General features: G+C 56.7%; 224 protein-coding genes, 2 tRNA genes and 7 pseudogenes (2 of these 233 only partly in view). 138 read left to right on the top strand and 95 right to left on the bottom strand.

Annotated features, from left to right (window positions below):
* The 15 genes from HKK53_RS09755 to HKK53_RS09685 form a co-directional block, all read left to right on the top strand.
* Positions 1-532, top strand: the final stretch of a protein-coding gene (locus HKK53_RS09755; protein ID WP_169370653.1) for a type III PLP-dependent enzyme. Its footprint begins 671 nt before the window's first position; the window shows 532 of its 1,203 coding nt (coding positions 672-1,203); its start codon lies beyond the left edge, outside the window; the stop codon is at positions 530-532.
* On the top strand, positions 529-1,944 hold the full coding sequence (locus tag HKK53_RS09750; RefSeq protein ID WP_169374221.1) for a DHA2 family efflux MFS transporter permease subunit: 1,416 nt from the start codon (positions 529-531) through the stop codon (positions 1,942-1,944). The genes HKK53_RS09755 and HKK53_RS09750 overlap by 4 nt, the downstream gene beginning before the upstream one ends.
* Positions 1,945-1,961: 17 nt before the next feature.
* Positions 1,962-3,821 carry an IucA/IucC family protein gene (locus HKK53_RS09745; protein ID WP_169370652.1) on the top strand — a complete coding sequence of 620 codons (1,860 nt, stop codon included), beginning with the start codon at positions 1,962-1,964 and terminating at the stop codon, positions 3,819-3,821.
* Complete coding sequence (locus HKK53_RS09740) at positions 3,815-4,588, top strand: HpcH/HpaI aldolase family protein (RefSeq protein ID WP_169370651.1); 774 nt, start codon at positions 3,815-3,817, stop codon at positions 4,586-4,588. Before HKK53_RS09745 ends, HKK53_RS09740 begins: the two co-directional genes overlap by 7 nt.
* Positions 4,589-4,592: 4 nt before the next feature.
* Complete coding sequence (locus HKK53_RS09735; protein ID WP_169370650.1) at positions 4,593-6,422, top strand: IucA/IucC family protein; 1,830 nt, start codon at positions 4,593-4,595, stop codon at positions 6,420-6,422.
* Complete coding sequence (locus HKK53_RS09730) at positions 6,412-7,326, top strand: ABC transporter substrate-binding protein (protein WP_169370649.1); 915 nt, start codon at positions 6,412-6,414, stop codon at positions 7,324-7,326. The genes HKK53_RS09735 and HKK53_RS09730 overlap by 11 nt, the downstream gene beginning before the upstream one ends.
* Positions 7,323-8,312, top strand: a complete 990-nt coding sequence (locus HKK53_RS09725) for a FecCD family ABC transporter permease (RefSeq protein ID WP_169370648.1) — start codon at positions 7,323-7,325, stop codon at positions 8,310-8,312. The genes HKK53_RS09730 and HKK53_RS09725 overlap by 4 nt, the downstream gene beginning before the upstream one ends.
* The gene (locus HKK53_RS09720; RefSeq protein ID WP_169370647.1) at positions 8,305-9,336 is read left to right on the top strand and encodes a FecCD family ABC transporter permease; all 1,032 of its coding nucleotides are present in this window, start codon (positions 8,305-8,307) and stop codon (positions 9,334-9,336) included. Before HKK53_RS09725 ends, HKK53_RS09720 begins: the two co-directional genes overlap by 8 nt.
* A 12-nt stretch (positions 9,337-9,348) precedes the next feature.
* Positions 9,349-10,140 carry an ABC transporter ATP-binding protein gene (locus HKK53_RS09715; RefSeq protein ID WP_169370646.1) on the top strand — a complete coding sequence of 264 codons (792 nt, stop codon included), beginning with the start codon at positions 9,349-9,351 and terminating at the stop codon, positions 10,138-10,140.
* Positions 10,137-10,922 carry an IucA/IucC family C-terminal-domain containing protein gene (locus HKK53_RS09710; RefSeq protein WP_169370645.1) on the top strand — a complete coding sequence of 262 codons (786 nt, stop codon included), beginning with the start codon at positions 10,137-10,139 and terminating at the stop codon, positions 10,920-10,922. The genes HKK53_RS09715 and HKK53_RS09710 overlap by 4 nt, the downstream gene beginning before the upstream one ends.
* Positions 10,913-11,554 carry an RraA family protein gene (locus HKK53_RS09705; protein ID WP_169370644.1) on the top strand — a complete coding sequence of 214 codons (642 nt, stop codon included), beginning with the start codon at positions 10,913-10,915 and terminating at the stop codon, positions 11,552-11,554. Before HKK53_RS09710 ends, HKK53_RS09705 begins: the two co-directional genes overlap by 10 nt.
* Positions 11,555-11,809: 255 nt before the next feature.
* Positions 11,810-14,641 carry a xanthine dehydrogenase family protein molybdopterin-binding subunit gene (locus tag HKK53_RS09700; protein ID WP_169405735.1) on the top strand — a complete coding sequence of 944 codons (2,832 nt, stop codon included), beginning with the start codon at positions 11,810-11,812 and terminating at the stop codon, positions 14,639-14,641.
* Entirely contained in the window at positions 14,634-15,173 is a 540-nt protein-coding gene (locus HKK53_RS09695; protein ID WP_169370643.1) for a (2Fe-2S)-binding protein, read from the top strand. The genes HKK53_RS09700 and HKK53_RS09695 overlap by 8 nt, the downstream gene beginning before the upstream one ends.
* A 2-nt stretch (positions 15,174-15,175) precedes the next feature.
* Positions 15,176-16,411, top strand: a complete 1,236-nt coding sequence (locus HKK53_RS09690; RefSeq protein ID WP_169370642.1) for a c-type cytochrome — start codon at positions 15,176-15,178, stop codon at positions 16,409-16,411.
* Between the two features lies 1 nt (position 16,412).
* The gene (locus HKK53_RS09685; RefSeq protein WP_169370641.1) at positions 16,413-17,384 is read left to right on the top strand and encodes an XdhC family protein; all 972 of its coding nucleotides are present in this window, start codon (positions 16,413-16,415) and stop codon (positions 17,382-17,384) included.
* 113 nt (positions 17,385-17,497) lie between these two features.
* On the opposite strand, the gene HKK53_RS09680 is transcribed toward HKK53_RS09685, so the two are convergent.
* Positions 17,498-18,781 (bottom strand): NAD(P)/FAD-dependent oxidoreductase, encoded by a 1,284-nt coding sequence (locus tag HKK53_RS09680; protein ID WP_169370640.1) that lies wholly within the window; start codon positions 18,779-18,781, stop codon positions 17,498-17,500.
* A 183-nt stretch (positions 18,782-18,964) separates the two neighbouring features.
* On the opposite strand from HKK53_RS09680, the gene HKK53_RS09675 reads away from it, so the two are divergent.
* Both HKK53_RS09675 and HKK53_RS09670 read left to right on the top strand, forming a co-directional pair.
* A tRNA-Val gene (locus HKK53_RS09675) sits at positions 18,965-19,041 on the top strand.
* Between the two features lie 305 nt (positions 19,042-19,346).
* On the top strand, positions 19,347-19,937 hold the full coding sequence (locus tag HKK53_RS09670) for a type VI secretion system-associated protein TagO (protein WP_169370639.1): 591 nt from the start codon (positions 19,347-19,349) through the stop codon (positions 19,935-19,937).
* 69 nt (positions 19,938-20,006) lie between these two features.
* Here the strand turns inward: HKK53_RS09670 and HKK53_RS09665 are convergent, their stop codons facing one another.
* On the bottom strand, positions 20,007-20,396 hold the full coding sequence (locus HKK53_RS09665; protein ID WP_237150764.1) for a hypothetical protein: 390 nt from the start codon (positions 20,394-20,396) through the stop codon (positions 20,007-20,009).
* Positions 20,397-20,887: 491 nt separating this feature from the next.
* Here HKK53_RS09665 and HKK53_RS09660 point away from each other — a divergent pair, with 491 nt between their 5' ends.
* The 5 genes from HKK53_RS09660 to HKK53_RS09640 all read left to right on the top strand — a co-directional run bounded on the left by HKK53_RS09660 (position 20,888) and on the right by HKK53_RS09640 (position 23,309).
* On the top strand, positions 20,888-21,133 hold the full coding sequence (locus HKK53_RS09660; protein WP_169370638.1) for a hypothetical protein: 246 nt from the start codon (positions 20,888-20,890) through the stop codon (positions 21,131-21,133).
* Between the two features lie 53 nt (positions 21,134-21,186).
* Positions 21,187-21,972 carry a signal peptidase I gene (gene lepB / locus HKK53_RS09655; RefSeq protein ID WP_169370637.1) on the top strand — a complete coding sequence of 262 codons (786 nt, stop codon included), beginning with the start codon at positions 21,187-21,189 and terminating at the stop codon, positions 21,970-21,972.
* A 94-nt stretch (positions 21,973-22,066) separates the two neighbouring features.
* Positions 22,067-22,303: a YceK/YidQ family lipoprotein gene (locus tag HKK53_RS09650; protein ID WP_169370636.1), complete on the top strand. Its 237-nt coding sequence runs from the start codon at positions 22,067-22,069 to the stop codon at positions 22,301-22,303.
* 63 nt (positions 22,304-22,366) lie between these two features.
* On the top strand, positions 22,367-22,552 hold the full coding sequence (locus HKK53_RS32985; protein ID WP_429514219.1) for a YceK/YidQ family lipoprotein: 186 nt from the start codon (positions 22,367-22,369) through the stop codon (positions 22,550-22,552).
* Between the two features lie 388 nt (positions 22,553-22,940).
* The gene (locus HKK53_RS09640) at positions 22,941-23,309 is read left to right on the top strand and encodes a DUF6124 family protein (RefSeq protein ID WP_169370634.1); all 369 of its coding nucleotides are present in this window, start codon (positions 22,941-22,943) and stop codon (positions 23,307-23,309) included.
* A 35-nt stretch (positions 23,310-23,344) separates the two neighbouring features.
* On the opposite strand, the gene HKK53_RS09635 is transcribed toward HKK53_RS09640, so the two are convergent.
* The 4 genes from HKK53_RS09635 to HKK53_RS09620 all read right to left on the bottom strand — a co-directional run bounded on the left by HKK53_RS09635 (position 23,345) and on the right by HKK53_RS09620 (position 26,679).
* Positions 23,345-24,748 carry a heavy metal sensor histidine kinase gene (locus HKK53_RS09635; RefSeq protein ID WP_169370633.1) on the bottom strand — a complete coding sequence of 468 codons (1,404 nt, stop codon included), beginning with the start codon at positions 24,746-24,748 and terminating at the stop codon, positions 23,345-23,347.
* A complete protein-coding gene (locus HKK53_RS09630) occupies positions 24,745-25,416 on the bottom strand; it encodes a heavy metal response regulator transcription factor (RefSeq protein ID WP_054053013.1) in 672 nt (223 codons plus the stop codon). Before HKK53_RS09630 ends, HKK53_RS09635 begins: the two co-directional genes overlap by 4 nt.
* Before the next feature lie 101 nt (positions 25,417-25,517).
* Positions 25,518-25,775 (bottom strand): DUF2790 domain-containing protein, encoded by a 258-nt coding sequence (locus tag HKK53_RS09625; RefSeq protein WP_149658865.1) that lies wholly within the window; start codon positions 25,773-25,775, stop codon positions 25,518-25,520.
* A 133-nt stretch (positions 25,776-25,908) separates the two neighbouring features.
* Positions 25,909-26,679, bottom strand: a complete 771-nt coding sequence (locus tag HKK53_RS09620) for an alpha/beta hydrolase (RefSeq protein ID WP_169370632.1) — start codon at positions 26,677-26,679, stop codon at positions 25,909-25,911.
* A 952-nt stretch (positions 26,680-27,631) separates the two neighbouring features.
* On the opposite strand from HKK53_RS09620, the gene HKK53_RS09615 reads away from it, so the two are divergent.
* From HKK53_RS09615 to HKK53_RS09560, 12 genes are all read left to right on the top strand, one after another.
* Positions 27,632-28,615 (top strand): sigma 54-interacting transcriptional regulator, encoded by a 984-nt coding sequence (locus HKK53_RS09615; protein WP_169370631.1) that lies wholly within the window; start codon positions 27,632-27,634, stop codon positions 28,613-28,615.
* A 28-nt stretch (positions 28,616-28,643) separates the two neighbouring features.
* Positions 28,644-28,973: a hypothetical protein gene (locus HKK53_RS09610; protein WP_169370630.1), complete on the top strand. Its 330-nt coding sequence runs from the start codon at positions 28,644-28,646 to the stop codon at positions 28,971-28,973.
* A gap of 57 nt (positions 28,974-29,030) precedes the next feature.
* Positions 29,031-29,981: a hypothetical protein gene (locus HKK53_RS09605; protein ID WP_336604968.1), complete on the top strand. Its 951-nt coding sequence runs from the start codon at positions 29,031-29,033 to the stop codon at positions 29,979-29,981.
* Positions 29,982-30,038: 57 nt separating this feature from the next.
* Entirely contained in the window at positions 30,039-30,398 is a 360-nt protein-coding gene (gene sctI, locus HKK53_RS09600; RefSeq protein ID WP_169370628.1) for a type III secretion system inner rod subunit SctI, read from the top strand.
* Positions 30,399-30,405: 7 nt separating this feature from the next.
* Positions 30,406-31,209 (top strand): type III secretion system inner membrane ring lipoprotein SctJ, encoded by an 804-nt coding sequence (gene sctJ / locus HKK53_RS09595; RefSeq protein ID WP_169370627.1) that lies wholly within the window; start codon positions 30,406-30,408, stop codon positions 31,207-31,209.
* The gene (locus HKK53_RS09590; protein ID WP_169370626.1) at positions 31,206-31,736 is read left to right on the top strand and encodes a type III secretion protein; all 531 of its coding nucleotides are present in this window, start codon (positions 31,206-31,208) and stop codon (positions 31,734-31,736) included. The genes sctJ and HKK53_RS09590 overlap by 4 nt, the downstream gene beginning before the upstream one ends.
* A 22-nt stretch (positions 31,737-31,758) precedes the next feature.
* Entirely contained in the window at positions 31,759-32,334 is a 576-nt protein-coding gene (sctL, locus tag HKK53_RS09585; RefSeq protein WP_169370625.1) for a type III secretion system stator protein SctL, read from the top strand.
* 98 nt (positions 32,335-32,432) lie between these two features.
* Complete coding sequence (locus HKK53_RS09580) at positions 32,433-32,657, top strand: type III secretion protein (protein ID WP_133836968.1); 225 nt, start codon at positions 32,433-32,435, stop codon at positions 32,655-32,657.
* Positions 32,644-33,075 (top strand): type III secretion protein, encoded by a 432-nt coding sequence (locus tag HKK53_RS09575; protein ID WP_169370624.1) that lies wholly within the window; start codon positions 32,644-32,646, stop codon positions 33,073-33,075. Before HKK53_RS09580 ends, HKK53_RS09575 begins: the two co-directional genes overlap by 14 nt.
* 1 nt (position 33,076) lies before the next feature.
* Positions 33,077-35,146, top strand: coding sequence for a type III secretion system outer membrane ring subunit SctC (gene sctC, locus HKK53_RS09570; RefSeq protein ID WP_169370623.1), 2,070 nt, complete (start codon positions 33,077-33,079; stop codon positions 35,144-35,146).
* Complete coding sequence (gene hrpT, locus HKK53_RS09565) at positions 35,143-35,352, top strand: HrpT family type III secretion system protein (RefSeq protein ID WP_169370622.1); 210 nt, start codon at positions 35,143-35,145, stop codon at positions 35,350-35,352. The genes sctC and hrpT overlap by 4 nt, the downstream gene beginning before the upstream one ends.
* A 5-nt stretch (positions 35,353-35,357) precedes the next feature.
* Positions 35,358-35,717, top strand: coding sequence for a type III secretion protein HrpV (locus HKK53_RS09560; RefSeq protein WP_169370621.1), 360 nt, complete (start codon positions 35,358-35,360; stop codon positions 35,715-35,717).
* Here the strand turns inward: HKK53_RS09560 and HKK53_RS09555 are convergent.
* From HKK53_RS09555 to sctW, 14 genes are all read right to left on the bottom strand, one after another.
* Positions 35,711-37,192, bottom strand: coding sequence for a hypothetical protein (locus HKK53_RS09555; RefSeq protein WP_169370620.1), 1,482 nt, complete (start codon positions 37,190-37,192; stop codon positions 35,711-35,713). The genes HKK53_RS09560 and HKK53_RS09555 overlap by 7 nt on opposite strands.
* Positions 37,183-38,109: a type III secretion system chaperone gene (locus tag HKK53_RS09550; RefSeq protein WP_169370619.1), complete on the bottom strand. Its 927-nt coding sequence runs from the start codon at positions 38,107-38,109 to the stop codon at positions 37,183-37,185. Before HKK53_RS09550 ends, HKK53_RS09555 begins: the two co-directional genes overlap by 10 nt.
* 75 nt (positions 38,110-38,184) lie before the next feature.
* Complete coding sequence (sctU, locus tag HKK53_RS09545) at positions 38,185-39,261, bottom strand: type III secretion system export apparatus subunit SctU (protein ID WP_169370618.1); 1,077 nt, start codon at positions 39,259-39,261, stop codon at positions 38,185-38,187.
* A complete protein-coding gene (gene sctT, locus HKK53_RS09540) occupies positions 39,258-40,052 on the bottom strand; it encodes a type III secretion system export apparatus subunit SctT (protein WP_169370617.1) in 795 nt (264 codons plus the stop codon). The genes sctU and sctT overlap by 4 nt, the downstream gene beginning before the upstream one ends.
* Positions 40,052-40,318 (bottom strand): type III secretion system export apparatus subunit SctS, encoded by a 267-nt coding sequence (sctS, locus tag HKK53_RS09535; protein ID WP_123365535.1) that lies wholly within the window; start codon positions 40,316-40,318, stop codon positions 40,052-40,054. The genes sctT and sctS overlap by 1 nt, the downstream gene beginning before the upstream one ends.
* An 8-nt stretch (positions 40,319-40,326) precedes the next feature.
* Positions 40,327-40,980 carry a type III secretion system export apparatus subunit SctR gene (gene sctR / locus HKK53_RS09530; RefSeq protein WP_169370616.1) on the bottom strand — a complete coding sequence of 218 codons (654 nt, stop codon included), beginning with the start codon at positions 40,978-40,980 and terminating at the stop codon, positions 40,327-40,329.
* Positions 40,977-41,342 (bottom strand): FliM/FliN family flagellar motor switch protein, encoded by a 366-nt coding sequence (locus tag HKK53_RS09525; RefSeq protein ID WP_169370615.1) that lies wholly within the window; start codon positions 41,340-41,342, stop codon positions 40,977-40,979. The genes sctR and HKK53_RS09525 overlap by 4 nt, the downstream gene beginning before the upstream one ends.
* The gene (locus tag HKK53_RS09520; protein ID WP_169370614.1) at positions 41,332-42,048 is read right to left on the bottom strand and encodes a type III secretion system protein; all 717 of its coding nucleotides are present in this window, start codon (positions 42,046-42,048) and stop codon (positions 41,332-41,334) included. The genes HKK53_RS09525 and HKK53_RS09520 overlap by 11 nt, the downstream gene beginning before the upstream one ends.
* Positions 42,045-42,596 (bottom strand): type III secretion system HrpP C-terminal domain-containing protein, encoded by a 552-nt coding sequence (locus HKK53_RS09515; RefSeq protein ID WP_237150762.1) that lies wholly within the window; start codon positions 42,594-42,596, stop codon positions 42,045-42,047. The genes HKK53_RS09520 and HKK53_RS09515 overlap by 4 nt, the downstream gene beginning before the upstream one ends.
* Before the next feature lie 4 nt (positions 42,597-42,600).
* Positions 42,601-43,044 carry a type III secretion protein gene (locus HKK53_RS09510; protein WP_169370613.1) on the bottom strand — a complete coding sequence of 148 codons (444 nt, stop codon included), beginning with the start codon at positions 43,042-43,044 and terminating at the stop codon, positions 42,601-42,603.
* Between the two features lie 2 nt (positions 43,045-43,046).
* Positions 43,047-44,396, bottom strand: a complete 1,350-nt coding sequence (locus tag HKK53_RS09505) for a FliI/YscN family ATPase (RefSeq protein WP_169370612.1) — start codon at positions 44,394-44,396, stop codon at positions 43,047-43,049.
* Positions 44,393-45,337 carry an FHA domain-containing protein gene (locus HKK53_RS09500; protein ID WP_169374218.1) on the bottom strand — a complete coding sequence of 315 codons (945 nt, stop codon included), beginning with the start codon at positions 45,335-45,337 and terminating at the stop codon, positions 44,393-44,395. Before HKK53_RS09500 ends, HKK53_RS09505 begins: the two co-directional genes overlap by 4 nt.
* Before the next feature lie 18 nt (positions 45,338-45,355).
* Positions 45,356-47,455 (bottom strand): type III secretion system export apparatus subunit SctV, encoded by a 2,100-nt coding sequence (sctV, locus tag HKK53_RS09495; RefSeq protein WP_169370611.1) that lies wholly within the window; start codon positions 47,453-47,455, stop codon positions 45,356-45,358.
* Entirely contained in the window at positions 47,455-48,555 is a 1,101-nt protein-coding gene (gene sctW, locus HKK53_RS09490; RefSeq protein WP_169370610.1) for a type III secretion system gatekeeper subunit SctW, read from the bottom strand. Before sctW ends, sctV begins: the two co-directional genes overlap by 1 nt.
* A 244-nt stretch (positions 48,556-48,799) precedes the next feature.
* Between sctW and HKK53_RS09485 the strand changes: the two genes are divergently transcribed.
* The 3 genes from HKK53_RS09485 (at position 48,800) to HKK53_RS09475 (ending at position 53,177) form a co-directional block, all read left to right on the top strand.
* Positions 48,800-49,336 (top strand): RNA polymerase sigma factor, encoded by a 537-nt coding sequence (locus HKK53_RS09485; protein WP_169370609.1) that lies wholly within the window; start codon positions 48,800-48,802, stop codon positions 49,334-49,336.
* A 92-nt stretch (positions 49,337-49,428) separates the two neighbouring features.
* Entirely contained in the window at positions 49,429-51,642 is a 2,214-nt protein-coding gene (locus HKK53_RS09480; RefSeq protein WP_169370608.1) for a type III effector HrpK domain-containing protein, read from the top strand.
* A gap of 50 nt (positions 51,643-51,692) precedes the next feature.
* Positions 51,693-53,177: a hypothetical protein gene (locus tag HKK53_RS09475; RefSeq protein WP_169370607.1), complete on the top strand. Its 1,485-nt coding sequence runs from the start codon at positions 51,693-51,695 to the stop codon at positions 53,175-53,177.
* Positions 53,178-53,209: 32 nt separating this feature from the next.
* On the opposite strand, the gene HKK53_RS09470 is transcribed toward HKK53_RS09475, so the two are convergent.
* A complete protein-coding gene (locus tag HKK53_RS09470; RefSeq protein WP_169370606.1) occupies positions 53,210-53,920 on the bottom strand; it encodes an alpha/beta fold hydrolase in 711 nt (236 codons plus the stop codon).
* Positions 53,921-54,077: 157 nt separating this feature from the next.
* On the opposite strand from HKK53_RS09470, the gene HKK53_RS09465 reads away from it, so the two are divergent.
* The gene (locus HKK53_RS09465; RefSeq protein ID WP_169370605.1) at positions 54,078-54,533 is read left to right on the top strand and encodes a DUF2214 family protein; all 456 of its coding nucleotides are present in this window, start codon (positions 54,078-54,080) and stop codon (positions 54,531-54,533) included.
* Between the two features lie 186 nt (positions 54,534-54,719).
* Here the strand turns inward: HKK53_RS09465 and csrA are convergent, their stop codons facing one another.
* Entirely contained in the window at positions 54,720-54,914 is a 195-nt protein-coding gene (gene csrA, locus HKK53_RS09460; protein WP_007938114.1) for a carbon storage regulator CsrA, read from the bottom strand.
* Positions 54,915-55,163: 249 nt separating this feature from the next.
* Here csrA and HKK53_RS09455 point away from each other — a divergent pair, with 249 nt between their 5' ends.
* Positions 55,164-55,541, top strand: a complete 378-nt coding sequence (locus HKK53_RS09455) for an SPOR domain-containing protein (protein ID WP_169370604.1) — start codon at positions 55,164-55,166, stop codon at positions 55,539-55,541.
* Positions 55,542-55,644: 103 nt separating this feature from the next.
* Positions 55,645-56,547 carry a siderophore-interacting protein gene (locus HKK53_RS09450; RefSeq protein ID WP_169370603.1) on the top strand — a complete coding sequence of 301 codons (903 nt, stop codon included), beginning with the start codon at positions 55,645-55,647 and terminating at the stop codon, positions 56,545-56,547.
* 57 nt (positions 56,548-56,604) lie between these two features.
* On the opposite strand, the gene HKK53_RS09445 is transcribed toward HKK53_RS09450, so the two are convergent.
* The gene (locus HKK53_RS09445) at positions 56,605-56,988 is read right to left on the bottom strand and encodes an endonuclease (RefSeq protein ID WP_442962292.1); all 384 of its coding nucleotides are present in this window, start codon (positions 56,986-56,988) and stop codon (positions 56,605-56,607) included.
* 878 nt (positions 56,989-57,866) lie between these two features.
* Entirely contained in the window at positions 57,867-58,334 is a 468-nt protein-coding gene (locus HKK53_RS09440) for a helix-turn-helix domain-containing protein (RefSeq protein WP_169370602.1), read from the bottom strand.
* Between the two features lie 317 nt (positions 58,335-58,651).
* On the opposite strand from HKK53_RS09440, the gene HKK53_RS09435 reads away from it, so the two are divergent.
* From HKK53_RS09435 to HKK53_RS09415, 5 genes are all read left to right on the top strand, one after another.
* Positions 58,652-59,140: a hypothetical protein gene (locus tag HKK53_RS09435; protein WP_169370601.1), complete on the top strand. Its 489-nt coding sequence runs from the start codon at positions 58,652-58,654 to the stop codon at positions 59,138-59,140.
* 17 nt (positions 59,141-59,157) lie between these two features.
* Entirely contained in the window at positions 59,158-59,886 is a 729-nt protein-coding gene (locus HKK53_RS09430) for a metallophosphoesterase family protein (RefSeq protein ID WP_169370600.1), read from the top strand.
* 67 nt (positions 59,887-59,953) lie between these two features.
* Positions 59,954-60,358, top strand: coding sequence for a DUF6957 family protein (locus HKK53_RS09425; RefSeq protein WP_169370599.1), 405 nt, complete (start codon positions 59,954-59,956; stop codon positions 60,356-60,358).
* Positions 60,359-60,404: 46 nt separating this feature from the next.
* Positions 60,405-60,773, top strand: coding sequence for a hypothetical protein (locus tag HKK53_RS09420; protein WP_169370598.1), 369 nt, complete (start codon positions 60,405-60,407; stop codon positions 60,771-60,773).
* A 22-nt stretch (positions 60,774-60,795) separates the two neighbouring features.
* Positions 60,796-60,981, top strand: coding sequence for a hypothetical protein (locus tag HKK53_RS09415; protein WP_169370597.1), 186 nt, complete (start codon positions 60,796-60,798; stop codon positions 60,979-60,981).
* 127 nt (positions 60,982-61,108) lie between these two features.
* Here HKK53_RS09415 and HKK53_RS09410 read toward each other — a convergent pair whose 3' ends face one another.
* A complete protein-coding gene (locus HKK53_RS09410; RefSeq protein ID WP_169370596.1) occupies positions 61,109-61,408 on the bottom strand; it encodes a hypothetical protein in 300 nt (99 codons plus the stop codon).
* Between the two features lie 198 nt (positions 61,409-61,606).
* Here HKK53_RS09410 and HKK53_RS09405 point away from each other — a divergent pair, with 198 nt between their 5' ends.
* The 4 genes and pseudogenes from HKK53_RS09405 to HKK53_RS09395 all read left to right on the top strand — a co-directional run bounded on the left by HKK53_RS09405 (position 61,607) and on the right by HKK53_RS09395 (position 63,588).
* Positions 61,607-61,906 carry a hypothetical protein gene (locus tag HKK53_RS09405; RefSeq protein ID WP_169370595.1) on the top strand — a complete coding sequence of 100 codons (300 nt, stop codon included), beginning with the start codon at positions 61,607-61,609 and terminating at the stop codon, positions 61,904-61,906.
* Between the two features lie 152 nt (positions 61,907-62,058).
* The gene (locus HKK53_RS09400; RefSeq protein ID WP_169370594.1) at positions 62,059-62,556 is read left to right on the top strand and encodes a 3'-5' exoribonuclease; all 498 of its coding nucleotides are present in this window, start codon (positions 62,059-62,061) and stop codon (positions 62,554-62,556) included.
* Positions 62,557-62,838: 282 nt separating this feature from the next.
* Positions 62,839-63,135, top strand: a pseudogene (locus HKK53_RS32620) (hypothetical protein); the annotation flags it as partial.
* Positions 63,136-63,165: 30 nt separating this feature from the next.
* The gene (locus HKK53_RS09395) at positions 63,166-63,588 is read left to right on the top strand and encodes a hypothetical protein (protein ID WP_169370593.1); all 423 of its coding nucleotides are present in this window, start codon (positions 63,166-63,168) and stop codon (positions 63,586-63,588) included.
* Positions 63,589-63,714: 126 nt separating this feature from the next.
* Here the strand turns inward: HKK53_RS09395 and HKK53_RS09390 are convergent, their stop codons facing one another.
* A complete protein-coding gene (locus tag HKK53_RS09390) occupies positions 63,715-64,161 on the bottom strand; it encodes a GNAT family N-acetyltransferase (RefSeq protein ID WP_169370592.1) in 447 nt (148 codons plus the stop codon).
* A gap of 808 nt (positions 64,162-64,969) precedes the next feature.
* Here HKK53_RS09390 and HKK53_RS09385 point away from each other — a divergent pair.
* The 5 genes from HKK53_RS09385 (at position 64,970) to umuC (ending at position 69,501) form a co-directional block, all read left to right on the top strand.
* Positions 64,970-66,097, top strand: coding sequence for a sensor histidine kinase (locus HKK53_RS09385; RefSeq protein ID WP_169370591.1), 1,128 nt, complete (start codon positions 64,970-64,972; stop codon positions 66,095-66,097).
* Between the two features lie 367 nt (positions 66,098-66,464).
* Entirely contained in the window at positions 66,465-66,764 is a 300-nt protein-coding gene (locus tag HKK53_RS09380; protein WP_169370590.1) for a hypothetical protein, read from the top strand.
* A 136-nt stretch (positions 66,765-66,900) separates the two neighbouring features.
* Positions 66,901-67,683 (top strand): DUF4253 domain-containing protein, encoded by a 783-nt coding sequence (locus HKK53_RS09375; RefSeq protein WP_237150760.1) that lies wholly within the window; start codon positions 66,901-66,903, stop codon positions 67,681-67,683.
* A 122-nt stretch (positions 67,684-67,805) separates the two neighbouring features.
* A complete protein-coding gene (locus HKK53_RS09370) occupies positions 67,806-68,234 on the top strand; it encodes a LexA family protein (protein ID WP_178117449.1) in 429 nt (142 codons plus the stop codon).
* A complete protein-coding gene (gene umuC / locus HKK53_RS09365) occupies positions 68,221-69,501 on the top strand; it encodes a translesion error-prone DNA polymerase V subunit UmuC (RefSeq protein ID WP_169370589.1) in 1,281 nt (426 codons plus the stop codon). Before HKK53_RS09370 ends, umuC begins: the two co-directional genes overlap by 14 nt.
* Positions 69,502-69,596: 95 nt before the next feature.
* Here umuC and HKK53_RS32615 read toward each other — a convergent pair whose 3' ends face one another.
* The gene (locus tag HKK53_RS32615) at positions 69,597-69,929 is read right to left on the bottom strand and encodes a hypothetical protein (RefSeq protein WP_237150758.1); all 333 of its coding nucleotides are present in this window, start codon (positions 69,927-69,929) and stop codon (positions 69,597-69,599) included.
* A 421-nt stretch (positions 69,930-70,350) separates the two neighbouring features.
* Here HKK53_RS32615 and HKK53_RS09360 point away from each other — a divergent pair, with 421 nt between their 5' ends.
* Positions 70,351-70,716 carry a histone-like nucleoid-structuring protein, MvaT/MvaU family gene (locus tag HKK53_RS09360; protein WP_054613966.1) on the top strand — a complete coding sequence of 122 codons (366 nt, stop codon included), beginning with the start codon at positions 70,351-70,353 and terminating at the stop codon, positions 70,714-70,716.
* A 243-nt stretch (positions 70,717-70,959) separates the two neighbouring features.
* On the opposite strand, the gene HKK53_RS09355 is transcribed toward HKK53_RS09360, so the two are convergent.
* A complete protein-coding gene (locus HKK53_RS09355; protein WP_169370588.1) occupies positions 70,960-71,856 on the bottom strand; it encodes an AraC family transcriptional regulator in 897 nt (298 codons plus the stop codon).
* A 283-nt stretch (positions 71,857-72,139) separates the two neighbouring features.
* On the opposite strand from HKK53_RS09355, the gene HKK53_RS09350 reads away from it, so the two are divergent.
* Positions 72,140-73,057 (top strand): alpha/beta hydrolase, encoded by a 918-nt coding sequence (locus tag HKK53_RS09350; protein ID WP_169370587.1) that lies wholly within the window; start codon positions 72,140-72,142, stop codon positions 73,055-73,057.
* Between the two features lie 248 nt (positions 73,058-73,305).
* Here HKK53_RS09350 and HKK53_RS09345 read toward each other — a convergent pair whose 3' ends face one another.
* Positions 73,306-74,052: an SDR family oxidoreductase gene (locus HKK53_RS09345; RefSeq protein WP_169370586.1), complete on the bottom strand. Its 747-nt coding sequence runs from the start codon at positions 74,050-74,052 to the stop codon at positions 73,306-73,308.
* Between the two features lie 197 nt (positions 74,053-74,249).
* Between HKK53_RS09345 and HKK53_RS09340 the strand changes: the two genes are divergently transcribed.
* Both HKK53_RS09340 and HKK53_RS09335 read left to right on the top strand, forming a co-directional pair.
* Positions 74,250-75,128 (top strand): phytanoyl-CoA dioxygenase family protein, encoded by an 879-nt coding sequence (locus HKK53_RS09340; protein ID WP_169370585.1) that lies wholly within the window; start codon positions 74,250-74,252, stop codon positions 75,126-75,128.
* A 37-nt stretch (positions 75,129-75,165) separates the two neighbouring features.
* Positions 75,166-76,062, top strand: coding sequence for an alpha/beta hydrolase (locus tag HKK53_RS09335; RefSeq protein WP_169370584.1), 897 nt, complete (start codon positions 75,166-75,168; stop codon positions 76,060-76,062).
* Positions 76,063-76,110: 48 nt separating this feature from the next.
* Here HKK53_RS09335 and HKK53_RS09330 read toward each other — a convergent pair whose 3' ends face one another.
* A complete protein-coding gene (locus HKK53_RS09330) occupies positions 76,111-76,995 on the bottom strand; it encodes an NAD(P)-binding domain-containing protein (protein WP_169370583.1) in 885 nt (294 codons plus the stop codon).
* Between the two features lie 396 nt (positions 76,996-77,391).
* Between HKK53_RS09330 and HKK53_RS09325 the strand changes: the two genes are divergently transcribed.
* The gene (locus HKK53_RS09325; protein WP_169370582.1) at positions 77,392-78,111 is read left to right on the top strand and encodes a TetR/AcrR family transcriptional regulator; all 720 of its coding nucleotides are present in this window, start codon (positions 77,392-77,394) and stop codon (positions 78,109-78,111) included.
* Positions 78,112-78,156: 45 nt separating this feature from the next.
* Here HKK53_RS09325 and HKK53_RS32980 read toward each other — a convergent pair whose 3' ends face one another.
* From HKK53_RS32980 to HKK53_RS09310, 4 genes and pseudogenes are all read right to left on the bottom strand, one after another.
* On the bottom strand, positions 78,157-78,912 hold the full coding sequence (locus HKK53_RS32980; protein WP_442962291.1) for a methyl-accepting chemotaxis protein: 756 nt from the start codon (positions 78,910-78,912) through the stop codon (positions 78,157-78,159).
* A gap of 102 nt (positions 78,913-79,014) precedes the next feature.
* Positions 79,015-79,980, bottom strand: a pseudogene (locus HKK53_RS32975) (PDC sensor domain-containing protein); the annotation flags it as partial.
* Positions 79,981-80,431: 451 nt separating this feature from the next.
* Positions 80,432-81,925 (bottom strand): cytosine permease, encoded by a 1,494-nt coding sequence (locus tag HKK53_RS09315; protein WP_237150755.1) that lies wholly within the window; start codon positions 81,923-81,925, stop codon positions 80,432-80,434.
* Entirely contained in the window at positions 81,922-82,143 is a 222-nt protein-coding gene (locus HKK53_RS09310; RefSeq protein WP_046061863.1) for a hypothetical protein, read from the bottom strand. Before HKK53_RS09310 ends, HKK53_RS09315 begins: the two co-directional genes overlap by 4 nt.
* Before the next feature lie 309 nt (positions 82,144-82,452).
* Between HKK53_RS09310 and HKK53_RS09305 the strand changes: the two genes are divergently transcribed.
* Both HKK53_RS09305 and HKK53_RS09300 read left to right on the top strand, forming a co-directional pair.
* The gene (locus HKK53_RS09305) at positions 82,453-83,217 is read left to right on the top strand and encodes an SDR family NAD(P)-dependent oxidoreductase (protein WP_169370580.1); all 765 of its coding nucleotides are present in this window, start codon (positions 82,453-82,455) and stop codon (positions 83,215-83,217) included.
* 321 nt (positions 83,218-83,538) lie between these two features.
* Positions 83,539-84,474, top strand: a complete 936-nt coding sequence (locus tag HKK53_RS09300) for a helix-turn-helix domain-containing protein (protein WP_169370579.1) — start codon at positions 83,539-83,541, stop codon at positions 84,472-84,474.
* Between the two features lie 57 nt (positions 84,475-84,531).
* Here HKK53_RS09300 and HKK53_RS09295 read toward each other — a convergent pair whose 3' ends face one another.
* Positions 84,532-85,413 carry an NAD(P)-binding domain-containing protein gene (locus HKK53_RS09295; RefSeq protein WP_169370578.1) on the bottom strand — a complete coding sequence of 294 codons (882 nt, stop codon included), beginning with the start codon at positions 85,411-85,413 and terminating at the stop codon, positions 84,532-84,534.
* Positions 85,414-85,628: 215 nt separating this feature from the next.
* Between HKK53_RS09295 and HKK53_RS09290 the strand changes: the two genes are divergently transcribed.
* From HKK53_RS09290 to HKK53_RS09255, 8 genes are all read left to right on the top strand, one after another.
* Positions 85,629-86,075 carry a cupin domain-containing protein gene (locus HKK53_RS09290; protein ID WP_169370577.1) on the top strand — a complete coding sequence of 149 codons (447 nt, stop codon included), beginning with the start codon at positions 85,629-85,631 and terminating at the stop codon, positions 86,073-86,075.
* A 38-nt stretch (positions 86,076-86,113) separates the two neighbouring features.
* Positions 86,114-86,794 (top strand): type 1 glutamine amidotransferase domain-containing protein, encoded by a 681-nt coding sequence (locus tag HKK53_RS09285; protein ID WP_169370576.1) that lies wholly within the window; start codon positions 86,114-86,116, stop codon positions 86,792-86,794.
* A gap of 58 nt (positions 86,795-86,852) precedes the next feature.
* Positions 86,853-87,647 carry an acetoacetate decarboxylase family protein gene (locus tag HKK53_RS09280; RefSeq protein ID WP_169370575.1) on the top strand — a complete coding sequence of 265 codons (795 nt, stop codon included), beginning with the start codon at positions 86,853-86,855 and terminating at the stop codon, positions 87,645-87,647.
* Between the two features lie 402 nt (positions 87,648-88,049).
* Positions 88,050-88,391, top strand: a complete 342-nt coding sequence (locus tag HKK53_RS32610) for a hypothetical protein (protein ID WP_169370574.1) — start codon at positions 88,050-88,052, stop codon at positions 88,389-88,391.
* A 99-nt stretch (positions 88,392-88,490) separates the two neighbouring features.
* A complete protein-coding gene (locus HKK53_RS09270; RefSeq protein WP_169370573.1) occupies positions 88,491-89,747 on the top strand; it encodes a TolC family protein in 1,257 nt (418 codons plus the stop codon).
* The gene (locus HKK53_RS09265; RefSeq protein WP_169370572.1) at positions 89,744-91,228 is read left to right on the top strand and encodes an efflux RND transporter periplasmic adaptor subunit; all 1,485 of its coding nucleotides are present in this window, start codon (positions 89,744-89,746) and stop codon (positions 91,226-91,228) included. The genes HKK53_RS09270 and HKK53_RS09265 overlap by 4 nt, the downstream gene beginning before the upstream one ends.
* Positions 91,225-94,383 (top strand): efflux RND transporter permease subunit, encoded by a 3,159-nt coding sequence (locus tag HKK53_RS09260; RefSeq protein ID WP_169370571.1) that lies wholly within the window; start codon positions 91,225-91,227, stop codon positions 94,381-94,383. The genes HKK53_RS09265 and HKK53_RS09260 overlap by 4 nt, the downstream gene beginning before the upstream one ends.
* Positions 94,380-94,730, top strand: coding sequence for a copper-binding protein (locus tag HKK53_RS09255; RefSeq protein WP_169370570.1), 351 nt, complete (start codon positions 94,380-94,382; stop codon positions 94,728-94,730). Before HKK53_RS09260 ends, HKK53_RS09255 begins: the two co-directional genes overlap by 4 nt.
* A gap of 249 nt (positions 94,731-94,979) precedes the next feature.
* Here the strand turns inward: HKK53_RS09255 and HKK53_RS09250 are convergent, their stop codons facing one another.
* Positions 94,980-95,189 (bottom strand): hypothetical protein, encoded by a 210-nt coding sequence (locus HKK53_RS09250; RefSeq protein WP_169370569.1) that lies wholly within the window; start codon positions 95,187-95,189, stop codon positions 94,980-94,982.
* A 176-nt stretch (positions 95,190-95,365) separates the two neighbouring features.
* Between HKK53_RS09250 and HKK53_RS09245 the strand changes: the two genes are divergently transcribed.
* Positions 95,366-95,692: a DUF1652 domain-containing protein gene (locus HKK53_RS09245; protein ID WP_169370568.1), complete on the top strand. Its 327-nt coding sequence runs from the start codon at positions 95,366-95,368 to the stop codon at positions 95,690-95,692.
* Here the strand turns inward: HKK53_RS09245 and HKK53_RS09240 are convergent.
* The 4 genes from HKK53_RS09240 to HKK53_RS09225 all read right to left on the bottom strand — a co-directional run bounded on the left by HKK53_RS09240 (position 95,657) and on the right by HKK53_RS09225 (position 98,621).
* Positions 95,657-96,067, bottom strand: a complete 411-nt coding sequence (locus tag HKK53_RS09240) for a response regulator (RefSeq protein ID WP_169370567.1) — start codon at positions 96,065-96,067, stop codon at positions 95,657-95,659. The two genes, HKK53_RS09245 and HKK53_RS09240, sit on opposite strands and share 36 nt — an antisense overlap.
* Before the next feature lie 387 nt (positions 96,068-96,454).
* A complete protein-coding gene (locus HKK53_RS09235) occupies positions 96,455-96,637 on the bottom strand; it encodes a DUF2934 domain-containing protein (protein ID WP_169370566.1) in 183 nt (60 codons plus the stop codon).
* A 412-nt stretch (positions 96,638-97,049) separates the two neighbouring features.
* Positions 97,050-97,910, bottom strand: a complete 861-nt coding sequence (locus HKK53_RS09230) for an alpha/beta fold hydrolase (RefSeq protein WP_169370565.1) — start codon at positions 97,908-97,910, stop codon at positions 97,050-97,052.
* A gap of 177 nt (positions 97,911-98,087) precedes the next feature.
* Positions 98,088-98,621: an SH3 domain-containing protein gene (locus tag HKK53_RS09225; protein WP_169370564.1), complete on the bottom strand. Its 534-nt coding sequence runs from the start codon at positions 98,619-98,621 to the stop codon at positions 98,088-98,090.
* Between the two features lie 735 nt (positions 98,622-99,356).
* Between HKK53_RS09225 and HKK53_RS09220 the strand changes: the two are divergent.
* A pseudogene (locus tag HKK53_RS09220) lies at positions 99,357-99,685 on the top strand (DNA methylase); the annotation flags it as partial.
* Positions 99,686-99,931: 246 nt separating this feature from the next.
* Here the strand turns inward: HKK53_RS09220 and HKK53_RS09215 are convergent.
* The 3 genes and pseudogenes from HKK53_RS09215 to HKK53_RS09205 all read right to left on the bottom strand — a co-directional run bounded on the left by HKK53_RS09215 (position 99,932) and on the right by HKK53_RS09205 (position 103,334).
* The gene (locus HKK53_RS09215; RefSeq protein ID WP_169370563.1) at positions 99,932-100,372 is read right to left on the bottom strand and encodes a hypothetical protein; all 441 of its coding nucleotides are present in this window, start codon (positions 100,370-100,372) and stop codon (positions 99,932-99,934) included.
* Between the two features lie 184 nt (positions 100,373-100,556).
* Positions 100,557-100,754, bottom strand: a complete 198-nt coding sequence (locus tag HKK53_RS09210) for a DUF1652 domain-containing protein (protein WP_169370562.1) — start codon at positions 100,752-100,754, stop codon at positions 100,557-100,559.
* Between the two features lie 279 nt (positions 100,755-101,033).
* A pseudogene (locus HKK53_RS09205) lies at positions 101,034-103,334 on the bottom strand (FdhF/YdeP family oxidoreductase).
* A 240-nt stretch (positions 103,335-103,574) separates the two neighbouring features.
* On the opposite strand from HKK53_RS09205, the gene HKK53_RS09200 reads away from it, so the two are divergent.
* Genes HKK53_RS09200 through cydB form a run of 5 tightly spaced genes read left to right on the top strand, consistent with a single transcriptional unit; the run spans position 103,575 to position 107,449 of the window.
* On the top strand, positions 103,575-104,075 hold the full coding sequence (locus tag HKK53_RS09200; RefSeq protein WP_169370561.1) for a CinA family protein: 501 nt from the start codon (positions 103,575-103,577) through the stop codon (positions 104,073-104,075).
* Between the two features lie 9 nt (positions 104,076-104,084).
* Entirely contained in the window at positions 104,085-104,600 is a 516-nt protein-coding gene (locus HKK53_RS09195; RefSeq protein ID WP_169370560.1) for a hypothetical protein, read from the top strand.
* A gap of 8 nt (positions 104,601-104,608) precedes the next feature.
* Positions 104,609-105,055, top strand: coding sequence for a DUF421 domain-containing protein (locus HKK53_RS09190; protein ID WP_169370559.1), 447 nt, complete (start codon positions 104,609-104,611; stop codon positions 105,053-105,055).
* A 3-nt stretch (positions 105,056-105,058) separates the two neighbouring features.
* Positions 105,059-106,435, top strand: coding sequence for a cytochrome ubiquinol oxidase subunit I (locus HKK53_RS09185; RefSeq protein WP_169370558.1), 1,377 nt, complete (start codon positions 105,059-105,061; stop codon positions 106,433-106,435).
* A gap of 12 nt (positions 106,436-106,447) precedes the next feature.
* Positions 106,448-107,449 carry a cytochrome d ubiquinol oxidase subunit II gene (gene cydB, locus HKK53_RS09180; protein ID WP_169370557.1) on the top strand — a complete coding sequence of 334 codons (1,002 nt, stop codon included), beginning with the start codon at positions 106,448-106,450 and terminating at the stop codon, positions 107,447-107,449.
* A 4-nt stretch (positions 107,450-107,453) separates the two neighbouring features.
* Here cydB and HKK53_RS09175 read toward each other — a convergent pair whose 3' ends face one another.
* Both HKK53_RS09175 and HKK53_RS09170 read right to left on the bottom strand, forming a co-directional pair.
* Positions 107,454-107,984 carry a cupin gene (locus HKK53_RS09175; protein ID WP_169370556.1) on the bottom strand — a complete coding sequence of 177 codons (531 nt, stop codon included), beginning with the start codon at positions 107,982-107,984 and terminating at the stop codon, positions 107,454-107,456.
* Positions 107,985-108,021: 37 nt separating this feature from the next.
* Entirely contained in the window at positions 108,022-108,279 is a 258-nt protein-coding gene (locus HKK53_RS09170; RefSeq protein WP_169370555.1) for a hypothetical protein, read from the bottom strand.
* A 233-nt stretch (positions 108,280-108,512) separates the two neighbouring features.
* Between HKK53_RS09170 and HKK53_RS09165 the strand changes: the two genes are divergently transcribed.
* The 3 genes from HKK53_RS09165 to HKK53_RS32605 all read left to right on the top strand — a co-directional run bounded on the left by HKK53_RS09165 (position 108,513) and on the right by HKK53_RS32605 (position 111,086).
* The gene (locus HKK53_RS09165) at positions 108,513-108,770 is read left to right on the top strand and encodes a hypothetical protein (RefSeq protein ID WP_169370554.1); all 258 of its coding nucleotides are present in this window, start codon (positions 108,513-108,515) and stop codon (positions 108,768-108,770) included.
* Positions 108,771-109,212: 442 nt separating this feature from the next.
* Positions 109,213-110,238, top strand: a complete 1,026-nt coding sequence (locus tag HKK53_RS09160; protein WP_169370553.1) for a chemotaxis protein CheB — start codon at positions 109,213-109,215, stop codon at positions 110,236-110,238.
* 602 nt (positions 110,239-110,840) lie between these two features.
* A complete protein-coding gene (locus HKK53_RS32605; RefSeq protein WP_237150751.1) occupies positions 110,841-111,086 on the top strand; it encodes a hypothetical protein in 246 nt (81 codons plus the stop codon).
* A 5-nt stretch (positions 111,087-111,091) separates the two neighbouring features.
* Here HKK53_RS32605 and HKK53_RS09155 read toward each other — a convergent pair whose 3' ends face one another.
* The gene (locus HKK53_RS09155) at positions 111,092-111,301 is read right to left on the bottom strand and encodes a hypothetical protein (RefSeq protein ID WP_442962290.1); all 210 of its coding nucleotides are present in this window, start codon (positions 111,299-111,301) and stop codon (positions 111,092-111,094) included.
* Positions 111,302-111,763: 462 nt separating this feature from the next.
* On the opposite strand from HKK53_RS09155, the gene HKK53_RS09150 reads away from it, so the two are divergent.
* Positions 111,764-112,588 carry an alpha/beta fold hydrolase gene (locus HKK53_RS09150; protein WP_169370552.1) on the top strand — a complete coding sequence of 275 codons (825 nt, stop codon included), beginning with the start codon at positions 111,764-111,766 and terminating at the stop codon, positions 112,586-112,588.
* Between the two features lie 32 nt (positions 112,589-112,620).
* On the opposite strand, the gene HKK53_RS09145 is transcribed toward HKK53_RS09150, so the two are convergent.
* From HKK53_RS09145 to HKK53_RS09135, 3 genes are all read right to left on the bottom strand, one after another.
* Positions 112,621-113,433, bottom strand: coding sequence for a DUF1206 domain-containing protein (locus HKK53_RS09145; RefSeq protein ID WP_169370551.1), 813 nt, complete (start codon positions 113,431-113,433; stop codon positions 112,621-112,623).
* A 126-nt stretch (positions 113,434-113,559) separates the two neighbouring features.
* Positions 113,560-114,039: an SMI1/KNR4 family protein gene (locus HKK53_RS09140; RefSeq protein WP_169370550.1), complete on the bottom strand. Its 480-nt coding sequence runs from the start codon at positions 114,037-114,039 to the stop codon at positions 113,560-113,562.
* 264 nt (positions 114,040-114,303) lie between these two features.
* Positions 114,304-114,513 carry a hypothetical protein gene (locus tag HKK53_RS09135; protein WP_169370549.1) on the bottom strand — a complete coding sequence of 70 codons (210 nt, stop codon included), beginning with the start codon at positions 114,511-114,513 and terminating at the stop codon, positions 114,304-114,306.
* A gap of 1,189 nt (positions 114,514-115,702) precedes the next feature.
* Here HKK53_RS09135 and HKK53_RS09130 point away from each other — a divergent pair.
* A complete protein-coding gene (locus HKK53_RS09130) occupies positions 115,703-115,897 on the top strand; it encodes an antitoxin Xre/MbcA/ParS toxin-binding domain-containing protein (protein WP_169370548.1) in 195 nt (64 codons plus the stop codon).
* 426 nt (positions 115,898-116,323) lie between these two features.
* On the opposite strand, the gene HKK53_RS32590 is transcribed toward HKK53_RS09130, so the two are convergent.
* The 7 genes and pseudogenes from HKK53_RS32590 to HKK53_RS09105 all read right to left on the bottom strand — a co-directional run bounded on the left by HKK53_RS32590 (position 116,324) and on the right by HKK53_RS09105 (position 120,931).
* On the bottom strand, positions 116,324-116,512 hold the full coding sequence (locus HKK53_RS32590; protein ID WP_237150796.1) for an AbrB/MazE/SpoVT family DNA-binding domain-containing protein: 189 nt from the start codon (positions 116,510-116,512) through the stop codon (positions 116,324-116,326).
* A gap of 304 nt (positions 116,513-116,816) precedes the next feature.
* Positions 116,817-117,152 carry an IS66 family insertion sequence element accessory protein TnpB gene (gene tnpB, locus HKK53_RS32585; RefSeq protein WP_169370547.1) on the bottom strand — a complete coding sequence of 112 codons (336 nt, stop codon included), beginning with the start codon at positions 117,150-117,152 and terminating at the stop codon, positions 116,817-116,819.
* Positions 117,149-117,325, bottom strand: coding sequence for a hypothetical protein (locus HKK53_RS32580; protein ID WP_237150749.1), 177 nt, complete (start codon positions 117,323-117,325; stop codon positions 117,149-117,151). Before HKK53_RS32580 ends, tnpB begins: the two co-directional genes overlap by 4 nt.
* Before the next feature lie 92 nt (positions 117,326-117,417).
* A pseudogene (locus HKK53_RS32970) lies at positions 117,418-117,480 on the bottom strand (IS66-like element accessory protein TnpA); the annotation flags it as partial.
* Positions 117,481-117,692: 212 nt separating this feature from the next.
* Positions 117,693-118,652, bottom strand: coding sequence for a hypothetical protein (locus HKK53_RS09115; protein ID WP_169370545.1), 960 nt, complete (start codon positions 118,650-118,652; stop codon positions 117,693-117,695).
* 15 nt (positions 118,653-118,667) lie between these two features.
* Positions 118,668-119,792 carry an AAA family ATPase gene (locus tag HKK53_RS09110; RefSeq protein WP_169370544.1) on the bottom strand — a complete coding sequence of 375 codons (1,125 nt, stop codon included), beginning with the start codon at positions 119,790-119,792 and terminating at the stop codon, positions 118,668-118,670.
* Complete coding sequence (locus HKK53_RS09105) at positions 119,789-120,931, bottom strand: DUF262 domain-containing protein (protein ID WP_169370543.1); 1,143 nt, start codon at positions 120,929-120,931, stop codon at positions 119,789-119,791. Before HKK53_RS09105 ends, HKK53_RS09110 begins: the two co-directional genes overlap by 4 nt.
* Before the next feature lie 871 nt (positions 120,932-121,802).
* Between HKK53_RS09105 and HKK53_RS09100 the strand changes: the two genes are divergently transcribed.
* The 8 genes from HKK53_RS09100 (at position 121,803) to HKK53_RS09065 (ending at position 134,624) form a co-directional block, all read left to right on the top strand.
* Complete coding sequence (locus HKK53_RS09100) at positions 121,803-122,210, top strand: hypothetical protein (protein ID WP_169370542.1); 408 nt, start codon at positions 121,803-121,805, stop codon at positions 122,208-122,210.
* Positions 122,211-122,227: 17 nt separating this feature from the next.
* The gene (locus HKK53_RS09095; protein WP_169370541.1) at positions 122,228-124,978 is read left to right on the top strand and encodes a UvrD-helicase domain-containing protein; all 2,751 of its coding nucleotides are present in this window, start codon (positions 122,228-122,230) and stop codon (positions 124,976-124,978) included.
* Between the two features lie 388 nt (positions 124,979-125,366).
* Positions 125,367-127,754 carry an ABC-three component system protein gene (locus HKK53_RS09090; RefSeq protein WP_169370540.1) on the top strand — a complete coding sequence of 796 codons (2,388 nt, stop codon included), beginning with the start codon at positions 125,367-125,369 and terminating at the stop codon, positions 127,752-127,754.
* Entirely contained in the window at positions 127,744-128,313 is a 570-nt protein-coding gene (locus HKK53_RS09085) for a hypothetical protein (RefSeq protein ID WP_169370539.1), read from the top strand. Before HKK53_RS09090 ends, HKK53_RS09085 begins: the two co-directional genes overlap by 11 nt.
* Positions 128,306-131,071, top strand: a complete 2,766-nt coding sequence (locus HKK53_RS09080) for an AAA family ATPase (protein WP_169370538.1) — start codon at positions 128,306-128,308, stop codon at positions 131,069-131,071. Before HKK53_RS09085 ends, HKK53_RS09080 begins: the two co-directional genes overlap by 8 nt.
* Before the next feature lie 459 nt (positions 131,072-131,530).
* The gene (locus HKK53_RS09075; RefSeq protein WP_169370537.1) at positions 131,531-132,637 is read left to right on the top strand and encodes an AAA family ATPase; all 1,107 of its coding nucleotides are present in this window, start codon (positions 131,531-131,533) and stop codon (positions 132,635-132,637) included.
* Positions 132,638-132,833: 196 nt separating this feature from the next.
* Complete coding sequence (locus HKK53_RS09070) at positions 132,834-133,661, top strand: pentapeptide repeat-containing protein (protein ID WP_237150746.1); 828 nt, start codon at positions 132,834-132,836, stop codon at positions 133,659-133,661.
* Positions 133,662-133,892: 231 nt separating this feature from the next.
* Positions 133,893-134,624 (top strand): hypothetical protein, encoded by a 732-nt coding sequence (locus HKK53_RS09065; protein ID WP_169370536.1) that lies wholly within the window; start codon positions 133,893-133,895, stop codon positions 134,622-134,624.
* An 87-nt stretch (positions 134,625-134,711) separates the two neighbouring features.
* Here HKK53_RS09065 and HKK53_RS32965 read toward each other — a convergent pair whose 3' ends face one another.
* Positions 134,712-134,990 carry a DUF7693 family protein gene (locus tag HKK53_RS32965; RefSeq protein WP_442962281.1) on the bottom strand — a complete coding sequence of 93 codons (279 nt, stop codon included), beginning with the start codon at positions 134,988-134,990 and terminating at the stop codon, positions 134,712-134,714.
* Positions 134,991-135,078: 88 nt separating this feature from the next.
* Between HKK53_RS32965 and HKK53_RS09060 the strand changes: the two genes are divergently transcribed.
* Together HKK53_RS09060 and HKK53_RS09055 are read left to right on the top strand one after the other, a co-directional pair.
* The gene (locus tag HKK53_RS09060; protein WP_169370535.1) at positions 135,079-136,818 is read left to right on the top strand and encodes an ATP-dependent nuclease; all 1,740 of its coding nucleotides are present in this window, start codon (positions 135,079-135,081) and stop codon (positions 136,816-136,818) included.
* A complete protein-coding gene (locus HKK53_RS09055) occupies positions 136,802-138,199 on the top strand; it encodes a UvrD-helicase domain-containing protein (protein ID WP_169370534.1) in 1,398 nt (465 codons plus the stop codon). The genes HKK53_RS09060 and HKK53_RS09055 overlap by 17 nt, the downstream gene beginning before the upstream one ends.
* Positions 138,200-138,814: 615 nt before the next feature.
* On the opposite strand, the gene HKK53_RS09050 is transcribed toward HKK53_RS09055, so the two are convergent.
* From HKK53_RS09050 to HKK53_RS32955, 3 genes and pseudogenes are all read right to left on the bottom strand, one after another.
* Positions 138,815-139,414: a hypothetical protein gene (locus tag HKK53_RS09050; RefSeq protein WP_169370533.1), complete on the bottom strand. Its 600-nt coding sequence runs from the start codon at positions 139,412-139,414 to the stop codon at positions 138,815-138,817.
* 178 nt (positions 139,415-139,592) lie between these two features.
* A pseudogene (locus tag HKK53_RS32960) lies at positions 139,593-139,658 on the bottom strand (DUF7693 family protein); the annotation flags it as partial.
* Between the two features lie 53 nt (positions 139,659-139,711).
* On the bottom strand, positions 139,712-139,834 hold the full coding sequence (locus tag HKK53_RS32955) for a DUF7693 family protein (RefSeq protein WP_442962289.1): 123 nt from the start codon (positions 139,832-139,834) through the stop codon (positions 139,712-139,714).
* Between the two features lie 218 nt (positions 139,835-140,052).
* Here HKK53_RS32955 and HKK53_RS09045 point away from each other — a divergent pair, with 218 nt between their 5' ends.
* Positions 140,053-141,759, top strand: a complete 1,707-nt coding sequence (locus HKK53_RS09045; protein ID WP_169370532.1) for an RNA-directed DNA polymerase — start codon at positions 140,053-140,055, stop codon at positions 141,757-141,759.
* Positions 141,760-142,301: 542 nt separating this feature from the next.
* Complete coding sequence (locus HKK53_RS09035) at positions 142,302-143,132, top strand: hypothetical protein (RefSeq protein ID WP_169370530.1); 831 nt, start codon at positions 142,302-142,304, stop codon at positions 143,130-143,132.
* A gap of 232 nt (positions 143,133-143,364) precedes the next feature.
* On the opposite strand, the gene HKK53_RS09030 is transcribed toward HKK53_RS09035, so the two are convergent.
* The 11 genes and pseudogenes from HKK53_RS09030 to HKK53_RS08980 all read right to left on the bottom strand — a co-directional run bounded on the left by HKK53_RS09030 (position 143,365) and on the right by HKK53_RS08980 (position 156,903).
* On the bottom strand, positions 143,365-144,054 hold the full coding sequence (locus tag HKK53_RS09030) for a hypothetical protein (RefSeq protein ID WP_169370529.1): 690 nt from the start codon (positions 144,052-144,054) through the stop codon (positions 143,365-143,367).
* A gap of 248 nt (positions 144,055-144,302) precedes the next feature.
* Positions 144,303-144,902: a hypothetical protein gene (locus HKK53_RS09025; RefSeq protein ID WP_169370528.1), complete on the bottom strand. Its 600-nt coding sequence runs from the start codon at positions 144,900-144,902 to the stop codon at positions 144,303-144,305.
* A 158-nt stretch (positions 144,903-145,060) separates the two neighbouring features.
* The gene (locus tag HKK53_RS09020) at positions 145,061-145,660 is read right to left on the bottom strand and encodes a hypothetical protein (protein WP_169370527.1); all 600 of its coding nucleotides are present in this window, start codon (positions 145,658-145,660) and stop codon (positions 145,061-145,063) included.
* 499 nt (positions 145,661-146,159) lie between these two features.
* Positions 146,160-147,125, bottom strand: a complete 966-nt coding sequence (locus tag HKK53_RS09015) for an endonuclease (RefSeq protein ID WP_169370526.1) — start codon at positions 147,123-147,125, stop codon at positions 146,160-146,162.
* 868 nt (positions 147,126-147,993) lie between these two features.
* The gene (locus tag HKK53_RS09010) at positions 147,994-148,575 is read right to left on the bottom strand and encodes a hypothetical protein (RefSeq protein WP_169370525.1); all 582 of its coding nucleotides are present in this window, start codon (positions 148,573-148,575) and stop codon (positions 147,994-147,996) included.
* Positions 148,572-150,386 carry a hypothetical protein gene (locus HKK53_RS09005; protein WP_169370524.1) on the bottom strand — a complete coding sequence of 605 codons (1,815 nt, stop codon included), beginning with the start codon at positions 150,384-150,386 and terminating at the stop codon, positions 148,572-148,574. The genes HKK53_RS09010 and HKK53_RS09005 overlap by 4 nt, the downstream gene beginning before the upstream one ends.
* Positions 150,387-150,531: 145 nt before the next feature.
* Complete coding sequence (locus HKK53_RS09000; protein ID WP_169370523.1) at positions 150,532-152,700, bottom strand: hypothetical protein; 2,169 nt, start codon at positions 152,698-152,700, stop codon at positions 150,532-150,534.
* Entirely contained in the window at positions 152,681-153,730 is a 1,050-nt protein-coding gene (locus tag HKK53_RS08995) for a tyrosine-type recombinase/integrase (protein ID WP_169370522.1), read from the bottom strand. Before HKK53_RS08995 ends, HKK53_RS09000 begins: the two co-directional genes overlap by 20 nt.
* A 1,264-nt stretch (positions 153,731-154,994) precedes the next feature.
* A pseudogene (locus HKK53_RS08990) lies at positions 154,995-155,363 on the bottom strand (endonuclease); the annotation flags it as partial.
* A 4-nt stretch (positions 155,364-155,367) separates the two neighbouring features.
* Complete coding sequence (locus HKK53_RS08985; protein ID WP_169370521.1) at positions 155,368-155,658, bottom strand: DUF1654 domain-containing protein; 291 nt, start codon at positions 155,656-155,658, stop codon at positions 155,368-155,370.
* Positions 155,659-155,814: 156 nt separating this feature from the next.
* Positions 155,815-156,903 carry an asparaginase gene (locus HKK53_RS08980; protein ID WP_133836993.1) on the bottom strand — a complete coding sequence of 363 codons (1,089 nt, stop codon included), beginning with the start codon at positions 156,901-156,903 and terminating at the stop codon, positions 155,815-155,817.
* A 344-nt stretch (positions 156,904-157,247) separates the two neighbouring features.
* Between HKK53_RS08980 and HKK53_RS08975 the strand changes: the two genes are divergently transcribed.
* The 8 genes from HKK53_RS08975 to HKK53_RS08940 all read left to right on the top strand — a co-directional run bounded on the left by HKK53_RS08975 (position 157,248) and on the right by HKK53_RS08940 (position 164,896).
* Positions 157,248-157,709, top strand: coding sequence for a hypothetical protein (locus HKK53_RS08975; RefSeq protein WP_169370520.1), 462 nt, complete (start codon positions 157,248-157,250; stop codon positions 157,707-157,709).
* 197 nt (positions 157,710-157,906) lie between these two features.
* Positions 157,907-158,860 carry a sugar ABC transporter substrate-binding protein gene (locus HKK53_RS08970; RefSeq protein WP_149658835.1) on the top strand — a complete coding sequence of 318 codons (954 nt, stop codon included), beginning with the start codon at positions 157,907-157,909 and terminating at the stop codon, positions 158,858-158,860.
* 57 nt (positions 158,861-158,917) lie between these two features.
* Positions 158,918-160,471: a sugar ABC transporter ATP-binding protein gene (locus HKK53_RS08965; RefSeq protein ID WP_169370519.1), complete on the top strand. Its 1,554-nt coding sequence runs from the start codon at positions 158,918-158,920 to the stop codon at positions 160,469-160,471.
* Positions 160,468-161,445 carry an ABC transporter permease gene (locus HKK53_RS08960; RefSeq protein WP_123599265.1) on the top strand — a complete coding sequence of 326 codons (978 nt, stop codon included), beginning with the start codon at positions 160,468-160,470 and terminating at the stop codon, positions 161,443-161,445. Before HKK53_RS08965 ends, HKK53_RS08960 begins: the two co-directional genes overlap by 4 nt.
* Before the next feature lie 3 nt (positions 161,446-161,448).
* A complete protein-coding gene (locus HKK53_RS08955) occupies positions 161,449-162,468 on the top strand; it encodes a LacI family DNA-binding transcriptional regulator (RefSeq protein WP_169370518.1) in 1,020 nt (339 codons plus the stop codon).
* 36 nt (positions 162,469-162,504) lie between these two features.
* Positions 162,505-163,422, top strand: a complete 918-nt coding sequence (gene rbsK, locus HKK53_RS08950) for a ribokinase (RefSeq protein WP_169370517.1) — start codon at positions 162,505-162,507, stop codon at positions 163,420-163,422.
* Positions 163,419-163,823 carry a D-ribose pyranase gene (gene rbsD / locus HKK53_RS08945; protein WP_133836999.1) on the top strand — a complete coding sequence of 135 codons (405 nt, stop codon included), beginning with the start codon at positions 163,419-163,421 and terminating at the stop codon, positions 163,821-163,823. The genes rbsK (HKK53_RS08950) and rbsD overlap by 4 nt, the downstream gene beginning before the upstream one ends.
* Positions 163,824-163,867: 44 nt before the next feature.
* Complete coding sequence (locus HKK53_RS08940) at positions 163,868-164,896, top strand: nucleoside hydrolase (protein WP_149658830.1); 1,029 nt, start codon at positions 163,868-163,870, stop codon at positions 164,894-164,896.
* A 32-nt stretch (positions 164,897-164,928) separates the two neighbouring features.
* Here HKK53_RS08940 and HKK53_RS08935 read toward each other — a convergent pair whose 3' ends face one another.
* A complete protein-coding gene (locus HKK53_RS08935) occupies positions 164,929-165,141 on the bottom strand; it encodes a hypothetical protein (RefSeq protein ID WP_169370516.1) in 213 nt (70 codons plus the stop codon).
* Between the two features lie 132 nt (positions 165,142-165,273).
* Here HKK53_RS08935 and HKK53_RS08930 point away from each other — a divergent pair, with 132 nt between their 5' ends.
* On the top strand, positions 165,274-165,579 hold the full coding sequence (locus HKK53_RS08930; protein WP_169370515.1) for a hypothetical protein: 306 nt from the start codon (positions 165,274-165,276) through the stop codon (positions 165,577-165,579).
* Positions 165,580-165,745: 166 nt separating this feature from the next.
* Complete coding sequence (locus tag HKK53_RS08925; protein WP_169370514.1) at positions 165,746-166,066, top strand: I78 family peptidase inhibitor; 321 nt, start codon at positions 165,746-165,748, stop codon at positions 166,064-166,066.
* Positions 166,067-166,136: 70 nt separating this feature from the next.
* On the opposite strand, the gene HKK53_RS08920 is transcribed toward HKK53_RS08925, so the two are convergent.
* Positions 166,137-166,349, bottom strand: coding sequence for a cold-shock protein (locus HKK53_RS08920; RefSeq protein WP_003179963.1), 213 nt, complete (start codon positions 166,347-166,349; stop codon positions 166,137-166,139).
* Between the two features lie 292 nt (positions 166,350-166,641).
* The gene (locus HKK53_RS08915; RefSeq protein ID WP_169370513.1) at positions 166,642-166,944 is read right to left on the bottom strand and encodes a hypothetical protein; all 303 of its coding nucleotides are present in this window, start codon (positions 166,942-166,944) and stop codon (positions 166,642-166,644) included.
* A gap of 375 nt (positions 166,945-167,319) precedes the next feature.
* On the opposite strand from HKK53_RS08915, the gene thrS reads away from it, so the two are divergent.
* From thrS to HKK53_RS08860, 11 genes are all read left to right on the top strand, one after another.
* A complete protein-coding gene (gene thrS / locus HKK53_RS08910; protein WP_010455934.1) occupies positions 167,320-169,242 on the top strand; it encodes a threonine--tRNA ligase in 1,923 nt (640 codons plus the stop codon).
* Complete coding sequence (infC, locus tag HKK53_RS08905; RefSeq protein ID WP_176469887.1) at positions 169,242-169,793, top strand: translation initiation factor IF-3; 552 nt, start codon at positions 169,242-169,244, stop codon at positions 169,791-169,793. Before thrS ends, infC begins: the two co-directional genes overlap by 1 nt.
* A 60-nt stretch (positions 169,794-169,853) precedes the next feature.
* Positions 169,854-170,048, top strand: coding sequence for a 50S ribosomal protein L35 (gene rpmI / locus HKK53_RS08900; protein ID WP_008145659.1), 195 nt, complete (start codon positions 169,854-169,856; stop codon positions 170,046-170,048).
* Positions 170,049-170,075: 27 nt separating this feature from the next.
* Complete coding sequence (gene rplT, locus HKK53_RS08895; protein ID WP_007905879.1) at positions 170,076-170,432, top strand: 50S ribosomal protein L20; 357 nt, start codon at positions 170,076-170,078, stop codon at positions 170,430-170,432.
* A 109-nt stretch (positions 170,433-170,541) separates the two neighbouring features.
* Positions 170,542-171,558, top strand: a complete 1,017-nt coding sequence (pheS, locus tag HKK53_RS08890) for a phenylalanine--tRNA ligase subunit alpha (protein WP_007905876.1) — start codon at positions 170,542-170,544, stop codon at positions 171,556-171,558.
* Positions 171,559-171,584: 26 nt separating this feature from the next.
* Entirely contained in the window at positions 171,585-173,966 is a 2,382-nt protein-coding gene (pheT, locus tag HKK53_RS08885; RefSeq protein ID WP_169370512.1) for a phenylalanine--tRNA ligase subunit beta, read from the top strand.
* A 3-nt stretch (positions 173,967-173,969) separates the two neighbouring features.
* The gene (gene ihfA, locus HKK53_RS08880; RefSeq protein WP_002553164.1) at positions 173,970-174,272 is read left to right on the top strand and encodes an integration host factor subunit alpha; all 303 of its coding nucleotides are present in this window, start codon (positions 173,970-173,972) and stop codon (positions 174,270-174,272) included.
* On the top strand, positions 174,253-174,609 hold the full coding sequence (locus tag HKK53_RS08875) for a MerR family transcriptional regulator (protein WP_003179985.1): 357 nt from the start codon (positions 174,253-174,255) through the stop codon (positions 174,607-174,609). Before ihfA ends, HKK53_RS08875 begins: the two co-directional genes overlap by 20 nt.
* A gap of 89 nt (positions 174,610-174,698) precedes the next feature.
* A tRNA-Pro gene (locus HKK53_RS08870) sits at positions 174,699-174,775 on the top strand.
* Positions 174,776-175,046: 271 nt separating this feature from the next.
* A complete protein-coding gene (locus HKK53_RS08865; protein WP_169370511.1) occupies positions 175,047-175,736 on the top strand; it encodes an SGNH/GDSL hydrolase family protein in 690 nt (229 codons plus the stop codon).
* Positions 175,737-176,177: 441 nt separating this feature from the next.
* Positions 176,178-176,579 (top strand): DUF5329 domain-containing protein, encoded by a 402-nt coding sequence (locus HKK53_RS08860; RefSeq protein ID WP_169370510.1) that lies wholly within the window; start codon positions 176,178-176,180, stop codon positions 176,577-176,579.
* Between the two features lie 82 nt (positions 176,580-176,661).
* On the opposite strand, the gene HKK53_RS08855 is transcribed toward HKK53_RS08860, so the two are convergent.
* Both HKK53_RS08855 and HKK53_RS08850 read right to left on the bottom strand, forming a co-directional pair.
* Entirely contained in the window at positions 176,662-177,240 is a 579-nt protein-coding gene (locus HKK53_RS08855; RefSeq protein WP_169370509.1) for a hypothetical protein, read from the bottom strand.
* A 136-nt stretch (positions 177,241-177,376) separates the two neighbouring features.
* Positions 177,377-178,279, bottom strand: a complete 903-nt coding sequence (locus tag HKK53_RS08850; RefSeq protein ID WP_169370508.1) for a LysR substrate-binding domain-containing protein — start codon at positions 178,277-178,279, stop codon at positions 177,377-177,379.
* A 104-nt stretch (positions 178,280-178,383) separates the two neighbouring features.
* On the opposite strand from HKK53_RS08850, the gene HKK53_RS08845 reads away from it, so the two are divergent.
* Together HKK53_RS08845 and HKK53_RS08840 are read left to right on the top strand one after the other, a co-directional pair.
* Positions 178,384-179,730, top strand: a complete 1,347-nt coding sequence (locus tag HKK53_RS08845; protein WP_169370507.1) for an MFS transporter — start codon at positions 178,384-178,386, stop codon at positions 179,728-179,730.
* Between the two features lie 30 nt (positions 179,731-179,760).
* Positions 179,761-181,035, top strand: coding sequence for a glucarate dehydratase family protein (locus tag HKK53_RS08840; protein ID WP_169370506.1), 1,275 nt, complete (start codon positions 179,761-179,763; stop codon positions 181,033-181,035).
* Positions 181,036-181,286: 251 nt separating this feature from the next.
* Here the strand turns inward: HKK53_RS08840 and HKK53_RS08835 are convergent, their stop codons facing one another.
* Positions 181,287-182,231 carry a bifunctional 5,10-methylenetetrahydrofolate dehydrogenase/5,10-methenyltetrahydrofolate cyclohydrolase gene (locus tag HKK53_RS08835; protein ID WP_169370505.1) on the bottom strand — a complete coding sequence of 315 codons (945 nt, stop codon included), beginning with the start codon at positions 182,229-182,231 and terminating at the stop codon, positions 181,287-181,289.
* A gap of 189 nt (positions 182,232-182,420) precedes the next feature.
* Complete coding sequence (gene rtcR / locus HKK53_RS08830) at positions 182,421-184,025, bottom strand: RNA repair transcriptional activator RtcR (RefSeq protein WP_169370504.1); 1,605 nt, start codon at positions 184,023-184,025, stop codon at positions 182,421-182,423.
* A gap of 202 nt (positions 184,026-184,227) precedes the next feature.
* Between rtcR and HKK53_RS08825 the strand changes: the two genes are divergently transcribed.
* The 4 genes from HKK53_RS08825 (at position 184,228) to rtcA (ending at position 189,266) form a co-directional block, all read left to right on the top strand.
* The gene (locus HKK53_RS08825) at positions 184,228-185,775 is read left to right on the top strand and encodes a TROVE domain-containing protein (RefSeq protein WP_169370503.1); all 1,548 of its coding nucleotides are present in this window, start codon (positions 184,228-184,230) and stop codon (positions 185,773-185,775) included.
* Positions 185,776-186,157: 382 nt separating this feature from the next.
* Complete coding sequence (locus tag HKK53_RS08820; RefSeq protein ID WP_169370502.1) at positions 186,158-187,384, top strand: RtcB family protein; 1,227 nt, start codon at positions 186,158-186,160, stop codon at positions 187,382-187,384.
* Between the two features lie 5 nt (positions 187,385-187,389).
* Positions 187,390-188,178, top strand: coding sequence for a nucleotidyltransferase domain-containing protein (locus HKK53_RS08815; RefSeq protein ID WP_169370501.1), 789 nt, complete (start codon positions 187,390-187,392; stop codon positions 188,176-188,178).
* An 8-nt stretch (positions 188,179-188,186) separates the two neighbouring features.
* Positions 188,187-189,266 (top strand): RNA 3'-terminal phosphate cyclase, encoded by a 1,080-nt coding sequence (rtcA, locus tag HKK53_RS08810; protein WP_169370500.1) that lies wholly within the window; start codon positions 188,187-188,189, stop codon positions 189,264-189,266.
* Here rtcA and HKK53_RS08805 read toward each other — a convergent pair.
* The 5 genes from HKK53_RS08805 to HKK53_RS08785 all read right to left on the bottom strand — a co-directional run bounded on the left by HKK53_RS08805 (position 189,214) and on the right by HKK53_RS08785 (position 192,868).
* Positions 189,214-189,975 (bottom strand): bestrophin-like domain, encoded by a 762-nt coding sequence (locus HKK53_RS08805; protein WP_169370499.1) that lies wholly within the window; start codon positions 189,973-189,975, stop codon positions 189,214-189,216. The genes rtcA and HKK53_RS08805 overlap by 53 nt on opposite strands.
* A gap of 230 nt (positions 189,976-190,205) precedes the next feature.
* Entirely contained in the window at positions 190,206-190,619 is a 414-nt protein-coding gene (locus HKK53_RS08800) for a VOC family protein (RefSeq protein WP_169370498.1), read from the bottom strand.
* A gap of 151 nt (positions 190,620-190,770) precedes the next feature.
* Complete coding sequence (locus HKK53_RS08795) at positions 190,771-191,367, bottom strand: hypothetical protein (RefSeq protein ID WP_237150740.1); 597 nt, start codon at positions 191,365-191,367, stop codon at positions 190,771-190,773.
* Positions 191,368-191,433: 66 nt separating this feature from the next.
* Positions 191,434-192,030, bottom strand: coding sequence for a TetR/AcrR family transcriptional regulator (locus tag HKK53_RS08790; protein ID WP_169370497.1), 597 nt, complete (start codon positions 192,028-192,030; stop codon positions 191,434-191,436).
* Positions 192,017-192,868 (bottom strand): 3-hydroxybutyryl-CoA dehydrogenase, encoded by an 852-nt coding sequence (locus HKK53_RS08785; protein ID WP_169370496.1) that lies wholly within the window; start codon positions 192,866-192,868, stop codon positions 192,017-192,019. The genes HKK53_RS08790 and HKK53_RS08785 overlap by 14 nt, the downstream gene beginning before the upstream one ends.
* Before the next feature lie 166 nt (positions 192,869-193,034).
* On the opposite strand from HKK53_RS08785, the gene HKK53_RS08780 reads away from it, so the two are divergent.
* Together HKK53_RS08780 and HKK53_RS08775 are read left to right on the top strand one after the other, a co-directional pair.
* On the top strand, positions 193,035-194,075 hold the full coding sequence (locus tag HKK53_RS08780) for an AraC family transcriptional regulator (protein ID WP_169374211.1): 1,041 nt from the start codon (positions 193,035-193,037) through the stop codon (positions 194,073-194,075).
* Positions 194,072-195,886, top strand: coding sequence for an ABC transporter ATP-binding protein (locus tag HKK53_RS08775; RefSeq protein ID WP_169370495.1), 1,815 nt, complete (start codon positions 194,072-194,074; stop codon positions 195,884-195,886). The genes HKK53_RS08780 and HKK53_RS08775 overlap by 4 nt, the downstream gene beginning before the upstream one ends.
* Here the strand turns inward: HKK53_RS08775 and HKK53_RS08770 are convergent.
* On the bottom strand, positions 195,883-196,839 hold the full coding sequence (locus tag HKK53_RS08770; RefSeq protein WP_169370494.1) for an alpha/beta hydrolase: 957 nt from the start codon (positions 196,837-196,839) through the stop codon (positions 195,883-195,885). The genes HKK53_RS08775 and HKK53_RS08770 overlap by 4 nt on opposite strands.
* Before the next feature lie 356 nt (positions 196,840-197,195).
* Between HKK53_RS08770 and rbsK (HKK53_RS08765) the strand changes: the two genes are divergently transcribed.
* The 3 genes from rbsK (HKK53_RS08765) to HKK53_RS08755 are packed head-to-tail and all read left to right on the top strand — an operon-like array spanning position 197,196 to position 200,551.
* A complete protein-coding gene (gene rbsK / locus HKK53_RS08765) occupies positions 197,196-198,122 on the top strand; it encodes a ribokinase (RefSeq protein WP_169370493.1) in 927 nt (308 codons plus the stop codon).
* Positions 198,123-198,164: 42 nt separating this feature from the next.
* The gene (fucP, locus tag HKK53_RS08760) at positions 198,165-199,496 is read left to right on the top strand and encodes an L-fucose:H+ symporter permease (RefSeq protein WP_169370492.1); all 1,332 of its coding nucleotides are present in this window, start codon (positions 198,165-198,167) and stop codon (positions 199,494-199,496) included.
* Complete coding sequence (locus tag HKK53_RS08755; RefSeq protein WP_169370491.1) at positions 199,493-200,551, top strand: aldose 1-epimerase family protein; 1,059 nt, start codon at positions 199,493-199,495, stop codon at positions 200,549-200,551. Before fucP ends, HKK53_RS08755 begins: the two co-directional genes overlap by 4 nt.
* On the opposite strand, the gene deoR is transcribed toward HKK53_RS08755, so the two are convergent.
* Positions 200,544-201,308 carry a DNA-binding transcriptional repressor DeoR gene (gene deoR / locus HKK53_RS08750; protein WP_169370490.1) on the bottom strand — a complete coding sequence of 255 codons (765 nt, stop codon included), beginning with the start codon at positions 201,306-201,308 and terminating at the stop codon, positions 200,544-200,546. The genes HKK53_RS08755 and deoR overlap by 8 nt on opposite strands.
* Positions 201,309-201,435: 127 nt before the next feature.
* Between deoR and deoC the strand changes: the two genes are divergently transcribed.
* Entirely contained in the window at positions 201,436-202,119 is a 684-nt protein-coding gene (gene deoC / locus HKK53_RS08745; protein WP_169370489.1) for a deoxyribose-phosphate aldolase, read from the top strand.
* Here deoC and HKK53_RS08740 read toward each other — a convergent pair.
* On the bottom strand, positions 202,113-203,114 hold the full coding sequence (locus HKK53_RS08740) for an NAD(P)H-quinone oxidoreductase (RefSeq protein WP_169370488.1): 1,002 nt from the start codon (positions 203,112-203,114) through the stop codon (positions 202,113-202,115). The two genes, deoC and HKK53_RS08740, sit on opposite strands and share 7 nt — an antisense overlap.
* Positions 203,115-203,213: 99 nt before the next feature.
* Positions 203,214-204,431, bottom strand: coding sequence for a YbfB/YjiJ family MFS transporter (locus HKK53_RS08735; protein ID WP_169370487.1), 1,218 nt, complete (start codon positions 204,429-204,431; stop codon positions 203,214-203,216).
* Between the two features lie 113 nt (positions 204,432-204,544).
* Here HKK53_RS08735 and HKK53_RS08730 point away from each other — a divergent pair, with 113 nt between their 5' ends.
* Positions 204,545-205,420 carry a LysR family transcriptional regulator gene (locus HKK53_RS08730; RefSeq protein WP_169370486.1) on the top strand — a complete coding sequence of 292 codons (876 nt, stop codon included), beginning with the start codon at positions 204,545-204,547 and terminating at the stop codon, positions 205,418-205,420.
* A 168-nt stretch (positions 205,421-205,588) separates the two neighbouring features.
* Here HKK53_RS08730 and HKK53_RS08725 read toward each other — a convergent pair whose 3' ends face one another.
* On the bottom strand, positions 205,589-206,311 hold the full coding sequence (locus HKK53_RS08725) for a pirin family protein (protein WP_169370485.1): 723 nt from the start codon (positions 206,309-206,311) through the stop codon (positions 205,589-205,591).
* A gap of 241 nt (positions 206,312-206,552) precedes the next feature.
* On the opposite strand from HKK53_RS08725, the gene HKK53_RS08720 reads away from it, so the two are divergent.
* Positions 206,553-207,503 carry a GlxA family transcriptional regulator gene (locus HKK53_RS08720; protein WP_169370484.1) on the top strand — a complete coding sequence of 317 codons (951 nt, stop codon included), beginning with the start codon at positions 206,553-206,555 and terminating at the stop codon, positions 207,501-207,503.
* Between the two features lie 186 nt (positions 207,504-207,689).
* On the top strand, positions 207,690-209,150 hold the full coding sequence (locus HKK53_RS08715) for an ATP-binding protein (RefSeq protein ID WP_169370483.1): 1,461 nt from the start codon (positions 207,690-207,692) through the stop codon (positions 209,148-209,150).
* On the opposite strand, the gene HKK53_RS08710 is transcribed toward HKK53_RS08715, so the two are convergent.
* Positions 209,115-211,898, bottom strand: a complete 2,784-nt coding sequence (locus HKK53_RS08710) for an ATP-binding protein (RefSeq protein WP_169370482.1) — start codon at positions 211,896-211,898, stop codon at positions 209,115-209,117. The two genes, HKK53_RS08715 and HKK53_RS08710, sit on opposite strands and share 36 nt — an antisense overlap.
* Before the next feature lie 319 nt (positions 211,899-212,217).
* Between HKK53_RS08710 and HKK53_RS08705 the strand changes: the two genes are divergently transcribed.
* Complete coding sequence (locus tag HKK53_RS08705) at positions 212,218-212,793, top strand: flavodoxin family protein (protein WP_169370481.1); 576 nt, start codon at positions 212,218-212,220, stop codon at positions 212,791-212,793.
* 27 nt (positions 212,794-212,820) lie between these two features.
* Positions 212,821-213,645 (top strand): alpha/beta fold hydrolase, encoded by an 825-nt coding sequence (locus tag HKK53_RS08700; protein WP_169370480.1) that lies wholly within the window; start codon positions 212,821-212,823, stop codon positions 213,643-213,645.
* A 74-nt stretch (positions 213,646-213,719) separates the two neighbouring features.
* On the opposite strand, the gene HKK53_RS08695 is transcribed toward HKK53_RS08700, so the two are convergent.
* On the bottom strand, positions 213,720-214,139 hold the full coding sequence (locus tag HKK53_RS08695; RefSeq protein ID WP_178117447.1) for a helix-turn-helix domain-containing protein: 420 nt from the start codon (positions 214,137-214,139) through the stop codon (positions 213,720-213,722).
* Between the two features lie 275 nt (positions 214,140-214,414).
* Here HKK53_RS08695 and HKK53_RS08690 point away from each other — a divergent pair, with 275 nt between their 5' ends.
* From HKK53_RS08690 to ycaC, 6 genes are all read left to right on the top strand, one after another.
* Positions 214,415-215,398 (top strand): MBL fold metallo-hydrolase, encoded by a 984-nt coding sequence (locus tag HKK53_RS08690; protein ID WP_169370479.1) that lies wholly within the window; start codon positions 214,415-214,417, stop codon positions 215,396-215,398.
* A 46-nt stretch (positions 215,399-215,444) separates the two neighbouring features.
* Positions 215,445-216,368, top strand: coding sequence for a LysR family transcriptional regulator (locus HKK53_RS08685; protein WP_123406592.1), 924 nt, complete (start codon positions 215,445-215,447; stop codon positions 216,366-216,368).
* A 296-nt stretch (positions 216,369-216,664) separates the two neighbouring features.
* Complete coding sequence (locus HKK53_RS08680; protein WP_169370478.1) at positions 216,665-217,081, top strand: DoxX family protein; 417 nt, start codon at positions 216,665-216,667, stop codon at positions 217,079-217,081.
* Positions 217,074-217,685, top strand: a complete 612-nt coding sequence (locus tag HKK53_RS08675; RefSeq protein WP_169370477.1) for an antibiotic biosynthesis monooxygenase — start codon at positions 217,074-217,076, stop codon at positions 217,683-217,685. Before HKK53_RS08680 ends, HKK53_RS08675 begins: the two co-directional genes overlap by 8 nt.
* A complete protein-coding gene (locus tag HKK53_RS08670) occupies positions 217,685-219,523 on the top strand; it encodes an amidohydrolase (RefSeq protein WP_169370476.1) in 1,839 nt (612 codons plus the stop codon). Before HKK53_RS08675 ends, HKK53_RS08670 begins: the two co-directional genes overlap by 1 nt.
* 65 nt (positions 219,524-219,588) lie before the next feature.
* Positions 219,589-220,215 (top strand): isochorismate family cysteine hydrolase YcaC, encoded by a 627-nt coding sequence (ycaC, locus tag HKK53_RS08665; protein ID WP_133837047.1) that lies wholly within the window; start codon positions 219,589-219,591, stop codon positions 220,213-220,215.
* Between the two features lie 235 nt (positions 220,216-220,450).
* On the opposite strand, the gene HKK53_RS08660 is transcribed toward ycaC, so the two are convergent.
* Together HKK53_RS08660 and HKK53_RS08655 are read right to left on the bottom strand one after the other, a co-directional pair.
* A complete protein-coding gene (locus HKK53_RS08660) occupies positions 220,451-221,878 on the bottom strand; it encodes a mechanosensitive ion channel family protein (protein WP_169370475.1) in 1,428 nt (475 codons plus the stop codon).
* Between the two features lie 196 nt (positions 221,879-222,074).
* On the bottom strand, positions 222,075-223,094 hold the full coding sequence (locus HKK53_RS08655; RefSeq protein WP_169370474.1) for an alpha/beta hydrolase: 1,020 nt from the start codon (positions 223,092-223,094) through the stop codon (positions 222,075-222,077).
* 147 nt (positions 223,095-223,241) lie between these two features.
* Here HKK53_RS08655 and HKK53_RS08650 point away from each other — a divergent pair, with 147 nt between their 5' ends.
* Positions 223,242-224,132, top strand: a complete 891-nt coding sequence (locus HKK53_RS08650) for a LysR family transcriptional regulator (protein WP_169370473.1) — start codon at positions 223,242-223,244, stop codon at positions 224,130-224,132.
* A gap of 103 nt (positions 224,133-224,235) precedes the next feature.
* Here HKK53_RS08650 and HKK53_RS08645 read toward each other — a convergent pair whose 3' ends face one another.
* The 3 genes from HKK53_RS08645 to gspG form a co-directional block, all read right to left on the bottom strand.
* Positions 224,236-224,790: a hypothetical protein gene (locus HKK53_RS08645; protein ID WP_169370472.1), complete on the bottom strand. Its 555-nt coding sequence runs from the start codon at positions 224,788-224,790 to the stop codon at positions 224,236-224,238.
* 113 nt (positions 224,791-224,903) lie between these two features.
* Positions 224,904-226,091 carry a type II secretion system F family protein gene (locus HKK53_RS08640; protein ID WP_169370471.1) on the bottom strand — a complete coding sequence of 396 codons (1,188 nt, stop codon included), beginning with the start codon at positions 226,089-226,091 and terminating at the stop codon, positions 224,904-224,906.
* Positions 226,092-226,105: 14 nt separating this feature from the next.
* Positions 226,106-226,265, bottom strand: the end of a protein-coding gene (gene gspG, locus HKK53_RS08635) for a type II secretion system major pseudopilin GspG (protein WP_169370470.1). It continues 275 nt past the right edge of the window; 160 of the gene's 435 nt are visible here — the last part of the coding sequence; its start codon lies off the right edge, out of view — the gene reads right to left on this strand; it ends in the stop codon at positions 226,106-226,108.

The raw sequence follows: 226,265 nt of genomic DNA, 5'->3' as shown, positions 1-226,265 counted from the left end.
TCCGGCGACGATCACCCACCTCAACGTCGGCGGCGGCATCGGCGTGAACTACCTCGGCCCGCAGCAGTTCGATTGGCAACGTTTGTGCGCGCACCTGGGTGAGTCCCTGGCGGCGTGTGTCGATGCGCCGATCGTGCGTTTCGAGCCCGGCCGTTTCATCAGTGCCTATTGCGGCTACTACGCCATCGAAGTGCTGGACAGCAAAACCAGTCATGGCAAACACTTCCTGGTCTGTCGTGGCGGCACTCACCACTTCCGTTTGCCGGTGGCCCAGGGGCACGATCACCCGGTTATTCATCTGCCTCGGCACCCCATAAAGACGGGCGCCGTGGCGCAGAAATGGACCGTGGTCGGACAACTCTGCACGCCCAAGGATGTGCTGAGCCGCGATTGCCCGCTGACTGGTGTCGAGGTCGGCGACATGCTGGTGCTGCCGCTCGCCGGCGCCTATGGCTACAACATCTCCCACGCCGATTTCCTCTGCCATCCGCGACCGCCGCAGCTGTTTGCAGGAGGCGCCTCTTGGGTTTGACGGTGGCCGCTCCGCGCTGGCTGGTGGTGGTCAATGTGCTGTTGGGCACGTTGACCGTCAGCCTCAACAACAGCTCGCTCAACCCGGCGTTGCCGGCGTTCATGACCGCTTTCGACATCGGCCCGGTGCTGGCGACGTGGATCGTCGCGGCGTTCATGGTGAGCATGGGCATGACCATGCCGCTCACCAGTTTTCTCAGCCAGCGGGTAGGGCGCAAGCGCCTGTACCTGTGGGGTGTGGCGTTGTTTGTCTGCGGTTCGCTGATGGGCGCTTTTGCCAACTCCATCGCGTTGGTGATTACCGCTCGCGTGGTGCAAGGGATTGCCAGCGGACTGATGATTCCGTTGTCGCTGGCGATCATTTTTTCGGTGTACGCCAAAGGCGAGCGCGGCCGGGTCACCGGTTTGTGGGGCGCGGCGGTGATGCTGGCGCCGGCGCTGGGGCCGTTATGCGGGAGCCTGATGCTGGAGTGGTTCAGTTGGCGTTCGTTGTTCCTGATGAATGTGCCGATCGGCCTCGTCGCGCTGATCCTCGGTGTGGCGGTGCTGCCGGCGTCGGAAGCGTCCGAGCGTAAACCGTTCGACCTGGCGGGTTACCTGCTGATTGCGGCAGGCATTGGTTTGCTGATGATCGCGGTCGGTCGTCTGCGCCACGCTGATGCCCTGACGGATCCGCTCAACCTCGGCATGTTGCTGGCGGCCATCGTCTGTCTGGTCGCTTTCGTGAAGCTGGAACTGAACCGCACTTCGCCGCTGCTCAACCTGCGCATCTTCGCCCTGCGTGGTTATCGCCTGAGCGTGATCATCGCCGTGGTGCAATCGGTCGGCATGTTCGAGTGCCTGGTGTTGTTGCCGCTGTTGGTACAAGTGGTGATGGGCTACAGCGCCATTTGGACCGGTCTGTCGCTGCTGTGCACGGCGGCGTTTGCCAGCCTGTTCGGCAACCTCGGCGGTCGCTGGCTCGACCGTCACGGGCCGCGAGGCGTGGTGCTCTGGGGGCTGCTGATGACCGGCGGCGCGACGCTGGGCCTGGGTATGCTCGGCGCCGGCTCCTCCATCGCCACGGTGTTTTTCCTGATGATGGTTCGCGGCGCCGGCCTCGGGCTGTCCTACATCCCGATCACCACCGCCGGGCTCAATGCCTTGCCCGAACCGATGGTCACGCAAGGCGCGGCGATGAACAACATTTCCCGGCGCCTCGTGTCGTCACTGGCCATCGTCATCGCCTCGCTGTGGCTCGAATTTCGCCTGGGGGACGGGCTTCATTCCGCCACCACGCCGGGAGCGATCAGCGAAGTGTTCATGGCCACCGGCCTCCTGGTTTTGCTGGCGCTGCCCTGCGCCTGGCGTTTTCCCGTACATGAACCCGACGAGCCGGCCGAGGCATTGCCCTCGGCCCTCGAACACCGTTAATTCTTTAATCGATAGGTATGACCATGGCGACCTCTACTCAGGCAACACCTCAGGCTCCAGGCGTCTGGCTGGCGACCGCCGACACCCAGCGCTACCAACAAGTGGAACAGCGGGTGGTCGGCCAATTGCTGCAAACCCTGCTGTATGAAAACGTGCTGCCGTACCGCCATTCACTGCTGAGTGGCAGCCAATACCGTTTTGTCGTCAGTGGCGTTGATGCGCAGCAACAGCCGGTGGAGTACCACTGCACCGGTTTGCTCAGCGCCAGTTTCGAACTGATCCGCCTCGATTACCCGAGCCTTGAGCGCGTAGACGCCAACGGCAAACACAGCCAGCCGCATCTGCATCAGGCGTTGGCTGAACTCCTGAACGAGCTTCAGGACAGTCCGCACCTGCCACGCTTCACCCATGAACTGGAACAAACCCTGCTCAAGGATCTGCAATCACGCAGCCAGGGTTATCAAGCGGTCCTGCCAAGCCATCAGTTGGACGCCGATGCGCTGGAACAGCACTTCATGGATGCCCACAGCTATCACCCGTGCTACAAATCGCGCATCGGTTTTTCGCTGAAAGACAACGCCAACTACGGACCAGAGTTCGCCGCGCCGGTTGCCATCGTCTGGCTCGCCGTGGCGAAAACCTGCGGGGCGATGAACATCTCCCGGCACCTGAATTACGACGACTTCATCCAGCAGGAATTCGGCCTTCAACGCTGGCAAGAGCTCGCTGAAAGCCTCACCGACCAAGGCAAGTCAATGGGCGATTACTGGCTGATGCCGGTGCACCCGTGGCAGTGGGAAAACGTCGTCGTTCCGGTGTTCTACCCGGAACTGGTCAGCGGTGAAATCATCCATCTGGGCACCACCGATGATCGCTACCAGGCCCAGCAATCGATCCGCACCCTGGCCAACGTCACGGACAAACAGCGGCCCTACGTCAAGCTCGCGCTGAGCATGACCAACACCTCCAGTACGCGCATTCTGGCCCGGCACACGGTGATGAACGGACCGATCATCACCGACTGGCTGCACCAGTTGATCCGCAGCGACAGCACCGCCCGCGACCTCGGCTTTGTGGTTCTCGGTGAGGTGGTCGGCGTCAGTTTCGACTACGACCATCTGCCCACCACGCGCATGTCCCAGGCCTACGGCACCATGGGCACGCTGTGGCGCGAAAGCATTCACCAGTACCTGGAAACCGATGAACAAGCGGTGCCGTTCAATGGCTTGAGCTCGGTAGACAATCGCTACGGCGACGGTGAACAGACGCCGTTTATCGACCCCTGGATCCAGCAGTACGGCCTGCACGCCTGGACCCGCCAACTGCTGCAAGTCGCGGTGTCGCCGATCATTCACATGCTCTACGCCGAAGGCATCGGCATGGAATCCCACGGGCAGAACATCGTCCTCATCGTCAAGCAGGGCTGGCCGCAACGCATCGCCCTGAAAGACTTCCACGACGGCGTGCGCTATTCGCCGCAGCACCTCGGACGCCCCGAACTGGCGCCGACTTTGGTGCCGCTGCCGGCGAGCCACGCCAAGCTCAACCGCAACTCGTTCATCCTCACCGACGACGTCGATGCGGTGCGCGACTTCTCCTGTGATTCGTTCTTCTTTATCGCCCTGGCCGAGATGGCGATCTTCCTGCATCAGCACTATCAACTGGCGGAAAGCGAGTTCTGGCAGATGACTGCCGAAGTCATCAGCGCCTACCAGCAAGCACATCCGCAACACCGTGCGCGTTATGAAGCGTTTGATGTATTCGCGCCTTTCTACGAAGTCGAGGAACTGACCAAGCGTCGCCTGCTCGGCGATGGCGAACGTCGATTCAAGAAAGTGCCGAATCCACTGCACGCCTTCCGGTCGCAATCATGCTGAGGAGCAATCTGCTCAAGCAGAAACTCCAAAAGGGTGAGTCGGCCTATGGCCTGATCAGCTCGATTCCATCCCCAGCGGCCATCGAGTTGATCGCCGAAGCCGGTTTCGATTTCGTGATCATCGACATGGAACACGTGCTGATCAACCCGGAAACCGTGGAAAACATGATCCGCACCGCCGAGAGCTATGCGCTCACGCCACTGGTGCGGGTCGCGGACCTCAACCCGAAAACCATGCTGCGTCTGCTCGATGGCGGCGCCCAAGGCATTGTGTTGCCGATGATCGAAAGCCCCGAGTCCCTGGCCGAAAGCATCCGCGCCTGCAAATACCATCCGCAGGGCAGCCGCAGCCTGAATGCCGGACGCCCCGGTGCGTTCGGCAAACACAGCCTGGCGGAGTACATCGGCCTGGCCAACGAGCAAATCATGATCGTGGCGATGATCGAAAGCGCCGAAGGCGTGAGGCGTGCAGCGGAGATTGCCGCCGTGCCGGGGCTGGACATGATCCTCGAAGGCGCTGCCGATTTGTCGCAATCGATGGGAACGCCGTGGCAGATCGACCGCCCCGAAGTGCAACAAGCGCTGCTCGTCGGTTGGCAAGCTGCCAACGCGGCGGGCGTGCCGTACTGCGCGATTCCACGTCAGCCGGGCGACCACGAACGCTGGTTGGCTCGCGGCGTAAACAGTTTTGTTTTGGGTGACGAGCGTGGCATCGCTTTTCGTGCCCTCCAGGCCAAATTGGCCGCCACTTCAGCAGAAGGAAAATAACCCGATGAACTTCACCACAATGGCCGCCGACAGGGTGATGCAGGATCTCGTCGATTGTTTGCTGGCCGAACACTTCTTCGGGACCGAGCCGCTGAACCTGACGGCGCCCGCTGCCGATCAGCCGTTTACCGGGTTGAGTGCCGAACAGCGCATCTGGGAATGGCGCGGTTCAATCCTCGTCGCCCTGCGCCCCGGCATCACTCAAGTCTGGGAGAAAGTACCGGGCACGCCGGTATTGGGGCGCGAGAATGGTCAACTGACTGATCTGTCGCCCGAAGCGTTCATGACCCAAGTGCTGGCCGGAATGACCGACCGCTATCAGGACAATGAAAAGGGCTTCGCGCTATTCCTCGATGTGCTGCGCACCAGCGTGCGTCAGACCGAGTTGTCCCTGGCGCATCGGGTCAACAGCGAGCGCTTGCTGGAAAAGAGCAACGCCGACTTTTTCCTGACCATGGAGCAATGGGCGTCGCTGCGTGATCGTCCTTACCACCCGTTGGCCAAGGCCAAGCAGGGTTTGAACGACGCGGAATATCAGCACTATCAGGCGGAATTCGCCCGGCCGGTGGCGCTGAACTGGGTCGCCATCGACCGCACGTTGCTGCAATGCGGCGACGGCGTGACCGACCTGGCGCAACAGCGTCCCGCCGACTACTTGTTGCCATTCGCGCTGCACGCCGGCCTGCAACATGAGATGCAGCAACGGGGCATTCACGAGAGCCACATCGCGTTGCCGGTGCATCCGTGGCAGTTCGACCACGTGCTCGAAGCGCAACTCGGCGATGCCTTCGCCAAGGGTGATTGCCAGCGCCTGGACTTCACCGACGGTGACTTCTTCGCCACCTCGTCCTTGCGCTCGATGACCCCGTGCTTCAACAGTGCCGACTACCTGAAGTTGCCGATGGCGATCTATTCCCTGGGTGCTTCGCGTTATCTGCCCGCAGTGAAAATGATCAACGGCGGCTTGAGTGAAAAGTTGCTGCGTCAGGGCTTGGAAAAAGACGAAACCCTGCAACAGAAACTGCACCTGTGCGATGAAACCAAGTGGTGGGCGTTCATGCCGCCGGACGCGACGCTGTTCGACGAAGCGCCACGTCATCTGGCGGCCATGGTCCGTGGCTATCCGCCGACGCTGTTGGAAGATAAAGACACCCGACTGATCCCGATGGCCGCCCTCGGCACGCCGCTGCCCGGCAGCAATCAGCACTTCTTCGATGACTGGATGGCCTACCGTCAACTGCCGGCCAACGCCGCGTCTGTGATGACGCTGTTCCGCGAGTTGTGCCACAGCTTCTTCGACATCAACCTGCGGATGTTCCGCATTGGCATGCTCGGCGAAATCCACGGGCAGAACGCGGTACTGGTTTGGAAGGCCGGTCATGCCCAAGGGCTGTTGCTGCGCGATCACGATTCGCTGCGCATCTTCGTGCCATGGCTGGAACGCAACGGCCTCGCCGATCCGGCGTACCGACTGAAGAAGGGCCACGCCAACACCCTGTATCACGAGCGCCCGGAAGACCTTTTGTTCTGGTTGCAGACCCTGGGCATCCAGGTCAACTTCCGCTCGATCATCGAAACCCTGGCGCTGGTTTACGCGTTGCCGGAACGCGGTTTGTGGACGGCAATGGGCGAAGTGTTGAACGAGTTGATTGACACCATCGACTTCGACCCCGAAGCTCGCGCGATGATTAAACAGCAATTGTTCGAAGCACCCCACTGGCCGCAGAAACTGCTGCTCACGCCGATGATCGAGCGCGCAGGCGGCCCCGGCAGCATGCCGTTCGGCAAAGGCCACGTGGTGAACCCCTTCCACCGGTTGAATAATGAAGCCTGAACCACGATGTCAGCCCTCCAGGCGCACGCTGTTGCGCCTGTCCTTGGGCCTGCTTGCACTCCGGTACTCGCTACCGGCGTGGGCGCAAACCGACGCCGCGCCGCTGCGGGTGGTCACCCTGTTCCAGGGTGCCTCCGACAGCGCCGTGGCGTTGGGCGTTACGCCATGCGGTATCGTCGATTCCTGGAGCGAAAAACCGACCTATCACTATTTGCGTTGGGCGTTGGAGCAGGTGCCCCATGTCGGGCTGGAAACCCAGCCCAGCCTGGAGGACATCGCGCTGCTGAAGCCGGACGTGATCATCGCCTCACGCTTTCGTCATGAACGCATCGCCCCGTTGCTCAAGCAGATCGCCCCGGTGGTGATGCTGGAGGAAGTGTTCGAGTTCAAGAAGACCCTTGCCCTGATGGGCATCGCCCTGTACCGCAAGCAGCAAGCCGATGAGTTGCTGGGCCAATGGCAACAGCGCGTGGCGCAACTGCGCCTGCAATTACAGCAGAAGTTTGCCGGGCGCTGGCCGCCAACGGTGTCGATTCTGGATGTGCGTGAAGACCATATCCGCAGTTACCTGCCGGCGAGTTTTCCGGGCTCGGTCATCACCGAGTTGGGCTTTGACTGGAGTGAAGCGAGCAGGGCGGCGAGCGGGGTGTCGATCAAACTCACCAGCAAGGAAAGCCTGGCGGTGGTGAATGCCGATATTTTCTTCATCTTCTTGCGCGCGGAGAAAGCGGCAGTGCAGCGAAACTACGAAAGCCTGGTGCAGCACCCGCTGTGGCAGCAAATGCGCGCGCCGCAGCAAGGGCAAGTGTGGCGGGTCGACGGCGTGGCCTGGAGCCTGTCGGGCGGCATGCTCGGCGCGAACCTGATGCTCGATGACGTTGCGCGTCTGGTCACTGCCTCATGAGCAACGCGTTAAAGATGTGGAGCGCGGGCGTGGTGTTGCTGTTGAGTTGCGTATTGAGTCTGGCGGTCGGCGCAACGTGGATTCCGTTGTCGCAGATTTTCGCAGCGTTTGTGCATCCCGATCCGTTGAGCGTGAGCCATGTGCTGGTGACCACCACGCGCCTGTCGCGGACCTTGATGGCCATGGCCGTGGGCGCGAGCCTCGCGGTGGCCGGCGCGTTGATGCAAGCACTGACCCGCAATCCGCTGGCGTCCCCCGGCCTGTTCGGGATCAACGCCGGCGCGACGTTTTTTATCATCCTCGGCTCCTCGCTGTTCTCCCTGGCGTCCCCGGATGCCTGGCTGTGGTGCGCGTTTATCGGCGCGGCGGTGGCGGGCAGTCTGGTGTGGCTGATCGGCAACATGGGGCAGGGCAGCCTCAGCCCGTTGCGCATCGTGCTCGCGGGCGCGGCGATGGCGGCGCTGTTTTCCGCGTTCAGCCAGGCGTTGCTGGTGGTGAATCAGGATGGGCTGGACACGGTGCTGTTCTGGCTCGCGGGATCGTTGACCGAACGCAGTCTGTCGGTCGCCGCGCCGTTGTTGCTGTGTGGCGTGCTCGGTTTGTTCGGGTCGATGTTGCTGGCGGGTCAGGTCAATGTGCTGAACGCTGGCGAAGAGATTGCCACTGGCCTTGGACAGCGCACGGGTTTGATCCGGTTGATGATGGCGGTGCTGGTGGTGTGTCTGGCGGGCAGCGCGGTGGCGTTGGCCGGCAGCATCGGTTTTATCGGTTTGCTGGTACCGCACATGGTGCGCAAGGGCTTGTCCATCGATCATCGCTGGATGCTGCCGGGGTGTGCGCTGCTTGGTGCGATTGTGCTGTTGCTGGCGGACACCTTGTCGCGGGTGCTGATCCTGCCGCAAGAGGTGCCGGTAGGCGTGATGACCGCGCTGTTCGGCGCGCCATTTTTCATTCTGCTGGCGCGGCGTGGAGGTCGTTATGGATAAGGTTCTGACCTGGCGCCGCAGCGGGTTTTCCCGGCGCATCAATGTTGCGACATTGTGGCGCTTGCTCGCGGCGCTGCTGGTGACCGCGCTGATCATGCTCGGCTCGCTGTCCTTGGGCAAAGTCATGCTGTCGCCGCTGGAAGTGTTGCGCATATTGCTGTCGAGCCAGGACGCGAGCCTGACGTTTATCGTCGAGCAACTGCGCTTCCCGCGCTTGCTGTTGGCGGCGCTGGTGGGCGCGGCGTTGTCGGTGTCCGGGCTGATCCTGCAAAGCATCATCCGCAACCCGTTGGCCTCGCCGGACTTGCTGGGCATCACCAGTGGTGCGAGTGCGGCGGCGGTGTTGTACCTGTCGTTCTTCTCCGTGGCGTTGGGTCAGCAATATTTGCCGTTGGCGGCGATGCTCGGCGCCGGGCTGGCGGCATTGGCGATTTATTTGCTGGCCTGGAAGCAGGGGACTTCACCGCTGCGCCTGGTGTTGATCGGCGTCGGCATCTCCGCGATGTTGACCGCCGCCACCACCTTCATTCTGGTATTCAGTCCGCTGACGACGACCCTGTCCGCCTATGTCTGGCTGACCGGCAGCGTGTACGGTGCCAGTTGGCCGGAGCCGCTGGCGCTGGGCAGTTGGTTGCTGGGTATTTGTCCACTGCTGGTATTCCTGGCGCGGCAGGTGATGGTGCAGCAACTGGATGACAGTCTCGCTCAAGGCATCGGCGTGCGCGTGCAATGGTTGCGCGCCGGTTTGTTGCTGGTCAGCGTGGCGTTGGCCGGTGCGGCGATTGCCTGGGGCGGGGCGATTGCGTTTGTCGGGCTGATTGCGCCGCACATTGCCAAGCGCCTGGTGGCGCCGGGTTTCGGCGGTCAGGCGGTGATGGCGGCGTTGGTCGGGGCTAACCTGGTGGTGCTGGCTGATCTGGCCGGGCGCACGCTGTTCTTGCCGCTGGACCTGCCCGCCGGGATTTTTGTCGCGGTGCTGGGCACACCCTTTTTTCTCTATCTGTTGATTAAACAACGTCATTAAGGAATTCAACGTATGACGTCGATTGCAAGTCGCGGCCTGACCCTGAGTTATCAGCGCCAGGTGATTATTGACGCGCTGGACATGCAACTGCCCCAGGGCAAGATTTCGGTATTGATTGGCAGCAACGGCTGCGGCAAAAGTACGCTGCTCAAATCCTTCGCCCGGTTGCTGAAACCGCAGCAGGGCTCGGTGATTCTCAACGGTGTGGATATCCAGCAAAAGTCCACCGCCGCCGTGGCTCGGGAGTTGGCGATTTTGCCGCAAACGCCGAGCGCCCCGGAGGGGATTACCGTTCGGCAACTGGTCGCTTTGGGGCGTTATCCGTATCAGAGCTGGATGCAACAGTGGTCGACGGAAGACGAAGCCATGGTCAATCGCGCGTTGACGCAAACCAGCCTGCTGGCCCTGGCGGATCGCCCGGTGGATGCCTTGTCTGGTGGCCAACGCCAGCGGGCATGGATCGCCATGACCCTGGCCCAGAACACCGGCATCGTGCTGCTCGACGAACCGACCACGTTCCTCGACCTAGCCCACCAGATCGAAGTGCTGGACCTGCTGCGCGATCTCAACCGTCTCGAGAACAAGACCATCATCATGGTGCTGCACGACCTCAACCTGGCCTGTCGTTACGCCGACCATATGGTGGCTGTGCACAACCAGACCGCGTTCGCCCAGGGCCGGCCCGATGAGGTGTTGACCGAAGCATTGGTTAAAACCGTGTTTGACCTCAATTGCCGGATCATCCCTGATCCGTTTTTCGGCACGCCGTTGTGCATTCCGTTTGGCCGGGAACTGCCGCAATGAATCTGGCGGGGCACTTCTCCGAGGCGGAATGGGCGGTGTTGTCCGGCGGGTTGCGGCTCAAGGACAGCAACGAGCGTGATCCGCTAAGGGCGTTGATGGCGCGGGACTTGTTGCAAGAGGACGTGTGCGTGCAATTGCTGGACAGGTTAGGCCCGGTGATCGGCTCGCCAACCCGGGCGATCACCGCCTCGTTGCTGGGCAAGCGCTTATCGTTTCTGGCGACCGGCGCGTGTTTGTATGCAATGTCGGTGTATGACAAAGGGCTGCTGCTGACCCTCGACAACGCGGTGGTCGAATATGGCCATGATGACGGGTTGTGGACGTCGTCGTTTCCTTTGCTCCACGGCCAGCCACTGACCTATGGCGCCAACGAACGCGAGGCCTGGCGCGAAGCTCTAGTGCAGGGACTGTTCGCCGGGTTGCTGAAACCGTTGTGGCAAACCTTCAACAAAGTCACGGGTGTTTCCCGGCGCATCCTCTGGGAAAACACGGCGGTGCGCGTGTATTCGCTGTATGAAAAACGCATGGCGAAAATTGACGATCCGACGATCCGTGAACGTTATGAAGCAGACTTCCAATGGCTGCTGACCCAAGCCGACCCCGCGCTGTTCGGCCTCGATTACAACCCGCTCAGCCATTTCCGCCGGCCGCCGACGCTGGTGGACGAGGGGCAGCGCAGCATTCGCTTTCGCCGCACCTGTTGCTTCTACTACCTGGCCACCGAGCCTGCTGAATACTGCTCGACCTGCCCACTGCTGCGTCCGGGGAAAAAATGTCGATGAGTTATCAGATCAACCCTCGCCAGCAAAATCTCAGTCCGGAGTTGATCGCCAAGTACCAAGCGATCCCGGCGTCCACCCTCGGCCACTTTTCCGACCACGGCTTCCTGCGCGGGATCAAACCGGTGTTCAACGACATCCGCATGGTTGGCAATGTGGTCACGGTCAAAGTCTTCCCGCCGGATGGCAGCATCTTGCGTGAGGCGCTGTTGCTGAGTGAGCCGGGTGATGTGTTGGTGATCGAATGCGTGGGCGATCAGGAATGCGGCTGCTGGGGCGAATTGCGCACCCTGGCTGGACTGATTAAAGGGCTGGCCGGGGTCGTGGTGTCGGGCGCGGTCACCGATGTCAGCGCCTTGCGACTGCATGGGTTGCCGGTGTTTTGTCGCGACGTCAGTGCGTACACCACTCGCGGCATTGGCGCCCAAGGGGAGGTGAATCAGCCGATTCAAATTGGCGAAATTCAAGTTCATCCGGGCGACCTGGCCATCGGCGACGATGACGGCGTTTATATCCTCGACGCCAGCCGCGCGGCCGACCTACTGCCGGAATTATTGGCCAAAGAAGAAACCGATCAACGCCGCCGCGCAGAATTCCTGGAGAGACTCGCAACCCGACGTACGCAGAACCTGTAGGAGCGTTTTTCATTGATTGGAAGCAGCGTTCTTCGTCGATCTATTGCCGCGCAACGCAGCAATACTTTGATTCTTCGGTCAGTTTTTTTGTAACAGGTTGTTTGCCGCAAGCGCAGAAACCTTTAAAGTTAACCTTTCGGTCAGCTTTGCACTGTCAATTCAGCCTTTTGCTTCGTCCAAAAGCGCTTCTGCAAGACGCGAGATCCCCAGAACATAACCAGAAGGGCGGACCCATAACCGCCCAGAGGATGATCCATGTCCAACCGTGAAATATCCCGGCGCTCGTTCCTTCAGGGCGGGCTGGTGGCGGGTGTGAGCGTGACGCTTACACCGCTCAGCTCCCAGGCGCTGGCGGCCTTGATGGAAAACAGCGTGACCGTGCCGTCCGAGCAATGGCTCGGCAACAACGGCAAGGCGCGCCAACGTAACGATGCCTTGTCCAAGGTCTGCGGCAGCAAAGTCTTTGCCCGCGACATCCGCGCCAAGGACATGCCGGGCTGGCCCCAGCAGCAGGGCCACGCCATGTTGCTGAAAATCACCAAGGCCGACCGCATCTACGCAGGCATAGACCTGGCGTGGCTCGGCGCCGACTTGCAGCCCGACCGCATCGTCACCGCAGCCGACCTGGACAAGGACGGCATCGTCTTCCCGGAAGAGCACGCCCCCGATCCGCTGCTGCCGGAAGGCAAAGTGCCGATGTTCATCGGTCACCCGGTGGCGATCCTGATCTGGAATGACTTCGAGCGTTTCCGCCAGGCCAAGGCCAAGCTCAAATTCAATGACAAAGCCATCCGCTACGGTGCCCAAGTGCCGTTCTACGAAGGCGATCCCTACGGCAGTTTCCGCTATGTGCGGGTCGGCGGAGCGACCTCGGCGGACGAAGATGAATTCGCCAGCCTCAAGGATTCGATCCTGTTCCCGATGCTGAAAAACCGTCGCCCGGTGTGGAATTCCCAGCCGGACCTGCACGGCAACCTGACCGAGCGCGGGCTGTTTTACGCCGACCGCATGAAGCAGCAAATCGACGCGCCGCCGGACAACTGGCTGGTGTTCGACGAGCGCTACAAAACCCCGTCGATCGAACCGGCCGCCATGGAGCCGGACAACGGCAACGGCTGGTACGACCCGGCAACCAAGACCTTGCATTTTGTGGTTGCGACCCAGTGCCCGTTGGAAGCCGCCACCGAAACCGCGAAGATGATCGCGCCGTCGCGTTTCGGCCTGGCCAACCTGAACATGCACCCCGGCTATACCGTCGGCTACGGCTCAAAAGACCACAACATTTTCGTCTACTACGCAGCGCTCGCCGCGTTGTACGGCGCCGGTGTGCCGGTGCGTCTGGCCAACGACCGCTACGAACAATTCCAGAGCGGCATCAAGCGTCACCCGTTCGACATCCGCTATCAATTGGCCGTGGACAAGACCGATCACAGCTTCAAGATTTTTCGCGCCGAGATGAGCGTCGACGGCGGCGGGCGGATCAACTACAGCCCGTCGGTGGCGGCGGTTGGCGCCACGGCGGCGCAGTCGATCTACTACATGCCGCAGAACGATTTACAGGTCACGGCCTACCATTCCCGCGCCGTTGAAGCCGGCTCGATGCGTGGCTACGGCACGCTGCAAAGCATGGCCTCCACCGAGATGATGGTCGATGAAATCGCCGGTCGCCTCGGCATCGACGCCATCGACCTGCGCAAGAAAAACGCCATGGTCTCGGGCATGAAAAACACCCAGGGCGCAGTGCCGGCCGGTGCCTTGCGCCTGCACGAAATCCTCGACAAAGCCGCGGTCCACGAAGTCTGGAAAAACCGTGACCTGATCAAGCTTAAGCGTGAAGCCGCCGACCCGGATCACTGGTACGGCGTCGGTTTCGCCATCTGCCAGAAAGACTTCGGCACCGGTTCCGAAGCGCCGATGGCCAGCATCGAATTCACCGCCGAAGGCCACGTGACTCTGCGCCATATCGGTATCGAAATCGGCACCGGCATGTCCACCTCGCAAGCCCTGGTGGTGGCGGATTTCATCGGCATCCCGGCCACGGAAGTGAAGACCGGCGAAACCGAATGGAAAGAGTTGCAGCTGATCACCGGCGGCAACCCGTACATCATGAGCCAGGCTGAGCAGGATGGTTTTCTGCGCAACCCGCGCTGGGTCGGCAAACTCGCCTCGGCCTCGTCGGCGACCAACTCCGCCTACTACTTCAGCCACGCCACCCGCGAAGCGTCGCGCGTGCTGTTCAACCACGGTTTGTGGCCGGCGGCATTGCAGATCTGGGGCCAGGGCCCTTACGGCGGCCAGGCCAACCCGTACGTGGTGCGCCGCGAAGACGCGCATTGGGTCGACGGCAAACTCACCGCCAACGGCATGCAGCCGCTGAGCTTTGAGCAGTTGGCGAAACACGCCCACGACAAAGGCCTGGTGACCGGCGCCACCGTGCACGGTTTCAACCGCTGGAGTTGGGCCGAGGCCGAGTTCAGCATCGACGGTGTGCGCGAGCGTCTGCCGCTGGATGGCTTGGCCGTGAAGTACGGCGACGGCGCGCCGAACGCGAAGAAAGCACAGATGACCAGCAACGGTTTCCATCTGCTGGATCGTCAGAACGTGCATTACCCGGACACCCAGTTGAACAACGCAGCGGTGACTTACTACAGCCCGGTCGCGACGCTGGTGGAGTTGAAAGTGAACAAGGGTTCGGCCGAAGTGCAAGTGCTCAACCATCACTCGTGGGTCGAGTGCGGTCGGGTGCTGGTGGAAGAACTGGTCAAGGGCCAGCTCGAAGGCGGGATCGCCATGGGCATCGGCCATGCGCTGCTTGAAGAGATGCCGCTGTACGAAGGCGGGCCGGGGGAGGGTGACTGGAACTTCAACCGTTACCGCTTGCCGATGGCGCGCCACGTTGCGGTGTGGAATCAGACCGCCGAGATCCTGCCTCCGCTGTCGCCGAGCGATCCATCCAAGGGCATTGCCGAAGTGGTGATGATCCCGGTGGTCGGCGCCATCGGTAACGCCGTGGCCCATGCCATCGGCAAACGGGTCCGCGACCTGCCTATCACTTCCGCACGCATCAAGGAGGCCCTCAATGGCTAACCGTCCGTTTCAACTGACCCTTAACGGTCAATCCGTCGGCCCGGTGGACATCCCTGATGACCTGCCGATGATCGACTACCTGCACGAATACAAAAACCTCACCGGCTCGCGTCTGGGCTGCGGCCAGGGCATCTGCCATGCCTGCGTGGTGATCGTCGACAACCCGGACGGCACCAGCGAAGAAGTGCGCACCTGCATCACCGGCGCGCATTACTTCGAAGGTAAGAAAGTGCGGACCATCGAAGGCCACGCGACCCGCGACGAGCAGGGCAAAGTCACCGAACTGAACCCGATCCAGCAGCGTTTCGTCGATGAATTCGCCTTCCAGTGCAGCTACTGCGCGCCCGGTTTCGTCAACGCCGCGACGGTGTTGGTGGAAAAGCTGCAGCGCCAACCCATCGTCAAAAGTCAGCTGGAAAAAGTCATCGAGGACAGCCTCGGCCACCACGTCTGCCGCTGCACCGGCTACGTGCGCTATTACAGCGCCACGCGCAACGTGCTGACCGATCTCGGCCTGGTCAAGGAGGGTTAAGCATGAAGCATTTACTGTCCCGCCTGGCGTTGGCGGTTGGTCTGGCTGCGCCGGTGTTGCTGGCTCACGCGGATGATCAGGTGAAGCGCGGCGAATACCTTGCGCGCGCCGCCGATTGCATGGCCTGCCACACCGCACGGGGTGGCGCGCCGTTTGCGGGTGGTTTGCCGATCGTCTCGCCGTTTGGAACGATCTACGGCACCAACATTACCCCGAGCAAAGAGCACGGCATCGGTCTGTACAACGACGACGAATTCTTCGCCGCACTCACCGAAGGCAAGCGTCGCGATGGCGCCAACCTGTACCCGGCGATGCCCTACACCTCGTATCACTTGATGCCGCGCGAAGATTCAGACGCGATTCATGCGTACCTGAAAACCGTCGAGCCGATCGAACGCGCGGCGCCGGTCACCAGCCTGAGCTTCCCGTTCAACGTGCGCCTGGGTTTGATGGGCTGGAACATGCTCTACGGCAAGGACGTGAAACTCGCGCCCACCGAGGGCAAAAGCGAAGCCTTCAAGCGCGGCGAGTACATGGTCGAGGTGCTCGGTCACTGCGGCGAATGCCACACGCCACGGGGTTTGCCCGGCGCCATGCAACAGGACAAGCGCCTGACCGGCGGCCTGCTCAACGGCTACTTGGCGCCGAGCCTGCTGGCCACTGATTTGGCCGCGCGCGGCTGGAATCAGCAGGACCTGAGCACCTTCCTCAAGCACGGGATGAGCGCCCAGGGCACGATGTTCAACGAGATGTTCCCGGTGTTCCACAACAGCACCCAAGGCCTCAATGACCCGGACCTGGCGGCGATGGCCACTTATCTGCTGGGCGATCCAGCCCCGGCGGCCAAAGTGCTGACCGAAGTGCCGCTGGACAAAATGAGCCCAAGCGCCCAACGCGGTCGTCAGGACTACCTGAACGTCTGCGCCGGTTGCCACGCGCCAAACGGCGAGGGCAAACCGCACATCGCCGTGGCCATGCGCGGCAACACCACGCTGCGCCTGGAAGATCCGCGCAACCTGCTGCGGGTGATAGAGGACGGCATCGGCGAACAGAAATTCGCCGGGTTCGAACGCATGCAGCCGATGCCGGGCTTTGCCGACAAACTCAGCCATGAGCAACTGACCGATCTGCTGAATTATTTGCGTCAGGGTTGGGGCGGTCAGTCTGCTGAGTTGGCGGTGAGCGATGTGCAGAAACTGCAAGCGGACGCACCGCCGGCCGAGCACAAGGCGCACTGACATGCAGCATCTCGATCTGCAAGTGGTGCGTCGGGCGCTGGAATTGTCGGTGGCGGGGCAGCGGGTGTGGTTGTGCACGGTGCTTGCCACTTATGGCTCGGCACCGCGGGCGCCGGGGTCGCTACTGGCGGTGAACGCGGACGGGCAGTGGATCGGCTCGCTGTCCGGTGGCTGCGTTGAGGAGGATTTCCTTGAGCGGGTCGCCGAAGGCGCGTTTGAAGAGGCAGTCAGCGTCGTGCGTTACGGCGAAGGCGACGACCCGCGTTCCCGAGTGAGCCTGCCCTGCGGCGGCGTGCTCGATGTGCTGGTGGAGAAGCTTGAACCGGATTGTGCGGTTCAGGCGCATCTGCGCGAGCTGGAATCGGCGTTGTTGGGTCAGCGTCGGTTGATTCGCGAGGTCGATCTGGGCAACGGTGCGCGCGCTGTGTTTGCGGACAGCGAGCAGGGTGTGCGCATCGAGCGTGAGATTGATCGGGTACGCGTGCGGATCGGCGCGGCTCAGCGGTTGTTGCTGGCCGGGTATTCCAGCGTCGCCCAGGCGTGTGCGGAATTTGCCGTGGGCCTGGGTTTCGAGGTGATTCTCTGCGATCCCCGGGATGAAGTGCTGAACGGTGTGGTGCTGGACGGCGTCGAAATTCGTCGCCAACTGCCGTCGGTGTTCATCGCTGATGGCGGCTGTCACAGCGATACGGCAGTGGTGGCGCTGACCCACGATCCGCGCATTGATGATTTGGCGATGATGGAAGCGGTGCGCACCGATGCGTTTTATATCGGTGTAATGGGGTCGATGCAAACGTCGCAAAAGCGCTTTGAGCGGTTGCGCCGGATTGGTGGGTTGGGGGATGCGGAATTGGCGCGGATACATGCACCGATTGGGTTGAACCTGGGGAGCAAGACCCCGGCGGAGATCGCCTTGGCAGTCTTGGCCGACATCCTGCGAATTCGCAGCGGCATCACCCGCGATCGCCTCTGATCCTTGTAGGAGCGAGGCTTGCCCGCGAAAGCGGTGCGTCAGGCAAAAATGATGTCGTCTGACACAACCTCTTCGCGAGCAAGCTTCGCTCCTACACGGAACCGCGGTGTTGGTCAGTACCCGAACTTATCCCGCAACCCGTAATACCAAGCACCCAACGCCGCAAACGGCGTGCGCAGCAATTGCCCACCCGGAAACGGGTAATGCGGCAAATCCGCAAACGCATCAAAGCGCTCAGCCTGCCCGCGCAACGCCTCGGCCAGCACTTTGCCCGCCAGATGCGTGTACGTCACACCATGCCCGCTGCAACCCTGGGAATAGTAAATGTTGTCCCCCAGCCGTCCGACCTGCGGCAGACGCGACAGGGTCAGCAGGAAGTTTCCGGTCCAGGCGTAATCGATCTTCACGTCTTTCAAATGCGGAAACGCCTTGAGCATCTTCGGCCGAATAATCGCCTCGATGTTCGCCGGATCCCGCGCGCCATACACCACGCCACCGCCGAAGACCAAACGCTTGTCGCCGGTCAGACGGTAATAATCGAGCAAGTAATTGCAGTCCTCAACGCAGTAATCCTGCGGCAACAGACTCTTGGCCAACGCATCGCCCAACGGTTCAGTGGTAATCACCTGAGTCCCGCACGGCATCGACTTCGCCGCCAACTCCGGCACCAGATTGCCGAGGTAAGCATTGCCCGCCACGATAATGAACTTGGCCCGAACCTTACCCTGCGGCGTATGCACCACCGGATTCGCCCCGCGCTCGATGCGCACCGCCGGCGACTGCTCATAAATAGTGCCGCCCAACGACTCCACGGCCGCCGCTTCACCTAGCGCCAGGTTCAACGGATGAATATGCCCGCCGCTCATGTCGAGCATGCCGCCGACATACTGATCGCACGCCACCACTTCACGAATGCGCTTCTGATCCAGCAACTCAAGCTGCGTATGCCCGAACCGCTCCCACAGACGCTTCTGCGATTCCAGATGCCCCATCTGCTTGGCCGTGATCGCGGCGAACACACCACCGTCCTTCAAATCGCACTGGATATTATATTTGGCGACCCGCTCACGAATGATCCGCCCACCCTCAAACGCCATCTGCCCCAGCAACTGCGCCTGCTTGGGCCCGACACTGCGCTCGATCACATCAATGTCGCGGCTATAACTGTTAACGATCTGCCCACCGTTGCGCCCCGACGCGCCAAACCCCACCTTGGCCGCCTCAAGCACCGTGACCTTAAAACCGTTCTCCAGCAAAAACAGGGCAGAGGACAAACCGGTGTAACCGGCGCCAATCACACAGACATCAGTCTCTACGTCATCCTGCAACGCCGGGCGCGGCGGCACCGCATTGGCCGATGCAGCGTAATAGGACTCGGGGTAGGGGGTGTTCGCCATCCTGCAGCCTCTGTTTAATATATTTTACGAGTCCGCCGATCCTACCCGAGTTAAAAAACCGCCGCCAGCCACCGGAAAATCTCCGTCGCAGCCACAAAATTAAATATTTTGCATATTCATAGGGTTAGCTCGAAAAAAGGTGTTGACACCCCTCCGGAATTCCGTAGAATGCCGCCACACAGCAGGCACGTAGCTCAGTTGGTTAGAGCACCACCTTGACATGGTGGGGGTCGTTGGTTCGAGTCCAATCGCGCCTACCAAACAAAATCCGCTCTGCTGGGCGGTCTAGAAGGGCTCACCGAAAGGTGGGCCCTTTTTTGTTGTCTGCGATTTAAGCAAAACGTTCACAAAGTATCGGGCTCGTTCAGACTGGGCAATGTGAGCGCCAAAACCCTGATTCATCTCGCTGCTGGTTGGCGCTTAAGTGGTGAAGTGCGTCTCTGGGCCTGGGCGTGGGGCTCCGGAGATATGCTCTTCTCGGGAAGGGCTCGCAAATTATGCAACACTAGTGCGTCGAAGATGATCTTGGCACTATGCTGAATCGGAAATTCTGAAAGGGATATCAATGAGAATCCTATTGTCAATCTTACTAGCTTCAATCTGGTCGACCGGTTACGCCGCTGACGATTGCACCGGTATCAATGAAGATAGCAAGCGTCTTGCGTGCTACGACATGAAATACCGCCCTGTCTCCACTGTGCAGCAAGCTTCGAGCTGGGAAGTGAGGGAGACAGTCTCAAAAATTGATGACAGCAAAACTATCGTTTTGCATGCAACCTCCAAAGAGGTGGTGGCGAAGCAATATGGCGGTCACGACACAGCTGACCTTTATATTCGTTGTGCCGAAGGGGCAACGTCGTTGTATTTCGTTTTGGCCGATAATTTTCTAGCTGATACAGAGGAGTACGGACAAGTGACCTACCGGGTCGATAATCAAAAAGCCCGGACGTACAGCTTTTCGTCCTCTACGGACAATAAGGCTCTTGGTCAATGGGGCGGTCAATACGCTATTCCCGTTGTTAAGCATTTATTTGACGCTCAGCAGGTAGTTGTCCGTATCACGCCCTATAACGAATCACCGGTAACGGTGACCTTTCCTGTTACTGGCCTGCGGCAAGCCATTGCCCCCCTGCAACTGGCATGTAAGTGGAAGTGATTTTTCAAAGAGGTGATAGCTCTATTTTTTACAGGCTTATCAGTAAACAAATCTGTCACCTTTTTGCGACTAAAAATCTTTCTTCTTAAAGGTCTGATCGCCCGACTGATCGTTGCTAATCGTTAGTACACCTTTCGAAATTGAATACGTTGTCGACGCATCTCCCTCTGAATAGCGGTTTCTCCAGCGCCCCCATTCGTTTGTATCGGCCAAGAATGTTGACCAGATGACACGGTCTTCGCTCACTTGGCATCGATACCGAAATGAGTCACCGTCCGGACGTCGATAAGATATCTCAGGGTTTGGTTCTGCCTGGTTGGTTTTCATTGTTTTTGTTGGTCGGCCCATCTCAACTGAAATGGCTGCCTTGCAGATGTCTGCACTTGTGAAGGTCTCGGCGTGGGCGCAGGAAATGAGTCCAATGGACGCGAGAAGTCCTGCTACTACTTTTTTATTCATACCTTGTCCTTGGTTTATTGATATAGCCACTAATATCTAATTCATCTCGCGCTGAAGCGCCTCTTGGTAGCAAACCAGGTCACTCGATCTCTGATTGCTTTCGTATTCCGTCTGGTAGTGCTCCGCGCTTTGGCTGCAATCGTATCCGGAGCTTCCTCCAAGTTCGCGCTCGAGTGCTTTCTGGTAGCAGACAAGGTCGCTGGCTCTCATCGTGCTTTGGTATCGATCCTGATAGGACTGAGCGCTGTCGCTGCATGACCCGTAAGGGGTTATTGCCAAAGCAACCGAGCAGCATGAAGCCAGGGAGCCCCCCAGCAGTAGACGTTTTATTAAGCTCATCCTTGATTCCCTCGTGAGATCCATCCCGACACCGACGATCTATCACTATAGCTGCCGGGAAAAAATGTGTGGTGTCGTGCCGAGCCTCTGGAAGGGGTGCGATTATCTTTTCTGGAGTAAGCTTCCCACCTTTCAGCAAAAGGAGTTGAGTGATGTTTGCACGAATCATTGTGGGCGTTTTGATTGGTCTGGCGGCGGGTCTGTTTCTGCATGGGAAATTTTCTCTGGAAGAAAAGACGCTGAAAATCATCCAGATTTTTGTTGGCATCGTGGCGATTGGTTTCATCGCCTCTTCGTTCATGTTTGGCGCGGTGTATGGGGTGCTGGCCGTCGCTGAGATTGCGGGGGGTTACTTCGCCTATACCAAGCTATTCCAAGGTCAGGTTTCCAAGCCATAAGCAAAACCGTTCGCTACGTTTACGGCCCACTGCACCATTTCATGGATGTATCTATGCAAGCTGTCAACCCTGGCAAACCTTCGGTGGCGTTTCTTCTGGGCGTTGTCGTTAGTGGCTGGGGTTTGTTCTATGCAGGTCGACCTCGACTGGCCGCAGCGCTCATTGCCGTGCTGTGGAGCTTCTTGCTGATAGGAGGATGGTCTGGGCTGTTTACCAGCCGGCGCGGCTTAGTTGTATTGGTCGCGATGATCATCGTGACGAAGTGCGTATCAGCCTTTGCCGGTGCCTGGTTTGCGCGTCGGCGTATCAAAGTGCACAGCAAGCGTGAGCATTTGTTCTTCCTTGCCGCGATGGTCGTCAGTCTTTGGTTGCTGATTCAACCCAGCACGCGCTCTCGGTTGCTCGGATTTGAAGGTTATCGCATTCAGGGGAATGGCATGGCGCCGACGCTGATAACGGGCGATGCGTTTGTTTGTGATAGCAGGCGTAGTGATTACTCTCTGGGCGATGTCGTGGCTTACGAGCGTGAGGGAAACGTTGAGGTCAAGCGTATCGCCGCCACCGAGGGAAACAGCATTGAGATTGTCGACGGCAACGTGCTGCTTAACGGAGAAAACTTTGGGCCGTTTCATTCGGGGTCGCCAAGGGAGAAAAGCTATTCGCAAAGCTTTGAGCGAACACAGATTGCGCGTGGGTATGTCTTCGTGTTGGGAGACAACCGCGACAATAGTCGTGACAGTCGAACCGATGGGCCAGTAGCGCTGGCTAATGTCCGCTGCAAAACCACCCACATCATTTACTCGGCTGCCGGTAGGAAAACCGGAACAGCGATCTGGTAGGTGGCATCCATTCACTGACGAACTCGGCATCGGTGACTATCTTCTTGCGATGGCGTCTATGCAGTTCTGTACATGGAAGTAATAAGGACGTTACGTGTTTTGGAAAGTGATCTTACTGGCCATGCTCACCGGTTTAAGTGGGTGCGCGGCGGTCGCTACGCGGATGGATTACAACCATCGTTGTCCCTACCTGGGTGTTCGTTTTGATTGGTGGTTGGTCGGCACATCCCACGGAAAACTGATCCCCTTTTTACTCCTCGACGCGCCATTTTCGTTGGTGGTCGATACGGTGTTTTTCCCTTTCGAATATCAATACACCTGCAATCTCTGAGGCGTCTATGCCGCAGACATGGAACAGTAATAAGGACATTACGTGCTACGGAAGCTCATTTTAATGTTGGCTATTTCACAGTTGAGCGGTTGCGCCTGGTTGGGCTCGGTGACGGGGCCAGGTTCATATCAATGCTACGGCGGGATACACGATGAGTATCTGTGGGCTCAGTTCTTCGGTCCGCTTGTACTGATCGACGTTCCATTCACTTTTGTGGCTGACACCGTATCACTGCCTTTTTGCCGGTAGTGATCGAGGACGTACCCAGCTTTTGTGAGATGTGTTTAATCGTTGCGAGCCGCGCGTTTAAAGACACTCTGTGTTACGTCATAAGCGGCTACAAAACCTTGCGCCGTTACCTACGCGTGCGCCAGAATCCGCCGGCTTGTGCCTCTTGGGCCAGGGCTCTATCGTTTGCCTGCCACTGCTCATCAGTGGTCGGGTTTAGTCGCCCGTTGTTGCTAAGTCGCATAAGCGTCAATCAGCCAGGTATCCCAACCTGCACTTGATGGTAGCTGTGCGCAGGGCACTCTCGAGTGCGCCGATTTCTTAGCTCGTCGGTCGACTAACCTGTGCACAGCTGCCTCCCTTTCGTTTAGTCGCGAACTGGTCGTAGCCTCATAGAGAGAGTTAAGACATGTTCAAGGTAACGCCGAATCCCCCGCACAACGATCCAGTACCCTACGACGCCTCTTTCGATCTTGATCCCAAGAAAATGAAACTGGCGGCCGACCGCGCACTCAACTTCTACCTCAACCCCGGGGCGACGAAAGAGCCGATACCGCCCCGCAAGCGCAGCACCATCTTCACCATCGACGCAGCGGTGGATGACGAAACGTTGCTCCTCGAGGCCAGCGAATCGTTCGCACAAGCCCGCGAGATGGTTAACGATCTCGCCGACCTGGCGGACAACCCGCGACGTCATACGATGCTGGTGCTGGCCCGTGTGATTCTGATGGGTGAGTTGGCGGTCAACCGCGTACTGGACAACCACAAGCCTGGATAGCCACCAGGCACCGTAACGAGGGGATTGCCCCCTCGTTACTTTTCCAACACCCGCCCCGGAAAAAACAACTCAAAACACGTCACCCCATTCTCACTGGTGACGCCATACCGCCCGTTATGCAACTGCATAATCGTCGCCACAATCGACAACCCCAACCCATTCGATTGCGCCGACCGTTCCCGCGACTCATCCACCCGATAAAACCGGTCAAACAGTTTCGGCAAATGCTCCGCCGCAATGGTCGCGCCGTGGTTGCTCACCCGCAGGCTGATCCCATCAGAAGTAGGCGTCGCACTCACCACCAATTCCGAATCCGGCGCGCCATATTTGATGGCGTTCGAACACAGGTTGGCCAGCGCCCGCCGCAACAACATCGGCTCGGCCCAGATCACGCCGCTGCCGTGGGCGTTGATGCTGATCCCGGCGTCCGCCGCCAGTCCTTCAAAGTAATCCGCCATCCGCTCCATCTCATCCGCCGCGTCCAGTTCCTGGCGTTGGCGCAAGGCGCTGGCCGGGTCGGTGCGGGCGAGGAACAGCATGTTGTCGAGCATGCGCGCCAGGCGTTCGAGTTCTTCGACGTTGGAGGCGAGCAGTTGTTGGTAGGCTTCGACGCTGCGGTTTTGCTGGAGGGCGACCTGGGTTTCGCCGAGCAGGTTGTTGATCGGGGTGCGCAGTTCGTGGGCCATGTCGGTGGAGACCTGGCCGAGCTGGATAAAGCCTTTGGCGAGGCGGTCGAGCACGCCGTTGAAGGCGTCGATCATCGGCAGCACTTCCAGCGGCGCGCCTTGAATGTCGAGGCGTTCGGTGAGGTTGCCGACGCCGATGCCGTGGGCGTGTTTGGCCAGGCGACGCAGGGGCAGCAGCCCGCGATACAGCAGCAAGTAGCCGCAGAGCGCGAGCAATAGGGCGGCGACGCCGGCGAGGAAGTAAACGCGCAACCGGTAGTTGGCCAGCACGCTGGTGCGCTCGGTCATCAGTCGACCGGCCACGACTTGCAGGCTGCCGAGGTCGCCCGAGTCGATGGTCGCCGCCAGCGCCGCGAAGGGCACGCCGTCCACGCCGGAAAAATGCTGCACGTCGGCCAGTACCAACGGATGGTCCATGGTCACGGGCGACAGGTTCGGCAAGTCGAGGTTGCCGGGATTGACCACCAGCAACGGCTTTTGTCCGGCCGCACCGATCACCAGCACCGACTCGCGGTTGCCGAGCATGTTCTGGAACAACGCGGGTTTGCTCTTGATCAGGTCCAGGGTGTTGCTGTCATTCAGAAACGTGCGCAGTTGATCGACCCGGGTGATCAGCGCGGCATCGTCCCGGCGGATCAACTCGCGCTCCAGTTCGCGATACAAACACACGCCCAACGTGATGACCGAGGCGAACGCCAGCAAGGCAAACAGCAACGCCAGGCGCAGGGTCAGGGAATGCGCTCGGCGGTTCATGGCTGCGTATCGAAGCGATAGCCGATACCGCGCACGCTGTGGATCAGCTTGAGTTGGAACGGGTCGTCGACTTTCAAGCGCAGCCGGCGCACGGCGACGTCTACCACGTTGGTGTCGCTGTCGAAATTCATGTCCCACACCCGCGAGGCAATCAGCGAGCGCGACAGCACTTGGCCCTGATGCGTGGCGAACAGGTGCAGCAAGGCGAATTCTTTATTGGTCAGCGTGATGCGCACGCCGTCGCGGGTGATGCGGCGTTTGAGTACGTCGATTTGCAGATCGGCGACTTGCAATTGTTCTTCTTCACGGGACGGACCACGGCGGGTCAGGGTGCGCAGGCGCGCCACCAGTTCGGCGAAGGAGAACGGTTTGATCAGGTAGTCGTCGGCGCCCAGTTCCAGGCCCTTGATACGGTCGGCGATGTCGTCGCGGGCGCTGAGGAACAGCACCGGTGTATCGGCTTCCTTGCGCAAGCGCCGCAGCACTTCCCAGCCGTCCATTTTCGGCATCATCACGTCCAGCACGATGACGTCGAACGAGGTTTCCAGGGCCAGGTGCAAGCCGTCCACGCCATTGCGCGCGAGGCTGACCGAGTAACCGAGTTCCTGCAGGCCGTTGAGCAGGTAGTTGCCTGCCTTGGGCTCGTCTTCAACGACAAGGATGTTCATGGTCGGTATCCGTAAGAAGTCATTGCGCCGTGGAGGGCGTGAGCCAGTGTAGCCCGATCATCTGCACGTGACGCGGGCCACACGTCTTCGGCGACGCACACTCAATTGTCATTGGTGCAACCGGAGCCTTCGACCTGGTAATCCAGCACGTGCTCCTGGCCTTTGTGGTCCAGGTAGTCCAGCCGCGCAGGAATAATGCCGCACTGTTGTGAGATGTCGGTGGTGGACAGGACTTTAGCGACGTCCATATGCACGAAGAAACCGGTTTTGTCATGAATCACCGCGGCTTGTGGCTGGGTGTCGGCAAACGCCGAACCGGTGGCGAGGAGGGCGGCGAAACCGAGGATTAACATTTTCATGATGGGGCTCTCTCTAAATCGGGGTGAAGGTGGCTGCCGTCAGTTGGCTGGGCAGTGAGCTCAGGTTAACGAGGCAATCCGGACAGCCGACCAACAGTTGAATGACAAAGTTGTAATGCAATTCGCCCCGGGATTACGGCTGGCGGCCGGAGGCTTCGAGGATCAGGTCGGCGATTTCTTTCGAGTGCGACACCAGCGACAAATGGCTGGACGGCACCTCGATGGTGGTCGCGCCCATGCGTTTGGCGAGGAAGCGTTCCAGGTCCGGGTTGATGGTCTGGTCGAGGCTGGACACCGCGTACCACGACGGTTTGCTGTGCCAGGCTGCTGCGGTGGTGCGCTCGCCAAACAAGGTCTTGGCGATCGGTTGTTGCACGGCGAACAGGGCCAGGGCTTTGTCGTGGGGGACATCACCGGCGAAGTATTTGAGGAAAGCGTCTTGCTTCAAGGTGACGTAGCCGTCGTGCTCCTCGGTGCCGGCGCGCACCGGCATGGTCGGATACTTGCCGGCGAGGGCGACGAAATCTTCTCCGGCATCCGGGGCGCGGGCGGCGACGTACACCAGGGCGCTGACCTTCGGATCGACCCCGGCTTCACTGACCACGGTGCCGGCATAGGAATGGCCGACCAACACCGTCGGGCCGTCTTGTTGATCAAGCACGCGCTGGGTGGCGGCGACGTCGTTGGCCACCGAGGTCAGTGGGTTTTGTACCGCGGTGACGTGCAGACCGGCGGCCTGCAACCGCGTAATTACCTCGGACCAGCTCGAACCATCGGCCCAGGAACCGTGCACCAGCACGACGTTGTTGGCCTTCACCGGCGCAATGTTGCTGGCCATGGCGGAACCGGTGCCGAGCATCAGCAGGCTGGCGGCGATCAGGCAGAGTTTGTTGATTGGTTTCATGGTGTCGACCCTTGTCTTCATCGGTGGGAGGCGCGTCACCCAGGCTGGGTGACTGACGACTTCACTGTATGAATCGAGGGTGCTGCCTACGCTGACAACTCCATGACAAGTTTGTAATCCGGGGTTCGGGCGGCGCTGAGTGGTCAGCAGGCGTGATTCGGTTCCATCGAAAATTTGCGTAATACTCAAAAAGTTTGCCGTGTGCGTCACAAACACTCGGCACAGTAAGCAGGCCGGGGGCTGATCACCGTGCGCTGTGTCACACAATGGCATAGTGGCAAATCAATACTTTGATCGAATCAACATTCATCGGGAACTTTCCGGGAAATGCTTGTCTCTCTTCCGAGGGAATAAAAACAGCTCCGAGCTGGAAATTTCCCAGGGAAGAGAACAACTCGTACAGAGGAGCAAGACTTTGAGAATACAGTTGACATGTATAACTTCGAATGTATGCTCATGTTCACTTCCGAAAACGAAACCGGCGGTTTTGTTCATTGGCGAGCAGCGCTGATGATCCGTCAGATAATTGAAATCAAGTTTAAGTAAGCTCGTTCGGTATTGCTGCGTCGGTGATAGCTTGCTGTGCGTCATTATGGTGCTTTAACCCCACAATAGTGCAGCTGTAACCGGTTTCACCCCAATATCTCTACGCGTCAGTACTGTATTAACGGTTGTTGGATAATCGCGCCTTATTCAATGGAGTCGTCAACTTGTGACGACGGCCCTGCAGTAACTTGCTGAATTGTTTGCACTCGTCCAATAATTAGAATAATTGCTTTATTTATTTGCTCGGCAAGTTGTGCCGGGGATGAAGTGTCGCCCGTGGAAACAATTGACTGCATGGCACGACGGCAGGGGTCATAAGCCCTGAAGTCACCAAGTAGTTCAAAGGCAACGATCAGAGCCTATGGACGGGGGCATAACTTGAAGGAAACCGATCTGGAGATCGTAGATGAGTGTGTACGATTACTTTGATTGTGAGCTTGACTGCGATAACGACCTCCCGGACATAAAAATCATTGCGCAAAGCACCTCGCCACTGGGCATCGATCTGCTGCTGTCGGGGGAGACCGGCACCGGCAAGGACACCCTGGCGCAACGCATTCACGTACTGTCGGAGCGCAAGGGCGGGTTTGTGGCGATGAATTGCGCGGCGATTCCGGAGTCGCTGGCCGAAAGCGAGTTGTTCGGGGTGGTCAGCGGCGCGTTCACCGGGGCCAGTCGTTCGCGGATGGGCTACATCGAAGCGGCGCAGGGCGGCACGCTGTACCTCGACGAGATCGACAGCATGCCGCTCAATCTCCAGGCCAAACTGCTGCGGGTGCTGGAGGTCCGGGCTATCGAGCGACTCGGTTCGACCACGGTCATTCCCCTGGAGTTATGCGTGATCGCCTCGGCCCAGAGGCCTCTGGATGAAATGGTCGAGCAGGGCCTGTTTCGTCGCGATCTGTATTTCCGCCTCAACGTCCTGACCATCCAGTTGCCGGCACTGCGCGAGCGTCGCGACCAGATCATTCCGCTGTTTTCCCAATTTTCCAACGCCGCCGCCCGAGACTTGGGGCGGGGTCACAAAGCGCTGGGCGCGGCGCTGACCCAAGTGCTGCTCAGCCATTCCTGGCCCGGCAACATCCGCGAATTGAAGTCCGCGGCCAAGCGTTTCGTGCTGGGTTTTCCGTTGCTCGGCGGCGGGCCCGGTGAAGACCCCGAGAGCCAGACCCTCAAGGCGCAGATGCGGGTCATCGAGCGCATCCTGATCCAGGAGGCGCTCAAGCGCCACGGTCAGTCCGTCGACGCGGTGAGCATGGAATTGGGCGTGCCCCGACGCACGCTTTATCACCGCATCAAGTCGCTGGATATATTCCTCAAACACGATCCCCTGGAAAAAAAAGTGGAACCCAAATCCGCCACGGCTCCACTCATGGATATCTCGCACTGATGCGAGTGTTCATTGTGGAGTTAAGACTATGGCTGGTATGGGTGGAGTAGGTGGCGCTGCAAACACGGCGGTAAATGGTTTCAACTCGGTTAAAGAAACCGCTAACTCGGTTAAAGGCAATGCGCAAAACCAGTCGGCAGCCGCCGACATGTCCGGCGGCGGTAAAGCGGCCGACGCACAAATGAAAATGATGCAGATGCAGGACGAGCAATCGGCCCGCAATATCACCATGCAAGGCCAGGCGGCCATGCAAACGGAACAGCGCAACACACTGCAGGCCATCAGTTCCGCTCAGACGGACGCGGCCAACAAGCAAATCTCCAACGTCGCACAAAGTGCGAAAGGCATCAGCTATTAATCATCCCTGTGCCCTCTGTTTGTGCAGAGGGCTTTTGATCGTTAGCGAGAATCTTCCATGTTAAATCCTCTAGCAGCAGGTGCCAGTTCGCTTCTGAAAATGGGCGGCGCTATTCCGGCGACCCTAACTTCCGTGGCCTCCGAATCAATTAATTCCATGAAAGGGGTGGTCGACAAGTTAAGCAGTTCGCTGATGTCCGGCGGCCACCTCAATACCGATTCGCCCTTGGGCAAGATGGTTGAACAACAACTTAAAAAAGAGAACCCGTTCATGGCCTTGGCCGGGGGGAAGGGCGGTGAAGAGAACGCCGTCAAGAAAGCGTTGGGCGATTTGATCAAGGACAAACTGGGCAGCAATTTCGGCGCCTCGGCGGATGCCGGCATTGGTGGCAAAGGCCAGGGCGGGCAGGATTTGATGTCCCAGACTCTGCAAGGTCTGGGCAAGTCATCGCTGGACAATGCGCTGACCGACAAGGGCGAAGGCTCGACTTTCTCTAAGGCCGACAAACCGATCCTGCAGCAAGTCGCCAATTTCATGGACCAGAACAAAGCCCAGTTCGGTGCGCCGGATTCCGGGTCCTGGAGCAAGGAACTCGACGAGAGCGGCGGCAAGGACAACTTCCTCGACAAGGGTGAAACCTCGAAATTCCGCGCGGCGCTGGAGCAGATTTCCCAGCAGATGGGTGCCGGTGGTGCGCAGGGCACGCAATCGACTCAGGGCAACGGCGGCCTGGGCAGCCCGCAACAGGAACCGTCGGCCAACGATGCGTCCTCGGGCGGCCAATCCAACGACCTGGCGCAACTGTTAGGCAGCAGCAATCCGATGGACATCTTCAAGCAAGGCCTGGAAATGGGCCTGGGGATTGCCGGTGGCAAAGGCGCGGAGGGCGGCGCTGATAGCCTCGCGCAGAACGGCCTGAGCCCGCAGTTGCAACAACACAGCCTGAAAAGTTCGGCCGCTGAAGCGGCGCAAAACATCCTCGACGTGATGAGCGCGGGCGTTTCCTGATCCCAGGATTGCCGTGAACCATCGCACCCCCTCGACACCGTCTGCCGGAGAACGCCCGTGAGTCTTTCCCCCATCAATGCACCCAAAGGCGTCCCGGTCGAGCATGACCCAGGCCTGGTTTCCGGACCTGCGCAGGCGGATGTCGACTTATTCAATGGCGCCATGCGTAACGAGGCCGCCCCGGTGGGGCATATGGCCGACGGTGTGGTGGGTGCGCTCTCCGAGCGTTTCCAGTCCCAGGAACAGCTGTCGCAGCAGGCGCTGCGCTCGATGAAAACCGCTGCCGGTTCGGCCGATCCGATGGACATGGTCAAGATGAGCCGCTCGCTGTCGCAATACTCGCTGCAGATGGCGATCACCACCAAAGTGGTGAGCAAGAGCGCCCAGGCGCTCGATAAATTGACCAACATGCAGTAGGCCCGGCGTGAAATTCTTTGCCCCGATTGTGTTGCTGTGCCTGCTGTTGCTCAGCGGCTGCAGCGACGACACGGAACTGTTCGGCGGCCTCTCGGAGCCGGACTCCAATGACGTCATCGCCAAACTCGCCGACCAGCACATCGACGCCCGCAAGCAGATGCAAAAAACCGGCGTGACCATCATCGTCGCCGCCCGCGACATCAATCGCGCGGTGCGCGTGCTGGAAGCCGCCGGCCTGCCGCGACGGGCCCGCACCAGCCTCGGGGAAATCTTCAAGAAAGAAGGGGTGATTTCCACGCCGCTGGAGGAACGGGCGCGCTACATCTATGCGTTGTCCCAGGAACTGGAATCGACCTTGTCGCAGATCGACGGCGTGATCGTCGCGCGGGTCCACGTGGTGCTGCCGGAACGCATCGCCCCTGGCGAACCGGTGCAACCGGCGTCGGCGGCGGTGTTCATCAAGCACACCGCAGCGCTCGATCCGGACAGCGTACGTGGGCGCATTCAGCAAATGGTCGCGAGCAGTATTCCGGGGATGTCTCAGGAAGCGGCCAACTCGAAAAAATTCGCCATCGTCTTCGTCCCGTCCATGGAGTTTCAGGACAAGGAAAACCTGGTGCGTTTCGGCCCGTTCCTGATCGACAGCCCGGACGTCGGCTTCTGGCACGTCATGGCGCTGGTGCTTCCGATCAGCCTGCTGTTGCTGCTGGCCGTGCTGGCCCTGGGGCTGCGCCGTGACTGGCGCGGGGCATTGCTCGCCCGTGTGTGGCCCGGCCGGCGCAGCGATTCGACGTTACCGGCGAACCTATGACCGCGACCGACTGGGTGAACTGGTGGTGTTGCACGTGGCGTTGGGCGCACCCGGCCTGGCAGGCGCAGGTGCTGGCGGTCCAGGGCCTGGAACCTGAGGCGTGCGCCGCTGTGACGCGCAGCCGCCAGGCGGATTTACTGGCCAGCCTCGGCGTGCGTCCCAGTCAACCGCCCGAGCCGGACGTCGATGTGCTGTTGTGGTTGTCGCTGAGCACGGAGCAACGTCAACAAGCGCTGGCCCTCGCCCGATCGATCTGTTGCGCGCCGCTGCCCGCCGAAACCACGGTGGCTGCGCGGTACGATGCCTGGTGTCGCAGCCTGGCCAAGGCCCTGCGACCGGGGCTTTGGGCTGATCCGCAACAGACCGACATGCGCCCTCTGCTCGGCGCCTGGCTGGGCCCGGCGATCTGGCCACGCCTGCGTCTGGGATGGGCGCCGGGGGAGGTCGGTGAGCCGGCGACGGACCTGCCGCCCAACAAACTCGACACGTTGTGGCGCGCCGTGTTGTGGCGCGTCTCGACGCCATGAACAACCACCGAGTACTGCGCTGATGCTGGTTCGACGACGCTTGTCCCTGGGCACCGAGGCGTTGCTGCGCGAACCGATCCTGCGCCGCGAAGACCTCGCCGATGCGCAACGGGCCAGTGACCTGCTGCTCGCCGCCCATGCCCAGGCCGAGGCGTTGATCGCCGAGGCGCAAGGCCAATGCCAGCGTTCTCTTGATCAGGCGACGGGGCAGTTCTGGGCGCAGGCCAATGCCTTCCTGCAAACCGTGGAAGACCAGCGCCAGGCCTTGCAACGCTCGGCGGTCGAGTCGGCCGAGGCCATGCTCACGCTGGCGCTGACCCGGCTGTTCGACGACACCAGCGTCATCGAGCGCGGACAAGCGCTGATCACGCATCTGGCGGCCAGCCAGAGCGATGCCTGCACCGCGACCCTCAGCTGTCCCCCCGCGCTGTTCGCCGACGTGCAGACCTGGCTCGTCGGTGGCCGTTTCGCCACGCTGTGGACGTTGCGCGAAGAATCCTCGATGCCGCCGCAGACCCTGCGCCTGAGCAGCGACGCCGGGGAATTCGATCTTGATTGGTCCGGGTTGGTCCGCTGCCTGCTGGGGCAGGGCGACTGACTAGGCGGCGCCTTCTTTTTCCCCCTCTTATGCAAAAAGTGGAACCGGCTGACGGTTTTGCTCCACTCACTGGCGACCCTTTCCGTGGAGCACTCTTCATGATCAGTTTCAAAGCCTTGCAGCATCGCCTCGACCATTCATTCAGCAACAGCCAGACCAACACTGACGAGGCGGCCCTCGACGCTGCGGACAGTGGCTCGCCCGAAGACATGATGGCGTTCAGCGACGCGTCGCAGAAAATGGCCACCGCGACCTCGGTGTTGAGCGAAGGCCTGCGCGCCCAGCACGGTTTGACGAAAGCGATAATCGATGGAATTCAATGACTTCGTTGCGGTGATCACCCAGTGGTGCGAGCAAGGTGCTGGCGCACCGCTGGACTGTTGGATCGACGAGGCCAACGCCCGACTCGCCCGCTGCGAAGACGGCGTGCGTTGCAGCATCGACGTGCTGGACCCGTACGACGCTGCCGACCCTGATCGCTTGACCGCGCTGCTGATCCAGAGCAGCGCTGGCGTGGCTTGCCACTGCGAAGGCGCGCTGGCGATCGATCCCGACAGTCACTGCCTGGTGCTGGTCAGTTGGCAGGCGCCGCCCTGTGCCGCCCCGGTGTTGCTGCAACGCCTGGAACACCTGGCCAATCAGCGCGCCGCGATGCTCAGCCTGTTACAGCATTCTTTGGGCAGCCTGGCGAATGCTGCGTTGCCCCGTTCGACCCTCAATACCTGGCAACCCGGAGCGTGAAATGAAGGCCTTTAAGTGGTTGCCTTGGCTATTGATCTGGATGAGTGCCTCGGCCTTCGCCGCCGTGCCGCCAGCCTGGAAACACACGGCGTACGCCTATGACGCCAGTCAGGCGGATCTGGCGACGGCGCTGGCCGATTTCGCCAAGGAGTTTGGCCTGGGCTTTGAAATGGAGCCGGTGGACGGCATCGTGGATGGCCGTATCAAGGCGCCAAACCCCCAGGCGTTTCTGGAGCGATTGAGTCAGGAACATCACTTCCAGTGGTTCGTCTACAACGAGACGTTGTACATCAGCCCGACCAGCGAGCAGACCTCGGCGCGCATCGAGGTGTCCCCGGATGCGGTGGATGACCTCAAGAGTGCCCTGACCGACGTCGGCCTGCTGGATACGCGATTCGGCTGGGGCGCCTTGCCCGACGAAGGCGTGGTGCTGGTGCGCGGGCCGGCCAAGTACGTCAATTTCGTGCGCGACTACAGCAAGAAAGTCGACACCCCGGACGAGAAGCAGGACATCGTCGTGCTGCCGTTGAAGTACGCCAACGCCGCCGACCGCACCATTCGCTATCGCGACCAGCAACTGACGGTGGCCGGGGTCGCGAGCATTCTTCAGGACTTGCTCGAAACCCGCTCCCGGGGCGATACGATCAACGGCGTCAACCTGCTCCAGGGCGCCGGGCTGGGTGCCGGTGGCAGTCCCTATGGCGGCGGTTCGACGCTGCTCGGCGGGCTCGACACCGACAACCTGCAAAAAGGCCTGGATCAGGTGCTGGCCAACACCGGCTCGAAGAAGGGCAAAGGCGCGGCGGGCAACAAGTCGCGGATCCGTGTCAGCGCCGATGTGCGCAACAACGCGGTGCTGATCTATGACTTGCCCAAGCGCAAGGCGTTGTATCAGAAGCTGGTCAAACAGCTCGATCAACCGCGCAACCTGATCGAAATCGATGCGGTGATTCTCGACATCAACCGCGAAGACCTGGCCGAGCTGTCCAGCAGTTGGAACATCTGGGCCGGCGGCACCAATGTCAGTGCCTCGCTGCTCGATTCCGGTTCCAGCTCAACCTTGTCGGTGGAAAACTCCGGTCGCTTCGCCCTGGCCATTCATGCGCTGGAAGGCAAGGGCTCGGCGACGGTGGTGGGCAATCCGTCGATCCTGACCCTGGAAAACCAACCGGCGGTGATCGACTTCAGTCGCACCGAATACCTGACCGCCACCGGCGAACGGGTCGCCGATATCCAGCCGATTACTGCCGGGACCAGTTTGCAGGTGATTCCGCGCTCGCTGAATCACGAAGGCAGGTCCCAGGTGCAACTGATCCTCGACATCGAAGACGGACAGATCGACGCCTCTGTACTCAACCCCTCGCAACCGAGCGTGCGCAAAGGCAACGTCAGCACCCAGGCAGTGATCGCCGAACACGGGTCGTTGGTGGTCGGTGGGTTCCATGTATTGGAGTCCGACGACAAGGTGCGCAAGATTCCTTACCTCAGCGCCATTCCGCTGATCGGCAAACTGCTGTTCACGTCCAGCAGCCACCGCACCAGCAAACGCGAGCGGCTGTTTATCCTCACCCCACGGCTGATCGGTGATCAGGTCGACCCGTCGCGCTACGTCGAAAACGGCAACCCGGATGACGTGGATGCGGCGTCCAAACGCATCAGCGGTCGGCGTGACGGCGCGCTACCGACGCGCATCGATGTGCAGAAAGCCTTCACCCAATTGCTCGATGGCATCGCTCCGGCCGGGTTCACCAGCAGTGACCAATTGCCGTTCATTCCCAACACCTTGTGCGACTCGAATTCAGGTGTGGCCATCGATGGCGAACGCGCCCAGTGGTACACGCAAAAGCAGTGGGGCGTGGCGGTGGTGGTGGCGCGCAACACCAGCGACAAACCCCAGCGCATCGATGAAAGCACTTGCGGCGGACGCTGGGTGTTGGGCGTCAGTGCTTGGCCCAAGGCCTGGCTGCAACCGGGGGAAGAAAGCGAGGTGTTCATTGCCGTGCGCCAACCCAAATCACTCACGGCCAACGCCCAGGCGCGCGCCTCGTTACTCAAGGGAACGACACCATGAACCAGGTTTTGTGTGGGACGTTGCTGGCGTTGTGCGCGCTGTTGGCCGGTTGCGCGGGCTCGGGTTCCGGGTGTGTGGCCGAGGCATGCGATCGGCCCGATTCCAACGATCGCGAACTGGTGATCTGGTGGCCGGCGGACATGCGCCAGGGCCTCGAAGCGCGTGAGCGCACGCTCGACTTCACCGTCGTGCCATTAAGGGATTGAAGGCTATGATCCGAGTTTCAGAGAAGTCGGCGTTCTACGCCCAAGTCGCCGCCGAACAGGCTGCGGTCTGGCCGGTCGCGGCGGGTATTTCGTTCGTCAGTCGCCGCGAACACCAGGACTGGGGCATCGCCTTGCACATCGAAAGCCGTTCGTTGAAACCCCAGCAATTGCGCACGGCACTGGAGCGGCGCTTCACCCAGTCGCACCTGTTTCCCGATTACTTTCTGTTCCTCGATTCCCAGCGCGACTTCGTGGTCTGGCACGCCACGCCCATGGGCGCGGGCAGCCACGTGTCCCTGGACGATATCCGCCAGCATCAACTGCTGCTGGCGGGGCTCGATCACTTGGGCGATGGCGCTTACTGACCTTCCCGAGTGTTCTCGATTTGCGCGCGCAGGGCATTGGCCCGGCGATTGATGACGGCAGCGCCCTGCAGTTCGATGTTCGGTTGGGCGACGGCGGCTGGCGTCTGCGCTGGCGGGTTGTCGAGGGCCTTGCGCACACTGCCGTGGGCCTGGAATGTCTGGTTCATGGTGCGATAAGCCAGGCCCATGGCCGCAGCGGTGCCGGCATTGCCGAGGAAGCTGCCGAGGGCGGTTGAGGTATTGCCACGGGTGACTTCGCCCATGGCCATGTTGATTGCGCTGGCCAGGCTGGTCCAGGCCACGCGCGCCGGGGACTGATCGAGAATCCGCCCGTAATCCTTGAGCGGCAGGCTCGCTTCGAATTGTTGCGTGGTGCCGGCCTGGCGTGTGTCGAAATGCTTTTGCAGATGATTGTCCATGATCGCGATCACGGTGTTGAACGCCGCGCGCGTACCGGCCAGGGTCTGGATCGATTTGGCCAGCGCTTCACCCCGCAGCGGCAAATGATCGGCGCCGGTCAATGCCGGGCTCGACAGCGTCTGGCCCGGCGGCAAAGTCTGCGGGCTGACCGAATCCTGGACGAAGCCCATGGTCAGGGTCATCGCGCCGTAGGCCCAGCCGAGCAGGGCCATGTTGTCCTGATTGACCCCGTGGGTCTTGGTGTCGTCGTGCTTGCCGGTCATGCTCAGGCTGGCCTGCATCGCTTCGCGCGATACGGCGTAGATCACGTTGCGCAACTGGGTCGAGAGAATCCGCGCGCTCAAGGCGCCGTCACCGCGAGCAGCACCGAGTGCGCCGAGGCTCAGGTAGATCGCTTCGGCGACCACTTGATTGCGGGTGACGTTGCGCGAATCGCGCTGCATCTGCGTGCGCAGGGCATCCTGTTTGTCGGGCGCCAGGCCATTCCACTTCGCTTCGCTCAGGGCAAAGTGACCACGCACGGCGACGTTCGATTCGGCGCCCAGACGCTCCAGGCGCGGTTGGCGCACGTAGACCTGGGTGGCAATCGACGCCAGGGAAATCGCCGCTTGCAGCACCAGGGCGCCACCGGGGCTTTTTTCCGCCAGGCCATCGGCCAGCGCGCTGTAGGCGTGCATGAACGCGACTTCGCGCACGTAGGTCGGCAACCCACAAGTGGCCATCTGTTGCAGGGTCTGGCCGGCGGCCGCGAGCGTGGTGCGACCGGACGGCAGATTCGCCGCGCTGTCACTCCAGGCCTGGATCGCGCCGCTCTTGAGCTGATCGCGCACCGCACCCCCGGCGGTGCTGGCGCTTGCATAGGCCGGCGCCAGATAACTGCGGTGGAACGTCTGGCCCAGGCTCATCGCCGCTTGTGCCGCCCGCGCAGTGAAACCAGGTGGGGGCGGCGGTGTTTGCCCGCGCTCAAGATCCGCCGGGGTTCGGTTGCGGCCCAGGGGTTGCAATTCGAGGCGCGTCGGCGGGGCGATGCCGGGTGCTGCGGGTCTCATGTCCATGCCGGATTCCTCTTGGGTAGCGCGGCGGGCGAAGGCGCGACGAAACTGTCGGCCAGTCGGGCAACATCCAGCAGCCAGTCGGCGAAGGCCTCGCCGTCCAGCCCTTTGCAATCCCAGCGGGCTTGCAGGCAACTGCCGTGGGGCGCGAGGGCCACGGCGCAACCGCTCAGCAGCATTAATTGCAGGTTGGCGCGTAAGGCTAGTTCACGTTGAGCGGCACTGCGCAGCGGGGCCTCGATGATTGTGCTGACCAGCAGGTGGCGCTGGTCGCCATCGGCGATCACTTCGAACGACCGGGCGCCGAGCTGGATCATCCCGACGGTCTGAATCTGTGCCTCGGGCGGGGCGGTGATGCCCAGTTGCTGCATCGCCTGAATCAGCAAGGGCCGATGCCAGTGCTGGTCCATCGCCGCTTTGGCCGCTGGCGCCGTGACAGGATTCGACGCGGGCGCCGGACCTGGCGTTGTTTCGGCGCGGGCCGTTCCTGACGTCAACGCGGTAGCCCCCGCGACCAGGCTTTCCGCGACGGCGATCAGATGGTCGAGTTCGGCGGCTAGCCCTGGGTGATCCGAGTACGCCTGAAACCCCAGGCGCTTGACCAGCAAGCCATGTCCGCGTTCGTCCAGTGCGCCGGTGCAAGCGCTCATGGCGCTGATCGCGCAGTTGGCCCGCAGCAGCAGTTCGTTCCATTGCAGCGGGGTCAGGGTTTCGGGACGCGGTAGCTGTGCCAGCACGATCCACTGCGCGAAAGGTTCGGTTTGCCAAAGGCTCAGTTGCAGCGTCAGCCCCGGCAGTTGCAACTCGCCGCTGCGGGCGAAATCCCGGGCCTGTTGCGGCGCTACGCCAAGGTGTTTGGCGGCGTTCAATAACCAGGGTGTGGCGGCATCGGGAATGGGCGTAAGTTGCGACGAATTCATGAGCTGCACTGCCGAAAGTTTTGAAGGCCATTGAAGCCTTTTAACGTTGCAGTTTCGTGAATGCGCCGCTCTGAATCAGTGGTCTTCGAGCTGAATGATCTCGTCGGTGATTTCGTCGAGCTGACGGATCACCTGGTAGATATGCGCCACTTCCAGCAGGGTCGGGCGCGGGATATGGCGACCGGTCCTGACCTTGTACAAGGTGCGCGCCAGCCACACGCTTTGCACGATCGGAATCTTCGCCCGTTTCGCCCGTTCGATCAGCGCCAGGGCGTCTTCGTCTTCGCCCTTGCAGTGGATCAGCGGCAACGGCGTCTGGCCTGGCCGGTAGTACAACGCCACCGCGAAGTGCGTCGGGTTGACCAGCAGCAGATCGGCGTCCTCCAGCGGTTTGGCCGGCGTGGTCGGTTCTTCGTTGAGCAGTTCGTGGGCCAGTTGCCGACGATGACCCTTGACGTGCGGATCGCCCTCGGACTCCTTGTATTCCTTCTTGATGTCCTCGTGGCTCATGCGCATTTTCTTGGCGTGGAAATACTTTTGCAGCGCGTAGTCGACCAAGGCCAGGACCAGCAGCAAACCGAGGGTGGTGCGCAGGATGCTGCGAAACAGCGTCAGCAGCGCATGCCAGTAGGTGGTCAGGTCCGAGTCCGCCAGCAGGATCAATTTGCCCAGCACCGGTTTGATCGACACGTACAGCGTCGCGCCGATGGCGATGGCCTTGAGGATGCTCAGCAGCAGGGTCGTCAGGTTCTGCCCGGAAAACATCTGCTTGAGGTGGCCGATGGGGTTGAGCTTGCCGAGGTCGATTTTCAACGCCTTGGGCGCGAACAGAAATCCGATTTGCAACCAACTGCCGGCCATGCGCATCAGCATGGCCACGCCGACACTTAGCAGAATGAAGGTGATCAACACCCAGGTGGCCTCGCCGATCAGTTCGGTCAGGGTGCTGAGGAACGGTTCGTTCATGCGTTTCAATGACAGGGTCAGCAGGTATTCCAGCTTCTCCACGCTTTGATCGGCCATGCCCAGGCAGACCTCGCTGACCACCATCAGCACCAGCAATTTGCTCAGGTCCTGGCTTTGCCCGACCTGGCCTTTTTCCCGGGCATCGCGCAGTTTCTTCGGCGTGGCCTTTTCAGTTTTTTCGCTCATGGCACCAGCACCAGATGGCCGAGCAGAAACTTGAGATCGAGCAGCTTTTGCAATTGGCCGTTGCCCAACTCCAGCAGGGTCGGCAGGTACACCAGCAGGAACGCCAGCCCGGCCATACTCTTGGCCGGCATCGCCAGCACCGAGACGTTCAACTGTTGGGCGTACAAGCCGACGATGGCGAACGCGGCCTCGATCAACAGCAGCAGGCCAATGAACGGCGCGGCGTAGAGCAGCGCGTGTTGCAGGGTCAGGTTCAATTGGCCGAGGAAAATATCCAGGCCTTGGGCGTTCATTCCGGGCAACCACACGGTGGGCGGCCAGACTTCATAGCTGTCCCAAATCACCTGGGTGATCAGCGACAGACCACCGGACAGAATCACCAGCATGATCAACGCTTCCTGGAATAGCTCGCCCAACGGCGTGGCGTCCGGCCCCAGCGACGGGTTCATCTGCCCGCCACTCAGGGCGCCGCGCTGGCTGTCGAGCAAGGCGCCGACCGTGGCGAACATCCAGAACGGTGCATACAGCAACAACCCCAGCAACACCCCGAGCACCGACTCCTTGAGCAGCAAGCCGACGATGGTGTACCAGTTGTCGTTTTCCAGGGCCAGCACCCGGCCGATGCTCGGTGCCGGCACCAGGGAGATCGCGCAGGTCACGCCGTAGCGCAGCGGCCCTTTGATGTGCTTGAAGCAGAATGCCGGGACCAGGATCAGGCACGGCAGAATCCGTGCGATGGCCAGGCCCATGCCGAGCATCAGCTCGAACAGTTGCTCGGCGTTGAACGGCATCAATGGGCGCCGCCGGAGCGGGCAATCAGGTCGAACGAGAGGTTGATGAACTGGATCAATTCGACGCCGATCCAGCGCCCGGTCGCCGCCAGGGTCAGGCCCACGGCGGCCAGCTTGATGCCGAAGGGCAAGGTCTGGTCCTGGATCTGCATCAGCGCCTGCAACAGCGACGTCAGCACGCCGACCAACACCGCGACGCCGAGGGTCGGCGCGGTGAGGATGACCACCAGGAACATGCCTTGCTTGAACAGTGCCAATGCTTCCACGGTGGGCCTCACATATAGGAATAAAACAGACTGTCGAGCAGCCGCGACCAACCCTGGACCAGCACGAATAGCAACAGCTTGAGCGGCAGCGAGATGGTCATGGGCGAGACCATTTGCATGCCCAGCGCCAGCAGCAGGTTGGAGACGATCAGGTCGATGACAATGAAGGGGATGTAGATCAGAAACCCGATCTGGAACCCGGCCTGCAACTCCGAAAGCACGAACGCCGGGATCGCCAGCAGCAGGTCATTGCTGCTGGCCTTTTCCGCCATTTCTGCCGGCCACATGCGGTGGGTGTTTTCCAGCAAATGGGCCTGCACATCCGGGTCGGTGTTGCGGCTCATGAAGCGCTGGATCGGCTCCATCACCGTATTGGCGCTGACCTGGAGTTTTTCCGTGGTGCCCATTTCCAGTGGGTTGTCCTGCACCCGCTGCTGGATTTCATGCGCCACCGGGGCCATGACGAACATCGTCGCGGCCAGGGCGATGCCGTACATCGCCATGTTCGGCGGCACTTGCTGCACGCCGATGGCGTTGCGGGTGATCAGCAGCACCATGGAGATTTTCAGGAACGCCGTGCACACGATCAGAAACAACGGGACCAATGACAGCGCGCCCAGCAGCAGCGCGAGCATGATCGGGTTCATGCCTTCCATGATCATCGGTCGAATACCACCCGGGTAATTTGCAGGCCGAGGCGCCCGTCGACATCCACCAATTCGCCGTGGGCGACAACGCGCTCGCCATGGCACAGGGTGGCTTCGCCGGGCGTCACGCCGGCAACGTCCAGCACCGAACCCGGCGCCAGGCGTTGCAAGGCTTCCAGGCTCAGGTTGACGCTGCCACTGCGCACCGTCAGGTCGAGGCTCAAACCGGCCAGGGGCGAGGAGGGCAGGACCGGGTCCTGGGCAATCGATTCGTCTGGCGCTTGCTCGTCGACGGGCTCGGTCACTTCGATGTCGGCTTCGGCGATGTCGCCGTCAATCTCCGGCAAATCGTCTTCGTACAGTGGGTCATTGTCCATCGTGAAGGTCCTTTTCGCGGATCAGCCGCAGTTGCAAGTTGCCGTCGATCGCCTCGGCATCGACCGCCCAATCACGGGCACCCAATCGCAGGTGGCCGTGTCCTTCGCTGTCGAACCCCGGCTCGTTGGGCAGCACCACATCGCCCACCCGTAGCGAGCCCAATTGCTGAATCGTCAGGGCCAGGCGGCCGAGCACCACCGGGTAGTGCAGCGGCCAATCCGCCGGCAGCGCTTGTTCGATGGCCTGCCATTGGGCGGCGTCCAACACCCGCAGCAAAGTGTCGGCGGCGCAACTCAGTACGCCGTGTACGGTTTCGCCCGCCCGTTGCACGCTGAGGCGGCAATCGAAGCGCTCGGGCAGCGGCTCATCGACGCCGTCGAGGGGTTCGAGCGGCGCGAACAACCCGGCCAACGTCGGGCTCAGTTGTTGATTCACGTATTGCCAGTACCAGGGCTGCAGCGGGCCGGCGCAGACTACCGGCGCGGTGCCGAACAGGCTCAACAGCGCATCGGCATTGCCCAGGCGCAACAGGCCACGGGCGCTGCCGAATGGCACGGTGGCAGCGCTATCGAAGGACCGCAGCGGACTCAAGGTCAGGCGCCCGTCATCCCCCGCGCTGGAAAAATCCAGCCAACAACCACGGCCCAGCAATCGGCTGGCGGCGGCGACGCTCGGCGCAACCTGGCGCAGTGTCAGCGGCTTCATGCGACCCCCATCGACAGGTCAACGTCGTGCCCCAGTGCGTCGGCAAACGCGTCTTCGCAGGCTTGATGACGGGCACTCAAACGCGTCAGCACGTCACTGCGCTCGAAGCCCAGTTCAATCGCCCAACGGCTGTCACGCTTGTTCGCCCGCACCTGAACCTTGCCCAGGTTGGGCATCAGCAACGTGGCGCTGAACGGGCGGTTGCCGTAGGCCGGCAGTTGCAGCGCCAGCTCATCAATCAATTGCGTCGGCACGCCGTCGGCCGGGGCGAACATGTTGAAATGGCTGCCGCCACCGGTGCCCGACTGATCGCCCTTGCCGCTGCCCGACGGCACCAGCAGTTGCTCGAAGAACAAGCCGTCGGCATCCAGGTGGCGGGTGCTGTCGCGGCCCTGATTCAGTCGGCTGTCCGCCAAACGACCGCGCTCCGGCTCGTTGCGCCGAGGTTGCGCATTGGCGGCCGCTGGATTGTCGGCCCGGGGCTGGATCGCCGCCGGTGCCGGTTTCTGGGGCGGACGCGGCGCCTGGTGCTGGATCGGTGCGTTCAAAAGCTCATTCCTCATTCAGGGTCTCGCTCATGCAGGCGAGTTTTTCCACGGCGCGCTGGCGGGCCTTGGCTTCCAGCCGCGCTTGCTCGATGCGCAGGTGTTGCTGCTCGATGCCGTAGCGCAATTGGTTGGCGTTCTGGCGGATGTAGGCGAGGCGGTCGAGCATGCGGCGTTCCTTGTCATGCCAGCGGTCGACGTCATCCAGCGCCATGGTTTTCTGCAGGTGCGCGGCCGACAACTGCTGACGCCGGACCTTTTGGTTGTCCCGTTCCTGAACCCACGACTGCTCGGTGAGCCGCAACTGTTCGTACATCGCCTGCAACTCATCCTGCAACTGACGCTGGGCACGTTCGGCACGGGCCTGGCGGTGTTGGCGCAAAGGCGTCAGCACGCCGATCACTTGTTCCAGGGCGGCGCGGTCCGGGTCGGCTTCGAGTTCGTCGTCCATGCTCAACCCGGCAACTGCGAGGTGATTTGCATGAGCAGCTCAAGGGTGGTTTCCAGCGGCACCGGTTCGCGCAGGTCCTGGCGCAGGAAGTCATTGATGGCGTCGTTGAGTTGCACCGCGCAATCGGTCACCGGATCGGACCCAGGCTGGTATTCCCCCAGGCGCAGCAGCATTTCCACTTGCCGATAGGACGCCATCAACCGGCGCAGGCGATTGTTGGCTTGCTGGTGTTCGCGGCCGGTGACGTTGCTGAGGATCCGGCTGATGCTGGCCGGCACATCGATGGCCGGGTAATGCCCGCGCTCGGCGAGTTTGCGCGAGAGCACGATATGGCCGTCGAGCAGCGAACGCACTTCGTCGGCCACCGGATCGTTCATCGAATCCTGTTCGATCAGCACCGTATAGATCGCGGTGATCGAGCCGTTTTCGCTCATGCCGGCGCGTTCGACCAGTTGTGGCAGCAAGGTGTACACCGACGGTGGCAACCCCCCACGGCCCAAGGGTTCGCCGGCGGCGAGGCCGATTTCGCGTTGGGCTCGGGCAAACCGGGTCAGGGAGTCGATCAGCAACAAGACTTTCATGCCGCGATTGCGAAAAGCCTCGGCGATGGCGGTGGCGGTGAACGCCGCGCGGGCGCGCTCCATGCTGGAGCGGTCGGATGTGGCGCAGATCAGCACTGAACGCTGGCGCAGGGTGTCGTCCAGTTCATGGTCGAGGAATTCGCGCAGCTCGCGTCCGCGCTCACCGATCAAACCGAACACGATCACATCGCAATCCATGTTGCGCGCCATCTCCGCCAGCAGCGTGGTCTTGCCGCAACCGGCCCCGGCGAACAGCCCGACCCGTTGCCCTTCGCCCAACAGGATAGCGCTGTCGATGGCGCGGATGCCGGTGGGCAGCGCCGTGCTGATCCGCGGTTTTTGCATCGGTGGCAAAGCGTCGGCGATCACCGGGGTGGTGGTGCGGCGGTCATACGGCCCGGCAAACGCGCCGTCGCCGTCTCCCAGCAGCGGCCGGCCGAAACCGTCGAGCACGCGGCCAAGCAAACTGTCATCGACGCCGATGCGATGGGCCATGCCCAGCGGCCGAATGCGCGCGCCAACCTGAATGCCGTCCGGCGTGCCGAGGGCGCTGAGCAAGGTGCATTGCGGGGTGAAACCGACAATCTCGGCGAGCATGCTGTGGCCGTCGGCCTTGCTCACTTCGCACAGGTCACCGATCTTTGCGGCGGGCACCTGGCATTCGAGCAGGATGCCGTTGACCGCCGACACCCGGCCGCTGATGCGCACCGCCGAACAGTTCGACAGGCGCGAGGTTTGTTCGTGGGTCCATTGCGCCAGGGCGGTGCTCACCAGCGCACCTCGACATGCCGGTCACCGTCGAACTCGATGCGCTGCTCGTCGATCCGGCTCAGGCGCAGACCGTTGAGCACATCGCCGATGTACAGCCGTTGGCCCTCGCTGGTGACCAAGTGCGCGTTGGTGCCGCTGATGATCTGCACGATCACAAACGGCAGGCCGGCCCCCGCGGTGGCGACCTCGTCGAGCAGCGGCACCGGCAGTTCGTAACGTTCGTTGAAGCGTTGCAGCATGCGCTGATAAACCAGCAGCGCGTCGTCTTTCAGGCCCCCCTTGAGGGCCAGGCCTTCGCCGCTGTCTTCGACGCTGACGTCGGTCAACAATCGGTCGCTGAGTAGCGCGTTGAGCTGGCGGCGTACGGCGTCGCGGCTCGCAAGTTTCACCTTCGATGGTGACGCTGCGTTGGTTTTCGAAGGGGCGGGCGCGGCAATGGCGGCCACGGGCGCGCTGATGGCTTCGCTCGGCTGGCTGGCGCTGCGACTCAGGCCCCAGGCGCTGCCCATGATGCCCACCAGCACGCCGACGATCACCGCGCCGATGCGGTCGAACCGCGTCGAGCGTCCCGAAACATTCACCAGCGGCGGCGATTGCTCGGCGCTGTCCTGGGCGTTTTCGCTGGGTGCAACCACTGGCACCAGTGGCCAATCCTGCTCGGCCGCCGACAGGCACAACCAGACATTGCCCAGGGCGAAGGTCTGGTTCGGTGTCAGTTCGGTCATCGTGCGCGCATGGCCTTCTTCATCGTTGATCAGGCTGTCTTCGGCCTTCAACTGCCAACCGTCCTCGGTGCGGGTCAGCCGACAATGCAGGGCGGCGACGCCGGGGTCGTACAGCGCCAGATCATGCTCGGCATCGGCACCGATCAGCCACTGCTCGCCAATCAACGGCAACGCGGCGCCCTGGTGCAGACCACTCAATACCCGCAGCTCAAACATCACGACAGTCTCCAGGCATCAGGCCGCATAGTCGTCCTCCAGCGCTTGCTGGTCGTCTTCGAGATCGAAACGGCCCATCACTTTCACTTCGGCGACGTTGCTGATCTCGGCGAAGGACAGCACCGGCACGTGGTGGAATTCATCCTGCAACAAGGTGCGCAACGGGCTGCGCAAGTCCTGGGCGACCAGCAACACGGCGCGCTCGGCGGCGCGCAGGGGGAAGGCGATGCGCAGTTGCTGCACCAGTTGCTGGCTCGAGCCGTTGCTCAAGGCAAAGAAGGTTTCGGTCTGGGTCTGGCGCAGGCTGTCGCGCAGGATGCCTTCGCTTTCCGGGGTCAGCAGCCACACCAGCAAACCGTTGGCGCCGCAGTACTGGTTGTAGATCAGCGATTTGAGGGCGATGCGCACGTAGTCGGTGAGGGCGGTGATGTCGCGTTCATGCTGACCGTGTTCGATCAGGGTTTCGGCAATCACCCGGATCGCCCGCAACGGCACGCATTCGGACGCCAGGCGTTGCAGCACCGAGGAGAAGCGCGCCAGCGGCAGCACCCGTTGCATTTCCTGGGCGAGTTCCGGTTGCTCGGATTCGAGCCAGCCGAGGATCGCCTTGGTTTCCTGCAAACCGATGAACTGCGGCCCGCAGGCCTGCAAGGCGCGCTCCATGCGTTCGACAATCAGGGTGCTGGCGCTGATGGTTTCCACTGGGCTGTCCTGCAATTGCGCAGCGTCGGCCGGCAACCACAGCCATTGGCTTTCCTGGCGGTCGAGACTGCCGGCCACTGCCTGCTCGTACTGCCCGGCGTCCAGGGTATCGACGTCGATGGCGACGTGGGTCTGGTTGAACGTGGCCTTGAGCATCGGCACTTCATAGACCGAGAAACGGAACTCGTCCGGCGCCAGGTGCTCGGCGGTTTCGATGATGAACGAGGGCAGGGTCAGGCCGTAATGCACCACCAGGCGATTGCGCCGCTGACGGATTTCGCTGACCAGCGCTTCGATTTGCGCCATGTTTTGCTGGGGATGGAATTGCAGCAAAAACTGCCGGCTCGGGGTAAAGGTGCGCAGGTCTTCGTTGCCATTGTCCTCCGGCGCCACGGCGACCGGTTGGTCCTGGCCGGACTTGGGTTTGGCCCGCTGCAATTGCAGCACGCCGCCCAGGCTGCAAATGATCGCGATAACGATGAACACCGCCGTCGGCATCCCTGGCATCGCGGCAAACCCGAGCATCGCCACCGAGGCAATGATCCAGGCCTTGGGCTGGCTGGTGATCTGCTCGGCGATCTCGCGGCCGATGTTGGCTTCCACCCCCGGATTGTCGTTGGACACCCGGGTGATGATCATCCCCGAGGTCACGGAAATCAGCAGCGCCGGGATCTGTGCAATCAAGCCGTCGCCAATGGTCAGCACGGTATACAGCTGCACCGCGTCGCCGGCGCTCATGCCGTGCTGGATCACGCCAATGGAGATCCCGCCGATCATGTTGATCGCGACGATGATCAGGCTGGCGATGGCATCGCCGTTGACAAATTTCATCGCCCCGTCCATGGCCCCGAACAATTGGCTTTCCTTGCCCAGTTCCGAGCGTCGGCGCCGGGCTTCGTGGACGCTGATCAGGTTGGCGCGCAAGTCGCTGTCGATGGACATCTGCTTGCCGGGCATGGCGTCGAGGGTGAACCGCGCGCCGACTTCCGCCACCCGTTCCGAGCCCTTGGTGATCACCAGGAAATTGACCACGGTGAGGATCATGAAAATCACCATGCCCACCGCCAGGTTGCCGCCGACCACGAACTGCCCGAACGCCTCGACGATGTGCCCGGCGTCCTGGTCCAGCAGGATCAGGCGCGTGGTGGAAATCGACAGCGCCAGGCGAAACATCGTGGTGATCAGCAACACCGAGGGGAAGGTCGAGAACGCCAACGGGCGCGGCAAGTGCATGGCCAGCATGATCAACAGGCAGGAAATGCAAATGTTGATCGCAATCAGGATGTCCACCAGCCAGGTGGGCAGCGGGGTAATCATCATGAACACGATGGCGAGCACGACAAACGCGCCCACGATCTCCGAGCGCCGCATGGCTGCCAGGGCGATCTGGTTGAGCGCGTTGATAATCCATTGCATCAGGCAGTGTTCCCCTGGGTCGGGTTTTGCTCTTGGCGGGTGAGCTCCGCCATCAGCGTCAGCAGGTTGCCCAGGGCGGTCTGGCGGGCCTTGAGGTCGCGCCATAACAGAATGGGCAACTGCTGCAGCATCGGACGCAGACCGTTGAGAAAGGCCAGTTGGTGCTTGAGGTGTTTGCCGCCGACAAATTGCGTCAGTTGCAGGGTTTCATGCAGGTTCATGCCTTTGCCCGAGAGCGTCAGCAGGTGCTTGAGGAACGTCGGCGCATTCAATTGCAGTGCGGGGTTTTTGCCGCGCATGCGGCCCAGCAGGTGCTCGCTGGTTTGCAACAGGGTCGCGACATGCCGGGCGGTATTCAGGCCGTGCATGAGGTTGCGCAATTGCTGCTGGGTGCTCGACGGGCTGAGGGCCGCGAGGTCATCGGCGATGGCGCCGCGCAGGTCGCGCAGGGTCGGGGCGAATTGCCGTTCGCCTTCGTCCTGGCCGAGCAGGGTATCGATCAGCCCGGAGATGCTTTGTTGGCCGACCACCCCTGAATAGTACAAATCGCGCAAGGTTTGCCGGCGTCGCGGGTTGAGGCTGGACTTGGCAAACGCCCGGGCAGTATTGATGCCGGCCTGGGCCTTGTTGCCGTGTTCGCGCCGCAGCAGCTTGAGTTGCTGATTGAGGCTGACATGTTCACCGCTGGCCCCTTCGTTATAGGCCTGGCGCGAGGCGGCCTGAAGCATCACATGGGCCTTGGCCGCGTCGTCGCCACTGAGTGCCAAAACTTGCGCAAGGGTCGGGGTCTGGTTCTTCAGTTGCTTGCGCAGTTCCCGTGCCGCGCTGTCGAGGCCTTTGTCCTGGCTGCCCATCAGCAGTTGATACAGCTCGCCGAGTTTGACGGCCTTGGATTGCAGCGCGTTGGTACTGGCCATCAGGTCGCGCTGGCTCAGCGTGCGGCTTTGCTGAATCAGCGCCGAGGCGAAGCGCGTGACCTGTTGCGTGGCGGTGCCTTGATTGGTCGGCGGCGTGCTCTGGGCAAGCAGCGCCGCCGACTTGACAGGCGTTGCCGGTGCCGGTTGCTGGACATGTGGAATGTTCGGAGCCGCGATCTTCATGGCGCATGTCTGTCAGGGATATGCGCAGTGAGTGGCCGGTCCTGGCCATCCGGTTCCATCGCGATGGCAAACGGAACAGGTGTGCCATTTCTGGTATTGGATCCAATCGGCTTGTGCAAGAACTTGCACAGAAATCATCAGCAACAGTTTTAAAAACCGTTACAAATCATGTGATTACAGAAATGTGTCAATTGGCATACATATCGCTATAGCCCTGGGACATATCCTGAAATGGTTTATAGCGATGCTTTCCAGCAATTCGATGACCTGTCCAGCACCTGTTTCCGGCCTCCGCCAGCTCAATACCGAGCAGGTGCACAAGCTAAGAATCTTCATCAAGAAACGAGTGATGAACCTCGACGATGTGGAGGACATCCTTCAGGGTACATTCCTCGAAGCACTGCGCAACGAGCATAAATTTCGCTACGACTCCCAGCCGCAAACCTGGTTGTGCGGCATCGCCCTGAACCTGATCCGAAACCACTTTCGCAAGCTGTACAAACAGCCTTTTCAGGAAAGCTGGGAGGACCGCGAAGAGCAGGAATTCAGCGACGGTTGCGACATCGGCGCCCAGGTGGATGATCACCGGCAGTTGGCGCGGGTGGTCCGGGCCATCGGAACCTTGCCGATGACCATGCAACAAGTGCTGCGGGTCAGCCTCGAAATGGACGGCAACTATCAGGACACCGCCTCAAGCCTGGGCGTGCCCATCGGTACCGTGCGCTCGCGTTTGTCCCGGGCGCGGGAGCAACTGAAGCGCAGCGTGCCCTGTGTTTTTTGAGTGCCGGGGGGATTTCATTCACGGCACATTGGAACCGTTTGCGCTCGTCATGCCACACATCGGCACTGTCCGACTGAAAATGGCGACCCCTCATGCGCATTTCCAACACACCGTTACCCGCCACCGGCTCTCCATCGTTGGGTGGCGACAAGCCGTTGCGGCCCACGGCGGAGAATGCCAGGCCCAGCGCCTTGGCCACTCCGGGGGGCGGTGTGCAGTTCGGGCAACAGGCCGGGTCCCAGACGCTGGCCAGCCCGGCCAAGGATGCTCAGTCACCGAACCTGTTGGGGTTGGTGATGAAGCGTTTGCTCGGCGGCGATGAGCGCACCACAGCCGCGCGGCCGCTTACCGAAGTTACGCCCGCGACCCGTACCGCTAACACCACGGCGTCGGCGGCCAATCCTGCGGCGACGACCAGTCCCGAAGCCCAATTGCTCGACGACTCGAAATATTCCTCACCCAAGGAGCTTGAACGCTGGGCGCCGCTGGTGGCGGACCTGCCGCCGGAACAGCGCGAGCAAGCGGCCAAGGAGCTTAACCGACCGATCGCTGCCGCCCTGATGGCTACGGAAAAAGGGCCGGACGCGGCCAAGGCGATGAAGTTCATCAATGACAATCCGGCGCTGAAGACTGCGGTCGATACCGGCAAGCACGGTGGCAAGGCCGACGGCAAAATCACCGACGGTGACCTCAAGGCGTTTGCCAAGAAGATGCAAGGCGCGGCGGATAACGCCGACAAGGACTTGGCGAATTATCAGAAAGACCATCCCAATGCGGATCCTCAGTCGTTGCAGATGGTCCGCTCGGCCTCGTTGCTGCAAGCCAACGGTCCACTGGCAAACGCTGCCAGTCCCAAGCACGCGGCCGGCGCGGAGGGCGAGACCAAAGTCGACCAGTACATGGACGCCGAGGGCTTGAAGGCGTTGCAGGACAACAACCCCGGGCTCGCCGGGCCGCTCAAGCAAGCGTCGAAAACCTGGTCGCAGCCCGGCCTGCTGAACATGCTCGATCAGGGCGGCCTCAAAGGCCGAGACCTGGCCACCCATGGCCCGGACAAGAAATTCGACGCGGCGAACATCAGCAACTGGATCAAGAACCAGGCACCCACCAACGGTGGCGAGTTCGCCGGGATGCTCAGCGACGCCGCGACCCTGAATGCCGTCGCAGGTACGGACATCAGCAAGCTGGGGAAAGAGGTGTTCGAGCAACCGGAGAATTACACCGGCGCCCAGAAAGCCGCGGTGATGGTCAAGTTGCAACAAACCCAGCAGAGCGTGGTGGCCGGTTCCGATCTGCGCAAGACCGGCAAGACTGAAGAGGCCCTGGCACAAAAGATCGGCCAGTTGCAGGACGACCCCGATGTGCAGGCCTACATGAACCAGGCCATTCCCAGTCAGGAACGAGCGCTGGTGGCCAGCGACCCGTCCCTGGAAAAAGCGGTGAAGGGCCAGTTGCAAAATGTGGTGAGTGGCCAGGCCCTGCGCAACGACATGAACAGCGCCGACAAGTCCGCAAAAAAAGACACCAACCCCGACTACAGCACGGCCTTGGGCGGGTTATCGGCGCAACTGCAAATGCAGCAGGACTTGCTCGGTCCCGAGGCCAATCTGCCGACGGCTGCACAGGTGGTCGGTAACCAGCCGGACGTCCAGGGCAAGCTGCAACAGTCCTACGTCAACAATTTCAGTGAAGGCGGGTCGCTCAAGCAGTTACTGGGGCAGAAAAAAGCCGACGCCGGCCAATCCCTGAACACCAGCGATGCACAGAAAGCCGCCTATGACGCGGTGCTGCCGCAGAGCTTCGTCCAGGGTCAGCAGGCCAGTTATGTGGACGCCACCGTCGGCCAGTTGCAGCAGTCGAAAAAAGGTCGCGAGCTGCTGGAAAACGCCGGTGACGGAGCAGGGCGGTCCGGTTCGGTCTCCGATGCCGTGGCCCCGAAAAACAAGGCCCAGCAAGTCAAGGATGCCTACGACAACACCAAGCAGGGCCTCTCGTCGGCCAAGGATGGCGTCGATGCGGTGCGCAAGCTGGCCGGTCGTGAAGCATCGGCCGGGCTCGGTCGCATGGCCGGCTCCATCGGTGGAAGGATCGCCGGGGCCGTGGCGGGCGAGGCCGCCGGGCTGGCGGCGGCATCGGCCATCGGCGCGGCGGCCGGTCCCGTGGGCTGGGTGATTGACGCGGCCATGAGTATTGGTTTCGGCATCGCCGCGATTGTCGAGGCCGTGAAGAAACACACCGCGCAAAAGCATTTCGACCACAACGTCGACCCGACCCTGGAGCAGTTTGGTATTCCCAAAGCGCACTGACCAAACGCACTACCTGATGCCAACTATTTAATACACCACGAGGATTGCCCATGAACTCGATAACGCCTCCCGTCCATTCCCAATCGTTGCATACACCCGAGCCCCTTGAGTTGCAGACGCGGGGAGCCTCGACATCGGCCAGCGGGAGTGTCGCAATCACCCCGGGTAGCCCGGAAGCACTGGCGGGCCTGAAAACCCAAATGACCGAGTTGTTCAGGGGCGACCGAACCGAAGAAAACGGGGCAGAGATGGATGCGTTGGCCAACGGACGGGCCAACAAACTGCATGAGATGGGTTTCACCCCCGCCGCCATCGAGGGTCTGCTGGACAAGGCCGAGCGCATGGACCGGGTGACCGTTCCGACCCAGGGCGCAGTGGGCGGCTTGCCATTCGGCGTGGTCACCGTGGTGCTCGACAAAGTCCCTGGGGTAACGGCCGATGCTGCCGGGAACCCGGGGTATACCGGTTACATTGCCGGGTCCATGTCGGGGGCGGCCGATGTCGTAGGTGCCGGACTGCTGACCAAGGCGACCGAAGATTCGCTGTGGCTGAAGGCGCCGGCCGACAAGCTTGAAGACATCATGGCGGCCTCCCAGAAGACCAAGTCCGAGGCCAATCCGCTCAAGCAGGCCGGGCAAAGCGCCACAGCCCTGCAGACATTTACCGTGCGTAACGTCGCGCGCCTGGGGGTTGCGGCAGCGCTCAATGCCACGCTCGGGCCCAAGGCCGCCGCCGCGGCGGATACGGCCATCGGCTCGGCGGGCGGCATGGTGGCTGGCGCCGGGTATGCCGTGATCATGCATAACCATCAAAAAGCCGCCGGCCTGGTCGGCGGGGCGCAGTTGTTCGGGCGCAAAGACTGGGAAGAGCAAGTCATTGAACTGAGGGATTGCAGTCCATCCAAGCCTTACATCAACGGCGCCAAACGCGCCGCCAAATTCCCTCTGGACGTTGCGACCGATACCTTGAGCTCTGTGCGTAAGGTTTTTGAAGGCGGCAACCTTCTGACTAACGGCGGTGCGCTGGCAGGCGGTTTCGCGGTGACGGGCATAGCGCGTAACGCGGCCAAGACCGCTGCACTCAATCACGGGTTGCCGGCGGGCGCCGTTGCGGCGGCGGATCATGCGGTCAACGTCGCGGGTTCGGCATTGACCTTCGCCGCTTACGGTGCCGCCGGTGTGCTGGCCGGAAAAGCGACGGACAAAGGCGTCAAGGTGATTCAGGAGGACATTCCGCCCAAGGCGCAGAAACTGGCGGACGGTGCGCAGAAGGGCATTGAGACCGGGGCGAAGGCCACCGGGAAATTTGCCGGCGACACCTATGGCTCGGCCAAGACAGGCTTGGCCGAGGCGGGCACAGCGATCGGAGATGCCTACACCACCGGCACGACAGCGCTTGGAGAGGCCTACAACTCCGGCACGACGGCGCTCGGCAATGCGGCGCTTTCCGGTGCCAACATGGTTGGCGATCTCGTCCAGCGTTCGGGTTTGCGTAGACGTCCAGCGCCCACCGATGGCGGTGCAGACCAGGTGTGAAGGCCCCCCCCGATGCGCAAACATCGGGGACTTCAACAGGTTTGCCGCGCTTGCATAAACCCGATGACAAGGCGCGCCGCTTCATCGGGTGCTGCCTGAAGCAGACAATGCGGCGCTGTCACTTCAAACACCTGCATTTGCGGTTTCAGGTCCGAGATCCGTCGCACGGCAGCCGCGGGCACCACGCGGTCCCGGGTGGCGCGTAGATAAACCGTCGGCACATCGATTTGAGCAAGTTGCGCCGACATATCGACGCCGAGCACCGACCGCAGTCGTGCGCGCATCACCGAGGGGCTGACCTGATTGATCGCTCGACTCAAGGCCATGCGCAAGGCTTGGGTGGAGAATCGACCGAGCAGCAATGGGCTGAACCACCCGGCAGGCACGATACCTATCGGCAGGAGGTTGACCAGGAAGCTCAAGCGATTGAACAGCGGGCGCGGGTTACTGGCGAACGTGCAGCACAGCACCAGCCCGACTTGTTGCGGCAGACGCAAGGCCGTCAGGGCGAGGGCGATCGGTCCCGAGAAGGACTCACCAACCAATACGAACGGGCGGTCGCTGGGCAGCGATTGTCTGGCAATGGCTTGCAGTTCTGTGTAGTTCAGCGGGACGTCGCCGGGGTAGGTCACGACAACGACGTCGCAAGCGTGGTCGAGGGCCGACACGAAAGGCTCGAACAGTTCACCTGTTCCATCCATTCCGGGCAGCAGGACAAGCGTCGGCAGGTTTGATCGGTCCATGTCTTCCTTCCTTGGCGAGTGGCTATTCTGGCCCATTTGACCCGTCTCGTGCTTGTCAGAATGGGCCTGTTTATCTGTGGGGCGCCGGCAGGCGGATCTCCAGGTTTTGGGCTACTACTGACAAGCCCTTTTCCATTTTCCTGTCAGGAGCTTCCTTATGTTGTCTCACTGGTCTCTTGCGGCGATCCACCTCTTGGCGTTTGCCATGGGCCTCTGGGGCGTGCTGACCCGAGGCACGGCATTAAGCCGCCTGGCCGCGGGCACGGCGCCGGTCCGCAGCGTGCTGGTGGCCGATAACGTGTGGGGGATTTCGGCGGGGATATTGCTGATCACCGGTTTGATGCGGGCTTTTGGCGGCTATGAAAAAGGCACCGACTATTACCTTCACCAGCCGTTGTTCCATCTCAAGATGACGCTGTTCGTGATCATCCTGCTGCTGGAACTGGCGCCGATGATCACCTTGATCAAGTGGCGGATCGCCTTGGGACGGGGCGCCGCCATTGACTTGGGGCGGGCCAAACTGTTTGCCCGCATCAGCCATATTGAAGCGCTGTTGCTGATGCTGATGGTGGTTGCGGCCACCGGCATGGCACGGGCGGTGACCTTCGGCTAGCGTGGACCTGATTCGTCGTGGTTAAAGAGAAAAGTCTGACAGCCATGGCGTAGCCGAAGCCGGTAGTATCGGCTTCACGAAATGGGGGAGGGTTTGGGGGACGAGCGTTCAGCAAAATACCGAGCCTGAATCTTTAGCCAGCCATTGCGCTGAAGCGAACGGGCTGGCTGCTGACTGCAACAGGATTCAGGGTGTTTGCGGCTTGTCTGGAGCGGTCAGGCCAGCCTGAATGCGCTGATAGATTTCTTCGCGATGCACGGCAACGTCTTTCGGAGCGTTGATGCCGATCCTGACTTGCTGGCCGCTAACGCCCAGAATGGTGATAGTAATGTCATCACCGATATTTATGCTTTCACCGACTTTGCGGGTGAGTATCAGCATGGTCTTCTCCTTGATTGCTTTGTAGGGCACCTGATTCAGACAGTGCAGAGGTCGGTGTAGTTATAGATTAGTGCGAAGTCTCACGGTTTGGGTGCCTCTTTCTGACGCGCAGATGCTGCATTAATTCCCAAGGCGTAACTATACAGAGGCCGCAACCATCATTCTCGTTGTTTTAAGCCCATTTTACGGGACTCGGGAAGTATTCATGAATGCTAAAATCCGCTCTTTTGGCATTCAGAGGGAAGCGTTGTGCGCAAATTGGCCTTGGTAATCGCAGTATTGGCGTTGGCAGGATGTGGTGAAGGCAAGGATGCGAGCGCTCAAAAGACGCCATCCGCGACCGTTTCCGCACCGGTAACGGCACCCGCCGCTGCAGCGGCTCCGCAATGGGATCTCGAAGTGCGCGGCGAAACAACCCAGGCGGTGAGCGACCTGAGCGGCTGGCTGATCGAACACAGCTTCGTTTCCAATGTGGTCCGGGAAAACGGCAAGGATCGGATCCTGCTCGGTCCGTTCCCTTCGAAAGCCGAGGCCGAGGCCCGACAGGCTGACCTGAACGCGGCCCTGACCCGGGCGAAAAAGATGAACATCGAATCGCTGATCATCGAGCGTCCGGCGGCGCAGTAACCGCGCATTTGTTCAGGCGCCGTTCAGCGGGGAATCCTAAAGGGTGTCCACGGTGACTCGTATCTATACGTAGTCATTTTCGATTCCCAGAAGGAGCTCCCCCATGGCCTCCACCAATCCTTACAAAATGTTCGACGCGGTCTTGCGGCGCAAGCAGACCCTGAGCCCACACATGATGCGCGTCACCCTGGCCGGCCCGATGGTCACCGAGATGGCCACCTGGGCGCCGGATCAACGGGTGAAACTGTTCTTTCCGGCAGAAGACGGATCACCGGCCAGGCTCGCCCACGACGATGGCTGGTACGCCCGCTATCGCTCAATGCCGGTGGCCCAGCGTCCGGCGATGCGCACCTACACCATCCGTCATTTGCGTGCCGAGCAGGGCGAAGTCGATATCGATTTCGTGTTGCACGGTGAAACCGGCCCCGCGTCCCGTTGGGCCATCCGAGCGCTGCCGGGTGCCTCGATCCAGATCACTGCGCCGGATCGACATTTTTCGGCGCAGGACGCCGGAGGTTTCGAGTGGAAGCCACCTCAAGCACTCAAGCAACTGTTGCTGGTCGCTGATGGCACTGCGTTGCCCGCGGCTCTCGGCATTCTCGATGAGCTGGCGGCCATGGCCGAGCCGCCGGTGACCCAGGCTTTCTTTGAAGTCGACAGCCGCGAAGATGCCTTGCCGGTGCCGGACTGGCCCGGGCTGTCTGTTGAATGGCTGATTCGAGATCACGCGGTTGCAGGATCGCTGATGGTCGAGGCAGTCCGGCGGGCGAATCTGCCGTCATTGACCTCGAAAGCATCCGAAACGGAGGAACTGACGCAAATCGATGTCGACGAAGAGATCCTCTGGGAAACCGCCGAGTCGGCCAGTGACGGTTTCTACGGCTGGATTGCCGGGGAAACGGTGGCGGTGATGAGCCTGCGCAAGTACTTGATCAAGGAGCGCGGCATTCCTCGGGATTCGCTTAACCTGATGGGCTATTGGCGCTGCAACAAAGTCGGCGGTTAGAAACGAACAAAGGCCTCGGGTTTTGAAACCCGAGGCCTTTGTGTTTTCAGCGTTTGTTCAACCGCAGGCTTTCATGTCCACCGGGCCGACAAACTCGTTGCCGCGCCCCATCACACACGCCACGCTCTGATTGCGCTGACGCTCCCAGGTCTGCACCGGGTAGGTCTTGTTCCAGGCTTCATACAATTGGCGATCCTGTTTGGACAAGCGCAAACCGTACTGCTTGCTCATGTAGAAGTACGTCCGGGCAATCATCCCGCGAATCGATGGGCGGGGCATGACCTTCTTTGCCTTGAAGTCGACCTGGGTCAGGCACGAACCGTATTGACCCGATTGCACCGGCAGCCAGCCAAAACTGAAGTTGCTGCGATCGCCATTCACCTCCTTATCCCGGACGACCGTTTGATGACAACGCAAGGAAATGTGAAAAAAACCCTCAATTTCAGATTGTTAGGAGGTGTGCTGTCGATAAGTAGTCCGTCTTCAGCATGTCAACGCTGACATTTTGGCCAAAATCCAATTGTTCAGACGAACGGTAGGCTGGTTTGAAGCAAGGGAACCAAGTGGCTGAGGTTTAAATCAATGGATGGGAAGATTACGGCGGCATGCGTGCTTATTGCCTTTCTCGAATCCTTTTGCAGTACCTGAAAACAGTAGCCGGACTTAGCTCAAGATTTTTTGAAATATTCTTTTGACCCAACCCCGACTGTAGAAGGGCTTCGGTCTTTTCTTCTGCTAGCTTTTGGCGCGATTCACTCGAAAGGCCCTCTGTAATTTGAGCTCGATCAACTTCCTTCTGGAATGCTTCGAGCAACCGGTTCTGGCTGAGCAGGGTAGTCGCGGCCAGCGCGCCTTTTATCGTCTGTTGAACGGACTGCCCAGTCCGCACGGATTCGCATAAAGCGATCACGAGTGGTTCAACTTGGAGAGTAGCAGCAATGGAAACGAGCCTATCTAGCGTAACGCTCGAATTACCGTTCTCAAGCCAGCTCGTGTAATGACGACTGATAGCTTCTGAAGCTCATCCTGGCTCATGCCCTTTGCTTTACGCAGAGCTCGCAGCGTTACAGCGAAGGCGCGCCTCATCGAAGTCTTGCATCCCCAAAAGGAAAGGATAAGGCCGCTATGCCAGAACGCATCACCTCGCGAAGGGGGGCTGCTACCGTGAAAGGCTGCAGCTAGTCGAGGATGCCTCACACGATCCTTCCTTTTCGGTAATCGATGGTCGCCTCAGCAATTAGCTGGCTGATACAGATTCTGTAGAATCTGAACGCCATAGCCATTTGAAAAACCACAAAAGCCGTTCGTTGCCGTTTGCTCTATATCTTCCAGTGCCCATACACCGTGGATCTGGATAGCCCCAGCCTTTCCATGACGTCTTTCCGGCTAAATCCTGCCTCCTTTAGCTCCCTAATAGCCTGAGCATTTTTAGAGCCTTCCGGCTTCCCACGCGAGCGCTGCACAAGCGTGTCGTCAACGATCTGTGTTGCAAGAAGATCTAATCCTCCTTCTGACCGAAAACTCTCCAGTTCCACACGGGCTCGTTCCAAAGCCGCTTCGGGGGGCTCGCCATTACTCATCGAGATGCTGATGGCTAGAAGGGCTACAGGGTCAAGCTTCAGAGGCGTGGATAGCTCGATCAATTTATCAACGGTGATGTTGATCTTCCCACGTTCAAGCGCACTGATGTTTGTGCGCGCGGTGACAGACGCCAAGTCTTCGTATGCCAGCCCGCGCACCGACCGGACTACCCGGATCGTTGCGGCAATCTCTTTCTTGAGCGACATGATCGTCCCTAAAAAGCGAGGATAGGGCCACACTCGAAGTGTTTAGATAAACGTCGATTGATGTTATTATTCCGGACGACGCCAATTGAAAGCCTGGTGAGCTGCCGTTGTATCTGCACCCAGGCGTCCTTTGGGGCCTCGCATTGACCTAATCGAGTTCGAAGGATCGTAAACGTATTCCATGTATTGACGCGATTTAATCCCGCAAATGTAGGAATTTCTGTCGGTCATGGAAGCGGCGAGCTGATTGTTAAATGGGCATGGAAGCAAAATTCAAGCGGGTTGCCTCATGCGCGCACCACATACGAGTATCAAAAATGTTTATCTCAGATGAGTCCTACTCATTTCGTTTTCCTGGGCTTTTTGGAAGCGGGCAATCGGCTTGGCGAATGCTTGAGCGGCAATCGATGGATCCTTGGTATCAAGTCATCCGCAGGATCTGCGAAGGTTCGGGGCATCGCATTGAGAAATTGATATCGACTAGCGCCTCTGTCTTGGTCGAAATTCTCGCGGATAGCAAAACCAGTTCGGTTGAGGTCGTACAGGTCATAACACCGCCCTGGATGAACGCCACTCCTTTGGATCGTATGGAGACTTTGATCGAGTTGACCGCTGGATACGACCATAGTGGCGAATATGTATTGCTTCACAAAGTCGAGTGTGGAGCGGTTTACAGCACGTCTACTGATGGTACGAGCGACACGAGTTTGCTCACGGAAGTGAAAACCATCTACGAAGATCCCAAGCGTAACGCATCGATGGTTCCGGAATATCCCACAGTACTGATGCCTAAAATTCCGGAATAGTCCGAGGCGAACATGCTATGAAGCTCCAAATCTACTCAGATCTGCACCTCGGCTTCGCTCGATTCAAGCCCGCCGCGCGCGACGCGGACGTAGTAATTCTCGCCGGTGACATTGATATCAAATCGCGCGGCGTAGCTTGGGCGAACGACACATTCCATTGCCCGGTGATTTACGTTTGCGGAAATCATGAGTTTTACGGCGGTCACATCGATCGCACGCTTCGAAAAATGAAGGACGCCGCAGCGCCACATGTTCACGTCCTCGAAAACGAAGTCTTGATACTCAATCAGACGAGGTTTTTGGTCACGACTGCATGGACAGATTACTCGTCGACCGGAGATGTCGTTGCCGCGAAACGAGTCGCGTGGGACTGGATGAACGATTTCACTGTGATCAGAACTGATGCAAATTTCCGGCGTTTACGTCCTGATGACTTGATCGCTAAATCTCAGGCGGCGTACGCCTGGCTAACTGGCGAATTGGACAAGCCCTTCGCGGGTAAAACTGTTGTCGTCACTCACCATGCCCCCGCTTTGGAACACGTGAGTGAGGATTTTCCTGCACACCTCAGTGCTGCGTACGCAAACAATTGGCCTGAGCTTCTAGAGAAGGCCGATCTTTGGGTGTACGGGCATACCCACATCGCTGCGGATTTCGTTAAACGAGGCTGCCGAGTTGTGTCAAATCCTCGCGGATACCCGACCGAAGAGACCGGTTTCGACCAGGATTTTCTGATCGAGATTTGATGAGCTGTCTCTCAGTTATGAACCTTAGCGAACTGAATTTCGCTGCGTACGAATTCGAGAAAATTACATGGTCACGTTAGAAGAAATCTCGCAGCTACTTTACGGCGCAGGCGCGGAGATGGCTGGCTGGTTGGGGGCTGAGGAAGACCTGATCTATTTAGCAGCAAAGTCATTCCCAGGCAAAGCATTCTGCGTTGTTCGGCAGTGGAATTTAATCGACCTTACGGTTAACCCTGATGAGAAAGAAAAGCTCACCGGGCTCGGTCTACTGCCCGCGACTCTCTTCGCGCACGAAGTTGTTTTTGATAGTCGAAATCGATTTCAGGCGGGCATGTGGGTACGCAGTAACTTCGGAAAATCCTTCGCAGAAGGCTGCATGTTTGAAACCAAGAGTACGGTCTACCTCCTGCTGGGATCGGGCCTAAGAAAAAATGCCAGCATAGGTGCTGCTTTTTCTATGAAAGCGGATTGAGCTATGACTGGCGCAAAATACTACTTGAGTCATGTGGAGATGGCCGATGCCAGAAATCATCGAAGTCGAATTTCATAGTAAATATCTCAGTGACTTCCAAATGAGTCGCCTTGTACAAGCGAGTCTCCGAAAATACACAGTGGCCATTACGGCTTTTATCAGCGATGCAGTGATCATTGATGATAGGTGCCTCGGAGTGTCTTTCGATCACCTGCAGCAAGACGACGCGTATCAAACAGCCAATGGCGGAATTATTCGCACAGAAAAAATACAGAGAGCATGGAAAGAAGGGCGGTTTTGGCTTCTTGAGACGCGAGAAGGAAATTACCTCGTTGGTAGCTTCAAGCGTGGGGGTGGGCGACGTAGTTTTCTTGAGTTGCTTCGTTCCGGTGAACGTCTCCAATCTGAGGATTGAATATTCTGGGGGGTGGAACTGCATGGCATCTGATGAACGCTGGACAGTTGCTCGGGCAACGAGAAATTTCGATGAGTTGCTTGAGAAGGTGATCATGATGCGTAAACCGGTTTTTATCGATGGTCAGCAAAGGAGAGCTGTTCTGATCTCGATAGAGGAGTGCGCCGTCCAGGATGAGCTCCGCTCCCGCGTTCTGTCAGACTTCTGAGGCATCGCTTGCTAGGCCTAATACGGTTTGAATCAGCAGCGCTCCGAGTTAGCCGTGCGGAGCGCTTCAAACTGCCTCTATGCTGTGACCCTCGTTTACCATCGGACGGTTCACAGCTGGCCTTGGCTCAGTAACCGTACTCGTTCAGCAGCTTCTGCAAAAACTCACGCCGCCGTTGGACGATGCTCAAAATGAGATAGTCGCGGTCGGTGTCCCTCGTCGACAAATGCCCAGCGTCCACAAGGCCGTGGATGTAGCCTTCAGCTTTTCCCCTCGCTTCAAGTAGGTCTTCGATGGAGGTGCTTTTGTAAATGTCGCCAGCGATGAGCTGCCACCGCTTTTTCTGCCAATGCCCGACGGAGTCATCGGAAAATTTCGGTGCGTTGATCAGAGTGTTGAAATCGGTGCGTGCGTCAGGTGTGTTCAAAGCGGATTCTCAGAACAGTGATAACTGAGCGGAGGCTATCATGCGCACACTATATCGCCTGTTGTTGGCTGGTTTTTATAGGCGCTGGCGCGAAGGGACGACATCAATGATGGTGCCCGCTTTCGGTGGCGTCTTTCAACGTTGTGGCGCGTACAGGCAGTGCTATTCAGCGAGTACATTCCTAGCCCGGAGTTCGATATGGGATACCTCAGCCTAGAGGACATCTACCCCGATGACGTAAAGATATATGGCCATCTGCGGGTGGGGATGACCGACCTCTACGTAAAAGACAATCATGCCGTTTATGGTGTGGTTACGCGTGGTCAATACCGCGAGCTGACCAGCAGGTTACTGCGTGACGAAGCAGTGCAAATCATCATCAGCGCTAAGCTCGCAGCGTTGCCTGAGGATTACGATCCGTGGATAAGGCGGATCGAGCGCAATCGCGCCTTACACGCTAGGTATGGGGACAAGTTCGATCCCTGGGGGGACGACTGACAGCCCCCACGTCCAATCACTAACGCAGCGCCTAATCTTACTGGACGACCTGGTAGTCACGCTCCTCGCAAATCCGTCGGTGCTGTAAATAGTGGGATGAACACGGCTCCAATGACAGGCCGCGCTAACAATTCGTTGAAAAGGAAAGGGCGTTGAAGATATTCCTAGATTGCGAATTCACCCAGCTCAATCAGGACTCGAAGCTCATATCACTAGCGCTGGTATCGGAGTCCGGCGAAGAGTTCTACGTTGAGCTGACGGATACCTATGTGGTTGAGGACTGCAGTGATTTCGTCATCCATTATGTTTTACCGCAGCTCGATCCTAGACGGTATGGCCAGTCGCTCATCGAAGCCAAACACTCACTTCGAAGATTTCTAGGCGGCTTCGATGGAGAGCTTGAGGTATGTTCAGATGCGCCAAATTGGGACTGGGATTTTTTCTGTTATCTCGTTGATGTTAAGAATCAACCATGGCCAGAGCAGGTTATGAGTCAACCGACCAACCTCATAAGCCTTTTCAGTCAGGTCAATGCAGAAGTTCTTGAGCACGTTGAGCTATGTGATCCACCTCACCATGCTTTGCTAGACGCACGAGTGCTTGCGGAGCTATTCAAGATATCGGTATCCCAGTTTAAGGTTTCACCATAATAGGGCTTCTTAGCTCGAAGATTTCTTACGTCGTAATGAATTTTTGCAGCCCATGACTGGCAGATGACCTGCGTAAGTAGCGAGCGTGCCATAAGGAGTGGAAGGTGCGAGCTTGAGCTTGACGACACGCGATGATCAACTTTGTACGGTGCGCAGCAGGTGATCGAGTTCACCGCAATGGATACGGCGGGGGGAGAAACTGAATTATTGGAAATTATGGCTCAGCCATAATTACTGCCCAGACATAATTTTTCATTTCAAAAATCTTCTATCTAGGTAATAGCTCGAGAAGGCATCGGCGTGGTTTTTGGCCACAACCGAAAAGACCAATACGATCGTTTTGGCGACGGCCACCTGATCAGGACTTCTGACGTGTTGAAGGTCTAACGCGAGGGGAGACTCAGGGTGATGACAGCCGTGAACTCCCGGTACGTGCTCGCAACGTTCCAGCGTGGAAATGGGCGTTCGAGTCTGCGCGATTTTCTACGTCTTTCACGGCGGCAGCACCATTTCACCCCTCGGGTGCAGCAATTATGCCTGGCCAGCTGCTCCTCCACCTTTAATCAGGTACGATCCTGATGACGACTCATCAACAATCGAGATCGAGACATGCAAGATGGCTGCTGGCCCTTCCATCTCTTCGGTGCCAATTTCGCCACTGAAGCCGTTGCGCAAACATTTGTGTTTGAACAGTGGGAGCCAGAGCCCCCTGAAAGCGCAAGCGAAGCCGAGTACGTTTCGTGGGAAGACCGGAATCCAACCTGGCGAATAGCGGAAGATCTTGGGTTCTTTATGGATTCAGACTTCGTTGAGCTTGCCGGCACCCCAGATGACGTCATAGCTCAAATCCGTAGTCAGTCCGAGAGAGCGCTGGTCAGCTCTAAGGTAGGAGAATTCACGCACTTTATAATGGTGGGTTCGAATGCCATCTGGGGCGACCGTCGTTCGACCTCTACACAAGTGGAACCGCTGGTACGTTTGCCGGAGAGCACTGCAACCATTTCATATCTGGGTCTGTTCAACGGAGTTTGACTTCCCGAAAGGGCGTGTCTGCGTTCGGCCAGCTACTGCGGTATACGATTGAGCGCTTTCGACCCAAAGCGGTCAGCGGCGCTGTACACATGAGTGATCACCATGCGTTGAACAACCACCCTCTAGTCATTTGATATATCGGTAGACCTTTGTTGTGCGCACCGAGAACCCCGCGCTCTCGTATAAACGATGAGCAGATTCACGATCTGGGTTGGATGTTAAATCCAGTGTTTTCGCCCCAAGGTCACGGCTTTTTTCTATTGCTGCTTGTATCAGTGCTTTGCCAATCCCCTGACCTCGGGCACTGGCATCCACAACGACGTCTTCGATCCAAGCACGAATTCCTGTCGGAATGCGAAAATGAATTAGGGTCAGCGCCCCCAAGATGCTTCCGCCACCTGCTGCTTTCACCACCAACAAATCGGAGCACTCTGAATCCACAATCTGCTTCAAATCTTCCATTGTCATCGCTTGAGCGTTTTTAGAAAGCTGTGGGAGAAGGTCATTCAAAGATCTGAGTAGTACAGGATCGGTTTCTTGAACCACCTCGACAATAGCGGATTGGTTTCTCATTAGAGATCCTCAAGCGAAAGGGCGATGAAGCTTCAATGGTTCAATTTGACACATTACCCGAAAGGGGCTGCGGGTGTCCGCTTCTGGCCCAGAGTGTGTAAAAACGCTTCGCCAAAATTGAAGTGTGCGCGTCTACGTTAAATCTGAAATTTATCGGCACGTCAGCAGATGTGGATTTCGCGTAGAAACGCGATTTCCAGTCCGGTGTTGAGTACCTGACGCGCTCAAAAACGTTTTTACACAGCCTCGGCCGTTTGTCGCCCATCGTGACAGCCAGCAAGACTTTTGGTATTCCGTGTCCACCTTCAACTGAGCCTCCACCAACCCTCCGACCTAGCACCTATTGTAGGGAAGGGCACCCCCCACCTTTGGGTATTGTGGGTAAGGCAATAGAAATCTACCGAAATGAAAAGTGCCCACTTCGTTGCTGTGACGGGGGGAGACCAGATGTTAATAGGTGGCTTGGATATTGCTCTGATGCTCCTACTGACCGATTAATGAATTAAAGGAGATAGAGCCTTGTGGAAATATCCTCTGCTTCTTGTCATGACGCTTGGAATAGGAATCCTTGCAATCGGATGGGCTTCGAGCGTTATCGTTCTGCTCTGGGTGGTGCGGTGACCTTCCAACATTGAGTCACCCGTGCTTTGGATCGCCTGAATGACTGCACCGGCTGAATGCTGCCTGCCGCGACCGGCTGCAACGACCCAAGATAGGTACGCCCGATAGCGTAGTCTGGTATTTCAGTCGTCCGTTCACTGCTTAAGCTCGTTGTTCGGATAATCCACTTTCATAAAGGGGGCAAAAAATGCGCCTGGCTGATTTCATCCAACAAAACATGGAACCAATCCTTCAGCAGTGGGAGGACTTCGCCAAGACGCTGACCCCGGCCGCTGAGGGGATGGATGCGGTGGCCTTGAGAGATCACGCAGAGCACATGCTGCGGACTATTGCCGCTGATCTCCAAACCCATCAGAGCCCTGAAGCAAGAATCTTGAAATCTCACGGAAATGCGCCTCGATTGAACAGTATCACCTCAGCAGAATCACACGCGAACATTCGACATGCTTCGGGCTTTACCATTGGACAGGTGATCGCAGAGTACAGAGCCCTGCGCACCAGCGTGCTTGCGTTGTGGCTGCCGCCTGACCATGTGTCCAAGCATCAAGAAGTTAACGATGTCATTCGATTTAACGAAGCGATTGACCAGGCGCTCGCGGAGTCTGTGGTGACATATGCCACTGCTGTAGAGACAGCGCGAAACGTGTTTCTTGGCGTACTCGGTCACGATTTGAGAAGCCCGCTCGGTGCCGTATTACTCAGCGCTGAAGTTCTTTTGCGTGCTGGGGATCTCCCGCCAAAGCCTACCAAGAATGTTTCGTGTATTTATACGAGTGTGAAGCGATCTATAAAAATAGTGGGTGATCTTCTAGATTTCACCCGCACTCAGTTAGGATCGGGAATTCCAGTTCGTATGGAACATGGCGATCTGGTTCAGACCTGTAGGGGAATGGTAGAAGAAGCTAAAGCCTACCACCCAGATCGACAGGTCGATTTGATGACGGAAAACACCCTGCCCTGGCGGTTTGATAAATCTAGGATGGAGCAGGTTATCTCCAATCTAATTGGGAACGCGATTCAGCACGGTGAGGCCGACACTCCAATTACCGTCACCGTAAAAGCCGTTGATGGATTTGCCTTATTGTCTGTCCATAATGCTGGACTTCCAATTGAGGAGAACGCAAAGCCGAGTCTCTTTAATCCGTTGATTCGACATCTACAAGGCGGCGTTGAGTACGGCGCCGAAGCGGGGCTGGGGCTAGGGCTCTATATCGCTTCAGCTATCGTAAGCGCTCATCACGGTAACATTGAAGTCGAATCTGACGCTGATAGCGGTACTACTTTCACCGTCCGTCTTCCATCGATAGTCACTTAGGTAGCTTGGACACAGCACTGCGGGTTAGTGGCCGTCCATGGGCGTCAGCGGTCTGTCATGAGCGACCGCTATTGGCCTATAGCTGTCGGTCGTTCCGTAGGCTGCACGCCCACTATTGCACTAGCAGTATTGGCCCGAGGAGGGGTGAGTAAAGTTTATCTAGGCGCGGCCATCTGAATGTAAACCAGCCGGGTTAGTCATGGGATTGCCCTCGTCTTTTTGGACTTACCGCACTGAATTGTCTAGTGTCCCACCTTCATCCGGGGCGTGGTTTACTACCATTGGCGCGGATGAGCTGCCGACGCTTGGAACGACCCCTTATGCCTATAACTCTACCTATATCTACTCATTGGTAAGGTACAGCGCAATGGATAAGACGATCACCGTGGATCAGCTGGCTACCACCGACCTTAGATCAATCAACGAGATATGGCTCGCTGGGACTCATACCCAGTTATGCCTATGGCGTGGCGAACAGGTCTTCACCCACGAGATGATGAGCGAGGGCACCCACGATCAGAATGTCCGCCGCCTGTGCTTGCAGTTGGTCGACTCTGACGATCAAACCGCAGTGGCCCGCGTAGAGGTAATTGTGCGTGAACTGCTAAAAAAGATAGGAAAGGAGGGCGAGTTTTATCCTGCCGAGGAGACGGATACTCATCAATAAGGAAAGGAGTATCGGTCAATCATGGGGAGTCTATCCAGGGTTTGTTGTCGCTTCGAAGCGGATCTTCCTATGAAGATCCTGGAACGCTTAGGATTGCTCACTCAATTCAGTAACACCATGGAGCAGGCCACGGTTTATGGATATCGAATTTCGCGGTAATGGCATGCGTGATAACCCGTCTGTAGGTACATGCGATGAGTACGGTGTGAGCGGGATTACCAGCTTTGACGATCTGGCCGAAGCTCGTCGTAAGATGGCTGAGTCGCCCCCGGGCTTTATACCTTTGTTCTCGCTCGATGATCTGCACCAAGCTCGTTACACCTCGGGACATGTGCGCAACAACTTAGGGATTGACGATGCATCGGAGCAGGACATAGCGGGCTTGCCTCCAGAGTGCTTCGAGAATGGTGAATACATAGGCTATCCGACTACGAAAGCGGAGTTCGCAATCTGCCTTCGCAATTTCACAAACCTGGTTGCAGCCACGTCGTTCGAAGACGCTTGCGCTCATGGCTTGACGCTAGATGAGCGGGCCCAGCAGGAGTGGATCAGTTACCAGAACAACCCTATCTCTCTTCTAGAGCAGCCCCTTTCAGCACTTCTGGTACCTGTTCAGCAGTCTTGCCAGGCACTCGCGGCTTTTCCGAATGGCTATTTCACTTCCGACTTGGATCCTGCGAAAAACTTCTCGGTTGCGCGTCATTTTTCAGAAGCGCATAGCTATGAGTTGATGGGCGTAGGTGCTTCTTACATCGGCTTCATTCGTGCTGAGCCACCTGATACATCCCAAGCTAAGGTGGTAGCCAAAGACTTCTGTGCGCTCTACAACACTGGCGATGAAGAACTACAAGCACGCATTTCTGCAGTCGCGCAGGCGATCTTCGGTCGGACGTATCTGTGGATCCGTTACGTGGAATGAGCTCCGTGCGCAGCAAAAGCCCGGCTGATAATTACCTCCGGTCGGCTAGATACACACAATATTTGACCGCAATCCCACCTCAACGGTTAACTGTACGAACATACAGTATTGGCGTTTGCATTATGGTCACCATACTTGGGCCGCTTTCCAGTAACGGCATCCAGCTTCCTTTCTACTCCTACCGCGTGCCTGCAGGATTTCCTTCGCCTGCCGCAGATCATCTTGAGCAAAAAGTCTCGCTGGATGAGCTTCTGGATCTGCGTGCACCGCATATGTACCTGGTGCGGATCGAAGGGGACAGCATGGTCGGTGCCGGTATTTTTCCGGGAGACCTGGCAATCGTCGACAGATCTCTGGAGGTTGAGTCGGGCCACATCGTGATTGCAGCGGTAGATTGTGAGCCCGTGTGCAAGCGTCTCATCAAGGAGAGTGGCCAGATCGTTCTTAAGTCAGAGAATCCTAAATATCCTTCGCGTTACATGATGGAGGGTGAAGAGCTTTTGGTTTGGGGCGTTGTCATGTACAGCGTGCGCTGCCATGAAAAAGCCTGAGCCCGCGTTTGCACTGATCGACTGCAACAGTTTCTACGCTTCCTGCGAACGGGTCTTCCGGCCTGACCTGCGCAACACGCCAATTGTCGTTCTCAGTAATAACGATGGATGTGTGATCGCCCGAAGTTACGATGCTAAGCCATTCGTGAAAATGGGCGAGCCGTACTTCCAGATTAAGCAAAAGCTTAAGCAACACGGCATCGTCGCCTTCTCGTCGAACTATGCGCTGTACGGCGACATGAGCCAGCGCGTTATGACTGTCATCGAGTCGCTGGTGCCTGCTGTGGAGGTCTACAGCATTGATGAAGCATTCGCAGACTTGTCTGGCGTTCCTGATGATTTAGAGGGTCTTGGTCGTCGCATACGGGCTCAGGTATATCGCAGCACAGGTATCCCCGTTGGGGTAGGTATCGCAGGTACGAAAACTCTGAGCAAGCTCGCCAATCATGCCGCCAAAAAATGGCAAGCGCAGAGTGGTGGGGTGGTCGATCTCCGCGATCAAACCAAGCGACACTGGGTGTTGAAAAAATGCCCGGTGTCAGACGTATGGGGTGTGGGTCGCAAGATGACTCTGCATCTACAAGGCATGGGTATCAATACGGCGTGGGATCTCTCGCTAGCTGACCCCACTACGCTGCGTAACAAGTTCAGTATCGTCATCGAGAAGACAGCTCGCGAGCTTGCTGGCACATCATGCTTGGAGCTTGATGAGCCTGATCCGCCCAAGCAGGAGATTTGTTGTTCAAGGATGTTTGGGAAGCGGCTGACTGAGATCGCACCGATACAGGAGGCCGTCGCTACTTACATGATGAGAGCCACCGAAAAGCTTCGCGCTCAGAAATCACTCTGCAAGAGAATTCGAGTGAGTATTCGCACGGGCATGTTCAACCCTGAGGAGGCGAAATATGCCAACGGTGTTCTGGTCGAGCTTCCATACCCTACCGACGATGTTCGCCTGATGACGAAGACTGCAGTTGATGCCGTGGAGAGCGTTTTCCGACCTGGTTTTAAGTACAGCAAAGCAGAGGTGCTTCTGGTTAATCTCTGCCAGAAAGGTGAATACAGCGACGATCTTTTTTCCATCTCCCAACCTGAGGCTACCGAGAAAGTCATGGGTGTTCTGGACGCGATCAATGGAAGGTGGGGCAGGGGGACGATGCGTTTGGCAAGCGTGCCTACCGATCCAGATTGGGGAATGCGAAGAGAGATGATGAGCCAAAGTTTCACGACCCGTGTTGATCAGCTGTGGACTGTTTACTGCCGGTAGTTCGAATTGCCATCGGCTTTTGGACGGCACAGGAAGAGTATGTCGACATCACGGCCCGGCTCAGTGAGCGCTACGAAAAGATTAAGCGGTAACCGCTAAATTTCTGGAGGGCTCATGGCGCTGAGTGAGAAGTACCAGTCGGCATAGGGTGTATTGGCAGCCTGCTTTCTATTGACGTCAGGGCTCCCATCGTCCCACCAGACAGGCCCACGCTCTCCGAGCTCAGTCTTGGCCTTCTGAACCTTTGCCCTGGCCGCAGATAGCTGGCCAGCATCTCCAGAGGCTTTAGCAGCCTTCACCTCACGACGCGCAGCCATCAGGTCATCGACAAGGTGCTGCCGAATGTGTGCGGGCAACAATGGGTTGCTGCAACGCCATAGCTTCCCTTTGACTACGAAGTAGCGACCGTCTGGAGTCGTCGGATACATGTTTAGGGTTTCCCATTGTATTCGTGAACTCCCCAGCTGATATCTGCTCAAGCTATCTCTGAGGTATCAGTTTTGAGTGGTGCGGAACGAAAAGGGCTCAGTGCGTAGGAGAGTGTATACAGTGGGCATCAGCGACAGTTTCGTCCTGAACAAATGGATGGTTCCGGCGTGTGATTCGCTGCATTCCCCACAACATGGAAATTGCTATCGCTGTCCATGCGGCAATCATGCTGACGATGATCATAGCAAGGCTCATAAACTTCCCCCTTTGCTTTGTCGTCTTCTGATTCTCCTAATAGGTGACCTTGTGCCGCTTGTGAGATTCAAATTATTGGTGGATATCGAGCTGCCTGATCCGGATATTGATGCAAGTTTCTCTTTTTGGTGTACCGTTAGAATACTAATCCAGAAGAGGTTTTCCATGTCCAAGCTCGCAGAATTCCGCCAACTTGAAAAACATCTCGCCGAACAACTTGCAGCACTTGAAACCTTGAAAGGGGATGCAGGCCTTAAGCAGGAAATCGAATTCGAAACGAAGCTTCGTGCTTTGCTGGCTAAGTACGGCTATAGCCTGAAAGACATCGTCAATTTGCTTGATCCACATGCCGGTCGCAAAGCACCTGCGGCAGAGCAAAAATCCGGCAGCCGCAAACCTCGCCAAGTGAAGATTTACAAGAATCCTAAAACTGGCGAAGTGGTGGAAACCAAAGGTGGCAACCACAAAACGTTGAAAGAGTGGAAGGCGGAACACGGATCGGACACCGTTGAGTCCTGGCTGACCAAGTGAGTTTTGTTTGAGTACAAAAGGGGCCCTTCAAGGGCCTTTTTATGGTTACTGAATTCAAACATTGCATTGCGATCAAGCAGTGATCCCTACATAAGGCTTCCGAGTTGGGCGTTAGGCGACTCGATAGCTTTGACGGCGAAAACATAAAGCTGTCTTCATAGGAGAGGGGGATGTGCAGCGATGTTTTGGTGGTCGCTCCTGACCTTGACAGGGTTGAGCAGTTAGATCTGCTTGGTATGAGTGTCACTCACCAGCGCGCGCCCTGACTATTTGCCCATCATCTCGTGGGGGTCGTCCAAATAAGCGGCGGTATTCGCGACTGAATTGAGAGGGGCTGTCGTAGCCGACTGCAAGGCCAACGTCAGCCACACCTCTCGGCGATGATATGAGTATTGAGCGTGCCATTTGCAGTCGAACTTGTTTTTGGAATTGGATTGGACTCAACGATGTCACTGCCAGAAAATGCCGATGAAATGACGTGATACTCATACCAGCCACGTCTGCCAGGGTCTCAATACGGATTTTTTCTGCGTAGTGACTTCGGATCCACTTGATCGCACGGGCTACCTGCATGATTCGACTGTCGGCAAGACCTAGCTGCCGCATCATTGCGCCTTGTTCTCCATTTAAAAGCCGCCACAGAATCTCTCGCTCAATCGACTGCGCCAAAATTGGAATGTCATTCGGTCGATCCAGCAACCTCAGGAGCCGCAAGACTGGATCGAGCAAATCTTCAGTCAGGTTACTTACAGCAATGCTGCGCTGCCCATCACCTTTAGTCGCTGGAATGCCGCTCTCTAATAACAGCGAAGCTATTACCTCGGGTTTGAGGATTAATCCAAGCCCAAGCACTGGCTCTTCTTCGCTTGCGTGGATCACATTGGAGCTCAGCGGCAAATCGACCAAATAGATAAGGTATTGACCGGTAGCGTACCGGAATGTCTGTTCCCCGAGGATAACCTGTTTGGCTCCTTGTACCACCAAGGCAAAGGCAGGTTCAGACAGGCATGGAACCGACTGTGTCGGCACCGTATAAGTCGACAACACGACGTTTGCCAATAAAGGATGAGTGGCGTGCGAGGGCGCATGGCGGAGGATAAGTTCCCGCAGCTCTCCCAACAGATGAGCGTTTTTATTCATGATGCAACTGTACCACTCGCACAGGCGCTGCTTGCATGGCAAGTACGTGATTGGAAGGATTGTGCAAGCTAATGGTAGCTTCGCTCTACCGCCAAAAGTGTTCACAGATGTTCAATTCAATCCATGCGACCCATCCCCAGATGGGTTATTCCTCACCATCATCAGAGGGCTATGCGTGGAGCGCCGAATATTTCTCAAAACCGCAATCATTGCCTCGTCCGCTGTGGCCCTTGGTGCACTGGCACAAGACCGATCATCTCCTCAGCCATCAGGAACAGTGAACATGAATCAGCAGACAGTCACATTTGAAAGTGCAGGACTCAAACTCGTTGGTACGCTTTACACCCCAGATGGTTTGGGCAGAGGGCCGCATGCGGCCATTGTGGTTAGCCATCCTGCCAGCGGAGTAAAAGAACAAACCGCCGGGCTGTACGCCCGGTACCTAGCAGAGCGGGGTTTTATTACACTGGCCTTCGACGCAGCCTATAACGGCGAAAGTGCTGGTGAACCGCGTGGTCTGGAAGATCCCGCGCATCGTATCGAAGATATTAAGTCGGCCATCTCCTTCATGAGCGTTCGTGACGATGTAGATGCGGAGCGAATTGGCCTGCTTGGAATTTGCGCATCTGGAGGGTACGTGATCCCAGCTACAGCAACTGATCACAGGATTAAGGCAGTTGCTACAGTCAGTGGCGTCAGTATCGGGGAGTTTTTTCGGGTAGGTTACGACAGAAGACAGCCTCCAGAGGTTCTCACGATGATGTTGGACAATGCCGCTAAGGCGCGCACCGCCGAGGCACGAGGCGAAACATCACAGACTTTTCCGATTTTTCCAGCAGATGAAGCAGCCGCTCGTGCGCTTGGTCAATATGTCTACGAAGGTTGGGAGTATTACTGCACTCCTCGCGCCTATCATCCACGATCTGCCAAGCAGATGCCTTGGATTAGTGTCGATAAGATGGCGACATTTGAGGGCTTCCGTTTCATCAACATGATCGCGCCACGCCCGTTACTGACAATCGTCGGAACGAAGGCCGCCACCAAGTGGATGGCAGAAGAGGCGTTTCCGAGAGCTGGAGAGCCAAAAGAACTTTTTTGGGTAGAGGGTGCGAGCCATGTTGATCTCTACGACAAGGAGCAGTACGTAACACCGGCAGTTGCCAAACTCGTAGAGTTCTATCGAAAAAGTCTAATAGGTTGATGGGAGGCGATTTACGCTGAGCCGTCGCGCCTGCTTACAAACATTCCTGAACAGCCCTGACCTTAAAAAATCAAGGATGCTGGATGCGGTTCCACCACGGTTGATGACTCACCAAGTGAATTGGGTTTAAGCACAAAAGGGCCCTTCTAGGGCCCTTTTTGATGACTGGGGTTCAAACATTGCATTGCGTTTAAGCAGTGATTACTACAGAAGTCATCGTTACGATGGTGAGCTGCAGTTAAGAGGCTCTACTGCGCTAGGAACCCGCCGTCGACAACAAACTCTGCTCCTGTTGCGAATCGCGACTCATCCGAAGCGAGGAAGAGGGCCATGTTGGCGATGTCTATAGCTTCGCCTAAGAAGCCGATTGGATGTAGCTTCGCCAATCGGGCTAGCTCTACTCGGTCATTTCCAACCATTGGCGTAACGATGTACCCAGGATGGATGCTGTTGACCCGGATCTTGTAGCCGCTTCGGCCTCCGTGCAGCGCCGCAGACTTGGTGAGATTACGGATGGCACCTTTACCTGCACAGTATGCTGCGTACTCCGGATTACCAACGATGCCTTCGATCGAGGACAGATTGATAATCGACCCGCCTGTTTCTCGAAGGTTTTTGAACGCGTGTTTGATGCCGAAGAAGGTGCCATTGAGGTTAACCGAAAGCTCCTTGTTCCACTCGTCGAAGCTCATGGTTTCGACATTGCCAGGTACCGCGATACCAGCGCTGTTCATGACGACATTCACGAAACCAAACTTCGATACTCCTGCCTGAAACGCTGAAATCCATTGACTCTCATCTCGAACGTCCAAGCGTGTAAATATTGCCTCGCCACCTGCAGCTCGGATTGCTTGCACAACTGAACTGGCCTTCGCCTCGTCGATGTCACAGATGACAATCTTGGCGCCTTCTTCTGCAAATCGCATGGCACTGGCAGCCCCAATGCCTGATGACGCGCCGGAAATTAATGCAACCTTGCCTTCTAGTCTTTTCATTCTGGTGCACCTCAACGATGGAATGGTTGAGGAGACGCTATCCGTACTTACCCGGCCTACCTAGCCAGTATCGGCAACGGGTGCATCGCGCGGGAAACGACTGCGGTGCTACGCCGGCTTGCCGATTCTGGATAAAGGAATGCTCACTCAACTTGTATAAAAGCTCCACGAACACTTGAAGTTTTCCGGAGAGCAAGATGAGTAGCAAAAAAGCGTTGGTCACTCTGCCTGGCAACGCGAGCATTGACGACATCCTTGAGTGCCTGGAGCGCGATGGTGGGTGCATTGTCAAAAACATGCTCAAGCAAGAAACCATCGACGGATTGTGGGCTGATCTGGCTGATGTCTTGGACGTTGCTCCTAATGGCGATGGCTCTTTCGTTGGGCGTAAAACACGACGCATATCGGGGCTGTTCTCCCGGTCACTCCACATGCAAGATCTCATTACTCAGCCACAGTTGTACGGTGCAGCAGAGAAGCATCTGTGTAAGCCTTTCAAATATTGGCTCGACGGCGCTCAGCACGTGTCCATCCCAGCGCTGCAGATGTCATTGACCCAGGCAATTATGATCATGCCTGGTGAGGGAGCACAGCCGCTGCATCGGGATGATATTGCACACCACCGGCGTCATCCTGGCCCCGACAGTCAGATCCAGGTTTTGTATGCGTTGAGCGAATACACCGAAGCAAACGGCGCAACGCGAGTAATTCCAGGTAGCCACAAATGGGATGATGATCGTGCGCCTACCTACGAGGAGTCCGTGCCTGCGGAGATGAACGTTGGTGACGGTCTGATCTACCTCGGATCGACATATCACAGTGGTGGCAAGAATACGACGGTGGACAAACCACGTACCGCTATCGCAACCACCTTGGTTCTGGGTTACTTGCGCCAAGAGGAAAACCAATACATCGCGGTTCCTCGTGAGCGCGTCCGTGAGTTCCCCGAACGTGTTCAGCGACTGTTGGGCTGGAGCACGAACCCACCTTTCTGCGGATGGATCGAGATGCGCGATCCCAACTATCTGGTTGCTCCTGATGCTGCCTTGAACACCACCGCCGAAGACATCCTTTAGCGATCATTAACCGGCGATGACGCTTGGAGAACCAACAATGCGCAGTGACATCAGCTTTCAAACCACCGATGGTTTGACGCTCCGAGGATGGTTGTACACTCCTGAACGGGATGCAAAGAGTCAGTATCCGGCCATCGTTATGGCCCACGGATTTACTGCTGTGAAGGAGCAGTACCTGAATAAGTACGGTGAAGTATTTTCGCAAAATGGCTTTGCCGTATTGATATACGACAACCGCAATTTTGGATCGAGTGAAGGTCTTCCTCGGCAGGAAGTTGACCCCGTACTTCAGATCCGCGATTACCGAGATGCCATTACTTTCGCGTGTACGCTTGAACAGATCGACAGTCAGCGGATCGGCATTTGGGGATCGAGCTACAGTGGTGGACATGTTTTACAGGTAGCGGCTTTTGATCGCCGGGTGAAATGTGTAGCGTCACAGGTGCCTGATATAAGTGGTTCGATGGATGTGCGCCTCGCAATTCGCCCTGACTTGCTGCCTGCAGTCATGGATGCATTCGAGGTTGACCGGGCTGATCGGTATGCGGGCAAGGCCCCTATGATGCTCGAAGTCGTTAACGGAGACCCAACAAGTGATTGTGCTCTTCCAGGGCAGGACTCCTACGACTTCTTTGTCCATAGCGGACGAACCATCGCTCCTGCTTGGCGCAACGAGGTAACGCTCAAGAGCGTTGAGATGCTGAATGAGTATGAGCCGGGATCTGTTATTGATCGCATAAGCCCGACTCCACTGCTGATGCTTGTGGCCAAGCGCGATACGTTGACGGTCACGGATTTGGCTCTCAAAGCATACGAGCAGGCGCTTCAGCCGAAGGCTTTGGTTCTGCTTGAGGGCGGTCACTTCGATCCTTACGTCAAATACTTTGAAGCTTCGAGTAAGGCAGCGACGAACTGGTTTTTACAGCATCTGTAGATTTGCTTGCGAAGCCAAAAGCCCCGGAAATCTCCGGGGCTTTTTTCGTCAACGTTCTTGGCGATCAGACTGAATGTGGTTGGCGTATGTGGCGGCGATCCCAAGGTCTCCTCGACCCTCAGCAACGGCCATCTCCATGCAGTGAAGATTGGCTGTGAAGAGGCTGGCGCGCTGTCCTGAATCAAGCATGGTCTGACGCCACGATTTCACTGCCGCTACGTAAATTGAAAGGGTTGCCTGATCCGTTCGATAGTCATCAGACTTGTGGTGCTTGATGACGGCAGTCAGCTCGGCTTTGAGAAGATCAAGGAAATAATCGAGACAACCTTCGAGCTGCTCGATGCCTACTCCGGCTTTTTTGGCGAAATCTACAGCCTCTAGAAAGGCGCCGATACTGGTGTTGTAGAATGCGCCAGCCATAGCTGCATCCAACACATTCGCTGCGCTGACTAGCTCTCCGATCCAGCGTGAGGCTGCGCCTGGCATTCGCAGCAAGTTCTCATGGCGGAGCCAGATTTCCTGGGAGCCTGAATAGTGAATCAGCGTACTCTCGTGGCCGATGTCGTCAGGGTAAGCTTCAATTGCAGCGTCAAGGTAGTGACCTCCGTTAGCGCGGATGTAGTCCTGTAGTTGAGTTGCATCGTTAGCTGATCCAGTCATGAAATTTACGAAGTCGCGGCCCGAGATCAGATGTTCATTACCCTTCATGACCGCTCTGAAAACGTTGTAATCCAGTAGTACAACCAGCACCACCGAGCTGGCTTCCAGCGCCGCGCCGATACTTGATGCTTCCCTAGCCCCCATCTTAACCAGCGGAGCACACCGACCAGGCGTGCGGTTCCAGACAGTCACATTCACGCCGTTTTTCATAAACAGATTCGCGAAAGCGGAGCCCATTAAGCCTGTGCCGAGAAGCGTTAAATTTTGAACCATGGTATTCCCCTGAGGTAATAGGTTGGTTGGGTGTAGCGGTGTAACGATGAAGAGTTCAACGGTTGAAAGAGGGGGTGATTGAGGTGCTCCATGCCTAATAGTTTCGGAGTGGATTTCCCTGCCTTGTGGTAACGCGGCATCGATTGAATCGACGGAGTTAGCAACGCAAATTCGTGGTGGTTTGGGGTTGATCCCGTGCCGGAGGACTCATCGAATTTACGGAAGGTCGCAGGTTGTTTGAGACCTCATAGGAGCAGCTCAAAGCGACCTTTCATTGATGCCGCTAGGGACTCTACGCTCGGAAAGTCAGGCGGCTTATCCGAATTTGGCAACTAGATGGTGTCAGCTGGCCGTACTGCGCACTGGCCGCTTTGGTTAGGGGTAAGATGGGTAGCAGTGCTGGATTGGTTCCCAGCAAGAATGGGTCACCAACGCTACAAAAGGAGCGGCCACGGCGTGCTATTAGAGTATGAAGAAAGTGAAGCAGGGGACGTCAGCCCCTACAGCCGTGCCGGTAAGCGGCTAAAAAAAATCGAAGAGATTAACGATGCCGCTGCCGTTATCTTTGTGCGGGACGGCTACGCGCAATTCTCCGCTCGAAAGGTTGCCAAGGAGTTGGGCATTAGCCTCAACAACCTTCAGCACTACTGTGGCAACACGGAAAATCTTTGCCGGCAAATGATCAAGGCAAAGCTTGGTCACTTCGTAGAGGCCGTGAATCACCTGGTTGATAATGCCTCCGCCGAGACACCGATGGAGCGATTGGCAGTTGCCATTCGGGAAAACTCATCAGCGACATTTGATACAGAAACTGGAAAGTTCTTTTTTCAAATGGGAGCTCTGGCCAGCCACGATGAGTCGATCAAGGATTTAATGGTCAGTCAGTACAACCACTTTCTTACCGGCTTCTGTCAGTTGATTACTGAAATCAATCCCCAGTTACCAGCGGACAAAGTCCGGACATACGCTGCTCTGATCGCGACGCAGATAGAGGGGGTTTTTTTCTACCAGGATCAGCTGAGCCCAACGTCGGGACTCCGTGAACAGATGGTCGAGACCGCGATCTCATTTTGGACTGCCACCTTGACGCGTTCACCTGCAGATGACTCTGCTTAGCTAGGTGAGTGCGCCCTCGCATAAGAAGGCGCAAAGGTGATCAGATCAGACTTTGAAGTGGCCTACTTTTTCTTCAAGAGTCTTCGCTAGCTGATCAAGGTGCATGCTGACGGTTTCTAATTCTTGACCGTTCACGGCCAACCTCTGGGTGAAGTCCCTGATGTTGCTGACGTTTGCACTGACTTCATCAGCCACGTTGCTTTGTTCCTCTGTAGCCGTCGCGATCTGTAGGGTCATGTCATTTATCCTTCCGACCCCCATGCTCATCTGCTGAAGGGCATCCCCAACCTTGGCGAACTCTTCAACCGTCGTGCCTGTCAGTGAGTGGCTTTCGCTCATTGCAGCGACCACATTAGAGGTGTTCTGTTGAAGAGCTTCAATGACGAGCTGGCTCTCAGCTACCGAATCTTGGGTGCGCCGAGCTAAAGTTCGAACTTCGTCTGCGACAACCGCAAATCCTCGACCAGCTTCGCCGGCGCGAGCGGCTTCGATGGCGGCATTCAATGCGAGTAAGTTTGTCTGTTCGGCGATCCCCCGAATGACCTCCAGAACGGAACTGATCTTTGTGCTGCTGTCGGCGAGCGCCCTGACTTGGGACATGTTCTGGCTCATGCCATTGGACAGTTTATGAATTGTTTGCCTCGCGCTGACAATGATTCGATCAGCTTGTGATCCCGCGTCATTACTATCCTGCGCGGCATCGGCGGCAGATGCGGTATTCCTGGCCACGTCCTGCGCAGTCGCCGCCATTTCGGTAGAGGCTGTAGCTACCTGATCGACCTCATTGGCTTGGGCGTTCAATTTGGCGCGAGATTCTTGTGCTATTGCGGACGCGTGCGTTGCGGCCTCACGAGTTTTCTGGGCTGTAGCTTGGATCTCCTTTATCAGAGGATGCAGTTTGTCTAGGAAGCGATTAAACCATCCTGAAAGCTCGCCAAGTTCGTTAGGCTGGCGGTAGTTGATCCGCTTGGTCAGGTCGCCGTCACCGCTCGCGATTTCCTTGATCATGAGCGTGATAACACTCAATGGTTGAAGCGATTTGTGGATGACTACCGCGCTTAACAAAAGACCTAATGTTCCGAGCAGCGCACCGAACATAATACTTTGCCACATACCTGAACGGCGTCGTGTATCGAGCTGGTCTGCCAGCATGTCAGCAGGTGCCATCAATGTATCCCATGGAACGTCGATCTTTACGGCCCAAGATGCTGAGTCGCCAATAGGAGGGAAGGGCAATAGCAACTGAAAATTGTCGCGGTCGCGAGCAGCTGATATCCCAGAGGCAAATGTTAGAGCCTGAAGCCGCGCTCCATTTTCGGGCCATACCTCAGAAGCAAATTTTCCGGCTGATTTCGCCGAGGCGCTGTTCGCAGCGATTACGCCCAAGTCGCTCACGATGCTCACCGTCGATTGTCCGCCGTAAATATCACGGGAGAGCTTTTCGCTTTGCTCCTGAAGATCATTCAGACTCAAATCGACCACCAGCACACCGACATACTTGCCCTTTTCCAAGTAGGGAACTGCAAGCGATACGAGACCTTCAGTTTGGCCATTCAGTGTGTCGAAGTAAGGGGCAGTAACGCAGGGCCTAAGCGTACTTTTCGAGCAGCTATACCAATAATTCATCGGTTGGCCGCTAGCATTCGATTGATCGCCGTTGATAGTTTTTTCGTCTAATGCTGTTAATTCGAAGGTGGTGCTGCCGTACCGAGAGTAGTAGGTTGAGAAACGGCCAATTTCGTTTGAACCGAACTCTGTCTTGCCTTTGAAGCCTTCATCTTCGCCACCTGCTTGATTGGGTTCAAAAGCTACGTATAGCCCCAAGAAAGCAGGGTTGGCCGCTATTGCTTGATGAATGCTTTTGACCATGTCTCGCCGCAGGTTCCCGGCACTGATCCGACCCTCCGCAAACTGATCTCGAAGCGTGCCCAACTGCAGCGCTACCTGCTGAGCTAAGAGATTGGCATCGCTGAATTTTTTCTCTATACGAGCTTGCTGGGTTTTCCCGTTGCCGATGAGCTGATCGCGAGCTGCGACTTCTAATAGAACACTGCTCTGCGTTCGGATTTCATCTGAAGACACTTTTCCCTGGTAGACGTTGAGGGCAACAACGCTCGCCAGTGTCGTCACTAAGCATAGTCCTGCCAGGGCTAGCATTCTGAACTTCATTGAGTACATCGATAGCATTAGCAACGCCTCTGTTGGGCGCAGTGAGCTGCGCGCATTGCATAAAAAAGGGCGCCTAGAAGACGCCCTGAGGGAAACGAGATGTTGGACTCAGCTTGGGCTGGGCCTCATTGCCGGGAAACAGATTTGGCGGCTAGAGGCTGACCTTCATTGTTCCAGGTGCAGGCTGTGGGTCGAGTGTGGGACGGCTAGTGATAGCCGTTCCTTTGGTGTAGTTACCTTTTCCCATTGGAGCCACGATGAATCGCACGGCCAAGTAGTACGAAGCTCCAGAGATGGCGATTACTGGAATGGACGCGCCTAGGTAACGAAACCATTGATGCATCGCAACCGTTACGGGGTCATACAGCGCCAGGTAGCCAATCACCGCCACGATGCTGATCAATACCGCTGCCCAGTTCACGCCACCCCAGTAGGCGTAGTTGCTGTTGCGAGTCGCGAAAAGACTTGGAGCATCGAGTTGCTCGCGTCTCAGGATGAAGTAATCAACAAGCGTAATCCCGGAAATACCCACAAACATCACACCGTTGTACGACAACCAACTCATAACCTTGGACAGCAACCATTCGGTCTCAAAGGCGAAATACACACCAGGCAGCAGGAGGAGTGCGAGAAGCAGTTCCCATTTTAATCTCGCGAAGAATTTGACCTGCTGAATTGAAACCCCTGCCAAGTAGATCATCACAACCATCGTGGCAATGTTCGCCGTGAGAACGATGGTCATCACGATTGAGCCAAACACTGGCCCGCCAACCGCGATCATCCAAATCGTTGGGTCATAAGTGCCTGCGCTGATGGCTGCGAGGGCCGCGACGGTGGAGACAACCGCCGCTCCGAGGATGCCCACGCCAATGATTGAGGGGCCCATTACATGATTTTTGCTTTTTACCAGGCGGGTAAGACCACCCATGACTGGCCACCAAGTCATGGCATTGGAAACGCCAAACTCAACGGCAAGTGCCAGGCCCTGGACGGGATCATGCGAAAGCATCTGATCTGGGGCCACTTGGTTGTGCCACAGGTTTTCGAGCCCGAATTTATGCACCAGGATGCCAAACATCACCAGGGTGATCAGCATGTGCAGCGGCCCGATAAAACCATTGAGACGTTCAAAAAACTTCGGCCCTTTGCATGCAATAAACCAGACAAGGAACAGTGCAGCCAACGCAACGCCAATCACCAGGTGCTCATGTGAATCGCCTGTAACCTGGCTTCCTGTGACGGTGGCCGCGACGTTCGCTGCTCCCCTGGCGGTCAATGCTTCAACTACGTAAGACCAGCCGATCAAGGTTGCAAGCAAGCCGAATAGGGGAACGATGATCCCTCTGTAGCCGAAAGAAGCTTTGGCGGTATCAATAGGGTCGGTACCGTATTTGTAGCTGGGCACTCCAGACGCGAGCGAGACCAATGCCATGCCGATGATGAGGCCGATCACATATCCCATCACTCCGAGCCGCCAATCACCTACATACGGTAGATAGCTGCCTATGAGAAATGCCCATGTTGCCGCACTGAATGCGCAACAAGTCCAGAGAAATGAGCCGTAGGTTTTGTACACCCGGTTACCCGATAGAACTGGCAACCGACCCGCGAGGGCTTCTTGTTCAACGCTATGTGAGGTGCTCATGCGTTTGCTCCTACAGCCAGCAAAGTACCGATCCAAAGAACCGCACCTAAGAGAATCCATATAGAGGCTTCTCGAACGAGCGACGCAGCGCTACTCCAGCATTCGGAGGAGGTGTGCTCGGGCTGGTTCATGGCCTCCAGTTGCTTCAACAGATCCGTGTTCAAGCTTTCGCTTGTACTCATCATTCCTGTGCCGTGTTCAACGTCAGCTTTGCTCATGTCGTTGCTCTCTGGACGAGTTCTTACGATGCCGTCCGCTTTGGCTGTTTTAGAAAATTATTATGGCAGCGGTAGTAAGTGTTGCTGGACGCTTTGTTGTTGCTTCCCTTCGACGGTCAGTAAAACTGTCCAATTGCGCCCTGTATTCAGCCTACGCTTGGCAGCTGTTACCTCGTATCCATTTTTGGCAATCCATTACGAGACTTCCTCCTATCGGCAACCTCTTTGCGATTTGCCGATATTGGCTACGGCCAAGCCCTTCCTTGACGCTATGTTGTGGGCTCAGCCTAAAAAATATGGAGTACAGCCATGAGCAAAGAAATGCGCATTGTCGTTATTTCTGGAGCTGGTTCTGGAATCGGCCAGGCGACCGCCGTCCACTTTGCAAAGAATAATTTCTGTGTGATCGGCTGTGACCTTTCGCAATCTGGCTTGGAAGAGACAGCCCAAAAGGTTGGCGCCGGCAGCTTTCATGCACAGGTCGTGAATGTCTCTCAAGAGGACGAGGTGCGAGGGCTATTTGAGTTCGTCAAATCCTTCAACCTTGCGCTTCATGCCGTGATCCCTTGTGCGGGTGTTGCTCGCACAGGACTGGTTCATGAGTTGGCTAGGGAAGACTGGGAATTCATGCTGGGGGTGAATCTCACGGGCACCTGGTTAATGTCGAAGTATTCGATGCCGATTTTTATGGAACAGAAAACCGGCGCTTTCGTTGCCATAGGATCCGACGCATCAGTGCGTGGTGCATCGGGATATGCGGCTTACTGTGCATCTAAACACGGTGTCTTGGGGCTTGTGCGGTGCCTGGCGCTGGACTATGGGCCTTGGGGAGTACGTAGCAATGCAGTGTGTCCAGGCTTCGTACAGACTCGGATGATGGACAGCTTATTTGCGGAGGCGAGTGATCCTGAAGCCGAGATGAAGTCTTACGCCAAAGAGGTACCTTTGGGCAGATTTGCTCAGGCTGCTGAGGTGGCAAAGGTCATCTATCACTTGGCTTCCGAGGAAGCCAGTTACACGAACGGGATCGTTTATTCTCTGGATGGAGGAGCGACCGCTGGGCATTTTGGCTAGTCAGGTTTCTGAGCATTTGGGTAGTTTCTTCTCGGATCTTCGATTGAGAAGTGAGTAAATTCGCACCAGCTTGGGTCATCTGACCCAATAAAATGCAAGGTTGGTATCAGTTCACAAAAAACGCAAAGCCCCAAGAGGGTTCGCGTCTTTTTTGCTCGGCCTGCAGCGCTCGTTTTAGGCGCCTCTCTGCGCATACCGGGAATAAGAAATATTTTGACGGATGGGCGGCATGAAGCTTGCTTAGAGACATATGTCATTTAAGTTAAGCGAGATTTCATAATGGCCGTGCACACACCTCAGAACGACACTAGGTTTCGGTTTATGGAGTCGCATGATGCGTTTGAGCACGCTGGTGGCCTGAACGAATGGGACGACAATCGTTACCATCAGCTTGAGAAGAAAGCTCACTTCCATGGTGCTATTGCGAGCCATTCCATTGCCGGAAAAGTGCAGGTTACTCGCGAGACTATGGACAGTCCCTGTGTCGAGCAAATATGTCATGTTCCTCTGGATTCGATAGTCATCGTTAACGTGCGATCCGATGAGGATGTACTTCTCAATGGCAGGTACGTTAACGCCAACACCTTTCATATTTCGTCTGGGCGCTCTTTCCATGCGGTAGCAAAAGCGCCTATCGAAGCATTGATGCTTACCGTCAGTAAGGCTGCTTTTCTCGAAACATTCAAAACTGAAGCTTTCCTAAATGTCGAGTCGAAGCCATTCGAGCGATTTATTCAGCCCTCTACCGAAACTCAGATCGATTTCGAGCTGAATCTAAAATCACATCTGGGTAACGTCCAGGCAGCAATCGGGCAAGATCCATTCAGTTCGAGTCTGGATAAGGTTTTTAGCTGCGTCCAAGAAATTTTGGATTTTGAAACTTCTACTCGGCTCGTCATTCCTCCTTCGACACGGACATACATCGTCGAAAAGAGCTGCGAATTTTTCGCTCACCATGTCCAGGATGAAGACATTGGAGTGCTAGACCTGTGTAACCACCTCAGGATCAGCCGTAGAACGCTTCAATACAGTTTTGAAGATGTATTGGGCATGACTCCACTGAACTATGTAAGGTCTGTGCGACTGAACACCGCACGAAAACTGCTGATGTCCTCACCGCAGGAGACAATTCAAGGCGCCGCGCTTGATGCGGGCTTCAGCCATCTGGGTAGATTTTCAAAATACTATCAGGAGTTTTTCGGAGAACTACCGTCTCAAACTGTAAGCAGATTGGGCGCGCACCGACGTCATCATTAAAAGCCCTCAAATGTAAAAAGCCGGCTCTTTCGTAGCCGGCTTTTTATTGCCCAATCCTTAGCCCTTTGCCCCTGCCACCAGATATTGCGAGTTGAAGCCCAAGGCGCCGTGACCAGCATCCTGAGCAATCTTGAGGTCATCCGCGAGTGCCGAGATATGACTGGCCCGCAGTCCGCTTGCCTTAAGTGCATCGCGCCACTGAACGACGGCATCCAGATACACGTCCACAGTTGCCTGGATTGTGCTGAAATCGTTGGCCTCGATCTCCTTGATGCTCTTTTGCACTTTATAGCGCAGCAGATCCAACATTTTGTCGGCAAACTCTGAAAGTTGGCTCGCACTGACGCCCTGAGTCTTGGCATATGCCGCTGCCTCAAGGAAGCCGGCCAGGCCCACGGCGTAAAAGCTGCCCGTCATCGCGGCATCAACGATAGGTGGCACAGTCAGGTCTTCACCGGTGTAAATCGTGCCTTGTGGCGCCATCGGTTTAACGGTCTCTGCAATCTCGTCCCATACGGCTGGATCACATGCGTATTGAATCGCTGTGTAAGGGCCGCCAATCAGGTCAGGGTACGAAGAGATAGCTGCGTTGATAAAGATCCCGCCACGACTTTCTACGAGACTACGAAAGCGTTGTCCGTCTTCCGGCATAGAAGTGCTGAGATTGGCCACGAAGCGACCGGCCAGATCAAGCGACTCGATATTGCTTTCTATAAGCGATGCACCACCAGCTGCGCTGCTGATAATCATGATGGTTAGCTCACTTGCATGCACCGCTTCCACGAAGGAAGGAGCAAGCGTGGCACCTTTCTCCACCAGAGGTTTAGTGGCTTCAGGACGACCATCCCACACTGTGACTTTTCGTCCTGCTGCAAGCAGTGTGCGGGCGAGGCCGGAACCCATCAAGCCAGTGCCGATTACCGTTATTGTTTTAGCCATCTTCTTATTCCTCATATGGGCGAGGAGCGCTCGCCGGGTTATCTACTACCCGAAAGCTAAGCTCTGAACCTCTAAGGAAATAGCCATTTTCGGCAACTCTGCTTTTTCGCCCTCCTAGCGTGCGTCATATGCGCCTGTTGCCAATTCTGGATAGGACGAACTGAAACCCAGATGTAGCTTGTGCCCACCGATACCCACAATCCGTGAGGCCTGAAATGAACCAGATCCAGAAACCACAAGACGCTTATGTGCAGGTTGACGAAGTAGACTGGCAGGAGTTTCCAGAGCAATTTCATACCGGCGGTGTGAAGTGGAAGCTACTCCATGTTTCTCCTGAGTTTGGCATCTGGACAGTGATGTTTTTCTGTCCGAACGGCTCAGTTCTGCTGCCGCACATTCACCATGGCCCAGCGGAAGGCTACGTCTTCGACGGCATTCTTGAATTGCGTGGTGGGCCAGAAAATGGCGGTGCACTTTGCGTCAAGCACGGTTTTCTTTATGAAGCGACTGGTGCTGAGCACGAAGAGACCAAGATGCTCGCTGACACCACTTTCATCCTTCAGATGGTAGGCCCAATTACCTGGAGAACCGCTGACGGCAAAGACGTCAACCAAACTTGGTCGACCGCCCAGGACTTGTGGGAGCAGCAAACAGCTGCCTGAGTCCCTGTCATTTGGATAAAACGTCCGGAGTGAACTCGATGAGTATTTTATTTGTATTAACCTCCCACGCGACTCTTGGTGATACCGGGAGGGAAACTGGGCTGTGGCTTGAAGAGTTTCTAGTCCCATATTACAGCTTCGTTGATGCCGGTCTTCCTGTGCGCCTTTCCTCGCCGAAGGGAGGCAATGTGCCTGTTGATCCTGCTTCGGTGGACGCTCTGAAGGACAGTTCTCTTTACCAGCGCTATTACTCGGATGCCATTTTGGCAGAGCGTATGAGCTCCTCAGCCAAGCTTTCATCCATATTGGCTCCGGATGTAAGCGCGCTTGTTTATCCGGGTGGCCATGGCCCCCTGTGGGACTTGCGCGATAACCCCCATTCTGTGTCGCTGATTGAATCGTTCATTTCCTTAGGCAAGCCTGTTGCCACCATCTGCCATGCGGGATGCGCATTGCTCGATGCTCGGAAAAGCGATGGCCGCCCATTGGTGGAAGGTGTCCAGGTGACGGCCTTTAGCGACAGTGAAGAAGCTGCAGTAGGCCTGGAAAAGGCAGTTCCTTATCTCGTCGAAGCTGACATGAAAGCCCTTGGAGCGGTGTATTCGAAATCCGTCGATTGGGAAAGCCATGTTGTCGTCTCTGGATCATTGATCACTGGCCAAAATCCAGCGTCCTCTGCGGGTGTAGCCGAAGCAGTTATCAAGCGTTTGAAAGCTTGAGTTTCACCTCAAGTTGTCACTTTTAAACTTATAAAAATACCAAGGGATACCGACTGTCATGAGTTTCGTAAAAACGAAAGAAGAGCTCCAGGAAATTCAACGAATTCTTTCTGAAGGGCGTTGCACAATCGAAGCTGTATCGATTGAGTTCGAGACGACCTTCGAGTTCCTGCGGTCGGTGCTACCACCATGTTTTGATCTGCCTGAAACACCTACCGCCATAGCGAGCGTTTCACGTTGGCAGAGCGAGCTGTGTGGCGAGTTCGACTGCGGAATCATTTCTCTCAAATGTCGATACAAAGAACTCGAAGGCACCACCATGCTCGTGTTGATTGTGAGCGGGGATATGCCAGTTACAATCGGTCGTGAGATGTGGGGGGAGGCAAAGAAAACAGGTATTGCTCAGGTCTATATGGACGGTCATGAGGCCTACGGATTCTGCGAGCGCAACGGTGTACGTTTGATCGAGATTGAAGCCGAGTTTGGGGCCGACCTCGGCCCTTCAAGCAGTGAGAGCTATGATTTTGAAATCAAAGCGGTGCCTCACTCCACCGGCTTTGGTCTGCAGCACGATCCGATTCTGAACTGCATGAAGAACCAGGAGAACCTTCGAGTAAAGCGTGAAGGCAAAGGTACTCTTAAACTCACTGGCACAGCGCTGGATCCACTTCACACCATTCCAGTCGTATCGGTCGGTACGGCTTATTACACCGAAGGCGAGTCGAGTTGGACGGTACCGCGCTTGGACATACTGCCAGACAGGGATGCGTATCTGCCATTCATTTACGGGCAGAAATTCGACGATTTCCGTCTGTTCCGTAAACCAGCCCGATTCCAAAAGCTGAACCAATAATACGCATACAGATTTTTCAAAGGAGCGACGCCCCTGTCACCCATTTTGTTCAGGCTGCGGTACCAGACGCTGCGTAAAATTGAGCAGATACATCCAGCATGGCGGATGTTTTTAGGCGCCCTAAAGGGCGCCTTTTTTTGCTCAACGAGCCTTTAAAATACGGGAATTAGAAAATGCTGAAGGAATGGAAAACAGAGCCCGGCTCCGCGACGGTCGAGTCCTGGCTAGCCAAGTGATTTTGGTTTGAGTACAAAAGGGCCCTTCGGCATCAACGTCTATTTTCTATACGTAATGCTGGCTTAATTCCTTTTCGGCTTTATTGCCTACGTTGAACTTTTGACGACAAGTCGATGATGACGTGTCCAATTGTAAGAGCCATTTGCAGCGATTACACTCCAGCCCATGAAACGCTATCTGCGGTTTTGCCTCATCTTCTTTATCAGCTTGGCGCTTCCCCTCAGCGGGATGGCGGGTGTTCAGGCACCAACAGAACCTTGCCCAATGAAGACGATGGGCATGGCTATGATGGACGACATGGGGATGGACTGCTGCAACGGTATGAAAAGCCCCTCCGAGCACGGTAAGCCTTGCAAGCCGGGCCAGGAATGCAAGACGGGCGGGATGCTGCAAGTCTCGATCCTCAAGCCTCCCGTAACCTTGTTCAGCCCAGTAGCGATTTCCTTTTTCAGCGATTCCCTACCTATACAGACCCCATCCGGGGTATGGCGACCGCCCCGCGTTTGATTCCTGTCCCACATTGAGCCTCATTCCGCATTAGCGGGATGGACTAGCTGCGCGCATGTCTTTTGACGCGTGCAGTGGATGATTACAGGAATTGTAAACATGGACTCCAAGTTCAATTGCACAGGCTGGTCTCTCGTGGCCGGCCTAGCGGCAAGCGTGCTGGCATTGCCGAGTTTCGCTGCCGCATTGACGCTCGATGAAGCGTTGCGGCGGGCAGAAAACAATGCGCCGTCGCTGACCGCACAAGACGCGAAAATTCAGGCTGCCAGCAAGGCAGCCATCCCTGCTGGTGAACTACCTGATCCCAAGCTTCTGGTGGGTGTGCAGAACTACCCCATTGGCGGCCCGGATCGTTGGAGCATCGACCAGGACTTCATGACCATGCAGATGGTCGGGGTCAGGCAGGAGATGCCCAATAGCGACAAGCGCAAAGCGCGTATCGAAGTCGCCGATGCAGCTATTGATCGTGCCTCTGCGGAGCGTCGAGTCGAACGTCTGAAGGTGCGCCAGTCCACGGCGTTGGCCTGGATCAGCAGCTACTCGGTTGAGCGCAAAGATGTGCTGTTCCAGGACTTCTACAAAGAGAACCGCCTGCTGAGCGATACCGTCCGGGCCCAAATTGCCGGTGGCCGCGCTCAACCCGCCGATGCGGTGACACCTAAGCAGGAAGCAGCTCAACTGGCGGAGCAACAGGACGATCTGACTCTCCAGAGAGCACAGGCGCGAGCAGCCCTCAAACGCTGGATTGGCTCCGCCGCCAACGACAAGCCCGTGGGTCGTTTGCCTGAATGGCCCGTAGATACCTCAGGCTACTCCCATAAGTTGCAACACCACCCCGAGTTGGTAGCGTTTGCGCCGATGACCCGCGAAGCGCAAGCCAAAGTTCGTGAAGCCGAAGCGGAAAAGCAGTCGGACTGGAGTTGGGAACTGGATTATCAGCATCGTGATCGTCAGTTCGGCGACATGGTTAGCGTTCAACTTTCCTGGGATCTACCGCTATTTCCCGACTCTCGCCAAAACCCCAGGATTGCGGCCAAGCAGGCTGAACTCAACCAGCTGGAGGCCGAGCGCGAAGCGCTGTCACGCGAGCATACCCAGCAACTGGAAAATGAACTGGCTGACTATGAGCGTCTGAATCGTGCCGTGCGCAGAAATCAGGACAGCCTGTTGCCGCTAGCCAAGGAAAAGGTCGAACTCAGCATGGCCAGTTACCGTGCAGGCAAGGGCGATTTAAACGCGGTGGTTGCCGCCCGACGTGAACTCATTGAAGCCCGTCTCAAACAGATCGACGTGGAAGAACAGCGAGCACTGACCAGTGCGCGTCTGTATTTTGCTTATGGGGAGTCCAGCCAATGATCCTTAAAAAATGGAACAGGGCATTGCTGGTAGGCGTATTGCTGGCACTCGGTGTTGCCGGTGGTTACTGGTTCGCACATCAACGCATGAGCGGAGTACCTGGTGCCAGCCCGGAGCAGAGTCCCAACTCCCCAGAGGAACGCAAGGCTCTGTATTGGTACGATCCCATGTACCCGCAGCAAAAGTTCGATAAGCCGGGTAAATCCCCTTTCATGGACATGCAACTGGTTCCTCAGTACGCCGGTGGCGCAGGAGATCGTGCGACCGTCAGTATCGATCCGAGTCTGACTCAGAATCTCGGTCTGCGTTTTGCGACAGTCACCCGTGGAATCTTCAACTCCAGTCTTGAAGTCACAGGAGTCTTGGGATTCAACGAGCGTGATGTCGCTGTAATTCAGGCCCGCACCACTGGCTTTGTGGAGCGGGTCTATGCCCATGCTCCCGGCGATGTACTCAAAGCCAACGCGGCGTTGGCGGATATCTTGGTGCCCGAGTGGGCAGCCGCCCAGACAGAGTTCCTTGCCCTGAAGCGCAACGGTGATGCTGACTTGTTGGCTGCCGCCCGCCAACGACTGCGGCTCACAGGGGTGCCGGCAACATTGATCACTCAGTTAGAGCGTGGCGGTAAGGTTCAGCCCTACCTGACGCTCACCAGCCCTATTGCCGGTGTGCTGCAAGAGTTGAATGTACGTGCGGGTATGACCGTGGCGACTGGCGACACTCTGGCGCGCGTCAATGGCTTGAGCAGTGTCTGGCTAGCCGTGGCCGTTCCAGAATCGGATTCCGGAGCTATCACCGTGGGGCAGGCGGTCGAAGCGCGTCTGCCAGCCTTCCCAGGAACAACACTCAGTGGCAAGGTCAGCGCGATTTTGCCCGAGACCAATCCGGACAGCCGCACACTTCGGGTGCGTGTCGAGTTACCCAATCCGGATGGGCGCCTCAGGCCGGGTTTGACGGCGCAGGTACGCCTGAATCGTTCGACCGAGCAAAGTGTATTGTGGGTGCCGAGTGAGGCGGTGATTCGCACTGGCCGACGAGCCCTGGTGATGCTCGCCGAAGACGCTGGCCGCTACCGTCCCGTGGAGGTGCACCTCGGGCAGGAAAGCGATGGCAAAACGGCGATAGTGAAAGGTCTGGAACCAGGCCAGAAGGTGGTTACGTCTGGCCAGTTCCTGCTCGACTCGGAGGCCAGTCTTAAGGGCATTGTTGCTCGCACGGAGGAAGAGTCGCCACCCAGTGAAACAGCCTCCAGTTTTCATGAGGCGGATGGGCAGATCGTTGAGATCAACGACAAAGAAGTCACGCTCGCCCACGGCCCTTTCAAGACGCTGGGTATGCCTGGCATGACGATGACTTTCCCACTCGCTAGTCCGGCGCTGATGCAGGGCCTCAAAGCGGGTGACAAGGTTCGAATCGCGTTGAGCCAGACCGACGATGGCTTGCGTGTTGAACGCCTGGATAAATCGGGGAGCCAGCCATGATTGCTGCCCTGATTCGTTGGTCAGTGGCCAACCGATTCCTAGTGCTACTGGCGACACTGTTTGTCACCGCTTGGGGCATCTGGTCGGTGCAAAGCACGCCCATTGATGCGTTGCCAGACCTCTCCGATGTGCAGGTGATAATCCGCACCCCTTATGCAGGACAAGCGCCGCAGATCGTCGAGAACCAGGTCACCTATCCGTTGGCCACCACCATGCTCTCGGTGCCGGGGGCCAAGACCGTGCGTGGTTATTCCTTCTTTGGCGATAGTTTTGTCTACGTGCTGTTCGAAGACGGTACTGACTTGTATTGGGCCCGCTCGCGGGTTTTGGAGTATCTGAGTCAGATACAAAGCCGCTTGCCGGCCAGCGCCAAGCCGGCGTTGGGGCCGGATGCGACGGGGGTGGGTTGGATCTATCAGTACGCACTGGTGGATCGCAGTGGCGGGCACGATTTGGCACAGCTTCGCGCTCTTCAGGACTGGTTCCTCAAGTTTGAACTCAAGACCCTGCCGAACGTTGCGGAAGTAGCCACCGTGGGAGGCATGGTCAAGCAGTACCAGGTTCAACTTGATCCGCTCAAACTGGCCAGCCTCGGCATCACCCAGGCTGAGGTAACCGAAGCTATCGGCAAGGCCAATCAGGAAACCGGTGGGGCCGTGCTGGAGATGGCCGAGACCGAATTCATCGTGCGTGCTTCCGGCTACCTGAAGACGCTCAATGACTTTCGGACAATCCCACTTAAGTTGGGTGCGGGTGGCGTGCCGGTGAGCCTTGGTGATGTCGCCACGATCCAGTTGGGGCCAGAAATGCGGCGTGGCATCACTGAACTCGACGGCGAAGGCGAGACCGTCGGCGGCGTGGTGATTTTGCGCAGCGGCAAGAACGCTCGCGAAACCATTGCTGCGGTCAAGACCAAACTCGACGAACTGAAAAGCAGTTTGCCGCCCGGAGTGGAAATCGTCACCACCTACGACCGCAGCAAGCTGATCGACCGCGCTGTGGAAAATCTCAGTCACAAGCTCATCGAAGAGTTCATCGTGGTCGCGTTGGTCTGCGGGATCTTCCTTTGGCACTTGCGCTCATCGCTGGTGGCGATCATCTCCCTGCCTGTTGGTGTATTGATTGCCTTCATCGTCATGCGTTACCAAGGTATCAACGCCAACATCATGTCCTTGGGTGGGATTGCCATCGCCATCGGCGCCATGGTCGATGCCGCCGTGGTCATGATCGAGAACGCCCACAAGAAGGTTGAGGCATGGCACGCGGCCAATCCGGGGGAAGAACTGAAGGGTGAACGTCATTGGCATGTAATGACCGAAGCGGCGGCAGAGGTAGGCCCCGCGCTGTTCTTCTGTTTGTTGATCATCACCCTGTCGTTCATTCCGGTGTTCACCCTGGAAGCTCAGGAAGGACGGCTGTTCGGCCCTTTGGCTTTTACCAAGACCTATGCCATGGCCGCAGCGGCGGGGTTGTCAGTGACCTTGGTGCCAGTGCTGATGGGCTATTGGATTCGAGGTCGAATTCCCAGTGAACAACAGAACCCATTGAACCGGTGGTTGATTCGGATTTATCAGCCCGCTCTGGACGCGGTCTTACGTCGACCAAAGATCACGTTACTGGTGGCGCTATTGGTTTTTGTCAGTGCGCTATGGCCAATGTCGCGCTTGGGTGGCGAGTTTCTACCCGCGTTGGACGAGGGCGACCTGCTCTATATGCCTTCCGCTCTGCCAGGGCTGTCGGCGCAGAAAGCGGCGCAACTGCTGCAACAGACCGACCGATTGATCAAGACCGTACCAGAAGTCGAACACGTCTTTGGTAAAGCCGGTCGTGCCGAAACCGCCACCGACCCGGCACCGCTGGAAATGTTCGAAACCACCATCCAGTTCAAACCACATGAGCAATGGCGTCCAGGCTTGACCCAGGAGAAGTTGGTGGAAGAACTGGATCGAGTGGTACGAGTCCCGGGGCTGACGAATATCTGGATACCACCTATTCGTAACCGTATCGATATGCTCGCTACGGGTATCAAGAGTCCCATTGGAGTGAAGGTCGCCGGCACCAACCTGATGGAGATCGATGCCGCTACTCAGGCGGTCGAGCGCGTGGCCAAGGATGTGCCCGGTGTCAGTTCGGCTCTGGCCGAGCGACTGACCGGTGGCCGCTATATCGACGTGGATATCGACCGCAAGGCCGCCGCCCGTTACGGACTGAATATTGCCGATGTGCAGTCCATCGTGGCCGGCGCTATCGGCGGCGAAAACGTCGGGGAGACCATTGAAGGGCTTGCACGCTTCCCGATCAACGTCCGTTACCCCCGTGAGTGGCGTGACTCGCTCGGCGCCCTGGAGCAGTTGCCAATCTACACCCCGCTAGGCAGCCAAATCACCCTTGGCACGGTGGCGAAGATCAAGGTCAGCGACGGGCCGCCGATGCTCAAGAGCGAAAACGCAAGGCCTTCAGGCTGGGTGTATATCGACGTGCGGGGGCGGGACATTGCCTCGGTTGTCGCCGACCTGCGTCGGGTCGTCAATGAACAGGTCAAGCTGCAGCCAGGCATGAGCCTGAGCTACTCAGGACAGTTCGAGTTTCTCGAAAGGGCCAACGCACGCCTCAAACTGGTAGTACCTGCCACGTTGTTGATCATCTTCGTTCTGCTCTACCTGACTTTCGCCCGCTTCGATGAGGCGCTATTGATCATGGCCACTCTACCATTTGCACTGACCGGTGGAGCATGGTTCCTCTATCTATTGGGATTCAACCTGTCGGTCGCCACCGGAGTCGGCTTTATCGCCTTGGCCGGGGTTTCTGCCGAGTTCGGCGTGATCATGCTGCTCTACCTGAAGAACGCTTGGGCCGAACGTGAAGACGTCGGCGACAGCACTGAGCGCGGACTGGTTGCGGCGATTCGTGAAGGTGCTGTGCAGCGTGTTCGACCTAAGGCCATGACCGTGGCCGTCATTATTGCGGGCTTGTTACCCATCTTGTTGGGCAGCGGGACTGGTAGCGAAGTGATGAGCCGCATTGCCGCGCCCATGGTTGGCGGCATGGTCACAGCACCCTTGCTTTCCCTTTTTGTCATTCCGGCAGCCTATCGCCTAATGCGTCGCCGGCACCTCATAGTTGAACCCATCAACTCTCAAGGAAAAGTCATATGAAATTGGCCATGATTGCAGTTGCTAGCACCGTAATTACGCTGTCTCTTTCTGCCCTGGCAGAGGACATGCCTGGCATGAAAATGGACGGTATGCAGGGCATGCAGATGGAGCAGGAAACAAAACAGGCTCAAGTTGCCAATGCCGAGGGAACGATCAAGGCTATAGATACTACGAAGCATACGGTGACCATCTCCCACGGAGCTGTTCCAGCCGTACAGTGGCCGCCAATGACAATGGCTTTTTCCGTAACGGAGGATCAGATGACAGGGCTGAAGGCCGGAGACCGTGTATCGTTTTCCTTTCGGCTAGAGGGTGGCAAAGCCACAATTGTTTCCATTAAAACATGAGACTGTAGTTATGAAAATTACCGGCACGCACTGACGCGCCGGTTTTTACCGTCTACGCGGTATAAGACTTGCTGCCACTATCGGTTGATAGGTATCTATCGGGTAGGACAACTATGCGCTAGACGACGTGCGACGTTTGAGTTCAACGTGAAGGCTCATCGGATGTCTCAAGGCCTATGGTTTTACGTGCATTTTCTTAGGATGATTGACTGCGCTGGCCGTCAGCCAATCCCGTGACCTATCGGTTGATCACTCAGGTGCCATGAGCACCGCTAGGCTCATGTTGATGAACTCTTCGTTTTTGCTGATCGTCTCCAGTGCACCGCGCACGTTGCCGGCGACGTCTCCCGATCCGCGCTGCTCGACCCAATTGGTCAGTTCCATGATTGCGGCTTCAAGGGCGAGCTGGTTTTGGTTGATTTTAAAAAGCAGGGATGGCAGCAGGTCTGAATTTGGCATCGATTTTCCTCCATGAAAAAGCCAAGCGTAGCGGGATAAAAATTGAAGCATCAGCGACGTTAGTTCGATGCCGATGGGAGGCGAAACAATTGGTCGTGAATTTGCTTTCGCACCTTCCTTGACTACTGGGTTTACTAGACAAGACTGAGTTCAAATTTCCCATTCGAAGGAACGTCATGATCTCCGCTCTTGAGCTCCGACATATCATTGAGAGCGGTTTATTACCACGCTCCTGCACCTGCACGGTGAACCCAAAAGGGGCGCTTTTGATCAAGATGATTGAACCTTCCTCAGGCCATGTCGAACTGTTTGTCCCCGGCGTGTTGGCATCGGCTCTCACGTCCAGTCGGGCGATCTCGAATTTGATCGGCGAACTCAGAATTGAAATGGCTGCGCGCAAAAAGATCTGCGTGAGCGCGACGGTAAATGGTGGACTCTCAGCATCAGAGCCACCAAGTCACATCGACTCAAGTCTTACGGATGGGGTGATCAGGCTGCAGTAGGGACGCAACCGCGATGACTAGGTCGTCCAGTGACCAGGGCTTGTGCAGATAGATGGTTGATGCAGGTACTGTCGCGGGGTCAATCAGATACCCGGACGTTAGAATTGCAGCAATATACGGCCATCTACCCCTGACCATTTCAATGAATTCGATTCCTTGAATCTGCCCCGGCACGCCATGGTCTGCGATCACCAGCCGACACTGATCATGCGCTTCCAGCAGATAGGTCAATGCATCATCAGCAGTGTCGAACGCTACTGCTTTTGCGCCTATTTCCGCCACGATATCCCCCATCAGCGAGCGCAATGTCGGGTCGTCTTCGATGACGATAATCTCTCCTTGAATTGGCAATATCCCTTCCCAATTTACGTTCACTCATCGATTCCTTAGCCGGCCAAAGTGCCGACGTCTCCAACGTATGGCTCTGAGTCTATGTCCATTTTCAAGATGCGCGACCCTGAAAACAATTCGTTCAATGTCTCAGGTCAAAGGTTCGGCATTTTACAGCAACCACTGTATTTAACGCTTAGCCATTCCACCGAGCAGTTGGCTACTCATACGCCTGACTATGGAATGAACGCTACCGCCTGTCATCGAGTTGGGAATCATTCCTCGATTACCGACATAGGATACGAATGAGCAGGATGGCCGCCTCCGTAATTGAAGCGCCAAGGGCCATAGAGGTAAGTGTTCGGTCGCGGCGATAGCGCGCATTCGACGGTGCGCGCTATCGATGGGTATCTGCCAGTGATTGATCTTCATCTAAGAGCCAGCTTGGGATGGGTCAGTTTCGCTACCTTGCGTTGAGCCAGCGGTTGAACTGTCAAAATCTTCTTCGCCGGCTGCTTTTTCAGCAGTAAACCAATGCTCCAGGTCTTGTCCTTGCGGCTTCCCATCTTTTTCCCAAAGCCGATATGCAGCTTCTCGAATTTTTTGCTCATCCATCTTCGAATTCCTCCCATTTTCACTGAGTGATTTCGGGCGAAACGGGAGAAGCAGCGTCACCTCCCGATCCGTCTATCAGCGTTAAGGGTAGTCGTCATAACAAGCTTCGCCATCGCAGTTGATCGCATTACTCAACGTGCGCATGCTGACGTGGGCGGTCTTGCCCGCCGTTACTCTGGCTCGCTCCGTCGGGGATGCGGGTTAACTAATGATATCGCCAGATTTTATGGTTGGTCGCCGTGATATCTCCCGATATTCTCAATTAGTAACTGTACATAAGGCCAGAATTTGTACGTTGATTACGAACCATAGTAGACATTAACCGGCAAGTTTAACGTGGCCCTTTACGAGCGGAAGAGGTCTTCCTACTTCTTGATCTCGCGCGGATGCGCCATTAATGCGAGCCGATATATTAGTCTTCGCGAAGGAATGCGAGGATTTCGTTCGCGAGTTCGTTGGGCGCCTCTTCCGCCATGTGGTGCCCGCAGTCGAGACCTCGACCACGCTGCCTTGTCGTCCACGGTTTCCAAACAGCCAGGACATCGCCGTATAGAAGTTCAAGGTCATCACGTAGCGACCATAGAATCATGGTCGGGCATGCGATCCGACGGCCCTCGCGGCGGTCGGCCTCATCGTGAGCACGGTCGATCCCTAGGGCTGCACGGTAATCCTCGATCATGCCATGTATGGTCGCCGGATCGTGGATGGCTGCTTGGTAGTCCTTGTAGGCTTCAGCACCCATTGCCTCGGGGGAGCCGCCATACCACCCATCAGGATCAGCCAGGATCGCTTGTTCCGGTTTCTCGGGTTGAGCGAAGAAAAACCAATGCCACCACTTCGCCGCGAACCGGGCGTCGCAGCGCTCAAGAGCTTCAAGGATCGGCACACCGTCTAATATGCCGAGATGGGTAATGGCTTCCGGTTGATCCATTGCCATGCGAAAGGCGGTGTAACTACCTCGATCGTGGCCGATTACAGCGAACCGATCATGACCAAGGTGGCGCATCAGGGCTACGCAGTCGCGGGCCTTGGCGCGTTTCGAGGAGCCCGCATGGTCGGATGTGTCCTCTGGCTTTGATGAGTGACCAAAACCTCTCAGGTCAGGGCAGACGACCGTGTGATGTTGCGCAAGAAGTGGGGCGACACGATGCCAAGTCGCGTGAGTTCGAGGATGACCGTGGAGTAACAGAACAGGTGAACCATTGCCACCGTGCCTTACCCTTAGTGTTGCCTCAGGAAGAGTTACGGTATCGAGTGAAAAGTTGTCGAACATCGCACTGTCCTGGGCGTTTGCCACTGTCGTAGGTTCGCAACGACCACGTCGGCGGATCATTGCCTTCGTTTGTATCGTTGTGATCAATTGTTAGTAAACGATGCTTGGCTCTTATTTTCAGTAAAATCTGGGGCAGCCTGGAGTGACCTTAACTCCGGACTCAAAACACGGTTTGACTTAAACGCCGTAACGTTTATTTCCACCAGAAGTGATGCAATAACGACCGCCTCTTGGGCCGATGCAGACACTGCCTGAAGCACAAGCACATGAGGTTCCATAGTTGGGGATTTGCTTGCGAGTTGGCTGCGCCGCAGGTTGCACTGATGATTTTCGCTCAGAGGCGACGTAACAGTTCGATCCACTGCAAAGGCTTTTGGATGAAAGCCATTTTGCCGGTTGACCGTCGATGCTGATCCGCACCCAATCATTTTTCTTTTCGAAGACTTGAACCTTGTCTCCGCGCTTCAGAGTGGAAATAACCTTCCCGCCCGGCTGATCTCGCATATTTAGCTTATCCGCGCTAACGAACTGATCGAGCGGTGGCGTTGCGGCTGGTGCCATTGTCGGTGCAGGGACGGAAACTAATGCGTTCGGTGTGGCTTGGGGGGCTGGCTGTTCCTGTGTAGAAGGTGTGTCTTTCTTGCCCATGAACCATAGGACTGCAGCAAGAATCAGAAGAGGGACAAACCATGACTGAGATTTTTTGCGCATATCCTTTGCCCCTATCTAGCACGCATTACGCGGGCTGCCGTAGCGACAAGCGTAGTCGAGCTGAGCCGATTTACTCAGCGATCAGATGGGATGCCGCAGTGGCTCTGATCCTAATTTCGTGGTTTCTGTAAGAGCATGGCCCAATACCAGATTCTATTCGGTCGGGTAGCAGATACGACCTATTTGTACCGAAAGCGTCAACGCTCCGAACTTTCTTTCGATCTTTTCAGTCGACCAAGCACCAACTTGATCAACGCACTCAATGGCGTATCGGTGGGCATGCCATCGCAGGCAGCCCACGACAGATCGGGTACAACTATAAAAATGGTGATTCCGATGAATTGTCTTATCTGCGTAGGTGTTGCTGAGCGCATTCAGTGCTCTGGCCCTTGGGAAGAAAGAGACTGTCCGGACTGCGGACGCTACCGAGTCTCGGACGAACTCATATTGACCTTGATGGAGCAGGGCCAGATTTTCGATGTCAGCAAAACTAGGGGGTGGCTTGATAGCAGGCGTGTGGGAGGTGCGATACCTTCTATTGAGATCCATGAAGCGCTGCTGCTGCCTTGAGTGGTTCGAAGTCTGGGGTAAATGAGTATGTCCGTCAGCTCGGGCTAATTCAGAACGCATGCAGCCGCAGGTCAAGCTGTCCCAATACCTAACAGATGAAGAATGAGTGGATCATAGACAGATCTCCGCTGAACCCAATGTTCCGCGTCTGTAGAGAGGCGCCTAATGCCAAAAATCACCAGCGCAAAGGATCTGCAAATCAGTCTCGACGACGCGAACGAAGAGGGGCTGTTCAGGTGGTTGGTCGCCAGTTTTCTGATGGGTAAACGGATACAAGCTGAAATCGCCGCAAACGCTTACAAAGTGATTGTTCACAGATACCAGCGAGACACTCCGCGCAAATTGGCCAATTGCACGCATCGTTAACTCGTTGCCATGCTGGGGAGGCGCACTACCTTCGTTACGATGAGTCCACAGCCACTCGATTGCTGGCCTTGGCGAAGAAGATCAACGACGAATACTCGGGAAGGGTGGGGAACATCTTCGAGGTGAGTTGTTTCAAGGGCGAGTTGGTTTTGATTGATCTTGTAGAGTAGGGAAGGGAGGTCTGTTCGCCATTGTGATTCCTCCTTGTAAGATGTCGACGTAACAACCCAAATCGTATTGTACGGCCTGTCACTGTCGAGTCATGGTTGACCAAGTGATTTTGGTTTGAGTACAAAGGGCCTTTCGAAGGCCTTTTTTGTTGGCTCTGAGTTTGGATTGGACAGCTTTAGAAGGGGCTACGTATCACAGGGGCGCTAGCTACAAGTGAGACTGACTGCCTTCGCGGCCCGTTTGAGCTGTTGCTTAATCTCTATAGGTATCCGCTGTTTTAATAATCGCTGTTCAAGAAATGCTTGATCGCCTCGAGCCTCCACCTCTGCCTCAACAGCGGCATCCTCCGCTTTTATGGTGGCAGCGTGACTCTCCATGATCGAATCAATATCCGCCGCGCTTTTGGCACCTTCGAGAGCACTGATAAGTTTTGCCACTTCCACCTCTTCAGCGCTAGCGTAGGCCTCTACGGTCATCCCGGAAGCTAACGCTCGCGCTCGAATTTCCACGCCTTTTAAAGTTTGCTTCGCTTCACTGCACGAAAATTCTTGATTCTGCTTGTCGATAGCTCTCCATTGGAGCAGTTCATAGGTCATCGTGCCGATGATTGCTAGGGTGAGAGTACCGATCAGGATCCGCTTCATAATCTTTCTCGAATGTTTGAGAGATGTCGATGGGGGTACTTCATCTCATTCGAAGAAATTAAAGCGTAGCATTGTCATCAGTCACAAAGCAGTCAACGCCATATCACCGACGGAGCAACGTAGAACCCGGATCACTTACTGTATAGCCAGGAGCACAAGAAACGAGTTCAAGATCCTTTCGTAATCATTCAACAAGACCTACGATGGCAAGCCCGTTACACAGTTGAGCTAAAGAGATACCAGTGACAACAAGAATTTCTTGATTCGAAGTGTCGTGGAAAAATCGTACCGTCAGAGCGGTTCCTGAATCGATTGTGCATTCGCAACGAGTGGGCAGAAAACTTTGTTCTATCAAGTGACGGATTTCTAGAGTAGATAGCATGTGGCTCGTCTCGACGGGAGCCAGCCAAATGACTTTTGTCTAAAGAGTAATGAGAAGCGCCGCGAAGGTATGCTCTTGATAGGGCTTAACCTAATTCATTGGCTAGGGGCTCACCGATGAGTGTATACCCCGTGCCTTCAGATGCTTTAAATCCTTTCGGTCTTGGATTCGTGGGCTACCCCGCTTGAGCGCGGCACTTCAAGACGACTCATCTCTTCATTTGACCTTGAAATCGGTGGTTTAAGTTTCGTTCACCGAACGCCTTCTAATGTCGCTTGTTTAACTACCCGCACGGCTCAACCGCACCGGTACCGATTTGGCAGCCGGTACCTTGCTGCGTTCGGCGTGGTGCCACAGGGGCACCAGCGGATTGCATTCGGGGTAATAGGCGGCGGCGCAGCCTTCGGGAATGTCATAGGCTACGATCTCAAACGGCCCGACCTGGCGCTTGACGTCGGGTTCGATGGCCGTAGTCAGCAACACCTGCTCGCCAACCTCAAACCCCAACCTAGCAACGTCATTGCAGTGCATGAAAATCACCTCGCGGGTGCCGCTGATCCCGCGAAAGCGATCTTCGTAGCCATAAATGGTGGTGTTGAACTGGTCGTTGCTGCGCAACGTCATCAGTTGAAGTACATCGCGCGGTGCGGCGCCTAGGTTCACGTCATCGTCTTCGTTGAGGGTGGCGGGCGTGATGAATTGGGCCTTGCCACTTTCGGTCAGCCATTTGCGCGTGGCGACGGCAATTGGTCGGTGGAAGCCGCCCGGTTCGGTCATGCGGGTTTCCATGTTGTGGAAGATGTCCGGATAAATGGTTCCGATGGCTGTTCTGATTAGAGAGTAATTCTTACGCCAGCCCTCCCAGTCAATGGAGGCGCCGGAGGGCAGCGAGGCCATGGCGAGACCGGCAACGATGCTGGCCTCCGCACGCACGTGGGGGCTGACCGGTTCCGCGCTGCCGTGCCAGGCATGGATGCAGGCGGTGCTGTCCTCGGTGGCCCAGGTTTGCGCGACGCCGTCCTGCCGGTCGATTTCGATACGGCCCAGGCATGGCAACAGCCACATTTTCTGGGCCGGGAGCAAGTGCGTGCGATTGAGCTTGGTTGCGATCTGTACGTTCAGTTGCAGCGTTTGCCAGGCCGGCTCCATGCGCGAAGTGTCGGGATGGCTCGCAGGAAATTGCCGCCCAGGCCAATGAATCCGCGTACCCGACCTGCCAGAATGCCTTCACAGGCGTCCACGGTGCACAGCCCCATTTGCGATGGCACCTTGAAGCCGAACTGCTGCTCGATCAGTTCGACCGGGACTTTTTTGGATCTTCAGTAATCCCCACGGTGCGCTGGCCCTGGACGTTGGAGTGGCCACGAACCGGACAAATCCCGGCGCCCGGTTTGCCAAAATTACCGCGCATCAGCAACAGGTTCACCAGCATCTGCACGTTCTGCACGCCGTGCCGATGCTGGGTCAGACCCATGCCGTAAATAATCATCACCCGTTGGCTCGGGCGTACACCGACGCGGCTGCTTCTAGTGCGCCACGGGTCAACCCGGATTGGCGCTCGATGTGTTGCCAATGACATCCGCGCACCATCGTGGCGAAGGTGTCGAAACTTTCGGTGTGCTGCGCAATAAAGTCATAGTCGAGGATGGCGGCACGACTGTCACGTTGCGCTTGATCGTCCATTTCCAGTAAGACTTTGGCGAGGCCGAGCAGGGCGGCTGAATCACCGCCGATGGCGACCTGATGGTATTGGGTGCTGATGATCGTCGATTCCGGCGTGAGCATCTCGGTCGGCGACTGCGGATTGACGAACCGCTCCAACCCTCGCTCGCGCAAAGGGTTGAAGGTGATGATTGGCACGTTGCGTTTGCGCACGTCCTGCAACTGATGAAGCATTCGCGGCGCATTGCTGCCGACGTTCTGGCCGAAGAAAAACAGGCAATCGGTGTGTTCGAAATCCTCCAGCGTCACCGTCCCGACCGGCACGCCGATGCTTTCCTGCAAACCCACGGAGGTACTTTCGTGGCACATGTTCGAACTGTCGGGCAGGTTGTTGGTGCCATAGGCCCGGGCGAACAATTGGTACATGAACGAGGTTTCCAGCGACGCACGCCCCGAGGCGTAAAACACTACGCTGTCAGGCTCCAGTGCACGCAATTGCGCGCCGATTTCGCGGTAAGCCGCGTCCCAGGTCGTTTCCAAGTAGCGGTCACTGGCCGGGTCGTAGTATAGGGGATGGGTCAGCCTACCGTGCTGCTCCAGGTCATAATCCGGCCACTGGCGCAATTCACTGAGGGTGTGCTCGGCGAAGAAGGCCGGGCTGGTCTTCATAGACGTCAATTCCCAGGCTGTGGCCTTGGCGCCGTTCTCGCAAAACTCCAGCGCATGGGGATGGCCCGGCTTGGCCCAAGCACAGCTGACACATGCAAAACCGTCCGGCTTATTTTGTTTCAGCAGTGCGCCCGGAGCCTTGGCGAATGCCTGCTCGCGCCACAGGATTTTCATCACTGACTTGGCGGAACCCCAGCCGCCGCTCGCATGGGTATATGGGTGGAAATGGGTTTTCGGATGAATGAGCATCGGCGGCTCCGACAGGCTTGATCGTGAAGTTATAAAGCTGGGACGAATGCGCGGGGTGAAAGGTTCGAGTGGATGGGTGGACGGTGAGTTGCTCACCTGGCCGCTACCGCTAAACCATTATTCAAGTAGTGATCAGTGCTTTTTTTCGTTCAATGGAGTGCCGACGAAAAGGGATCAATTCAGTTGGAATGATTGCTTTTTAAGGCAGTCAACCGATCATCACGTTTGCGGAACAGTCCCATGTCTATTCCCGATCAGACGGTTAATTATCTACGCGAGCACGCCCTTTTACTGACGACGGCAGAATCCTGTACGGCGGGAAAAATTGTCACGCTCCTATCTGAGATCGAAGGCAGTGGAGATCTGATCGAAAGTGGTTACGTGGTCTATTCCCCTGAGGCCAAACAACGGCTGTTGAGGGTGAGTGCCTCTACCATCGAAACTTTCAATCTAACCAGTTGTGAAGTGGCGCGGGAAATGGCGTTAGGCGCGTTGCATGACAGCACCGCGAATGTCGCCGTAGCGACGACAGGCATCCTCGGCCCAGAGGATGTCGACGGTATTCCCGCAGGCACAATTTGTTTCGCCTGGGCCTTTCATTCTGAGCGAGGGCGTAGCTTGTTCAGCCGTGAACATCGCTTCTTCGGCACACGCACCCAAGTACAACTCCAAGCTGCCGAGTTCGCATTAGAACAGTTGCCGCAATTTCATCGTCGTGCACTGGATGGTGAACAAGGGTAGGGATATCTCATGAATGACAAAAGCCCACACGATTATCAGAGCCGAAACTACCCCGTTCGCGAAGACATGGCCTATCAGGTCAAGGTCTGGCGATTTGAGCGGTGGGGCTGGTATGTCTTGGTGTTGCTGGTTGTACTTGGGTTGTGTGGGATGTTTTCACGCGGGCCCTTGAGTTTTCGTGATGTTCACGGAGGCGATGGGAAGCTCAGAGTTCAGTATGAGATTTTTCACCGAAACGGTTCCGCCAATCCTATGGTCATTAGCGTTATCGGCGTGCCGGATGCGCGAATTGAGATGGAGTTGTCCGGTAGCTTACTCGAAGGCTTCAGTATAGAAACGATGCTGCCAGAGCCCGTTCGTGCCAGCAGCGCCGGCGAGGGTATAAAGCTGTGGCTACAAGCGGATCCACAAGGACGTGCAAATCTCTATCTGACGTTGCGTGGTGACGGACTAGGAAAATTCAGCACTCAGGTGAAATCACCAGGAGCAACTCCTGTGACCTTGGATCAATTCATTCTCCCTTGAGGTGACCTATGGATTCGGTGTTGCGTGCGTCAGTGATGTACCTGGTGTTGATAGTGCTGTTCAAAATTGCCGGAAGGCGTTCATTGGCGGAACTGACGACATTTGATTTTGTGTTGTTAATGATTATTGGCGAGGCCACGCAGCAAGCGCTCCTGGGAGATGACTTCTCCCTTACTAATTCCGTCTTGGTGATCGTCACGTTAATTGCTATCGACGTCGGACTTTCACTGCTGAAACAGCGTTCGGAATGGGTATCCAAAATAATTGATGGCGGGCCAACCATCATTGTCGAAAATGGAAAGTTGCTACGTGATCGTCTACGGAGCGCCCGGTTGGTGGAGGCGGATGTGATGGAGGCCGCCCGCTCAAGCCAAGGCATAGAAACTATTGACCAGATCAAGTTTGCGATCCTGGAGCGCAACGGCAAGATTTCTGTCATTCCGGTAGAGCCGTAGCGCATGAATGCTATTGATTCGGTACTGATGGCTGCGCGTGCACAGTTCGCGATCGCCATAAGCTTTCATATCGTGCTGGCGGCTTTCACTATTGGCCTGGCCAATTTTCTCATGGTGCTGGAGGCACTGTGGCTGTGGCGCGGAAGAAGGCTCTACCTGGATGTTTACCTGTACTGGCTAAAAGTGTTTGCGCTCAACGTTGCGGTAGGCACAGCGTCGGGTCTGATTTTGGAGTACCAGTTCGGGTTAAATTGGTCACGGCTTTCGACCCGGGCAGGAGATATTCTTGGCCCGTTGATGTTCTACGAAGTGCTGGCGGCATTTTTCCTGGAAGCAGGTTTCCTGGGCATCATGATGTTCGGCTTGAAAAAAGTTGGCCCTCGTCTGCATTTCTTCGCTACCTGCGCAGTCGCTCTTGGATCGTTAATCAGCGCCTTTTGGATCTTGTCAGCCAATTCCTGGATGCAGACACCCGCCGGGTATTCTCTCGGAGTAGATGGACGTTTCATTGCCGAAAACTGGTGGGCAATCATCTTCAATCCCTCGTTCCCATATCGGCTTTTGCATATGACGTTGGCCGCGTTTATAGGCAGCGCCACGCTAGTGGCCGGTTTCAGCGCCTGGCAACTATTACGTGAACCGCAGAACCCGAGAGCTCGCCTCGCATACTCCATGGGGTTGTGGGTAATTGTGGTGCTTACACCTGTGCAAATCCTGGTGGGGGATCTTCATGGTGAGCACAGCCTTAAAGTTCAACCGCAAAAGGTTGCTGCCATCGAAGGCTCTTGGACACGTCCGGAGGTCGGTGAGGGCGAGCCATTACGTTTATTCGCTATTCCAGATATGTCAGAGCGACGCAACCATTGGGAAGTGGCGATTCCGCGCGTAGCGTCGTTGTACTTGCGACATGACCTGAGCGGCACCATCGCTGCGCTTGATGAGTTCCCGCCTGAGGACATCCCGCCGGTGCCAGCGGTGTTCTTCGCGTTCCGTGTCATGGTCGGTCTGGGATTAATGATGATGGGGCAGGGGTTGATCAGTCTGGTATTACGCTGGCGACATCGCTTGTACTCAGCGCGCTGGATGTTCCGAGGGTGTGTGCTGATGGCGCCTGCTGGATTTCTGGCGATGCTGAGTGGATGGGTTGTTACTGAGGTCGGCCGTCAGCCCTTCACCATTTATGGGTTGATGCGCACGGCTGACAGCCTGTCTTCGGTGTCTCGTGAGCAGGTCGTAGGGGCAACGTGGACAATCCTTTCGTTTTATCTGGTGATCTTCGGCGTAGGTCTCTGGGTGCTGTTGCGACTTTTACGGGAGCCACCTCACGAAAACGAACCCGGGCCCCAACCCACTTTGGCTGACGAAACGGGTAAATCCTGAGGGTAAACATCGATGATGGACAATGACTGGGTAACGCTATTGTCCGCTGCCGCGCTGGGATTTTCGGTCTTGAACTACGTGCTGTTGGATGGCACTGATCTTGGCGTGGGCGTGCTGATGGGTCTTACTCGTTGCAGTCAGCACCGACGTGCCATGGCGGTAACCATCCTTCCGATTTGGGACGCTAACGAAACGTGGCTCGTGCTCGGTGGCGGCGGGCTGCTGGCGTTGTTTCCGCTGGCTTACGCCGTGCTGCTGCCGGCGCTTTATTTGCCATTTATCGCGATGTTTCTGTCGTTGATTCTTCGCGCGGTAGCGCTGGAATTTCGCGATTACTCAAAAAGCTATCGTATGAAGAGGATAGTCGATGGCTTGCTGCTGATCGGTTCACTGCTAGCCGGGACAATTCAGGGGATTGTATTGGGAACGCTTGTACAAGGCGTGCCGAATCAGGACGGGCAGTACAGCGGGAACGGCTGGGAATGGTCGGGCCTGTTTCCGCTGTACTGTGGCGCAGTGCTCGTAGTGGGGTATATGTGGTTGGGCGCGTGCTGGCTGTATTGGCGCACTGTAGATGATCTGCAACGTCGATCAGGGCGACAGGCAAGGGTGCTGGGCATCGTAACCATGGTGCTTTTGGCCGTGTTAGTGGTCTGGACAGCGACGCTGGACGCTCGATATGCGCAGCGGCTTTCCAATCTGCTGGTCTGGCTGCCAGCCGCAATATTGCTCACTACACTACTGATTAGCTTCACCTTGAGCTTTCGAAGCCGCCGGCACTATCTGCCCCTATTCGCCGCACTGGGGATCTTCATCTTGGCGTTCGCCTTGATGATCGCAGCGCTCTTTCCGTTGATTGTCCCGCCTAACCTGACCTTGCAAGCGGCCGCCTCTAGCCCCACCAGTCAAATGTTCATGTTGGTCGGTTTCGCCGTGCTGATCCCGGTGACGCTCATCTACAACACCTACGGCTTCAGAGTCTTCAGCGGAAAGGTTCGCGCCGTTCGTGATTGACTTCTCAATGCTGGCCAGCCCAATACCGGTGTACGGCGCCTTGCGAGCCTTGCACCGGATCCTGGTCGGGAAACAACAGCGTGTCGATGCTCGCCAGTTGAGCATCGGTGGGGGCATCGCGGCAGATATCTGCACGCTGCCCTGGAGGATAGGCACCGACGACCAGAAAATCTTCACTTGAATCTAAACTGCAATGGCCGGTGCCGGCAGGCAGTAGCAACACATCGCCTGCTGTGACTTCAAGTACATGACCATCCGGGCCGCCCAGCATCAGCCGAGCCCGACCGCTGGCGATGCCAAGCACTTCATGACCTTCGGTATGGTAGTGGTGGTAGCTGTAAATCCCATATCGCCATTGGGGTGCCCAGCCATTGGCGATGAAGGTTTGCTCGAACAGCGCAGCCGGGTCATCGCCCTGAATTGCAATCGCGCAGGTGTAAATGAGTGCCGGCAGACGCGGGTTGTTGGGAACCCATTGGTTGCGTTCAAACATCAGGGTTTGAACGGTAGCTGTCTCAGTTCGCGGTTTTTTCATTTAAGGATCTCCGAAACCTAGATGTGGCGATGGATTTTCATGTATCGATCTGCAACTCCAAATCAGCATTTTCCAGTCGGCGGGCGTGAGCCACCGTGCCGTTCAAGCGCTCTCCTGAAGAAAGAATGATGGTCAAGGAGTGGGCCTTGTGTAGGTCATCTGGCACCGGTGACAGCACGTGCACCTGAAAGGCTCCTGGCGTAATGGGTGTGATGAGTACGTTGCAATCAATAGTTTTAGCGATAGGGCCGAAAAGGGTGTCGTTTAAGTAATTCAAACGTGCGCGGTTGGTCATGGATATGTCCTTTAACGCCAGGGATTTAAAGCTGGATTTCTATCCGCTTCTATGTGCTAGACGGTAGCCATGACAGAAGAGTTCAACGCCAAGGGCTGACGGCTTGTGGCGATTGCAGGCCGCGTATCAAGGCGCATGAAGCTCCTCAATAACCGATTTTTGTATCTGCAGTTAAACTAAAAGCTGACCTGTAAGTCAGATTTGTTAATGGCACCCAATAGGAGAATCCAACAGTGCAGATCTACAAGATTGAATACCTGTTCGACGGCGAGCCCCGCACGCATCAATTTGAACTCCAGCAGGCTCAGTTGCCCGCTCATGAGGCCGCGATGCATTTGCTACAGCTGCATTTTGGGGACGGTGAGAACAGCTTGATCATGCCCACTGCTGACGCGACGCCGGACGAGATTTTAAAGCAGGCTGAACTGGTAGGGCTGACACAGATTATGGTCGTTGATCAACCCAGTGTTGATGGCAGTCGAAACAACTAGTAGGCGCGACTCGACCAATTTTTAGTACCGCTTTTGGCCATAAACGCCGAGTGATTGAGGTCGGGCCAGGTGAGTGGTTTTATAAACTCATCTACCGCCTGAAATTTACTAGCCCCCGAACAGGCTCAGGAAACTGAATGCCGCGCCCGTTCCCAAAATGAGGGAAATAAGTATCAGGGTGAGGACGACAGGTCTATTGCGCATATCGCGGGTCGGCACACTGAAGGAAGGAGCCCTTAAATTTTCACTATAGTCATCAATGGTCGCTTGCGAATGTAATTTGATCATGATTTCGAACGATACCCGCAGGCCATTACGCGATAGATGATCCAAGATTAATGAATGAGCTGGTGTTTAGCTGTTCGCCTTACCAGTCGCGGGCCAATCAGCTCGTCCTGAGATGACTCGGGAGGTGGACTTCTCTAATGGGAGATGCCTTGTAATGGATGAACTTGATACGGGTGTGCGGAATGTCGTCGTCATTGGTACCTCGGCGGGGGGCGTTCAGGCGCTAATCTCATTGTTTGAGAATCTACCCGCCGATCTACCCGCTGCTTTTTTGGTAGTGCTGCACATTCCCGCCCATGAACCCAGCGTCCTCCATAGCATTCTTTCCAGGGTGACCCTCATGCGAGTCGTCGCGGCCCAAGATGGTCAACAGATTGCAGCTCGCACGGTCTATGTCGCCATTGCGGATCGACACCTGATGCTGACGGAGGATGGGATACGACTGACACGTGGGCCCAAGGAGTGCCGTGCGCGGCCTGCCGTCGATGTTCTGTTCCGCTCAGCCGCCGTTAACTACGGTGCCCGGGTCATTGGCGTCATCCTTTCCGGTGCATTGGACGATGGCACTGCAGGGATGTGGGCGGTCAAGGATCGGGGTGGACTGACTTACGTCCAGGATCCTGCCGAAGCCATGCTGAGTTCAATGCCCGACAGTGCCATCGAACATGTGGATATCGACATTATCGGCTCGGCGGCAGTGCTGGCCACGGAGATCTCCAAAGCGGTCGGAAGCCCAATAGATGGCCATCCCATTCACGATATAAGAGCCCGACATGTCATCGAGAACGTGATCTCCTTGAAAGGGAATGGTTTGGAAGCCGGTGTAATGGGATTGGGCAAGGTTTCCCAGTTCACCTGTCCGGATTGTCATGGCGTACTCGTACAAATCGAGGAAGGCTCCATCGTCAGATTTCGTTGCCACACAGGTCATGCCTTTTCGATGAAGTCGCTCATTTGTGAGGTCAATGAGGCGATCGATACCGGGCTTTGGGACACATTAAGGGCGGTGGAAGAAAGGATCCTGCTGTTGCGCCAAATGGCTGAACAGGCAACCGCTGTGGGCGCTGACGGGGACGCTACTCAATGCTCCCGCCAGGCCGATCTCGCCGAAAAACGCCTGAAGCCGTTGCGCGCATTGGTACTCGATCCCCAATTCTTTGGTCACGATGACAATAAATAGTGCTGATAGCGTTTTCGATTTCTTGTGCTATTCACGAGGGTGTAATGCCTCCACATTCCCTTATCGAATGCTGGCCAGGTTATTCAGGCGCCATGAGCACCGTGATGCTCATGTTGATGAATTCCTCGTTTTTGCTAATCGTGTCTAAAGCACCGCGAACGTTGCCGGCTACTTCAGCGGAGCCGCGCTCCTTCGGTGCCGATTCTGTAGAAACGAATTGTCGATAATTGCTCCCTGAGCTTCTGGTTACCGTATCTCCCCGACGGAGCTCACCTCTAGTCGGGCGATTGCAAATCTTATTGGCGAACTCCGCAGTGAAATGGCCGTTAGTCAAACGAGCTTTGAGAGTGCGATAGCAAATAGTCGATACAGGGCTAGATCCTGACTGGTTGCGGGAAGAAACGGATAATGCGGTGTTGGATAACCAGCGGGATCCCCGCTGACGGTGTGACACCAAGCCTGCTGTGCCACTTGTGAAGATAGCTATTTCAGGCAACGCCTACCTGACTAATCTAAGCGTCTCAATGGGATTGCTTGCTCTTGATCCACACGTAAGTGCTGGCGTCTCTCGTTGAAGTGCAGCAGGTGCGGGAAGGATAAATTTGGATTACGTCGATTGGGTGCAATGGCCAGCCATGGTGATAACTGTAGCCTCTGCCTGGTTTATTGGTTCGCAACGAGCCTATCGGAGGATGATCGCTTTTTGGGGATTCATCCTCAGTAATGCTCTATGGGTTATCTGGGGGCTTCACGCCGACGCCTACGCTCTTATCCTCCTTGAGTGCATTCTCTTGGGGATGAATGCCCGAGGCTTTAAAAAAAAGTTCAATGGCCACCGTCAGTCTTGAGACTGCTAGGTTTCCTTCCCCTTCGAGTTCTTCCTGAGCCCCCGAAGGTTCATGAGGAAAAGACAAACCTGCAAGGCGATTAATGCATACGCCCCTGCATAGACTCCCCAAATCACCCACAACACGTTGCTCAAACTGAAGCATACAAACCCGGTCATTCGTCGTCCTGGTCGTTGCGATCCGATTAGCCATGCGGCGAGAACGGTCACAGCCATCGCTGGCCATTGAACCCAATCCAGATACGCCAAAATATCCTCCTAGTACAATTCCGTGAGCTGAATCGCTATGTGGATGCCACGCCAGTCAATCGGGCTTCTGATGGTCGGGTGACGCTTTCGACTTTCCGAGAATGTAGCAGGGGTGGAGCTGACCATTGGGATGAGTTGTGACGACCACAGATATTAATGACCAGCCTTCATGCAGCTTAAGGTTTGCTTCGTTGGTTGATAGCGCTTCCATGACTTGGATTGTCTCGGATATATGCATTTCGTCTTTCTCAAATTCTAGGGATCAATCATTAGGTGCCGCGCGCGGATGAGGGTTCCTTTTCCCAAGACTTGCCACTGGATTGTTCGGAGCCGTGCTGGGTCTCAATTTATAATTGAGACCATGCTTTGAAGGATTAGAGTGGTCATCTAACTCTGTCATCTCAGCGACATGAAGCGAGGGGGGCATCAATGACAACGCGCAAACTGACCATTGAAAACTTGCAGTTGAACGTTTCAATCTGCGGGCAAGGTTCGCCGTTGCTCTTGCTTAATGGCCTGGGTGGCTTGATCCGTACCTTCGATCCGCTGCGCGAGGAACTTGGGGACTACATGACCATTACGTTGGACGTGCCTGGAGTCGGCAAATCGCAAATGCCCCGCTGGCCAATGCGTCTGCCGCGCCATGCCGACTTGATCGCCGAGATGCTCAAGCAGTTGGGGATCGACCAAGTCGATGTGTTCGGAGTGAGCTGGGGCGGTGCATTGGCGCAAGAGTTTGCCCTGCGTTACCCGAGCATGGTGCGCCGTTTGATCCTCGCGGCGACCTCTGCTGGCCCGGTGGTGCTAGTGAAACCCGCCGACATCGTGGACTTTTTTGGGAGCAGCAAAGGCGCCAAATCGCGCAAGAAAGAAGGCTCGCGTAATTCGATACAGGCGCTGCTACGCTTCGGTGTAGCGAAAGGCATGCTCACCGTTAATCCACGAACTTATTACCACCAGCTCGCTGCCTTGGTCGGCTGGACAAGCCTGCTGCGGCTGTTCCGTCTGCGCCAACGCACGCTGATCCTCACCGGCGACCGCGACACCCTAGTACAGATGTACAACGCGCATATCCTGCGCCGCAGCATCCGCCGTGCCGAAGTGCACGTCCTAAAGGGCGAGGGGCATTTTTTCGTGGTCACCAGCGCCAAACGAACTTCCGCACTGATACGCGAATTCCTCAGCCAGCAACACGATGATGAAGAGCCGGCGCCGATGATCGCCAACGGCAGGTTAAGGCCACGCCTGCTCTAATCCGAGAGGTGGATCGCCATTATCGCTGCACCCTATGGTCTCGATACTCCAGGCACATCCATATTGATCTTGCGCCAGAAAGCCTCAGAGAAACTGTAAACCGAGAAGGCAATCAGCCCCAGGGCCATCACAATCAAAATCAGCCATCCGGCAGGAAGATTCTGGAGAGCGTCGAGGGCTTCTTTCGTACCAGGTGGATCCATGGCTTGATAAGTGGAACCGCTGATTGCCAGTAGTAATGCAATCTCTATAAATACGACTCCACGGGCTATTAAACCGAACCGAGACACCGGGCGGACGTACCGCATGACGTCTTCGTCGGCCTCAAAATATTTCTCGAACGACGCCTTCCAGCCCTTGATGATGTGAGCAATTCCAACACCAAGCGGAATGAGAGCGATCAGGTACACCAACAAATTCGAGTGATCCCAAGACAGAAGATGCGCTAGCCAGTCTTTAGTCTGCCCCCCGGAATCTCCCGAACTACTAATACCGCTAATGAGTAGACCCATTGCAAAAAACGCCAGAGCGGCGTTGACCAAACCTCCGGCAAACAGACCAGTGCGAATTACCAAACCTTTGATTTCTTTGCCGTGGTGATCGACATCACGCGTGGCTTGCAGGACACGCCAAGCCGCAAAAGCGAGCAGGCCTGCCACCACAACTCCAACTAGAAAATAGCCGAATGGCTGGGTTAGCAACGCCTCAACGCTTTTGTGGCTGTCCTTCGGTTTTGTCGAATCTAGTGCTGCTAGCAACGCGAAGATGCCGATTATCAAATAAAGCACTCCCCGAGCGGCATATCCTCCCCGAGCGAGCATGACAAGGCTGTATTGCGCGGACATTGGATGTATTCCTTAGAGGTAATACAAAAGCAGACCAGTGTCATTCGGAGGGGTTCTATCGAGGCGAGCTGGATTCACTCATTAGTAAAATGCTCGGACTTACGCTTTAGATGGCAAAGATAGGGACTAGGCCAGCTCCAACCGCCCAGACTCCATGATTTCCACAAGACTGCGCAACCAATCTTCCAGCGTTGGGGCAACCACTTCGCGTCGTGGGTCGTCGTGCCAGAAGTCTATAATCTCACCTGGTTTTTCAGACACTATATCGATACAGAGATGATCGCCGCCAAAGCTCTGCGTAAACGGTACCCACTGCCGTTTCCACCATTCTGGGTCTTCGAAGTCAGAACCGATCATTCCGTCGAGCTCCAGCTTGCTGCTCATGCTGTCTTCGACAGAGATGAACATGTGATTGGTAAATAGCGCTTCCTCGGTGCTCCCATCCTTCCATGACCAGAGCGCCCGGAGGTCTGCTGGGAGTGTGATGCCAGTTCGGCGCTCGTAATCCTCGAATGCGGCAACCGAAACACCATTAGCAAGTGTCGCGTAATAGGCTGCCCGGTGCTGTTGCAACCAACCGTCCATGCGCTTGATTAGATCCTGCATGTAAAAGACTCCTGTGACTGTTCGGTAGGCCATGATAGATCTCATTGTATGACTGAATTGAGCTTCGTCTCATGATGCGTTTGCCAAGCGCGAGATCCGTCAGCAGTTGGCAGACCTCGCGAGCGGTGAGAGGGGGAGGTTTTGTTCAATTAATTGCTTTCGAGTCATCGTTTGCCTGTAGCTAAGCTGCGGTATGAAGCGGCGTCAACGGGGAGGTCGCTCCTTCGGGCCAACAAGGCCCGGCTAGTCTAAAAGCTCGAGCGCTCACTCAGGCGTCACAAGAACCGCTAACGTCATATTGATGAACTCTTCGTTCTTGCTGATCGTTGCCAGTGCGCCTCGCACATTGCCTCCAACCTCACCCGATCCAAGCTGCTCGACCCAGAGGGTGAGCTCCATGATGGCGGCCTCAAGGGCGAGCTGGTTTTGATTGATCTTGAATAGCAGGGAAGGGAGCAGGTCTGAATTTGGCATCTTGATTCCTCCGTGGAAGCGGTCAGCGTAGCAGCACCAGAATTTTTTAGGACTGGAGGATCTTTCCAGTAGTGCAGAGCACTTCACATCAGCTTTTTGCGATGTTGCGAACCGTTCCTGGGCCGCTTGTGCTTGTCATCGGAAACTGCTGATGACTATTTGCTGTAGTGGCTCATAGCCGCTAATAGTGGGGAGGTGCTTGGAGAGGGCGTGAAGATGATGTCGAGATTTGTTGTTGTCCCTGCAATCCCAACGGAAACGGGATCAATGCGTAACGGATCGCGCTTCTACTGCCAGACCGCACCTATAGGCTTCAACCTCTATGACAATGAGGAGAAGCTGCGGCTGAAGACTACCTATCAGACCCGAGAAGAAGCCGAGAGTGAGTGTCAGCGGCTCAACCTGGAGCGGCTTCAAAGCGTCCTTTCGGAACGGGAATGCGTGACTGCGCTATAGGCATTCACTCCCGCATAGTCATCAGGCGCCCGGTTTCCGAAACGAGTGGATCAAAGGCTCAGGTACGTACGACCTACACCACACTGACACGGATGCTCGGCATTCAGGAGCATACAAACAGCGTCTGCCTCCGCCCTGACCTTGAACACACCATGTTTGCTAGCTGAGCCTCCTTCAACAAGATCAACGACCCTGTATCGCTTGCTGCCATCGACCAGTGTGGTGGTTTCAATCACTCTGAATCTTGCGTGCATGGTTGCATTCCGTGCATGACATTGGTGACTTAGAAGTACCGGCAAAACAAGACGATTTCAAGAACGGGACGGGCTTAAGCTGAGACAATTTATGACGGTGCACCGTGCTTCTCATTGCAGGAACGACGGTATACCAGCAGGTGCCGTGCTGAACTACTTTTCCGATAGTCGATGCTTTGGGCCAGCAGGGCCCGCCTAAGCTTTAGGTTTTTCTGATGGAGGTACAGATGCTGTCATCAACAAAGAGTACCTACCAGGCCTACCAGTTTCTGGAAACATTTGGTCAACCTTAGACTGCCCTAGCGCGGCACAACCCTTCATAACCTCATACACCGAAGCCCTCCTTACGAGTATTTCAATCTGACGGCGAACAATCTGCAGGTTGAGCGAGAGCTCATTTCTCAGACTATCGGTGTATCTCCTGCATCACTAGCACGAAGGGCAATACGGGACGCTTCAGCACCGTTGAAAGCGACCGCTTGATCGCATTGATTGCTGTCTTTGAGCAAGCATTGTTTCTGTTCGAGGACGACGCCGCCACAGCAACAGAATGGATGAGCTCGCCGGTTCGAGGGCTCGGTTCAAAGCGCCCACTGGAGATGCTGAGGACGAGGGTGGAGACGAACGCTGTGCTCGATCTTATCGGCCGATTGCAGAGGGGAGTTCTTGTGTGAGACTCGATAGGCGACTTGTTAGGCTGTGGAGCTAAAGCTACTACGGCTATCGCTCCTTCGGGCTTAAGGTCGACGCGTCGTGCGACAATCGAAGCCACGTAGGATCTTGCTGAAGCGGAGTGTTAGAGATGGTATTTACCTTCACCCTTAGTTACGAACTGACGTCTGACGAGAGCGATATGGACGCGCTTATGGAACGCTTGGCGGAAGAGGGCTGCGATGATGCATTGGTCGGAGTAGGGCAACCCGGGCGCCTAGCTCTTGAATTCATCCGTGACGCACTTTCTGCAGATGACGCAATTGGGGGCGCGGTAAAGGATGTGCGCCGAGCCGTACCTAACGCTCGCTTGATCGAGGCAGCTCTCGCGCCATAATCGGCTGCGCGAAGCCTTCTGTGAGTGGATCAGTCAACGCATTGCAGCTGTCTCATTTCTCCTGGGCGTTACCAAGCCGTCCGCTATCCCAAGCTTCAGTGAGCTCGTCTATTCGATCCGCAATCTGAGGCGTTTTTGATAGGACAAGGCAGCGCGTGTTGCCGACAAATTCTTCTATCAGGTACACAGCGTCGCCGACATCCAGTTCGAGTTCCTGCAGCGCTTCGTCTGGAATTCGAATCGCACCGTCACCATCCCATTATTCGATGAAGATTTTCGTAGGTGGCTTTTTCACGTGTGGTCTCCATTACTTCTGAATCGGCAATGGTAATTTCCTCTGCCTCGTCAGGTTACCGATATTCGAGGGCATAATTTGCAACACTGGGTAGAAAGACTACCCTCGATCGCATCGGGCCATTAACTAGGTGCAGGGTAAGCGTCCGGCGAAGTCATCTACCCGATCCAGCTATAAGCAGGAATTCATGCTGCTAATTGTGCCAGAGCAGGCGATCAGCGGCGATAAACCGATGGGCTAATGGCAGGTGCTAAAGCACTGTGATCGCACCGCCCGTGCCAACTCGTTGCCAAGGCAACCCCAACACCAAGGCTTGAAGTTGCTCGCTGTCGAGTTCGAATTCCGAGCCGTGCCGAATACCTGACCAGTGAAACTTGCCCTTGTTCAGCCTTCGTGCCGCAAGCCAGATACCCACGCCGTCATGCACCAGAACTTTCATCCGATTGGCGCGGCGATTGGCGAACAGATAAGCGCAGTGCGGCTTCGCCGCACCGAACACAGTAATGACCCTGGCTAACGTCGTTTCGGTGCCGGCGCGCATGTCCATCGGCTCGGTGGCGAGCCAGATCGCGCCGATGCGAATCATCGCAGCAGGTCTCTCAGAAAGGTGGCACAGGCGGCAGCGCTTTCGGTCGGCCAGTTCACTTTGACGGTGCCATGTGGGTTCTGGATTTCAATGCAGATGCTCGGTGATGGAGCCTGGGAATACCCTTCGGCGAGTTGCAAAGGTAGCGGAATGAAAGCAGGTTGCAGCGCCATGGCTTTGTTCGTTTGCACTCGAATCCATTTATGGACGAGGTTCGCTTAAGGCTGTGGTGCTGCGCGACTCTGGCAATCGACGCGCCGGGCTGAGCGCACTCTTGGACTACCTGGGCCTTGAAGGATTTGGAATAGGATCGGCGTTGTGGCTGCATGGAAAGACTCGCTTAAAAGGCTAGAAATGGTGTCCACCTAAATTAGGTGGACACCATCGCCTTTGGCGTCGGGGTCAGGAAGGTGAGTTGGCCGGACGCTTACTGTCATGGATCCTATTTAAATGTCAGAACGAAAGTGGCTATCCGATTAAATTATCGAGTCAGAAATATGTCACGCTAACGCTTAAAAAAGCTGCGGATATAGCATTAACTTAGAAAAGTTTCGTATCTAAGTGAAGGCCCATGTAGCCGATTTCAATTTTCTTTAATTCATCATGTTTGAATAAGTGGATTCTAGTTCCGCTACCGACCCAGACGTGGAGTTCAAAGATCCGTGGCTCTCCGTCGTAGCCTTTCCTATTACGCTGATACCCATATTTGTTCATTGTAAACTCTGACTCGTTTTGAAAAGTCATGCAGTTTTCGGGCATAGTATTATGTGTTTGCCAATGCTGGGAAAGAGAGTCAAGATCTTTAAGTCTCGTGAACAGCAATTTGATAAAATTACTTGGAAAGTTGAGGATTTGGTCGTCAGTTTCCAATCCAAACAGTAAATTTGGAAAGATTTCACCTTTGCGCTGCGGGAAATTTCTCGCGGATAACTGGGCGAAAGCGTCACGAGTAAACCGTTCGCTAATACTCGAACTGGCCAGTGAATTGGAAGTGTGATCGAATTTATAGGTTTTTCCATTGCAGATAAAACCTATTTGGGAGACTGAATGCGCTGGGTTACGGCAAAGGCTTGTTAACACCGAGCCGGTCACTGCGCAGACGAGTGCTTCTTCACCTGCTTCAGCCGCTAAGAGGTGTGTGTCCGGAATTTCTGGGTGTTCTAACAGTTCATCAAGGTTGGTAATAGTCTCGATCACGGCTTCATCGAGTTGATCCCAAGATGGAGTCATTAGCGCAAGATCTACAAAATAGCTGCCTTCGTCAACATAGTTAGAGCGGAAAAGCAATTCTACAGCCTCCCCCAAACTTTGGCTCACATTAGCTGCGTTAGCAATTTCGATTTGCCATGGATTATCTCTTAGTCTGAAGTTTGGTCGCTCTGGAAAGTGAGCCTCCAATGTGGCCATTGCTTTGAGCATTGTTGCCAATATTGGAATAACATCTTGAATGTTTCCAAACGGTGGCTGCGTCGATGAATGGTTGAACACGAAGTCAGGCATTGTTCCATCCTTGGATTAAGGTTTTAGCAACTGAACTGCATTTTTGCGGTGCTGATCATTAAAACCTTCCGGCCACTCGCTCAGTTTTCCTTTTTCGTCAATGTTTGGTGATTTAATTTGCGTTTCAGTTCCTTGGCGGTGAAAATAATGAAACTTTACTTGATTAGGAGTCAACGTCTTATTTTTGACAGAGATCCTCACGCCATCCATAAAGTGGTCAGAGTGAGTTTCAATAATAACTTGTATCCCCGCCTTAGCTGCCCTGGCGCACAACTCACCTAGATAAGTTTGCCCTTGTGGATGCAAGTGCGCTTCGGGGTTTTCAATAATAATTAGTCCGCCAGTGGGGGTCGCGAGCAAGGCTACAATCACAGGCAATACATAGCTTATGCCGAAACCCACATTGGTAGCGCGATATGTTCTGCTATTTAAAGAACCGGGCGAGCTAAAACTGAATCCGGCTTGAATCAGGTCAGCTTCGTACAATGTCTTGAGTTGAAGGCTGACTCCGGGGCTGACCAATTTGAGCCATGCTTCAGTTTGGTCTATAAGACGATGCCCGTCCCCAGATATCACCCTCGGGTCAGCTGAGTCTAATGGGCTTGACCCATGTATATCTAACAAATGGAGAACATACTCGCCCTGTGAGCCAATCTCGAAACTCTCACTTTGATCATCCCCTACGGGAAGATATTTTCTCGGGCCACTTCTCTCAGCCTGCAGATACTGAAACTTTGATATTCCATTTTGTGATGATGGTGCACATAGTGGGTCGCTAAAGGTTTCCAGTCGCAGTGTGCTGAAGTTGTTGTTGTAAACATAGTTGTTCTTTTGTGTCGCTCTGGCTCGAAGCTTGAATGTTGCTCGAGAGTTGCCTCCAGAGATTCTGATGCCAATAGAATTGGTTTTAGCGTTGTCGTGAAGGATATCTGATGATGTGCCTAGGTCTATGTATTTGCCCTTCGTGAGCAGACGGCCTTTGTTTGAGTCGTCTGCGATGGATTGCGCAACTATCAATAAGGCTTGAATAGCGCTACTTTTCCCCATGCCGTTTAAGCCGGTCAAAACTGTCAGGTCACTTAAGCTAACAGATGCTCTGCGGAAGCACTTGAAGTTTAGTAGTCCTATGTTTTGAATCATATTCGATTTCCATTTAGCGTTGCATTTATGATGCTGGCGATTGTCATAAAGCGCTTTAATATTTTTGCATTATGGCCGGTAGATGTAGTAATGGATTCCACGAAAAATTTGTCATTTTCATATACTGTAAAGTAGTTTTCTATTAAGAGTTCTTTTTTACTTAAGATGATTTCTATGTTTTTTTTTGAAAGCGCAGCAAGATTTACTCCCCAGCTCTCAAATAAAGCTTTGTTAATTGGGTTTCTTTTGATCTCAGAAGGCTTTCGAAATGCGTCGGTTCCAAATATCTCATACGCCAAATGCATCGCGCGCTTGAAGTGCGACTCCAGCTCAAATCTCTCAAGCTCATCTATCGAGTTGAGTAGCTTCATCGTGGAATTTAAAACATTATCTAAGTTTTTTGGCTTATCAGGACTGTTCATTTTGAGAAAAGCAATAAATCTCAGAACAAGCTCTTGGGCTGCCATTCGCATATCGTTTATACTTTCGTCCGTAGCAAGCAAAAACTCCGTCGAAGTAGATAATTTTCGAAGGAGTTCTCTTGCCGGCCCTTTATGTATGGCATTTCGAATTTCTTGACCATTTAGAGCAATACCTCCGGTATTAATGCGCTTGAAAATATTCATCATGACTTCATCAGGAGTGCCTGGTTGAATGATGTTTATTACAAGTTCAGTTTCTTCGATACGCCGCTTCATTGCACGATCTAAATCAGAATAGAAACAGTTCTCGAGATCGGACAGGTATTCAAGACCGCTCAAGGCGAAATCGTTGCTTAAAAAGTCGACGATAGTTGTAATGCGCTGTAAACCATCAACAACTGCCCAATGATCTGATTGGTCGGCAGCGACATAAAAGACCGGTAAAGGTATTTTAAGTAATAATGATTCGATCAATTGACTGCGCCGAAATAGCGGCCAGAGCCTCGCTCGCCGCTGAAAATCAGGTGCTAAATCAATTTCTTTATGAACGTACCTTCTAAATATTAAATCTATAGTTTTACGCTCGGTTTGCACGCGTATCTTTGATGGGTCAAACGGTTCCGACATACTTGCCGAGGTTTCTATCTCAGGCTCAAGCCCATAATTATCGTCTACGATTTCAGATCGAACCTTAAGGCTACGGGGTGGTTCACTCATTTCCTAGTCCTATTGGCATAGCCAAGCGATGACTTTAGCATGCTTGATAGCGCTCCCTGTAATAGTCTCAATCACTCCTGCTCCGTTTCCTGACGAACACTGCGTTTCAGGTTGCAGCTTCAAGTAGGTTAACCAGTCGGCACCACTATCTTTAAAAATCCTTTGGATAGATCTCAACCTGCATGCTCCTAACCCAGATTTCCTCCGTATTGATCGTCCTTTCCCGGGCAATGTGTGAAGTGTTTTGAGGCTTTTCCCGCTTTGATGAAATCTAGGTCTTCGCTTTGCAGCCGGTAAGCACGTTTGTTTTTCGAAAAAGGCGTGCCATGGCCTAGCTTCACCTTCGACTGGATGAAGATCGCTTGGCGGAAGCAGCGGGTTGGACTCATTCGTCGATGAAACCTTTGCCGAGATGCTCGTTGGTTAGCTTCGATGCTAGCCCACAGCGCTAGTCCTGCACCAACCATCGATTTACTGTCCAACTTTAAGTAGCACTTCGCTCTATATCGAACGCTCCAACGTAGGAGTCCTTCCATAATCGCTACGCCTTGCGGCTCGTTCCTCAGGAGGTAAAAAGTAGCGCAATTCAGCCATCGGGCTAGGTAGGGCATCGCCCAATGTGCTCACCATTTTCCTGCATCGTCGACAAAGATGCTGTGCCTGCCCCCTGATGACCTTTAGGGGATTGGTGATAGCCAACGCATTGCGATACTGCGATCACGACCGGTGCAAGAGGCACCTGATCTCCTCATCTGGTTAGGAATGCTGAGTTTATATATTCATCGACATCAAAAGTGGCGTTTTGCCTTATCATCTCTCCACCTCAATGCAACTTGTAAAAACACAGAATACCGAATCAAGGAATGCTCCAATGTTCAAACACCCCCTCACTGAAGTCGCTGCTTTCGCATTCCTGTTCATGATGTGCTCGAGCATTGCTCTGGCGGACAGCCGAGCTTGCTCCGACCCACAGGTCAAGGAGGCGCTAGCTCTCAAGGCTCAAAACTCCCGCAATAGCTACGTTGACATGCTCAATCGACAAGGTCGCAGCGTCTGGGCCAAAGTTTCTGGCATCCACGAAGTCGAGACCCTTTCGTCCAACAAGGAGTCGAGGCGCAAAAAATGCTTCGCCAAGGCATCCATGGAGTCCAACATGGGCATGCTGGCGCAGCCTGTGTGGATGACCTACACCCTTGGCCAATACGATGACGGCAAGCAATACACGGAAATTCACGTGATGTCGGCAGACGAGCGCCAAAGTTTCTCTCGCGATCGCTGAATTTTCCGGGTACTACAATGGAATGGCAACCCTCCTTTTGGGCCCGGCTATTTAGAAAAGCTGGGTCATGGATTCTGAAGATTGAAAATGATCAGCTCGTCGTTTCGCTAGACGATCAGCTCTTCACGATCCCGCCGGAAGACTTCGCCAGGCTGAAATACCAACGTGGCCTGCTATGGACGAACCTGAAGCTATGGAGTGGCCGAGAGCTGCATCTAGTAGGGCTTTCACATTTCACTCGCACGGAGCTCGATCAGCATCTACATGCAGCATCAAGCAGGCACCAGTTCCGGTCGAGTTACGCGAGGATCATGAGCTGGCTCAAAGAGGTTGATCGGGCGGGGGCTTCAGCAGATGCGCAGCACCGCTGGTTCACCCGCGACATGCAGCATGATTTCCTAATGAAAAAAAACGCGTTGGGCATCAACTCCGCCGAATTCAAAGTTCTATTTGACTCGCCCGTCATCCAGGCTGCCATGGGTGATAACAAACCGCGCGTTGTGGCTCGATTGCGCCAATGGTCACAGAATTGGCCCGACCACTGGAAAGCGCGCAACGAAGCACACATGGCCCGTGAACTTGATGCCTGCGAAGATTTGCTGAACAGGGTTGAGACGCGTGAGCTTAATGACGAACAGGCCAAGGCTGCAGTTTGTTTTGACAATCGTGTTCAACTCATCGCCTCAGCCGGATCGGGTAAGACGTCCACCATGGTGGCGAAAGCGATTTATGCCGTTCACCGTGGCCTTGTGGCTCCCTCTGAGATCATCATGCTCGCTTTCAACAAGGATGCTGCCGAGGAGCTCAAGGAAAGGGCTGCTGAGTCTCTAGAGCGCTTGGAGATGACAGGCATCACCATCAACGCGATGACGTTCCACTCCTTGGGGCTGGAAATCATCGGTGGCGCCACCGGCAAAAAGCCTAACGTGCCCAAGTGGGCTACCAAAACAGAGCTCGGCCTCGAAAAGCTAGGGGAAATCGTCGACAGCTTGAAAGATCGGTCGGACGAGTTTCGTACCAAGTGGGACATGTTCAGGCTGGTGTTTGGTCGGGATCACTCAGGTGCTGTGCTCCGGGATGTGGCTGAGGCGTTTGACCGGGATGGTGAGGCAAGGCTGATCACACTGAACGGCGAGCATGTGGCGAGCCAGCAAGAACGATTGATTGCTAACTGGCTTTTCTACAACGGTGTCGAGTACCTGTACGAAAGGCCATATGAGCACGATACGGCAACAGCAGAAAGGCGACAGTACGTACCAGATTTCTTTTACCCGCAACTCAACCTTTATCACGAGCATTTTGCATTCGATGGCGATGGACAGGCACCTGAGCATTTCAAAGGCTATGCAGACGATGCTGCATGGAAGCGTGATACTCACACAGCCTATGGAACAAAGCTCATAGAGTCCACCTCGCATCAAATTAATACCGGTGAGATCTTTGCGTACCTCACACGCGAGCTGACGTCCCGAGGCGTAGTGCTAGATCCCAACCCCGACCGCCCGATCCCCAGCTCAGGCCTAATCCCCCTGGAGCACCTTGATGTGCTCAAAGTGCTTCGATCTTTCATCTCCCACTACAAGAGCAACAGCCTGACAGCGGAGCGACTGTATGAGCGTTATGACGCGCTTCCGCTGAGCGTATTCAAATTTCGCTACAAGATGTTCCTCGAGTTTGCCGTGCCAGTCATCGAAGGGTGGGACGAGGCGCTGGAGAAAGGTCGAGGAATCGATTTTGAGGACATGATCAACCTGGCAGCCAATCACCTGGAGCATGGATACCCTTCGCCTTATCGATTAGTGATGGCGGATGAGTACCAGGATGCTTCCCGCGCTCGTGCACGACTCTGCCGTGCGCTGGTTCAGGCTCCTCATAGCCATTTGTTTGCTGTAGGGGATGACTGGCAATCGATTAACCGCTTTGCGGGCGCCGACGTGTCGGTGATGACTGGATTCGTTGACTGGTACGGTCATGGGCAAATCTTCCGACTGGAAAAAACATATCGGTGCCCTCAGGCAATATGTGATGCCTCTAGCCAATTTGTGGCCAAGAACCCAGCTCAACTGCAGAAGACGGTCATTTCCGTAACCGAGCCTATTGGGCCCGTTTTCAGCGCTTTCCAGGTAGGCAATAGGGATGAGCTTTCAGACGGCGTTCGGCAATACTTAGATGACCTATACCGGGGCTTATCGAACGGTCATATCCCTCCAGCCAAAGATAGACTGGTGTCTGTCTTTGTACTAGGGCGATACAAAAACGACGAGCAGTTTGTTCCCAAGGGGTGGAAGCATCGCTATGGAGACCGACTCGACATTAGGTTCAAAACAATTCACACCTCAAAAGGGGATCAAGCCGAGTACGTGATCCTGCCCAGCATGGTTGTTCGCGGCTTCCCTAGCCTGAAGGGCGACGACCCAGTGTTTAGTCTAGTCATGCCAGAAGGTGACACCTATCTGCACGGAGAGGAGCGTCGTCTGTTCTATGTGGCTCTGACTCGTGCTTGCCGCTCAGTGACAATGTTCACTGTCATGGCGAGAAACTCGCCGTTCCTTACCGAGCTTGTAGATGATGGTGTGGTCGCGGTAACCGACATCAAGGGTGAGCCCATCAAGGAGGAGCGCTGCCCGGTGTGCAAGCATGGTGTTGTCCTGCCGCGAACCGGTACATACGGGGACTACAAATCCTGCTCTGGTTTCCCTGTCTGCAAGTACAAGCCGAAAAAAGAAAAATCGCCGGGCTACGTATCTCCGAAGCTAAGGAAGCGTTGAGACCTACCCAATGCACGATTAATTGAGGTCGCTTTCGCTCCAGCCTTACTGCATTCGCCATTCATTATTGCCGATCAGGAAAAGATCCTGCTCCACTCTTCGAATGACGCCTATGCTTACTGACATCTTTGAAGATGGCGCTTTAAGATGATGTCGTTTTGCTATCGGGCTGGCAGTGTCGCGGACGTGCTTGGCCAGTAGAGGCAGTAAAGTTGGAAGACGGATGGGGAACAGGCGTCAGTGCATTCTGCGTATGAGCCATCAGTTTTACGCCAATGATAAAACCGAAATTTCCGCAGACTATCCGCTCACGATAAATCGTCGGCGTTGCTGTGGCGCTATTCGGCCTCATTTCCGTTGTAGTCGAGTCAATGCTAGGAGCAAGATTTTGACGACTATTAATGCCCAATTCTGCAGTGATGAAGATGACAGTACACTGCGGCAAACAGGCCAGGAAACTCCAGATCTTTTTGCGTTTGACTGCGGGCAATTGCCGTTCGAACGAATGGGTGATGCGCACTTTGAATTGCTCTTGGCTGACCTTTACGCTTCTCGAGCGGCAGATGGTTCGGAGGATTGGTACGACAAGGCTCGCCGTCTTAATGATGGGGCTGATCAAGGCCGCGATGTCATCCTGTTTAATGATTCCTCTCCAGTCGGCGTAATTCAGTGCAAGCGCTATAACGGGATCGTATCCCTCGCCATGGTCATCCAGGAGATCTGCAAATTCTTCCTCTACGCGACCATCAAGCCTGGCATTGCATCAGCACCAGGTGCGCCATTTCGCTATTACGTTGCAGTTTCTGATCGAGCAGCCGGCAAGCTGTTCGAGTTCATGGAAGCGAAAGGCAGGCAACGCTTCGAAGATTTGAGAGCAGAGTTCGAGAAGAAAGCTTTTGCTGCGCGTAAAGCCTCTGCAATCTTGAAAAAACATGCAGCCCTGAAAAACCTCACGAAGGAACAGCTGTGTGATTTGGTATGGGCCAGGATCGACAATCTGCATACCGCCTTACATAAAAAAGATGATCTCTCTCGGATGGTGCGTGCATACCCTGACATCAAGTCGACCTATTTCAGGCTTGAGTCGGACACCGCAAAAATCGTTGGCGAGTTAAGAAGCTTTTTGCAGTCGTGCAACTTGATAGTAAGCGACGAAGAAGCGGAGCTCATCTCTGAGATCCGCACTGAATACATAAAATTAAAGCTTGGTCGCCATCATCGATTCAACCTCGCCTTGCTGCAAGGTCAAGAGCTCTTGCCTTTCATGAAAGGCATGCTTCAACCCAAGGCTGGAACGCTCTATAACAATTTTGGGTCGCTGCCGGTGCTATTGTCGGCAGGCGCAGCGGCAGCGACCCCCGCCGATTGGCAGGAGTTGAATCAGCTTGTCGATGGATACGACAGCCAAGCAGTTGTGTTTGTGGGATGCGGTGACGTCTCGGGCAGTCAGCTCCTCGATTGGAAGAGCTCTGATGAGATGATCTGGATTGATCCACAATGGGATCCCGCCCCGCTACAGCGATACCGAGCAGGGTGGTGTTGGGTCAAGGATCTCACGCAGGAAATATTCAACTGCTATGTACTGGTTGAAAATGAGACAGGTGAGACTAACTACGGTCATGCAGACGTCTCTCTACGGCTGGCGTTTGAAGATCTTATTCTCTGGCCAACCCTGGGTAATGATTTTACAAATCCTATTTCGAATCCAAAATCGCAATTGCGACGGATTATGGCCAGTCAAAAAGAGGACAGGTCTAAGCGGCCTAACCTTGTTTTGGCCTCTCTCAATGTCACCAGCCTTGAAAAGGTACTGACATCAGTTTCGGATCATTTTGGCCAACGTACTCAGTCCACTATTGGAATGGCCATTGCTAATAGTAACTGCGTCCACGCGTGCGCTGCTGAGCTGTACAGCGCTACGGGCATTTTCCCGGCAATTGATGCCGAGTTCATGACTCGACCGACTCCGACAACAGTGAATCCACCTGGTCGTGTCATGCGCCGAAGCAGCAGCGGCGCCTTAACATTCATCCTTGACTGGACAGCAGAGTTGACCCTTCTTTCGGTGCAGGCCCACCGACTGATGGATGATCGAGTAACAGCGGATATGGCACCGGCCGCACTTGAGTTCCATGAGCTATTTGACCGTTATCCCCCGTACCCAGGTTATTTGGCTGCTGTGAGAAACGAGCTGGATTTGCTCAATACCCTTGTGCAAGGCACAGGCCTGTCGGACTACTCAGGGTTTACCTATCGAACCCGATTTGGTGTGAGAGTAGGAGAGCATTTCCCGCTGGAGAGGCTTTCCTCTGCTGGTGAATGCGTTATGAGAACTGTCCAGGCACTGAGCTATCTGAATGTCCCGGTCAGCAGTCAGTGGTCGTGTACACCGGCGTTGCAGGGCCATATTCGATATGACAACCCAGAGCATGGGGAGGTCAGCATCATGGCCTGGTCAAACAACAGTTATCACGTGAGGCAAATGGAGGCAGACCTTTTTGATTGGGCCCGGCAACCCATTGTGCATCCCAACCTGATTGTCTTTGCTCAGGGACGCGGAAGCGTCGGAGACAGGAAACCTAGTCACGGTCGATATGACTTCACTACCAGTTCTCCCGCTCCTAGAGGGTCAATCACCGAACCTGCCATTGCGAGAAACGTTTACATGTTCAGTCTGAGCGAGATTGAGTCGGTTTATGACGACCCCATGGCACCGTCGCCGGAGCGATTCATGGAAGATATTTTTGAGCGAAAGGGGAAGCTAGATGCTCAATGAACTGGTGGAGATCATAGGCTGTCGAGCTCTGGATGCGGGCTTTTACGAGGCCACTACGCAGCAGTATTTGTCGACTGATAATCCAAACTGGCCCGACGGTGAGCTTGAGAACCAGCTCGGCTATTGGGAGTCTTCCTTTGCTTCCATCTTACTGATAAATATCACCACTGAGACAGGTGTTGAAGCCTTAAGAAAAGCCAAACTCGCAGAGACCTTCCTCGATGCCGCTATTGTCCAGCGGGAGAGTTCGGGCCTCGTCATTGATGGCTACCTTGTACTTGCCACCACCCAAGTGAGTGACGAGTTCAAGGCGTTCCTGATCGATATTGAGAGGGATATCAGGTTCGTCAGAAAGCATGTAGTGACGTGGGGAGCGAATGGGTGGGAGCGCTATGAGCGCATCACGCCGTTAGGCTTGGAGCGATTCGGCGAGCATGAGGAGCCTGCGGTCTTCAACTCGGACGATACCGGGTACATTCAGCTTTTAGAGTTACTGGCCGAGGTGGGAAGCGAAGAGCTTGCCGAACGCCATGGCAAAGAATGGAATCTCAATGAGTAACCTGCCAATTAAATTTCTTTCCGTCACCATCCAGAATTTTCGAGGTATCCCTGACGAGTTGGTGGTGCCATTGGACGCACCCTTGACCGTCATTCATGCGGCCAATGGGACTGGCAAAAGCACCATCTGCTACGCATTGGAATGGTTGATCACCGGAAAAGTCGATGACCTCAATACCGCGCCACTGGAGTGTCAGTGGGGGAGAGGCACGACCAATGTTTCCGCAAAATGCCTGATTGACGGAAGGCCGCACTTGCTGACCCGAAACAACACCTCGCTATGGATGACCGAGGAGGGTGCGAGAAAGAAAAAAATCAATGATGAATACCTGCTTGAGATGCTCACGCCAGCGTCGATTTCCGGAAGAAGCACCATCGCGTTGCGCAAAGCGAAACGCGGTTGGTTGCGCAATAGCCGCTGGCTCTACTCCAACTCCCTGTCGTTGTTGATCGACAACAATAAAGCGGACGAGCGTCAACAGATTTTCGCCGACATCCTCGGTTTTGGCCATCTCACGAGCACACTGCGAGATTTGCGCGAATATAGAAAGGCATTACCGAACATCAAGGGCCTGGTGGACGGCATCAGTCGGCTCCGCGATGAGATCGAGACGCTGGAGCGTGCGCTAGCGATAAGCTCTCCAGTGAAAGACAGAGCATTGGGCAATCTGGCGACAATATTCAAAGCCTTACCCCCATCAGCAGAAGGCAGCCTGGGTGATCGCCTGAAGGCAGCGCAGCTTCGTGTCGCGATGTTCAGTCAGAAACACCAGAGAGAAGCGAATGCACTGAGCACCCTTTCAGAGCAATGGTCGCAATATCTCAACTCAATGAGCCAGATTGAAACACTTCGCCAGTCGGTTGCCACCGTGGCTGATGAGCAGAAAAAAGCCAGTGATGATCAGGTCATCCGGTCATCGGAGTTGTCCGAGGCACAGTTGAAGGTTTCAGAAAGTGAAAGGTCAATCAAATGGGCTGACGACAGCCTAGCGACGCTTTACCGCTGGCTACCTATCACTGCAAACCCAGGCGTCGTGGAATTCTTTCGAGAAGGGGATATCACTCAGGTTGACCTACGTACCAAGTTTGTAGAGCTCACCTGGCCTTCAAGTCAACAAGAGCAGTGGCAGGCGGCCCTTGATTTGCTGTCCAGAAACTTACCAAAAATTTTGGAGTGGGAACGTCAGAAGCAGGAGTTGATGGCCAACACAGTAGCTCCTGCCACTGATTTGAATGACGCAGTTCGCCTAGCTAATGAAGAAAGTAATGCCCGCGTCCGGGCAGAAGCTGACTTTGATGCGTTTTCAAACGTTTTAGGCAAGCTGAAAGCCATGGGAAGCGAAATCGTCCACTCTCATGAAGATGCGCATTGTCCGCTCTGCAATCATGATTGGGGCACAGCTGAAAAATTGCGGATAGAAATTTCCACGGGGCAGCAACTGCTTGCACCAGCGCTAGAGATCGCCGCAAACAATTTGACAGTGGCTCGCCAAAAAGAACAGGAGGCCACAGCAAAACTAGCGCTAAACAACGCTCAGAAACAGGCCTATGACAGCCATCTCTCCCGCTTGAGCTCGGTTGTTCAGGAACTGAAGTCGTTCGCTACGAAAACCAAATATCTGGAGACTATGCAGGTTCGGGACTTTTCCGGGCTGAACGCTGTTGGTCTTGCTCACCTGAGCAACCGGATCACCTCAGCGATACAGTTGGGGTTGGTTTTTGAAAAGCTGGCTGAGGTGGAGACGTTTTTCGACAATACCCCTGAAGGCGGAGCTGGCAGCCGGGTATCGACGTCAATCGCACGTTTTATAAGTTATAAAAAGCATTTTCAAGATCAGATTGACCTGTACAACCCCGCGAAAACCCGTCTTGTTCCGGTTGTCCGGGCACTTGCGGAGACCATTCAAGCAAAGGCGGGGGTGATTGCAGGTATCAATACCAGCATCGCGGCGGCGCAGCTAGTCACTGGGAGCTTCGATTCCCTATGGAAGGAGGTGTTTGGCGATCAACCTGTTTTGACAGAGTCATATGAGTTGATGCGCCAACAGGTGAATCAGCGAGGTGAAGACGCTGCGACCTATAGGAGCATGCTTGCCGAATGCGAGGCTGTGGTGAGCGTTGATACTGATTCGATGAAACTCAAGCAGCTTCAGGAAGAGCGGCTTGCGTTATCCCGCAAGTTGGAAATCGGCTCAGGCTACATCGCCAAAGCGGATCTCGCGATCGAAAACTATGCCATGCATGTGAAAGATTTCACTGCTTCAAGCCTTAAACCACTGCTCAGCCCCGCTGCTGAGCTGTTCTCTCGGATGCATGCCAACGAGGTCTATAAAGGCTTGGGCGTCTCTGATGGTGGAGATGCGCTGAAGTGGACTGTCTTTGCGGAGGGGCATGAGCCTGCGTTGGATGCAGAAGGGAAACTAAGCCAGGGACAGCGCCAGGATCTGGCATTGTCGCTTTACCTTGCCAGAGCCAGAAACACTGGGGGAAGCTTTTTCCTTGATGAGCCAATAGCGCATTTGGATGACCTCAATCGAGTGGCCATGCTGGATATCTTTCGCCTGGTCGCCACGTCCATGCCTTCCATGAACCTCATTCTGACTACTGCGAGTGATGCGCTTGCCCGGCACATGGCGCAGAAGTTTTCGAGCATCACGGACAGGCATCTTTTGAACATGATTCACTTGGAGGGGAATCCTCGTACTGGGGTCAAGATGACCGTCCAGCGCAACGCAGCAGTACCACGCCAGCTTGGCTAGCCTAGGAGTCGTGTGACCCTGAAGATCTGCGATTGTTGGTCGTGCGCTTTCGTCAGTGCCTTATCCGTTGGTTGATTCGCTTTATCAAGGGTTGAAGTGACTCCAAATCAATCACCACCAAGCCCATCTCAATCGTTTCCATCTGATCGGGGACGACTACTAGCGGCCTTGGAGATTCGCACTCTCCATCCTCATCACAGGTTGCCTCAAGGTCTACGCAATAGAGGTAGCGGTATGGCGCGAGGAGATTTTGGATGACTTGAAGGTGAAGAAGCTTTACTTGAATGCTCATGGCATGGCTGCACTAACTTTGATTTGTCCAAGATACATCGACATGAGCATAAAGATGCGTTCTGAAGGAGTTGTTTGGGGTGTGCTGGTTCGATTTCGGCACTCTGTGCCATCTGTTTTCTCGTTTCGCAAACCCTTAGGCTGTTTCGACAGACAAGGAGAATTGCTATGTCCCCACTGGCCGCTGCGCTCATGAATTCCCGGATCGAGCATTCGATGTCCAGATTCAGGGCCGCAAATTGCGCAGGCGTGAGCGAACGAACCTGGAGATCTTACGAGCAGGGTCAGCGCTCACCCCGCAAAAGCGTGGTACGAAATTTTTATGATCGATCAGGGATTTCGATGCCCCCGAACATCGCCCAGCTGCTGAGGATTGCGCGAACGGCCCGCGTACTGAGCATTACATCTCTCAAGGGTGGGGTCGGTAAGTCGCCCATCACCGTTGATGTAGCTGCATGTTTGGTGGAACGAGGAAGCAACGTAGCGGTAATCACCCACGATTGTTGCTTTGAGGATGGCGTCTCAAATGGTGCGCACCCCAAAGCAGGATCATTGGTGGCAGGCGTCGACTTCTTTGGTTATGCAGACGTATTTTTTTGCTTGGCCGAAAAAGAAAGTTTCGCCAAGCGATTGCGACACATCGTGGATCATGGATCTTCTATGGATCGTAGCGGACTTGAGTTCGAAACGGGTGGAACATTGGGTTCCATGGTCGAGAGGATCGGATCCTCCAGAATGTTTAAAGACATCAAGGCAGATTACGAATATGTCCTGCTTGACCTCAATCTTAAGGTTGATCTGATTCGCACAAATTCGGACTTGGTTGCGATCATCATCGACAGCGGCTGTCCTCAATCGGTAGATAGCGCCCAGCGGTTGAATATGCGATTGCTCAAAAGCAAAGGAGGGCGCCGTACACCAAGGTGCTTCGGGTTGGTCACGCGAAATGATGTAGGTGGCAGAAGCCGCGAATTGGAGGAGTTTTGTGAAGGCTTGGAGATTCCGCCAGAACTGGCAGAAGGGCTGGAGGCAAGGAGGTTTGCCTCTAGCACATTCAGAGAACGAATTTTAAGTGATATCAAGTCTTTGCCCTTGACTCGTCTCATGACCCACTTGACCAACGCTCACGAGATCGTGATAGACAAGTACAACAATGATCAGCCGTTCATGGAAGGGTTTTCGTACTTTGACTCTGTGTTGGATATCTCCCCAGATTCCCATGCGGCGGACGAGATACGTAGGCTGACCACTGAGCTTGTTGATTTGCGGTTATAGGCAGGTAAGTGCAACTACGCGTTGATGCGACTCTTGACGATGGCTGATTTTTTTTCCAGTATGTGTCTGCGCCACCGACGTTGGCGTTCAGCCCTAGCTAGGTGAAGCCTCTGCAACGTCGCTACAACATCTCTTATTGCCACCTTTAATGGTCAACTGATACTAGGGTTTAGCGTTGATCGTGAGAGGCTAGGCTATGAAATTCCCTGATACTCCTTCGCTTGCTGCTTTTAAGTCAGATGCAGCTGTTTTGCATCGTGATTTACGCAGCGGCTGTCGCTCTGCAATCGACAGAGCCATTAGTGCGCAGTTGATAAGTTCGGGCCCTGTAAACCGGGATATCTGCCTACGTATCATTGCCAAAGAGCATGGTCTGCCATACTCCAAAATAGTTGCTAGGGATCAGATGATATCCCGCTACGCGGAACACTGTGTTTCTCAAGGGTTTTGGCGCAAACCATATGAAGGCGTATTTCGAAGGGCGCGATTCCTGTTGCAGTTCGACGCGCTTGTTGAATGTCTTCGTGACCAAGTTCCACTTGTGTCTGCTGCAGATAAGCGGGGCGTCGATTTCAGCGGATTTCATTTCAGCTCGTTGCTATTTAGCAGAATTCGTCGTGTCCTCAAGCGCTTAAAAGTCCCTGATTTCAGCTACCTGCAGGCGCCCGGAAGCCTCGTACACTACGACTGGTTCCAGGACGTTCAAAAGGCAAGCCATTGCAACTTCAGTGATGCAAAGTTCTATTGCATTACCGCTGATCCAGTGATTCAACCAGGCGCTTACGGATGGGAGACTGATTTTAGCTATGCGGATTTGCGAGGCGTTGACCTTCGAGGAGCCTATCTAAGAGAAGCCTGTTTTAAAGGGGCAAAAGTCGACGGAGCTGATCTGCGCAATGCGAATATCAATGGCTGCGTATTCGACGGTGCCACAGGGGAGTTTTTGAGCGGTGAAATCCTTTATCACAACTGGGACGTAGGCCCTCAGGGCGTCGTCCCTTGGTTACCTGACGACGAAGACTGAACCGCAGCCTCTAAATGTGGTTTCCCGCTCATACGCCTAGATGGAGTCGTGGTGGGCGGGGACGGGCGCAGAAACGTTGCGATTAAAGAACGCTATGCAAACCAATCATACAACGCAAGTACGAATATTAAGTATCACTTTGAGGTGATGCCCTATCCGTGTACCTGTTTTTTTAATTCCGGATTTTTTCGAGATAAAAGGGCAAGGATTGGATCATCAGCTATTGGGTGAATGGCCATTGAAGTTAAAAGGAATAAGAAGTTGGAAAAAATAATAGGGTTTTTCTTGGAGAAGATTTGGCCAGCCTTGTGCGCATCCGCTCAGGACGCGCGGGAGCTCATTCAGTCGAACTCATCCTTTTTCGCAACCATGAGAGATCGCAAGGGAGTTTGCTCGAATGCCTGGCTCTTTGGGATCTTCGTGGCGATTGGCTTGGGGGTTCTAGGGCTGCCAGCGTCTCGATCTGCCGGCATTACTCCAAACCTTGAGTTTGCGGGCGTGATGACAATGATGAACTGGCTCCTCGTTGCGCTCTACGGGGTTTGCTTCGCAATAGGATCTCGGCTACTCGGAAGTGACCGCGAGATGTTGGTCAGCGTTAATACCTTCTTTTACGTCTCGGGTTGGTTGGTGGTACTAAAGTTATTCGAAATGCCCGCTTTGGGTGCACGATTTAAGGCGATGGCGCAGAGTTGTAGTGCCTTCAGCTATGACGAGGCGGTCACATCGGCAATCCAGCAAAGCTCAATGGCCAAGACTTCAGATGATATAGTGCTGATCGGTTATTTAATGTTCATCGGTTTTGCCATCGCCAAAATGCAGCGTTCAGTGCATGACTTTGGTTGGATTCGTGCGATCACTTCCAACAGTGATTGGTATGGCTCTATTGAGTGCGATGGTGTCGTACGTTCAAGAGCCCATCATCTCGCAGCTGATATGCAGCTATGTAAGTTATCCACTTAAAGGTTGATAGCGTCTCACCTATATCGGGCGAGCCACCTCACATCTGGCCCGCCACGGTACGAACAAGTGCTCGTGATACTTACATTTTCAAGCTCTAAATAGATCGCCGGAATCGTTTCCGGCACGCTGTCCAAGTTCGAGTGTCCCGACTCGGCCATCAGGCGACTTGCAGTACTCGCAATAGTCCAGGGTGTCCCAGTCACTGAAGAGGGTGAGTAACCAGCCATCAATTTCCACGGGCATGAGTCCGTGGTAGATCTCATTCCATGACTGGACGGAGCTTCGCATCATGACGCGTTTGCCGAGCGCGACTTTCGTCAGCACTTGGCAGACCTCGCGGGCCGTTAGAGGGGAGGTTGTGGTCAAAGTGCCCTTCCTTCGAGTGTCGATCGCCGTGCTTATCGGGAAATGCTGGCTACTCTCTAGTTGCCTCCATCACCCATAAAGAGCTGAGATGCAGATTCGACATCTTGCAGTGCGAAATTTCCGTGGAATTACTTCTCTTGATTGGTCTCCAAAGGGCCCGTTTGCTTGTTTGATTGGTGCAGGTGATTCTGGAAAATCCACCATTCTTGATGCGGTCGATGCCGCATTGAACTCGCGGTGGTTCAGCTTTGGTGATTCTGATTTTTTCGGGGGCAATACTACGGTTCCAATCTGCATTGAGGTAACCGTTGGTGAGCTCGCTACAGAGCTTAAAACGGATGGAAGATTTGGGTTGTATATCCGAGGCTGGACTGCAGAAGGGAGACTGCGCGACGAACCCGAAAACGCCGATGAAGCCGTCCTGACAGTACGGCTCACCGTCGATGCAACACTAGAACCTGTATGGGAGATCATCTGCGATCGGCTGACGGAGTCCCGTCAGATATCGAACCGAGACCGGGCCAAATTTGGATTGGTGAGATTATCGGGCGACGATGCCAAACAGCTGTCGTGGGGGCAGGGGTCTGTTCTTGCTAGACTAACGGGCGACAATAGCGAGGCAGCTGCTCGACTTGCGGATGCGTACCGCTCTGCCAAAGACAGCGCCAAGCTGCACGAGATTCCATCTTTGATGCAAGCGGCTGAGCTCGCGCAAGGGTACGCGAAGGGAATGGGTGCATATGTGACCTTCAATTACGCTCCCGGTCTCGAGCTAGGTAGGGCAGGGTTGTCGGCCGGCTCGATTGCGCTTCACGACGGATTTGTGCCGTTAAGGTTGGCCGGGCTGGGTACGCGACGATTGGCAAGTTTGGCCATCCAAAAGTCGGCCATCAGGGAAGGCGCGATTGTTCTCATTGATGAAATTGAACATGGCCTTGAGCCCCATCGCATCGTCGGAGCGCTGGCTCAATTAAAGTCGGATCAGATCGCTTCTGTCACCAATGCCCGACCCGTGGGGCAGGTGCTTCTCACAACACATTCCGAGGTTGCTCTAAGCGAGTGTGGTGTTGAAACCGTGAACGTTGTTCAAACGGACAAGATCACCCGAGCAGCGACCATCAATTCACCAGCCTTCCCTGATTCGATCCGGCCCTTGGTTCGATTTAATGGCAAAGCTCTGTTTGCTAAGCGTATCTTGGTGTGTGAGGGGATGACCGAAGTCGGGATCATCATGGGGTTTCGAGAAGTCCTAATCGAGCGCCATGCAAAGCCGATCGAACAACTGAGCGTCGCGTTGGCTGATGGCAACGGATCTCAGGCGACTTCCATGGCGCTTGGTCTTGCGAAGCTGGGTTACCAAACCGCGATGTTCATGGATTCGGATGTGCCGCTATCGCCTCCTGTCATTGAAGAACTTCGTAACGCTGAAATACAGATATTTGAGTACGGCGTCGGAACGCAGCTCAACACCGAGCAGGCAATATTTTTTCCAGCTTCGGATAGCGACGTTCAACGCTTACTGGAGGCCGCAAGGGTTAATCACAGTCATGACTCCATCAATGGGAGCCTGTTAGCAAAGCTTCCTGGTATGACTCATCAATCAATACAGGTGGATTTCAGTAGCTGGGCTGCCAACACGGGGCTGACGTCGGAGCAGTTACGCGCCATCGTGGCCGAGGTGGCCAAACGCAATAAGTGGTTCAAGGAACATCGCTATGGGAGGGAGATCGCTCCGATAGTGTGGAACATCATATGCGGTGATCACCAGTCCTATCTGACAAAGGTTGTCATGGCATTGGAGGCTTGGATTTATGCTGAGCCCCACTGATTTGTTGGTTACGCGCTCAGGCGCTGTGGTGGCGCCTGCCGGTCACGGCAAAACCGAGATTATCGCCTCATTGGCCGGCCTAGCAAAAAGATCTCTGATACTGACTCACACGCATGCGGGGGTGCACGCTATTCGTGATCGCATCAAAAGACTTGGTATCTCCAGCGCAATGGTTGCCGTCGATACCATTGCTGGTTGGTGTATGACCTATGCCCACGCGTTTCCAAAAGCCGCCAGCCCCTGCGAGGGGATGCCCAGAACTCCCGCAGAATGGGATCAGCTTTATCGGGGAGTCATCGCGGCTCTGAAGATCCAAGCAGTGCAAGATGTGCTTAAAGCGTCTTATGAGCGCGTGTTGATCGATGAGTATCAGGATTGCAACTTCCTGCAACATGAGCTTGCTGTCGAGCTTTCATCGATGATTCCGACGGTAATCTTCGGAGACCCGATGCAGGGGATCTTTGAGTTTGCCGGCGCGACGTTGAACTGGGAAGCCGAAATTCATCCGCATTTTCCCTATCAAGGAACGCTGGAGACGCCACACCGGTGGATTGGAAAAAACGAGGAACTGGGACGCTGGATTGCAGCCACTCGCATCCATCTTCAGCAAGGCGAACAAATAGATCTTCAGGACGCCCCCATTAAAGTTGTGAGTGCCAATGATGCTTTTGATATGGGAGCGTTGTTCGACGGGATCGATGACAAGACAGGGCTGCATGCGGCGATCCATTGCAATAAAACATTGTGCTACAGGATCGCCAGAGCGAGTGGGGGAGGATTTCAGGCAATTGAGGAAATAGCGGCTTCGCGACTACAAGCTTTTGCGAAACAGTGGGATGAGGCAACCATCTTGGCGCATCGTGTACAAGCGTTCACATCACTGCTGTCGGAGTGTATTCAAGTGATTCCTACGCTTCCCGGTCAAGTCCTGTGTCCGGAAGATTTGGCAATTAGCTTGGAAACGTTGATGCTGCAAAACACGCTCATGCAGGATAGCGGCACCGGAGCAATTCTGAAACTGTTGTCCATCGTTAAAAGGCGGTCTGACTTCAGATTGTTTCGCAGGGAAGTATGGCGTGATGCGGAACGTGCAGCCGGGGAGCTAGCAAACGGGAGAGCCGCGACAATGGAAGAGGCTGTGGCCATCGTCAAGCAATCGACCGCCAGAACAGGTCGCCTACTTCCACACCGTACCGTATCAACTCCCTTGCTATTGAAGGGGCTTGAGTTCGATCATGTTGTGATTCCTGACGCAAGTCACTTTGCAAATGAGCGGTTTGCTAGCGCCAAGCTTTTCTATGTTGCAATTTCAAGAGCCACGCAGTCGCTGACGATCACTTCTTCGCAACGTTACTTGAGGTTTCCGGCGCCCAGGAATTAGTGGCTTTCGTTGATCTTGAATAGCAGGGAAGGTAGCAGATCTGATTTTGGCATCGCGATTCCTCCAGGGAAAAAGGACAGCGTAGCAGTAGGAGAATTTGATGGGATCTTGTCGCTCGGCTAGGGAAGCGGGGAGCTTCTGGAGAGCCAGGCGAGCGTAGGCATCCAGTACGCAGCTACAGTCACCATTAGGAAAAACAAAAATGGTGTGGCGAAACGGCCTTTCCTGCCCTGCGTTGCGCCGTCCAGTAAGCCTGTCTGCGACGGTATGGAGTGCAAAGGGATTTCCCAGCATCGCAATCGAGTCATCGAAGCGAAAGCTGATGAAGATTTCGACGGCTCGACTGCGCTCCGGAAAGTCACTGCCAGTGATGTGGACGTCCGATTCAAAACTCGCTTGGTTGGAGTCGCCAAGGCGCGAGGAGGTTTTGGATAGCCTGGAGATGATGAAGTCTTGCTTCAATGCTCATTGATAGGGAACCTCACTTGGACTCTGTTGAGGTTACACCGGGCCAGCACCCCACTCATATTATTTGCAGCTAAGCCGATCTACCTGTTCAACCCAGTTGTCAGCTTCACTATGGCGCCGGCTGGATATGACAACCCTTAAACACCTTTATCTAGTGCGCCCAATCTCCGTAAGCGCTACTATTGGGAGGTCAAATCGGATTAACACGTTATCTGACTGGCGTAACGTATGATCTTCATCGTCAAGCACGACGTTTACGCTCTCGCTCGCAAAATCACCAACGTTCGTAACGAAACCCAGCCGGCCTGTTACCGGAGCATCAAGCTTGTAGGCAACTCCACGATCGTCGACGCAAGAGATACCTACAATGTCTATAAAACCGTAACGTTTATCGTCAGAAAGCCCTTTTCCTTTCCCCACGAATCGGCATCCGTCGCCTCGAAAAATTGTATCCATTGCAAAAGGCTTAAAGGGGCTCACCATAGAGAAAAGGAAGTATCTTTCAGTAATCGCGGTAGCGTCATCCAATGGGGCACGAGTCATTACTTTGGCGACCACATTCTCACTGCTTGGCTTGGCGTACTTGACTCCTTCTACTGAGGCCGCCTCGGTCACGTCCGTAAGTGAGTTATTGGGTGAGTAAATCCTGCGCCAGATATCACTTGGCGTAATGGAGTACCATCCCAGCAACGAGACAATACTGGAAACTAGTCCGATCATTGCAACGCTACGACCAAACAATTTCAATGAGCGGTGCTCTACGCAAAAGAACCACCAATCTCCCTTCCTCATGCATCGCCCGTTGCCACGGGTTCTCCCAAAGCATCGCCTCATTTGTCTTCTGTACACTCCGCAATGACATTGATTCAATCTTATACAATCGGCCCTTTGGGTTACTAGCCGGCTTGGCGTCAAGCTTACATGCTCAGAGCCCAGTGAGTAGTCGCTCAAGCTGTTCTCGCTCCCAGGCGCTCAATAGCTCGACAGGATCCGCTCCGTCGCGCTGCCAGAGTTTAAGTGTACCGACTCGGCCGTCAGGCTACCTCAGTATTCGCAGTAGTCTAGGGTGTCACAGTCATTGAATAGTGAGAGCCGCCATCCATCAATCTCCACGGGCATGAGGCCGTGGTAGATCTCATTCCATGACTGGGTGGAGCTTCGAGTCATGATGCGTTTGCCAAGCACGACATCCGTCAGCACCTGGCAGACCTCGAGGGCGGTGAGAGGGGAGGTTGTTCAAATCAGTTTCACTCCAGTGATTGCTTGCCTATCGCCTTAGCTATGCCGAAAAAGAGGTAATTCAGACAAGGCAGCACCGTAGGATGTCGACACTTGGCTTTCCACAGTAAGATGCTCTCTCAGAACGATGCCAGAGAAGGGACGCGATGGAACTCCAAGACCTGCTTGCAAGAGGCTACTTTCCCGTTCAGCTTCCTACCGGATTCAGCACTAAACAGCTTGCGGCCAATCTGAGTCATATCCAAGCGACCTGGGACGCCGAATTGGCCAAAAAAAAATCTGTGCTGTCACTAGGCGAGCGCTTCTCGGTTGCTAGATCGTCTTACAGCAGACGTATCACATCCATCATCAATCCGGTCAATTTTTATGGGCTAGCTAGAGATATTTGTGAGTACTGGCCCCGCATACAAGAACATTACGAAACGAGCAAAATATCCCGCAGCATCCCAGGGCCAGGGGGTAGCTTGCGGGCGATTGATCTGACCAAGTTCACAGATCTCTACGAGGAGCGCGTTCGGCAATCCGCAGGTGCGCGTTACGCTCTTGTCACGGACATCTCAAGCTATTTTCCAACGGTGTACACCCACACTATTCCTTGGGCTCTTCACACCAAAGCTGTCGCGAAGACGAATAAGAAGAAGACCGCACAACACTTCGGCAATATCCTCGACGGTCGATGCATGGGTACTCAGGACGGGCAAACTGTCGGGCTCCCTATTGGCCCAGATACCTCTCACATCATTGCCGAGATCATCGGCGTTTCCATCGATAAGGCGATCCACGAGGAACTTGGAGCTTGGCCAAAGGGCTTTCGGTACGTCGACGATTTCACGTTTTTCTTCAACCGGAGGGAGGAGGCGGAGAGGGCGCTTGCTGTAATCATAAAATGCGTAAGTTCGTTTGAGCTGCAGATCAATGCGTCCAAGACACGAATTGTGGAGGTGCGCGAGCTGGTGCAGGAATCATGGAAATACAGCCTTAAAAAGCTCCAGATTTCCGCGATGATCAGGCAGCAAAAGGACGACATCCATTATTACTTTGAGATGCTGTTCTCCTTGGAGTCGAGATTTAAAGATGAAAGCTTGGTGAAGTACGGCCTCAAACAGCTGTCATCCACCATCATCAAGATCCCGAACTGGCCCGTTGCCGAAGCCTATCTACTGAAGTGCGGCTACGGTTTTCCGAATACCTTGCAGGTAATTACCCAGATCCTCGCGACCTACCATCATCACGGATACCCGCTGAACCTCACCGCAATCACCGATTTCTGCAGCAACCTTTTGGAATCCGCCTCAGCGGCGAATCACCACAGTGAAACCGCGTGGCTTCTGTGGTTGAGTAAGGAAATCGGAATCACGCTCAAAGCATCACTAATCGAGCAAGTCTTGCGGGTTGAAAGTTCGGTATGTTCTCTCATCGCTCTTGACCTGTATCACCGCGGCCATGTAGATGACGTAATTGATGTATCGAACCTGCAAGCACTTGTGTCCCCCGAAGCACTTTATGGTGCCCACTGGCTGATGGCGTACGAGGGCGGACGAAGGCGATGGCTCGGCAATACCGATTTGTCGTTTATCCAGGGGCACCCCTGCTTCGGTGTGCTGCTGGCCGCAGGTGTCGGATTTTACAATCACGAAGCCAAGATTCCGCCCATCTTCGTTCTCAAAGCAACCGCGCAAGGTGAAGCCCGGTTTAACACGGACGAGGAAATCGATGACAACTTCGAATTCGATGACATGGATGAGGAGTATTTCGATTCATCAAGTCGGGACGAGGAGGATGAGGTCGAACCTAAGATAGACAAGGCAGGCGAGGATGGCGATCCACTGGAAGATCCCGATGATCTCTATTGATATCATCAAGCGAGTCATTGCGGCAGCCAGGGGCTAAGATCCCACAGAGCATTTGGCTGACCCTCGGGCTGCCGTCACACAGTGCCCGGCTTCATGACCTAACTCTCGAAGGACTGTTTTCCGAATTCCTCGACCGGATAGGGAGCCTACTGGGGGTGCAGCGGGGGCAGCAACGGAATGGATGAGCTTGCCGGTTCGAGGGCTGACTTCAAAGCACTCACTGGACATGTTGAGGACGAGGGTGGAGACGAGAGCCGTCTTCGATCTTATCGGTCGACTGGAGAGTGGCGTTCTCGTGTGAGATTCGATAGGCAGCCCCGTAGGGCTGCGGAGCTAAAGCTACTTTGCCTATCGCTCCTTCGGGCTTTAGCCCGGCTCAACATCACGTCTTTACGTTGCCTTTCGAAGTGTTAGATGGCGATTTGATTTACGATTTCTTTGGTCGAATGAAATATAAATGATTGGATCTTGGTTAATGAGTTGTCTTGCAATAACGGGGCGTGTTACTTGGGCGCTGAGGTTTGAAAAGGGAGCAGAGATTCATGGGCAATAATTCAACTTTTTGTGGTGGGGATCAGAGTTGGGCAAATGCATGTGTGGGTAATAACGGCAATCCTAGTTATGTGGAGTACTCTAAGGGCTTTTCCACAGCTGCTAATATGCTTCTAGATCAGGTTATCGATGATGGAGGCATACATTTATATGTTGATGAGTTGATTTATCCAATTTGCTTTAATATGAGGCACTCCGTAGAGCTAAGGTTGAAAGGCGCTATAGATGAACTTTTTGAAATTGCAGCGATTAAAGGCAGCTCTTTTGTGTTTGATTCCGCTACCTCGCATGATATTGGAATCATATGGGGGGCTTTTAAAACTGAATCGGAATTGCTTGATTCTCGATATGTTTCGTTAAATTCAGAAATCAATCAAATAATTTTAGATATTGCATCGGTCGATTCAACTGGCCAAACATTCCGATACCCTAATAGCAATGAAAGTCAAAAGCATTTAACAGAGGTTTCAATAATTAATATTATTGTCCTGAAAGAGAAGTTTGCAGAGTTGGAGCAGAGCCTCGATTTGCTCCATCGTCTGAATTTATGGTTGCGTGACGAATATCAGCAAGGGACTCATACGTCTAAGCTTTCACGTCCGAATTTTGATAAGGATATTCAAGGTTTAAAGGAAAGCTTTAGACATCTTATTCAGAAAACTAACGCTTTGGAAAATGTTCTCATTACCTTGTTCGCTCTTGGGAATGCATCGTTAGCAGAACTGCTGATAGCGCGCTATAGCTTTGCAAATAATTATTATTGGATTGAAAAGGCTAGATCAGGTGAGTTGTTTGGGTACCCTGACTTTGCAGGATATTGACGTAGCTTGTTTAGCGCTTGGAAGCTCTCGCTCTCGTATCAAAGGGGATAGTTGTCACTGCTGGCGAGCGACAGACATATGTTGCTTGTGCACATTAAGTGACTCGCCGTAATACCTTCAGCCGTCTCTATGCGCTGCGAGGTGTTACATCTCGGCTGTCCATGTCTGAAGAAACGGCGCCAATGTTCATCTCCTTAGGTGTTAGACACTCAGCGATAGCAAAGTTATGTACTTACCAGCCAGCATAATGAGTAACCATGTGGCCCCAGGCCGAGAGCGCCGACCCATTTCTGCGAAGGATATTCATTGCCTCTGCGGCAGGTATTTTGGTCGGACAGCCCCCTGTCAGATATGTTTTGTCTTGGCCCTGGTTGTACAAGTGCATGATCGTTAGAACCATGATCTGTTGCAGCGGCGACATTGCGCGATAATTTTTACGCATTGCTTTCAAGGATTCGGGGACAGGCTCTTCTCCGCCAGCCCAATTGAAGCCGCGAGGTCGCAAGTTGTAATGCCAGCCTGGACTGCCGTAGGCACGTTCGACGCGCTCAAAACACCCCTCAAGTGAGTAAGCCTCTACGATTCCCCACACTGCTTGCCCAAAAATATTTCCGCGCTCTGATGCGCTGGGGAACGTAGGAATGGAAGCTCCGCAAACCATCGCCAGTGCCGTATGCTCAGCACCGTCCATGCAGGGCACTTTATCCACCATATCGACCAACGCCCAGTTGGGAAAACGGCCAGCAGCGAACGTGGGGTTAACTGCCGCGTAGGCAGCAAGGGCGACTGGTTGTAGTGAGTGGTGGATGTAGGCTTGGCTGGCAGAGTGAACATCCGTGAATGTCCAAACACCTTCCGAAAGCTGATGGACACCAATTTCAAACAGAAGGCCTTGGGAATGGACAAAGTAGTTGTTGATCACGGTATCGATTCCCTTGTCATATTTGGTGCCCCATTGCCAATGTCCTTGTTAACGGGGGATCTATCTTCGATGTGCACAAACAGGGTTGATCGCTTTCCGGTTTCGTTGCGTATTGGTCTCGTCGTCGAGGCAAGCGGAGCGCGCAAGAGTGAGGATGGATGCCCGTAGGGCCGAGACGTAGGCGTTTGCGCCAGAGGCTCGGTTCACGACAGCCGACCCCTCCAAGGGCACGCACTAATGCAAGTCGTTCACTGGCCAAAATTCACGTCATCAATAAAACCAAAATCATAAGGATCGTGTGGCGTCTGAAGCTCTTCCTGAGGGGCTGGCCCGAAAATATTCACGGGATCCCACTCATCCCAAAACAAAAACATATCAGTCGTGTACTCGGTAATACCTAAGTCATTGGTCTCCAGGATTTCGGGGGCGTATTTTCTAAAAACACTGCCACTTTCGCATGTTTCATCTACAACAATATCCATAATAAATATTACTGTCCAAGATTCGTATATCACGAAAGAAGCAATATACTCCCAAGCGGTTACAAATTTTTTATATTGACGTTCGTTTAATTCGGAATCGTATGCGATGACAAGTGTGCCCTCAGAAACATGCAGCAGTTTCACAGGTGCAAGTATTTCTTTGATGATGGCTTGTTCAATCAAGTAAATTACTTGAGTGTCGGGAATACCTCCCCAAAGAACAGCAAATTTTTGCATGCATAGAGCGTCAAGGAGCTTGTGGTTAACATCTCTAACCTGCTGTGTGCTGAAGATAGTGTAAGACCCATCACCATATTCGTCGTGGGGATAGTCGTGTTCAGTATAAAGCACTCGGGAATAGATCATGTGCGCACCTTTTGGGAAAGCTACGGTAATGACAGCCGATGTGGAGTAGGCCAGTGCCTTTAATGAGGCGTTACCCTTCGGGCCAACGCATTAAGCTTTAGGCTTCCGATTATCCAGGTAGACGTAATACGGCGACATGAGACAATTGGAATGACCCATCATGTCTGCCCAATATTTATTTCGACTGGGCAGTGCTGAATAGCCTCAGGCTGACCATCCTTTTGTGATTGGCGAAACCACAGATCTTCATCGATAAACCCTATATCCGAGAAGTCATTTGAAGCCTTCAGATCATATTGCTCAATCCCCAAGCTATAGGATTCCAGAATTTCTTTCGCGACCTGCCAAAAGACGTAGTCGGAGTGTCCAGAATAGACCTCGTTAATGTTCGCGAAATCTACAATCAGCCGAATTGGGCTCATAGATATGACTCGTGTCCACAGTGACTCAATTTCTTGTAAGGTAACACTTGATACTCCACTGTTTAGAAAAAGGTAGAGAGAGTCTTCGTGTACGGCGATAAGCTTGACTGCCGACATCGCTCCCAGGAGGTATGCGCGCTCCAATACGGCGCTTGTATATGGATTCAACGGATTCGACGGATCGCCATACATGACTGGAAAGCTCTGCTTGGCTGCCCGTGGCATCATTTCAAGGTTAGGGGTTTTCCACTGTACGCAGCTAAATACCACATGATTTGGAGTGTCATGAGGCTCTACAGGATCGCTTTCAGGGTGAAAAATGTCTGAAAAGGACATATTGGCTTTTCTCCTGAGTGGTATCAGTTAATGAAGACAATACGAGGGGTTTGGTCAAGGTGAATGGACAAACGGTCGGCAGTTTTCCGACGGAATATCAGTATGTTAAGTCTATACTCATTGAATTTGACGCGGCTGCCGAAACGCGTTGTTGCAGCGAAAGGGGCAATGTCTGACAACCCTAGCGCCCCAGCAGATCTTCGTGCTCCTACCGACTCGAAGCCTCCCTGAAGCGATTGGTCGACTGATCCTGTAAGGCAGATGAATCTATTTGCTGAGCTTTTCAATGATCGACTCAAAACGACCAAAAATTTCTAATAGAGGTCGTAAGCGTCCGCCGAAGTCACTTGGCATTGAAGAAGGGGAAATCTATGGAGCAGTGAGCAAACCACCACAAAGCTACAACTGCTGATCACGGTGGATCAGCGACGCTCCTTGGGGATCCGGGTCATAACTGGATCGGCCTCGGTTTCACGAGACCGACCATATCAAGCAGCAACTAATTGCAGTTACCTGCCTTTCGATATCCTGCCGCCTGGGCTTCAGATTCAGAGTTAAAAGTTATTTGGTTTTTCGCAGACACCTGACCATAGCCAGGGCACCCCATCGAGAGGTGGTAGACCTGGCTTTTCCGATTGCCAATAATCGAAACTGCTCCGCTAGCACTTGCTAGGGTTGGCTGAGCGGGCGCTCGCGGTGGATTAACAGGAATGGCGCTGACTACCCCATCACCAACCGCCTTGTATCCTTGCGACCATCGACGCTCGCCAGTCACGAATGGATTGGCGTGCCCCATGATTGCCGCAATGCGACCATCCCGCTCTTTTTCCCACGCCGAAACCGGGAATTGCTTGTCCCAGGCCATCAGTAGCTGTTGCTGCTGCCGAGACATGCTGAGGTTATATCTGTCGAACATGTAAAAGGTTGTCCTCGCGACCAGCCCTTTGACCTCGTCACGTGGTTCCGCGGCTCGTTGATCGAAATCAACCCGCGTCTTGCACTGGCCATACTGCGGAGCGATTCCGGACGCCATACCGTAGTTGAAATTACTACGGTCGCCGTTCACCTCCCCAACAGATGGGTAGAGGTTGAACAAGTTTGCTTCCATTGCTCGAAACACAGGATCATCGTCCACACAGTGCTCGCGTCCACCGTTCTTCCAGCATTGGCGTTGGTTGCCAAATGTCCAGGCAGGAACTATGTGTTCCCACTCAGTCCGCTCTGCTCGATTCTCTTGCTTTCTGGCCTTAAGGCCGCATGAGTCAGCATCGATTCGACCACCTGATTTACCAACCCACGTCCATTTGCAGCCGCAATACAACTCGCCCATGGAGCTGTTTGCTTGGTCGAGGTAGATCTTCTGCTTCGCGATGACCTTGGCTTCGGAAAAAGTCGACGGAGGGCTTGAGAACGCGGAGGTGATTACCGAGAGGGTGAGGATTACTACTGACAGCAGTTTTTTCATTGGAAAGCTTAAGCATTGAGTGGGCGTGCATTATACGCAGGACTCCACGGCTAACCGCATAACAAGCTGATGAGGTTTAAGCGCGCATCTCCTTAGGCAGATACTACATCAGCCTTAGGGAAGAACTACCGACCTAATCTGAGGCGATTTGATGGCCCGCGGCGAAGATGAAATCTGCCAAAATCTAGCCCTCTAAATTGGCTATGCGACGGGATTTTATGCGGGTTTTTGGTATCACATTGGGGGCGATTCTAATTGCGGTGGCAGCATTACCTGCGCAAGCAAGAAATCTTGGCAAGAACGAACTCGAAATGTGTAGGTGGGGCGCAAGTGTGGCAGGCACTGCCCAGCAGCATAAGCTGTCTGGGACTACTCTATACAGTGCTCGAAGCAACCTAAAAAAAAGTAAGTATACGAAGCCATGGATGCTGAAAATGGCGCTAGGTATTACCGAGCAAACCTACAGAAGCAAATCGAAGCTCCACCCCTCAGCAGTGAAGAAAACGTATTACGATGGCTGTGTCAAACACGAAATGGCCAGAAGATAGCCTCAGCGGGGGAGCGCCACTCTTCGACAAATATGGCGCTCATCTAGCGCAGCCCCATTGACAGACATGCAGTAGTGATCATCTGCTTGGCTATTGTTATAAAGGGGGGAGTCACGGTAGCGACGATGTTAGTGTTGTCCAAACAAAGCCTGAATTTCAGCGGCTGAGGTATTAGTTGTGCCGCCGTTGTAAATAATTGGTCATCATTCCATGTGAAACAGTACATATATAGTAGGCTCGTCCCAGTAATCAGGGGAAGGATATGGAACTCTATTGTTTTTTGGTCTGCTCCCTCGGGTTTCTTTGGTGTTGGCAGTGTATTATGGTTGCTTGTTTTTAATGTTATTCAATGAGCTCATCATTTGCCGGAGCTGTATAGTGAGTCGCAAGTTCTTATCTTGGAGTTCGGCGTTTTCTGCCTTTAGGTTGTCAATAATTGCTATTAATTTTTTATGGCTGGTAATCATCTGATTTTCAATGGACTTTGTCAGTGCCTCGGAAAGCCTTAAATTGGTAAGTCGTTCAATTTCAGTTGCTCGAGCTCTATATTCTTTTAGAATTTCGGATTTTGTGAGCTTCTTGCCATAAGTATATTTTGTTGCTGAAGCAGATTTCCATAGCTCTTCCAGTGCAAGATTTTTTTCGGCGATGAGATTAATTATCTCTGGCTGACGTCTTTTGCTCAAAAGGCTTGGATCAACTCCACTATCCAGAGCAATCTTGCGTGCTACAATTCGGCGTTCTTTAATGGCCAATTTTTTATTGGTCTTAATGGAGTTATTGATATTTTCAAATGCCATGCATACGTTTTGATATAGCTTCCGCTTGGTATCGGATTTTATCCACTCAGGTTCCTGAGTTGGAGTCAAAGCAACAGTGTATTTATCAAGACTGAATTTCATATCGGCATTCTTTCGTCCAAGCGGCGCTCGATTTGTTTGACTACCTCGGAACTCATGCTGCCCATTACCTTTAAGGGGTGATTTTCAGCAATGAATTGATGCGATATTGCTATTCTCTCCAGTTCCAGCCTTTGTATGCTGTTATTCATGCTATGGGGGCATCCTGCGCATACCTCAGGGGCACCGCGTTGGTCGACGTTGGGTGTACCTGTTTCCCTATCATGACACTTCGCGATGTGCTGTTCATTCGCTCGAAGCGCACAATAACCCCATTCGAACGCAGTAAATCTCACAAATTGATCTGCCAATTCCTGGAGTTCAAATTCGAATTCATCTGCAGAAAGTACTGCGATTTTAGCCATATCTATCTCAATGCGTTTTGCCGCAGGCCCGTAAAAACGATCTTCAATGTTGCTCGCTGCAACTCGCGTCATTATTTCCTTTAGGTAATCCCGCTCCATGCTGATCCGAACAGATTCGCTCAGCTTGTTTCGTGTGTACCGACGCGTGTGATAAGAACCATATGAATGACGGAAGTGTTCCCGAATTTTGTCTAAGACATTTCCATCAAATCTTCTAAGTGCGAACTCTGCGAACGTATGGCGGGCTTGGTGGGGCGAGACTTCACTGTGTATATCGCCAGCTCCTGGGTATTTTCTGACCACATAGTTCTGGTAGAATTCTCTAAACCAACTCCGAAGCGCTAGCAGGCTATACCCTGCATCTTTTAACCACTCCTGCGGAGTAAGCCTTCCCCAGCCTCGTGCGAGAACAAAAGCCCCGGCTCTGTAACCACTGTGTATTAGAGGCAGATTTAATTCCTTAGTATCCACGGCGGATATATTTTTCATTAAAGTAGCAGCTTCAGCGGCGAGGCCGTGGAGGGAACGGGGATGAGAAAACCCCGCCTCTGTTTTGTTATTGTCAGACTTGAACCACCACGATCCGTCAGGCTCTTGTGTGTAGTCACTAATTCGCATTCCATGTATTTCAACTAACCGGAAACCACTTAGCAGAGCTATAACTGTCAGGGTTGCTTTGGATAGTTCATGGCAAAAGTCTCCTAGCTTCCCGACGTGACTCCAAGGCAGTCGATCAAAATGGGAAGAAGTTGAAGCATCGATTACCTCCCCTAGTTCCCTAGCAGATTCCTCCCAGTCCCTTTCAAAGCGTGTCAGAATATAATCTGGTGATTGCATTCTTCGATATAGTGCAAGCCTGTCTTTATCAGAGAACCAAGTTTGTACTTTGGTTTTCCGCTTACGCCACTGTTCAAAAAATATGGCAGCAATCTTTGCCTCGTCTGACTCTATCAATGTGATAGCTTCAGCGAGCATAAGTGATGCGCAGGTTAATGGTATCGAACCATAGCTGCCACCTTTTTTCCAAATGACATATTCTAAACCTAAGGGTTCCAGAAGAGGCTTCATTGCGCTTTTCCTAAAAGCCTCATTTATTCTATGAGTGATGCCATCAACGAGTTTTCCCGAATGTAAATAAGTGTTCATTCGATCAAAGATGGTGCTTAGCATTTTCATGGTTGAAAAGCCTAGTATTTCACCAGTATCTTCATTTTTAATTCTTTTAATCAAAAAAAACCGCATCATCTCTTGTAATTCAAATCTTGTAAGTGACTGAAGTGTTCTCTCAGGAAATACTTTTTCCCAGTATTCGCATATGTCGCGAAGGTAGGCGATCTCCTGACGTGCACTTGATAAACTGCTGACAACGATTCGGTTTTTATCGTCTGCGTATCCTCTGGATATTCCTCCCTCCAAAAAATACATTTGCGCATATACTTTCTTCGCCATAGAGCATTTCCACACAAAGCTCAGTGTGTAAAACTTACCTGTTAGCGGATCCTGAATCTGAAAGTAATCGTCTCCGTATTGATTCTGTATGGCTTCATTCTGTGGTTCCAAGGTTATTAGAGGAGCAGAGTTTCTTGGCATAGTGTCACCTTATGATCGGTTTGGGGAAGTTATGGCTTTTCAGAGTTTGTCTACCTTGCATGATGGTTTTGTAATCAAAGTTTTCAAGCACATATTCGATCCGTGCTGCTTGCATTGCGATAGCGAGAGCCTTTGAGTCGTCCTCGGTCGAGAGGAGACTTAGTTGGCTAATACACTCATCAAGGTAGCTAATCAACAGAGCTGCAGTGATTGGGTTGGTGATAATGAATGTCTGATTGTTTTTTTTCAATTGCCCAAATGGCGATATGGAAAAGCCAGATTTTTGAGCTGAAATTAGAAGTTCGTCAAACTCTTCAAGTTCTCCGGTGTCTCTGTTCTCCTCATCCCAACCGAGCATTATTTTTAGTTTGGCAACGCTTATGAAATGTTCTTGACGTACAGCTGCCTGGACTTTCCTTGCGTCCTCAACCATCAAGTGCCCCACGCTGCTTGCGAACGATGCCCGCTTGTCTAAGCGATACTTCGTTTCGCTGGCGTTGATATAGACGACCTGCTTCACGCCCGGAGAATGGGCCGTTGCATTCGCACCCACAACGTCTTGTGAATATTTTTCGAAAGCCTCGTTCGCAGGGTCGCTTCCGTCAGTATCTAAAATAGCCCTTGACTGGGCTACTGCGGTCACTGTGATGGTCTGTCGCTTGACGGGAGTAGAGCTCGTCCCACCTTGGGCTACGCGTTCTCGGCGAATTTTTTTATTGTTCCATATTGGGCGATTGTTCGTAGCAACTCGACGGGCAATGTCGGCAAATAGTTCGATTTCGTGATCTGCTTCCAATAGCGATGTATAGTTTGATGTTTGTTGGCAGGCAGCCATGATTAAGGGGCGGAATACAATGCTTTCCGTGCATTGAATGTTTGACGTAACTGGCAAATCAAAAAGCATGCTCCCTGAGTGAGGGAATAATTTTAGAAAATTTTTCTTAAGTTCATCAAACTCACAATAAGCTTTGTATTGCATTGAGTTTCTATGGTGCATGGGGACTTCGCGGATCGGTTGTACACTGCGTCCTTTAATAAAAATTGGTGAAGCGAAATTTGGAGTGATTCGAAGGTCTCCATGCTGCATATTAATGATGCCGTTCAGTTGAACTCTGTCTGTAGCAAGTAGCAAGGCAAAAGCAAATTCTTCGCTTGGTGTGTGCTTGACTAGAAATAAGTAATCGATATTGTGAAAATGGAGTTTTTTATGTGTGTTTCCTGGGGTGATGTCCACAAATCCTGATTTCTTTAGGCCTGCGTGAATTAGCCTATTTGCATCCACAATTGTTGTTTGAGTCCCTTTGTTGAATTGAGAATTTCTGAAGTCAAAATTATTATGTAGTAGTCTTTCTTTCAACTGTAGGCTTTCGCTACTGAGAATCGCCTCTGCTATTGGTTTATACAGCCTGCTGCGGTTAGATTTTTTTGTACTATACTTGAGCTTTTCCGCGTCGCCATTGCACTCAAAGATAATTTTATCTAGCTGATTTTTTACTTCTGGGTGGTTAATTAGTTGAGTTCGATGGTCATTCATTTGCTTAAGAAAATGACAGCAAAAACGGATTGTCGATCTTGTTAATTTTAGTTCATCTTTTACATTTTGGTCGGTGATTTGCCCTAAGCTTTCAACAGTCTTTCCAGATCTATTCGACACTGATGGGATGAATGCCTTCGCTTCTCTAATACGGGTTAAAGTTTCTGTTTGACTAGATTCACCACGATGCTCTTCTAAATACCATTCGAAAGTCGTTCGGTAAAAAGACATTTCTCCGCATATTGAGTTTTGCCGTAGTTTTTTATCTGTGCGCAAATGCCGTACGAAATCTTGCAGAAATGCGGCAGGTAAGGTTGAAGCATTTGGATATTCGGCAATCGCCCATTTCATTAGATTGTTAAATTTAAGAGTCTTAGCGTACGCATCGTGCAAAGAGTTTTCTTTAAATACACCGCTGTGAAAAAGTTTGATAAAGCATTGAGCAATGGGGCACGATTGCAGCTGATATGGTATCTCTACGCGACGGTGTTCCATCGGGCGGCCCATGCCAGATTTCAGCGCTACAATGGCAAATCTATCAGATGGCTCTAAGTTAGTTATATCTTTTGGAGCCAGCGATTCCAAGGTTGCCTTGGGATTCACGGGGGGGGCAATATGTTCATTCGTCAGGCTCATCATTCAGCGCTCGCCTTATTTTTTCACGACGATTAAGCTTTCCGTCGAAAACAACATATTCTTCTGTTGTTTCTTCGTCTTCATGTCCCATTTGTTCGGGGACATATTGCCATGGGTCATATCCGTGTTTGTAGCAAAAATCAACTAAGTTGGTGGCATACGTATGCCGTAGTGAGTGGAATGTTAATTTCATAAACGAAGGTTTACGAATGAAATGCATGTGTGCGTCTTTTTCATGAAGTGCAGTAATCACTTCTTCGATTTTTGCACTGGCGCAAATTTTTGCTGACCTAAATACGTAGGTTGCGTGTTCGAGTGATAATGGTGCGCCATTGCGTCTGCATATTAACGGCCCATCAGGTATGTTAGCTCTGTTTCCATCTAGGAATTTTTTGATTTTTACAAAAGCTCTCGGCGGTACGTCGATATTTCTAAGTTTTTCGCCTTTTCCAATAATCGGTATATTTATTGTTTTTTGTCCACAATCTACTGCGATAGCAATGAGCTTTCTCAGATCTGCGGTCAACAGATTTCGTGGGTCTGTGACTTCGCTTGTTCGTAAGCCACAGTGATAGCCTATATGCAAAACTAGTTCATCGCGCTCTTTTTCAAATGGGGCTTGAGCAATCACATTGCTTAGTAAATATTTAAATATGTCAATTGCTACATATTTGTTGTAGAGGTCGAAATTTACTTTTTTGTAGCTTTCGCCTTGCAATTTTAGATTGTTCGAGAGGTATGTATAGGAGAATGTTGGAGGGGTATCCAGAAAGCCAACGTTCCAAGAATGTTGGTAGAACATTTTTATTGTTGTTTTATGCCGCACAATCGAATTTTCGGTGAGTGATCTGGATTTTAGTAGGTGGCCGTATAGGTACCCTGACATGTCGCTGTCAGTGAGTTCTCTCCAATCCTGTCCATGATCCGAGAGAGCTTGGAAAAAGCCTTTCAAGTCATCGGCGGCGGCTTTAATCGTGTTTTGAAGCAAGCCACGCTGAGCTAGGGATAAGAGAAACACGGTGGGTGCAGACACGATGCTTTCTTCGGTGAATGGCCCATCTTTGAGGACTACATATGTGTTGAAGGTTCCACCTGACCAACTGATGCCCTCTACATAGCGAATTCGCACTCGTACACCCTCGAATTTTGAAGCGCCTGTACTCTTAACTCTGCTCACCGTCGTGATTGCGTTTATTACATGGGCATTTTATGTGTGTATCGCTAACGTTTTTCAGGCCAGTGATAAGTCATCTCTAGAGCTTTTTTGTATCGGCCACAATGTTCGTGCGAAGTGTTGAAGCAGGGCGGTTAATCGGTTTAATCGCAGACATGGCGCCCGGAACGTGTACTTCCTCAATAGCTTCTCTGATGAAGGTATTGCCCAGGGAGGGTATTACAGCTAAGCGCTGCATGGTTGCCTATGGAATCAATTCAAGATTTGGAATTTTCCACTGCAGCAGCGAAAGACCACGTGACAGTAAGCGTCCCCAATTTCTCTGAGATCACATTCTTGTTGATGCGGCATAGGTGATAAGGTCATTTTGGTTTCCCTCCTGAGTAGTAACAGTTGAAGACGGCTGGAGGGGATTAGTCAAGTCGATCGGACTAACGGTAGTGTTTGCCCGACGAAATAACAGTATATAAAAAGTATACCCATTGACTCTGGTTTGCTGGTTGCGGAAGAGCGCTTTGTTCGTGAAGTGAGAAACTTTTAATTACCCTCGCACCGCAATCATAGATGCAGAAAAGATTCTTGCTTGGATTCTTTATGAATGACTTAGTACAACAAAAAATATCCGAGCGTCACATTTGCAATCGTTCGGTGGACGTTATCTAGTGTGACTTAGACTACATTTGCTGAAGCGGCAATATATTAGATATGTTCGTAAACCTTCCAAATGATATAAGTGCCAAAAAGAAAATAATGAGTTTAGTCACGTTTAAAACATTTTCTCTAACCGTATGGCGCGGTCAGTGAGAGCCGTCCAATTTTGGGCATGATTAGAAAGTTTTGGGAAAACCCCTTTCAATCATCGGCGCCGGTTTTGCTGGGGTTTTATGCAGGCCACATTGAGCGAGGGATAGAAAAAGGTGCTTACTGAAGCGATTCTCTTTAAAAAGGGGCCCATTCTTGAGGTTGACCTATGTGCTTAGGGTTCCCCCTGATAACTGGCGCACACTACGTATTGAATGTGTACTGTTGACCCCCTAACTTTCCGAAGCGCCTGTTCTTCTTGCTTCGAGGCTTCGTAGCGGTGTGTGTCAACGTTTCGTTAGGACTGGTGCTCTCCCGTATAAACCTCACCGATGCTCGGCACCAGGTTGTGCAAATCGGCCTCGGCCTTTTGATAAACCGGATCGTAACGCGTGCAGTTTTTGCGTCCGCCCGATTGCCAGCACTGGCGTTGATGGCCGATCTGCCACGCCGGAACAATGTGTTCCCACTCGATGCGGGCGGCACGCTTGGCACTTTTGCGCGGCACATAACCGCAGGCGGCGAGGTCCACCTTGTTACCGGTGTATTTGCAGCCGCAATAAAACTCGGTGGATTGCGGAGCGTAGAGTTTCCAGGCGACTTTCTTGGCTTCGTTAAAGGTACGTGGCGCGGCAGCCTGGGCGCCCATGGCGGTGAACAGCAGCAGTAGAGCGAAACAACGGACACTCATTGACTCAATCTTCCTTCGGCACAACCCAGAAAATCTGCACACCGCCATCGTCGCGGTAGGCGAGGGTGACGTTATCGTTCTCGTCGATTTCTTCGAGCAGTTGTTCCCACTCATCCACCGGTTCGTCGGGCAGGCGAAAGATCAGGGCTGCTTTGGCTTTCTGGGCACTTTGGGAATTGATGATTTTTTGGACGCGAACGCCCATGCGTTGATAGGAGTCAGGAGAGGCGGAAGTGGAGGCCACGGAATTACCCTTATTAAGCTGTACGTGCATACAGTATTTAACTGTAGGCATTTTCGCAACTGCTTAAAATTCAAGAAAATCGTCTGACAGCGATTTTTTCCGTTTGGTGTAGGACGTTTTGAGATTTTTGTCGGACGGCGGCCACTCACCAGAGACTGGTAAGTGGCGTAAGCAGTGCCCGACCGGAACCGGTCGGGCGAGGGCGAATCAGTATTCCCAGAACATCCGTTGCAGCTCTTTGCTGTCGTTGGTCTTGGTCAGCGCGACCATGGCCAGGATGCGCGCCTTCTGTGGGTTCAGGTCATGCGCCACCACCCAGTCGTACTTGTCGTCAGGCTGTTCAGCGTTACGCAGCACGAAGCCGCCGGCGTTGACGTGGGACGAGCGGATGATTTGCACGCCATCCTTGCGCAGGGCCTGCAGGGTTGGCACGACGCGCGAGGACACCGAACCGTTGCCGGTGCCGGCGTGGATGATCGCTTTGGCGCCCGATTGCGCCAGGGCTTTGTAGGCGGTATCGCTGACGTTGCCATAGGAATAGGCGATTTCTACGTCAGGCAGGCTCTTGATGGTTTTGATGTCGAATTCCGAGTCCATGGTGTGACGCTTGGCCGGCAGGCGGAACCAGTAGGATTTGCCTTCGACCACCATGCCCAGCGGGCCCCAGGCACTTTTGAAGGCCTCGGTCTTGATGTTGATCATTTTGCTGACGTCGCGACCGGACTGGATTTCATCGTTCATGGTCACCAGCACACCTTTGCCGCGCGCTTCTTTGCTGCTGGCCACGGCCACGGCGTTATACAGGTTCAACATGCCATCGGCCGACATCGCGGTGCCTGGACGCATGGAGCCGACCACGATGATCGGCTTGTCGGTTTTTTCCACCAGGTTCAGGAAGTAGGCGGTTTCTTCCAGGGTGTCGGTGCCGTGGGTGATGACGATGCCATCGACGTCTTTGCTGTCGGCCAATTCCGCCACGCGGCGACCCAGTTGCAACAGGTTGTCGTTGGTGATGCTTTCCGAGGCGATCTGCATGACTTGTTCGCCACGCACGTTAGCCAACTGGCTGAGTTCAGGCACGCCGGCGATCAGTTGCTCGATACCGACCTTGGCCGCCTGGTAGGTGGCACTGTTGGCCGCGCTGGCGCCAGCGCCGGCAATGGTGCCGCCGGTGGCCAGGATCACCACGTTCGCCAGTTTCTGTTGGGTTTCGGCTTCTTTCGCCTGAAGGGCGGTGGGCAGGAGCAGCAGGAGGGCCAAAGCGCCCGGAATAAAGGTGTTGAAAGCAGATTTCATTATTTTCTCTCTAGTAGTGACGGTGCTGATGCAGGTTCATCTAGATACGCCCCGGCAGATCTGAACGCCTGGGGTGCACGAGAAGGAGCAGGATCTGTACCAGCTGTACTGTGCATGAGGGAAAACTTTAACCTGATGATTTATATCAGTATTTAAGTGGTTGGTAACAAGGTTAAACGACCTGTTGTCCGGGTTTCCGAATACGTTGAGTATTTGCGTTCGGTTCTCCGAAAGGGCCTACGGACTTTGTTGATTAATCGCCTGGCCGGATTTCGAATCAGTGCTAAAGAAAATCCCGCGCAGGTCGATGGCTCTTCAAAGGAATCTTTTTTTCAGGAGTTCACATGTCGTTATCAGTCGGTCTTCCCAACGCTGCAGGCGTCACCATTGGCGGCAAATCCGCAGCGACGATCCGGGCGCTGAACGATGCCGCGCAGGCCGAGGCAGACAAAGCACTTGGCACTAAGGAAGACGACGGCAAGGTAGTCAAGACCGGTCCTGTAGGCTTGGATAAGAATGCCGATACGAAGGCCGCAGCCGAGGCCGCTGATAACCAGAGCGTGGCGGTAAAAGTCCTGCTCAAGCGCATGCAAGAGTTGCAACAGCTACTGCGCGAGCAACAACAGCAATTGGCCGCAGCCCAAGCGGCGTCTTATCCGACGCCGGAAATCAAGGCTGCCGCGCTGATGGCGATTCAAGGGCAGATCGCCGCGACTAGCGGCGCCTTGCTGGAAGTGTCCGCCGCTCTGGTCAAGGAATTGTCCAAGGGTGCCAGCACCGGGTCGGTGGTCGATACCACGGCGTAAGGCCAATGCTCGGCTTTTACCAGGCAGCGCACAAAATGGTCGTTTCTGATCGTTGACAAATCCCGGCAGGGTTCGCATAGTTCGATCTACGCAAACGTTTGCGCGGCAGTCGTGGTGGCTCGATCCATCGACGAACGCCCTGTAGCCTACGCCAGCGCAAGCGTTGCTCACAATAATCATAAGATCGGAGTGAACCCATGAAGCTGCCATTCGCTGGACGTCTTCTCGCTGTCGCTATGCTGGCTGCCGCATCCGCCGCTTTGCCCCTCTCTTCGGCTTTCGCCGACACTGAAAAACCTAAAGTCGCGCTGGTCATGAAATCTCTGGCCAACGAATTCTTCCTGACCATGGAAGACGGCGCCAAGGCCTATCAGAAAGACCACACCGCCGACTTCGACCTGATCTCCAACGGCATCAAGGACGAAACGGACACCGCTGGCCAAACGCGCATCGTCGAGCAAATGATCCTGGCCAAGGTCAACGCGCTGGTCATCGCACCGGCTGATTCCAAGGCCATGGTTCCCGTGATCAAGAAAGCCGTCGATGCCGGTATCACCGTGATCAACATCGATAATCAACTCGATCCGGCTGTGGTCAAAAGCAAGAACATCACCGTTCCGTTCGTAGGCCCGGACAACCGCAAAGGTGCGCGTCTGGTCGGCGAGTACCTGGCCAAGCAACTGAAGGCCGGTGACGAAGTCGGCATCATCGAAGGCGTGTCCACCACCACCAACGCCCAACAGCGCACCGCGGGTTTCAAGGACGCGATGGAAGCGGCGAATATCAAAGTCGTATCGCTGCAGTCCGGTGACTGGGAGATCGACAAAGGCAACAAGGTTGCCGCCTCGATCCTCAGCGAATACCCGGAAGTCAAAGCCCTGCTGGCCGGTAACGACAGCATGGCCGTCGGCGCTGTGTCCGCCGTCCGTGCCGCGGGCAAGGCTGGCAAAGTGCAAGTGGTCGGCTACGACAACATCAACGCCATCAAGCCGATGCTCAAGGATGGTCGCGTCCTGGCCACCGCTGACCAGTTTGCCGCCAAGCAAGCCGTGTTCGGTATCGAGACTGCGCTGAAAATCATCAAGGGCGAGAAAGTCGACAGCGGCACCAACGGCGTAATCGAAACTCCGGTAGAGCTGGTTACCAAGTAGTCCTTCTGGCGACACAACGGCGCTCGCCCGTCCGGGCGAGCGCATGGAGAGTTTTTTATGTCAGTTTCCGCCCCGAACGCTGTCCTCTCGGTCAGCGGTATCGGTAAGACCTATGCCCAACCGGTCCTGACCGGCATCGACCTGACGCTGATGCGCGGTGAAGTGCTGGCGCTGACCGGTGAGAACGGCGCCGGCAAAAGCACCCTGTCGAAGATCATTGGCGGGCTGGTCACACCGACCACCGGCCAGATGCAATTCCAGGGTCAGGAATACCGCCCCGGCAGCCGCACCCAGGCTGAAGACCTGGGCATTCGCATGGTCATGCAAGAACTCAATCTGTTGCCGACCCTGTCGGTGGCGGAGAACCTGTTTCTCGACAACCTGCCAAGCAACGGTGGCTGGATCAGCCGCAAGCAGCTGCGCAAGGCGGCGATCGAAGCGATGGCCCAGGTCGGCCTCGACGCGATTGACCCGGACACCCTGGTTGGTGAGTTGGGCATCGGTCACCAGCAAATGGTCGAGATCGCCCGCAACCTGATCGGCGATTGTCATGTGCTGATCCTCGACGAACCGACCGCGATGCTGACGGCCCGTGAAGTCGAGATGCTGTTCGAGCAGATCACGCGCCTGCAAGCCCGCGGCGTGTCGATCATCTACATTTCCCACCGCCTCGAAGAACTGGCGCGCGTGGCCCAGCGCATTGCGGTGCTGCGCGACGGCAACCTGGTCTGCGTCGAGCCGATGGCCAACTACAACAGCGAGCAACTGGTCACCTTGATGGTCGGTCGCGAGCTGGGCGAACACATGGACATGGGCGTGCGCAAGATCGGCGCGCCCGCCTTGACGGTCAAGGGGCTGACCCGCTCCGACAAGGTGCGTGACGTGTCTTTCGAAGTGCGCGCGGGTGAGATCTATGGCATTTCCGGGCTGATCGGGGCAGGGCGCACCGAGTTGCTGCGCCTGATTTTCGGCGCCGACACGGCGGACAGCGGCACGGTCGCGCTGGGTTCGCCAGCCAAGGTCGTGAGCATTCGTTCGCCGGCCGACGCGGTCGGGCACGGCATTGCGCTGATCACCGAAGACCGCAAAGGCGAAGGCCTGCTGCTGACCCAATCGATCAGCGCCAACATTGCCCTGGGCAATATGCCGGTGATTTCCAGTGCGGGCGTCGTCAACAACGGTGACGAAATGGCCCTGGCCCAGCGGCAGATCAACGCCATGCGTATCCGCAGTTCCAGCCCGACGCAACTGGTGTCCGAGCTGTCCGGCGGCAACCAGCAGAAAGTCGTGATCGGCCGTTGGCTGGAGCGCGATTGTTCGGTGATGTTGTTCGACGAGCCGACCCGCGGCATCGACGTCGGCGCCAAGTTCGACATCTATGCCTTGCTCGGCGAATTGACGCGCCAGGGTAAAGCGCTGGTGGTGGTGTCCAGTGACCTGCGCGAACTGATGTTGATCTGCGACCGGATCGGCGTGTTGTCGGCGGGGCGTCTGATCGACACGTTCGAGCGCGACAGCTGGACCCAGGATGATTTGCTTGCCGCCGCTTTTGCCGGCTACCAAAAACGTGATGCGTTGCTCAACGAAGCAGCGCCTAGGGATCTTCCATGAAAACTGCAACGTCTGCCGGTAAACGTAGTGGCAATTTTTACGGCCTCGGCACCTATCTGGGCCTGGCCGGTGCCTTGCTGGCGATGGTCGCGCTGTTCTCGGTGCTGAGCAGCCATTTTCTGTCTTATGACACCTTCAGTACCCTGGCCAACCAGATTCCCGACTTGATGGTGCTGGCGGTTGGCATGACCTTCGTGCTGATCATCGGCGGCATCGACCTGTCGGTCGGTTCGGTGCTGGCGCTCGCGGCGTCGGCGGTCAGCGTGGCGATTCTGGGCTGGGGCTGGAGCGTATTGCCGGCGGCCTTGCTCGGCATGGCGGTGGCGGCATTGGCCGGGACCATCACCGGTTCGATCACCGTGGCCTGGCGCATTCCGTCGTTCATCGTGTCCCTGGGCGTGCTGGAAATGGCCCGTGGCCTGGCGTACCAGATGACCGGCTCACGCACCGCCTATATCGGTGATGCCTTCGCTTGGCTGTCCAACCCGATTGCCTTCGGTATTTCGCCGTCGTTCATTATTGCCTTTGTGATCATCATCGTCGCCCAGGCCGTGCTGACTCGTACCGTGTTCGGCCGCTACCTGATTGGCATCGGCACCAACGAAGAAGCCGTGCGCCTGGCCGGGATCAATCCAAAGCCCTACAAAATCCTGGTGTTCAGCCTGATGGGTCTGCTGGCCGGCATCGCGGCGCTGTTCCAGATTTCCCGTCTGGAGGCTGCGGACCCGAATGCCGGTTCTGGCCTGGAGCTGCAAGTGATCGCCGCCGTGGTGATCGGCGGCACCAGCCTGATGGGCGGTCGTGGTTCGGTGATCAGCACGTTCTTCGGTGTGTTGATCATTTCCGTACTGGCGGCCGGCCTGGCGCAGATTGGTGCGACCGAGCCGACCAAACGCATCATCACCGGTGCGGTTATCGTGGTGGCAGTGGTCCTGGATACTTATCGCAGTCAGCGCGCAAGCCGGCGGACCTGATTCATGGCAACGATCAAGGATGTGGCGGCACTTGCAGGAATTTCCTACACCACGGTGTCCCACGTGGTGAACAAGACGCGGCCGGTCAGTGAAGAAGTGCGGGTGAAAGTCGAGGCGGCGATCAAAAGCCTCGACTACGTACCCAGCGCCGTCGCGCGTTCGTTGAAAGCCAAAACCACGGCGACCATCGGTTTGCTGGTGCCCAACAGCCTCAACCCGTACTTCGCCGAGCTGGCCCGGGGCATCGAGGATTACTGCGAGCGTAACGGCTACTGCGTGATCCTCTGCAACTCCGACGACAACCCGGACAAGCAGCGCAGCTATTTAAGGGTGCTGCTGGAAAAACGCATCGACGGCTTGATCGTGGCTTCGGCCGGTGGCGATGCCGGGCTCGCCGAAGGCCTGGCCGGCGTGCGCACGCCAATGGTGATTGTCGACCGTGGGTTGGAAGGGGTGAATGCAGATCTGGTACGCATTGATCACGAATACGGCGCGTACCTGGCCACCCGGCACTTGCTGGAATTGGGCCACCGGGACATCGCCACCATCGGCGGGCCGGCAGATACCAGCGTGGCGCAAATGCGTCTGGCCGGGTACTGCCGGGCGTTGAAAGAGGCGGGCGTCGAGGTGCCGCGCGAGCGCATGCTGGAAAGCGATTTCACCAGTACCGGCGGTTACAGTGCGGCGGCGATCCTGCTGGAACAGAATCCGCCCAGCGCGATTTTCGCCGGTAACGACATGATCGGCATCGGTGTGCTGCGCGCGGCCGCCGAGCGCAACATTCGTGTTCCCAGCGAGCTGTCGGTGATCGGCTTCGATGACATTCAAATGAGTCGTTATGTCTACCCGGCACTGACCACTGTCGGCCAGTCGATCCTGCAGCTCGGTGAGATGGCGGCCGAAGTGTTGTTGCGCCGGATTGCCACGCCGGACCTGGCCACCGATCAACGGATCGTGACCCCGAGTATCGTCTTGCGAGAATCGACTGCGCCGCTGGCCGGTGTGTTCTCCGAATTCCGCTGAAAGCACCGCAGAAACCGAATTGATGAGTAGTGACGTATGCCAGCAAAAGTAGTGGTAATAGGCAGCCTGAACATGGACCTGGTGACCCGGGCGCCACGGCTGCCCCGTGGCGGTGAAACGCTGATCGGCCAGTCATTTTCCACGGTCTCCGGCGGCAAGGGCGCGAACCAGGCCGTGGCCGCCGCGCGACTGGGCGCCCAAGTGGCGATGGTCGGCTGTGTCGGGACTGATGCCTATGGCCAGGAATTGCGCGGGGCGCTGTTGGCCGAGCAGATCGATTGTCAGGCGGTCAGCATCGTCGACGGCGCCAGCGGCGTGGCCTTGATCGTGGTCGATGACAACAGCCAGAACGCGATCGTGATTGTCGCCGGTGCCAACGGTGAGCTGACGCCTGAAGTGATCGACCGTTTCGACGCGGTATTGCAAGCGGCGGACGTGATCATCTGCCAGCTGGAAGTGCCGGACGCCACGGTGGGGCATGCGCTCAAGCGTGGTCGAGAACTGGGCAAGACCGTGATTCTCAACCCGGCGCCGGCCAGTCGTCCGTTGCCGGCGGATTGGTATGCGTCCATCGACTACCTGATCCCCAATGAAAGTGAAGCGGCGGCCCTGAGCGGGTTGCCGGTGGACTCCCTGGAAACCGCCGAAACTGCCGCCACCCGATTGATCGGCATGGGTGCCGGCAAGGTGATCATCACCCTCGGTGCCCAGGGCTCGCTGTTTGCCAACGGCACCGGCTTCGCGCATTTCCCAGCGCCAAAGGTGCAGGCGGTGGATACGACGGCGGCGGGTGACACCTTTGTCGGCGGTTTCGCTGCGGCGTTGGCGTCCGGCAAAAGCGAGGCCGAGGCGATCCGTTTCGGCCAGGTTGCTGCGGCGCTGTCTGTGACCCGGGCCGGTGCCCAGCCCTCTATTCCAACCTTGTCCGACGTACAGGCCTTCAAGACACCATGAAAAAGACCCCTTTGCTCAACGTCGCGTTGTCGCGGCTGATCGCGTCCCTGGGCCATGGCGACATGGTGGTGATCGGCGATGCCGGCCTGCCGGTGCCGCCGGGCGTCGAACTGATCGACCTGGCCCTGACCCACGGGATTCCGGACTTCATCAGCACCTTGAAAGTGGTGCTCAGCGAAATGCAGGTCGAAAGCCATGTGCTCGCCCAGGAAATCCTCGACAAGCAACCGACCGCTTTGATGACACTGAATGAGCTGAATACCGAAGGTGCCCTGGGCCAACGCGAACTGCTCAGCCATGACCAATTCAAAGTCCTCAGCCGGCAGGCGCGGGCGATTGTTCGTACGGGCGAATGTTCGCCGTACTGCAACATCGTGCTGGTGTCCGGAGTGACGTTCTAACCCGCTGTATCCCTTTCTGCTTTCCCACGCACAAGGAGTGCGCTATGCACCGCTATGCTCAGAAACTGCATCATCTGCTCCGGAGTCTGCTGCTTTTGTCCCTGATTACCGCAACAAGCGCCCAGGCGGCGGAAAAAATCGACTTGATCATCGACACCGACCCGGGTGCCGACGACGTGGTCGCCTTGCTGTTTGCATTGGCGTCCCCGGAAGAACTGAACATTCGCGCCCTGACCACCGTGGCGGGCAACGTGCGTCTGGACAAGACCTCGCGTAACGCGCGACTGGCCCGCGAGTGGGCAGGGCGCGAAGAGGTGCCGGTCTACGCGGGCGCGCCGAAACCGCTGATGCGCACGCCGATCTACGCCGAGAACATCCATGGCAAGGAAGGCCTGTCGGGTGTCACCGTGCACGAACCGAAGAAAGGCCTGGCCGAAGGCAATGCGGTCAATTACCTGATCGATACTTTGAAAGCCGCCAAGCCCCACAGCATCACCATCGCCATGCTCGGTCCGCAGACCAACCTGGCCCTGGCATTGATCCAGGAACCTGAAATCGTCCAGGGCATCAAGGAAGTGGTGATCATGGGCGGTGCGCACTTCAATGGCGGCAACATCACCCCGGTGGCCGAGTTCAACCTGTTTGCCGACCCACAGGCTGCGGAAGTGGTGCTCAAGAGCGGCGTGAAGCTGACCTACCTGCCGCTGGACGTGACTCACAAGATCCTCACCAGCGACGCGCGCCTGAAGCAGATCGCCGCGCTCAATAACAATGCCGGCAAGATCGTGGGCGATATTCTCAATGAATACGTCAAGGGCGATATGGAGCACTACGGCATCCCGGGTGGCCCGGTGCACGACGCCACCGTCATTGCCTACCTGCTGAAGCCGGAGCTGTTCACCGGTCGTTCGGTCAACGTAGCCATCGACAGTCGCGAAGGCATCACTTTTGGCCAGACCGTCGTCGACTGGTATGACGGTCTGAAAGCACCGAAGAATGCCTTCTGGGTCGAGAACGGCGACGCCCAGGGCTTTTTCGACCTGCTGACCCAGCGTCTGGCTCGTCTGAAGTAAGCGCTATGCCCGCAGGTGCCAACCTGCGGGTTTTACTCCCTGCCTGAATCCACTACGCCGGGGTAGTCGGCCGGGTATTTTTCGAATACCTGGGCGATAAACGACTGGGCCGCTTGCGTTCCCAGTTCCTTGACCAGTAGATCGATCCCAATGATTGCCAGCTCCTCCGGGCTTCCGGGGCTGTAAGAGCTGTGGCCCTGTGCCCACTTGGCTTTGATGTCGGCGTCGATACTTACGGTGGTCATGATGGCGCTCGTGAAGTCGGAAAAGTCTGAACGTCGAGTTAACCATTTTGCGCGACATTTGGCACTCCGACTTAGGCATGAGGGGAGGGCTATGCGACACTTGGTCTTTGATGGATTTTCAAGGACCGCGCTGTGCAGATCGATTTGAACACCCCTGACGGTTTGACCCTTGAGACCGTGCGCCAGCTACTGGCATCGGCCAGCGATGATGAACACACCCAGTTGCGAGTGACCAAGGGCGGCATCGCTTACATTTCGTCGGGCGTCGTCGGTGGCACCGACATCGGCGGGCTGTTGTTTCGTCTGGAGACGTGGGCCAAGGGCTCAGGGTACGTAGGAAACGTCGCGGCCAGTGATGAGGTCTGGGTCATGCAGATCTTCAACGCGCTGAAAGAGAACTGGCCGCATCCGCTTTACGACTACATCGACGTTTATTGAGCGTTGTTCATATTCAGTCACGATTGAGTGATGAACGATGCGGCGATGCTCAGGCAAACTCGGCGATTGTCCAGATCGAAGGCAGGGTGATAGCACTGCTTGGGAAACCAAACGCAAGATTGGCGGTCGCACGATCTCAGCTTAACTATTGAAAAAAGGAGGCTTCATGCCTTGGAAGCTCGCGTCATTGGGTACTTTGTTGGCCGTTGCCATGTTGGCCGGTTGCAGCACGCCCTCCACCGAGTCGACAGCAACGGACCCTGTGGTGACCGACACCGGTCACAGTCGGTGTGACTCAAAAGCTGCAGAGTTCACCATCGGCAAGAAGGCCTCGCCAGAGTTGCTGGAGCAGGCGCGTGCACGCGCAGGCGCGCAGAATGCCCGTATCCTCAAGCCCAGCGATATGGTGACCCTGGAGTATCGCTCCGACCGCCTGAACCTGAACACCGATGACAACCTGGTGGTCACGCGCATCAACTGCGGCTGATCCCCCGGCTTTTGTTTCGCCCATAAAAAACCCCGTCACATGGACGGGGTTTTTTTAGTGCGCCAGAAACTTACTCTGGGCGGACTTGTGCAGCTTGCATACCCTTTTGGCCTTTCTCAGCCACGAAGGAAACGGTCTGGCCTTCTTTCAGGCTTTTGAAACCGTCGCTTTCGATAGCTTTGAAGTGTACGAACAGGTCGTCACCGCCACCTTGAGGAGTGATGAAGCCGAAGCCTTTTTCATCGTTGAACCATTTAACGGTGCCGGTTTGGCGATTAGACATGGTGTATCTCCAAGAAACATATATTTTCAGTAGTACTGTGCTGCTCAGGCCAACTGGGCACACGGGACTATCATAGTCGAAATGTACGGTTTGGGAGCCCCCCGGAGGGCCTGTTTGCCAAACAGTCGTGCTTTCTTTGCTACCTGATCGGCCTGAAAGCCCCGTTTTAAAAGGCTTTCAGCCGAAAGTAAAGACGATAAAAAAAGCTGTAAAACCTGCATAAATTGTACGAAAAAGCGCTTTTCGGAGGCTTTTCATCGGCTGTTGAGGCCTTCAAAGCGTTCTTTTGGGCTTATTTTTTTGTCTGGGGAGCGGCTTTGCACGATGCAATTTTGGCCAATGCCTTCTGTTGCAATTCTGGACTGGCCTTGTTGTCCATCAGGGCTTGAATGTCGCTGGCCGGGTACGATTTGATCGCGTCGGCACCACAAGCGCAGTGAGCCTTGGCTGCCGCAGCGCCGATTTGCGGGGTGGCCGCCTGGGTGCACTGAGCCATGTATTTCTCACGCTCACCCTTTGGCCAATCGGCATGGGCGGCCAGAGGCAGCAGCAGGACGATGGGGGCGACTACAGCGAACAAACGATTCAGACGCATGCTGGGATGCTCCTTGTGGGTCAATGTCTTGTTATCTGAGGGGTAAAGCGGGGTTCAAGTTCAGCACTCTGGCATAAAAACGCCTGATTTGCCGCAGCAGAAAACCTCGTTGCCGCGACGACCGTTCATCTGTGCTAGCATGCCTCGCTCGGGCTTTTGCGGGCTCCGGATGACGTTCAGTCCCGGTAGCGGCAGAGACACGAATAACCCCTGATTTGAATCCCAGTCACTCTGGTTCGGTTTTCCGGTTGGCCGCAAGGCTCCTGCCGCTGTAAGGCAGGCGTTCGTCATTGAATGGCCTGGATCGGATCTTGTACTGGCTCATCCCAACCCACGTGACCTTTGGTAGGGGTCACCACTAGGAGAGGAGGCGCCATGCCAACTATTACTCTTCCCGACGGCAGTCAACGTTCATTCGATCACCCGGTTTCCGTAGCCGAGGTCGCCGCATCCATTGGTGCTGGCCTGGCCAAAGCCACCGTGGCCGGCAAGGTCAATGGCAAGCTGGTCGACGCCAGCGACATCATCGACAGCGATTCCACGCTGCAAATCATTACGCCAAAGGATGAAGAGGGGCTGGAGATCATTCGCCACTCTTGCGCCCACCTGGTCGGTCACGCGGTCAAGCAGCTGTACCCGACGGCCAAGATGGTCATCGGTCCGGTCATCGACGAAGGCTTCTATTACGACATCGCCTTCGAGCGTCCTTTTACTCCGGACGACCTGGCCGCGATCGAACAGCGCATGCAGCAGCTGATCGAAAAAGATTACGACGTGATCAAGAAAGTCACTCCGCGCGCCGAAGTGATCGAAGTGTTCAAGGCCCGTGGCGAAGACTACAAATTGCGCCTGGTCGAAGACATGCCGAACGAGCAGGCCATGGGTCTGTACTATCACGAAGAATACGTCGATATGTGCCGCGGTCCGCACGTGCCGAACACGCGCTTCCTGAAATCCTTCAAGCTGACCAAGTTGTCCGGCGCCTACTGGCGTGGCGATGCCAAGAACGAGCAATTGCAGCGCGTCTACGGCACTGCATGGGCGGACAAGAAGCAGCTGGCGGCTTACATCCAGCGCATCGAAGAAGCTGAAAAGCGCGATCACCGCAAGATCGGCAAGCGCCTGGGCCTGTTCCACACCCAGGAAGAGTCGCCGGGCATGGTGTTCTGGCACCCGAACGGCTGGACTCTGTACCAAGTGCTCGAGCAGTACATGCGCAAGGTGCAGCGCGACAACGGCTACCTGGAGATCAAGACTCCGCAGGTCGTTGACCGCAGCCTGTGGGAAAAATCCGGGCACTGGGCCAACTACGCCGACAACATGTTCACCACCCAGTCGGAAAACCGCGACTATGCCATCAAGCCGATGAACTGCCCGTGCCACGTGCAGGTGTTCAATCAAGGCCTGAAAAGCTACCGCGAATTGCCGATGCGCCTGGCCGAATTCGGTGCCTGCCATCGTAACGAGCCGTCGGGTGCACTGCACGGCATCATGCGCGTGCGTGCGTTTACCCAGGACGACGCCCACATCTTCTGCACCGAAGAGCAGATGCAGGCCGAATCCGCTGCGTTCATCAAGCTGACCATGGACGTCTATGCCGACTTCGGCTTCAAAGACGTCGAGATGAAGCTGTCCACTCGTCCGGAAAAACGCGTCGGCTCCGACGAGTTGTGGGATCGCGCCGAAGCTGCATTGGCTGCAGCCCTTGATAGCGCTGGCTTGCCGTACGATTTGCAGCCGGGCGAAGGGGCGTTCTACGGTCCGAAGATCGAATTCTCGCTGAAAGATTGCCTTGGCCGCGTCTGGCAGTGTGGTACCCTTCAGCTCGATTTTAATCTGCCTGTCCGTCTGGGAGCCGAATACGTCTCCGAAGACAACAGTCGCAAGCACCCGGTTATGTTGCACCGGGCGATCCTCGGATCCTTCGAACGTTTCGTTGGAATCCTGATCGAGCACTACGAGGGGGCGTTCCCTGCGTGGCTGGCTCCGACCCAGGCAGTGATCATGAATATCACTGACAAGCAGGCTGATTTCGCCGCTGAGGTTGAAAAAACTCTCAACGAAAGCGGATTTCGTGCCAAGTCTGACTTGAGAAATGAAAAGATCGGCTTTAAAATCCGCGAGCATACTTTGCTCAAGGTTCCTTATCTCTTGGTTATCGGAGATCGGGAAGTCGAGATGCAGACTGTCGCTGTGCGTACTCGTGAAGGTGCTGACCTGGGCTCGATGCCCGTCGCCCAATTCGCTGAGTTCCTCGCTCAAGCGGTTTCCCGGCGTGGTCGCCCAGATTCGGAGTAATTACTATTAAGCGTGAAATGAGACAAGATAAACGAGCTGCACCGAAAGCCCCGATCAACGAGAATATCTCGGCACGCGAGGTTCGGTTAATTGGGGCTGAGGGTGAGCAGCTTGGGATTGTGTCAATTGAAGACGCGCTTCTTAAGGCTGAAGAAGCCAAGCTCGATTTGGTGGAAATTTCCGCCGATGCTGTACCCCCTGTCTGCAAGCTGATGGACTACGGCAAATCGATCTTCGAAAAGAAGAAGCAGGTTGCCGCAGCCAAGAAAAACCAGAAGCAGATCCAGGTTAAAGAAATCAAGTTTCGTCCAGGGACGGAGGAAGGGGATTACCAGGTAAAACTGCGCAACCTGGTACGTTTCCTGAGTGATGGGGACAGGGCCAAGGTATCCTTGCGATTCCGCGGCCGTGAGATGGCCCACCAGGAGCTGGGGATGGAACTCCTCAAGCGAGTTGAAGGTGACTTGCTCGAGTACGGTTCGGTCGAACAGCATCCTAAGATGGAAGGACGCCAGCTGATCATGGTCATCGCCCCGAAAAAGAAGAAGTAATCATTTGGGCACGGCAGGCCTACTGATTATGTTTATCAACTGAATGCGGAGTATCCGAACATGCCAAAAATGAAAACTAAAAGTGGTGCTGCTAAGCGGTTTCTGAAAACTGCTAACGGTATCAAGCACAAGCACGCTTTCAAGAGCCACATCCTGACTAAAATGTCGACCAAGCGTAAGCGTCAACTGCGCGGTAGCAGCTTGCTGGCACCGTGTGACGTGGCAAAAGTCGAGCGCATGCTGCGCCTTCGTTAATTTAGTCAAGAATAGAGGAAGTAACTCATGGCTCGTGTAAAGCGTGGCGTCATTGCCCGTAAACGTCACAAAAAAATTCTGAAACTTGCTAAAGGCTACTACGGCGCTCGCTCGCGCGTATTCCGTGTTGCCAAGCAAGCGGTAATCAAGGCAGGCCAATACGCCTACCGTGACCGTCGTCAGAAAAAACGTCAGTTCCGCGCTCTGTGGATCGCTCGTATCAACGCTGGTGCACGTATCAACGGTCTGTCCTACAGCCGTTTCATCGCCGGCCTGAAAAAAGCGTCCATCGAGATCGACCGTAAGGTTCTGGCTGATCTGGCAGTGAACGAAAAAGCGGCGTTTGCTGCGATTGTCGAGAAAGCTAAAGCCACCTTGGCTTAAGTACCCCCGACAGTCACCCGGCCTCACCTCTGTGGGGCCAGGTGTTAAACGTCATAAATAGGGGAAGAGCCTTCAAGCTCTTCCCCTATTTTGTATCTGGAGTCTGTACATGGAAAACCTGGACGCGCTGGTCTCTCAAGCTCTAGAGGCTGTGCAAAGCGCTGAAGATATCAATGCCCTGGAGCAAATCCGGGTTCACTACCTTGGCAAAAAGGGCGAGTTGACTCAGGTGATGAAGACCCTGGGGAATTTGCCGGCAGAAGAGCGCCCGCAAGTCGGCGCGCTGATCAACGTTGCCAAGGAGCGTGTCACAGAGGTTCTCAACGCGCGCAAGGCACTGTTTGAAGAGGCCGATCTGGCCGCCAAACTGTCCGCCGAGTCGATTGACGTGACCCTGCCTGGCCGCGGCCAGACCTCGGGTGGCCTGCATCCGGTTACCCGCACTCTGGAACGTATCGAACAGTTCTTCACCCACATTGGCTACGGCATTGCCGAAGGCCCTGAGGTCGAAGACGACTATCACAATTTTGAAGCGCTCAACATCCCAGGCCATCACCCGGCCCGGTCGATGCATGACACCTTCTATTTCAATGCCAACATGTTGCTGCGCACCCATACCTCGCCGGTACAGGTCCGCACCATGGAATCGAAACAACCGCCGATCCGTATCGTCTGCCCAGGCCGTGTGTACCGTAGCGACTCCGATATCACCCACTCGCCGATGTTCCACCAGGTCGAAGGCCTGCTGGTCGATCGCGACATCAATTTCGCCGACCTCAAAGGCACCATCGAAGAGTTCCTGCGCGTGTTCTTCGAAAAAGAACTGGCCGTGCGTTTCCGTCCTTCGTACTTCCCGTTCACCGAGCCATCCGCTGAAGTCGATATGGAATGCGTGATGTGCAGCGGTAAAGGCTGCCGTGTCTGCAAGCAGACCGGCTGGCTGGAAGTCATGGGCTGCGGCATGGTTCACCCGAACGTGTTGCGTATGTCCGGAATCGACCCGGAAGAGTTCTCGGGCTTTGCCTTCGGCATGGGCGTTGAGCGTCTGGCCATGCTGCGTTACGGCGTGAACGACTTGCGTCTGTTCTTCGACAACGACTTGCGGTTCCTCGCGCAATTTCGCTAGTCGTAACGAATTCTTAGGAGAGCAGGATGAAATTCAGTGAACAATGGCTGCGTGGCTGGGTAAGCCCGCAGGTAAGTCGTGACGAGCTGGTTGCTCGTCTGTCGATGGCCGGTCTTGAGGTCGACAGCGTTACGCTGGCCGCCGGCGAATTCACCGGTGTAGTGGTGGGCGAGGTGCTGAGCACCGAGCAGCACCCGGACGCTGACAAATTGCGCGTTTGCCAGGTCAGCAATGGCTCGGAAACCTTCCAGGTCGTTTGCGGTGCGCCCAACGTGCGCCCGGGCCTGAAGATCCCGTTCGCCATGATCGGTGCCGAACTGCCGGGCGACTTCAAGATCAAGAAAGCCAAGCTGCGTGGCGTTGAGTCCAACGGCATGCTGTGCTCGCAAGCCGAGCTGCAAGTCGGCGAAGGCAACGATGGCCTGATGGAATTGCCGGCCGATGCGCCAGTGGGTCAGGACATTCGTGAATACCTGAGCCTGGACGACGCCAGCATCGAGGTCGACCTGACCCCGAACCGCGGCGACTGCCTGTCCCTGGCCGGTCTGGCCCGTGAAGTTGGCGCGCTGTACGCCACCGAAGTCACCCGCCCGATGGTGGCTGTCGTGCCAGCCGTGCACGACGAAGTACGCTCGATCGAAGTGCTGGCGCCAGCCGCTTGCCCACGTTACTTGGGCCGAGTGATCCGCAACGTCGACCTGTCCAAACCAACACCGTTGTGGATGGTCGAGCGCTTGCGTCGTGGCGATGTGCGCAGCATCGACGCCGCCGTCGACATCACTAACTACGTGATGCTGGAGCTGGGTCAACCGCTGCACGCGTTCGATCTCGCCGAAATCAATGGCGGCATCCGCGTGCGCATGGCCGAAGAAGGCGAGAAGCTGGTGCTGCTCGACGGTCAGGAAGTCAGCCTGCGTAGCGATACGCTGGTGATTGCCGACCACACCCGCGCCCTGGCTATTGCTGGCGTGATGGGTGGCGAGCACAGCGGCGTCAACACCGCGACCACTCGTGACGTATTCCTCGAAAGCGCGTTCTTCGACCAGATCGCTGTCGCTGGCAAGGCCCGTTCTTACGGCCTGCACACTGACGCCTCGCACCGCTATGAGCGTGGCGTGGACTGGCAGCTGGCCCGTGAAGCCATGGAGCGTGCCACTGGCCTGCTGCTGGAAATCACTGGCGGCGAAGCCGGCCCGATCACCGAAACCGTCAGCGAGCAGCACCTGCCGAAAATCGCGCCGGTGACCCTGCGTGCGCAACGCATCACCCAGATGCTGGGCATGGAAATGGACCCGGTGGAAGTCGAGCGTCTGCTCAATGCTTTGGGCCTGGCCGTTTCGGCTGACGGGGCAGGGCAGTGGCGCGTAGAAGTGCCAAGCCATCGCTTCGATATCAGCCTGGAAGTGGACCTGATCGAAGAGCTGGCCCGTTTGTACGGTTACAACCGTCTGCCGGTTCGTTACCCACAAGCCCGCCTGGCACCGCAAGCCAAGGCTGAAGCCCGTAGCGATCTGCCTGAACTGCGCCGCCTGCTGGTGGCTCGTGGTTATCAGGAAGCGATCACTTACAGCTTCATCGATCCGAAACAGTTCGAACTGTTTAATCCGGGTGTTGAACCGCTGTTGCTGGCCAACCCGATTTCGAATGACATGGCTGCCATGCGTTCATCGTTGTGGCCAGGCCTGGTCAAGGCGCTTCAGCACAACCTGAACCGTCAACAGGACCGCGTCCGTCTGTTCGAAAGCGGCCTGCGTTTCGTTGGTCAGTTGGAAGGCTTGAAGCAAGAGCCGATGCTGGCCGGTGTGGTTTGCGGTAGTCGTCTGCCGGAAGGCTGGGCGCAGGGTCGCGATGTCGTGGACTTCTTCGACGTCAAGGCTGACGTGGAAGCGGTGCTGGGCTTTGCCGGTGCGCTGGATTCATTCACTTTCGTACCGGGCAAACACCCGGCGCTGCATCCAGGTCAGACCGCGCGCATCGAGCGTGAGGGTCGTCTGGTCGGTTACGTCGGTGCGATCCACCCTGAATTGTCGAAAACCCTCGGTCTCGACCGTCCGGTCTTCGTTTTCGAGCTGGTTCTGGCTGAAGTGGCGTTGGGTAAAATGCCTAAATTCCAGGAGTTGTCGCGCTTTCCTGAAGTGCGTCGTGACCTTGCATTGATCGCCGAAAAAGACGTCGCCGCCAGCGCCGTACTGGACGTAATCCGTGAAAATGCAGGGGAATGGCTGACGGACCTCAGGCTATTTGACGTGTATCAGGGTAAAGGCATTGATCCTGATAGAAAAAGCCTTGCAGTTGGCTTGACCTGGCAGCATCCATCGCGCACTCTTAATGACGATGAGGTGAATAACACGACGCAAAATATCCTCACCTCGCTCGAACAAAGGTTGAACGCCACGTTAAGGAAGTGACGTATGGGGGCTCTGACGAAAGCTGAGATGGCGGAACGTCTGTATGAAGAGCTGGGCCTGAATAAACGGGAGGCCAAGGAATTGGTCGAACTGTTTTTTGAAGAAATCAGGCACGCTCTTGAAGACAACGAACAAGTCAAATTGTCCGGTTTCGGCAATTTCGACCTTCGGGACAAACGCCAGCGGCCTGGCCGCAATCCGAAAACGGGTGAAGAAATCCCGATCACGGCTCGCCGTGTGGTCACCTTTCGTCCAGGGCAGAAGTTGAAGGCCCGAGTTGAGGCTTATGCTGGAACCAAGTCATAACGACGAGCTACCCGTCATCCCAGGCAAACGCTACTTCACCATTGGTGAAGTCAGCGAGCTGTGTGCGGTAAAACCGCACGTGCTGCGCTACTGGGAGCAGGAGTTTCCTCAACTCAACCCCGTCAAGCGCCGCGGTAACCGCCGGTATTATCAGCGACAAGACGTGCTGATGATCCGGCAGATCCGCGCGCTTCTTTACGATCAGGGGTTCACCATCGGCGGCGCGCGCCTGCGTTTGTCCGGCGATGAAGCCAAAGACGACACCACCCAATACAAGCAGATGATTCGGCAGATGATTGCTGAATTGGAAGATGTGCTGGTTGTGCTCAAGAAATAAATTCCTGCGTTTGAATACTTCCAGTTTTCAAAAGCTTGCGATATATTCTTGAGCGTTCCTCGAGGTGAGGAACAGGTATAACGCCTAGTCGGGGCGTAGCGCAGTCCGGTAGCGCACTAGCATGGGGTGCTAGGGGTCGAGTGTTCGAATCACTCCGTCCCGACCATATTTTTCAATGTCTTAGGCCAATGTTTACAGCATTGGCCTTTTTCATGTGCGTGATTTTTGCGTGACTTCTCTATTTTCACGCCTGGTGGTTCTTGGCCATGCCTTCGTTCGCAAGTCTTGCCATTTTCTGCCCATCTTTCCTGGCAATGACCGAGACATCCTCGCCTACAGCTTGCGGGGTGAGAACCAATGCCACCCGCCTAAATCTGTTGGACGCCTCAAGCTCACAGGTTCATCCTTGCCGCCTGTGAAAAGATCGGGACAGTTGAATGAATCGTTTGTGGGCCAAGGCTCTGTTTGCTGGAATGTTATTTTCGTTAAGCGCGGCCAGCTTTGCTGGTCAGGAAAGCGAGCTCTATTCAAACCTTGACGCTGGCAAGGCGCAGACCGTCGTAGCTTATGGTACGAGCTTGACGGCCTCTGGCGCCTGGGTGCAGCAGCTTGGGGATGATCTGAATCAGCGTTACCCAGGACGTGCCACGGTTATAAATAGTGGGAAGGGTTCGATGTGGTCGGGATGGGGTGTTGAAAATCTCGAAAGTCGAGTTATCTCCAAAAGCCCGGATACGGTGTTTATCGAATTCGCGATCAACGACGCTTTCCTTCCCCACAAAACCACCGTCGAACAAGCGCGGAAAAACCTCGAGTTAATGATTGACCGGATCAAGGCTGCCAAGTCATCGACGGAGATCATTTTAATGGTGACGAATCCAGTGATTGGAGGCTCTGGAGTGGAGAGACCGAAGTTAAGGGATTACTTCCAGATGTACCGGGATGTCGCACAGGCCAGGGGACTTCGTCTAATCGACAATTATCCAAGGTGGGAGGCGGTCTTGAAATCAAGTCCCGACCTGTTTAATCAGTATGTTGCGGATGGATTGCACCCAAATGCTGATGGATATCGCGCAGTGGTCACCCCGTCATTGATTGAAAATTTGAGTGGCGCCTCGCCAAACTGACCTGGACATAGATGCAAAACTCGCTTCGGCGGGTTTTTTTCGCCTGGAGACCTGGAAAAAAGCAGCGGTGTGACCCGTATCGCCAGAGCACACTGGATGACGATGCGCGTCATCCAGTGTGCGTTCATGCCGCTCAGCGGAACCGGCTGTACGTCACGCGGTCAGCTCGGAATCTATTGCAAGGTCCTCGTCGGTGCTAAATCCGCTGCTAACTCACACAACACTGGAGCTCAGGTGAATACTCGCTTTGAAAAATCCAGAGTGGAATTTTCGAAGCTTTCAATAAGTATGAAAAAGAAGATGGGGGGCTAGGGGTCGAGTGTTCGAATCACTCCGTCCCGACCCTATTTCACAAGGGGATCAAGCCTGGCGGCTTGATCCCCTTTTTCGTTTCTGACGTCCTGGTGCTAAAGTCGCCCACTTTCAGAACAAGGAAGTACCATGCGAATTGTCAAAACCGCGACCACCCTAACCATTGTTCGCCAATGGCTAATCACAGTCTCTATCGGCCTATTGGCAGTGGCGGGCAGTGCGCAGGCCCAAACCACGCCGCAGGCTAATCAAGAGATAAAGGGTTTGCTGGATTTTGTGGAGCGCAGTGAGTGCAAGTTTGTGCGCAGCGGCACCGAATACCCGGGACCCCAGGCTCGGGCGCATCTCGAAAAGAAGCTGAATTATCTCGAAGGCAAAAACATGGTGAGCAGCGCCGAAGACTTCATTGATCTGGCCGCTACCAAAAGCAGCATGAATGGCAAAGCCTATGAAGTGAGGTGTCCCGCGGGCGTCCAGCCGACGAGCACGTGGTTGAAGAGCGAGTTACAGAGACAACGCCAGCTCCATTGAGCGTGTTTCCGAAACGTTAAAGCCTGGCCTATCCGCCGGGCTTTTTCGTTCTGGCGCCTCGATGCCAAGGCCGCGGTCACGTTCAAATACCTGTGTTTTCGTAATACCAATCCCCAGTCATATCCCTGACGTCTGTGGGTTTCCTCTCTTGAGTGACGTAGGGTTTTTGCGGCGAATAGATATAAGACGCGTAGCACAAGAAGCAGGAAAGGTTGATCCGCGCGAACGTTACGCGGCCATGCTCTGATTGAATGTCAATTCTGATAGGCGTTATCTGCGCCTTTTTAGCTGCGTCGCTGACCAGCGTGAACAGCTGCGTTCCGTGTGCATCGAAAGGTTTGTTCTCATCATCGCTGCCACAGGTAGAGCTGGGTTTGTCTGCATAATTTCCAGTTTCGGATTCAATACTCTTACACCAGTCCTGATTGTGGTAATAGGTTATTCGATGTTCATTCACCGTGGTAACCAGTTCGGTTAGCAATGGGCTCATTCCGGGATTGGTAGAATCAGCGGTTATCCAAATACACAAAACAATAAGCACCCATACGGCTGCCACGAAAAGGATCAGTTTGAGCAGGGCTCTCATGATCTCCAGCAGGATTTGGCCCATCACTTTTATAATGTGTATGGATACGGATTTAAAACCTGAATAGATCGACATCACTTACTTTCCATGTTGTTTGATCGCTGTCCTTGCATCGAAAAAATGACTGGCACTGGTGAATGTTAACCTTTTCGACTCTCCGTCCCGCCCCCGTTTTTCAATGGCTGGCCCAATCCGAAAAGGTTGGGCTTTTTCATACCCCCCAGCCTTCCCTGACCGCCCGCCGGATCCCCTCCAGCAACATCGCAAACGCGGGGTTGTCATTGTTCTCGCGCCAGATCAGATGCAATTCGCTTTGCACCCCTTCGCCCAAGTCGATATCGCGAAATACCACGTTCTTGAACACCACACTGGTCGCGCAGCGCGGCACCAGGGCCAGGCCCATGCCGGCGTTGACCAGGGCCAGGATGGTCAGGGATGAGCCGAGCCATTGCACGTACTCCGGAGCGACGCGGGCCGAGCGCAGCATGCCGGTCAGCAGTTCGTTGAACGGCGGGTAGGCGGCGTGGGAGTACATTAGAAAAGGTTGGGCATCGAGGTCCTGCACGGACACGGTGTCGGCGCTGGCCAATCGATGATTGCTCGGTACGGCGAGGACGAACGGTTCGCGCACCAGGCATTCGGTGGCGTAGCCCGGTTCCAGCAACGGCGCACGGACGATGCCCAGGTCGATGCGCCGCGCGCGCAGGGCTTCGTGCTGCTGGTAGGTGTTCATTTCCGACAGATCGATTTTCACGTGAGGCTGTTTGAGCCGTGCTTCGGCGATGACCTTGGGCAGGAACTCATATACCGCACTGCCAACGAAGCTGATATTGACCGAGCCGATGTCGCCTTCGGCAAAACGCCGGGCGGTGACGGCCGCTTGCTGGGCGCGCTCCAGCAGGTTCTGCGCTTCGATGAAGAAGGCGCGACCGGCCGCGGTCAGCGCGACGCTGCGGGTAGTGCGGGTGAACAGCTCGACGCCCAAGTGGTGCTCCAGCAGCTGAATCTGGCGACTGAGTGGAGGTTGCGTCATGTTCAGGCGTTCGGCCGCTCGACGGAAGTTGAGCTCGGTGGCGACCGTGGTAAAGCAGCGCAGCTGGGTGAGTTCGAACATTGATCTAATCCAGGTATCAATCGAATGCCAAGTTAGATTAGACGGGATCAATTGCCGCGTCCATGATCGGCTCGTCCCCAAAAAAACAAGATCGGGAGTCGCCCTTGAAAACCCTCCAGAGTTCGCCGGAGCCCACGGTGCTCGCCCGTGCCGCCGCCAAAGTGAAACGCCATGTGCTGCCGCTGTTCGTGGTCATGTTCATCGTCAACTACATCGACCGGGTCAACATCGGTTTTGTGCGCAGCCACCTGGAAACCGACCTCGGCATTGGCGCGGCCGCTTACGGGCTGGGCGCCGGTTTGTTTTTCGTCGGTTATGCGTTGTTTGAAGTGCCGTCCAACATGCTGCTGCAACGTTACGGCGCGCGCGTCTGGCTGACCCGCATCATGTTCACCTGGGGCGCCGCCGCGATGGCGATGGCCTTCGTCAAAGGCGAAACCAGTTTCTATGTGCTGCGCTTTATCCTCGGCGCGGCGGAAGCCGGGTTTTTCCCCGGCATCATTTATTACTTCACCCAATGGCTGCCGGCGTCTGAACGCGGCAAGACCATGGCGGTATTCCTCAGCGGATCGGCGATTGCCTCGGTGATTTCCGGCCCGGTGTCGGGTGCGCTGCTGAACGTCAACGGCTTGAACCTGCATGGCTGGCAGTGGATGTTCCTGATCGAGGGCTTCGCTTCCATCGTGTTGTGCGGTTTTGTCTGGTTCTGGCTGCAATCCCATCCGCGCGAGGCGAAATGGCTGAGCGACGAGGAGCGCGGTGCCCTGATCACCGCCATTGCCGAGGAGCAGCAGGCCCGTGAAGCGGTGAAGGGCGTCAAGCCGTCGATGTTCAAGTTGCTGGCGGACCGGCAGATCGCGTTGTTCTGCTTTATCTACTTCTCCATCGCCCTGACCATTTACGGCGCCACGTTCTGGCTGCCGAGCATGATCAAGAAGATGGGCAGCCTCGGTGACTTCCAGGTCGGCCTGTTCAACTCGGTGCCGTGGATCATTTCCATCGTCGCGATGTACGGTTTTGCCGCGATGGCCAGCAAATGGAAATTCCAGCAGGCCTGGGTCGCATTGACTTTGGTGATCGCCGCGTTCGGCATGTTCATGTCCACCACCGGCGGCCCGATCTTCGCCTTTGTCGCGATCTGTTTTGCTGCCATTGGCTTCAAGGCTGCGTCGGCGCTGTTCTGGCCGATTCCGCAAAGTTATCTGGATGCGCGCATCGCTGCAGCGGTGATTGCGCTGATCAATTCCATCGGCAATCTCGGCGGCTTCGTCGCGCCCACCGCGTTCGGTTTCCTCGAGCAATCCACCGGTTCGATCGAAGGCGGCCTGTATGGCCTGGCGGCGACGTCGCTAGTAGCCGCCGTGGTGATCTTCTTTGCCCGTACCACCCCGAAATCAAGCACGCAAACCGCGACCAAAGCTGTGGTGCCGAGCCACGCCGCTACACGTTAAGACCTGGATAGATCAATCGGAGCCTGACCTTTGAAAATCAAACGCGTAACCGTGACCCCCATCGCCTTCCGCGATCCGCCCTTGCTCAACGCCAGCGGCATTCACGAACCCTTTGCGCTGCGCTCGATCATCGAAATCGAGAGCGACAACGGCTACATCGGCCTCGGTGAGAGCTACGGCGATGCCCCGGCACTGGCGATTCAGATGCAACTCAAAGACCAATTGATCGGCCTCGACCCGTTCAACCTCAATCAGCTTCGCACCATCGTCCAGGCGACTGTGGCGGCCAATAAAACCACTAGCGTGGCCGGTGCCGAACTGGCGCCCGGTTCTCATGCGAGCAAGGCGGTGAGCAACGCCTATTCGGCGTTCGAAGTGGCATTTCTCGACCTGCAGGCACACTCGCTGAACGTGCCGTTGGTGGACCTGCTGGGCGGGGCGATTCGCGATGAAATCCCGTTCAGCGCCTACCTGTTTTTCAAGTACGCGCAGCACATCGACTCACCCTATAAACCTGACAATTGGGGTGAAGCACTGAACGAAGAACAGATTGTCGCCCAGGCCCGACGGATGATCGAAACCTATGGTTTCAAGAGCATCAAGCTCAAGGCCGGCGCGCTGGAACCGGAACATGAAGTGGCGTGCATCAAGGCCTTGAAGAAGGCGTTTCCCGGCGTCCCGCTGCGCATCGACCCGAATGCCAACTGGTCGCTGGACACCTCGATTCGCATGGCCGAACTGCTGGGCGATGACCTGCAATATTACGAAGACCCGACGCCGGGCCTGGAAGGCATGTCCGAACTGCACAAGCGTACCGGGCTGCCTTTGGCGACCAACATGGTGGTCACCGATTTCGACGAGTTCCGCCGCAGCGTGGCGCTAAACAGTGTGCAGATCGTGCTTGCCGACCATCACTACTGGGGCGGTCTGCGTGACACTCAGGCGTTGGCGAAAATGTGCCAGACCTTTGGCCTGGGCGTGTCCATGCATTCCAACTCGCACTTGGGCATCAGCCTGATGGCCATGGCCCATGTCGCCGCGTCGGTGCCGAATCTGGATTACGCCTGCGACACCCATTACCCGTGGCAGGAGTCGGACGAAGAGGTGATCAAGGGCGGCAAGCTGCCGATTGTGGATGGCTGCGTGAAGATCACCCGCGCGCCAGGTCTGGGGTTGGAATTGGATCATGATCAATTGGGCAAGCTGCATGATCAGTACCTGACGTGCGGGATTCGTCAGCGCGATGATGTGAAGCAGATGCAAAAGTATCAGCCAGAGTGGAAGACGGTTAAGCCGCGGTTTTAAAGTTGCCCGGTAACATGAGTCACACGTGGTACTCGTAGCAGCTGCCGAGGTACGAGGCTGCGTTCGGCTGCGAAGCAGTCGTGAAATCAGCCGACGCGGTCCTTCAGGAAGACCGCGTGCTCAGGTTTTACGACTGCTTCGCAGCCGAGCGCAGCCTCGTGCCTCGGCAGCTGCTAAAGAGCCGAACGCAGCCTCGCAGGCTCGGCAGCTGCTACAGAGCCGAACGCAGGTTGTTACAGGTTGCGCATGGGTCAATTGATATCCGAATCACACCCATCCGGATCCGGATCCCTCGCCTTCACCGCGCGTTGTAACCGCGCCGCGATCAGGGTGTTCTTCAGCAGATAAGCAATGGTCATCGGCCCCACGCCACCCGGCACCGGCGTAATCGCACGGGCGACGGTGCGCGCACTGGCGTAGTCGACATCGCCCACCAAGCGGTTGCCGGACGCATCAGTAATGCGATTGATCCCGACATCAATCACCACCGCCCCAGGTTTGAGCCAACTGGCATCGATCAGCCCGGGACGACCCACCGCCGCCACCACAATATCCGCCAATCGGCACAGCGCCGGCGCATCGACACTGCGCGAATGCACCACGCTGACCGAGCAATGGGCCTGCAACAACAAGGTCGCCATCGGTTTGCCGACAATGTTCGACCGGCCGACGACCACCGCGTGCAGGCCGCTGATATCTCCGCAAGTCTCCTGCAACAGGCGCATGCAGCCGCTGGGCGTGCATGGGGTCAACACGTCCATGCCTTGCACCAGCCCGCCGACGTTTTCGCGATGAAAACCGTCGACGTCCTTGATCGGGTCGATGGCATGAATCACTGCGGCTTCGTCGATATGGTCCGGCAACGGAAGTTGCACCAGAATGCCGTTCACGGTGACGTCGGCGTTCAGTCGCGCGATCAGCTCCAGCACTTGCGCCTGGCTGGCGTCGTCCGGCAGGCGATGTTCGAGGGAGCGAATCCCGACTTCCTTGGCTCGCAGCAGTTTATTGCGCACATAGACGTGGCTGGCCGGGTCGTCGCCGACCAGCACGACCGCCAAAGCGGGGAAAATCTGCTGCGCGGCCAGGGCCAGAACTTCTTCGCGGACCTCGTCGAGCACCTGGGCGGAAATGGCTTTACCGTCGATATCCCGGGCCAGTGTTGGGGTACTGCTGATCAAATGCGTCACCGTCGTCATTGAAAGAGCAGGGCGCAGGTTACCAGCCGAGGGTCGCCGTCTACCACAGGCAGCAGATGGACAGGATGTCGCGGGGAGGATGCGCTCTGCAAGACACCGCGAAAACCCGGGGGGCAGAATTAATGAGCGGTCGATGACCGCCAGGCTTTATGTCGAGCAAAACCGATCAAATCAGCTAGTTGAAACCCTTCACTGCAAATCAGCCATTTGCTTCCAATCAATCCCGAATCGCGCCAGGAATTTACGCAAGCGATCCGCATCGTTCGGCTGTGCCTTGGCCTGGCGCGACACGCCAAACAGACGTCGCCCCGCATCAGACAAACTGTCCGCCTGCCGGCAAACGTCGAGCACGGCTTTCAGTTGCAGGCGATCAAACAGGTCGATGTCGACGTTCTCACCCAGCAATCCATCCAGGTCATCACTGGGTTGCGTCAGGCCCCAGGCATAGCGCAGGCGGTCAATCTCTTCCTCGACCTGAGCCTCATCGATGCGCCCGCTGTCGGCGAGGGTCGCCATGCGCGTGATCGATGCCGACAACTCGCGAAAGTTACCCAGCCAAGCGGCTTCGCTGGAGCTGGCAAACGCCAGGTAGCGGCGTCGGGCCTCCAGGTTGAAGCGCACCAAATGGCCTTGATCGCGGGCATGGCGTTCCAGTTCGAAATCGATGTTGGGCTCGATGTCTTCGCGCCGACCCGCCAGGCCGGGCAGGTCGAACGTCCACAGGTTGATCCGCGCATACAAGTCTTCGCGAAACAGGCCTTCGGCGACGCGACTGCGCAGGTCACGGTGGGTGCCGGCGATGATCAGGAAGTCGCTTTCCACTTCCTTGTCCGAGCCCATGGGGAAGAAGCGTTTCTCTTCGACGGCTTTGAGCAGCATGGCTTGTTCGTCGGCGCCCAGTTCACCGATCTCATCGAGAAACAGCATGCCGCCATCGGCTGCGCGCAATAGACCGTCGCGGGCATTCTGTGCGCCGGTGAATGCGCCTTTGATGTGGCCGAACAGCGTCGACATGGCGCCGTCGCCGCGCAAGGTCGCGCAGTTCACTTCCACAAAGCGCCCCTGCATTTGATGACGGCCGCGCTTGAGTTCATAGATGCGTCGGGCCAGGAATGACTTGCCGGCACCGGTCGGGCCGATCAGCAGCATCGGCGCCTGGGAGCGCACCGCCACGCGTTCGATCTGCTCGATGGAGCGGTTGAACGCCACGTTGCGGGTGGCGATCCCGGACTTCAGAAACGCCAGGCCTTCGAGGCGTTTATGGGCGAAACGTGAAGCGATGCGGTCGTAGCGCGACAGGTCGAGGTCGATCAGGGCGTGGGTGCCGGTGGCTTTATCCTCTTCGTTCTGGCGCCGGGCCGGGGAGGTCTGGATCAACCTCGCCGGTAAAAACCGCGCCTCGGTCAGCAGGAACCAGCAAATCTGCGCGACGTGGGTGCCGGTGGTGATGTGCACGAGGTAATCCTCGTGCTCGGTGTCGAAGGTGTAGTCGGTGGTGAAGTCGTGCAGCGCGCCGTACACCTCTTCGAAATCCCAGGGGTTGCGCAGCGACATGGGGTGCAGGCGCACCTCGGTGTCCGGTGAGACCTGGCGGATGTCTTCGCGAACCCGCTGGGCCAGGCTGACGTCCCGGGCGTCGACACCGTGAATCAGTTCCAGGCGATGGATCAATACGTCCGGTTGCTGGCACAGGCCGACGCTCGGTCGCCAGTGACTCCAGCGATTGGCGCCCTTGCCGACGCGATCGAGGGTGGCGCCGATAAAACCGATGGCGACGGTGCGCTTGGCTGACATGTTTATACCTAAAGATAAAAAGCGATATCAAAGGATAGATAAATAACGAACCGTTTGTCTCCTCAAGAATCTTCATACATCACAAAAATTAAAAATAACCATATAAATCAATAATATAAAAAATAATCTGAACAAAAAACAAACCTGGCACGTCGGCTGCAATATCTCTGGCAACCAACGAGAAAACAAGCGAGACGCCACGATGGCCAACTTCAAACTGTTCAACACCCAACAGGCAAACCTGCCGGCATGCGACACGCTCAACGCCGCTCAAGCCCCGGCTTATGCCTATAGCGCCAAACACAAGTTGGCCCAACTGGCCGTGACCGGGTGTCTGAACTCGACGTTCTACGCTTGCGCCGAAAGCCAATTGGATCAGGTGTTGCAATTGGTCGCCGAGCTGGACAGCCGTTACGTGGCGAAGGCCGCTTTGTATGCTCGTAAAAAGGGTCACATGAAAGACATGCCGGCCTTGATGCTCGCCGCCCTCACCGCACAGCGTTCGGCGCTGGTGCCAGAGGTGTTCGAGCAGGTGGTGGACAGCGGCAAGATGCTGCGCAACTTCGTACAGATCCTGCGCAGCGGTGCCACGGGGCGCAAGTCCCTCGGTTCGCAGCCAAAGCGACTGGTGCAGAACTGGTTGAACAGCGCCAGCGAACGCCAGTTGCTCCAGGCCTCGATCGGCAACCAGCCGTCGCTGGCGGACGTGGTGAAGATGGTTCACCCCAAGCCCAACGAAGCCTGGCGTGCAGCGTTCTTCGCCTGGCTGATCGGTAAACCGGTGGACGTGCAGGCATTGCCGGAACTGACCCGCTCGTTGCTGGCCTTCCGTAGCGGCGCGAGCCGGGAGGTGCCGCAGGTGCCGTTCCAACTGCTGGGTAACGAGACGCTGAGCAAGGAGCAATGGGCAATCCAGGCCCGGAACATGGGCTGGCAAGCCCTGCGCATGAACCTCAACACCCTGGCGCGCCACGGTGCGTTTCAAGTGCCGGGCTGCGCCGAGTATGTAGCGGCGCGGTTGGCGGATGCCGAGGCGGTGGCGAAGGCGCGGGTTTATCCATACCAGTTGTTGGCGGCGTATCGCATGACCGGGGATGACGTGCCGCACATAGTGCGCGAGGCGTTGCAGGACGCGTTGGAACTGTCCTTGGCCAACGTGCCGGCGCTGCAAGGTCATGTCGTGGTGTGCCCGGACGTCTCGGGCTCGATGCACAGCCCGGTCACTGGTTATCGCCAGGGCGCGACCAGCGCAGTACGCTGCATCGATGTGGCTGCACTGATTGCTGCCGCGGTTTTGCGCAAGCAACCCCAAGCCCGGGTGATGCCGTTTGAGGTGCAGGTGGTGGACGTCCAGCTCAACCCGCGTGACAGCGTGATGAGCAACGCCGAGAAACTGGCCGCTGCGTGCGGTGGCGGGACCAACTGCTCGGCGCCACTGGCGAAGCTGGCCGACGCCAAGGCCAAGGTCGATACGCTGATCCTGGTCTCGGACAACGAATCCTGGATCGATGCGCGTCGCCGTGGCGGTAGCGAGACGATGCGGCAATGGGAGCGGATCAAGCAGATCAACCCCCATGCGCGGCTGGTGTGCATCGATATGCAACCGGGGGCCACGACCCAGGCGCCGGACCGTGAGGACATCTTGAATGTCGGCGGTTTCAGCGACTCGGTGTTCGACGTGATCGAACAGTTCACCACCGGCCACTATGGTGCGCAGCACTGGGTCAAGGTGATCGAGGCCATGGAGTAACACAACGCGTGCGCCGCTCATACGGCGCACGCCACAAGAATTGATTTTTTCACCGACGCTGAATGCCGATGGGACTACATCCAACGACGTCTCATCAAACCCTTGTCAGGGTCGGTGAAAGGCACGAATGCCGGGTGGCTGTACATCTGAAGACCGGTTAAGTCCGGTGCGCGGCAACGCGCAACAGTCACTCACTTTTGTCGTGCCACCTATTTGAAATTTTGGCAGCGAATGCCACAGGTACTCCATCGTGTCGCGGGTTCGACTCCCGCCCCGGTAACGGGTAGCTCAGTTGGTAGAGCCTATGTGCCTGTATCCCCTGGTCGCTGCCGGGTATTGGAACAACGCCGGATAATCGGCCAAAAAGAAAAGAATCGAGATCATGCAAGAACATACCTACCAACTGCTGGAAGTCGCCAACGGCAAACCGATCAAGCTCTGGACCGAAGGCGTCCCGGTGGAAAACGAAGCGCGCGAGCAGTTGATGAACACGGCGAAGATGCCGTTCATCTTCAAACACCTGGCCGTGATGCCGGACGTGCACCTGGGCAAGGGCTCGACCATCGGCAGCGTGATTCCGACGGTGGGCGCGATCATTCCGGCCGCGGTCGGCGTCGACATCGGTTGCGGCATGATCGCCGCGCGCACTTCGCTGATGGCCGCCGACTTGCCGGATAACCTGCACGGCCTGCGCAGCGCCATCGAGCAAGCGGTGCCGCATGGCCGCAGTTCGCCCCGTTCGCGCCGGGACAAGGGTGCCTGGGATGAGATCCCGCGACAGGCCGATCAAGCCTGGGCGGCGCTCGACCCACGCTTCAAGTTGATCACCGACAAATACCCGACGTTGGCCAAAACCAACAACCGTGGACATCTGGGCACGTTGGGCAGCGGTAACCATTTCATCGAGGTCTGCCTGGATGAAGCCAATCGGGTCTGGTTCATGTTGCACAGCGGTTCCCGTGGTGTCGGCAACGCCATTGGCAACCTGTTCATTCAACTGGCCCAGGCGGATATGCGTCAGCACATCGCCGACTTGCCGGACCGCGACCTGGCGTACTTCGAAGAGGGCAGCCAGCACTTCGATGACTACGTCGAAGCGGTGGGGTGGGCCCAGGATTTCGCCAAGCAGAACCGTGCGTTGATGATGCAAGCGGTGATTCAGGCGACACGGCAAGTGATCAGCAAGCCTTTTGAGGTGGCGCTGGAGGCGGTGAACTGCCATCACAACTACGTGCAGAAAGAACGGCATTTCGGTGAAGAGATTTTGGTGACGCGCAAAGGCGCGGTGTCGGCGAAGAAGGGTGAGTTGGGGATTATTCCGGGGTCGATGGGGGCGAAAAGCTTCATCGTTCGCGGCTTGGGTAACGAGCAATCGTTCTGCTCCTGCAGCCACGGCGCCGGTCGCACCATGAGCCGGACCAAGGCCAAGAACACCTTCACCCTTGAAGATCAGATCCGCGCCACCGCGCACGTGGAGTGCCGCAAGGACGCTGCCGTGATCGATGAAATTCCGATGGCCTACAAGGACATCGACAAAGTCATGCACGCCCAGCGCGAGCTGGTTGAAGTGCTGCACACCTTGCGTCAAGTGGTGTGCGTAAAAGGATAGGGAACATGGACAACTATGAAACTCACCCATTGGCGCCGGAAATGCGCGCCAGGGTGTTACAGGAGCTTGAAAGGATAGAACGCGAGCGTAACGTCACGGTGCTTTATGCCTGTGAATCCGGCAGTCGCGCCTGGGGCTTTGCTTCGACCGACAGCGACTATGACGTGCGCTTCGTCTACGTGGAAAAACCGGAGTGGTTCGTCCAGGTCGATACGCCGCGAGATGTGATCGAGCGGCCGCTGGACGATGAGCTGGATGTCAGTGGTTGGGAGTTGCGCAAGACCCTCGGGCTGTTGCGCAAGTCCAATCCGACGCTACTGGAATGGCTCGATTCACCCCTGGTGTATCGCAGCGAAACGGCCGCGACCTTGCAGTTGCGGGAGCTGGCCGAGGCGTTCTACAGCCCGCCGGCCGCGCGCAATCATTACCTGTCGATGGCCCGGAAAAACTTTCGCGGCTACCTGCAAGGCGAGAGTGTGCGGTTCAAGAAGTACTTTTACGTGCTGCGTCCGTTGCTGGCGGTGCGCTGGATCGACCAGGGCCGGGGCCGGCCGCCGATGACCTTCGCCGACTTGCTCAGCACGGTCGACGACCGGGCACTGCTGGATGAAGTCGCGGAGCTGTTGGTGCTCAAGCGCAACGCCGATGAAAGTGCCTATGGCCCACGTCGACATGCCTTGCACCAGTTCATCGCTACGGAATTGGAACGCGCAGTCCCTGAACTGCCGCGCACCCAGGAAGACTCCCGGCTGTTGGATCAGTACTTGAGAGACACGGTAAAGCATTACGCCTAAGGATGAAGATGAAACAGGAAGTGATTGAACTGGACGGCGCGATGGGCGGCGGTCAGGTACTGCGCAGTGGCTTGAGCCTGTCGATGGTGACCGGTCGGGCGCTACGGATTAAGAACATTCGGGCCCGGCGCAGCCGCCCCGGTTTGCTGCGCCAGCACCTGACGGCGGTGCTGGCGGCGGCGGAGGTCTGTGGCGCCGCCGTGCAGGGCGCGGAGTTGGGTTCGCAGGTTTTATCCTTTGAACCGGGGCCGATTCGTGGCGGCGAGTTCAGCTTTGCCATTGGCACGGCGGGCAGTTGCACCCTGGTATTGCAGACACTGTTGCCGGCCTTGTTGCTGGCGCCGCAAGCCAGTCGGGTACGGATCTCGGGTGGTACGCATAATCCATTGGCACCGCCCAGCGATTTCCTTGAGCGCGCCTGGCTGCCGCTGCTGCGCCGCATGGGGGCCAAGGTTGAGTTGCAACTGATTCGCCACGGGTTTGTACCGGCGGGGGGTGGCGAGATCGAAGTCTTCGTGCAGCCTTCGCAGCTGCGGCCGCTGCATCTGTTGGAGCGCGGCGCGTTAGTTTCACAGAGCGCTTCGGCCCTGGTGGCGGGCCTGGCACTGCAAGTGGCTGTGCGTGAACTGGAGCGGGTCGGTAAACGGCTGGAGATGGCGCCGCAGGTTTTACATTGTGTCGCGCTCGATCAGGATCGGGGGCCGGGCAATGTCCTGCTGGTGGAGTACGTCTTTGAGCACGTCACCGAAGTGTTCAGTGGCTTTGGCCAGGCGACCCTGCGTGCCGAGAAGGTTGCCGATGGCGCCATCGATCAGGCTGCGGATTGGCTGAACAGCACCACCGCCGTTGCCGAGCATCTTGCCGATCAATTGCTGCTGCCCATGGCCATGGCGGGTGGTGGAAGCTTCACCACACCGCGCATGACCGAGCATCTGCAAAGCAATATCGCGGTGATCGAGCGTTTTCTGCCGGTCACTATCGATTGCACCGTGGAAGGGGAAAACAGGCTGATGGTTGAATGCAAAAGCGCGGTGCTTACTGCCCCAGTCGCTCCATCGTATGCAGCATCGGCTCCAGCGACACACTGATCAATCCGTCCAGCGGCCGGTTCAGCTCTTCAACCAGCAGGATCGTCGCCGCCGCCGATGCGGAGCACATCATCAGCACCACCACAATCGTGCCATTGCGCGGGGCGAACAAGCCGAACGAGCCGAAGATGATCGACAGCCAGGTGATGAGAATCACCAGCATGACCGGCGGGATCGACTGGTTGGCTTGCAGCATGGTCAGCCAACGGGCGGCGAACACGGCGTCCATCATCTGCAAGGCCGAGGCCTTGAGCGTGCGTTGATTGTCGGTGCCGGGGGAAAGCGCGGCGACCTGCTGTTGCAGCGCTTCGGAGCGGTTGATCGCTTCCGGGCTATCGAGCATGGCCAGCCGGGATCGATCCCGGGACTGCAGGACCTGCACGATTTCCGCGTAATTGTGCTTGAGCTGTGTGCGGATGGGCTGGGTTTCCGGGCCATAACGCGCCAGCACGCGGTCGAACTCGACCACCTTGGCCGCCGCACCTTCCAGCTGTGCATTGGTGGTTTCGAACGTGCCTTTGGCCGAAGAAACCAGCAGGCCCAGCACCAGCGCCGACATGGTTGCGATCAGGCCGGTGGCAAGCTTCAGGACGGTAACCGAATCGTCACTCAGATGATGCGAGGGCAATCGCTGCCGCACGTACGAGCCCACCAAGGCACTGCCGAACAGGCAGGTGAATACGATCAGTGCGATCAGCAAATGATTCATTCAACCTCCGTTGACGCGGCTCGGGATGGCGAGTTGACGGTAGCAGATGGTCTTGGACTTGCCACAGAGCCTGAATTGAACACCACCCCTGTGGCGAGGGAGCTTGCTCCCGCTGGGCTGCGAAGCGGCCCCAAAATCTTGTGAGCGCTGCGCACTCAAGCGGGAGCAAGCTCCCTCGCCACTGGTTCAACGAGCCCAACCTTTTCAGGTTGGGCTTTTCTATAGGCGATTTACTGATCCTTCTCGCAATTGACCATCCACGCCACGCCAAACCGGTCCACCAGCATCCCGAAGCGGGCCGCCCAGAAGGTTGCCTCCAACGGCATTTGCACCGTGCCGTCCTCCGCCAGTGCGGCGAAGACGCGCTCGGCTTCGGCCACGCTGTCGACGTTCAACGAGATCGAGCATCCGGCCATATCGTCGGTAGGGCGATCAGGTGTGGTGTCCGAACCCATGATCGCCTGGTCACCCACCGACAGGCGGGTATGAATGATCAGGTTGTGGTACTCCGTTTGAACGTGTTCCTTCGCCGGGCTTTCGCCGAAGGTCATCATCATGTCGATCTGGCCGGGCAGGGCCGTGGCGTAATAGGTGAAGGCGGCTTTACAGTCGCCATTGAAGATCAGGTAGGGATTGATTTTCATGTTCTACTCCCGGTAACCGAGTGGGGCCGGACGCCAAAACGGCCTCCAGCTTCAATAGGGTTCGACCTCTAATAGCAAAGCGTTAGAGGCCGGGTTTCACCGGGTTTGTTCAGACGTTTTTTCTATAGACAAGGCGCGGCTTATTGCTCGATCAATCGACGATGACGCGTTCGTCGCCAATGCAGACGGTCAACTGCTGACCTTCCTTATTGAAGGCGCAGTGGGGGAGCGACGCCTGTTTGTACTTGCCGAGAGGCACGCCGATAAAGAAAGCAGCCAGCAGCACGGCGGCGATGAATTGCACTGGCATTTGCTGCGGATCCGATACGCGGTTTTTGAGTTTTTCGCGAGCGTATAGACCGCTGCTCAGCAGAATCACGCCGATGATCATGAAGGAGCCAATCTCATGCTCGCTGATGCTGTAAATCGCATTACCTGTGTCGTTGTCCGGGTAGTTCAGTTGCCACCAGGTGCCGATGCCCAGCGGCACCAGGCCGGAGCCGATCCAGCCGTAGATCGCGCCAGGCAGGCGTAACAAAATAGCGATAACCAGCCCGAGTATGGCCACCCCCCAGCTCATCAAATACATCGGCGTTTCCATGCCGCCGCCCATGAAGGTGCCGCCGACATCACGCGGCGTCATCAACTGCCAGTTGAAGAAGGCCACATGCAGAATCAAAACGAGTACAACGAGCCCGCTAACGGCGTGAAAGAGCCCTGAGACGAGGGTATTGAGGCGCGAGAACACACGAAATCCTTTTTGTGTTTTGAGGGGGCGCCAGTATGCCAGTGGGTACTGGCACTTTGTATCGCCTCAGGCCACTGCGCGTGGCACCGAAGGGCGCAACACGCGCTCGATCGCGCCGCTCACCAGGCTTTCCAACAGTTCATCCCGCTCCGCTTCACCCAGCGCATGCTGGGTCAGCCAACCAGGGGCGCTGTTGAGCAAGTTGGCAATCGCGTGCCCGGCCGCCAACTGACCCTGTGCGCTGAGCCTGGACTTGGCCCCCAACATCAGCAGCAACCGGCATTCGTATTGCTCGCGTAATTGCCGAACTCGTTGCTGCTGATCTTCATTCAGGCAACCGCTGTCGCGCTCCGCCAAGCGAAAATGCCAAGGCATTTCCCGGTGCAGGTTCAGGTGCGCCTGGATCAGGCTGGGCAGCATGCCGCGTTTGGCTTTTTTATCCAGGCGCCCAAGCGTCGCCAACAACTCTTCGTAGAACTCTTCGATCAAGTCCGCCAGCAAGTGCTGCTTGCTCGGGTAATGGTGATACAGCGAGCCCGGGGCGAGCCCCAGGCAGGTGGCGAGCTCGCGCATGCCGACCTGGCCGAAACCCTTGCTGGCGAACAGCTCCAGCACCTTGTCCCGGTATTCGGCAAAGCGTTCACAACGCTCAGGCATAGGCATGGAAGCCGCGCCCCGTTTTGCGTCCCAGGTAACCGGCGGCGACCATTTCCTTGAGCAACGGCGCCGGGCGGTATTTGCTGTCATTGAAGCCGTCGTAGAACGCCTCGAGAATCGCCAGCACCGTATCCAGGCCAATCAAATCCGCCAGGGCCAGCGGGCCGATCGGCTGGTTGCAGCCCAGGCGCATGCCGGCGTCGATGTCATCGGCGCTGGCCAGGCCTTCCTGAAACACCAGGATCGCTTCGTTGATCATCGGCACCAGGATCCGGTTCACCACGAAGCCCGGGCGGTTGCCGGCGGTGATCGCGGTTTTGCCCAGCGTCGTGGCCATGTCCAGCGCCAGGGCGTGGGTCGCGTCGCTGGTTTGCAGGCCGCGAATCACCTCGATCAGCTCCATCACCGGCACCGGATTGAAGAAGTGCAGACCGATGAAACGCTCGGGCTGGCTGACGCTGGCGGCGAGTTGGGTAATCGACAATGAGGACGTGTTGGAGGCGATCACGCACTCGGCGCTGACCTGCGCGGCAATCTGTTGCAGCACCCGCAGTTTCAGGTCGAGGTTTTCGGTGGCGGCTTCGATCACCAGTTGCACGCCTTTCAGGCTGGCGTAATCAGTGCTGGTGCGGATCTTGTCGAGGGCGGCGAGTTTCTGCTCTTCGCTCAACGTCGCTTTGGCGACTTGCCGATCAAGGTTCTTGCCGACAGTCGCCACAGCCTTTTGCAGGGCACTTTCGCTGATATCGATCAAGGTCACGCTGAAGCCGGCCACGGCGCAAACCTGCGCAATCCCGTTGCCCATGGTGCCCGCGCCAATCACGCCGATGTGTTGCAGATTCATGCTTGAAGTCCTTGCGATCAAACCCGTCGATACCTTGGCCGCCACAACGGCCGAAGGCGTACTATGGCCGCGAGTCTAGAGCGGGCAGGGCGCTTGTCCTATGCCGCAACTGTTCAACGGCACTGGTGTTTTTTGCCAGTCGGGTGATGGGGAGCAAAGCGTTCACATGCGGGAAACGGATTCAGTGGCGGCCTACTTCGTGCGGGCGATGATCCATCGTCTGATGGACAATCCTCAGCGCCTCGCGGCGGTGCTTGAACAGGCCAATATCGACCCGGCGCTGCTCGACCAGCCCACGGCCCGCGTGCCGGCCAGTGCGTTTGCCGCGTTGTGGCTGATCCAGATTCGCGAGCTCGACGACGAATTCTTCGGCCTCGACCGCCACGGCATGCCACCGGGCAGTTTCGCCCTGATCTGCCGCGCGCTGATCCAGGAACCCGACCTGCACAAAGCCCTGCGCCAATGCCTGGCCAACTTCGCCCTGTTCCTCAGCGACTTTCGCGGCACCCTGACGGTGCGCGGCAAGCGTGCGGTCATCAGCCTGCAAACCCGCTCGACCGACCACGACGTCAGCCGCCTCGGCGAAGAAACCTTCCTGGTCCTGATGATCAGTTTGCTGTGCTGGCTCGGCGGGCGCCGCATCCCCATCGACCGTGCGGACTTTCGTCATGCCCGCGTCTCCCTCAGCGACGACCGTCTGCTTTGGGGCCCCAACCTGACCTTCGGCGCCGAACGCACCGAAATCGAATTCGCCAGCTACTACCTGCGACTGCCAGTGGTTCAAGACCTCGCATCCTTGAAAGTGTTCTTACGCACCGCGCCGCAATGGCTGGTGATCCGCTTCCGCAACCAGCACGGCCTCGCGTCCCACGTGCACCAGCGCCTGCGTAACAGCCATTACAGCCAATGGCCCACCCTGCAAGCCTTCGCCCTGGAACAACACCTGAGCCCCAGCACCTTCCGCCGCAAACTGGAGCGCGAGGGCTGTTCGTATCAGGAGATCAAGGACGAGGTGCGGCGCGGGGTGGCGTTTGAACAGTTGCGCCAAAGCAAGGCGAGCATTGGCGATATCGCCGAGCAGTTGGGGTTTCAGGAACCGAGTGCGTTTCACCGGGCGTTCAAGAAGTGGACGGGGGAGAGTCCGGGGCGGTATCGGGCGCGGTTTCAGGGCGAATCCTCCAAGCCCCCGGCGGAGTGTGCTGAATGAGCGCGGCAGTTAACCGTTTCGCCGCGCTGCTCGACCAGGCAAGACGCGCCCTGCAACTGGTCTGGGGCACCTCACGCGGATTGTTCCTCGGCCTGGTCCTCGCCACCCTGATCGCCGGTGTCCTCCCGGCCCTGGCTGCCTGGCTCGGCCAGCGCATTGTCGACGCCGTGGTCACCGCCATGCAGTTGCACGCGCAGCAGGGCAGTGCGCCGTTGTGGCCGGTGGTGCGTTATGTGTTGTTCGAGGCGGGGGTGCTGGCTTTGCTGTCCGGGACGCAACGGGCGTTGTCGGTGCAGCAGTCGTTGTTGCGGGTGCAGTTGGGGCAGAAGGTCAACACGATGATTCTGGAGAAGGCCCAGACGTTATCGCTGGTGCAGTTCGAGAACTCGGAGTTTTACGACAAGTTGGTGCGGGTGCGGCGCGAGGCTTCGACCCGGCCGCTAGCGTTGGTAATGAAGTCGTTGGGGCTGATCCAGAACCTGATTGTGCTGATCAGTTTCGGTGTGTTGCTGGTGCACTTTTCGCCGTGGGCGCTGGTGTTGCTGGTGGTCGGTGCGTTGCCGGTGTTTTTCGCCGAGGCGCATTTCTCCGGGGATGCGTTTCGGCTGTTCACCCGGCGCGCGCCGGAGAGTCGGCAGCAGAGTTACATCGAGACGCTGCTGTCCCACGAGAGCTTTATCAAAGAGGTCAAGCTGTTCGGTTTTGCGCCCTTGCTGTTGCAGCGTTATCGCGACACGTTCAAACGGCTCTACGCCGAAGACCGACGCCTGACGTTACGTCGTGACGGCTGGGGTTTTGTCCTTGGGCTGCTGGGCACCGGGGCGTTTTACCTGGCGTATGCGTGGGTGGTGGTCGATACCGTTCATGGCCAGATCAGCCTCGGGCAGATGACCATGTACCTGGTGCTGTTCAAACAGGGGCAAACCGCTGTCAGCAGTAGCCTCAGCGCGATCAGCGGTCTTTATGAGGATGGTCTTTACCTGTCGGCCCTCTACGAATACCTGGCCGAACCGGTGGTGAGCGATACCGGCCACCTGACCGTGGGCGCGGTGCCCGGCGATGGACTGCGTTTCGAGAACGTCGGCTTCCGCTATCCAGAGGCCAGTCGCGCGGCGCTGGAGGGCATCGACCTGCACCTGGTGCCCGGCCGCAGCGTGGCACTAGTGGGTGAGAATGGTTCGGGCAAGACCACGCTGATCAAACTGCTGACCCGGCTGTATCGCCCCGATCAGGGTCGCATCCTGCTCGACGGCAGTGACCTGCAAACCTGGGAAGAGGATGCGCTGCGGCGGCGCATCGGCGTGATTTTCCAGGACTACATTCGCTATCAGTTCTCCGTGGGCGAGAACATCGGTGTCGGCGATACCCTGGCCTTCGACGATGAAAAACGCTGGAAAGAAGCGGCGGCCGAAGGCATGGCCGCGCCCTTTATCGAAGGGCTGGATCGCGGTTACGCCACGCAACTGGGGCGCTGGTTTGCCGGGGGGCAGGAGCTGTCCGGCGGGCAATGGCAGAAGATCGCCTTGTCCCGCGCCTACATGCGCCGTGATGCCGACATACTGATTCTGGACGAACCGACCTCAGCCCTCGACCCGGCGGCGGAAGCGGCGGTGTTCGCGCATTTCAGTGAGCACACCCAGGGCCGCATGACCTTGCTGATCTCCCACCGCTTTTCCAGTGTGCGCAACGCCGACCACATCATCGTGCTGGATCAGGGCACGATCCTGGAGCGTGGCGATCACGACAGCCTGGTGGCGGCGGGCGGGCGTTATGCGCAGTTGTTCGATTTGCAGGCGCGGGGTTATCGCTAAGCCTTGCGGGCACCTTGAGTCACCGTTGGCCCGGCGACCTGTGCTGGCTTGGCTTTCATCAGGTTGTCGATGGCCTGGCGGTACTGACTGCCGCCCAGGCTCATGCTGTTGTTGTGCGTACCACCGGGCACCAACAGCAGGCGCTTGGGCTCGTTGGCGGCGTTAAACAACTGCTGGCTGAAGCGCGACGGCATGAACGCATCGGCCAGACCGTGGACCACCAGCAATGGCATATCGATGTCGGTGATCTTGTCGATGGAATCGAATTTCTGCGACAGCAGCCAGCGCACCGGCAGGGATTTCACCGGCAGGTTGCTGTCGGCCACTTGCGCGACAGCGTCGCCCAGTGTGGTGAAGGTGGACTCGATCACCAATCCGCGCACTGGCACCGCGACGTGGTCCTTTTTCGCCTGTGTGGCCAGGTCTGCCGCGAGGTCGATGGCCACCGCGCCGCCCAACGAGTGGCCGTAGATCAGGCGTTTGTTCGGGTCCGGTTGCATCGCCTTGAAGCGCTCCCAGGCGACTCGGGCGTCTTCATAAACGCTGGCTTCCGACGGCAGATCGCCCTTGCTCTGGCCAAAGCCGCGGTAGTCGATGGCCAGCACCGAATAGCCCATCGCCCGCAACTGTTCGATGCGGAAGGCCTGGCCGGTGAGGTTCCAGCGCACGCCGTGCAGGTACAGGATCGACGGCGCATCCCGGCGCGCGGCCGGCCACCACCAGGCATGCAGGTTTTGATTGCCCTTGAAACTGGCAGGCTTGATATCGAATTCCTGAACGTCTTGCGGCAAGCCGCGATACCACCCGGCCGTGCCCGGCTCGATGCGGAACAACAACTCGCGCTCTTTGTACTTGAGCACCCCGCAACTCGCCGGCAAACCGACGATCAGCAGCGCCATGCACAACGATGAAAACCAGCGCCGACGCAAGCGGCTCATGAGGGGAGTAAGCATCCAGCAGTCCAGTCGATCAGGGGAAAGCACGGGTTTTAACAGATGCGGGGCGGGGACGGGAATTATTTCGACAGTCGTGTGTGTTGCAGGATCGTTCCCATGCTCTGCGTGGGAATGCCTTCAGGGACGCTCTGCGTTCCAATGGGACGCGGAGCGTCCCGGGCTGCATTCCCACACGGAGCGTGGGAACGATCACCGCCACCTCCCGATCGCACACCGGATTTGCGCAAAGCCGCTCGTCTTTGCTTCCTCATCTACGCAATAAAAAAGATTGAATAATCACACCGAATGTTATTTAAATAACAAAACAACAGCGCCGACGTCAGTCAGGCAAGCCGTATCAAGGTGGGATAGCAATGAGCAAGATCGCAGTCATCGGCAGCAATATGGTGGATCTGATCACCTACATCGACCGCATGCCGGCCCAGGGCGAGACACTGGAAGCTCCGGGGTTTGCCCTCGGTTGCGGCGGCAAGGGCGCTAATCAGGCGGTGGCAGCGGCCAAGCTGGGGGCTGATGTGCTGATGCTGACCAAGGTCGGCGATGACATGTTTGCCGACAACACCCTGGCCAATTTCCAGCGCTTCGGCATCGACACCCGTTACGTGCAGCGTGTGCCCGGCGTGTCCAGCGGCGTGGCACCGATCTTCGTCCAGGCCGATTCCCACAACAGCATCCTCATCGTCAAAGGTGCCAACGCCCATCTCGCCCCGGCCGATATCGACGCCGCCGCGCCAGCCCTGCGCGAATGCACGCTGATCGTGCTGCAACTCGAAATCAATGTGGAAACCGTTTACTACGCCATCGAGTTCGGCCGCGAACACAACATCCCGGTGTTGCTCAACCCGGCACCGGCCTTGGCCGGCCTGAGCCGTGAACACTTGGCCCAACTGGATTTCCTGATACCCAACGAGTCCGAACTGGCGCTGATCAGCGGCCATACCGTCGACTCGCCTGAGTCCGCGCTTAAAGCCGCCAAATCCCTGGTCGCCAGCGGCATCCGCCATGTGATCGTGACCCTCGGCCAGCAGGGTGCGCTGTACGTCGGAGAGGAGGGCGAGTTCCAGATTCCCGGCCTGCGCGTTAACGCCCGTGACACCACCGGTGCCGGCGATGCGTTCATTGGCTGCTTCATCCGGCACTGGAGCCGCGACCGCGATATCCGCGCCGCCATGACCCAGGCCGTGGCCTATTCCGCGTGCTCGGTCACGGGGCTGGGCACCCAGACCTCCTACCCGGATGCCCCTGCATTTGCAGAATTCCAGCGCCAATTCGACGCCTGACGTCGAGCAGATTCACCCCTTAAAACTACCCGGAGAACAACAATGACAAAGCCTCCGCTCCAACAGACGCCCGATGGTTTCTACCTGAACCGCACGCCCTGGTTCGCCTTCATCCTGCTGTGCAGCATTTTCGCGCTGTGGGCGACGGCCGCGAGCATGAACGACGTGCTCATCGCGCATTTCAAGAAAGCCTTTCTGCTCAGCGATTTCCAGACTGCATTCGTGCAGTCGGCGTTCTACCTCGGCTACTTCTTCGTGGCGATTCCGGCGGCGCTGGTGGTTCGGCGTTTCAGCTACAAGACCACCATCCTCATCGGCCTGATGCTCTACATGTTGGGCTGCCTGTTGTTCTTCCCGGCAGCATCGACGGCCAAGTACGGCATGTTCCTGTTGGCGCTGTTCGTGATTGCGGCGGGGCTGTCGTTTCTTGAAACCGCGTGCAACACCTATTCAACGCTGATGGGCCCACGGGAAACCGGTACCCGTCGCCTGAACATCTCCCAGACCTTTCACCCGTTCGGTGCGATGGCCGGGGTGTATGTCGGCAGCTTCGTGATGTTCAAGGACACCGACGCCACCCGCGAGCAGCTCACGCAAATGAGCGCTTCGGACGCGGCGGTCCAGCAGCTGCAAATGATCCAGTCCACCTTGCTGCCGTACAAATGGATGATCGCGGTGCTGGTGCTGATGTTCATCCTGATCGCCATCACCCGTTTCCCCGCGTGCAAAGGCGTGCAAACCGCGAGCAAGAAAACCGCCAGCCTTGGTCAGAGTTTGTCGCGGTTGTGGGGCAACAAGCGTTTCACTTTCGGTGTGCTGGCGCAGTTTCTGTACGTCGGCGCGCAAGTCGGCGTGTGGAGTTTCACCATTCGCCTGGCCATGCAATTGGGCGGGATGAACGAGCGCAGCGCCTCGTGGTTCCTGCTGACGACCTTCGCCGCGTATTTCATCGGCAAACTGATCGCCAACGTGCTGATGCGCAAACTGCACCCGGCCAAGGTGTTGGCGGTGTATGGCGTGCTGTGCATTGTGTTGCTGGCCTACACCATTCTGGTGCCGAACATCACCGCGGTGTATGCGGCGGTCGGTGTGAGCGTGTTCCTTGGCCCGTGCTGGCCGACCATTTATGGCCTGACCATCGATGGCCTCGGTGAAGACACCGGCGTCGGCGGTTCGCTGCTGGTGATGAGCATCGTCGGTGGCGGGGTGATTCCGATCTTCCAGGGCCTGCTCTCCGATTACAGCGGCGGCAACATGCAACTGGCTTATAGCGTGCCGTTGCTGTGCTTCATCGTGATTGTCGCTTACGCGGTGCGTTGCCTGCGTCATTCCGCCAGCGAACGTGCACCGGTGGGTGCGGCGGTGACTTCATGAGCACGCGGATCAATCTCTACCCGGCGCTGTTTAGTGAAGCGCCGAAGACGCTGCTGGAATCCGAGCATTTCAAGGTCAGCGCCAGCACTTATCCCAGCGGCGTGTTGGCGCTGGAAATGAGTAACAGTCGCGGAAAACTGGTGGTGCTGCCGTATCAGGGCCAGATGATCTGGGACGCGGTGTTCGACGGCCGGGACCTGACCATGAGCAACCTGTTCAGCCAGCCCAGACCGAGCCCGACAGTGATCGGCACCTACGGCTGTTTCATGTTCCACAGCGGCCTGTTGCGCAATGGTTGCCCGACACCCGAAGACGATCATCCATTGCACGGCGAGATGCCGTGCGCGGCGATGGATCGTGCCTGGCTGGAAATCGGCGAAGACAGCGACGGACCCTTCCTGCGATTGGGCGGCGAGTACGAATACGCCCAGGGTTTTGGCGACCGTTATCTGGCCAGTCCGAGCGTCACCTTGCGTGCCGATTCGGGCTTGTTCGACATTGCTATGACCGTGACCAACCTGGCCGGCAAACCCATGGACCTGATGTACATGGCCCACATGAATTACGCCTACGTCGAGGGCGCGCGGTTTATCGAGCCGTTGGGATTCGAAAAAGTACGCCTGCGCAGCAGCGTGCCGGCCCACGTCAAGCCGACCCCGGCCTGGAGCCGATACATGGAGCAGTTGGCGCTGGAGCCGGAACAGTTCCGTTGCCTGGATCGCCCAGACCTCTACGACCCGGAGATCGTATTTTTCTTCGATGGCGTGCACGCCGATGCAAACGGCGATGCGCATTTCCTGCTGAGTCACCCGGACGGGGCCGCGTTCTACACCCGCTATCGCCCCGACCAGTTCGATCACGCCGCGCGCTGGATTCTGCACAACGCCGATCAGCAAGTGGCGGCGTTCATCTTGCCCGCCACCTGCGAGCCGGAAGGCTATCGCGCCGAGTCCGCCAAGGGCCATGTGCGCGCATTGGCGGCGGGGGAGACGGCGGCGTTCAAGGTCACCACCGGTTATCTGAACAAGGCCGAGCAACAGGCCTTGATCAGATAATCAACTGAGCGCCGCTGGCCACAATCGCATCGCAATAGGCCTTGGGGATTTTCTTGTCGCTGACCACGTACTGGAAATCCTCAAGGGCGGCGAAATGCGCGGTGCGCACGGTGTCGAACTTGCTGTGGTCGGCCAGCAGCAACCGTTGTTGCGCCTGGCGCAGGACCTTCTGCTTGACCTCCACTTCATTGAAGTTGAAGCAGGTCACGCCGAAGTCCTGGCTGACCCCGGCGGCGGAGACAAAGGCCCAGGTCAGGCGCACGCTATCGAGGATGCCGAATTCGGTCTGGTTCTCGAACACCTGGTTCTTGCGATGGAACGTGCCGCCGCAAACCACGATGTGGCAGTTGGGCTTTTGCGACAGTTTGAGCAGCACGTTCAGGGAGTTGCACACGGCGGTGAATTCGAGCTCGTCGGGGATGAAATCCACCACGAACGGCGTGGTGGTGCCGCAATCGAAAAACACCGTGTCGCCGGGCTGGATAAACCGCGCGGCGAGTTTGCCGATGCGGCGTTTCTCTTCGACATGCCGGGTGTCCTGTTCGGCCACGCGGTAATCGGCGGGTTCGTTGCCGTCGTGGATTTTGGTGATGTAGCCGCCGAGCAGGCGCAGGTGGTCGGTGTACTTGGTCAGGTCGCGGCGCAGGGTCATCTCCGACACGTCCAGCAACGCGGCCATTTCGCGCAGGTGAATGGCGCTCTGGTCTTGCAGGGCTTGTTGAATCAGCTTGAGACGCTCGGCTTTTTTACTGTCCACAGGCATTCCGGGGTTGATTGTTGATGTTATTTAAGTAACATTAATTGTGAGTTTTGTAACGTTTTTGCGCAAATGATCCTCGATTGTGGCGCAGGGGCATTTGAATATACAAACAGGAGTTTTTGCGATGGCCCATCTCCCACCCCAGGCACTGGCGCAGTACATCGATCACACCTTGCTGGCGCCGGACGCCAGCCGCGAACAAATCGCCACCCTGTGCCGCGAGGCGGCGGAACATGGCTTCTATTCGGTGTGTGTGAATTCCGGGCAAGTGCCCCTCGCTTCGCAGTGCCTGACAGGGCACAGCGTCAAGGTTTGCGCAGTGATTGGCTTTCCGCTGGGTGCCGGTTTGAGTGACACCAAGGCCTTCGAAGCCGAGCGGGCGATTGCCGCTGGCGCTGGCGAGATTGACATGGTGTTGAACATCGGCTGGCTGAAGGATGGTCTGTTCGCCGAGGTGCAGGACGACATTGCCCAGGTCAAACAGGCCTGCGGCAGTGTGCCGCTGAAAGTCATCCTGGAAACCTGCCTGCTCACCGACGCCGAGAAAGTGAAGGCCTGCGAAATCTGTCGCGAGCTGAACGTCGCCTTCGTCAAGACCTCCACCGGTTTCAGCCGCAGTGGCGCCACCGTCGAAGACGTTGCCCTGATGCGCCGCACCGTGGGTGCGGACATCGGAGTCAAGGCCTCGGGCGGCGTGCGCGATTACCCGACCGCCCTGGCGATGATCGAGGCCGGTGCGACCCGCTTGGGCAGCAGCTCCGGCATCGCGATCATCGGTGGCGCGCAGTCGGCGGGAGAGGGTTACTGATCCATTTTCAAGACGATCTTGCCGATGTGATCGCCAGCTTCCATCCGCGCATGGGCTTGCGACGCATCGGTAAACGGGTAGACCTTGTCGATCATCGGCAGGCAACGCCCGGCCGACAGTACCGGCCACACGTATTCGTACAACCCTTGGGCGATGGCGGCTTTTTCTTCCTGGGTCCGCGAGCGCAGCAGTGAGCCGGTGATGATCGCGCGTTTGGCCATGATCGCCAGCAGGTCGACGTCCTTGGCGTGGGCGCCACCGAGGAAGCCGAGCATCACCAGCCGACCTTCCATGGCCAGGGCGGCAACGTTGTTGTTGAAGTACGAGCCGCCCATGATGTCGAGGATCACATTCACCCCTTTGCCGGCGGTTTTTTCGGCGATGACCTGGGCGAAATCCTGGTCGCGATAGTTGATCGCCTTGGCCCCGAGTTTACGGATCGCCTCGCATTTTTCCTCGCTGCCAGCGGTGGCGAATGCCTCGACGCCAAACTCGCGGCAGAGCATCAGCGCAGTGGTGCCGATGCCGCTGGTGCCGCCGTGGATCAAGGCGCGCTGGCCTTTGCTGGCGCCGCCCATTTCAAACAGGTTGGCCCAGACCGTGAAGAAGGTTTCCGGGATGGCGGCGGCTTGAATCCAGTCCATGTCATCGGGGATGGGCAACGTCTGGCTGGCCGGGGCGACGCAATATTGCGCGTAGCCGCCGCCGTTGGTCAGGGCGCAGACCTTGTCGCCCAGCACAAACTCACTGACCCCTTTGCCGATCGCCACCACTTCACCCGCCACTTCCAGGCCGGGAATCGGGCTCATGCCGGGTTTCATCGGGTACTTGCCGGCGCGCTGGATCACGTCCGGGCGATTTACCCCGGCGGCGTGGACGCGGATCAGCACTTCACCGGCGGCAACCGTGGGCATGGACACGTCCTTCGGTTGCAGGACCTCGGGGCCGCCGGGTTGGGTGATTTCGATCAGGGTCATGGTTTGGGGCAGGGTCATGTTCGGGTTCCTGTGGTGAATGGATTAATAAATGGGACCGTATGTGGTTGCTGAAGATCAAAAGATCGCAGCCTCGTTTCACTCGACAGCTACACACTCCTACATGGGATTGCAGTTCAATGTAGGAGCTTGCGATTTTTTGATCTTGGTCAAACGCATTGCCAACTCCAAAACCAATGCAACCACAATGGCCCCGCAGGCAATCACAAACAACAACGCGTGATGCCCGCCGCTGGCATTGAATATCGCCGAATAGGCAAACCCGGTCAGGGCCTGGAACGTGGCAAACGACACCGTGGCACGGCTCCAGGCCATTTGCTGTTGATGGTGATTGGGCACCAGTTCATGCACCCGGGCCAACGCCAGCGGCACGATGCCCGGCGGGAACGAACCGAGGATCACCGCCAGCAACGCCAGGGCCAGGAATGAACTGGAAACCGCCAGCGACGCCAACGCAATCGCCTGCACCACCAGCACAATCCGAATGCTCAACCGTGCGCCGAGTTTGTCGGCGAGAAAACCATAGCTCACCGGCCCGACAATCGCCCCCAGGCCATACATGACCCAGATCAGCGCACCCACATGCGCTCCGGCGCCGAGGCCGCGAGCGACGAAGTCCACCAGGAACACCATCGCTGGCACCAGGCCCGCCGCCATGAAGGCATATTGCGCGAACAGTAGATAAAGGCCTGGCGGGGTGGGCGATTTCACGCTGTCGCTGTTCACCGGTGCAGCGTGTTGAGTGGTCGGCCAGCCAAACCAGCTCGCGGCGGTCAACACCAGCGCCAGCAAGCCGAGGCCGAACCAGGTGTTCTGCAAACCCAGGCTCAGCAGCGGCGGCACAATCGTCCCTGAACCGGCAATGCCCAAACCGATACCGAGGAAAATCGCGCCACTGGCCAAGCCTCGACGGGACACCGGCACATGGGGCAACACGGTCGCCGCCACCAACACCATGATCGCGCCACCGGCAACCCCCGACAGCAGGCGCCAGCCGAAGAACCAGCTCACCGACAATGGAAAGCCACAGGCAAAAAACGACAGCGTCACCGCGAGCATCATCAGGCGCAGGGCGGTGCTGTTGCCCACCCGTCGGGCTAGGGGATGACCGATCAACGCGCCGATCAGGTAACCGACGAGGTTGGCGGCCCCGAGGTACACCACGTCATTGGCGGAAAACCATTGGGCCTGGATCAACGATGGAATCAACGGTGTGTAGGCAAAACGCGCCAGGCCGATGCTGACCAGGCTGGCGCAGAGGCCGGCGAAGATCGGCAGCCAGATGGCGCTGGGCGGGGTGGTGGATGTGCTGTGCATGAGAACGTTCCTGTGAGGTTATCTCTGGCCTCCAGCCTATCGAGGTTTATTGATGCAGTAATGCAGCGATTTCGCGCTACAGTGATGCGAATATGCAGTGGCAGGGAAATCGTATGAATTGGGATGATGCGCGGGTGTTTCTGGCGGTTTGCCGGGAATCGACGCTCAGGGGCGCGGCGCGGGTGCTGGGGGTCGATCAGGCCACGGTCGGGCGGCGGGTCACGGCGTTGGAAAAGTCGTTGAGCGCGACGTTGTTCCTGCGTACCTCCGAAGGTTACGCGCTGACGGCGGTGGGCGAAGCGGCGTTGCAGGCCGTGGAAAAAATGGAGGTGTCGGCGTTGGAGTTGCAGCGGCAAATCCAGGGCCTGGATGATCGGCTGACGGGCACCGTGCGCGTCAGTACTACCGATTCATTGGCCATCGATTTCCTGATCCCGGCGATTGCCCGGTTGCACGAACAACACCCTGACGTGCAGGTGCAATTGGACGCGTCCACGCAGATGATCAGCCTGGCCAAGCGCGAAGCCGATATCGCGGTGCGCAACGCCCGGCCGGACAACCCCGACCTGATCGCCCGACGCATTGCGCGCTGGCCGGTGGGGCTGTTTGCCTCCCAAGGCTATGTGGACGCCCATGGCGTGCCCGAACCGGGTTCGGCGTTTGCAGGGCATGATGTGGTGGTGTATCAGCCGTATCTGGCGGGCAACAAGGAGATGACGCTGGTGTCGGAACCGCTGACGCGCGGGCGGATAGTGTCGAGCCTGGGGTCCGGGTTGTTGGTGCGTCGATCCATCGCCGCGGGGATCGGGGTTGGCGAGATTCCGGTGTACATGGGCGAGCGGGACGGGCTGGTGCGGTTGTGGCCGGAACGTACGCGCCCGGTGCCCTATGACGTGTGGCTGGTGACCCATGCGGATCTGCGGCATACGGCGCGGGTGAGGGCGGTGATTGATGAAATCGTCGCCGGGTTTTCCGGTACAGGCGAATAACCCCGTAGCAGCTGTCGAGCCCCGGCGAGGCTGCGTCCGACGGCGAAGCCGTCGTCAATCCGGCCACCTCGGTTTACCTGAAACACCGCGATGGCTGATTTTACGACGGCTTCGCCGTCGGACGCAGCCTCGCTGGGGCTCGACAGCTGCTACGGGGGCATGTTGCTGTTACGGCATTTCCGGCAATTCCTGCGGCCGCAAATCAAACACCAACACTTCGGCATCCACGCCGTTGCTCAAGCTCAGCACCTGCTCCTCGCGAACCCGCACACCATCGCCTTCCTGCAATGGCACGCCATTGAGTTCAACACTGCCGCGCGCCACATGCACGTAGGCATACCGGTTAGCCGCCAATTCCAGCGTGGCGCTTTCCTTGCCGTCGAACAGCCCGGCATACACCCGCGCATCCTGGCGCACCGACAGCGAACCCTTGGCCCCGTCCGGGGAGATGATCAGTGCCAGGCGTCCACGTTTTTTCTGGGTGCTGAAGTGCTCTTGCTGATAACGCGGTTTGGCGCCGCTGACCTCAGGCACGATCCAGATTTGCAGGAAGTGCACGCCACGGGTCGCCGAGTGGTTGTACTCGCTGTGCGCCACGCCGCTGCCGGCGCTCATCAATTGCACATCGCCGGGGCGGATCACCGAACCGGTGCCCAGGGTGTCCTTGTGTTCCAGGGCACCTTCGAGCACATAGGAGAAAATCTCCATGTCGCGGTGCGGGTGCTGGCCAAAGCCTTTGCCGGCCGCCACGCGGTCATCGTTGATCACCAACAGGTCGGAAAAACCCTGCTCTTTCGGGTTGCGATAGTTGGCGAAGGAAAAGGTGTGGAAGGACTTCAACCAACCGTGATTGGCTGCGCCGCGATCCGAGGCTTTGCGAAGGGTCAGCATGATGAAATCTCCTGTCAGGACGTGAATTCGTCCGAGTGAGGAGAAGGTTAATGGTTACTGGTGGATGCAATAAGTAGATGGAAATTGAAATACTGTCTCGCTCAGGTTGACAGTTTTGTGGGCGGGGTCACGTATTCTCATCCGACACAATCGCCACACTTGGCCATAATGCACACCACACAAATCCTGTTAACAGGCAGCGGGAATATTCTCTTTTTATGACTTTGATGATGTTGAACCCATGAAAACCGTGGCAATGGTGCTGTTCCCCAACTTTCTGCTGCTCGACATGGCCGGGCCGATGGAGGTGTTTTCCATCGCCAACCGTTATCTGCCACCGGACGATCACTACGTGTTGTCGATGATCGGCACCGAGCACGGTCCGTTGCGCGCGTCCAACGGCGTTAATGTCCAGGCCGATCTGCACATCGATCAGGCCAGCGAACACTACGACCTGTTGCTGATCCCCGGCGGCCCCGGTGCCTATAACGACAAACCGCAACACTTGCTGACGTGGCTGCGGGGCGCCGTCACCCGCGCCGAGCGCTACGGCTCGATCTGCACCGGCGCCTTCGTGCTCGGGCATGCCGGGTTGCTTGACGGCTATCGCGTCACCACCCATTGGCACTACACCGAACGGTTGATCAAAGGCTTTCCGAAGGCGATGGTCGAGACCGATCAAATCTACGTCGAGGACCGCAACCTGATTACCTCAGGCGGCGTCACTGCCGGCATCGACCTGGCGTTGGCGGTGGTCGCCCAGGACCACAGCAAAAAAGTCGCCCAGGACGTGGCCAAAGTGCTGCTGGTGGTGATGAAACGCCAGGGCGGGCAGGCGCAGTTCAGTCCCTTGCTGGCCACGGTCGCCCCCCAGGAAACGCCCATCACCCGCGTGCAGAACTACGTGCTCGAACACCTCGACGAAGCCTTCAGCATCGAGCGCATGGCGGGCCTGGCGAACATGAGTTCGCGACACTTCGCCCGGCTGTTTGCCCGCGAGGTGAACATGACGCCCATGGAGTTCCTGCAAAGTGCGCGCATCGACCATGCCCGGCAACTGCTGGAAACCAGCGATGCACCGCTCAAGACCGTGGCCTACAAAAGCGGCTTCGGCAGCGTGCGGCACATGCGGTTTCTGTTCAGTGAAAAACTCGGTTTGACCCCCGCGCAGTACCGCGAACAGTTCAGCTAGAGCCTCCGTGTCTGTATTGCGCACCGTGATGTCCGTGTCGCGCCCCGCGCGGTCGTTGTGCGGTCATCGATGCCTGCCAAGATACCGGTGAACTCTTTGCGATGGAGATGCGGGAGCCTGGTTGGACGTGCGCTACGGAATTTGCAGTACCTTGAGCCCGACCCGGTTTTCAGCACCTGAACGTGCATGAACAGCCTTACAGATTTAACCAGCGATGCGGTGCTGCGATTCGGCCCCTACGCGTTTCACATGAGCCAACGGCTGATCCTGGAAGGGGATCGGCCGTTGCGCATGGGCGGGCGGGCGCTGGACATTTTGCAAGTGCTGGTCGAGCGCGCCGGCCACGTGGTCAGCAAGGACGAATTGATCGCCCGGGTCTGGCCGACTTCGGTGGTGGAAGAGATCAACTTGCGCGTACACATTGCGGCGTTGCGCCGGGCTTTGGGCGATGGCCAGAACGGCCAGCGCTACATCGTCAACATTCCCCAGCGCGGCTACAGTTTTATCGCCCCGGTGCAGCGCGGCACGCCAGTCTTCATCGACAGCGCACACAAGCCCCAGCACAACCTGCCGGCGCGGCTGACCCCGATCACCGGCCGCGATTCGATTGTCGGCAGCGTCGTTCGGCAGTTGCCGGTTCGACGCTTCATGACCCTGATCGGCCCGGCCGGCATCGGCAAGACCACCGTGGCGTTGCGCGTGGCAGAGTTGCTGTTGCAGCACTACCGTGACGGCGTCTGGATGGTTGACCTGTCGGCCGTCGATGATCCGTCGCAAGTCTTCAATCACCTGATGAACACCTTGCATGCCGACGCTGGCCTGACTTCACTGCACGCCTTGTTGGTGCTCGATAACTGCGAGCATGTGCTCGAACGCTGCCGCACCTTGATCGACGATCTGCTCACCACCGCGCCACGCCTGTCGATCCTGGCCACCAGCCGCGAACCGCTTCAGGCTCAGGGCGAAACCGTGTTGCGTGTGCCGCCGTTGATGGTGCCGCCGGCCTCGGCGTTGTACAGCGTGTCCGAGGCGATGGGCTATTCGGCGGTGCAGCTGTTTGTCAGCCGCGCCCGCGCCCGGCAGCAAGGTTTCACCTTGCGCGAACAAGACCTCAAAGCCGTGCGCGACATCTGTCGCCGACTCGACGGTTTGCCCCTGGCGATCGAACTGGCCGCCGCGCAGATCGACGCGCTGGCGCTGGTGGGTCTGCAAGCACAACTGGATAACTGCTTCCAACTGCTGACCCAGGGTCGACGCACCGCCGTGCCGCGCCATCAAACCCTCAAGGCCGCGCTGGACTGGAGCTACGAACGCCTGAGCCCGCTGGAGCAAATGGTGTTGCAGCATCTGGCGGTGTTCAAAATGGCCTTCACCCTCGACGCGGCGATTGGCGTGATCAGTTGCGCGGTGTTGCCGCCCATGCACCTGTTGGCCATGGTCGAACGCCTGGCGGGCAAATCGCTGCTGTCGGTCGAGCAGGTCAACGGCACAGCGCGTTATCGCTTCCTCAACACCACACGCTGCTATGCCCTGGAGAAACTTGAAACCAGCGGCCACTTGCCGGCGCTCGAATTGAGCCACGCGCACTACAACAGCCGGGCGCGCTGGATCTCAGGTGTGCAGTTGCCCGCCGAGCTGATCGAGTAACTGCCGTACTTTCGTCAGGTCCGGCGTGGCAAAACCTTCAGTGAACCGGCCATAGATCGGCGCCAACAGCTCATAGGCTTGCCGGCAATGACCCTGACGCTGCCACAGCTGCGCCAGTGAGGTAGCGCTGCGCAACTCCCAGGCCAATGCGCCCTGAGCCTTCGCCACCGCCAGGGCTTTCAGCAGCACGGCTTCGGCCTCGTCCGGGCGCTGGTCGTCGAGCAGCGCATCGCCCCGGGCGCGAAGAATCTCCGCCGTGCTCCAACCCGCCGCGCCACTTTCCGCCCGCGCCAGCAGTCCCTCATCGACACCGCCACCGTCGAGCGTCAGCATGATTTCTTTCACCAGCCCGGCACTCGATTGCGCAGGCCCTTCGGCGCCATCGATCACCCGCGCGTACTGCCGCGCCCAGTTGTAAAACAGCAGCACCGAATGCTTTTGCGCCTGCTCCAGCAACAGACGCAGGAGGTCGCGGGCGGTGGCTTGGTCGCCGTTGTACTGGGCGATCACGCAACCGGCCAGCGCCAGGGTGTAGCAGATCGACGTGCCGTGATTGATCTGTAGCGCAATGTCCAGCGCCTGGCGCGCGGTGCGCCAGGCTTGGTCCGGGTGGCCTTGCAGCCAGAGGATGCGCGCCAGAATGGTCAGGGCGGCAACGCTCTGGTCGTACTGCACGCCAAACCCGTGGGTGAAGCGGTTGAGGTGGCCGCTCTGGGCCATGCGCTGGATGACCTGTTCGGCGTTGTACCGCGCCTGTGGCTGATCCCCGGAAAAGTGCAAGGCCAGCACCTGCAAGCGGTGTGTGCTGAGTGACAACAGCGGGTCGCCCTGTAACCCCAATTGATCGAATTGACGGCTTTGCTCCAGGGCCATCTGGTAGTTGCCGCTACAGAGATTGACCGCCATGTGCCCGGACACCGCCCGCAACTGACCGGCGACATCGTCGCAGCGTTCGGCCAGGGTCCGGGCGCTGACGAAGGCGTCGACGGTTTCGGCGGTGCCACCCTGGGCGTGGTAACAGGAGCTGCCGAGTGCGAGCTTGAGGGCGATGGTCAGGCGAGGGCAGGGCTCGCCGGCGGCATCGAGCAATGCCAGGGCCCGGCGCACGTACACACCATGTTCCTTGAGCAGCGACAGTTCCTGCCACAGCGGCATCGACGTGGCGGTGAGGCGGATCGCCAGCGTCTGCGGCCCGTTGGCGTGCAAGCCCCATTCGAGGGCGGCGCGAATGTCTTCCAGGCTCCGGGTGTAGCGCTCGATCCACAGGTGCGTTGGGGTTTTCTCCCAGTCGTTCTGGGCCTGGTCCATCAAGGCCAGGCAGCGCTCGCCATGGCGGTGCCGGGTGTCCGACAATTCGCCGGCCAGATGCAGTTTTTCCAGGGCATAGCTGCGGGTGGTGTCGAGCAGGCGATAGAACACGTCCTCGTCGCCAACCTCCACGTTCAGCAACGACTTGGCCACCAGTTGCGTGATCGAGGCAAATACCACGCCGGGTTCGATGTGCTCCCCGATGATCACTGCCGCCGCGGATTCCAGGGTGAAACTGCCGCGGAATATACCCAAGCGGCGCAGGCAGGTTTGCTCGCAGGCACTGAGCAATTCGAAGCTCCAGTCCAGGGTCGCGCGCAGGGTTTGATGACGGCCCAGCGTCACCTGACTGCCTTGGGTCAGCAGGCGAAAACTGCCTTGCAGTTGCGTGTGCAAACCACTGATGCCGAGGTGAGCGACTTGCGCCGCCGCCAGTTCGATGGCCAACGGAATGCCGTCCAGGCGCTGGCAGATTTCAATCGCCAGCGGCAGCTCCGTATCGCTCAATTCGAAACTGTCGTGGCTGGCCATCGCTCGCTCGACGAACAATTGCAGCGCGGAAAAACTCAGGGCCTGGGCGCGATCCAGCACCGCGATCGGCGGCGGGCAGTCCAGGGATTCCAGGCGCTGCACATACTCGCCTTCGGCCCGCAGGCTCTCGCGACTGGTGGCGAGGATATGCACCTGTGGCGCACTGCGCAGGATGCTTTCGCAGAGCAGCGCAATCGCATCAATCAGGTGTTCGCAATTGTCGATCACCAGCAGCATCTGCCGCTCGCGCAGACAGGTCGCCAGGCCGTTCATCGGCTCGTTATCGTGCAGGGCCAGGTCCAGCAGGGTCGCCAGGTGCGCGCTGATCATCGCCGGGTCATTCAGCGGGGCGAGGTCCAGCAGGCGAATGCCGTCGCGGTAGTGACCGATCAGTTGCTCGGCCACCCGCAGGGCCACGGTGGTCTTGCCGATACCGCCGGGGCCGACCAGGGTGATAAAACGCTGGCGGGCCAGGTGCGTGACCACGCTGTCCACCAGATGCTGGCGCCCGATCAGGCGGGTGCGGGGCACCGGCAGGTTATGCCGTTGTGGTTCGAGCGCATCGGGACGTTGCGCGATGGGCTCCAGGGAAAACGGCGCGACAAAACTGTAACCCCGCTGGGCCACGGTGACGATGTAACGCTGGCCGGCCTGACCGTCGCCCAAGGCCTTGCGCAGCGCCGCCATGTGCACGCGCAAATTGATGTCTTCGACCACGCTTTTGGGCCAGACCTGGGCGATCAATTGCTGCTTGCTGACCACATTCCCGGCGTGTTCCAGCAGGATCAACAGAATGTCCATGGCGCGCCGACTCAGGCGCAAAGGCTGGTCGCCTTCCAGGATCAGGCGTTGTCCGGGATAGATCCGGTAAGGGCCGAACTGCACGGCCTGTTCGGGGGAAAGGGTCAACGGCTCACTCCTGCTTGCATCCGTCTAGTACGCGGTTTTCGAGCATATTCCTCAGGATTGTCCGGCAGCGCAATGAGGGCGCGACTGACTGTCAGGTGTTCGCTGCGACTGGCACGTTCCCGCTGTCGTTGGTCACTGCGTATTTATTGGCCGTGAGTGTGACAAACAGGGCGGCGCGGCGCTGGGCGCGATTTTGAAAATTAACAACGTTTAACTCGTCGCGAGTCAGGTCTACGCCCAAAACTCTAGCGCTTCAAGTCCAACGAAGACCTCTGTCTTCGCGTTGTAAAGGGAATGGACACTTCTGGAGAATGCCGGGATGAGCGATGTGGTGGTGGTCTATCACAGTGGCTACGGGCACACCCGGGTCATGGCCGAGGCCGTGGCCCAGGGCGTGGAACGGCACTTGGGCAGTACCTGCCGGCTGATTGCCGTGGAGGACGTGGACACGCAATGGGAGCGCCTGCACCGGGCCGACGCGATCATCTTCGGCGCCCCGACCTACATGGGCAGCGCCTCGGCGTCCTTCAAGGGGTTCATGGAAGCCACTTCCGCCTTCTACCTGGCCCAACCGTGGCGCGACAAACTTGCCGCCGGGTTCACCAATTCCGGCTGCCTGTGCGGCGACAAGCTCAACACCTTGCTGCAGATGGCAGTGTTCGCCGCCCAGCATTCGATGATCTGGGTCGGCCTCGACCTGTTGCCGGCACGCAGCAGCACCGGTCTGTTCGACGGCCAACTCAATCGCCTCGGCAGTTCGCTCGGCGCCATGGCCCAGTCGAATGTCGAACAGTCCCCCGACGACGCGCCACCCGCCGAAGATCGCAGCACCGCCGCGCACCTGGGCGAGCGCATCGCACGCCTGGCCGAGCGCCTGCATCACTCACCGCTTTGATAAATCCCAAAAAAAGGAGCACGCCACATGAGCACATTCACCACCCGCGACGGCACCGAGATCTACTACAAGGACTGGGGCAGCGGTCAGCCCATCGTCTTCAGCCACGGCTGGCCGTTGAATGCCGACAGCTGGGAATCGCAGATGATCTTCCTGGCGTCCAAGGGCTATCGGGTCATCGCCCATGATCGCCGGGGTCATGGCCGCTCGAGCCAGCCGTGGGACGGCAATGACATGGATCACTACGCTGACGACCTGGCGCAATTGATCGAACGGCTGGACCTGAAAGATGTGGTGCTGTTCGGCTTCTCCACTGGCGGCGGTGAAGTGGCACGTTACATCGGTCGTCACGGCACGGGCCGGGTGGCGAAAGCGGGGCTGATTTCTTCGGTGCCGCCGTTGATGCTCAAGACCCAAGCCAACCCCGGCGGTCTGCCTCTGGAAGTGTTTGACGGGATTCGTCAGGCCTCCCTGGTCGACCGTTCGCAGCTGTACAAGGACCTCGCCGCCGGTCCGTTCTTCGGCTTCAACAAACCGGGTGCCAAGTCTTCCCAGGGCATGATCGACTGGTTCTGGCTGCAGGGCATGAGCTCTGGCCACAAGAACGCTTATGACTGCATCAAGGCGTTCTCGGAAACCGACTTCACCGAGGACTTGAAGAAGTTCGACGTGCCAACCCTGGTGGTGCATGGCGATGCGGATCAGGTGGTGCCGATTGAAGCGGCGGGGATTGCTTCGGCCCGGTTGGTCAAAGGCTCGACGCTGAAGGTGTATCCGGGCGCGCCGCATGGTTTGACCGATACCCATAAGGATCAGCTCAACGAAGACCTGTTGGCGTTCCTCAAAGCCTGATTTCGGGCTTTTGTAGGAGCCAAGCTTGCCCGCGTTGGCGTTCCTGAGATCGCCATCGCGAGCAAGCTTGGCTCCTACAAAAAAGCGTTGAAGGCAGGGCCGCGCAGCACCTTGCACCGCCATGCAAACGGATTGATCCCTTCGCTGCGGGTGAAGATGTGGCAAAAATGCGCCTGATCGCAAAATCCGCATTCCAGACTAATCTGCGTCAGGGTCAGGTCGGTGTCGCGGATCAGTTGCTTGGCTTTGGCAATGCGCTGGCCACGAATCCAGTCCTGTGGCGACAAGCCGGTGCTGCACTTGAACGCCCGGGAAAAATGACTGCGCGACAACGCACAGGCGCGAGCCAGTTCGGTCACTTCCAGGCTGTCGCTCAGGCGTTCGAGAATCAGTTGCTTGACCAGGTTTTCGCGCCAGGGGGCGAGGCCGCCGGTGCTGGTTTTTTGCGGCGACGTGGCGGACGCCCTGACGGCGTGATGCTGAACATGGGCCATGACAAATATCCGTGTCGGTGGGAATGCGCGGGCGCACTGCACGGTGGATCAGCACCTTCCCTTATGCAGAAAACAGCTGTGTGCAGTGGGCTTCATTCTTGGCCGCGGGGCGTTGGCAGGCGAGTTAAACGTTGTTAATTCCTTGCCCGGTTCGCGGCGAAGAAACCGCGCTAACTCAGCACATCGCTGCAAGTGCGCAGGGGCAGGGCAGGTCAAAATGAATGACGTATGGCGCGGCCGGGGATGGCCGCTTTTCTCAGATCAAAGGTGAAGGCATGAAGCATTCTGTGGTTGGCACACTGGGCCTGGCGGTTGCGCTGGCGTCCGGGATTTCGATGGCAGCGGCACCGGCGCAGGTCGGCACGCAGGTGCCCGGTTACTACCGGTTGGCGGTGGGGGATTACGAAGTGACGGCGCTGTTCGACGGCTACAACGACCTGTCGCCGAAACTGCTCAAGGGCCTGACCCAGAGCCAGATCCGTGCACTGCTGGCCCGGCGCTCGATTGAAACACCGGGGGTGCAAACCGCGTTCAACGCGTTTCTGGTCAACACCGGCAAGCATTTGATCCTGGTCGATACCGGGGCAGGGCAGTGCATCGGTGCCACGGCCGGTATGCTCTCGGACAACATGAAAGCCGCCGGTTATCAGCCGGACCAGGTTGACGCCATCCTGCTGACCCACCTGCACCTGGATCACGTCTGCGGTCTGGTCGACGCCGAGCAAAAACCGGTTTTCGCCAACGCCACGGTCTACGCCGCCAAGGCCGAAGCCGATTACTGGCTCGATCCACAGGCCATCGCCAAGGCGCCGGAAGGGGCCAAGCCGTACTTCAAAATCGCCCAGGATTCGACCGCGCCGTACGTCGCGGCGGGCCGCTTCAAGACCTTCGACGCCGGTCAGTCGCCGGTGCCGGGTGTCCAGGCCACGCTAGAGGCCGGGCACACGCCGGGCAGCACCACCTATCGTTTTACTTCCCAGGGCCAGAGCATTCTGTTCATGGGTGACCTGGTGCATAACCTGGCGGTGCAATTTCTCCATCCCGAAGTGTCGATCGGTTTTGACGTCAACAGTCAGCAGGCGATCGAGAGCCGCAACAAGGTCTTCACCGATGCTGCGATCAGCAAAACCTGGGTCACCGCCGCGCACTTGCCGTTCCCGGGCATTGGTCATATCGCCGCCGAGGGCAAGCATTTCCAGTGGGTGCCGGTGGAGTACGGGCCGTACAAACGAGCGGCGAAAGTGCCGTTGATCGAGTAGAGTTCGACAGACCGTGCCTGGCTGACAACCCAAATGGATTGCCCTTATGAACCGTAACGATCTGCGCCGCGTCGACATGAACCTGCTGGTGATTTTCGAAGCCCTGATGTTCGAAAAGAACCTGACCCGGGTCGCCGAAAAACTGTTCATGGGCCAACCGGCGGTCAGCGCCGCGTTGGGCCGTTTGCGTGATCTGTTCGACGATCCGTTGCTGCTGCGCAACGGTCGCGGCATGGAACCGACGGCGCGGGCATTGGCGATTCTCAAGGAACTGCAACCGGCGATGGACGTGATCTCCGGCGCGGTCAGCCGCGCCAAGGAATTCGAGCCGGCCAGCAGCTGCGATGTGTTTCGCATCGGGCTGTCGGACGATGCCGAATTTGGTTTGTTTCCGCCGTTGCTGAGTCAGTTGCGGGAGGAGGCGCCGGGGATCATCGTCGTCGTGCGCCGCGCCAATTACCTGCTGATGCCGGCATTGCTGGCGTCCGGGGAAATCTCCGTGGGCGTGAGCTACACCACCGATTTGCCGGCCAATGCCAAGCGCAAGAAACTGCGGGATATTCCCTGCAAGGTGTTGCGTGGGGACAAACGGCCTGGCCCGCTGACCCTGGATGAATACTGCGAACGGCCCCATGCGATGGTGTCGTTCTCGGGTGACCTGAGCGGCAACATCGATCTCGACCTGGCCAAGATCGGCCGTTCCCGCCGCGTGGTGCTGGGCGTGCCGCAATTCAGCGGTTTACGTGCGTTACTGGCCGGGACCGAAATGATCGCGACCGTGCCGGATTACGCCGCCTGCGCCCTGGTCGAAGGCTGTGCGCTGCGCGCCGAAGACCCACCGTTTGAAATCGAGGCGGCACAGTTATCGATGGCCTGGAGCGGCGTGCACGACAACGACCCGGCAGAGAAATGGCTGCGCTCACGCATCAGCCAATTCATGTCCGAACCGCTCAACATCCCGACCCCCTAACCCCAGACAAACACACATGATCATTCCCACGCTCCCGCGTGGGAATGCCTCCACCGACGCTCTGCGTTCGGCGCTGGATGGGACGCGGAGCGTCCCGGGCTGCATTCCCACGCAGAGCGTGGGAACGATCAATCCGCCATCGTGAGCAAGCTTTGCTCCTACAGGGTTGTGTGGTGGTTGGGGGGCAGCCGCAAAAAGAGCACGTACATCCAATTTTCTCCGTCCTCCCCCCGGCACTATCAACTCAAGTGCCGGCGAAGCCATGCCGGTGATTTTTTCACAGGGGCGCGCAGGCGATGAACGCATCGGCATGGGATGAACGGGCTCGGGACTTCGGGCTGTTGTTTTTGCGGGTCAGCGGCGGACTGTTTTTGCTGTGGGTGCACGGCTTGCCCAAGCTGCTGCACTTCAGCACCGAAGTGCAGAACATCGAAGACCCGTTCCACCTGGGCGCCAACCTGACGTTGATCCTGGCGATTTTCGCCGAGGTGCTGTGCCCGCTGCTGATCATCGCCGGGGTGCTGGTGCGTTTGGCGTGTTTGCCTATTCTGTTTCTGCTGCTGGTGGCGTTGGTGGTCGTGCATCCGCAATGGAGCCTGTTTGAAGGGCAGTTCGGCTGGCTGCTGTTGATTGTGTTCACCAGCATCCTCATCGCCGGGCCGGGACGGCTGGCGCTCAATGAACGTTTCGCCGGAGTCCTTCGTTATGCCTGATGCCAACCACGCCGCCGCTGCAAAACCGGGTTTCGATGAGATCGTGACCCTGATCATCAAGCACCGGGTCAAGGCCGGGTTCGAAGTGCCCTACGAAGCCTGGTTGCGCAACATCGTGACGATTGCCGGGCAGCAGGAAGGGCACTTGGGCGTGGACGTGATGCGCGGCAAAAACGCCGGCCTCGACATGTACACCTGTGTGCTGCGCTTCTGTTCCACCGAGGCGATGCAGCATTGGCTGGATTCGCCGCAACGGCTTGAGCTGGTCAACGAAGCCACACCGATGCTGGCCGACGGCGACCAGACCGAGGTCAACCCGGTCAACGAGTTCTGGTTCGCGCCAACGGTCGACGCCGCGTCGCCACCGCCACCGCGCTGGAAGCAGGCCGTGGTGACGTTGCTGGTGATTTTGCCGCACACCTTGCTGGTGCCGATGCTCTGGGGGCCGCTGCTCAAGCTGCACCCGATCCTGTCCAACTACGTGGTCGCCACGTTCCTGATCACCGTGACCATCGTGGTCTCGGTGGTGTACCTGTTCATGCCAAGGGCGACCCGATTGTTCGCGCCCTGGTTGTCTCACTCCACTGCGAAGAAGGAACCGTGATGAACGCCGATCTGATTCTGTTCAATGGCCAATTCCATACCGTTGACCGCGAAAACCCGCTGGCCAGCGCCGTGGCGATCAAGGACGGGCGCTTTGTTGCGGTCGGTAACGACGGCGAAGCCATGGCCCTGCGCGGTTCGGGCACCCAGGTCATCGACCTCAAGGGCCGCTGCGTCATTCCCGGCCTCAACGACTCGCACTTGCACCTGATCCGTGGCGGCTTGAACTACAACCTCGAACTGCGCTGGGAAGGCGTGCCGTCGTTGGTCGATGCCCTGCGCATGCTCAAGGACCAGGCCGACCGCACCCCAACACCGCAATGGGTGCGCGTAGTCGGTGGCTGGAACGAATTCCAGTTCGCCGAAAAACGCATGCCGACCCTGGAAGAACTTAACCAGGCCGCGCCGGATACGCCAGTCTTCGTGCTGCACCTCTACGACCGTGCCTTGCTCAACCGTGCTGCACTGCGCGTCGCCGGTTACACCCGCGATACGCCGAACCCACCGGGTGGCGAAATCGTCCGGGATGCCAATGGCAATCCGACCGGCATGCTGGTGGCGCGCCCGAACGCGATGATTCTCTACTCGACGCTGGCCAAAGGGCCGAAGTTGCCGCTGGAATACCAAGTCAACTCGACCCGTCAGTTCATGCGTGAACTCAATCGCCTGGGCCTGACCAGTGCCATCGATGCCGGCGGCGGTTTCCAGAATTACCCGGACGACTACCAGGTGATCGAGCAGTTGGCCAAGGATCAGCAACTGACGATCCGCATCGCCTATAACCTGTTCACCCAGAAGCCGAAAGAAGAACTCAGCGACTTCAAGAACTGGACGTCGAGCGTGACCCTGCACCAGGGCGACGACTACCTGCGGCACAATGGCGCTGGCGAGATGCTGGTGTTCTCGGCGGCGGATTTCGAGGACTTCCTCGAACCGCGCCCGGACCTGCCGCAAACCATGGAAGACGAACTGGAACCGGTGGTACGCCACCTGGTCGAGCAGCGCTGGCCATTCCGTTTGCACGCGACCTACAACGAATCCATCAGCCGCATGCTCGACGTGTTCGAGAAGGTCAACCGTGACATTCCGTTCAACGGCTTGCCGTGGTTTTTCGACCACGCCGAAACCATCACCCCGCAGAACATCGAGCGGGTGAGGGCGCTGGGCGGTGGCATTGCGATCCAGGACCGCATGGCGTTCCAGGGCGAGTATTTCGTCGAGCGTTACGGCGCCAAAGCCGCCGAAGCCACGCCGCCGATCAAGCGCATGTTGGCCGAGGGAATACCGGTCGGCGCCGGCACCGACGCCACCCGGGTGTCGAGCTACAATCCTTGGACCTCGCTGTACTGGATGGTCAGCGGCCGTACCGTCGGCGGTCTGGAGCTGCATGCCGAAGGCCTGTCGCGGTTGACCGCGCTGGAGCTGTTCACCCACGGCAGCGCCTGGTTCTCGTCCGAACAGGGCAAGAAAGGCCAGATCAAGGTTGGTCAATTGGCCGACGTCGCCGCCCTCAGCGCCGATTTTTTCAGCGTCGATGAAGAGGCGATCAAATGGATCGAGTCCGTGTTGACGGTGGTCGGCGGCAAGGTCGTGTACGCCGCCGGTGACTTCGAAAAACTCGGCCCGGCCAGCGTGCCGGTGCTGCCGGACTGGTCGCCGGTGGTGAAAGTCCCCGGCCACTGGCGTCCGACGTCGCCGATGCAGGCTCAGGTTCACCATTGCAGCGGGCCGTGCGGCGTGCATTCCCACAGCCACGAAAAGGCGCGCCTGTCGAATGCGCCGGTCAGCGATTTTGCGGGTTTCTGGGGCGCCTTCGGCTGCTCGTGCTTTGCCTTCTGACGATCAAAAAAGCGCCGGCCTGGTGCCGGCGTCATCAGCACCATCCCACTACCGAGGAGTTTCACATGAGCAACGTTCCGTACAAACGCCTGAACAAAGACGATGCCGTTGTACTGTTGGTTGACCACCAGACCGGCCTGATTTCGCTGGTGCAGGATTTCTCGCCCAACGAGTTCAAGAACAACGTGCTGGCCCTCGCGGACCTGGCCAAGTTCTTCAAACTGCCAACCATCCTTACCACCAGCTTCGAAAACGGCCCGAACGGCCCGATGGTGCCGGAGCTCAAGGAACTGTTCCCGGACGCGCCGTACATCCCGCGTCCAGGCCAGATCAACGCCTGGGACAACGAAGACTTCGTCAAAGCCGTGAAAGCCACTGGCCGCAAGCAACTGATCATTGCCGGTGTGGTGACTGACGTCTGCGTGACCTTCCCGACCTTGTCGGCCCTGGCTGAAGGTTTTGAAGTGTTCGTGGTGACCGATGCTTCGGGCACCTTCAACGAAACCGTCCAGCAAGCCGCTTGGGCGCGCATGACCGCGGCTGGCGCACAACTGGTGAACTGGTTCTCGGTGGCCTGCGAGCTGCAAGGCGACTGGCGCAACGACATGGAAGGCCTGGCGAACCTGCTGTCGCCGCGCATTCCGAACTATCGCAACTTGATGAACAGCTATTCGGCGTTGGCTGCCAAATAAGTCTCGTCGCGCTCAAAAATGCCCGCCAATGTGCGGGCATTTTCTTGCCTGACACAAACCCCGTGTAGCAGCTGTCGAGCATCGCGAGGCAGCGTTCGGCGGCGAAGCCGTCGCAAACTCAGACGCCGTGGTGTTTCAGGTAAAACGCGGTGGCAGGATTGACGACGGCTTCGCCGCCGAACGCTGCCTCGCGGTGCTCGACAGCTGCTACACAAGGCCCGGTTCGACCCGTGGATCAACGGTTTTGCAACCACCCCAGAAAACCTCCTTTCCTGACCGGAACCGGCGTAGCCATCAACGCCATCCGACTGTTCTGCTGCCGCACCGCCTGCAACTTGTTCAACGCCCGCCCAACCTCGCCACGCTGTGCCATGCAATCGCGGGTCAAAGACTTGTCGATCCGGTAAATGATGCACGACGTCAATGCGGTGAAGCAGGCCTGGGACGGTGCATCGGTGAGGATGCTCTGTTCGCCCATGACCTCACTCGGCCCCATGCGTCCGGCTTCGGTGTGCCCGGTGCCATCGGGCACGGTGGCGCTGACCACGCCAGTGGCAATCACGAACAGGCTGTCCGGCACTTCGTCCAATTCCAGCACCACCTGACCCGCCGCGTACTGCTGGGGCACCATCGCCTGGGCCAGTCGATCACGTTCATCCTCGTCCAGCGAACGAAAGATTTTCACTTCATCGAGCAACGCTCGCGCCCGGGTCGAAGGCTCGATCACGCCATCAAGTTGCCGGGAAATACCCGCCGCTTCCAGATGCCGATGGGCCAGGTCGAACAGTTGATTACGCACCTCGGCTTTTTTCCCAAGCTCGGCGATAAAACCGCTGGCCACGTATTCGGACATGGTTTCGCCAGCCTCTTTCAACACCGCTTTCGGCGCCGGATTCAGCAATAAGGTGCTGCTGCCTTGAAGCGTACGATCCAGCGCATCCAGCACCCGACGCGGGCGAATATGGTTGGGCACTTGAATGCTGATCGACACCCCGTGCAGGTTGTTCGGCCGGCTCAGGTTGACGATCTTCGCCTTGGCCGCGACCGAGTTCGGCACCACCGCCATGGTGCCGGCGCTGGTGAGCAGATGCGTGGCGCGCCAGTCGATGTCGAGCACCTTGCCTTCGACGCCGTCGATCACCACAAAATCATCCACCTGATACGGCTTGGTGGTGTTGAGCACGATCCCGGAAAACACATCGCTCAAGGTGCTTTGCAACGCCAGGCCGACCACGATCGCCACCACTCCGGACGTCGCCAGCAGACCTTTGACTGGCAACTCCAGCACATACCCGGCCGCCGCGACGATGGCCACCAGAAACACCAGCGCGCCAATGACATCCTGCAACAACCGTCCGCTATGACCGATGCGGCGCATCAGCACCAGGCCGATGACTTCGGTGAGCACCCGCGCGGCGTACAGCCACCAGACAATCCCCAATGCTGTGGCCCCGAGTTGTGCCACAGGGTCGTCGGCAAACACCGGCGCCTGGAGCGGGCTGACGCCAGCGTTGATGATCACCGCGCTGAAGATCAGAAACAGCGCCAGGCGCAGGCCGATGCGGGTGACGCGGTGCTTGAATGGCGCGAGGTGCCAGAGCAGGGCGTCGATCACCAGCAGCAGGGCGCTCCAGGACAGGGGGTGGTCGTAGATGAGGGACATGGGGGAACTCCGCTGAAAGTAAGATCGCATCCGCCCCCGTAGCAGCTGTCGAGCACCGCGAGGCAGCGTTCGGCAGCGAAGCCGTCGTCAATCCTGCCACCCCGGTTTACCTGATACACCGTGGTGTCTGATTTTACGACGGCTTCGCCGCCGAACGCTGCCTCGCGGTGCTCGGCAGCTGCTACAGGGATCTGCTTCAGTTCAAATGCGTCTTCAGTTCCAGTGCCGCCTGCCTGACCGCTGCTTTCACTTCCGGAATCTGACTCAGCGGATTCAACAGCCCGAAGTCATGAATCATCCCGTTATAACGCACCGCCGTCACCGGTACACCCGCCGCATCGAGGTGACGGGCATAGGCTTCGCCTTCATCACGCAACACGTCGAACTCGGCGGTCTGTACCAGCGCCGCCGGCAAGCCTTTGAGCTGTTCGGCACTGGCCTGCAACGGCGAGGCGTGGATCTGTGCCCGCTGGCCGGCGTCTTTGGTGTAGTTGTCCCAGAACCAATTCATCATGCCCTTGGTCAGGAAGTGCCCTTCGGCAAATTGCTGGTACGACCCTGTATCGAATTGCGCGTTGGTTACTGGCCACATCAACAACTGAAAGCGCAGCGCCGGGGTTTTCTGTTCCTTGGCCATCAACGCCACGACCGCTGCCATGTTGCCGCCGACGCTGTTGCCGGCCACCGCCAGGCGCTGGCCATCGACGCCGATTTCCTTGCCATGCTCAGCCACCCAACGGGTCGCGGCGTAGGCCTGGTTGATCGCGGTCGGGTACTGCGCTTCCGGTGATGGTGTGTAATCGACATACACCGCCACCGCGCCGGAGCCCATCACCAGGTCATGGATCAAGCGTTGATGAGTCGGGTAATCGCCCAGCACCCAGCCGCCACCGTGGAAGAACATGAACACCGGCAACTCACCTTTGACTTTGGCTGGGCGGACGATTTTCAGGTTGATGGTTTGCCCATCGACCTTGATCGCACGCTCGCTGACATCCACGCCCGACAAATCCACCTTCACCGAATTCTGCGCACCGGTCAGCACCGCACGGGCATCCTTGGGGCTCAGTTGTTCAAGGGGTTTGCCACCGCCAGCGGCGAGGGCTTCGAGGAAGGCTTGGGTGGTGTGTTCGACACCGGGGCTGCCCGCAGCGAATGCGTTGCCAACGGCGAGGGCGAGGAGGGAAGCGGTCAGGGTTTTCTTGACGATGTTCATGGCATAAATCCTTTTTAATTGTGTATTCGAATTCGGGTTCGGTTTCCGGAGCAGCGGCTGTTCGCTGCACCGTGGACACAGATTAATGGGGTGCCAGAAACGGAAAAAGCGGCTATAAAGTGTTTGACTGTCAACCAGGGCGTGACAATGAACCCGTTCGAAGATATGCGTATTTTTTGCCAGGTGATGGACTCCGGCAGCTTCACCGCCGCGGCGGATCAACTGGGCCTGTCCAAGCAGTTCGTCAGCCGTCGCTTGATGCAATTGGAGGAACGCCTCGGCGTGCGCCTGCTCAATCGTTCGACCCGGCGCCTGGACGTGACGCCCCTCGGCCAGAGTTATTACGAGTCCGCGTTGCGCCTGCTCAGCGAAGTCGAGCAAGTGGAGCAGGGCATCGCCGGCCAGACCACCGAGCCGCGCGGCACCATTCGTTTGAGCGCGCCGCTGTCGTTTGCGTTGGCGCATTTGGGGTGTTTGCTGCCGGTGTTTTTGCAGCGCTATCGCGACGTCACCGTCGAAGTGGACCTGAGTGACCGACCGGTGGATTTGCTCGGTGAGGGCTACGACCTGGCGTTGCGCATCGGCGTGCTGGAAGACTCGACCCTGATCGCCCGGCGCATCGCCTCGATCCAGCGCGTGTACTGCGCCAGCCCAGCGTACCTCGCCGAGCGCGGCACGCCGGCCAAACCCGAAGACCTGCTTAGCCATGATTGTTTGCCGTATGGCCACGGGCGTCAGGTGCAATGGCGTTTTGAAGGGCAGGGCAAGCCGCTGACCGTCAACGTCACCGGGCGGATGCGGGTCAACAACGGGGAATTGCTCAAGGACGCGGCGATTGCGGGGATGGGGATTACCTATCTACCGACGTTTATTGTCGGCGCGGCGCTGAAGGACGGGCGGTTGGTGCCGGTGCTGGAGGATTTTCGACCGGAGCCGCTGACGTTGTCGGCGGTGTACCCGCAGCATCGCCAAGGGTCGCGACCGGTGCAGGCGTTTATCGAGTTTTTGCGCGAGCGGCTGGATCAGCACCCATTGTAGGAGCGAAGCTTGCTCGCGAAAGCGGAGTGTCCTTCAACTTAAGTGCTGACTGACACTCCGCTTTCGCGAGCAAGCTTCGCTCCTACAGGGGGATTTATGATGATCAGTTGACCCGTTTGTCATCCCCCGGCTCGCCGCCGACGTGGACGCCACGGTCATCGGCTACTTCGCCCGCACGGTGGACGCCGTGGTCGTCACCCACTTCACCAGCGCGATGAACCCCATGATCGTCCCCTGGCTCCGCGTGGGTACCATTGCGCCCGGAGGATGCTGAATCCCCGGAGTGTCCGCTGCCGCTATGACCGCTGCCGCTTCCACCGTTGCCGCCACTGCCACTGCCGCCGTGACCGCTGCCGCTTCCACCGTTGCCGCCACCGCCACTGCCGCCGTGACCGCCACCATTGCCGCCGCCACCACCACTTCCTCCGCCGCCGCCACTGCCTCCGTGCCCACCGCCATTGCCGCCACCGCCACCGCCACCGCCACCGCTTCCGCCACCCCCACTTCCACCATGGCCACCCCCATTGCCGCCACCGCCACTACCCCCTTCCTTGGCTTGCGCGCTCGATACACCGGACAGGCTGTCCGGAATCAAAATGGTCGACGCCGACAGGACTGCGCCAATCGCTACTGCCAGTAAAAGCTTGTTGATGTGCATGTCGTTCTCCGTCTTCTTATTCAGATTGGAACGTGGATGAACAATGCAACGTGCTGCTTCATTCAATCGGTTAACACGGCAACCCACGGTTTTATTCAGTTGATTCGCGCGGATCAGTGAATGCTGGAGGCCAGTTCGAAGATCGGCATGTACATCAGGATCACGATGACGCCGATCAGCAGGCCGATGAAGGTCATCAGCAACGGTTCGAACAAGCGTACGAACCACTCGAGCCAGCGGCTGATTTCTTCGTCGTAGAAGTCGGCGCTGCGTTCCATCATTTGCCCCAGGTTGCCGGACTGTTCACCGGCGCGCAGCAGGCGCAGGGACACCGGGGTCACCAGGTGATTGAGTTCCAGCGCGGTGGACAGCGATTGCCCTTCGCGCACCCGTTCGCAGGCCTGGTCCAGGCGCAAACGCGAGGCGACGGTGAGCAGGCCGCGGACCATGCCCATCGCTGTGACGAGCGGGATGCCGCCTTGCAGCAGAATCCCCAGGGAACGATAAAAGCGCGCCAGTTCGTACATGAAGATCCGCTGATGCACCGCCGGGAGTTTTTCGATCAAGCGGTCCACGCCCCGACGAAAGGCCGGTTGGCGCTGGAGGAAGGCGAGGGCGACGATGATCGCCGCCAGCGTGCCGAAGAATTCAAGCTGATGCGTGTGGAGGAACATGCCGCTGCTCATCAGGATCTGCGACATCCACGGCAGGTTCGAGCCGAGGCCTTCGAACACCAGGCTGAAACGCGGCACCACGTAGCCCATCAGGAACAGCACCACGCCACCGCCGACAACCAGCAACAGCAGCGGGTAGATCGAGGCGCTGATGATCTTCTGCCGCACCTCGTCCATGCGCTGGCGATAGCTGACGTAACGGCCCAGCGCCTCGCCCACGGCGCCGGTCTTCTCGCTGGATTGCACCAGCGCCACGTACAGCGGCGGGAACACCGCCGATAACTGGGCCAACGCCTGGGAGAACGATTTGCCCTCGTACAGCAGGCGCACCAGTTCGCTCAAGGTTTTGCGGGCCTGGGGCGCGGATTCTTTTTCCGCCAGACTTTCCAGCGCATCGATCAACGGCAGGCCGGCGTTGAGCAGCGTGGTCAGTTCCTGGCTGAACAGCACCAGGTTAAACGTCTCGCGCTGGCGCAAGCGTAATGCGCGCCAGTGACGCTCGGCGTGCAGGCTGAGCACTCGCAAGCCCTGGTCTTCGACGATGCGTCGGGCCTCGCTGTGGCCGGGGGCTTCGACGGTCATCGAGACCACGCCAGCCTTGCCGACAGCCTTGAGATGAAAGCGCATGGGCGTCGCTCCGCTTATTGCCAGTTGGTGACTTCAGCGTTTTCGCCTTCGCCGCCGGGTTGCCCGTCCTTGCCCATCGACAGCAGGTCGTACTCGCTGTTTTCCCCGGGGTAGCGGTAGGCGTAGTTACGACCCCAAGGGTCCTGGGGCAGTTTTTTCTGCAGGTACGGGCCG

Origin of the sequence: Pseudomonas sp. ADAK7 (assembly GCF_012935675.1) — a bacterium.
Taxonomy (GTDB): Bacteria; Pseudomonadota; Gammaproteobacteria; order Pseudomonadales; family Pseudomonadaceae; genus Aquipseudomonas.
Note: the sequence above shows the minus strand (reverse complement) of the source record. Positions and strands in the feature narration are given on the sequence as shown.

Coding starts and splice junctions, on each gene's coding strand:
- HKK53_RS09110 (WP_169370544.1), bottom strand. CDS start 119,792: ATGATTCAAAACATAGGACTACTAAACTTCAAGTGCTTCCGCAGAGCA.
- HKK53_RS08805 (WP_169370499.1), bottom strand. CDS start 189,975: ATGAATCATTTGCTGATCGCACTGATCGTATTCACCTGCCTGTTCGGC.
- HKK53_RS09525 (WP_169370615.1), bottom strand. CDS start 41,342: ATGGACAATGACCCACTGTACGAAGACGATTTGCCGGAGATTGACGGC.
- HKK53_RS09080 (WP_169370538.1), top strand. CDS start 128,306: ATGAGTAACCTGCCAATTAAATTTCTTTCCGTCACCATCCAGAATTTT.
- HKK53_RS09475 (WP_169370607.1), top strand. CDS start 51,693: ATGAACTCGATAACGCCTCCCGTCCATTCCCAATCGTTGCATACACCC.
- HKK53_RS09225 (WP_169370564.1), bottom strand. CDS start 98,621: ATGCGCAAAAAATCTCAGTCATGGTTTGTCCCTCTTCTGATTCTTGCT.
- HKK53_RS09235 (WP_169370566.1), bottom strand. CDS start 96,637: ATGGATGAGCAAAAAATTCGAGAAGCTGCATATCGGCTTTGGGAAAAA.
- HKK53_RS09670 (WP_169370639.1), top strand. CDS start 19,347: ATGAGAATCCTATTGTCAATCTTACTAGCTTCAATCTGGTCGACCGGT.
- HKK53_RS08680 (WP_169370478.1), top strand. CDS start 216,665: ATGAACGCATCGGCATGGGATGAACGGGCTCGGGACTTCGGGCTGTTG.
- HKK53_RS08640 (WP_169370471.1), bottom strand. CDS start 226,091: ATGCGCTTTCATCTCAAGGCTGTCGGCAAGGCTGGCGTGGTCTCGATG.
- HKK53_RS08740 (WP_169370488.1), bottom strand. CDS start 203,114: ATGACCCTGCCCCAAACCATGACCCTGATCGAAATCACCCAACCCGGC.
- HKK53_RS09230 (WP_169370565.1), bottom strand. CDS start 97,910: ATGTTCGACAACTTTTCACTCGATACCGTAACTCTTCCTGAGGCAACA.
- HKK53_RS09580 (WP_133836968.1), top strand. CDS start 32,433: ATGATCAGTTTCAAAGCCTTGCAGCATCGCCTCGACCATTCATTCAGC.
- pheT (WP_169370512.1), top strand. CDS start 171,585: ATGAAATTCAGTGAACAATGGCTGCGTGGCTGGGTAAGCCCGCAGGTA.
- thrS (WP_010455934.1), top strand. CDS start 167,320: ATGCCAACTATTACTCTTCCCGACGGCAGTCAACGTTCATTCGATCAC.
- ycaC (WP_133837047.1), top strand. CDS start 219,589: ATGAGCAACGTTCCGTACAAACGCCTGAACAAAGACGATGCCGTTGTA.
- fucP (WP_169370492.1), top strand. CDS start 198,165: ATGACAAAGCCTCCGCTCCAACAGACGCCCGATGGTTTCTACCTGAAC.
- HKK53_RS09305 (WP_169370580.1), top strand. CDS start 82,453: ATGAGCAAAGAAATGCGCATTGTCGTTATTTCTGGAGCTGGTTCTGGA.
- HKK53_RS08650 (WP_169370473.1), top strand. CDS start 223,242: ATGAACCCGTTCGAAGATATGCGTATTTTTTGCCAGGTGATGGACTCC.
- HKK53_RS09195 (WP_169370560.1), top strand. CDS start 104,085: ATGAATGACAAAAGCCCACACGATTATCAGAGCCGAAACTACCCCGTT.
- sctT (WP_169370617.1), bottom strand. CDS start 40,052: ATGCCGTTCAACGCCGAGCAACTGTTCGAGCTGATGCTCGGCATGGGC.
- HKK53_RS08835 (WP_169370505.1), bottom strand. CDS start 182,231: ATGACGACGGTGACGCATTTGATCAGCAGTACCCCAACACTGGCCCGG.
- HKK53_RS09710 (WP_169370645.1), top strand. CDS start 10,137: ATGAATCTGGCGGGGCACTTCTCCGAGGCGGAATGGGCGGTGTTGTCC.
- HKK53_RS08925 (WP_169370514.1), top strand. CDS start 165,746: ATGCCTTGGAAGCTCGCGTCATTGGGTACTTTGTTGGCCGTTGCCATG.
- HKK53_RS09285 (WP_169370576.1), top strand. CDS start 86,114: ATGAGTATTTTATTTGTATTAACCTCCCACGCGACTCTTGGTGATACC.
- HKK53_RS09620 (WP_169370632.1), bottom strand. CDS start 26,679: ATGAAACCAATCAACAAACTCTGCCTGATCGCCGCCAGCCTGCTGATG.
- deoC (WP_169370489.1), top strand. CDS start 201,436: ATGGCCCATCTCCCACCCCAGGCACTGGCGCAGTACATCGATCACACC.
- HKK53_RS08935 (WP_169370516.1), bottom strand. CDS start 165,141: ATGACCACCGTAAGTATCGACGCCGACATCAAAGCCAAGTGGGCACAG.
- HKK53_RS08785 (WP_169370496.1), bottom strand. CDS start 192,868: ATGAATCTGCAACACATCGGCGTGATTGGCGCGGGCACCATGGGCAAC.
- HKK53_RS09265 (WP_169370572.1), top strand. CDS start 89,744: ATGATCCTTAAAAAATGGAACAGGGCATTGCTGGTAGGCGTATTGCTG.
- HKK53_RS09745 (WP_169370652.1), top strand. CDS start 1,962: ATGACCATGGCGACCTCTACTCAGGCAACACCTCAGGCTCCAGGCGTC.
- HKK53_RS09315 (WP_237150755.1), bottom strand. CDS start 81,925: ATGAGCACCTCACATAGCGTTGAACAAGAAGCCCTCGCGGGTCGGTTG.
- HKK53_RS09725 (WP_169370648.1), top strand. CDS start 7,323: ATGAGCAACGCGTTAAAGATGTGGAGCGCGGGCGTGGTGTTGCTGTTG.
- HKK53_RS09310 (WP_046061863.1), bottom strand. CDS start 82,143: ATGAGCAAAGCTGACGTTGAACACGGCACAGGAATGATGAGTACAAGC.
- HKK53_RS08675 (WP_169370477.1), top strand. CDS start 217,074: ATGCCTGATGCCAACCACGCCGCCGCTGCAAAACCGGGTTTCGATGAG.
- HKK53_RS09345 (WP_169370586.1), bottom strand. CDS start 74,052: ATGAAAAGACTAGAAGGCAAGGTTGCATTAATTTCCGGCGCGTCATCA.
- tnpB (WP_169370547.1), bottom strand. CDS start 117,152: ATGATTCGCATCGGCGCGATCTGGCTCGCCACCGAGCCGATGGACATG.
- csrA (WP_007938114.1), bottom strand. CDS start 54,914: ATGCTGATACTCACCCGCAAAGTCGGTGAAAGCATAAATATCGGTGAT.
- umuC (WP_169370589.1), top strand. CDS start 68,221: ATGAAAAAGCCTGAGCCCGCGTTTGCACTGATCGACTGCAACAGTTTC.
- sctR (WP_169370616.1), bottom strand. CDS start 40,980: ATGATCATGGAAGGCATGAACCCGATCATGCTCGCGCTGCTGCTGGGC.
- HKK53_RS09360 (WP_054613966.1), top strand. CDS start 70,351: ATGTCCAAGCTCGCAGAATTCCGCCAACTTGAAAAACATCTCGCCGAA.
- HKK53_RS32615 (WP_237150758.1), bottom strand. CDS start 69,929: ATGTATCCGACGACTCCAGACGGTCGCTACTTCGTAGTCAAAGGGAAG.
- HKK53_RS09330 (WP_169370583.1), bottom strand. CDS start 76,995: ATGGTTCAAAATTTAACGCTTCTCGGCACAGGCTTAATGGGCTCCGCT.
- HKK53_RS09280 (WP_169370575.1), top strand. CDS start 86,853: ATGAGTTTCGTAAAAACGAAAGAAGAGCTCCAGGAAATTCAACGAATT.
- HKK53_RS08780 (WP_169374211.1), top strand. CDS start 193,035: ATGCGGGAAACGGATTCAGTGGCGGCCTACTTCGTGCGGGCGATGATC.
- HKK53_RS08670 (WP_169370476.1), top strand. CDS start 217,685: ATGAACGCCGATCTGATTCTGTTCAATGGCCAATTCCATACCGTTGAC.
- HKK53_RS09250 (WP_169370569.1), bottom strand. CDS start 95,189: ATGCCAAATTCAGACCTGCTGCCATCCCTGCTTTTTAAAATCAACCAA.
- HKK53_RS09665 (WP_237150764.1), bottom strand. CDS start 20,396: ATGAATAAAAAAGTAGTAGCAGGACTTCTCGCGTCCATTGGACTCATT.
- HKK53_RS09190 (WP_169370559.1), top strand. CDS start 104,609: ATGGATTCGGTGTTGCGTGCGTCAGTGATGTACCTGGTGTTGATAGTG.
- HKK53_RS09145 (WP_169370551.1), bottom strand. CDS start 113,433: ATGTCCGCGCAATACAGCCTTGTCATGCTCGCTCGGGGAGGATATGCC.
- HKK53_RS09430 (WP_169370600.1), top strand. CDS start 59,158: ATGAAGCTCCAAATCTACTCAGATCTGCACCTCGGCTTCGCTCGATTC.
- HKK53_RS09695 (WP_169370643.1), top strand. CDS start 14,634: ATGGCTAACCGTCCGTTTCAACTGACCCTTAACGGTCAATCCGTCGGC.
- HKK53_RS08865 (WP_169370511.1), top strand. CDS start 175,047: ATGAATCGTTTGTGGGCCAAGGCTCTGTTTGCTGGAATGTTATTTTCG.
- HKK53_RS09105 (WP_169370543.1), bottom strand. CDS start 120,931: ATGAGTGAACCACCCCGTAGCCTTAAGGTTCGATCTGAAATCGTAGAC.
- HKK53_RS08770 (WP_169370494.1), bottom strand. CDS start 196,839: ATGCTTACTCCCCTCATGAGCCGCTTGCGTCGGCGCTGGTTTTCATCG.
- HKK53_RS09175 (WP_169370556.1), bottom strand. CDS start 107,984: ATGAAAAAACCGCGAACTGAGACAGCTACCGTTCAAACCCTGATGTTT.
- HKK53_RS09385 (WP_169370591.1), top strand. CDS start 64,970: ATGCGCCTGGCTGATTTCATCCAACAAAACATGGAACCAATCCTTCAG.
- HKK53_RS09095 (WP_169370541.1), top strand. CDS start 122,228: ATGGAATGGCAACCCTCCTTTTGGGCCCGGCTATTTAGAAAAGCTGGG.
- HKK53_RS08705 (WP_169370481.1), top strand. CDS start 212,218: ATGAGCGATGTGGTGGTGGTCTATCACAGTGGCTACGGGCACACCCGG.
- HKK53_RS08800 (WP_169370498.1), bottom strand. CDS start 190,619: ATGAAAATCAATCCCTACCTGATCTTCAATGGCGACTGTAAAGCCGCC.
- HKK53_RS09075 (WP_169370537.1), top strand. CDS start 131,531: ATGTCCCCACTGGCCGCTGCGCTCATGAATTCCCGGATCGAGCATTCG.
- HKK53_RS09440 (WP_169370602.1), bottom strand. CDS start 58,334: ATGTCGCTCAAGAAAGAGATTGCCGCAACGATCCGGGTAGTCCGGTCG.
- HKK53_RS09480 (WP_169370608.1), top strand. CDS start 49,429: ATGCGCATTTCCAACACACCGTTACCCGCCACCGGCTCTCCATCGTTG.
- HKK53_RS09135 (WP_169370549.1), bottom strand. CDS start 114,513: ATGCCAAATTCAGACCTGCTCCCTTCCCTGCTATTCAAGATCAATCAA.
- HKK53_RS09520 (WP_169370614.1), bottom strand. CDS start 42,048: ATGAAGCCGCTGACACTGCGCCAGGTTGCGCCGAGCGTCGCCGCCGCC.
- HKK53_RS08965 (WP_169370519.1), top strand. CDS start 158,918: ATGTCAGTTTCCGCCCCGAACGCTGTCCTCTCGGTCAGCGGTATCGGT.
- HKK53_RS08860 (WP_169370510.1), top strand. CDS start 176,178: ATGCGAATTGTCAAAACCGCGACCACCCTAACCATTGTTCGCCAATGG.
- HKK53_RS09155 (WP_442962290.1), bottom strand. CDS start 111,301: ATGGCTGTGACCGTTCTCGCCGCATGGCTAATCGGATCGCAACGACCA.
- HKK53_RS09350 (WP_169370587.1), top strand. CDS start 72,140: ATGAATCAGCAGACAGTCACATTTGAAAGTGCAGGACTCAAACTCGTT.
- HKK53_RS08660 (WP_169370475.1), bottom strand. CDS start 221,878: ATGTCCCTCATCTACGACCACCCCCTGTCCTGGAGCGCCCTGCTGCTG.
- HKK53_RS09010 (WP_169370525.1), bottom strand. CDS start 148,575: ATGAAATTCAGTCTTGATAAATACACTGTTGCTTTGACTCCAACTCAG.
- HKK53_RS09395 (WP_169370593.1), top strand. CDS start 63,166: ATGCAAGATGGCTGCTGGCCCTTCCATCTCTTCGGTGCCAATTTCGCC.
- HKK53_RS09025 (WP_169370528.1), bottom strand. CDS start 144,902: ATGATCTATTCCCGAGTGCTTTATACTGAACACGACTATCCCCACGAC.
- HKK53_RS08985 (WP_169370521.1), bottom strand. CDS start 155,658: ATGCCTACAGTTAAATACTGTATGCACGTACAGCTTAATAAGGGTAAT.
- HKK53_RS09715 (WP_169370646.1), top strand. CDS start 9,349: ATGACGTCGATTGCAAGTCGCGGCCTGACCCTGAGTTATCAGCGCCAG.
- HKK53_RS09630 (WP_054053013.1), bottom strand. CDS start 25,416: ATGAACATCCTTGTCGTTGAAGACGAGCCCAAGGCAGGCAACTACCTG.
- ihfA (WP_002553164.1), top strand. CDS start 173,970: ATGGGGGCTCTGACGAAAGCTGAGATGGCGGAACGTCTGTATGAAGAG.
- rbsK (WP_169370493.1), top strand. CDS start 197,196: ATGAGCAAGATCGCAGTCATCGGCAGCAATATGGTGGATCTGATCACC.
- HKK53_RS08970 (WP_149658835.1), top strand. CDS start 157,907: ATGAAGCTGCCATTCGCTGGACGTCTTCTCGCTGTCGCTATGCTGGCT.
- HKK53_RS08730 (WP_169370486.1), top strand. CDS start 204,545: ATGAATTGGGATGATGCGCGGGTGTTTCTGGCGGTTTGCCGGGAATCG.
- HKK53_RS09635 (WP_169370633.1), bottom strand. CDS start 24,748: ATGAACCGCCGAGCGCATTCCCTGACCCTGCGCCTGGCGTTGCTGTTT.
- rpmI (WP_008145659.1), top strand. CDS start 169,854: ATGCCAAAAATGAAAACTAAAAGTGGTGCTGCTAAGCGGTTTCTGAAA.
- HKK53_RS09615 (WP_169370631.1), top strand. CDS start 27,632: ATGAGTGTGTACGATTACTTTGATTGTGAGCTTGACTGCGATAACGAC.
- HKK53_RS08850 (WP_169370508.1), bottom strand. CDS start 178,279: ATGTTCGAACTCACCCAGCTGCGCTGCTTTACCACGGTCGCCACCGAG.
- HKK53_RS08940 (WP_149658830.1), top strand. CDS start 163,868: ATGCACCGCTATGCTCAGAAACTGCATCATCTGCTCCGGAGTCTGCTG.
- sctC (WP_169370623.1), top strand. CDS start 33,077: ATGAAGGCCTTTAAGTGGTTGCCTTGGCTATTGATCTGGATGAGTGCC.
- HKK53_RS08755 (WP_169370491.1), top strand. CDS start 199,493: ATGAGCACGCGGATCAATCTCTACCCGGCGCTGTTTAGTGAAGCGCCG.
- HKK53_RS09550 (WP_169370619.1), bottom strand. CDS start 38,109: ATGAATTCGTCGCAACTTACGCCCATTCCCGATGCCGCCACACCCTGG.
- HKK53_RS09500 (WP_169374218.1), bottom strand. CDS start 45,337: ATGTTTGAGCTGCGGGTATTGAGTGGTCTGCACCAGGGCGCCGCGTTG.
- HKK53_RS09260 (WP_169370571.1), top strand. CDS start 91,225: ATGATTGCTGCCCTGATTCGTTGGTCAGTGGCCAACCGATTCCTAGTG.
- HKK53_RS09605 (WP_336604968.1), top strand. CDS start 29,031: ATGTTAAATCCTCTAGCAGCAGGTGCCAGTTCGCTTCTGAAAATGGGC.
- HKK53_RS08685 (WP_123406592.1), top strand. CDS start 215,445: ATGAACCGTAACGATCTGCGCCGCGTCGACATGAACCTGCTGGTGATT.
- HKK53_RS32985 (WP_429514219.1), top strand. CDS start 22,367: ATGTTGGCTATTTCACAGTTGAGCGGTTGCGCCTGGTTGGGCTCGGTG.
- HKK53_RS09210 (WP_169370562.1), bottom strand. CDS start 100,754: ATGCTATCTACTCTAGAAATCCGTCACTTGATAGAACAAAGTTTTCTG.
- HKK53_RS09470 (WP_169370606.1), bottom strand. CDS start 53,920: ATGGACCGATCAAACCTGCCGACGCTTGTCCTGCTGCCCGGAATGGAT.
- cydB (WP_169370557.1), top strand. CDS start 106,448: ATGATGGACAATGACTGGGTAACGCTATTGTCCGCTGCCGCGCTGGGA.
- HKK53_RS08775 (WP_169370495.1), top strand. CDS start 194,072: ATGAGCGCGGCAGTTAACCGTTTCGCCGCGCTGCTCGACCAGGCAAGA.
- HKK53_RS09415 (WP_169370597.1), top strand. CDS start 60,796: ATGGCATCTGATGAACGCTGGACAGTTGCTCGGGCAACGAGAAATTTC.
- HKK53_RS09340 (WP_169370585.1), top strand. CDS start 74,250: ATGAGTAGCAAAAAAGCGTTGGTCACTCTGCCTGGCAACGCGAGCATT.
- HKK53_RS09575 (WP_169370624.1), top strand. CDS start 32,644: ATGGAATTCAATGACTTCGTTGCGGTGATCACCCAGTGGTGCGAGCAA.
- HKK53_RS08960 (WP_123599265.1), top strand. CDS start 160,468: ATGAAAACTGCAACGTCTGCCGGTAAACGTAGTGGCAATTTTTACGGC.
- HKK53_RS09740 (WP_169370651.1), top strand. CDS start 3,815: ATGCTGAGGAGCAATCTGCTCAAGCAGAAACTCCAAAAGGGTGAGTCG.
- HKK53_RS09370 (WP_178117449.1), top strand. CDS start 67,806: ATGGTCACCATACTTGGGCCGCTTTCCAGTAACGGCATCCAGCTTCCT.
- HKK53_RS09185 (WP_169370558.1), top strand. CDS start 105,059: ATGAATGCTATTGATTCGGTACTGATGGCTGCGCGTGCACAGTTCGCG.
- HKK53_RS09610 (WP_169370630.1), top strand. CDS start 28,644: ATGGCTGGTATGGGTGGAGTAGGTGGCGCTGCAAACACGGCGGTAAAT.
- HKK53_RS08690 (WP_169370479.1), top strand. CDS start 214,415: ATGAAGCATTCTGTGGTTGGCACACTGGGCCTGGCGGTTGCGCTGGCG.
- HKK53_RS09680 (WP_169370640.1), bottom strand. CDS start 18,781: ATGGCGAACACCCCCTACCCCGAGTCCTATTACGCTGCATCGGCCAAT.
- HKK53_RS09005 (WP_169370524.1), bottom strand. CDS start 150,386: ATGGCGAAGAAAGTATATGCGCAAATGTATTTTTTGGAGGGAGGAATA.
- HKK53_RS09555 (WP_169370620.1), bottom strand. CDS start 37,192: ATGGACATGAGACCCGCAGCACCCGGCATCGCCCCGCCGACGCGCCTC.
- HKK53_RS09015 (WP_169370526.1), bottom strand. CDS start 147,125: ATGAAAAAACTGCTGTCAGTAGTAATCCTCACCCTCTCGGTAATCACC.
- HKK53_RS09060 (WP_169370535.1), top strand. CDS start 135,079: ATGCAGATTCGACATCTTGCAGTGCGAAATTTCCGTGGAATTACTTCT.
- sctL (WP_169370625.1), top strand. CDS start 31,759: ATGCTGGTTCGACGACGCTTGTCCCTGGGCACCGAGGCGTTGCTGCGC.
- HKK53_RS09035 (WP_169370530.1), top strand. CDS start 142,302: ATGGGCAATAATTCAACTTTTTGTGGTGGGGATCAGAGTTGGGCAAAT.
- HKK53_RS09355 (WP_169370588.1), bottom strand. CDS start 71,856: ATGAATAAAAACGCTCATCTGTTGGGAGAGCTGCGGGAACTTATCCTC.
- HKK53_RS32580 (WP_237150749.1), bottom strand. CDS start 117,325: ATGGCGCTGCAACCTGCTTTCATTCCGCTACCTTTGCAACTCGCCGAA.
- HKK53_RS09045 (WP_169370532.1), top strand. CDS start 140,053: ATGGAACTCCAAGACCTGCTTGCAAGAGGCTACTTTCCCGTTCAGCTT.
- HKK53_RS09420 (WP_169370598.1), top strand. CDS start 60,405: ATGCCAGAAATCATCGAAGTCGAATTTCATAGTAAATATCTCAGTGAC.
- HKK53_RS09160 (WP_169370553.1), top strand. CDS start 109,213: ATGGATGAACTTGATACGGGTGTGCGGAATGTCGTCGTCATTGGTACC.
- HKK53_RS09685 (WP_169370641.1), top strand. CDS start 16,413: ATGCAGCATCTCGATCTGCAAGTGGTGCGTCGGGCGCTGGAATTGTCG.
- HKK53_RS09700 (WP_169405735.1), top strand. CDS start 11,810: ATGTCCAACCGTGAAATATCCCGGCGCTCGTTCCTTCAGGGCGGGCTG.
- HKK53_RS09200 (WP_169370561.1), top strand. CDS start 103,575: ATGTCTATTCCCGATCAGACGGTTAATTATCTACGCGAGCACGCCCTT.
- HKK53_RS09640 (WP_169370634.1), top strand. CDS start 22,941: ATGTTCAAGGTAACGCCGAATCCCCCGCACAACGATCCAGTACCCTAC.
- HKK53_RS09290 (WP_169370577.1), top strand. CDS start 85,629: ATGAACCAGATCCAGAAACCACAAGACGCTTATGTGCAGGTTGACGAA.
- HKK53_RS08820 (WP_169370502.1), top strand. CDS start 186,158: ATGCAAGAACATACCTACCAACTGCTGGAAGTCGCCAACGGCAAACCG.
- sctU (WP_169370618.1), bottom strand. CDS start 39,261: ATGAGCGAAAAAACTGAAAAGGCCACGCCGAAGAAACTGCGCGATGCC.
- sctW (WP_169370610.1), bottom strand. CDS start 48,555: ATGAAGATCGCGGCTCCGAACATTCCACATGTCCAGCAACCGGCACCG.
- rtcR (WP_169370504.1), bottom strand. CDS start 184,025: ATGTCAGCCAAGCGCACCGTCGCCATCGGTTTTATCGGCGCCACCCTC.
- HKK53_RS08825 (WP_169370503.1), top strand. CDS start 184,228: ATGGCCAACTTCAAACTGTTCAACACCCAACAGGCAAACCTGCCGGCA.
- HKK53_RS09085 (WP_169370539.1), top strand. CDS start 127,744: ATGCTCAATGAACTGGTGGAGATCATAGGCTGTCGAGCTCTGGATGCG.
- HKK53_RS09000 (WP_169370523.1), bottom strand. CDS start 152,700: ATGATGAGCCTGACGAATGAACATATTGCCCCCCCCGTGAATCCCAAG.
- HKK53_RS09245 (WP_169370568.1), top strand. CDS start 95,366: ATGATCTCCGCTCTTGAGCTCCGACATATCATTGAGAGCGGTTTATTA.
- rtcA (WP_169370500.1), top strand. CDS start 188,187: ATGAAACAGGAAGTGATTGAACTGGACGGCGCGATGGGCGGCGGTCAG.
- HKK53_RS08855 (WP_169370509.1), bottom strand. CDS start 177,240: ATGTCGATCTATTCAGGTTTTAAATCCGTATCCATACACATTATAAAA.
- HKK53_RS09020 (WP_169370527.1), bottom strand. CDS start 145,660: ATGTCCTTTTCAGACATTTTTCACCCTGAAAGCGATCCTGTAGAGCCT.
- HKK53_RS09375 (WP_237150760.1), top strand. CDS start 66,901: ATGGATATCGAATTTCGCGGTAATGGCATGCGTGATAACCCGTCTGTA.
- HKK53_RS09215 (WP_169370563.1), bottom strand. CDS start 100,372: ATGAAGCGGATCCTGATCGGTACTCTCACCCTAGCAATCATCGGCACG.
- HKK53_RS08915 (WP_169370513.1), bottom strand. CDS start 166,944: ATGCGTCTGAATCGTTTGTTCGCTGTAGTCGCCCCCATCGTCCTGCTG.
- HKK53_RS09435 (WP_169370601.1), top strand. CDS start 58,652: ATGTTTATCTCAGATGAGTCCTACTCATTTCGTTTTCCTGGGCTTTTT.
- HKK53_RS08815 (WP_169370501.1), top strand. CDS start 187,390: ATGGACAACTATGAAACTCACCCATTGGCGCCGGAAATGCGCGCCAGG.
- HKK53_RS09115 (WP_169370545.1), bottom strand. CDS start 118,652: ATGCCTGACTTCGTGTTCAACCATTCATCGACGCAGCCACCGTTTGGA.
- HKK53_RS08875 (WP_003179985.1), top strand. CDS start 174,253: ATGCTGGAACCAAGTCATAACGACGAGCTACCCGTCATCCCAGGCAAA.
- HKK53_RS09590 (WP_169370626.1), top strand. CDS start 31,206: ATGACCGCGACCGACTGGGTGAACTGGTGGTGTTGCACGTGGCGTTGG.
- HKK53_RS09150 (WP_169370552.1), top strand. CDS start 111,764: ATGACAACGCGCAAACTGACCATTGAAAACTTGCAGTTGAACGTTTCA.
- HKK53_RS09510 (WP_169370613.1), bottom strand. CDS start 43,044: ATGGACGACGAACTCGAAGCCGACCCGGACCGCGCCGCCCTGGAACAA.
- HKK53_RS08655 (WP_169370474.1), bottom strand. CDS start 223,094: ATGAACATCGTCAAGAAAACCCTGACCGCTTCCCTCCTCGCCCTCGCC.
- HKK53_RS09170 (WP_169370555.1), bottom strand. CDS start 108,279: ATGACCAACCGCGCACGTTTGAATTACTTAAACGACACCCTTTTCGGC.
- HKK53_RS08700 (WP_169370480.1), top strand. CDS start 212,821: ATGAGCACATTCACCACCCGCGACGGCACCGAGATCTACTACAAGGAC.
- HKK53_RS09070 (WP_237150746.1), top strand. CDS start 132,834: ATGAAATTCCCTGATACTCCTTCGCTTGCTGCTTTTAAGTCAGATGCA.
- HKK53_RS08975 (WP_169370520.1), top strand. CDS start 157,248: ATGTCGTTATCAGTCGGTCTTCCCAACGCTGCAGGCGTCACCATTGGC.
- HKK53_RS08715 (WP_169370483.1), top strand. CDS start 207,690: ATGAACAGCCTTACAGATTTAACCAGCGATGCGGTGCTGCGATTCGGC.
- HKK53_RS09405 (WP_169370595.1), top strand. CDS start 61,607: ATGGGATACCTCAGCCTAGAGGACATCTACCCCGATGACGTAAAGATA.
- HKK53_RS09720 (WP_169370647.1), top strand. CDS start 8,305: ATGGATAAGGTTCTGACCTGGCGCCGCAGCGGGTTTTCCCGGCGCATC.
- HKK53_RS09730 (WP_169370649.1), top strand. CDS start 6,412: ATGAAGCCTGAACCACGATGTCAGCCCTCCAGGCGCACGCTGTTGCGC.
- HKK53_RS09465 (WP_169370605.1), top strand. CDS start 54,078: ATGTTGTCTCACTGGTCTCTTGCGGCGATCCACCTCTTGGCGTTTGCC.
- HKK53_RS09100 (WP_169370542.1), top strand. CDS start 121,803: ATGTTCAAACACCCCCTCACTGAAGTCGCTGCTTTCGCATTCCTGTTC.
- HKK53_RS09425 (WP_169370599.1), top strand. CDS start 59,954: ATGGTCACGTTAGAAGAAATCTCGCAGCTACTTTACGGCGCAGGCGCG.
- HKK53_RS08790 (WP_169370497.1), bottom strand. CDS start 192,030: ATGCCTATGCCTGAGCGTTGTGAACGCTTTGCCGAATACCGGGACAAG.
- HKK53_RS09390 (WP_169370592.1), bottom strand. CDS start 64,161: ATGAGAAACCAATCCGCTATTGTCGAGGTGGTTCAAGAAACCGATCCT.
- HKK53_RS08980 (WP_133836993.1), bottom strand. CDS start 156,903: ATGAAATCTGCTTTCAACACCTTTATTCCGGGCGCTTTGGCCCTCCTG.
- HKK53_RS09625 (WP_149658865.1), bottom strand. CDS start 25,775: ATGAAAATGTTAATCCTCGGTTTCGCCGCCCTCCTCGCCACCGGTTCG.
- HKK53_RS09380 (WP_169370590.1), top strand. CDS start 66,465: ATGGATAAGACGATCACCGTGGATCAGCTGGCTACCACCGACCTTAGA.
- HKK53_RS08720 (WP_169370484.1), top strand. CDS start 206,553: ATGAAAACCGTGGCAATGGTGCTGTTCCCCAACTTTCTGCTGCTCGAC.
- pheS (WP_007905876.1), top strand. CDS start 170,542: ATGGAAAACCTGGACGCGCTGGTCTCTCAAGCTCTAGAGGCTGTGCAA.
- HKK53_RS09450 (WP_169370603.1), top strand. CDS start 55,645: ATGGCCTCCACCAATCCTTACAAAATGTTCGACGCGGTCTTGCGGCGC.
- HKK53_RS09295 (WP_169370578.1), bottom strand. CDS start 85,413: ATGGCTAAAACAATAACGGTAATCGGCACTGGCTTGATGGGTTCCGGC.
- HKK53_RS09735 (WP_169370650.1), top strand. CDS start 4,593: ATGAACTTCACCACAATGGCCGCCGACAGGGTGATGCAGGATCTCGTC.
- HKK53_RS09140 (WP_169370550.1), bottom strand. CDS start 114,039: ATGCAGGATCTAATCAAGCGCATGGACGGTTGGTTGCAACAGCACCGG.
- HKK53_RS09255 (WP_169370570.1), top strand. CDS start 94,380: ATGAAATTGGCCATGATTGCAGTTGCTAGCACCGTAATTACGCTGTCT.
- HKK53_RS08695 (WP_178117447.1), bottom strand. CDS start 214,139: ATGGCCCATGTTCAGCATCACGCCGTCAGGGCGTCCGCCACGTCGCCG.
- HKK53_RS09690 (WP_169370642.1), top strand. CDS start 15,176: ATGAAGCATTTACTGTCCCGCCTGGCGTTGGCGGTTGGTCTGGCTGCG.
- HKK53_RS09055 (WP_169370534.1), top strand. CDS start 136,802: ATGCTGAGCCCCACTGATTTGTTGGTTACGCGCTCAGGCGCTGTGGTG.
- HKK53_RS09485 (WP_169370609.1), top strand. CDS start 48,800: ATGCTTTCCAGCAATTCGATGACCTGTCCAGCACCTGTTTCCGGCCTC.
- rbsD (WP_133836999.1), top strand. CDS start 163,419: ATGAAAAAGACCCCTTTGCTCAACGTCGCGTTGTCGCGGCTGATCGCG.
- HKK53_RS08920 (WP_003179963.1), bottom strand. CDS start 166,349: ATGTCTAATCGCCAAACCGGCACCGTTAAATGGTTCAACGATGAAAAA.
- HKK53_RS08725 (WP_169370485.1), bottom strand. CDS start 206,311: ATGCTGACCCTTCGCAAAGCCTCGGATCGCGGCGCAGCCAATCACGGT.
- hrpT (WP_169370622.1), top strand. CDS start 35,143: ATGAACCAGGTTTTGTGTGGGACGTTGCTGGCGTTGTGCGCGCTGTTG.
- HKK53_RS32610 (WP_169370574.1), top strand. CDS start 88,050: ATGAAACGCTATCTGCGGTTTTGCCTCATCTTCTTTATCAGCTTGGCG.
- HKK53_RS32955 (WP_442962289.1), bottom strand. CDS start 139,834: ATGACTCGAAGCTCCACCCAGTCATGGAATGAGATCTACCACGGCCTC.
- HKK53_RS09660 (WP_169370638.1), top strand. CDS start 20,888: ATGTTTGCACGAATCATTGTGGGCGTTTTGATTGGTCTGGCGGCGGGT.
- HKK53_RS09065 (WP_169370536.1), top strand. CDS start 133,893: ATGGCCATTGAAGTTAAAAGGAATAAGAAGTTGGAAAAAATAATAGGG.
- HKK53_RS09270 (WP_169370573.1), top strand. CDS start 88,491: ATGGACTCCAAGTTCAATTGCACAGGCTGGTCTCTCGTGGCCGGCCTA.
- rbsK (WP_169370517.1), top strand. CDS start 162,505: ATGCCAGCAAAAGTAGTGGTAATAGGCAGCCTGAACATGGACCTGGTG.
- lepB (WP_169370637.1), top strand. CDS start 21,187: ATGCAAGCTGTCAACCCTGGCAAACCTTCGGTGGCGTTTCTTCTGGGC.
- HKK53_RS09705 (WP_169370644.1), top strand. CDS start 10,913: ATGTCGATGAGTTATCAGATCAACCCTCGCCAGCAAAATCTCAGTCCG.
- HKK53_RS09300 (WP_169370579.1), top strand. CDS start 83,539: ATGGAGTCGCATGATGCGTTTGAGCACGCTGGTGGCCTGAACGAATGG.
- HKK53_RS08955 (WP_169370518.1), top strand. CDS start 161,449: ATGGCAACGATCAAGGATGTGGCGGCACTTGCAGGAATTTCCTACACC.
- sctV (WP_169370611.1), bottom strand. CDS start 47,455: ATGCAATGGATTATCAACGCGCTCAACCAGATCGCCCTGGCAGCCATG.
- rplT (WP_007905879.1), top strand. CDS start 170,076: ATGGCTCGTGTAAAGCGTGGCGTCATTGCCCGTAAACGTCACAAAAAA.
- HKK53_RS08645 (WP_169370472.1), bottom strand. CDS start 224,790: ATGCACATCAACAAGCTTTTACTGGCAGTAGCGATTGGCGCAGTCCTG.
- HKK53_RS09560 (WP_169370621.1), top strand. CDS start 35,358: ATGATCCGAGTTTCAGAGAAGTCGGCGTTCTACGCCCAAGTCGCCGCC.
- HKK53_RS09335 (WP_169370584.1), top strand. CDS start 75,166: ATGCGCAGTGACATCAGCTTTCAAACCACCGATGGTTTGACGCTCCGA.
- HKK53_RS08735 (WP_169370487.1), bottom strand. CDS start 204,431: ATGCACAGCACATCCACCACCCCGCCCAGCGCCATCTGGCTGCCGATC.